This is a genomic window from Dongia sp. P2_B8 (genome assembly GCF_056404715.1).
Window position 1 is genome coordinate 1 of sequence record NZ_JBFUDM010000009.1, and the last position, 230,686, is coordinate 230,686.

Annotated in this window: 188 protein-coding genes, 2 tRNA genes and 1 riboswitch (1 of these 191 cut by a window edge); of the genes, 118 read left to right on the forward strand and 72 right to left on the reverse strand. The window is 60.5% G+C overall.

Annotated elements, in window-relative coordinates:
- The 12 genes from AC1DWZ_RS21090 to thiL all read left to right on the forward strand — a co-directional run.
- A partial coding sequence (locus AC1DWZ_RS21090) for an ABC transporter ATP-binding protein (RefSeq protein ID WP_477170921.1) occupies positions 1-537 on the forward strand: 537 nt, incomplete at its 5' end.
- A 1-nt stretch (position 538) separates the two neighbouring features.
- Positions 539-877 carry a DUF6867 family protein gene (locus AC1DWZ_RS21095; protein ID WP_477170922.1) on the forward strand — a complete coding sequence of 113 codons (339 nt, stop codon included), beginning with the start codon at positions 539-541 and terminating at the stop codon, positions 875-877.
- Between the two features lie 163 nt (positions 878-1,040).
- Positions 1,041-2,177: a branched-chain amino acid ABC transporter substrate-binding protein gene (locus tag AC1DWZ_RS21100; RefSeq protein WP_477170923.1), complete on the forward strand. Its 1,137-nt coding sequence runs from the start codon at positions 1,041-1,043 to the stop codon at positions 2,175-2,177.
- 160 nt (positions 2,178-2,337) lie between these two features.
- Positions 2,338-3,537, forward strand: a complete 1,200-nt coding sequence (locus tag AC1DWZ_RS21105) for a branched-chain amino acid ABC transporter substrate-binding protein (RefSeq protein ID WP_477170924.1) — start codon at positions 2,338-2,340, stop codon at positions 3,535-3,537.
- A gap of 136 nt (positions 3,538-3,673) precedes the next feature.
- Positions 3,674-4,105 carry a ribose 5-phosphate isomerase B gene (gene rpiB, locus AC1DWZ_RS21110; protein WP_477170925.1) on the forward strand — a complete coding sequence of 144 codons (432 nt, stop codon included), beginning with the start codon at positions 3,674-3,676 and terminating at the stop codon, positions 4,103-4,105.
- Positions 4,106-4,165: 60 nt separating this feature from the next.
- Positions 4,166-5,470, forward strand: coding sequence for a serine hydroxymethyltransferase (glyA, locus tag AC1DWZ_RS21115; RefSeq protein WP_477170926.1), 1,305 nt, complete (start codon positions 4,166-4,168; stop codon positions 5,468-5,470).
- Positions 5,471-5,498: 28 nt separating this feature from the next.
- Positions 5,499-5,957, forward strand: coding sequence for a transcriptional regulator NrdR (nrdR, locus tag AC1DWZ_RS21120; protein ID WP_477170927.1), 459 nt, complete (start codon positions 5,499-5,501; stop codon positions 5,955-5,957).
- A complete protein-coding gene (gene ribD / locus AC1DWZ_RS21125; RefSeq protein ID WP_477170928.1) occupies positions 5,941-7,068 on the forward strand; it encodes a bifunctional diaminohydroxyphosphoribosylaminopyrimidine deaminase/5-amino-6-(5-phosphoribosylamino)uracil reductase RibD in 1,128 nt (375 codons plus the stop codon). Before nrdR ends, ribD begins: the two co-directional genes overlap by 17 nt.
- A gap of 43 nt (positions 7,069-7,111) precedes the next feature.
- Positions 7,112-7,705 carry a riboflavin synthase gene (locus tag AC1DWZ_RS21130; RefSeq protein ID WP_477170929.1) on the forward strand — a complete coding sequence of 198 codons (594 nt, stop codon included), beginning with the start codon at positions 7,112-7,114 and terminating at the stop codon, positions 7,703-7,705.
- A 69-nt stretch (positions 7,706-7,774) separates the two neighbouring features.
- On the forward strand, positions 7,775-8,230 hold the full coding sequence (gene ribH, locus AC1DWZ_RS21135; protein ID WP_477170930.1) for a 6,7-dimethyl-8-ribityllumazine synthase: 456 nt from the start codon (positions 7,775-7,777) through the stop codon (positions 8,228-8,230).
- A complete protein-coding gene (gene nusB, locus AC1DWZ_RS21140) occupies positions 8,231-8,770 on the forward strand; it encodes a transcription antitermination factor NusB (RefSeq protein WP_477170931.1) in 540 nt (179 codons plus the stop codon).
- Complete coding sequence (gene thiL, locus AC1DWZ_RS21145; protein ID WP_477170932.1) at positions 8,751-9,740, forward strand: thiamine-phosphate kinase; 990 nt, start codon at positions 8,751-8,753, stop codon at positions 9,738-9,740. Before nusB ends, thiL begins: the two co-directional genes overlap by 20 nt.
- Positions 9,741-9,873: 133 nt before the next feature.
- Here thiL and AC1DWZ_RS21150 read toward each other — a convergent pair whose 3' ends face one another.
- Positions 9,874-10,482 (reverse strand): HAD family hydrolase, encoded by a 609-nt coding sequence (locus AC1DWZ_RS21150; RefSeq protein ID WP_477170933.1) that lies wholly within the window; start codon positions 10,480-10,482, stop codon positions 9,874-9,876.
- Between the two features lie 90 nt (positions 10,483-10,572).
- Here AC1DWZ_RS21150 and AC1DWZ_RS21155 point away from each other — a divergent pair, with 90 nt between their 5' ends.
- From AC1DWZ_RS21155 to AC1DWZ_RS21170, 4 genes are all read left to right on the forward strand, one after another.
- On the forward strand, positions 10,573-11,013 hold the full coding sequence (locus tag AC1DWZ_RS21155; RefSeq protein ID WP_477170934.1) for a hypothetical protein: 441 nt from the start codon (positions 10,573-10,575) through the stop codon (positions 11,011-11,013).
- Positions 11,010-12,296, forward strand: a complete 1,287-nt coding sequence (locus AC1DWZ_RS21160) for an MFS transporter (protein WP_477170935.1) — start codon at positions 11,010-11,012, stop codon at positions 12,294-12,296. Before AC1DWZ_RS21155 ends, AC1DWZ_RS21160 begins: the two co-directional genes overlap by 4 nt.
- 104 nt (positions 12,297-12,400) lie before the next feature.
- Entirely contained in the window at positions 12,401-13,180 is a 780-nt protein-coding gene (locus AC1DWZ_RS21165) for a methyltransferase domain-containing protein (RefSeq protein ID WP_477170936.1), read from the forward strand.
- Positions 13,181-13,414: 234 nt separating this feature from the next.
- Complete coding sequence (locus tag AC1DWZ_RS21170; protein ID WP_477170937.1) at positions 13,415-15,493, forward strand: sodium-translocating pyrophosphatase; 2,079 nt, start codon at positions 13,415-13,417, stop codon at positions 15,491-15,493.
- A 138-nt stretch (positions 15,494-15,631) separates the two neighbouring features.
- On the opposite strand, the gene AC1DWZ_RS21175 is transcribed toward AC1DWZ_RS21170, so the two are convergent.
- The gene (locus AC1DWZ_RS21175; RefSeq protein ID WP_477170938.1) at positions 15,632-16,456 is read right to left on the reverse strand and encodes a MipA/OmpV family protein; all 825 of its coding nucleotides are present in this window, start codon (positions 16,454-16,456) and stop codon (positions 15,632-15,634) included.
- Between the two features lie 134 nt (positions 16,457-16,590).
- Here AC1DWZ_RS21175 and AC1DWZ_RS21180 point away from each other — a divergent pair, with 134 nt between their 5' ends.
- On the forward strand, positions 16,591-17,289 hold the full coding sequence (locus AC1DWZ_RS21180) for a TetR/AcrR family transcriptional regulator (protein ID WP_477170939.1): 699 nt from the start codon (positions 16,591-16,593) through the stop codon (positions 17,287-17,289).
- A 30-nt stretch (positions 17,290-17,319) separates the two neighbouring features.
- Here AC1DWZ_RS21180 and AC1DWZ_RS21185 read toward each other — a convergent pair whose 3' ends face one another.
- Complete coding sequence (locus AC1DWZ_RS21185; protein ID WP_477170940.1) at positions 17,320-18,144, reverse strand: isocitrate lyase/PEP mutase family protein; 825 nt, start codon at positions 18,142-18,144, stop codon at positions 17,320-17,322.
- A 115-nt stretch (positions 18,145-18,259) separates the two neighbouring features.
- Positions 18,260-18,772, reverse strand: coding sequence for an outer membrane protein assembly factor BamE (locus AC1DWZ_RS21190; RefSeq protein WP_477170941.1), 513 nt, complete (start codon positions 18,770-18,772; stop codon positions 18,260-18,262).
- Between the two features lie 142 nt (positions 18,773-18,914).
- Between AC1DWZ_RS21190 and AC1DWZ_RS21195 the strand changes: the two genes are divergently transcribed.
- From AC1DWZ_RS21195 to AC1DWZ_RS21250, 12 genes are all read left to right on the forward strand, one after another.
- Positions 18,915-19,559, forward strand: coding sequence for a ubiquinol-cytochrome C chaperone family protein (locus AC1DWZ_RS21195; protein WP_477170942.1), 645 nt, complete (start codon positions 18,915-18,917; stop codon positions 19,557-19,559).
- A 59-nt stretch (positions 19,560-19,618) separates the two neighbouring features.
- Positions 19,619-20,119, forward strand: a complete 501-nt coding sequence (locus AC1DWZ_RS21200) for a DUF177 domain-containing protein (RefSeq protein WP_477170943.1) — start codon at positions 19,619-19,621, stop codon at positions 20,117-20,119.
- Between the two features lie 132 nt (positions 20,120-20,251).
- Positions 20,252-20,446, forward strand: coding sequence for a 50S ribosomal protein L32 (gene rpmF / locus AC1DWZ_RS21205; RefSeq protein ID WP_298689984.1), 195 nt, complete (start codon positions 20,252-20,254; stop codon positions 20,444-20,446).
- Between the two features lie 41 nt (positions 20,447-20,487).
- The gene (gene plsX, locus AC1DWZ_RS21210; protein ID WP_477170944.1) at positions 20,488-21,537 is read left to right on the forward strand and encodes a phosphate acyltransferase PlsX; all 1,050 of its coding nucleotides are present in this window, start codon (positions 20,488-20,490) and stop codon (positions 21,535-21,537) included.
- 49 nt (positions 21,538-21,586) lie between these two features.
- The gene (locus tag AC1DWZ_RS21215; RefSeq protein WP_477170945.1) at positions 21,587-22,561 is read left to right on the forward strand and encodes a beta-ketoacyl-ACP synthase III; all 975 of its coding nucleotides are present in this window, start codon (positions 21,587-21,589) and stop codon (positions 22,559-22,561) included.
- A 129-nt stretch (positions 22,562-22,690) separates the two neighbouring features.
- Entirely contained in the window at positions 22,691-22,999 is a 309-nt protein-coding gene (locus AC1DWZ_RS21220) for an integration host factor subunit alpha (protein ID WP_298689990.1), read from the forward strand.
- Positions 22,996-23,607 (forward strand): MerR family transcriptional regulator, encoded by a 612-nt coding sequence (locus AC1DWZ_RS21225; protein ID WP_477170946.1) that lies wholly within the window; start codon positions 22,996-22,998, stop codon positions 23,605-23,607. Before AC1DWZ_RS21220 ends, AC1DWZ_RS21225 begins: the two co-directional genes overlap by 4 nt.
- A gap of 194 nt (positions 23,608-23,801) precedes the next feature.
- Positions 23,802-23,878 (forward strand) — tRNA-Pro (locus AC1DWZ_RS21230).
- A gap of 208 nt (positions 23,879-24,086) precedes the next feature.
- The gene (locus AC1DWZ_RS21235; RefSeq protein ID WP_477170947.1) at positions 24,087-24,776 is read left to right on the forward strand and encodes an adenylate/guanylate cyclase domain-containing protein; all 690 of its coding nucleotides are present in this window, start codon (positions 24,087-24,089) and stop codon (positions 24,774-24,776) included.
- A gap of 352 nt (positions 24,777-25,128) precedes the next feature.
- Entirely contained in the window at positions 25,129-26,223 is a 1,095-nt protein-coding gene (locus AC1DWZ_RS21240) for a hypothetical protein (RefSeq protein ID WP_477170948.1), read from the forward strand.
- Positions 26,224-26,355: 132 nt separating this feature from the next.
- Positions 26,356-26,634, forward strand: coding sequence for a DUF1488 family protein (locus AC1DWZ_RS21245; protein WP_477170949.1), 279 nt, complete (start codon positions 26,356-26,358; stop codon positions 26,632-26,634).
- 153 nt (positions 26,635-26,787) lie between these two features.
- Positions 26,788-27,750, forward strand: coding sequence for a DUF2971 domain-containing protein (locus tag AC1DWZ_RS21250; protein WP_477170950.1), 963 nt, complete (start codon positions 26,788-26,790; stop codon positions 27,748-27,750).
- A gap of 147 nt (positions 27,751-27,897) precedes the next feature.
- Here AC1DWZ_RS21250 and AC1DWZ_RS21255 read toward each other — a convergent pair whose 3' ends face one another.
- The 3 genes from AC1DWZ_RS21255 to AC1DWZ_RS21265 all read right to left on the reverse strand — a co-directional run bounded on the left by AC1DWZ_RS21255 (position 27,898) and on the right by AC1DWZ_RS21265 (position 31,219).
- A complete protein-coding gene (locus tag AC1DWZ_RS21255) occupies positions 27,898-29,913 on the reverse strand; it encodes a HAMP domain-containing methyl-accepting chemotaxis protein (protein ID WP_477170951.1) in 2,016 nt (671 codons plus the stop codon).
- Positions 29,914-30,261: 348 nt separating this feature from the next.
- On the reverse strand, positions 30,262-30,669 hold the full coding sequence (locus AC1DWZ_RS21260; protein ID WP_477170952.1) for a bacteriohemerythrin: 408 nt from the start codon (positions 30,667-30,669) through the stop codon (positions 30,262-30,264).
- Positions 30,670-30,760: 91 nt separating this feature from the next.
- A complete protein-coding gene (locus AC1DWZ_RS21265) occupies positions 30,761-31,219 on the reverse strand; it encodes a GNAT family N-acetyltransferase (protein WP_477170953.1) in 459 nt (152 codons plus the stop codon).
- Positions 31,220-31,350: 131 nt separating this feature from the next.
- Here AC1DWZ_RS21265 and AC1DWZ_RS21270 point away from each other — a divergent pair, with 131 nt between their 5' ends.
- The 4 genes from AC1DWZ_RS21270 to AC1DWZ_RS21285 all read left to right on the forward strand — a co-directional run bounded on the left by AC1DWZ_RS21270 (position 31,351) and on the right by AC1DWZ_RS21285 (position 33,921).
- On the forward strand, positions 31,351-32,163 hold the full coding sequence (locus AC1DWZ_RS21270; protein WP_477170954.1) for a class I SAM-dependent methyltransferase: 813 nt from the start codon (positions 31,351-31,353) through the stop codon (positions 32,161-32,163).
- Positions 32,164-32,207: 44 nt separating this feature from the next.
- Positions 32,208-32,744 carry a PAS domain-containing protein gene (locus AC1DWZ_RS21275; protein WP_477170955.1) on the forward strand — a complete coding sequence of 179 codons (537 nt, stop codon included), beginning with the start codon at positions 32,208-32,210 and terminating at the stop codon, positions 32,742-32,744.
- A gap of 190 nt (positions 32,745-32,934) precedes the next feature.
- Positions 32,935-33,369 (forward strand): c-type cytochrome, encoded by a 435-nt coding sequence (locus AC1DWZ_RS21280; protein WP_477170956.1) that lies wholly within the window; start codon positions 32,935-32,937, stop codon positions 33,367-33,369.
- A gap of 231 nt (positions 33,370-33,600) precedes the next feature.
- On the forward strand, positions 33,601-33,921 hold the full coding sequence (locus AC1DWZ_RS21285; RefSeq protein WP_477170957.1) for a hypothetical protein: 321 nt from the start codon (positions 33,601-33,603) through the stop codon (positions 33,919-33,921).
- Between the two features lie 148 nt (positions 33,922-34,069).
- On the opposite strand, the gene AC1DWZ_RS21290 is transcribed toward AC1DWZ_RS21285, so the two are convergent.
- The 4 genes from AC1DWZ_RS21290 to AC1DWZ_RS21305 all read right to left on the reverse strand — a co-directional run bounded on the left by AC1DWZ_RS21290 (position 34,070) and on the right by AC1DWZ_RS21305 (position 38,841).
- A complete protein-coding gene (locus AC1DWZ_RS21290) occupies positions 34,070-34,873 on the reverse strand; it encodes a FecR family protein (RefSeq protein ID WP_477170958.1) in 804 nt (267 codons plus the stop codon).
- Positions 34,874-34,987: 114 nt separating this feature from the next.
- On the reverse strand, positions 34,988-35,863 hold the full coding sequence (locus AC1DWZ_RS21295) for a FecR family protein (protein WP_477170959.1): 876 nt from the start codon (positions 35,861-35,863) through the stop codon (positions 34,988-34,990).
- Between the two features lie 196 nt (positions 35,864-36,059).
- Positions 36,060-38,045, reverse strand: a complete 1,986-nt coding sequence (parE, locus tag AC1DWZ_RS21300) for a DNA topoisomerase IV subunit B (RefSeq protein WP_477170960.1) — start codon at positions 38,043-38,045, stop codon at positions 36,060-36,062.
- A 127-nt stretch (positions 38,046-38,172) separates the two neighbouring features.
- A complete protein-coding gene (locus AC1DWZ_RS21305) occupies positions 38,173-38,841 on the reverse strand; it encodes a pentapeptide repeat-containing protein (protein WP_477170961.1) in 669 nt (222 codons plus the stop codon).
- Between the two features lie 209 nt (positions 38,842-39,050).
- On the opposite strand from AC1DWZ_RS21305, the gene pseC reads away from it, so the two are divergent.
- Both pseC and mscL read left to right on the forward strand, forming a co-directional pair.
- Positions 39,051-40,259, forward strand: a complete 1,209-nt coding sequence (gene pseC / locus AC1DWZ_RS21310) for a UDP-4-amino-4,6-dideoxy-N-acetyl-beta-L-altrosamine transaminase (protein ID WP_477170962.1) — start codon at positions 39,051-39,053, stop codon at positions 40,257-40,259.
- 20 nt (positions 40,260-40,279) lie between these two features.
- A complete protein-coding gene (mscL, locus tag AC1DWZ_RS21315) occupies positions 40,280-40,714 on the forward strand; it encodes a large conductance mechanosensitive channel protein MscL (protein WP_477170963.1) in 435 nt (144 codons plus the stop codon).
- Positions 40,715-40,718: 4 nt separating this feature from the next.
- On the opposite strand, the gene AC1DWZ_RS21320 is transcribed toward mscL, so the two are convergent.
- From AC1DWZ_RS21320 to AC1DWZ_RS21335, 4 genes are all read right to left on the reverse strand, one after another.
- Positions 40,719-41,885 (reverse strand): hypothetical protein, encoded by a 1,167-nt coding sequence (locus AC1DWZ_RS21320; protein ID WP_477170964.1) that lies wholly within the window; start codon positions 41,883-41,885, stop codon positions 40,719-40,721.
- A 3-nt stretch (positions 41,886-41,888) separates the two neighbouring features.
- Positions 41,889-43,382, reverse strand: coding sequence for an MBOAT family O-acyltransferase (locus AC1DWZ_RS21325; protein ID WP_477170965.1), 1,494 nt, complete (start codon positions 43,380-43,382; stop codon positions 41,889-41,891).
- Between the two features lie 60 nt (positions 43,383-43,442).
- Complete coding sequence (locus AC1DWZ_RS21330; protein WP_477170966.1) at positions 43,443-44,630, reverse strand: hypothetical protein; 1,188 nt, start codon at positions 44,628-44,630, stop codon at positions 43,443-43,445.
- Positions 44,631-44,923: 293 nt separating this feature from the next.
- Complete coding sequence (locus tag AC1DWZ_RS21335) at positions 44,924-46,087, reverse strand: hypothetical protein (protein WP_477170967.1); 1,164 nt, start codon at positions 46,085-46,087, stop codon at positions 44,924-44,926.
- 147 nt (positions 46,088-46,234) lie between these two features.
- Here AC1DWZ_RS21335 and AC1DWZ_RS21340 point away from each other — a divergent pair, with 147 nt between their 5' ends.
- Genes AC1DWZ_RS21340 through AC1DWZ_RS21360 form a run of 5 tightly spaced genes read left to right on the forward strand, consistent with a single transcriptional unit; the run spans position 46,235 to position 50,721 of the window.
- Positions 46,235-47,236 carry a 4-hydroxyproline epimerase gene (locus AC1DWZ_RS21340; RefSeq protein WP_477170968.1) on the forward strand — a complete coding sequence of 334 codons (1,002 nt, stop codon included), beginning with the start codon at positions 46,235-46,237 and terminating at the stop codon, positions 47,234-47,236.
- A gap of 49 nt (positions 47,237-47,285) precedes the next feature.
- Positions 47,286-47,939 (forward strand): uracil phosphoribosyltransferase, encoded by a 654-nt coding sequence (gene upp, locus AC1DWZ_RS21345; RefSeq protein ID WP_477170969.1) that lies wholly within the window; start codon positions 47,286-47,288, stop codon positions 47,937-47,939.
- An 11-nt stretch (positions 47,940-47,950) separates the two neighbouring features.
- On the forward strand, positions 47,951-49,432 hold the full coding sequence (glpK, locus tag AC1DWZ_RS21350) for a glycerol kinase GlpK (RefSeq protein ID WP_477170970.1): 1,482 nt from the start codon (positions 47,951-47,953) through the stop codon (positions 49,430-49,432).
- Entirely contained in the window at positions 49,429-50,079 is a 651-nt protein-coding gene (locus AC1DWZ_RS21355; protein ID WP_477170971.1) for a hypothetical protein, read from the forward strand. The genes glpK and AC1DWZ_RS21355 overlap by 4 nt, the downstream gene beginning before the upstream one ends.
- Before the next feature lie 3 nt (positions 50,080-50,082).
- Positions 50,083-50,721 (forward strand): hypothetical protein, encoded by a 639-nt coding sequence (locus tag AC1DWZ_RS21360; protein WP_477170972.1) that lies wholly within the window; start codon positions 50,083-50,085, stop codon positions 50,719-50,721.
- Here AC1DWZ_RS21360 and trmFO read toward each other — a convergent pair.
- Complete coding sequence (trmFO, locus tag AC1DWZ_RS21365; protein WP_477170973.1) at positions 50,708-52,099, reverse strand: methylenetetrahydrofolate--tRNA-(uracil(54)-C(5))-methyltransferase (FADH(2)-oxidizing) TrmFO; 1,392 nt, start codon at positions 52,097-52,099, stop codon at positions 50,708-50,710. The genes AC1DWZ_RS21360 and trmFO overlap by 14 nt on opposite strands.
- A 172-nt stretch (positions 52,100-52,271) precedes the next feature.
- Here trmFO and AC1DWZ_RS21370 point away from each other — a divergent pair, with 172 nt between their 5' ends.
- The 3 genes from AC1DWZ_RS21370 to AC1DWZ_RS21380 all read left to right on the forward strand — a co-directional run bounded on the left by AC1DWZ_RS21370 (position 52,272) and on the right by AC1DWZ_RS21380 (position 54,842).
- Positions 52,272-52,661 (forward strand): RidA family protein, encoded by a 390-nt coding sequence (locus AC1DWZ_RS21370; RefSeq protein WP_477170974.1) that lies wholly within the window; start codon positions 52,272-52,274, stop codon positions 52,659-52,661.
- 60 nt (positions 52,662-52,721) lie between these two features.
- A complete protein-coding gene (locus tag AC1DWZ_RS21375) occupies positions 52,722-52,982 on the forward strand; it encodes a PilZ domain-containing protein (RefSeq protein WP_477170975.1) in 261 nt (86 codons plus the stop codon).
- Between the two features lie 360 nt (positions 52,983-53,342).
- The gene (locus AC1DWZ_RS21380) at positions 53,343-54,842 is read left to right on the forward strand and encodes a methyl-accepting chemotaxis protein (protein WP_477170976.1); all 1,500 of its coding nucleotides are present in this window, start codon (positions 53,343-53,345) and stop codon (positions 54,840-54,842) included.
- A 128-nt stretch (positions 54,843-54,970) separates the two neighbouring features.
- Here the strand turns inward: AC1DWZ_RS21380 and AC1DWZ_RS21385 are convergent, their stop codons facing one another.
- Genes AC1DWZ_RS21385 through uvrA form a run of 3 tightly spaced genes read right to left on the reverse strand, consistent with a single transcriptional unit; the run spans position 54,971 to position 59,058 of the window.
- The gene (locus AC1DWZ_RS21385; protein ID WP_477170977.1) at positions 54,971-55,612 is read right to left on the reverse strand and encodes a glutathione S-transferase family protein; all 642 of its coding nucleotides are present in this window, start codon (positions 55,610-55,612) and stop codon (positions 54,971-54,973) included.
- Positions 55,609-56,157: a hypothetical protein gene (locus AC1DWZ_RS21390; RefSeq protein ID WP_477170978.1), complete on the reverse strand. Its 549-nt coding sequence runs from the start codon at positions 56,155-56,157 to the stop codon at positions 55,609-55,611. Before AC1DWZ_RS21390 ends, AC1DWZ_RS21385 begins: the two co-directional genes overlap by 4 nt.
- 27 nt (positions 56,158-56,184) lie before the next feature.
- Positions 56,185-59,058: an excinuclease ABC subunit UvrA gene (gene uvrA, locus AC1DWZ_RS21395; RefSeq protein WP_477170979.1), complete on the reverse strand. Its 2,874-nt coding sequence runs from the start codon at positions 59,056-59,058 to the stop codon at positions 56,185-56,187.
- Positions 59,059-59,242: 184 nt separating this feature from the next.
- On the opposite strand from uvrA, the gene AC1DWZ_RS21400 reads away from it, so the two are divergent.
- Positions 59,243-59,755 carry a single-stranded DNA-binding protein gene (locus tag AC1DWZ_RS21400; protein ID WP_477170980.1) on the forward strand — a complete coding sequence of 171 codons (513 nt, stop codon included), beginning with the start codon at positions 59,243-59,245 and terminating at the stop codon, positions 59,753-59,755.
- Positions 59,756-59,866: 111 nt separating this feature from the next.
- Here AC1DWZ_RS21400 and AC1DWZ_RS21405 read toward each other — a convergent pair whose 3' ends face one another.
- On the reverse strand, positions 59,867-61,324 hold the full coding sequence (locus AC1DWZ_RS21405) for an MFS transporter (protein WP_477170981.1): 1,458 nt from the start codon (positions 61,322-61,324) through the stop codon (positions 59,867-59,869).
- A gap of 141 nt (positions 61,325-61,465) precedes the next feature.
- Here AC1DWZ_RS21405 and AC1DWZ_RS21410 point away from each other — a divergent pair, with 141 nt between their 5' ends.
- Complete coding sequence (locus tag AC1DWZ_RS21410) at positions 61,466-62,356, forward strand: LysR family transcriptional regulator (protein ID WP_477170982.1); 891 nt, start codon at positions 61,466-61,468, stop codon at positions 62,354-62,356.
- 36 nt (positions 62,357-62,392) lie between these two features.
- Complete coding sequence (locus tag AC1DWZ_RS21415; RefSeq protein WP_477170983.1) at positions 62,393-62,791, forward strand: VOC family protein; 399 nt, start codon at positions 62,393-62,395, stop codon at positions 62,789-62,791.
- Here the strand turns inward: AC1DWZ_RS21415 and AC1DWZ_RS21420 are convergent.
- The 6 genes from AC1DWZ_RS21420 to AC1DWZ_RS21445 form a co-directional block, all read right to left on the reverse strand.
- Positions 62,788-63,108 (reverse strand): hypothetical protein, encoded by a 321-nt coding sequence (locus tag AC1DWZ_RS21420; RefSeq protein ID WP_477170984.1) that lies wholly within the window; start codon positions 63,106-63,108, stop codon positions 62,788-62,790. The genes AC1DWZ_RS21415 and AC1DWZ_RS21420 overlap by 4 nt on opposite strands.
- A gap of 155 nt (positions 63,109-63,263) precedes the next feature.
- The gene (locus tag AC1DWZ_RS21425) at positions 63,264-63,539 is read right to left on the reverse strand and encodes a hypothetical protein (RefSeq protein WP_477170985.1); all 276 of its coding nucleotides are present in this window, start codon (positions 63,537-63,539) and stop codon (positions 63,264-63,266) included.
- 34 nt (positions 63,540-63,573) lie between these two features.
- Positions 63,574-63,756: a hypothetical protein gene (locus tag AC1DWZ_RS21430; protein WP_477170986.1), complete on the reverse strand. Its 183-nt coding sequence runs from the start codon at positions 63,754-63,756 to the stop codon at positions 63,574-63,576.
- Between the two features lie 167 nt (positions 63,757-63,923).
- A complete protein-coding gene (locus AC1DWZ_RS21435) occupies positions 63,924-64,718 on the reverse strand; it encodes an ABC transporter ATP-binding protein (RefSeq protein ID WP_477170987.1) in 795 nt (264 codons plus the stop codon).
- The gene (locus AC1DWZ_RS21440) at positions 64,715-65,719 is read right to left on the reverse strand and encodes a FecCD family ABC transporter permease (RefSeq protein ID WP_477170988.1); all 1,005 of its coding nucleotides are present in this window, start codon (positions 65,717-65,719) and stop codon (positions 64,715-64,717) included. Before AC1DWZ_RS21440 ends, AC1DWZ_RS21435 begins: the two co-directional genes overlap by 4 nt.
- 56 nt (positions 65,720-65,775) lie before the next feature.
- The gene (locus AC1DWZ_RS21445; protein WP_477170989.1) at positions 65,776-66,840 is read right to left on the reverse strand and encodes an ABC transporter substrate-binding protein; all 1,065 of its coding nucleotides are present in this window, start codon (positions 66,838-66,840) and stop codon (positions 65,776-65,778) included.
- Positions 66,841-67,090: 250 nt separating this feature from the next.
- A riboswitch (cobalamin riboswitch) is annotated at positions 67,091-67,310 on the reverse strand.
- An 81-nt stretch (positions 67,311-67,391) separates the two neighbouring features.
- Between AC1DWZ_RS21445 and AC1DWZ_RS21450 the strand changes: the two genes are divergently transcribed.
- Positions 67,392-67,859 carry an N-acetyltransferase family protein gene (locus AC1DWZ_RS21450; protein ID WP_477170990.1) on the forward strand — a complete coding sequence of 156 codons (468 nt, stop codon included), beginning with the start codon at positions 67,392-67,394 and terminating at the stop codon, positions 67,857-67,859.
- Here AC1DWZ_RS21450 and AC1DWZ_RS21455 read toward each other — a convergent pair.
- The 3 genes from AC1DWZ_RS21455 to AC1DWZ_RS21465 form a co-directional block, all read right to left on the reverse strand.
- Positions 67,831-69,054: a TIGR03862 family flavoprotein gene (locus AC1DWZ_RS21455; protein ID WP_477170991.1), complete on the reverse strand. Its 1,224-nt coding sequence runs from the start codon at positions 69,052-69,054 to the stop codon at positions 67,831-67,833. The genes AC1DWZ_RS21450 and AC1DWZ_RS21455 overlap by 29 nt on opposite strands.
- On the reverse strand, positions 69,047-70,201 hold the full coding sequence (locus AC1DWZ_RS21460) for a GNAT family N-acetyltransferase (protein WP_477170992.1): 1,155 nt from the start codon (positions 70,199-70,201) through the stop codon (positions 69,047-69,049). The genes AC1DWZ_RS21455 and AC1DWZ_RS21460 overlap by 8 nt, the downstream gene beginning before the upstream one ends.
- 129 nt (positions 70,202-70,330) lie before the next feature.
- Positions 70,331-70,795 (reverse strand): RidA family protein, encoded by a 465-nt coding sequence (locus AC1DWZ_RS21465; RefSeq protein WP_477170993.1) that lies wholly within the window; start codon positions 70,793-70,795, stop codon positions 70,331-70,333.
- Between the two features lie 162 nt (positions 70,796-70,957).
- Here AC1DWZ_RS21465 and AC1DWZ_RS21470 point away from each other — a divergent pair, with 162 nt between their 5' ends.
- The 3 genes from AC1DWZ_RS21470 (at position 70,958) to AC1DWZ_RS21480 (ending at position 75,033) form a co-directional block, all read left to right on the forward strand.
- Positions 70,958-72,016: a phosphotransferase gene (locus AC1DWZ_RS21470; RefSeq protein WP_477170994.1), complete on the forward strand. Its 1,059-nt coding sequence runs from the start codon at positions 70,958-70,960 to the stop codon at positions 72,014-72,016.
- Positions 72,017-72,027: 11 nt separating this feature from the next.
- Positions 72,028-73,341: an aspartate aminotransferase family protein gene (locus AC1DWZ_RS21475; RefSeq protein ID WP_477170995.1), complete on the forward strand. Its 1,314-nt coding sequence runs from the start codon at positions 72,028-72,030 to the stop codon at positions 73,339-73,341.
- 129 nt (positions 73,342-73,470) lie between these two features.
- Positions 73,471-75,033, forward strand: a complete 1,563-nt coding sequence (locus AC1DWZ_RS21480; protein ID WP_477170996.1) for a phospholipase D family protein — start codon at positions 73,471-73,473, stop codon at positions 75,031-75,033.
- A gap of 265 nt (positions 75,034-75,298) precedes the next feature.
- Here AC1DWZ_RS21480 and AC1DWZ_RS21485 read toward each other — a convergent pair whose 3' ends face one another.
- The gene (locus AC1DWZ_RS21485) at positions 75,299-79,039 is read right to left on the reverse strand and encodes a vitamin B12-dependent ribonucleotide reductase (protein WP_477170997.1); all 3,741 of its coding nucleotides are present in this window, start codon (positions 79,037-79,039) and stop codon (positions 75,299-75,301) included.
- Positions 79,040-79,330: 291 nt separating this feature from the next.
- Complete coding sequence (locus tag AC1DWZ_RS21490; protein WP_477170998.1) at positions 79,331-80,269, reverse strand: DMT family transporter; 939 nt, start codon at positions 80,267-80,269, stop codon at positions 79,331-79,333.
- Between the two features lie 86 nt (positions 80,270-80,355).
- Between AC1DWZ_RS21490 and AC1DWZ_RS21495 the strand changes: the two genes are divergently transcribed.
- The 5 genes from AC1DWZ_RS21495 (at position 80,356) to AC1DWZ_RS21515 (ending at position 82,595) form a co-directional block, all read left to right on the forward strand.
- On the forward strand, positions 80,356-80,844 hold the full coding sequence (locus AC1DWZ_RS21495) for a GNAT family N-acetyltransferase (protein WP_477170999.1): 489 nt from the start codon (positions 80,356-80,358) through the stop codon (positions 80,842-80,844).
- Positions 80,845-80,954: 110 nt separating this feature from the next.
- Entirely contained in the window at positions 80,955-81,308 is a 354-nt protein-coding gene (locus tag AC1DWZ_RS21500; protein WP_477171000.1) for an NADH:ubiquinone oxidoreductase subunit NDUFA12, read from the forward strand.
- Between the two features lie 76 nt (positions 81,309-81,384).
- Positions 81,385-81,843 carry an outer membrane lipid asymmetry maintenance protein MlaD gene (gene mlaD, locus AC1DWZ_RS21505; protein WP_477171001.1) on the forward strand — a complete coding sequence of 153 codons (459 nt, stop codon included), beginning with the start codon at positions 81,385-81,387 and terminating at the stop codon, positions 81,841-81,843.
- 30 nt (positions 81,844-81,873) lie between these two features.
- Positions 81,874-82,113, forward strand: coding sequence for a hypothetical protein (locus tag AC1DWZ_RS21510; protein ID WP_477171002.1), 240 nt, complete (start codon positions 81,874-81,876; stop codon positions 82,111-82,113).
- Positions 82,110-82,595, forward strand: coding sequence for a DUF2155 domain-containing protein (locus AC1DWZ_RS21515; protein WP_477171003.1), 486 nt, complete (start codon positions 82,110-82,112; stop codon positions 82,593-82,595). The genes AC1DWZ_RS21510 and AC1DWZ_RS21515 overlap by 4 nt, the downstream gene beginning before the upstream one ends.
- Here AC1DWZ_RS21515 and aat read toward each other — a convergent pair.
- The 6 genes from aat to AC1DWZ_RS21545 all read right to left on the reverse strand — a co-directional run bounded on the left by aat (position 82,511) and on the right by AC1DWZ_RS21545 (position 88,248).
- Positions 82,511-83,218, reverse strand: a complete 708-nt coding sequence (aat, locus tag AC1DWZ_RS21520) for a leucyl/phenylalanyl-tRNA--protein transferase (RefSeq protein ID WP_477171004.1) — start codon at positions 83,216-83,218, stop codon at positions 82,511-82,513. The two genes, AC1DWZ_RS21515 and aat, sit on opposite strands and share 85 nt — an antisense overlap.
- A gap of 192 nt (positions 83,219-83,410) precedes the next feature.
- Positions 83,411-84,745, reverse strand: a complete 1,335-nt coding sequence (gene accC / locus AC1DWZ_RS21525) for an acetyl-CoA carboxylase biotin carboxylase subunit (RefSeq protein ID WP_477171005.1) — start codon at positions 84,743-84,745, stop codon at positions 83,411-83,413.
- A 19-nt stretch (positions 84,746-84,764) separates the two neighbouring features.
- Positions 84,765-85,205: an acetyl-CoA carboxylase biotin carboxyl carrier protein gene (accB, locus tag AC1DWZ_RS21530; RefSeq protein WP_477171006.1), complete on the reverse strand. Its 441-nt coding sequence runs from the start codon at positions 85,203-85,205 to the stop codon at positions 84,765-84,767.
- Complete coding sequence (gene aroQ / locus AC1DWZ_RS21535) at positions 85,202-85,663, reverse strand: type II 3-dehydroquinate dehydratase (RefSeq protein ID WP_477171007.1); 462 nt, start codon at positions 85,661-85,663, stop codon at positions 85,202-85,204. Before aroQ ends, accB begins: the two co-directional genes overlap by 4 nt.
- Before the next feature lie 343 nt (positions 85,664-86,006).
- Entirely contained in the window at positions 86,007-86,810 is an 804-nt protein-coding gene (locus tag AC1DWZ_RS21540; RefSeq protein WP_477171008.1) for a DsbA family protein, read from the reverse strand.
- 61 nt (positions 86,811-86,871) lie between these two features.
- The gene (locus AC1DWZ_RS21545; RefSeq protein WP_477171009.1) at positions 86,872-88,248 is read right to left on the reverse strand and encodes a M48 family metalloprotease; all 1,377 of its coding nucleotides are present in this window, start codon (positions 88,246-88,248) and stop codon (positions 86,872-86,874) included.
- Between the two features lie 84 nt (positions 88,249-88,332).
- On the opposite strand from AC1DWZ_RS21545, the gene AC1DWZ_RS21550 reads away from it, so the two are divergent.
- On the forward strand, positions 88,333-89,889 hold the full coding sequence (locus tag AC1DWZ_RS21550) for a gamma-glutamyltransferase (protein WP_477171010.1): 1,557 nt from the start codon (positions 88,333-88,335) through the stop codon (positions 89,887-89,889).
- A gap of 6 nt (positions 89,890-89,895) precedes the next feature.
- Positions 89,896-91,041 (forward strand): pyridoxal phosphate-dependent aminotransferase, encoded by a 1,146-nt coding sequence (locus tag AC1DWZ_RS21555; protein ID WP_477171011.1) that lies wholly within the window; start codon positions 89,896-89,898, stop codon positions 91,039-91,041.
- A 119-nt stretch (positions 91,042-91,160) separates the two neighbouring features.
- Here AC1DWZ_RS21555 and AC1DWZ_RS21560 read toward each other — a convergent pair whose 3' ends face one another.
- Both AC1DWZ_RS21560 and tyrS read right to left on the reverse strand, forming a co-directional pair.
- Complete coding sequence (locus AC1DWZ_RS21560; RefSeq protein ID WP_477171012.1) at positions 91,161-91,709, reverse strand: PAS domain-containing protein; 549 nt, start codon at positions 91,707-91,709, stop codon at positions 91,161-91,163.
- A 92-nt stretch (positions 91,710-91,801) separates the two neighbouring features.
- The gene (gene tyrS / locus AC1DWZ_RS21565; protein WP_477171013.1) at positions 91,802-93,067 is read right to left on the reverse strand and encodes a tyrosine--tRNA ligase; all 1,266 of its coding nucleotides are present in this window, start codon (positions 93,065-93,067) and stop codon (positions 91,802-91,804) included.
- A gap of 232 nt (positions 93,068-93,299) precedes the next feature.
- Between tyrS and AC1DWZ_RS21570 the strand changes: the two genes are divergently transcribed.
- The 3 genes from AC1DWZ_RS21570 to AC1DWZ_RS21580 all read left to right on the forward strand — a co-directional run bounded on the left by AC1DWZ_RS21570 (position 93,300) and on the right by AC1DWZ_RS21580 (position 96,718).
- Positions 93,300-94,388 carry an anhydro-N-acetylmuramic acid kinase gene (locus AC1DWZ_RS21570; protein WP_477171014.1) on the forward strand — a complete coding sequence of 363 codons (1,089 nt, stop codon included), beginning with the start codon at positions 93,300-93,302 and terminating at the stop codon, positions 94,386-94,388.
- A gap of 236 nt (positions 94,389-94,624) precedes the next feature.
- The gene (locus AC1DWZ_RS21575; protein WP_477171015.1) at positions 94,625-95,056 is read left to right on the forward strand and encodes a GFA family protein; all 432 of its coding nucleotides are present in this window, start codon (positions 94,625-94,627) and stop codon (positions 95,054-95,056) included.
- 219 nt (positions 95,057-95,275) lie between these two features.
- Entirely contained in the window at positions 95,276-96,718 is a 1,443-nt protein-coding gene (locus AC1DWZ_RS21580; RefSeq protein ID WP_477171016.1) for a hypothetical protein, read from the forward strand.
- 79 nt (positions 96,719-96,797) lie between these two features.
- Here AC1DWZ_RS21580 and AC1DWZ_RS21585 read toward each other — a convergent pair whose 3' ends face one another.
- On the reverse strand, positions 96,798-97,121 hold the full coding sequence (locus AC1DWZ_RS21585; RefSeq protein WP_477171017.1) for a hypothetical protein: 324 nt from the start codon (positions 97,119-97,121) through the stop codon (positions 96,798-96,800).
- 62 nt (positions 97,122-97,183) lie between these two features.
- Positions 97,184-97,417 (reverse strand): hypothetical protein, encoded by a 234-nt coding sequence (locus tag AC1DWZ_RS21590; RefSeq protein WP_477171018.1) that lies wholly within the window; start codon positions 97,415-97,417, stop codon positions 97,184-97,186.
- Between the two features lie 132 nt (positions 97,418-97,549).
- Between AC1DWZ_RS21590 and AC1DWZ_RS21595 the strand changes: the two genes are divergently transcribed.
- Together AC1DWZ_RS21595 and AC1DWZ_RS21600 are read left to right on the forward strand one after the other, a co-directional pair.
- A complete protein-coding gene (locus tag AC1DWZ_RS21595) occupies positions 97,550-97,846 on the forward strand; it encodes a type II toxin-antitoxin system RelE/ParE family toxin (protein WP_477171019.1) in 297 nt (98 codons plus the stop codon).
- Between the two features lies 1 nt (position 97,847).
- A complete protein-coding gene (locus AC1DWZ_RS21600) occupies positions 97,848-98,150 on the forward strand; it encodes an addiction module antidote protein (protein ID WP_477171020.1) in 303 nt (100 codons plus the stop codon).
- A 295-nt stretch (positions 98,151-98,445) separates the two neighbouring features.
- Here AC1DWZ_RS21600 and AC1DWZ_RS21605 read toward each other — a convergent pair whose 3' ends face one another.
- A complete protein-coding gene (locus AC1DWZ_RS21605; protein WP_477171021.1) occupies positions 98,446-99,351 on the reverse strand; it encodes a LysR family transcriptional regulator in 906 nt (301 codons plus the stop codon).
- Between the two features lie 102 nt (positions 99,352-99,453).
- Here AC1DWZ_RS21605 and AC1DWZ_RS21610 point away from each other — a divergent pair, with 102 nt between their 5' ends.
- From AC1DWZ_RS21610 to AC1DWZ_RS21620, 3 genes are all read left to right on the forward strand, one after another.
- Positions 99,454-99,933 carry an ester cyclase gene (locus tag AC1DWZ_RS21610; protein WP_477171022.1) on the forward strand — a complete coding sequence of 160 codons (480 nt, stop codon included), beginning with the start codon at positions 99,454-99,456 and terminating at the stop codon, positions 99,931-99,933.
- Entirely contained in the window at positions 99,930-100,856 is a 927-nt protein-coding gene (locus AC1DWZ_RS21615; RefSeq protein ID WP_477171023.1) for an NADP-dependent oxidoreductase, read from the forward strand. The genes AC1DWZ_RS21610 and AC1DWZ_RS21615 overlap by 4 nt, the downstream gene beginning before the upstream one ends.
- A gap of 835 nt (positions 100,857-101,691) precedes the next feature.
- Positions 101,692-106,983, forward strand: a complete 5,292-nt coding sequence (locus tag AC1DWZ_RS21620; RefSeq protein WP_477171024.1) for a beta strand repeat-containing protein — start codon at positions 101,692-101,694, stop codon at positions 106,981-106,983.
- 15 nt (positions 106,984-106,998) lie between these two features.
- Here the strand turns inward: AC1DWZ_RS21620 and AC1DWZ_RS21625 are convergent, their stop codons facing one another.
- Entirely contained in the window at positions 106,999-107,928 is a 930-nt protein-coding gene (locus AC1DWZ_RS21625; RefSeq protein WP_477171025.1) for a TauD/TfdA dioxygenase family protein, read from the reverse strand.
- A gap of 149 nt (positions 107,929-108,077) precedes the next feature.
- Here AC1DWZ_RS21625 and AC1DWZ_RS21630 point away from each other — a divergent pair, with 149 nt between their 5' ends.
- The 5 genes from AC1DWZ_RS21630 to AC1DWZ_RS21650 all read left to right on the forward strand — a co-directional run bounded on the left by AC1DWZ_RS21630 (position 108,078) and on the right by AC1DWZ_RS21650 (position 112,602).
- Positions 108,078-108,830: an SDR family NAD(P)-dependent oxidoreductase gene (locus AC1DWZ_RS21630; RefSeq protein ID WP_477171026.1), complete on the forward strand. Its 753-nt coding sequence runs from the start codon at positions 108,078-108,080 to the stop codon at positions 108,828-108,830.
- Between the two features lie 37 nt (positions 108,831-108,867).
- Entirely contained in the window at positions 108,868-109,437 is a 570-nt protein-coding gene (locus AC1DWZ_RS21635; protein WP_477171027.1) for a helix-turn-helix domain-containing protein, read from the forward strand.
- Positions 109,434-109,958 carry a GNAT family N-acetyltransferase gene (locus AC1DWZ_RS21640; RefSeq protein WP_477171028.1) on the forward strand — a complete coding sequence of 175 codons (525 nt, stop codon included), beginning with the start codon at positions 109,434-109,436 and terminating at the stop codon, positions 109,956-109,958. Before AC1DWZ_RS21635 ends, AC1DWZ_RS21640 begins: the two co-directional genes overlap by 4 nt.
- Before the next feature lie 71 nt (positions 109,959-110,029).
- Positions 110,030-110,917: a DMT family transporter gene (locus AC1DWZ_RS21645; protein ID WP_477171029.1), complete on the forward strand. Its 888-nt coding sequence runs from the start codon at positions 110,030-110,032 to the stop codon at positions 110,915-110,917.
- Positions 110,918-111,123: 206 nt separating this feature from the next.
- Positions 111,124-112,602 carry a hypothetical protein gene (locus AC1DWZ_RS21650; RefSeq protein ID WP_477171030.1) on the forward strand — a complete coding sequence of 493 codons (1,479 nt, stop codon included), beginning with the start codon at positions 111,124-111,126 and terminating at the stop codon, positions 112,600-112,602.
- A 105-nt stretch (positions 112,603-112,707) separates the two neighbouring features.
- On the opposite strand, the gene AC1DWZ_RS21655 is transcribed toward AC1DWZ_RS21650, so the two are convergent.
- Both AC1DWZ_RS21655 and AC1DWZ_RS21660 read right to left on the reverse strand, forming a co-directional pair.
- A complete protein-coding gene (locus tag AC1DWZ_RS21655) occupies positions 112,708-113,181 on the reverse strand; it encodes a VOC family protein (RefSeq protein WP_477171031.1) in 474 nt (157 codons plus the stop codon).
- 151 nt (positions 113,182-113,332) lie between these two features.
- Positions 113,333-113,917 (reverse strand): TetR/AcrR family transcriptional regulator, encoded by a 585-nt coding sequence (locus AC1DWZ_RS21660; protein ID WP_477171032.1) that lies wholly within the window; start codon positions 113,915-113,917, stop codon positions 113,333-113,335.
- A gap of 288 nt (positions 113,918-114,205) precedes the next feature.
- Here AC1DWZ_RS21660 and AC1DWZ_RS21665 point away from each other — a divergent pair, with 288 nt between their 5' ends.
- Positions 114,206-115,324, forward strand: coding sequence for an efflux RND transporter periplasmic adaptor subunit (locus AC1DWZ_RS21665; RefSeq protein WP_477171033.1), 1,119 nt, complete (start codon positions 114,206-114,208; stop codon positions 115,322-115,324).
- Positions 115,324-118,440, forward strand: a complete 3,117-nt coding sequence (locus AC1DWZ_RS21670; RefSeq protein ID WP_477171034.1) for an efflux RND transporter permease subunit — start codon at positions 115,324-115,326, stop codon at positions 118,438-118,440. The genes AC1DWZ_RS21665 and AC1DWZ_RS21670 overlap by 1 nt, the downstream gene beginning before the upstream one ends.
- A 56-nt stretch (positions 118,441-118,496) precedes the next feature.
- On the opposite strand, the gene AC1DWZ_RS21675 is transcribed toward AC1DWZ_RS21670, so the two are convergent.
- On the reverse strand, positions 118,497-119,165 hold the full coding sequence (locus tag AC1DWZ_RS21675; protein ID WP_477171035.1) for an alpha/beta hydrolase: 669 nt from the start codon (positions 119,163-119,165) through the stop codon (positions 118,497-118,499).
- Between the two features lie 292 nt (positions 119,166-119,457).
- On the opposite strand from AC1DWZ_RS21675, the gene epsC reads away from it, so the two are divergent.
- The 18 genes from epsC (at position 119,458) to AC1DWZ_RS21765 (ending at position 135,467) form a co-directional block, all read left to right on the forward strand.
- Entirely contained in the window at positions 119,458-120,237 is a 780-nt protein-coding gene (gene epsC / locus AC1DWZ_RS21680) for a serine O-acetyltransferase EpsC (protein ID WP_477171036.1), read from the forward strand.
- 48 nt (positions 120,238-120,285) lie between these two features.
- Positions 120,286-120,813, forward strand: a complete 528-nt coding sequence (locus tag AC1DWZ_RS21685; protein WP_477171037.1) for an Rrf2 family transcriptional regulator — start codon at positions 120,286-120,288, stop codon at positions 120,811-120,813.
- A 37-nt stretch (positions 120,814-120,850) separates the two neighbouring features.
- The gene (locus tag AC1DWZ_RS21690; protein ID WP_477171038.1) at positions 120,851-121,993 is read left to right on the forward strand and encodes a cysteine desulfurase family protein; all 1,143 of its coding nucleotides are present in this window, start codon (positions 120,851-120,853) and stop codon (positions 121,991-121,993) included.
- Between the two features lie 25 nt (positions 121,994-122,018).
- Entirely contained in the window at positions 122,019-123,278 is a 1,260-nt protein-coding gene (locus AC1DWZ_RS21695) for an IscS subfamily cysteine desulfurase (protein WP_477171039.1), read from the forward strand.
- 39 nt (positions 123,279-123,317) lie between these two features.
- Complete coding sequence (gene iscU / locus AC1DWZ_RS21700; protein WP_477171040.1) at positions 123,318-123,716, forward strand: Fe-S cluster assembly scaffold IscU; 399 nt, start codon at positions 123,318-123,320, stop codon at positions 123,714-123,716.
- Positions 123,717-123,721: 5 nt separating this feature from the next.
- Positions 123,722-124,126, forward strand: coding sequence for a HesB/IscA family protein (locus AC1DWZ_RS21705; RefSeq protein WP_477171041.1), 405 nt, complete (start codon positions 123,722-123,724; stop codon positions 124,124-124,126).
- 9 nt (positions 124,127-124,135) lie between these two features.
- Positions 124,136-124,783: a Fe-S protein assembly co-chaperone HscB gene (gene hscB / locus AC1DWZ_RS21710; protein ID WP_477171042.1), complete on the forward strand. Its 648-nt coding sequence runs from the start codon at positions 124,136-124,138 to the stop codon at positions 124,781-124,783.
- The gene (gene hscA, locus AC1DWZ_RS21715; protein WP_477171043.1) at positions 124,783-126,693 is read left to right on the forward strand and encodes a Fe-S protein assembly chaperone HscA; all 1,911 of its coding nucleotides are present in this window, start codon (positions 124,783-124,785) and stop codon (positions 126,691-126,693) included. Before hscB ends, hscA begins: the two co-directional genes overlap by 1 nt.
- Before the next feature lie 52 nt (positions 126,694-126,745).
- Positions 126,746-127,081 carry a ferredoxin family 2Fe-2S iron-sulfur cluster binding protein gene (locus AC1DWZ_RS21720; RefSeq protein ID WP_477171044.1) on the forward strand — a complete coding sequence of 112 codons (336 nt, stop codon included), beginning with the start codon at positions 126,746-126,748 and terminating at the stop codon, positions 127,079-127,081.
- A 16-nt stretch (positions 127,082-127,097) separates the two neighbouring features.
- Positions 127,098-127,304 carry a Fe-S cluster assembly protein IscX gene (iscX, locus tag AC1DWZ_RS21725; RefSeq protein ID WP_477171045.1) on the forward strand — a complete coding sequence of 69 codons (207 nt, stop codon included), beginning with the start codon at positions 127,098-127,100 and terminating at the stop codon, positions 127,302-127,304.
- Between the two features lie 20 nt (positions 127,305-127,324).
- Positions 127,325-128,647: an alpha/beta fold hydrolase gene (locus AC1DWZ_RS21730; RefSeq protein ID WP_477171046.1), complete on the forward strand. Its 1,323-nt coding sequence runs from the start codon at positions 127,325-127,327 to the stop codon at positions 128,645-128,647.
- 26 nt (positions 128,648-128,673) lie between these two features.
- Positions 128,674-129,855, forward strand: coding sequence for a tRNA 2-thiouridine(34) synthase MnmA (gene mnmA / locus AC1DWZ_RS21735; protein WP_477171047.1), 1,182 nt, complete (start codon positions 128,674-128,676; stop codon positions 129,853-129,855).
- A 64-nt stretch (positions 129,856-129,919) separates the two neighbouring features.
- Positions 129,920-130,252: an SCP2 sterol-binding domain-containing protein gene (locus AC1DWZ_RS21740; RefSeq protein WP_477171048.1), complete on the forward strand. Its 333-nt coding sequence runs from the start codon at positions 129,920-129,922 to the stop codon at positions 130,250-130,252.
- Positions 130,253-130,374: 122 nt separating this feature from the next.
- Positions 130,375-130,449 (forward strand) — tRNA-Met (locus AC1DWZ_RS21745).
- 63 nt (positions 130,450-130,512) lie between these two features.
- Positions 130,513-131,031: a thermonuclease family protein gene (locus AC1DWZ_RS21750; RefSeq protein WP_477171049.1), complete on the forward strand. Its 519-nt coding sequence runs from the start codon at positions 130,513-130,515 to the stop codon at positions 131,029-131,031.
- A 573-nt stretch (positions 131,032-131,604) separates the two neighbouring features.
- A complete protein-coding gene (locus tag AC1DWZ_RS21755; protein ID WP_477171050.1) occupies positions 131,605-132,663 on the forward strand; it encodes a catalase family peroxidase in 1,059 nt (352 codons plus the stop codon).
- Positions 132,660-133,205 (forward strand): cytochrome b, encoded by a 546-nt coding sequence (locus tag AC1DWZ_RS21760; RefSeq protein ID WP_477171051.1) that lies wholly within the window; start codon positions 132,660-132,662, stop codon positions 133,203-133,205. The genes AC1DWZ_RS21755 and AC1DWZ_RS21760 overlap by 4 nt, the downstream gene beginning before the upstream one ends.
- A 777-nt stretch (positions 133,206-133,982) precedes the next feature.
- Entirely contained in the window at positions 133,983-135,467 is a 1,485-nt protein-coding gene (locus tag AC1DWZ_RS21765) for a GGDEF domain-containing protein (RefSeq protein WP_477171052.1), read from the forward strand.
- Between the two features lie 45 nt (positions 135,468-135,512).
- Here the strand turns inward: AC1DWZ_RS21765 and AC1DWZ_RS21770 are convergent, their stop codons facing one another.
- Positions 135,513-137,723 carry a CHASE2 domain-containing protein gene (locus AC1DWZ_RS21770; RefSeq protein WP_477171053.1) on the reverse strand — a complete coding sequence of 737 codons (2,211 nt, stop codon included), beginning with the start codon at positions 137,721-137,723 and terminating at the stop codon, positions 135,513-135,515.
- A gap of 213 nt (positions 137,724-137,936) precedes the next feature.
- On the opposite strand from AC1DWZ_RS21770, the gene AC1DWZ_RS21775 reads away from it, so the two are divergent.
- The gene (locus AC1DWZ_RS21775; protein WP_477171054.1) at positions 137,937-138,881 is read left to right on the forward strand and encodes a FecR family protein; all 945 of its coding nucleotides are present in this window, start codon (positions 137,937-137,939) and stop codon (positions 138,879-138,881) included.
- A 181-nt stretch (positions 138,882-139,062) separates the two neighbouring features.
- Positions 139,063-139,866 carry a hypothetical protein gene (locus AC1DWZ_RS21780; RefSeq protein ID WP_477171055.1) on the forward strand — a complete coding sequence of 268 codons (804 nt, stop codon included), beginning with the start codon at positions 139,063-139,065 and terminating at the stop codon, positions 139,864-139,866.
- A 107-nt stretch (positions 139,867-139,973) separates the two neighbouring features.
- On the opposite strand, the gene AC1DWZ_RS21785 is transcribed toward AC1DWZ_RS21780, so the two are convergent.
- Genes AC1DWZ_RS21785 through AC1DWZ_RS21795 form a run of 3 tightly spaced genes read right to left on the reverse strand, consistent with a single transcriptional unit; the run spans position 139,974 to position 142,742 of the window.
- Positions 139,974-141,491 (reverse strand): S8 family serine peptidase, encoded by a 1,518-nt coding sequence (locus AC1DWZ_RS21785; RefSeq protein WP_477171056.1) that lies wholly within the window; start codon positions 141,489-141,491, stop codon positions 139,974-139,976.
- Between the two features lie 53 nt (positions 141,492-141,544).
- Positions 141,545-142,204 carry an anti-sigma factor gene (locus AC1DWZ_RS21790; RefSeq protein ID WP_477171057.1) on the reverse strand — a complete coding sequence of 220 codons (660 nt, stop codon included), beginning with the start codon at positions 142,202-142,204 and terminating at the stop codon, positions 141,545-141,547.
- Between the two features lie 28 nt (positions 142,205-142,232).
- Positions 142,233-142,742: an RNA polymerase sigma factor gene (locus AC1DWZ_RS21795; RefSeq protein WP_477171058.1), complete on the reverse strand. Its 510-nt coding sequence runs from the start codon at positions 142,740-142,742 to the stop codon at positions 142,233-142,235.
- Between the two features lie 392 nt (positions 142,743-143,134).
- Here AC1DWZ_RS21795 and AC1DWZ_RS21800 point away from each other — a divergent pair, with 392 nt between their 5' ends.
- Together AC1DWZ_RS21800 and AC1DWZ_RS21805 are read left to right on the forward strand one after the other, a co-directional pair.
- A complete protein-coding gene (locus AC1DWZ_RS21800) occupies positions 143,135-153,187 on the forward strand; it encodes an Ig-like domain-containing protein (RefSeq protein ID WP_477171059.1) in 10,053 nt (3,350 codons plus the stop codon).
- 271 nt (positions 153,188-153,458) lie between these two features.
- Positions 153,459-153,962 (forward strand): hypothetical protein, encoded by a 504-nt coding sequence (locus tag AC1DWZ_RS21805; RefSeq protein ID WP_477171060.1) that lies wholly within the window; start codon positions 153,459-153,461, stop codon positions 153,960-153,962.
- Positions 153,963-154,001: 39 nt separating this feature from the next.
- Here the strand turns inward: AC1DWZ_RS21805 and AC1DWZ_RS21810 are convergent, their stop codons facing one another.
- From AC1DWZ_RS21810 to AC1DWZ_RS21825, 4 genes are all read right to left on the reverse strand, one after another.
- Positions 154,002-154,424, reverse strand: a complete 423-nt coding sequence (locus AC1DWZ_RS21810; RefSeq protein WP_477171061.1) for a hypothetical protein — start codon at positions 154,422-154,424, stop codon at positions 154,002-154,004.
- A gap of 79 nt (positions 154,425-154,503) precedes the next feature.
- Positions 154,504-155,523, reverse strand: coding sequence for a GlcNAc-transferase family protein (locus tag AC1DWZ_RS21815; RefSeq protein ID WP_477171062.1), 1,020 nt, complete (start codon positions 155,521-155,523; stop codon positions 154,504-154,506).
- Positions 155,495-157,300, reverse strand: a complete 1,806-nt coding sequence (locus AC1DWZ_RS21820) for a GlcNAc-transferase family protein (RefSeq protein WP_477171063.1) — start codon at positions 157,298-157,300, stop codon at positions 155,495-155,497. Before AC1DWZ_RS21820 ends, AC1DWZ_RS21815 begins: the two co-directional genes overlap by 29 nt.
- A gap of 123 nt (positions 157,301-157,423) precedes the next feature.
- Entirely contained in the window at positions 157,424-159,184 is a 1,761-nt protein-coding gene (locus AC1DWZ_RS21825; RefSeq protein ID WP_477171064.1) for a hypothetical protein, read from the reverse strand.
- A 367-nt stretch (positions 159,185-159,551) separates the two neighbouring features.
- On the opposite strand from AC1DWZ_RS21825, the gene AC1DWZ_RS21830 reads away from it, so the two are divergent.
- Both AC1DWZ_RS21830 and pgmG read left to right on the forward strand, forming a co-directional pair.
- Positions 159,552-160,667, forward strand: a complete 1,116-nt coding sequence (locus AC1DWZ_RS21830; protein ID WP_477171065.1) for a THUMP domain-containing class I SAM-dependent RNA methyltransferase — start codon at positions 159,552-159,554, stop codon at positions 160,665-160,667.
- Between the two features lie 93 nt (positions 160,668-160,760).
- Positions 160,761-162,152 carry a phosphoglucomutase/phosphomannomutase PgmG gene (pgmG, locus tag AC1DWZ_RS21835; RefSeq protein WP_477171066.1) on the forward strand — a complete coding sequence of 464 codons (1,392 nt, stop codon included), beginning with the start codon at positions 160,761-160,763 and terminating at the stop codon, positions 162,150-162,152.
- On the opposite strand, the gene fcl is transcribed toward pgmG, so the two are convergent.
- Together fcl and gmd are read right to left on the reverse strand one after the other, a co-directional pair.
- Positions 162,133-163,077, reverse strand: coding sequence for a GDP-L-fucose synthase (gene fcl / locus AC1DWZ_RS21840; RefSeq protein ID WP_477171243.1), 945 nt, complete (start codon positions 163,075-163,077; stop codon positions 162,133-162,135). The genes pgmG and fcl overlap by 20 nt on opposite strands.
- A gap of 5 nt (positions 163,078-163,082) precedes the next feature.
- On the reverse strand, positions 163,083-164,153 hold the full coding sequence (gene gmd / locus AC1DWZ_RS21845; RefSeq protein WP_477171067.1) for a GDP-mannose 4,6-dehydratase: 1,071 nt from the start codon (positions 164,151-164,153) through the stop codon (positions 163,083-163,085).
- Between the two features lie 400 nt (positions 164,154-164,553).
- Here gmd and AC1DWZ_RS21850 point away from each other — a divergent pair, with 400 nt between their 5' ends.
- The 4 genes from AC1DWZ_RS21850 to AC1DWZ_RS21865 all read left to right on the forward strand — a co-directional run bounded on the left by AC1DWZ_RS21850 (position 164,554) and on the right by AC1DWZ_RS21865 (position 186,980).
- Positions 164,554-177,399, forward strand: a complete 12,846-nt coding sequence (locus AC1DWZ_RS21850; protein WP_477171068.1) for a hypothetical protein — start codon at positions 164,554-164,556, stop codon at positions 177,397-177,399.
- A gap of 229 nt (positions 177,400-177,628) precedes the next feature.
- Complete coding sequence (locus AC1DWZ_RS21855) at positions 177,629-183,922, forward strand: FkbM family methyltransferase (RefSeq protein ID WP_477171069.1); 6,294 nt, start codon at positions 177,629-177,631, stop codon at positions 183,920-183,922.
- Positions 183,919-185,634 carry a type I secretion system permease/ATPase gene (locus tag AC1DWZ_RS21860; protein ID WP_477171070.1) on the forward strand — a complete coding sequence of 572 codons (1,716 nt, stop codon included), beginning with the start codon at positions 183,919-183,921 and terminating at the stop codon, positions 185,632-185,634. The genes AC1DWZ_RS21855 and AC1DWZ_RS21860 overlap by 4 nt, the downstream gene beginning before the upstream one ends.
- Positions 185,631-186,980, forward strand: a complete 1,350-nt coding sequence (locus AC1DWZ_RS21865) for an HlyD family type I secretion periplasmic adaptor subunit (RefSeq protein WP_477171071.1) — start codon at positions 185,631-185,633, stop codon at positions 186,978-186,980. The genes AC1DWZ_RS21860 and AC1DWZ_RS21865 overlap by 4 nt, the downstream gene beginning before the upstream one ends.
- Before the next feature lie 23 nt (positions 186,981-187,003).
- On the opposite strand, the gene AC1DWZ_RS21870 is transcribed toward AC1DWZ_RS21865, so the two are convergent.
- The 3 genes from AC1DWZ_RS21870 to AC1DWZ_RS21880 form a co-directional block, all read right to left on the reverse strand.
- A complete protein-coding gene (locus AC1DWZ_RS21870; protein ID WP_477171072.1) occupies positions 187,004-188,440 on the reverse strand; it encodes a mannose-1-phosphate guanylyltransferase/mannose-6-phosphate isomerase in 1,437 nt (478 codons plus the stop codon).
- Between the two features lie 126 nt (positions 188,441-188,566).
- Positions 188,567-189,544: a M23 family metallopeptidase gene (locus AC1DWZ_RS21875; RefSeq protein WP_477171073.1), complete on the reverse strand. Its 978-nt coding sequence runs from the start codon at positions 189,542-189,544 to the stop codon at positions 188,567-188,569.
- 101 nt (positions 189,545-189,645) lie between these two features.
- Positions 189,646-196,104, reverse strand: coding sequence for a hypothetical protein (locus AC1DWZ_RS21880; protein ID WP_477171074.1), 6,459 nt, complete (start codon positions 196,102-196,104; stop codon positions 189,646-189,648).
- A 694-nt stretch (positions 196,105-196,798) separates the two neighbouring features.
- Here AC1DWZ_RS21880 and AC1DWZ_RS21885 point away from each other — a divergent pair.
- Positions 196,799-198,166 (forward strand): L-serine ammonia-lyase, encoded by a 1,368-nt coding sequence (locus AC1DWZ_RS21885; RefSeq protein WP_477171244.1) that lies wholly within the window; start codon positions 196,799-196,801, stop codon positions 198,164-198,166.
- A 94-nt stretch (positions 198,167-198,260) separates the two neighbouring features.
- A complete protein-coding gene (gene sbmA, locus AC1DWZ_RS21890) occupies positions 198,261-199,544 on the forward strand; it encodes a peptide antibiotic transporter SbmA (protein WP_477171075.1) in 1,284 nt (427 codons plus the stop codon).
- Positions 199,545-199,546: 2 nt separating this feature from the next.
- Here sbmA and AC1DWZ_RS21895 read toward each other — a convergent pair whose 3' ends face one another.
- From AC1DWZ_RS21895 to AC1DWZ_RS21910, 4 genes are all read right to left on the reverse strand, one after another.
- Complete coding sequence (locus AC1DWZ_RS21895) at positions 199,547-200,614, reverse strand: hypothetical protein (RefSeq protein ID WP_477171076.1); 1,068 nt, start codon at positions 200,612-200,614, stop codon at positions 199,547-199,549.
- A gap of 619 nt (positions 200,615-201,233) precedes the next feature.
- A complete protein-coding gene (locus tag AC1DWZ_RS21900) occupies positions 201,234-202,247 on the reverse strand; it encodes an ornithine cyclodeaminase family protein (protein ID WP_477171077.1) in 1,014 nt (337 codons plus the stop codon).
- 45 nt (positions 202,248-202,292) lie between these two features.
- Entirely contained in the window at positions 202,293-204,635 is a 2,343-nt protein-coding gene (locus AC1DWZ_RS21905; RefSeq protein ID WP_477171078.1) for a WD40 domain-containing protein, read from the reverse strand.
- A gap of 100 nt (positions 204,636-204,735) precedes the next feature.
- Positions 204,736-205,701: an autotransporter outer membrane beta-barrel domain-containing protein gene (locus AC1DWZ_RS21910; RefSeq protein ID WP_477171079.1), complete on the reverse strand. Its 966-nt coding sequence runs from the start codon at positions 205,699-205,701 to the stop codon at positions 204,736-204,738.
- 232 nt (positions 205,702-205,933) lie between these two features.
- Here AC1DWZ_RS21910 and AC1DWZ_RS21915 point away from each other — a divergent pair, with 232 nt between their 5' ends.
- The 3 genes from AC1DWZ_RS21915 to AC1DWZ_RS21925 are packed head-to-tail and all read left to right on the forward strand — an operon-like array spanning position 205,934 to position 209,484.
- Positions 205,934-206,605 (forward strand): hypothetical protein, encoded by a 672-nt coding sequence (locus tag AC1DWZ_RS21915; protein ID WP_477171080.1) that lies wholly within the window; start codon positions 205,934-205,936, stop codon positions 206,603-206,605.
- Between the two features lie 55 nt (positions 206,606-206,660).
- Positions 206,661-208,709: an adenylate/guanylate cyclase domain-containing protein gene (locus AC1DWZ_RS21920; RefSeq protein ID WP_477171081.1), complete on the forward strand. Its 2,049-nt coding sequence runs from the start codon at positions 206,661-206,663 to the stop codon at positions 208,707-208,709.
- A gap of 13 nt (positions 208,710-208,722) precedes the next feature.
- Entirely contained in the window at positions 208,723-209,484 is a 762-nt protein-coding gene (locus tag AC1DWZ_RS21925) for an SDR family NAD(P)-dependent oxidoreductase (RefSeq protein ID WP_477171082.1), read from the forward strand.
- On the opposite strand, the gene AC1DWZ_RS21930 is transcribed toward AC1DWZ_RS21925, so the two are convergent.
- The 4 genes from AC1DWZ_RS21930 to AC1DWZ_RS21945 all read right to left on the reverse strand — a co-directional run bounded on the left by AC1DWZ_RS21930 (position 209,481) and on the right by AC1DWZ_RS21945 (position 214,337).
- Positions 209,481-210,662 (reverse strand): Gfo/Idh/MocA family protein, encoded by a 1,182-nt coding sequence (locus AC1DWZ_RS21930; protein ID WP_477171083.1) that lies wholly within the window; start codon positions 210,660-210,662, stop codon positions 209,481-209,483. The two genes, AC1DWZ_RS21925 and AC1DWZ_RS21930, sit on opposite strands and share 4 nt — an antisense overlap.
- Before the next feature lie 13 nt (positions 210,663-210,675).
- Positions 210,676-211,737: a sugar phosphate isomerase/epimerase family protein gene (locus tag AC1DWZ_RS21935; RefSeq protein WP_477171084.1), complete on the reverse strand. Its 1,062-nt coding sequence runs from the start codon at positions 211,735-211,737 to the stop codon at positions 210,676-210,678.
- Positions 211,738-211,823: 86 nt separating this feature from the next.
- Positions 211,824-213,284 (reverse strand): xylulokinase, encoded by a 1,461-nt coding sequence (gene xylB / locus AC1DWZ_RS21940; RefSeq protein ID WP_477171085.1) that lies wholly within the window; start codon positions 213,282-213,284, stop codon positions 211,824-211,826.
- A 15-nt stretch (positions 213,285-213,299) separates the two neighbouring features.
- Positions 213,300-214,337: a LacI family DNA-binding transcriptional regulator gene (locus AC1DWZ_RS21945; RefSeq protein ID WP_477171086.1), complete on the reverse strand. Its 1,038-nt coding sequence runs from the start codon at positions 214,335-214,337 to the stop codon at positions 213,300-213,302.
- Between the two features lie 255 nt (positions 214,338-214,592).
- Here AC1DWZ_RS21945 and AC1DWZ_RS21950 point away from each other — a divergent pair, with 255 nt between their 5' ends.
- From AC1DWZ_RS21950 to dhaK, 12 genes are all read left to right on the forward strand, one after another.
- The gene (locus tag AC1DWZ_RS21950) at positions 214,593-216,101 is read left to right on the forward strand and encodes an ABC transporter substrate-binding protein (protein WP_477171087.1); all 1,509 of its coding nucleotides are present in this window, start codon (positions 214,593-214,595) and stop codon (positions 216,099-216,101) included.
- 184 nt (positions 216,102-216,285) lie between these two features.
- Entirely contained in the window at positions 216,286-217,122 is an 837-nt protein-coding gene (locus AC1DWZ_RS21955; protein WP_477171088.1) for a carbohydrate ABC transporter permease, read from the forward strand.
- Positions 217,119-218,075: a carbohydrate ABC transporter permease gene (locus tag AC1DWZ_RS21960; protein WP_477171089.1), complete on the forward strand. Its 957-nt coding sequence runs from the start codon at positions 217,119-217,121 to the stop codon at positions 218,073-218,075. The genes AC1DWZ_RS21955 and AC1DWZ_RS21960 overlap by 4 nt, the downstream gene beginning before the upstream one ends.
- A 2-nt stretch (positions 218,076-218,077) precedes the next feature.
- A complete protein-coding gene (locus tag AC1DWZ_RS21965) occupies positions 218,078-218,290 on the forward strand; it encodes a hypothetical protein (protein WP_477171090.1) in 213 nt (70 codons plus the stop codon).
- Between the two features lie 3 nt (positions 218,291-218,293).
- Positions 218,294-219,391, forward strand: a complete 1,098-nt coding sequence (locus tag AC1DWZ_RS21970; protein ID WP_477171091.1) for an ABC transporter ATP-binding protein — start codon at positions 218,294-218,296, stop codon at positions 219,389-219,391.
- A complete protein-coding gene (locus AC1DWZ_RS21975; protein ID WP_477171092.1) occupies positions 219,384-220,403 on the forward strand; it encodes an ABC transporter ATP-binding protein in 1,020 nt (339 codons plus the stop codon). Before AC1DWZ_RS21970 ends, AC1DWZ_RS21975 begins: the two co-directional genes overlap by 8 nt.
- A gap of 33 nt (positions 220,404-220,436) precedes the next feature.
- Positions 220,437-221,048: a dihydroxyacetone kinase subunit DhaL gene (dhaL, locus tag AC1DWZ_RS21980; protein ID WP_477171093.1), complete on the forward strand. Its 612-nt coding sequence runs from the start codon at positions 220,437-220,439 to the stop codon at positions 221,046-221,048.
- The gene (dhaM, locus tag AC1DWZ_RS21985) at positions 221,045-221,434 is read left to right on the forward strand and encodes a dihydroxyacetone kinase phosphoryl donor subunit DhaM (protein WP_477171094.1); all 390 of its coding nucleotides are present in this window, start codon (positions 221,045-221,047) and stop codon (positions 221,432-221,434) included. The genes dhaL and dhaM overlap by 4 nt, the downstream gene beginning before the upstream one ends.
- 61 nt (positions 221,435-221,495) lie before the next feature.
- On the forward strand, positions 221,496-221,834 hold the full coding sequence (locus tag AC1DWZ_RS21990; RefSeq protein WP_477171095.1) for an HPr family phosphocarrier protein: 339 nt from the start codon (positions 221,496-221,498) through the stop codon (positions 221,832-221,834).
- Positions 221,824-223,428, forward strand: coding sequence for a phosphoenolpyruvate--protein phosphotransferase (ptsP, locus tag AC1DWZ_RS21995; RefSeq protein WP_477171096.1), 1,605 nt, complete (start codon positions 221,824-221,826; stop codon positions 223,426-223,428). The genes AC1DWZ_RS21990 and ptsP overlap by 11 nt, the downstream gene beginning before the upstream one ends.
- On the forward strand, positions 223,425-223,850 hold the full coding sequence (locus AC1DWZ_RS22000; RefSeq protein WP_477171097.1) for a hypothetical protein: 426 nt from the start codon (positions 223,425-223,427) through the stop codon (positions 223,848-223,850). Before ptsP ends, AC1DWZ_RS22000 begins: the two co-directional genes overlap by 4 nt.
- A gap of 44 nt (positions 223,851-223,894) precedes the next feature.
- A complete protein-coding gene (gene dhaK / locus AC1DWZ_RS22005) occupies positions 223,895-224,896 on the forward strand; it encodes a dihydroxyacetone kinase subunit DhaK (RefSeq protein WP_477171098.1) in 1,002 nt (333 codons plus the stop codon).
- Positions 224,897-224,903: 7 nt separating this feature from the next.
- On the opposite strand, the gene AC1DWZ_RS22010 is transcribed toward dhaK, so the two are convergent.
- The 5 genes from AC1DWZ_RS22010 to AC1DWZ_RS22030 form a co-directional block, all read right to left on the reverse strand.
- Positions 224,904-225,815 carry a carbohydrate kinase family protein gene (locus AC1DWZ_RS22010; protein ID WP_477171099.1) on the reverse strand — a complete coding sequence of 304 codons (912 nt, stop codon included), beginning with the start codon at positions 225,813-225,815 and terminating at the stop codon, positions 224,904-224,906.
- A gap of 5 nt (positions 225,816-225,820) precedes the next feature.
- A complete protein-coding gene (locus AC1DWZ_RS22015) occupies positions 225,821-226,834 on the reverse strand; it encodes an SIS domain-containing protein (protein WP_477171100.1) in 1,014 nt (337 codons plus the stop codon).
- 3 nt (positions 226,835-226,837) lie between these two features.
- Positions 226,838-227,686, reverse strand: coding sequence for a carbohydrate ABC transporter permease (locus AC1DWZ_RS22020; RefSeq protein WP_477171101.1), 849 nt, complete (start codon positions 227,684-227,686; stop codon positions 226,838-226,840).
- A gap of 1 nt (position 227,687) precedes the next feature.
- On the reverse strand, positions 227,688-228,554 hold the full coding sequence (locus AC1DWZ_RS22025) for a carbohydrate ABC transporter permease (RefSeq protein ID WP_477171102.1): 867 nt from the start codon (positions 228,552-228,554) through the stop codon (positions 227,688-227,690).
- 70 nt (positions 228,555-228,624) lie between these two features.
- The gene (locus tag AC1DWZ_RS22030) at positions 228,625-229,884 is read right to left on the reverse strand and encodes an extracellular solute-binding protein (RefSeq protein ID WP_477171103.1); all 1,260 of its coding nucleotides are present in this window, start codon (positions 229,882-229,884) and stop codon (positions 228,625-228,627) included.
- Between the two features lie 214 nt (positions 229,885-230,098).
- On the opposite strand from AC1DWZ_RS22030, the gene AC1DWZ_RS22035 reads away from it, so the two are divergent.
- On the forward strand, positions 230,099-230,686 hold the 5' end (the start) of the coding sequence (locus AC1DWZ_RS22035) for an ROK family protein (protein WP_477171104.1). 660 nt of this gene lie beyond the right edge of the window; the window shows 588 of its 1,248 coding nt (coding positions 1-588); it begins with the start codon at positions 230,099-230,101; its stop codon lies off the right edge, out of view.

Consider the following 230,686-nt stretch of genomic DNA (forward strand, 5'->3'; position numbering starts at 1 on the left):
GGGGGGGGGGGGCGCGACATCGCGCAGATGCCGACATACGAGATCATGCGCCTTGGCATAGCCCAATCGCCGGAGGGGCGCCGCATCTTCCCGCGCATGACGGTGTTAGAAAATCTGCGCATGGGTGCCATCACGAGTGATGTGCAGTACTTCGATACCGATCTTGAGCGTGTGTTCACAATCTTCCCGCGCTTGAAGGAACGTGCAGGGCAGCGTGGCGGCACCTTGTCGGGCGGCGAACAGCAGATGCTGGCGATTGCGCGGGCCTTGATGAGCCGGCCGCGTCTGCTGCTGCTGGATGAGCCGTCGCTGGGCCTGGCACCGCTTATCGTCAAGCAGATCTTCAGCGTCATCCGCGAGATCAACGAGCAGCAGGGCATGACGGTGTTTCTGGTCGAGCAGAACGCCAACCACGCACTGAAGCTGGCCCATCGCGGCTATGTCATGGTCAACGGCACCATCACCTTGTCGGGGACAGGTGCCGAGCTCCTTAGCAATGCGGAAGTCCGGGCCGCCTATCTCGAAGGGGGGCACTGACATGCAGGACGTCCTGGTTTTTCTGTTCGTGACCGTCATCATATTCGGTGGCGCGTCATTCATGATGGGACAGGCCATTGCCGAAACATGGCGCCCTGTGTGGCAGAACATCGTTTATGGCCTCTTGCTGGTCGCCGCCGAGCGCTTCTTTGCCTGGGCGCTTTTCAAGGCGCCGCCAATCAATATCCCGGCGATCCTGCTGAACACCGTCGTCATCATCGGCTTTGCCTTGCTGGCCTACCGCCTGACCCAGGTGCGCAAGATGGTTGCTCAATATCCTTGGATTTATGAGCGTAACGGGCTGTTCAATTGGCGGGAAAAGGCCACAACCCAGGGTTAAGACCTAATAAGTCAGACAAACCACCGCTCGAAGACGGATCACGGAGTTTTGCAACCGGTTAGGATTGACCCGGCTGCAGTAAGGCGGGAAGATGCCGGCAGCTTAACCTGACGGCGGAAGACCGCAGGGGTAAGTGAAAACTCAGGCTTTATGCGAGGGATCTATGCTTAAGAACTTGATTGGCTCGACGGCGCTTGCCGCTGTTCTGGCTATCGGCGCGTTTGGCACCGTTTCGGTGGCCAAGGCGGACGACATCACCATCGCTGTCGCTGGTCCGATGACCGGTGAACTGGCCGCCTTCGGCGAACAGCTGAAGCGTGGTGCGGAAAAGGCGGTTGCCGACATCAATGCCAAGGGCGGTGTCCTCGGCAATCAGCTGAAGCTGGAAATCGGTGACGACCAGTGCGATCCGAAGCAGGCCGTCCAGGTTGCCAACGATCTGGTGAAGAAGGGCGTTGTCTTCGTCGCCGGTCACTTCTGCTCGGGTTCGTCGATCCCGGCATCGGCCGTCTATGCCGAAGAAGGCATCCTGCAGATGACCCCGGCTTCGACCAACCCGGCGTTGACTGAAGACGCCGCTGCCAAGGGCATCACCACCGTGTTCCGCACCTGCGGCCGCGACGACGCCCAGGGCGTCTTCGCTGGTCCGTGGCTGGCCAAGACCTACAGCGGCAAGAACGTCGCCATTCTCGACGACAAGTCGGCTTACGGTCAGGGCCTTGCCAATGAAACGGCGAAGAACTTTGAAGCTGCCGGTGGCAAGGTCGCTGTGCGCGACACCTACACCGCCAAGGAAAAGGACTTCTCGGCGCTCATCAGCAAGCTGAAGGACGCCAAGATCGACGCCGTCTACATCGGTGGTTACCACAATGACGTGGGCTTGATCGTCCGCCAGGCGCGTGAACAGGGCCTTGAGGCCGCTGTGATCTCGGCTGACGCGCTCAACACCGCGGAATTCTGGTCGATCTCCGGCCCGGCCGGTGAAGGCCTGCGCTATTCCGACGGCGCCTCGGCGGTCAATCTCGACTCCGCCAAGGACGTGGTTGCGGCGTTCCGCGCCGACAATTACGAGCCGGAAGGCTACACCTTGAACAGCTATGCCGCGATCCAGGCTTGGGCCGCTGCTGCGACCAAGGCGAACTCGACGGATGGTGCCAAGGTGGCCGAAGCGCTGCGCTCCGGTTCGATCCCGACGGCGATCGGCGATCTGACCTGGGACGCCAAGGGCGACCTGACCAAGGTCAACTACGCCTGGTACGTCTGGCACGATGGCAAAGCCATCCAAGAGCCGCTGAACTAAGCCTTTCGGTTCTTCGGAACCAAAGGAAGAAGCCCGGGCCTCGGCCCGGGCTTTTTTTATGCCACGGCTTTGCATTCCGTTTTGTGCGTGTGCGAGGTGCTTGCATCCGGTGCCTGCGCTGCGTAATCGTTGCGCCAGAAGAAGTCTCGTTGGGGGTAATGTGTTGAAGGTGCGCTGGAGCTTTGCCCACCATCTCCTGGTGGCCCTGTTGCTGGCCGGCTGTTCCAGCAGCCCTGTCGATCCCGCGATCCTCAAGGCTGCCCAGGAACGCGCCGCGGCAAGCGCAGCTGCGGCACGCAAGGCAGCGGAAGAGGATAATCGCATCATCATCGGCGTTGCCGGACCGATGACGGGCGAGCTTCAGATCTTTGGCGAGCAGTTGCACCATGGTGCCGAGATGGCGGTTGCCGACATCAACGCCAAGGGCGGCGTCATGGGCCGGACCCTCCAGCTTGAGGTGGCGAATGACGAATGCGGCGTGGAGCGTGCTGACGATGCTGCGCACGATCTGGTCGAAAAAGGCGTGGTCTTTGTCGACGGCCATTTCTGTTCCGGCTCGTCGATCCGCGGGTCCAAAATCTACGCGCCTGCCGATGTGTTACAGATCACGCCATCTTCCACCAACGCGCTGCTCACCGACAACGCGGCCAGAAACAAGGTGACGACGATGCTGCGTGTTGTCGGCCGCGACGACATGCAGGCTGATATCGCTGCCGACTATTTGCTGAAGACCTATGCCGGTGAACCCATCGCCGTGCTTAGCGATAGCGGCCTTTATGGCAAGGGCATTGCCGCCCGCCTGCTGGCACGCCTTGAGGAAAAGGGCGTGAAGCCGGCCATCGCCGGCGCCTTCTCGCAGGGGCAGTCCAGCTATGCCAATCTCATTGCCAAGATGAAGGAAGTCCGCCCGAAGGCGATCTATGTCGCTGCCTATCGCGACGATATCGGCCGGCTGACCTGGGCCATCCGGACCGCGCGCCTGGATACGGAAGTGATCGGCCCGGATGACCTCAACAATCCGGAGTTCTGGACCTATTCCCGGGGGAGCGGGACCGGGGTCCGTTTCAGCGACGCGCTCCCTGCGGTCGACAGGCCGGACGCTGCCGACGTGGTGGCGCGGTCGCGTGCGCAGGGCGTCGACCCGGTCGGCTACACGCTCAACGCCTACGCCGCAATTCAGGTTTTTGCCGCCGCCGCCGAGGCGACGAAGGGGACGGATGCCCAGGCGATCGGCGCCTACCTGCGCCAGAACAGCGTCAAAACCATCCTGGGTGACCTCAGCTGGGACGAGAAGGGCGACCTCACCCACGCCGACTATATCTGGTATGTCTGGCGCGACGGCCAGCCCTGGCGGGAATAGCCGGCTCTATCGCAGAATTCAGCATAGTTTGTGGTTGGCGCGGACCCCGGCCCGGCTATATGGTGGGCCCGCCTGAACCCGCCGTGCCCGGCGGGTTTGGGCATCTTGCATATTGGGCCGGGTGAGACGCCAAGATATGGCTGAGAAGATCGCAATTGCCAGTGACCATGCTGGGTTTGAGCTGAAAACTCAATTGAAGCAGGAGCTTGAACGGCTCGGCTTCGAGCCCTTGGACCTTGGCGCCGATGGCCCGGCCTCGGTCGACTATCCGGATTTTGCCGTGAAGATGGCGCAGGCCCTGAAAGCAGGCGATGCGACACGCGGTGTCCTGGTGTGCGGGTCGGGCATCGGCATCTCGATCGCCGCCAACCGCCATCCCCACGTCCGGGCGGCCCTTTGCCATGATCATCTGACGGCCAAGCTCTCGCGGCTGCATAACAATGCCAACGTGCTGTGCCTGGGCGGCCGGACCACCGGTCCGGATGTCGCTCGGGACTGTTTGCAGGTGTTTCTTGGGACAGAATTCGAAGGCGGCCGTCACCAAAATCGCGTCGCCAAGCTGGGATAATGCTTGGGAAAGCCGGTTGCTTTTTGAGGCGCCAGGCGATGGCCAGGAAAGGTTAAGAGAATGAACAAAGACACCAACAATTATAAGCCGATGCCGGGCTTCTTCGACAAGCCGCTGGCTGACCAGGACGCGGCCATTTTCGACGCGATCGGCAAGGAATTTCATCGCCAGCAGGATCAGATCGAGCTGATCGCTTCGGAGAACATCGTCTCCCGCGCGGTGCTTGAGGCGCAAGGGTCGGTCCTCACCAACAAGTACGCCGAAGGTTATCCGGCGAAGCGCTATTACGGCGGCTGCGAATATGTCGATATCGCCGAAGCTCTCGCGATCGACCGCGCCAAGAAGCTGTTCAACTGCAAATACGCCAACGTCCAGCCGCATTCGGGCGCTCAGGCCAACCAGGGTGCCTTCATGGCGCTCCTGCAGCCGGGCGACACCTTCATGGGCCTCAATCTCGCGGCCGGCGGTCACTTGACCCACGGTTCGCCCGCCAACCAGTCGGGCAAGTGGTTCAAGGTCGTGTCTTACACGGTCGATCCCGCGACCCTGCGCATCGACATGGATGAAGTCGAACGCCTGGCCCTGGAATCCAAGCCCAAGCTGATCCTCGCCGGCGGTTCGGCCTATCCGCGCTTCTGGGATTTTGCGCGCTTCCGCAAGATCGCCGATGCAATCGGCGCGGTGTTCATGGTCGATATGGCGCATTTCGCCGGTCTCGTGGCCGCAGGGCTGCATCCCAGCCCGTTCCCGCATGCCCATGTCGTTACCACCACGACACACAAGACACTGCGCGGTCCGCGCGGCGGCATGATCCTCGCCGACGACGAGGAATTGGGTAAGAAGATCAACTCGGCCATCTTCCCGGGCCTGCAGGGCGGTCCGCTGATGCATGTCATCGCCGCAAAGGCCGTGGCCTTTGGCGAAGCGCTGAAGCCCGAGTTCAAGGTCTATGCCCAGCAGGTCATCGACAATGCCAAGGTGCTGGCCGAAACCGTCATCGAAGGCGGCTTTGCCGTCACCACCGGCGGCACCGACAATCATCTGATGCTGGTCGACCTGCGGCCCAAGAAGCTCACCGGCAAGGCCGCCGAGATCACGCTCGACCATGCCGGCATCACCTGCAACAAGAACGGCATTCCCTACGACACCGAAAAGCCGATGATCACCTCGGGTATCCGCCTGGGTACGCCGGCGGGGACGACGCGCGGTTTCGGCACCGGGGAATTCCGCCTGATTGGTAAACTGATCTGCCGCGTGCTGGATGGGCTCGCGGCGCATCCCGATGACAATTCGGCGACGGAAGCTGCCGTGCGCAAGGAAGTTCAAGCCTTGTGCCGCAAGTTCCCGATCTATCCGAACCGATAGTCGGGGTTAAGAGGGGAAGAGGGGAAATATGCGCTGCCCGTTCTGCGGCAATGAAGACACCCAGGTGAAGGATTCGCGGCCGACCGACGATAACGCCGCGATCCGCCGCCGGCGCCAGTGTGGCAATTGTGGCGCCCGGTTCACGACCTTCGAGCGCGTGCAGCTGCGCGAGCTTGTGGTGGTGAAAAGCAATGGGCAGCGCGAACCCTTCGAGCGCGACAAGTTGATGCGCTCGATGCAGACCTCGCTCAGGAAGCGCCCGGTGGACGCCGAGCGCTTGGAGCGGGTCGTCAATGGCATCGTTCGCCGGCTTGAGAGCTCCGGCGAAAGCGAAGTGCCGACCTCGATGATCGGCGAAGCCGTTATGGATGCGCTGGCCAGCCTCGACAAGGTGGCCTATGTGCGCTTTGCCTCGGTCTATCGCAATTTCCGCGAAGCCAAGGATTTCGAGACCTTCATCGGCAAGCTCGGTGGCGAGAACGACTAGCGTTCTCAGCGATAGCGACCGCGCCCATATGGGGGCGGCGCTGGGCCTGGCCCGTCGCGGGCTCGGCCGCACTTGGCCCAACCCCAGCGTCGGCTGCGTCATCGTCGGCGCCGACGGCCGCGTCGTGGGGCGCGGCTTCACCCAGCCGGGTGGCAGGCCCCATGCCGAGGCCGAGGCGCTGGCGCAGGCCGGAGCCGGTGCGCGCGGTGCTACCGCCTATGTCACGCTGGAACCTTGTGCTCATCATGGCAAGACACCGCCCTGTGCCGACGCCCTGGTGGCGGCCGGCATCAAGCGCTGCGTTATTGCGACTGGCGATCCCGACCCGCGGGTCGCGGGTGGCGGCACCGCCATCCTGAAAGCCGCCGGCATCGAGATCCTGGAAGGTGTCCTGGAAGAGGAGGCCGTCGAACTCAATGCCGGCTTCTTCGCCCGCCTGGCTCTTGGCCGCCCGCTTGTCACGCTGAAGCTTGCAACCTCGCTTGATGGCAAGATCGCCACCCTGTCGGGGGAGAGCAAATGGATCACGGGGCATGCCGCGAGGAGCGTCGGCCATCAGTTGCGTGCCACCCATGACGCCATCCTGGTGGGGTCGGGCACGGCCCTCGCAGACGACCCGGAACTGACCTGTCGCTTGCCTGGACTGGAGGCGCGTTCGCCCGTCCGGATCGTTCTCGACAGTCGCCTCCGGCTGCCGCTGACCGCCAAGCTGCTCACCAACCAGGCCCGCCATCCGACCTGGCTGGTGACTGGGGCCGACCATGCGCCGGCTCGGCTGACTCCTTACCGGGAGGCCGGCGTCACCCTCATCCAGCTGCCGACGGGTACGTCCGGGCGGGTGGATCTGGCCGCCGTGCTGCGGGCGCTGGGGGAGCGAGGCCTCACCCGACTGCTGGTCGAAGGTGGTGCCAATCTGGCGACCAGTCTGTTGGCCAGCGACCTCGTCGACCGCCTTGCCTGGTTCCAGGCGCCTCTCGTGATCGGCGATGACGGCATGGCTGGTATCGGTGAGCTGGGGAGGGGGCAGCTTGACCGGATCCAGCGTTTTGCGCTTCTGTCCGACCAGCGCATAGGCTCCGACGGGCTCGCCCTCTACCGCAAACCGGCTTGAGGGCGAACTTTCGTTTTGGGCGATAAGATACGGATCATAAAAGATGTTTACAGGAATTGTGACGGACCTCGGCACCGTCCGGGCATTGCGGCCGGGTGCCGTGACGCGGCTCGAAATCGCCACCGCTTATGACACCAACAACATCGCCCTGGGGGCGTCGGTCGCCTGCAATGGCTGCTGCCTCAGCGTGGTGGAAAAAGGTGCCGGTTGGCTGGCTTTCGAGGCTGCGCAGGAGACATTGAACGTCACCACGTTGAAGGACTGGCAGCTCGGCAGCCGCATCAATCTCGAACGCCCCACCAAGGTCGGCGATGAACTCGGCGGTCATATCGTGGCTGGCCATGTTGACGGAATCGGCACGGTGGCGATCGCCGCGGAAGATCAGGGCAGCCTGAGGTTGACCGTGGAAGCTCCTGAAAATTTGGCAAAATATATCGCGTCCAAGGGTTCGGTTACGATCGACGGCGTGTCCCTGACGGTCAACGAAGTGGCTGGCCGGCGCTTCGGCGTCTGCCTCATTCCAATCACCCGCGAGGCCACCAATCTGGGCAAGGCCGTGGTCGGCCAGCGGGTCAATCTCGAGATCGACCTCATCGCGCGTTATGTCGCACGGCTCCTGGGGCAAGACGGAAACTAAAGCGACCCTCGACCTGACCGGCCTAAGCCGCTAAGAAGGCGCCAACAATCCCTTCAGAGTTTAGGAATTATGACCGCTAAGCCACATATCATGGTCGTCGAGGCTCGCTTCTATGAGGACCTCTCGGACGCCCTCTGGGAGGGCGCGGAGCGCGCCCTAACCACGGTTGGCGCCACATATGAGCGCTTCACCGTTCCGGGTGCCCTGGAAATTCCGGCTGTCATCCGCTTGGCGCATCTCGCGGCCGAGGCCGGCCAGATGAAGAAGCCCTTCGACGGTTTCGTGGCACTGGGCTGTGTCATCCGCGGCGAGACCACCCACTATGAGACTGTCTGCAACGAGAGCGCCCGGGGCCTCATGACACTTGCGACCGATTTCGGCCTTTGCATCGGCAACGGGATCCTCACCTGCGAGAATGACGAGCAGGCCTGGGTCCGAGCCAAGGCCAACGAGCTCGACAAGGGCGGCGGGGCGGCTCTCGCCGCCTTGAGCCTGATCGCCGCGCGCAAGCAGCTGGTGTCGTAAATGGCTGAGGATAAAACTCTTTCCGCCAAGGAACGCAGCCAGCAACTGGCGCTGGAACGCCGTGCCGCCCGCCTTGCGGCCGTGCAGGCGCTCTATCAGTGGGAGCAGACCGGCACCAAGCCGGACACGATCATCACCGAATTCGGCGTCCACCGCATCGCCCGGCGCAAGCAGGAAGGCGAGGACGCGGAGCTGCCGCCGGCCGACCGCAAGCTGTTCGCTGAGCTGGTCCGCGGCGTTGCGGCCAGTGTCTCGGAACTCGACGATATGCTCTCGGCCGTCATCTCCGATGAGTGGCGCGTCGAACGGCTGGAATCGATCCTGCGCGCCATCATGCGCTGCGGTGCCTTTGAACTCGCCCATCGCCAGGACGTGCCGCCCAAGGTCGTCATCAGCGAATATGTTGCCGTGGCCGACGCGTTCTTCGGCGAAAAGGAAACCGGCATGACCAACGGTGTCCTCGACAAGCTGGCGCAGTCCCTGCGGCCGGGCGAACTGGGCGGGAAGGGCGAGGGGCGCGGTGGCAAAACTGGCGGGTGAGTTCGACCTCATCGCGCGCTATTTCGCTCCGCTTGCCGCCAGCATGCCAGGCGCGCTGGGGCTCCAGGACGATGCCTGCACCTACGCCCCACCTCCGGGCCATGAACTGGTCCTGACGGTCGATGCCCTCGTGGCCGGCGTCCATTTCCTCCCCGACGACCCGGCCGACCTGGTTGCGCGCAAGATGCTGCGGGTCAATCTCTCGGATCTGGCCGCCAAGGGCGCCACACCTGTCGGCTACCTGATGGCGACTGCTTTCTCCCCCGAGATCGATGAAAAATGGGTGGCGGATTTCGCGCGTGGCCTTGCCGCCGACCAGCAGGAATTCGGGATCGGCCTGATGGGCGGCGACACCGTGGCGACGCCCGGGCCTCTGAGCCTGTCTCTCACCGCCATCGGTACGGTCCCCACCGGCCGCGCCATCCGGCGCAATGGCGCCAAGCCCGGCGATGTCATCCTCGTTTCCGGATCGATCGGCGACGGGGCGCTGGGCCTCAAGGTGCTGCGCCACGAATTTCTGGGCCAGCCCGAAGCCGACCGGCGCTATTTGAGCGGCCGCTATCATCTGCCGCAACCACGCGTGGCGCTGGGCCAGGCTCTTCTGAAGACCGGTCATGTCCACGCTATGATGGACGTCTCCGATGGCCTGGTGGCCGACCTCGCGCATATCGCCGAGGCGTCGCAGGTGGGTGCCATCCTGCGGGCGACCGACGTGCCGATCTCGGAACCAGCCGCCGCCATCCTCGCCGACGAAACCGACCTGCTGCCGCTGCTCCTCACCGGGGGCGATGACTATGAGCTGCTGCTGACGGCAGCACCCGAATCTGTTGCCGATCTGCTGGGCCTCGCTGCCGAACTCGACCTGCCCTTGACCGCGATCGGCGAGATCGTGGCGGGCAAGGGGGTCTCCGTCATCGACCGCGATGGTGCGGCGCTCGAGATCGGCAGCAGCGGGTTCAAGCATTTCTGATTTCGCTTTTGCCGTCATGCCCGGGCTTGACCCGGGCATCAGTCTGCACGTGACGGGCCCTGCCCAGTCGCACGAGATCCCCGGGTCAAGCCCGGGGATGACGGTAGAGCAGATGGCGGAAGATGGTCTGCGTTCAAACCCCCAACCCCAACCCGCGCAGTTCGTCCAACGCAGTCCCGTCATTGCGGAAATGCACGGCCTTGATGCCGAGTGCCCGCGCTGCTTCGATATTGGCGTGGTTGTCGTCGATGAAGGCGCAGCGGTCTGGCGGCAGGGCGATCTTTCCCAGGAGATGCTGATAGATCTCCGGCTCCGGCTTGATCATGCGCAGATGGCCGGAGACGGCCACATATTTCATCTCCTTCACGAAGGGCAGGTGACGGCTGCCGGTTTCATAGGTCTCGGCCGACCAGTTGGTGAGGCCGTAGGCCGGGACGCCCGCGGCTAGGACCCTTGCCAGAATGTCATGACCCTCGGCGACCGGCCCTGACACCATCTCGTCCCAGCGTTCATGAAAGGCGCGGATGAGCGGCGCGTGCTGCGGATGCTCAGCACTCAGGATGGCGATCGCCTCCGCCCAGCTCCGCCCGCGATCCTGCTCCAGATTCCAGGCCGGGCTGCAGACGTCGCGCAGGAAAGCCTTGCGTTCGGCGGCGTCGGGAATGAGCTGGCGGTAGAGGTTTTCCGGGTCCCAGCCCACCAGAACATTGCCGAAGTCAAAGATGACAGCGCCTATGGTCATGAAAATCCTCTGCTTTTGGGGAATCACGGGGTTCGTGTAGAGTGACGGCCGACTGTTGCAAAAGCAATCCTGCCTGACGCCAAAGGGTGCATGAAGAAGCTCCTCCTTATTCTCGTCGTTCTTATCCTGCTGGGTGGAGGTGCCGCCGCGGCGTGGTGGTTCTTCCTGCGCACGCCGGAAGACGGCGCCCCCGTGGTTGAGGAAGCGCCGCCACCGGTCCTCAGCCAGGTCGATTTACCGCTGACCTCGATCTCGATTATCAAGAACAACAAATCCGCGCAGCGCGTCGACTTCCTGATCACGGTGGTATTCGACGATCCGGAAAAGCAGAAAACAGTGACCGACCGCATGCCGCTGCTGACCGACGGGATCCTGACCGAGCTTCATGGCCTGCTGCCGCGCAAGATGGTGGAGCAGGGCGGCTTCGACCGGACCTATCTTGAAGCACGGCTGACCAAGATGGCGGAAGCCAAGTTTGGCCCCGGCATGATCCACCAGATCTATATCAAGGACATGCAGGTCTATAAATGACCGCGCCCGTTATGTCGTTGCCCGTGGTGAGCGCCCACCGTGCTGTCTTCGTCCTCGCCATCGCGCAGGCGACGGCGATGATCGGCAACTCGATCATGATCCTGACGTCGGCGCTCACCGGCCAGATGCTGGCGCCCGATACTGGGCAGGCGACATTACCGCTTGCCTGCCAATTCATTGCCACCATGCTGACAACCTTTCCAGCCTCCTTCCTGATGAAGCGGGTCGGCCGCAAGCGTGGCTTCATGATTGGCGCGCTCATCGGCATTGTCGGTGGCCTGATCATGGCAGCAGCCACCTATGTCGGCAGCTTCTGGCTGTTCGCCTTTGGCAACGCGATCTTCGGCATTTCAGCTGCCTTCACCCTGTTCTATCGCTTTGCCGCGGCTGAAGCGGCCGACGATGCGTTCCGGCCCAAGGCCATCTCGCTCGTCATGGCCGGTGGCATCATTGCCGCGTTGTTGGCCAAGCCGCTGGCTATATTTGGGCAGGACCTCCTTTTGCCGCATCTTTTTGCCGGCGGCTTTCTGTTCATCGTCATTCTCTCGGTCATCGTCGTCCTCATGCTGCTGCCGTTGGATTTGCCGCAGGTTGCCGGCACGAAACCCAGCGATGTCCAGGTGCCGGCGCGCCGGCTGGCCGAGATCGTCCTGCAGCCGCGTGCCTTGTCCGCCATTGTCGCAGCGACACTGGGATATGGGGTCATGTCTTTCATCATGACAGCGACACCGCTGGCGATGAAATTCTGTGGGTTTGTATTGGGATCAGGGCCGGACAACGTCATCGATTTCGATCTCGGCTTTGGTGCGGCCGCGCTGCATTTTCGTTTTATCTCGGGCATCGGCGATGTCATTCAATGGCATGTGCTGGCGATGTTCGCGCCGAGCTTCGTGACCGGCCATATCATCCGCCGTTTTGGCGAGTACCGCGTGATGGCCACAGGCGTTCTATGCTATGCAGCCAGCATCGCCATCGGCATGAACGGTGTTGCCATCGATCATTTCTGGCTGGCGTTGCTCCTGCTCGGCCTGGGTTGGAACTTCCTCTATGTCGCCGGGACCAGCCAGCTGACCAAATGCTACCACCCCTCGGAACGTGCCAAGATCCAGGCCTTCAATGATTGCATGATCTTTTCCGGGGTGGCGCTATGCTCCTATATCGCCGGCACGGTCGAGCAGGCCTTCGGTTGGGACTGGGTCTTGCGCGGTGCCATGGTGCCCGTTGCCCTCATCGCCATGTCGCTCATGTTCGGTTGGCGGCGGGAACGTCTGTTGGCTTCCTAATTTTCGTCATCCCCGGGCTTGATCCGGGGATCCACTGTAGCCGTCGATCGCGTGGATGCCCGGGTCAAGCCCGGAGACGACGAAGAAGAGGGGAGGGATAAGAAATGACCGACGCATCGGAAGAATATGACGGTCGCATGCTGACCCTCCTGCAGATGATTTGGGGCGAGGGCTATCTGTCACCTGGTGGTCCGCAGGCGGTGCGCGAGATCGCCGGTGGCCTTGATCTTGGGCGAAAGCATGTGTTGGATATCGGCTGTGGTTTGGGCGGTCTCGATCAGGTGCTTCTCGCGCTAGGAGCGCAGCACGTCACCGGCATTGACGTCTCTGCCGGGATTGTTGAGCGTGCCCAGGAGCGTATCCGCCGTTCCGGCCTGGGTAACAAGATCGACATTCAACTGGTGGCACCAGGCCCGCTTCCCTTCAAGGATGAAAGCTTCGATGTGGTGTTCGGCAAGGATGCCTGGCTGCACATCCCGGACAAGGCGGCGCATTTTGCCGAAATTCGCCGTGTGCTGAAGCCGGGTGGCCGCATCGCTGCGGGCGACTGGATGAAAGCGCCCGGCGCCTACAGCCGCGACATGGATTATTTCTTCGAGATGGAAGGGCTCACCTATCATCTCGTGACGTTGGCGGAATATGGCGAACTGTTGCACAGTGCCGGCTTCATCGACATCAGGCTCGCCGATATCACCGACCGCTACCGCGTCGAGGCCCATGAGGAACTGGCCCGCATGCAGGGCGAATTGGCCCCGATGATGCTGGCCGAAATGGGCGCGGCGGATAACGCGCATTTTGTCGAGGATTGGCGCTCTCTCACCGTGGTGCTGGACAAGGGCGAATTGCGGCCGGCGCAAATCTGGGCGACCAGGCCGGCCATTTGAGTTTTTGGTGCGGCGCAGCATTTGCCGCCGACTCGGAATGATTCCATGCAATCAGCGGATTGGCGAACAGCGTGCCGACCGCCACCCGGGTCGGTTAGTTGCAACAGCATGCCGATTCCTTTATGTTCCGGCCACTTTTAATGATTGCCGCAGGTGACTTTGAGCGCCTCCCCAGGCGTTCGATCGACCCCAAGCGGCGACACGCCAACTCAATTCTGAATAGGGGATACAAGAATGGATTCGTGGCTTTGGGGAGTAATCGCCTGCGGCGTCTTCGCGCTGCTCTACGGCATCTGGGCGACCAGATCCGTCCTGGCGGAGAGTGCCGGCAATGCGCGCATGCAGGAAATCGCGGCGGCGATTCAAGAGGGTGCCAACGCCTATCTGAACAAGCAATATACCGCGATCGCCATCGTCGGCGTCGTCGTGACGGTCGTCCTTGCCATCTTCATGTCGAGCTATTTGTCGGCCGTGGGCTTCGTCATCGGCGCGGTGCTTTCCGGCATCACCGGCTATATCGGCATGAACGTCTCGGTCCGCGCCAATGTGCGCACGGCTGAGGCAGCCCGCCGTGGCATGGGTCCGGCGCTTGCCGTCGCAGCCAAGTCGGGCGGCATCACCGGCATGCTGGTGGTCGGTCTCGGCTTGCTCGGTGTCGCCGGCTATTACGGCATCCTCAAGAATATGGGTATCGAAGAGCGTCCCTTGCTCGAAGCTCTTGTCGGCCTCTCCTTCGGTGCCTCGCTGATTTCGATCTTCGCGCGCTTGGGCGGCGGTATCTTCACGAAGGGCGCCGATGTCGGCGCAGACCTCGTCGGCAAGATCGAAGCCGGTATTCCGGAAGATGATCCCCGCAACCCCGCCGTCATCGCCGACAATGTCGGCGACAATGTCGGCGATTGCGCCGGCATGGCCGCTGATCTTTTTGAGACCTTCGCGGTGACCGTGGTTGCCACCATGCTGCTGGCCTCGATCTTCTTCACCGGCCCGATGAAGGAAACCCTGGTGCTGCTGCCGCTGCTCATCTGCGGTGCCAGCGTCATCGGTTCGGTCATCGGCATGTTCGCCATCAAACTGGGCGCCAGCCAGAACATCATGGGCGCGCTCTATAAAGGCCTCATCACCGCCAGCATCATTTCGATCGTCATCATTGCCGGACTGATCTCGTATCTGTTCGGCTTCGGTGCCATCGAAGGGGCGACGCTGACCGGCGGCGACATCTTCTGGTGCGCTGTCATCGGCCTTGCGGTCACGGGTCTCCTGGTCTGGATCACCGAATACTACACCTCGACGGCCTACCGTCCGGTGCGGTCGGTGGCGCAGGCCTCGACCACGGGCCATGCCACCAACATCATCCAGGGCCTTGCGGTTTCCATGGAGGCCTGTGCGCTTCCGGTGCTGGTGATCTCGGCGGCCATCGTCGCGGCCTTCAGCTTCGGCGGTCTCTACGGCATCGCCATCTCCGCCACCACCATGTTGTCGCTGGCCGGCATCGTCGTAGCGCTCGATGCCTACGGCCCGGTCACTGACAACGCTGGCGGTATCGCGGAAATGTCCGAGCTGCCGCCGGAAGTGCGCAAGGTGACGGACGCGTTGGATGCGGTCGGCAACACCACCAAGGCTGTCACCAAGGGCTATGCCATCGGGTCGGCAGCGCTTGCGGCCCTGGTGCTGTTCGCGGCCTATACCGAGGATCTGAAGCACTACTTCCCGCAGCTCATCGACCAGATCAAGTTTGAGCTCAATAACCCCTATGTCGTCATCGGCCTGTTCATTGGCGGCGCCTTGCCGTTCATGTTCGCTTCCATGGGCATGATGGCGGTGGGTCGTGCGGCGGCCTCGGTCGTCGTCGAAGTGCGCCGTCAGTTCAAGGAAATCCCGGGCATCATGGAAGGCACAGCCAAGCCGGAATATGGCAAGGCGGTCGCCATGCTGACCACCGCGGCGATCAAGGAGATGATCATCCCCTCGCTGCTGCCGGTGGCGGCACCGATCGTGCTCTACTTCGTGGTGACGCTGGTTTCCTCGCAGGCTGAAGGCTTCATCGCCCTCGGCGCCATGCTGCTGGGCACGATCGTCACGGGCCTCTTCGTCGCCATCCAGATGACCTCTGGCGGTGGTGCCTGGGACAATGCCAAGAAGTACATTGAAGACGGCCATCACGGCGGCAAGGGCTCCGACGCCCACAAGGCCGCAGTGACCGGTGACACGGTCGGCGATCCCTACAAGGACACCGCCGGTCCCGCCGTCAACCCGATGATCAAGATCACCAACATCGTGGCCTTGCTCCTGCTGGCAGCACTCGCCGGCTAAGCAGAGCGATCATCGTTGAAACGGAAACCCCGGCCGAGGAATTGGCCGGGGTTTTTGTTTGGCCTGAAGAGGAGGTCTCGGGGTGCGGTCGCCGGCAACGCCTGATCCGATGAACGGCGCGGGAGCCCAAGTGACCTCTCAGAAGTTGAAGACAATGCCGACAGCAACGACGCCCTGTGTCGCACTCCCTGCATCGTCGACGATCGGGCTATCGGCAGCATCGCCCACCAGTTGCGTGATTTTCGCATTTCCTGTGATGGCCCAATGCTCCGTCATCATATACGTCGCATTGACGGAGAGGCCGAGATCCTTGATGCCACCGTCGGCATCATAGGTTGGCAAGCCGCTTCGCAGAGCGTTGTCGGCATCGATGCCAAAATAGGTTTCGTTGTACCTGTCGCTGGCATAGGTAGCGGAGGCATTGAAGCCGAGCCGCAGGCTGTCCCAAGGCGAAAAACTATAGGATGGTCCGAACGTGATGACCGTTCCGTCACGATCGCTGCCAATGCCACCCAGAACTTCAACATCGAAGCCTAGCTGGTCGCTCTCATCCAGCACCGCATTGGTATAGATCTTGGCAAATCCGCCCACAGCAAAGGTGCCGTCAACGTCTCGCAAGGCGTCGACGTCATCATTCTTCACATCGTCGCGGCCGAAGCGATAGGCAAGAGACGGACCAAGCTCGAGGCCAAAGGGAAACACACCTGCCGGCATCACGTTGGCGCGGAGCTTGGATCCACGCGCCTCGACATAATATTCGTCGTAGGCCAGCTTGCCGGCGGCGAAGGGTGCAGCCTGGTAGTCTTCGGAGCCTTCATAATCCGGCACCATAGCGCCGCCCAGGGTGAGGTAGCCGCTGAAGCCCTTTGTGTCCTCAGCCTGCGCTGGCGAAATCGCAAGAAACGCGACGAGTCCTGCAAGCAATGTCGCGCCAGCCCGCAGTGCAGATGGAGTTGATGTCACTTTTCTCTCCTTGAATGGTGGCGCCTCTCGGCTTGGCCTTTGATGGCGCCACCTTATCTTTCAAAATATTAGAACGCAACCGTATCGTTCTATTTATTTTCACCGCCCCCGAAATCCTGTGCTAAACACGAGTCATGACGCCGAGAAAGACACCGCCTCTTAAAGAATCCGGTCGCGAATCCAGCCGCGCGAAGCGTCCCTATGGCGGCCGACCGTCGCTGGAGGAGGCTGAACAGCTGCACGGCCGCATTCTCGATGCCGCCGCCGAACTGTTCACAAAAAACGGTTATGGCGAGACCAGCATCGAAGCCATCGCCACCCATGCCGGTATCGGAAAACTGACGCTCTACCGCCGCTTTGCGGACAAGGACGCGTTGTTTCAGGCTGTGGTGATTCGCATGGCCGACCAAGCCCGCGCGGCCCTGGCGAAGGTCGGCGAGAGTGAGGGGAGTCTGTCCGATGTCCTCACGGCCACCGGAAGGCAGCTGCTGGGCATCGTTCTGTCGCCGCAGTCGATCGCCTTTCACCGCATTCTGTTCGCTGAAGCGGCGCGGTTGTCTGAGCTCCGCGCACGCGTCTCCCAATACGGCGCGTCCGAGAATGAGGATTCAATCCGCCTCCTCTTTCGCCGCCTGGCGGACCGCGGCATGGTGCAGAGCGAGGACGTCGCCTTTCTCGACCAGCAATTCGTTCAGGCGATCATAGGCAGGCCGCTCAGGAATGCCCTGCTCGGGGCGCCGTCGATGAGCGCGCGCGCGCAGGATGAGCATGTCTGCAAAGCTGTGGCGCTGTTTCTGCACGGCATGGCCATATCGTCACCACGCTCAAAATAATCGCGGCTCACCGGCCCAGTCTTCAAAGCCTCAGGCTTTGGTGGTACCCGTGAAAAAGCCCTGCAACTCGGCAAAGCCCATGGCCTTCTCGGAAAAGCGGAAGGTACCTAGCGCGCGCATTTCCCGGGTGGCGTCTACAAAGGCACCATAGGCAAGCCGCGCCAGTGCCGACCCCACACTGATGCGTTTGACGCCGGCCTCTGCCAGTTCCGCCACGCCGAACGTCGTCCCGGGCAGGCCCATCACGATATTGACCGGCTTCGCCAACGACCTGCACACGGTTCGGATCGTCTCAAGGTCATGGAGACCTGGCGCATAGAGCACATCGGCGCCTGCTTTTTCATAGGCCTGCAATCGCCGCACCGTGTCATCGAGGTCGGGCCGGCCCCAGAGGAAATTCTCGCAGCGCGCCGTCAGGACAAAATCGTGCGACAAGGTGTTGCGCGCTTGTGCCGCTGCCTCGATCCGTTCGACCGCCAGTGCAAAATCATAGATTGGGTCATCCGGCCGCCCCGTGTGGTCTTCCAGCGAGCAGCCGGCAAGACCGATGCCTGCGGCAGTGCGGATGGTTTCAGCAGCACTTTCCGGACTGTCACCGAATCCCTTTTCGAGATCGGCTGACACAGGCAGGGGCGTTGCCGCGACAATATCCCGGCAATGTTTCAAAGTGTCTTCACGTGCAACCTGTCCCTCGGCAACGCCCAGCGAGAAGGCCATGCCGGCACTGGTTGTGGCGAGTGCCTGAAAGCCCATCGCGGCAAGGATCCGCGCCGTCCCAATATCCCAGGGGTTGGGGATGATGAATGTGTCCGGCTGCTCATGCAGCCGGCGAAAGGCCATGCCCTTATTTTCCATCCGCCCTATCCTTCCGCCGAACTCAAGACTTGCCTGCGGCAGAATAGCGAAGCTGGAACAAATAAGGAACTTGTTTCGAGGCCCCTGCGATTTTCGGAGATAGCGGTTTTGTGGCTTAGACGCCGCCAGGTGCGCCGGTCGTTCCAGTGGGGCCCTTTTTGTCGCCTTCCGGATTGAAGCGGCCGAGGTTGCCGAGCAGCTGCTGGATGATGGTCAGCTCATTGCCATGGGTCGGCGTGGTCCGGTCGACCATCGCCACGAGGCGGCCATCAGTCTGGTCATAAACCTTGAGGTCCTGGACGATGCCGCCATTGTCGAAGGTGATGGCAAGGACCCCCTGGTCGATCGTGTCGGGGTCGAAGAACGCCGTCTGGCTGGTGCGTTTGGAGACGTAATACCAGATCTCCTCGCCGAAATTGCCGGTGGTGGAGGGGGAACCCAGTAATTGTTCAACCCGGTTCTTGTCATCCTGGCCGGGTTGGATCTGCACCACCTGGTCTTCGTCGGGGACGTTGCCATGCTGGACGATCTTGTTCTGGCAGCCGCCGAGCAGGACGCCTAAACCGAGGGCGCCCACCATCAGGGCCGCGCGCAGGGTGGTGGTGGGGCGGAAAAGCTGGGCGACCATGGACGTCATTCCGGGAACTGCCAAATATGTTGCGCCCGCTTCGGCCCGAAAGTACGGTCCTGCCAAATCAGCTGGCGCGCGGTGGCAAATTCGCACCGGTCGTAGCGGACGTCAAGGAAATGGCACGGATGGTAGGGGCGGCTTGGCCGCGCGTCTCCGCGCCCCAGATCAGGAAGCAGGTTTCAGGGTGGCACAATCGGCATTAGGCAGCCTCATTTCCCGCATGCTGCAGGGACCTGGCGAGGTCAACCAGGTTGCCGCCAAGCTGTTCAACCGGCTGGTGGCCCAGGCCCGCGACCGGGTCTTTTATGAGCGGCTGGGTGTCCCCGACACGGTCGACGGGCGTTTCGACATGGTGGCGCTACACACATTCCTCATTTTCCAGCGATTGCGCGGGCAGGGTGACCGGTCGGCGATCCTGGCCCAGTCCCTCTATGACACGCTCATTAAGGATATGGAGGCGTCGCTCCGGCAACTGGGTGCCGGCGATGTCGGTGTCGGCAAGAGGATCCGGGTCATGACCGAGGCCCTGCAGGGCCGGATTAACGCCTATGAAGCGGCCCTGGCCGGCAGCCAGCTCGACATCGAGGGGGCGTTGCGCCGGAACCTTTACGGCACCACCGACCCCGATAAGGATGCGGTCCGGGTGGTCGCCAATTATCTCCGCCGCGCTAAGGAATTGGCCGACACGCAGCCGGTTGATCGTATCATGCGTGGCATTTTCGACTTCCCCGCTTCGCCCTCGGGTGGTCAGTCCGACCCACAATCCGGTTATGGGGTTGAGTAAGCATGTCACGTCAAGATTCTGATATTTCAGTATTCTCACGGGAAATCGAGGCAACGTCGGTGAGCGCCCGCCAGACCGAGCGCCAGCTTGAGGCAAATGAGGCCGAGCGTGCTGCCCTGGCCGAGGTTCTCGATCTCCAGGCCATTCACCGGCTGGTCGCCAAGGTCGGCCTGCGGCGTCTCAGTTCCGGTCTGGTGGAGGTGAAGGGAAGTTTTGAGAGCGAGGTCGTGCAGACCTGTGTCGTGACCCTGGAGCCGGTCCCGGCCAAGGTCGCAGAGAGCTTCCGCCTGACCTTTGGTGATGCTCAGCCGGAGCCGGATCTCACGGAAATCGACATCGATTTCGATGATTCCGACCCGCCGGAGCCGATTCTCGACGGCAAGATCGATTTAGGCGTTATTATCGCCGAACAGCTCTCCCTCGGCCTCGATCCCTATCCGCGCAAGGAAGGGGCCGCATTGCCGCAGGAATTTGAGCCCAAGGAAAGTGATGTGGTGGTCGATCTGGAACTGGCCGGCCGCCGTAAGCCCTTCCTCGGGCTTGATAAGTTGAAGAAGTAGGGCTTGACCGGCAGAACCAAGGCGGCTTTGGCTGATTTGGTAATGGACTTGCCATCCCCCAGGATTTTCGATATCTACCCGCCCATTGGCGGCTTTCGTGCCGCCGCTATTTTTTTGTGAAGAGAGTGGATCATGGCAGTCCCCAAGAAGAAAACCAGCAAGTCGCGCCGTGACATGCGCCGCAGCCACCATGCGCTGACGGTTACGACTTCGGCCGAATGCCCGAATTGCGGCGAGCTGAAGCGCCCGCATCATGTGTGCGGTTCCTGTGGTCATTATGATGGCCGCGAGGTCGTCGCCCAGGGTACCGAGGCAGACGCAGCGTAACTCCGAACCCGCTGCTATGATGGCCGGGAAGGAGTGACGGGGTGGGCACCAGCCTGGCTATATCTCTAGATGCGATGGGTGGCGACAACGCTCCTGATATGGTGATCAGGGGCGCTGATATTGCGCGCCAGCGTTTCCCCAATGTGCACTTCCTGATGTTCGGCGATGAAGCGCGGCTGAAGCCGATGCTCGACGCGCTCCCCGAACTCGCCAAGGTCTGCACCATCCGACATACCGATTCCGTCGTCTCGATGGATGACAAGCCGAGCCAGGCGCTGCGCGCCGGCCGCAACAGCTCCATGCGCCTTGCTATCGATGCCGTGCAGCACGGCGAAGCCGGCGCCATGGTGTCGGCCGGCAATACCGGCGCGCTGATGGCGATGGCGAAGTTCGTCTTGAAGACCATGCCCGGCATCGACCGGCCGGCAATCGCCTCGTTCTTCCCGACCATGCGGTCCGAGAGCGTGATGCTCGATCTCGGCGCCAATGTGCAATGCGATGCCAACAACCTCGTCCAGTTCGCCGTCATGGGGAACGTGTTCGCCAGGCTGGTACTGGGCGTTCAGGAGCCCAGCATGGGCATTCTCAATGTCGGCGCCGAGGAATTGAAGGGTCATGATGCGGTCAAGGTCGCTGCCGCCATTCTGCGCGACGTGCCGCTGCCCGGCAAATTCGTGGGCTTCGTCGAAGGCGACGATATCGCCAAGGGCACGGTCGACGTGGTGGTGACCGACGGCTTCACCGGCAACATCGCCCTGAAGACCATCGAAGGCACTGTGAAACTTTATGGTCACTGGCTGAAACAGACCTTTTCAGCCTCCATCTGGTCGAAAATCGCCTATATATTTGCCAGACCTGCCCTCAATGGCCTCCGCGCCCAGGTCGACCCGCGCCGCTATAACGGGGCCATTTTGATGGGTCTCAACGGCATTTGTGTCAAAAGTCACGGCGGCACCGATTCCTATGGTTTTGCCAACGCCATCGGAGTTGCGGTAAATATGGTACAGAATGACGCCATGGAGCGCATGAAGCAGGACTTCGCCCAGCTGATGGCCGTGCCAGGGGCGGAAGCTGTCGCAGCGGCGCTCTAGCTGAACGTCCATTCAATTTCTGAACGACCTTTCAAAGATTTGAGCCCCGATGGCCCGCAGATCGCTCCTCCTCTCCGCCGGCAGCTATCTCCCCAAAGAGATTTTGACCAACGCGGATCTCGCCAAGCGCGTCGATACGACCGATGAGTGGATTTCGCAGCGCACCGGCATCCGCCAACGGCACATTGCCGCCCCCGGGGAGCTGACCTCGGACCTCGCGGTCCATGCAGCCGAGCAGGCGCTCCATCATGCCGGCCTCCGGGGTGCCGATATCGACATGCTGCTGGTGGCGACCACCACCCCGGACCATACCTTTCCGGCGACCGCCACCAAGGTGCAGCAGCGCCTCGGCATGCGCGGTGGCTTTGCCATGGATATCCAGGCCGTCTGCTCGGGCTTCGTGTTTGCGCTCGCGACCGCCGACAATTTCATCCGCACCGGTCAGGCACACCGCGCGCTGGTGATCGGTGCGGAGACCTTCTCGCGTATTCTCGACTGGAACGACCGCAACACCTGCGTGCTGTTCGGCGACGGTGCTGGCGCCGTGGTCCTGGAAGCGGGCGAGGGCGAGGGCACGTCGAAGGACCGCGGCATCCTCTGCACCCATCTATTCTCGGACGGTGCCTATTACGACAAGCTCTATGTCGATGGCGGGCCGTCGACGACTCAGACGGCCGGTGTCGTGCATATGGAAGGCAAGGAAGTCTTCCGTCATGCGGTGGTCAATCTCGCGGCCGCGGTCGATGCCGCGATCGCCTCCGCCGGCATCAAGGCCGATGATGTCGACTGGCTGGTGCCACACCAGGCGAATCGCCGCATCATCGACAGCATGGGCAATAAGCTGAAGCTGGCCCCGGAAAAAGTGGTGGTCACGATCGACCGCCACGCCAACACATCGGCCGCCTCCATCCCGCTCGCACTCGCGGAAGCGGTCAATGACGGGCGCATCCAGCGCGGTCAATTGGTGCTCATGGAAGCTATGGGTGGTGGCTTCACCTGGGGTTCGGCCCTGATTCGCTACTGAATCTTCCGTGACATTGCTGAACCAATCCCTACACATATGACTACAGATCAATGTCGCTCTCTAATTGACTGATTTCAGAGTAAACGATACGCTCATTCATCAAAGGGCCGATAAGAAAGGCAGGGGGAGATGAAGGGCAATACCATCACGCGCGCGCATCTGGCCGAAGCCGTCTATCAAGAGGTGGGTCTGTCGCGCAATGAATCAGCCGAGCTGGTGGATACCGTGCTCGACGAAGTTTCCCATGCGTTGGTCCGCGGCGAGAGCGTCAAGATCTCATCCTTCGGCAGCTTCCTCGTGCGCCTCAAGGGCGAACGTGTCGGCCGCAATCCGAAGACCGGCGAAGAGGTGCCGATCAAGCCGCGCCGGGTGCTGGTGTTCCGCGCCTCGCATGTGCTGAAGGACCGGGTCAACAAGGGCGCTGAAAAACAACCATGAGCTCCTCGGCAGAACGCATTCCCGCCGCCGCCCGACTCATGGGTGGAGAGCAGGCGGGGTCGAAAACGGAATCGGCCGCTGCGAAGCGCCACTCCGCCGCCCGTCGTGTCGAAAAGGCTGCTGGTGCTTTCCGCACCATCAGCGAAGTGGCCGACGATCTCGAAGTGCCGCAGCATGTGCTCCGGTTCTGGGAAACCAAATTCCCCCAGATCAAGCCGATGAAGCGGGGCGGTGGCCGCCGCTATTACCGGCCGGAAGATGTCGATCTGCTGCGTGCCATCCGTGGCCTGCTCTATGACCAGGGCTATACCATCAAGGGTGTCCAGAAGCTGATCCGCGAGGGGGCCCTGCGCCTGGGTGCCGAGCTTTCGGACGCCGAGGCCCTGGGCCTTGCCGCCGAGGCGGCCGGAAACGGCCACGGCGGGACGGAACTCGCCGATGGTGCCGACGACCCGACCCTGGCCGCCAAGATCGGCCAGGCCCAGGCCATGCTGGACCTGCCTTTGTTCAAGGCAGCCTCCCTCGACGAGCGCCAGGTCCGGGAAGTGAAGGCCATCACCAGCGAACTCGAGGAACTGCGCGACCGCCTCAGGAAAGTCCTGGGCTGAGCAAGGTCCCGGGGTAAGCCGCTCCCCACGTTAACTAAGTTGGAATTCCCAGCCCTGGCTGGCTTCTTTACGTTGCGCGGGCCCCAAGGCCCCGCTATATAAAGCGCGCCGTCGGCACCCCCTAAGGATTGGAGTTTTCCAGCCCTTTCGCCGGTCGGTCCGGGCCCCGTCTCACGGGTACCCCGAAAGAGTGTCGGAGCGTGGCGCAGCCTGGTAGCGCACTAGACTGGGGGTCTAGGGGTCGCAGGTTCAAATCCTGTCGCTCCGACCATTTTCTCTTCCGACCAGTCCCCTCCAGATCATGTCTTCGATGACAAGCTGTGCCCCGGTCTGCCGGTCGCCTGGTGACTTGGTGGCCGCACCCACTCGCATACGGGGCAGGAGTGTCATATTCTGCGCCGGAGGTTGCATGGACCAACCATGGGGGCGCACGGCATATGTCGGGCCAGGCGAAAATCTGCAAGGGATGTTGGCAACAGATGCATGTGCCGGTGCCGTTGCACGGCGTGCTCTCGATACCGTTTCGCCTGTTCGGCATTCGTCCGAGCCGGATGAATCCCAATACCTGCACGATCTGCGAACTGATGTTCACCAAGGTGATGCGGACACGCAAGATCAGCATCGACGCAACGATCCTGTTTGCCGATCTCAGGAACTATACCGGCCTGTCGCAGTCGCAATCGCCTGATGCCATGTCGGAGCTCCTCGATGCATTCTACGACGAATGCGCCGGCGCCATCTGGGAGCATGACGGGCTTCTCAACAAGACGATTGGCGATGCCGTCATGGCTGTCTTCAATTTTCCGATCAGGCGCGAGGATCACACGGCACAGGCCGTCCAGGTCGCGCGCGCCATCCAGGAGCGCTGGCGTGTCCGGCGCGAAAAGCTTGTTGAAGAATTCGGCCTTGCCGCTGGCGAGCTCAGCATCGGTATCGGCATTCATTGCGGCGAGCTCAGCTTTGGCGAGTTCGGCCGGTCACATCGCGACCTCACGGCCATCGGCACGGTCGTCAACACGGCGGCGCGGGCACAATCGGCCGCCGCAGCCGGCGAGATCCTGCTGACGCAAGCCGTCTATGACCGGTTCTCGCCAGCATTGGCGGTGAGCGGCGCTCGAGACTACGACCTCAAGGGCTTTGAGGCGCCGGTCAAGCTCTATGCGGCTTGAGGGTAGTGCGCATGGGTTGTATGAGCGGAAACCTCAGGAAATCGGGATCGAGTTCGATTTGAAGGGGCGTCGAGAAATCTCACTCTGACCCCGATTTGCCCTGCGAGGCCGCTAAAATCGAGTCCCTTCTGGGTCGGCACCGAATAAAGTGAACTCCGCTCTCGACATCCTCTGTTGCGCCAAGCTGCACTGCGGTCGTTATGTGAATGAAGCCGGCCTCGTCGTCGTAGTGAATGGCGGTCGGTTTCTGATCAAACGTCGCGGCATCACTGGTGCCTTTGAACGTCCCGAACCATGCATCGGTGTTGCATAGGGGGAAATTGAATCGAGTTTTGTGGCAGGGTGACAACACATGTTGGATCACTATATCCAAGTCGAGAATTTTGGCGGTTTAGAGTCGATCCTAGGGAAACAGGGCCGAGGTGGCCCGATCATTCCTCTCGAAGAGTTTGAGGGTGCCAAAATCCTATTCCTAGATGACGCGAACCTCATTGAAGGGGTGCTCGCGCGAAGAACGGAATCCTGTGGACTCCCAAGCGACGTTAGCTTTGCAATCATCGAATGTCCCGAAAAAGTAGCCTTTGTCACAGGAGGATTCTGCATATGCATTTCGACTGGCTTATTAGACTCGATAAAGTTGCTGTGCGAGAAACTTTCAACAACGCCGTCGTTCCGTCAGCTGTTCGATATTCAGCTGCGTAATCCGGATAAAACTGTTGCGCCGCTTTCCGTCGATGAGATCGACATTGAACGTATTCTAAACGCCAGCATGCGGGCGGTGTATATGCAATCGTCCTGCTACAATTCAGCCATCGCATTCTTAATAAATCATGAGACCGCTCATATCTTGGGTGGCCATCTGTCATTGTTGTCTATTGGTCAAGGGGGCGACGCCGCTCTTGCTGAATTCAATGCGCCAACAGACGTTCCGCCTAAGAACATTCTATTGCGTCGATGCTTAGAGTGGGATGCAGATCAGGCGAGTGTTGGAAAAGTGATGTCGGACAACCTACGCGCGGTTTCGCATTTGCTGGATTGGGACCGCATCCTTGTTACGTATTTTTCGACGTCTGTAGTTTGGCAACTAATTGATCAAGAAGCCCCCGGCCCTCGATGGGAGCGTATGTATCCGCCTCCGGCGCTTCGATGCTTCTCAGTACAAGCCGTCATCGATCGCTATTTGGAACAGTGGGGTGAACGATTGGAGCCACCGCTCAGAGAACGCGCCCAGTTGTTATCACAGCGCTACCGTCACGAAATGAAGAGCTTCTACAGCCTAACCTTGAGAGCGCAGATCGAGGCCGGCGCAACGTTGGATGTCCAGGACACAATAGATTCGTTCGGAGAGGTGGGCCAAGAAGCTCTGCGAGTTCTCGAACGGAAATGGGACGAAATCTTGCCGAGACTTGATGAACTGCGGATCGGGCCAAGACGATTCGTTCCGTGAAGTGACCTGAAGTTGAAGCGCCGTCTCCCTCTAACGTTAGAGCCAACCGAGGTCTGTACGACATAGACGCGCAGCGGAGATTTCTGGGTAGTTCACAAGACCTTTTCGGATAGTTTGAACAGGAGCGAGAAGATGAGGTTCAACGATGGCGACGAACATTATGACCATCACATCGGCATGATCAGGTTTTATGGGCGCGAGGATAGCGGCAACCACGTCGAGTTTGTCATCACGCGTGAGGCTCTCGAAGATTTGGCACGCGTCGAATCGGCAGATGAGAGCGAACAATTGACTATCCTTCACAAGCATCGTGACCTGATCCGAAGGATTGCCAGAGATGTGTATGAGCGAGCACGGCTGATTGATGGTCGTTTTGCCGTATTGCTCGCGGACATCGAGCGGTTTCGTTAGGATCTTCGTGACATCTCCTGGCCCCGCAGATCCTGCGCGCGATCGTCGAACTGCGATGCGAGCCTTCGGAGGCCAGTGAGACGATTCACTGACAACCATAGTGCCACTGTTGGCGCCGTTTGTCGGCGCTGAAAAGCCACTGGAGAATTAGCAATGGCATGGCAGGAAATGAAGCGGAAAATTCCGGATTGGGTTCCACACAGTGATCCAGATGCGATGATGGATGAATTCTCGAATCGTATCGGAACTGAGTTCTTGGTTGCCGACGATTCAGATGATGAGGGCACGCCCGTTTACCACTACACCTCGCTATCCACTGCCAAGCTCATTCTTGAGTCAAATAAGCTGCGCCTGACCGAGCGAACGCATTTGAATGATCCGACGGAAGTTCAATATGGAATAAATCTGGGTCGACAATTGCTGGACAGGGCGTGCCGGAAACATTCCTTCTTCATGCCCTTGGCAGACCGTATCAAGAGCGAGCTAGACACACTGTTTTCTTCTCAAATGTATCACGTAGCATGCTTTAGTCTTGACGGAGATAGTTTGCCTCAGTGGCGCTCATACGGTGACGATGGACGAGGTGTGGCACTTGGATTTGCCCGCCCGCTTCACATGAATGATCTTCACGTTGGCAATACGCGGTTCCGAGTTCGCTATGACCCTCGGGACTTAATGTTTCTCCACAAATATCTCATTCAATTTATTTTAACCCACTACAACACAATTTTGGGCATGGTTACGCCTGACGAGCGTGAGCGCCGGATCGAAAGAATAACTAGAAACGTTGTCGGAAGCCTATTATTCACTAGCCTTTACTTTAAGCATCGTGCCTATAAGTTTGAGCGAGAAATTCGCTTTATGACCATGGTCGATCGGGACATTGTCGCGTCGTCAGGCGATTACAAACATATGGTTCGAGGCAGCGAGATCGTTCACTTTGTCGAATACCCGCTGCAATGGCCGCCGGCAGGTCAATTCAATATTTGCGAGATTGTTGTCGGCCCACATGCCCCGCCTTCTCTCGTCGGGCAGTTGGAGGGCTTCGTCGCTAGTTTGAAGAAGCCTTTCATTAAAATAAGAAGATCCGTGGTTCCATATCGATCGACCGCATAATAAGCGCCTACTACAGAATGGATCGTGGTCGTCCGTCGAACGAGCAAGCTATATGCAACTTGAGACTAGCGGACCTAGGCTATCCTGCCGACTAGCGGCAAGCGATCTGGGTTGCTTGCAGGCAAAACCCCGTGCCGGGATCAGCCACTAGCCGGCGCGAATACCCGTCAGAAACTCGTCGACTTGCTGTTTCAGAATTGCACCGTTCCTGGCGAGCTCGCTGGCGGCTGCCAGGACTTGGGTGGAGCCGCTGCTTGTCTGCTGCGATGCCTGTGTCACGCCAGCGATGTTGCTCGATACTTCGGTGGCGCCGGTCGCTGCTTCCTGCACGTTCCTCGATATCTCTTGCGTGGCAGCTCCCTGCTCTTCGACTGCTGAGGCGATCGTCGTGGAGATCTCGCTGACCCGGTTTATGGTACCGGTAATGCCCTCGATGGCTTGCGCTGAGCTCTCTGTCGCGTCCTGGATGGAACGCACCTGGCCGGCGATTTCATCAGTCGCTTTGGCGGTTTGGGTGGCGAGGTTTTTTACTTCCGACGCCACGACGGCAAAGCCCTTGCCCGCTTCGCCAGCGCGCGCGGCTTCGATGGTGGCGTTGAGAGCCAGCAGGTTGGTCTGGCCGGCGATCTGGTTGATGAGCGTGACGACGGCACCAATCTTTTGAGCGGCTTCGGAGAGGCCTTTGACCTTTTCATTGGTCGCCCGCGCCTCGGTGACAGCGCCGCCGACGATCCGGGTCGATTCAGTTACCTGATTGCTGATTTCACGAATGGATGACGAAAGCTCCTCCGTTGCTGCTGCAACTGTCTGCACATTTTGTGTCATCTGTTCGGACGCGGCAGCTACGACACTTGATTGGCGCGAAGCCTCTTCGGCCGTTGTGGACAGACCTTGGGCGGTCACCTGGAGCTCCTCGGCCGCCGAACTCACGGCCGTGACCACGCCACCGACCGTCGTCTCAAAACGGTCCGCCAGCGTCAGCATCGACTTCCGACGTTCTTCCTCGATGCGTTTCTTGGCCGCTTCCTGCTCGGCCCGAAGCCGCGCTGTTTCAATCATGTTGTCCTTGAAGATCTGCACCGCATTGGCCATGGCGCCGATCTCATCCTTCTGGCCACGGGCAGGAATCTCGATGGTCATATCTCCGTTCGCGAGTACGCCCATCGCCAGGGTCATTGAGCCAACCGGCCTGGTGATGCTGCGGGTGACGATCCAGCCGGCCAGCAGGCCGACAACGATGGCGACAGCGGCCACGATGAGACCACTGGTCAGGCTCTGCGACATCTCAGCGGAGGCACGGGGCCCCAACTCGTCCTGTTGAGACTTATTCTCGGTCACAATCTCCTGGCTAATGGCAGCCACTTTCGGCCCAACGACATTCAATGTGTTGTCGACAGCATCATTGCGCGACATCGTCGCTTTCACGACACCGTCGAACGTCGAAGCATAGTCCTTGCCAAGCGCTATTGCGTCTTCAACCAGCTGCCGGTTGACTGCGTTGCTCTGCGTATCAAGGATGATTTGCAGCTTTGCCTTCCAGTTGACCAATTCCTTTTGCACACGATCAACATGCGCGGCATCATTGTCCACGAGGTATTTCGTAACGTAAAGGCGCGCCAGCAACAGGCTCCGCAATCCCTCACTGGTCTCATAGACCAGTTCGGTATCCCCAGCTGCATGGCCGGCTTCAAGCACTTTGGTCAACGTTTGCTCAATCTTCGGTCCGATGTTGTTAAGCTTGGCGGTGTTGTCCACCATGTCCTTGCTTGAGCTGATGACGGTCTTGAAACCTCCGTCATATTGCCCGGCCAATGCCACGATATCGTTGATCTTCGCCTGTTCTTCTGTGGAGTCGTTGAACAGCTGTTTTGATTTGTCGATCTCGCCATTCATCTCGCTGAGTGCCTGCTGTGCCGCCGAGACGGATTTGTCCGCCCCCTTCAGCAGGAAGTCTTTTACGTTCAGCCGTGCCGTCAGCAGATCGGATTTGATCGCCGAGGCGATCACAGTCTGTCGCGCCAACATCCGATACGCGGTGAATTTCTCATTGCCGCCGCTTAGGCCGACATAGGCAAATCCCGCCAGCAACAACAGCATCGCGAGAATGACGCCAATCCCCAGGGCCAGCCGAGTTCCAATGCGCAGGTTGTTCCAGACGGACATGATTTTCTCTCGCGTTGCGGTGAACCGATCGGCCGGCCAGTCGTGGATTTCACTCTGGTCGAATGAAACTGGCTAAATGCTGCGACGGGATCGTAAACTTTGACTTAACGCAGCGGGCTGTCGACGGCGCCGAAACTCTTCTAAAAGTATTATTGCTCATCGAGTGTGGGTGGCGGGGAATTTACCGGACCGCAGCCACTCGTAAGCCAAAAGTGCGTTCGATGGTGCGCAGCGGCATATACCAATGGCCGAAATGCGCTGCAGCACAAAGATTCATCGGCAATATATCATTTTTTTCGAGCACCGGTGATGCGCTGGCCAATTCGGTTTAAGTGCCCGCCACCGGTTTCATCTTTCCTGCTGTCTCCGATCCTGCTCCGCGCGCCAGTTGAGGAATTCCATGTCCATCAGCAGGACGTTGCGCAGCAGTTCGGCGAAACAGTTGGCAGCGATTTTCCCAAGTGCGCTCGCACCCGATTGCACGCCGTCCATCATCTCCTCCAGCGCCATGATCGTATCGGCGTGATGGATCGTATGGGCATGCAGGCGCGGATAGGCTTCCATGTCGAGATAGTCTTCTTCACTACGGAAATGACGGACCAAGCCATCCTTGAACGCGGTCAGTTGGGCCAGCAGTTCGGAAACGTCCCCGCCCAGTTCGGCGGCATGTATCCGGTTGATCACGGCCACAAGATCCCGATGCTCGGAGTCCAGCCGGGCAACGCCAGTCAACATGGAAGCCGTCAGAGCATACATAGGTCGGTACACCTAAATGTGTAATGACGCCATGCTGCCACATCTATCGTTTGAGTCAACTACGCTGGCAGCGCACTGCCAAGATCGATGCTTATTGCTGGTCGAGCGGCTTTTCCATGAACACGCTCATCGGATCGTCCTGGTAGCTGCCGTAAGGACCGCAGCGTTGGTAGCCGGCAAGTTCATAAAAGGCGAGGGCCTCGGGCTGATAGGGACCGGTTTCGAGTTTGAGGAGGTGGCAGCCGGCTTTCTTCGCCTCATCTTCCAGCATGACCAGCAATTGCCTGGCGATGCCTTGGCCGCGGTTGCCGGGCCGCACATACATGCGCTTCAACTCACCATATGCCGGATGTAGGACGATGGCACCGCAGCCGATGGCGCGGGCGGTTGCGTCGCGGGCGATGGCGAAGAGGAGGCTTGCCGGCTCTTGTGAAACCAGATCGAGGGAATGCCGGCTTTCCGGCGGATAGAGCTTGTCCTGATAGGCATCCAGTTCGGCAATGAGCGCGATGGCGTCCGGCTGGCTGGGGGATTCGAGGGCGATGCGCATGATGGCTCCGTGGGGACCGGATTTCTTATCTCCGTTCCGGCGGCGTGTCGCAAGGGGCTCTGCACTGGCGAAAATTGCTGCGCGGAGAGGCCAGCCATGTCAGGCTGTGCCAGCATAGAGGAGGGTACGTCATGACCAGTGGTGACCATGTCTTCGCAGGATCGATCCCGGACCTCTATGACCGGCTGATGGTGCCGATGATCTTCGATCCTTACGCACAGGACCTGGCGGCGCGGGTGGCGAAGCTGGCGCCGCGCGATGTGCTGGAAACGGCGGCTGGTACGGGCGCGCTCACGCGAGCGATGGTATCGCTGTTGCCGGCCGAGACGCGGATTGTTGCAACCGATCTAAATCAACCCATGCTGGACCGGGCCAAGGCGCGCATGCCAAGCGATCGACAGATCGTCTGGCAGCAGGCAGATGCCTTGGCATTGCCATTCCCGGATCAGCGTTTCGATGTCGTTGCTTGCCAGTTCGGCATCATGTTTTTTCCCGACAAGGTGCAGGGATATGGCCAAGCGCTGCGCGTGTTGAAGCCGGGCGGCACGTTCCTGTTCAATGTCTGGGACCGCATTTCGGAAAACCTCTTCGTCAATGTATTGTCGGATGCGCTGGCAAGGATGTTTCCCAAAGATCCCCCCACCTTCATGGCGCGCACACCGCACGGCTTCCACGATGTGGACGTGATCGGCCGGGACCTGGCCGCGGCAGGTTTTGCGTCGGTCGCGGTGGAGACGGTGGACAAGATGGCGCGGGCCGCATCGGCGCGGGATGCCGCCATGGCCTATTGCCAGGGCTCGCCACTTAGAGGCGAGATTGAGGCGCGCGACGCCTCTGGCCTCGAAAGGGCCACGCAAATAGGTGCCGATGCCTTGACGCAGGCGTTCGGCAGCGGCGCCATCGAAGGCCGCATCCGCGCACATGTGATCACAGCTGTGCGCTAAGCGAATAGACATTGTCTCGGCCTCGCGTCGGCCTAAGATAGCTCATGGATTCTTTCTTCCGGCTCATTGAGGGAGAGATCGGGGACGCGCTGCGGTCCACGCGGATCAAGGCCCTGCATGCCTATTGGCACGAACTGGCACAAGGGAGCGTGCCACGGCGGTCGGACATCGATCCCACGCGCGTGAAGAACCTGCTGCCCTATCTTATCATTGCCGAGATGAGCGACGAGCCGATGCGGGTGCGCTACCGGCTGGTGGGCACGGAGGTGGTGCGCTTCACCGGGATGGAATTGACCGGCCGCTATCTCGATGACATCAAGATGGATGATTTCAGCCTGAGTGAATTGTTGCACGCCTACCGGTCCATTCGCGACAGCGGTCAGTGTGGCATCGGCGTTGCGAAGTTCACGATGGACGACACGCCATTGCTGACCACCGAGTATCTCCTGTGCCCGCTCCGCACGGACTCTGCGAAAATAGACAAGTGTATTGCTATCGAAGACTATTTCTTCAGCAATGGCGCGCATGTCGAGGACCTGACACCGGCCAAGCTGCGCGGGGCGGAGCGCGATCCGAGCTGAGACAGGTATCTGTCGCCCGCACTGGTGGGGGTACCTGTTGCGGGCAGCATGGGATCGTTCACAGATCCGTGAACGTGCATCGCGCATGTTGCTGCTCTTCCTCCCGCATGCGAGTTTTTCCATTCGCGGGGGCGATTCCATTCATCAAGGCTGTCGGACCTGCGTCCAATCTTGTCCCAGGAGATGTCCGATGAATCGAGCTGCCGCCAGATTCCCAACATTGAAGTTTGTCGTCCTTGCGGCCTTGCTGGCAGGCTGCGCCACCGGCATTGGTGGTGAGCGCGAAGAGGCGATGGAGACCATCGGTGGGGCGTTCAAGCCGATCGCCGCGATGGCTAAAGCCGGTACCTTCGACCAGGCCGAGGTGAGCGAGAAGGCTCAGCTCATCGCCGCACAGTTGCAGCATTTCCAGGGCCTGTTTCCGGACGGATCGGAAAAGGCTGACGGTGCCGCCAATGCCAATATCTGGACCGATCGGACGGGATTCGAATCGGCCCGGACCCGCGCCCATGATGCTGCGCTGCAACTGGCGGCGGTGAGCGATCCGGCGGCCTTTCCGGGGGCGGCCCATCAGCTGCAGGAGGCCTGTGGGGCCTGCCACAGCAAATACCGCGCGGAATACTAGATGCGCGTGGGCAAATGGTCTCACGACCCAGAATCTGGTGGCCGAAAGTCGGGTATTTCGATCAAAAGCGCGGGAAAAGCGAAGTCTGCACACTTTCGTGTATCTGTGGTCAAGATTAGCGGGTTCATTTCCCGGTGCAGAAATGCGATAAAGGGATCGGACACAGACAGTTGAGGCGAATGCAGTCCTTTAGGGGCTGGGCGGCTTGGCCTTCGCTAAAGCGAGAATGAGATGATTGACGCTCCTGAGCACGTGCAACCTTTTGTACCTAATGCTGATGGCGATGCCGGCAACGGCGACGCCATCAGCCTTTCTCTTGCCGATTTGCTGCCCGATAGCGGCGGCGCCATCGTCATCGAAGGCGACGGCATGGATCTCTCCATCCGCATCATGACGGACGAGCCGGTGGTTGATGCCGGCGTCATCGAATCGCTGGTGACGGCGACTGGTGAAGACGTGTCCGGCCATGCCTATTTCTCGTTCGGCAACGGCACCACGCTTTATGCCCCGCGCGAGATGGATCTGGCGATCGTCCACCATATCGACGTCTGACTGAACCCATCGCGGCCAATCCCGATTTATCAGTATCATTGAAGCGCAATCAGCGCTTGACGGCGCATGCGAACAGCTAGGTTCCTGGCCTAAGGGCAGGTGATGGAAGAGACTGCCGTCGCGCCAACCGTCTGCCCCGTCGATGTGCTCAGTAGCGGCCGCCTTTGTCACGGTCGATGGTGCAGGCGTCGTCACCCGGGCTCGCACATTTCTTCTTTTTCTTTTGTGGCTGCGGTTGCGGCAACGGCTGTGGCGCCGGCTGTTCCTCCGGCAGGATGATGGGCTGGGTATTGTCGATGCCGGTGGCCTTCTCAAGATTGAAGGGCACCTCCGGTCCCGGGACATCGGTCGCAGCCAGCAAAGCATCGACCCGTTCCTTCGGCCAGCGCGTGACTGGGCCGAGCCCGGCATCCGTAACGGTGACGCCGAGCGAACGCGTCAAGGACAGCGCACTGGCACCGGACACAACGTTCTGCCGGACCCCGACACTGCCATCCAACACAACGACATCGCTCTGCGCGGGCAGGCTGTAGATGCCCCATTGCGTACCGCGGACGGCTGTTGTCGCCTTTGGCGTGGTGATGACAAAGCGCGATTGCGGTATCGCCTTTTCGGCATGGGCGAGCAAGACGCCCAACCATAATTCAAGGCCGACTTTCCGCTCCGTGCCAGGGCCCTTGGAGACGACATCGTCGATGGAGAATTCCGATTGCGAGCCGATATTGATGGTGGAGCCGTCGAGCAATTGCACGCGAATGCGGCTGCTGGCATCGGTCTTGAGCTTGTCGCCAGGCTCGAGAGCATTGCCGAGCACAGCGTTGACCGATGTGCTGCCCCGGATCAGTTCGACATTTCCGCTGAGCTTGACAACCTGTGCGACCGGGTCAGCCCAGGCGAGCGTCGCAGAGAACGAGAGGGCCATAAGACCCCATGCCATACGCCGGACGAACATCTGCGCCCCCTCCAGCAAGGTTTCTTACGGTAAGACACACGATATGGCTGCGTCCAGACCTAACCGGAATACCTTGACGATTTAGGATGCAATGCCTGATCGAGGGCAGGCAACTCAGAAGCTGTCATTGTCACTATCTGTGTCGTGTTCATGAGATGGACTCTCATGGTCCGAACTATCCTGACCTTTGCTCTCATGGTCATGGTCACGGCAGCGGTCGTCATGGGGATCGATACATGGCTGCTTGCCGTATTTGCGGGTGCCCTTGGGTGTCAGGTCCGGTTCTGTGGGGGAAGGAGCCGGTGCCATGATCGGCGTCAGGGGAAGTGCCGGTGCCTTGCCGAGGTCGAAGCCCATCTCGGGCCCAGGGACCGTTGTGGCGGTGAGCAAGGCCGCCACCTGTGCCTCGGTCCAGCGCGTGATCTGTCCCAGTCCCTGGTCTGTCACAGTGACGCCCAGCGTACGGGTGAGGGAGATGGCGCTCTTGCCGGAGATCTCGTTCTTGCGGACGCCAACGCGACCCTCAAGGACCAGGATTTCGCTCTGCACAGCACTCGCCAAAATACCCCATTGCGTGCCGCGCACGGCCGAGATGGCCTTGGTCGTGCGGATTTCGAAGCGCGATTGTGGCGTGGCCGGTGCCGCATGGGCAAGAAGCGCACCCAGCCACAGGTCGAGGCCAATCTGGCGTTCGGTGCCCGGGCCAGCCGAGACGACATCGTCGATCAGCAATTCAGATTGCGAACCCAGATTGATCGTCGACCCGTCGATCAGCTGCAACCGCAACCGGCCGGTGGCATCGGTGGAAAGCTTGTCGCCGGCTTCCAGCGCCGACCCCAACACGAGCGGTGCGGTCGCATTGCCGCGCGTGATCGAGGCATTGCCGCTGAGTTTCACGATCTGAGCAACCGGATCTGCCGCAGCACAGCTTGCCGACATCAGCAGCGCCAGCACGCCCCAAGCGAGTTTGCGCAGGAACATGGTTTTCATTGTCCGCCTTAAGCTTTCCTGACCGTAGAGCAGACCATAGGGAGCCGTCCAGACGTGCGCCTGAGGCAAGTTTGCAACAGGGGCAAGTTTGCAACAGGCAGGCATGATCTGCGGCCGTCATGAGGTCGGTCGGTTGGCTAGAGGACCTGGTTCAGCGCCTGCTCACACCCAAATACGTGCGTGCTACGGTCTGGCCTTAGATATCCAGATTTTGGGCGAAGCGGGCGTTCTCCTGGATGAACTGGAAGCGCATTTCCGGCTTGCGGCCCATCAGGCGTTCGACCAGATCCGCCGTCTCGCGGGCTTCGCCGCGTTCTTCCTCGTTATAGCGGTGCGGAATGCGCACCTTGAGCAGCGAACGGTGGCGCGGATCCATGGTGGTTTCTTTGAGCTGCGCCGCTGGCATTTCGCCAAGTCCCTTGAAGCGGCTGATCTCGACCTTGCCGCGGCCGGAGAAGTCACCCTTCAGCAGGGCTTCCTTGTGCGCATCGTCGCGGGCATAGGCGACCTTGCCACCCTGCGCCAGGCGATAAAGCGGCGGCTGTGCCAGGAACAGATGGCCGTTCTCAATGAGCTGCGGCATTTCGCGATAGAAGAAGGTCATCAGCAGCGAGGCGATGTGCGCGCCGTCGACATCGGCGTCGGTCATGATCACGACCTTGTCGTAGCGCAGGCGCTCTTCGCTGTATTTGTCGCGGCTGCCACAGCCGAGGGCCTGGATAAGGTCGACCAGTTCCTGGTTGGCGGCGAGCTTGTCGCTGGTGGCCGACGCCACGTTGAGGATCTTGCCGCGCAAGGGCAGCACGGCCTGGGTCTCGCGATTGCGCGCCTGCTTTGCAGAACCGCCGGCGCTGTCACCTTCGACCAGGAAGATCTCGGTGCCGGCCATCGCGTCCTTGGTGCAATCGGTAAGCTTGCCAGGCAGGCGAAGCTTGCGCGTTGCCGTCTTGCGCGAGAGTTCCTTGTCCTGCTTTTTGCGCAGGCGCTCCTCGGCTTTCTCGATGACCCGGTCGAGCAGATCCTTCGCACGGTTGGGGTCGTTCGACAGCCAGTGATCGAAATGATCCTTGATCATGTTGTCGACCAGGCGGGCGGCCTCCGGCGAGGCCAGCCGTTCCTTGGTCTGACCCTGGAACTGCGGATCGCGAATAAAGACCGAGAGCAGCATCGCTGCGTTGCCGCAGATATCGTCGGAGGTCACCAGGCTGATCTTGCGGTTGCCCACCAGATCGCCATAGGCCTTCAACGAGCGCGTGAGGCCGGTGCGCAGGCCGCTTTCATGGGTGCCGCCTTCAGGCGTCGGCACGGTGTTGCAATAGGAGTTTACAAAGCCGTCTTCATCAACCGGCCAGGCGATCGCCCATTCCAGGCGGCCCTGTTCGTCGGTGAAGTCCGCTTGGCCGGCATAGGGGGCGGCGGTGATGGTCTTCCTGGTTCCCAGCGTCATGCCGAGATAGTCCATGAGACCACCGGGGAAGTGGAGGACGGCCTGGGCTGGCGTCTCGTCACCCTCGTGGATGAGCGACGGGTCGCACGACCAGCGGATTTCGACGCCGCGATAGAGATAGGCCTTGGAGCGGCACATGCGGTAGAGCCGGCTCGGTTTGAAATGCAGCTGCAGACCGAAGATCTCCGGGTCCGGATGGAACCGGATCGAAGTACCGCGGCGATTGACGTTGCCTTCGTTCTTCAGCTTGGTGACCGGCTTGCCACGCTTATAGCTCTGCACCCAGAGCTGCTTGTCCTTGGCGACCTCGACCACCAGATCGTCGGAAAGGGCGTTCACGACCGAGCTGCCGACACCGTGCAGACCGCCGGACGTCTGGTAGACCTTGCCGCTGAACTTGCCGCCCGAATGGAGGGTGGTGAGGATCACTTCGAGCGCCGACTTATCCTTGAACTTGGGATGCGGGTCGATCGGAATGCCGCGGCCATTGTCGCGCACGGTGACATAGCCGTCTGCACCCAATTCCAGCTCGATGCGGCTGGCATGGCCGGCGACGGCTTCGTCCATCGAATTATCGAGCACTTCAGCGACCAGATGATGGAGGGCGCGTTCGTCGGTGCCGCCGATATACATGCCAGGGCGCCGGCGGACGGGCTCCAGCCCCTCCAGGACTTCGATATCCTTGGCCGAGTAATCGCCACCTTTTTTGCTGCTGCCTTCAAAAAGATCGCTCATGGGACTCCAAACCGTACACGACTCGTTCGCACCAGGAGGGTGCTGCTGAGGGCAGTGATACCCACCCAGGGCCAATCACCGCAAGAACTGCGTTGGCCATATTTATCTATTTGATTAGATTATATAATTATCGGTCTGGCGGCTGATTGCTGCCGGGGTGACGGCAGGAAAGGGCGCGGTGCAGCACGTCAGGGGCCACTTCGACACCCATCAGATTGGCGCGCCACAGGTCGGCGCCGTCGAGATTGGCACCAGACAGGTTCGAGCCCTTGAGGTTGGCGTCGGAGAGATCAGCACCGCTGAGATCGGCATCTTTGAGATGCGCGCCTGCGAGGTTGCAGCCGGCCAGATTGGCGCCCTGCAGCTTGCTTTCGGAGAGGTCGGCACCGGAAAAATCGCAGCCGGCGAGGTTGGCCATCGAGAGGTCGAGGCGCGGCAGCTTCAGGCCGGAAAGGTTCCGACCGGTGAAATTTGCCCGTTCGCCACCGTCGCCGCGCAGCCAGTCGTGGTGCGATCGCAGGATATCCAGCAGCATGCGCAGATTGCGCGACTTGGCAGCACGCTCGGCCGCATCGATTTCCGCCTTTTCGACCAGATTGACGTGGGGCGGCAGAGTGGGGGCGAGCAGCTTGAGGCGCAGCTGCCGCTCGGCATCGGCCTCGTCATCGGCCAGAATCTCACCGCGCAGAGTGGGCAGGCCTTTGCGCTGCTGGATGCGATAGACGAACACCTTGGGTTGAGCTTCGCCTTCCGGGCCGCCATCGGCGGGGGCGTCGTTCGCGTCCAACTCTGTCATAATGCGGGGATACTCCCTGCCTTCTTCTTGGTCGTGTGGTTCCGCAAAATGGCGGCGACTCAGATCTGTGGATAACTATAGCAAGCCTGGGTCGCGGCGACTCTAGGGAAGAATGGTTAACACCTTATGTCTCGATACGCCTCGCTACTGGCGTGGGGGCGATTGGCCCGGTATAGGTCACTATCCGTTTCAGCCGCGTTAAAGAGATCATGAGCAGCCAATCCTTCCTTCCCTACGGCCGTCAAAGCATCGATGCCGACGACCTCGCCACCGTCGCCAAGGCCCTGCAGGCCGATTACCTGACCACGGGTCCCGGCGTCGGCCGCTTCGAGCAGGCATTTGCCGAGATGGTGGGGGCTCGTTACGCCATCGCCAGCAACAGCGGCACGGCCGCCTTGCATCTCGCCTGCATTGCGCTGGGATTGCAGAAGGGCGATGCCGTCATCGTGCCGACGCTGACATTTCTCGCGACTGCCAATGCCGCGCGCTTCTGCGGCGCCGACGTCATCTTCGCCGATGTCGATGCCGACAGCGGACGGCTGACGCCGGCGACGCTGGAAGCGGCCCTGGCGCGTGCGGGCTCGGCCAAGGTAAAGGCGGTTCTGCCGGTGCATCTCAATGGGCACTGCGCCGATCTCACATCCATTCGCGCCATCACGGAAGCGCGTGGGCTGAAGGTCATTGAGGATGCCTGCCACGCACTGGGCGGCACGCATCAATCGGGCAACAACAGTGTGGCGAAGGTCGGCGCCTGCGCGCTGTCGGAGCTGGCCTGCTTCTCGCTGCATCCGGTCAAGACCATGACGACGGGTGAGGGCGGCGTCACCACCACCAACGATCCGCATCACTACAAGATCATGCAGCTCTATCGCAGCCATGGCATGGTGCGCGATGCGGCGGATTTCCGGCACCGCGACCTGGGCCTGGCACCCGATGGCCAGCCGAACCCATGGTACTACGAGATGCAGGCGCTGGGCTGGAACTACCGCATCACCGATTTCGCCTGCGCGCTGGGCGAAAGCCAGCTTGCCAAACTGCCGCGCTTTATCGACCGGCGCCGCGAATTGGTGGCGCTTTACGACCGGCTGCTGCCGGAATTGGCGCCCAAGCTCAAAGTCGTGCCGGCGCAGCAGGGCGACAATCCAGCTCTCCATCTTTATGCCGTTCTGATCGACTTTGCCGCCATCGGGAAGTCGCGGGCGCAGGTCATGGCAGAGCTGAAGGCCAAGGGTGTCGGCACCATGGTGCACTATTTGCCGGTGCATCAGCAGCCTTATTACCGCGACCTCTATGGCAAGCAGGATCTGCCGGGCGCCGATTCCTATTATGCCCGGCAATTGTCGATCCCGCTCTACCCCGACATGACTGACGGGGATGTCGGACGGGTGGTCGACGCCTTGCGGTCCGTATTGGGCTGACCTAACCTGCGGATGTCGAGATGACGAAGAAGGGGACAGCCATGCTCAAGGAATTCCGTGATTTTGCCGTGCGCGGCAATGTGGTGGATCTTGCAGTCGGTATCATCATCGGCGCGGCTTTCACCGGCATCGTCAATTCGCTGGTCAAGGACATTATCATGCCGCCCATCGGCTTCATCATGGGCGGGATCGATTTCAGCGATTTCTTCATCGCACTGAGCGCGACGCATTACGACACGTTGAAGGCGGCGCAGGATGCTGGTGTTGTCACCATCAATTACGGCCTGTTCTTCAACGCCTGCATCAATTTCCTGATCGTGGCGTTTGCGATCTTCCTGCTGGTCAAGCAGATCAATCGCTTCAAGAAAGCGGAAGAGGCGGCGCCAGCACCAGGCCCCTCGGAAAGCGAAAAGCTGCTGGCCGAGATCCGTGACCTGCTGAAGAGCGGCCGCTAGTCTCTTACTTCTGGCAGCCGAGCCCGTTGAAATCCGCTTCCGCGGCACGGCCATCACGCCGCACGGTGGCACGACCAACGTTCTCGGCAATGAGCCGTTGGATCATGGGGCGGTCCACGGCCTCAGTAAGGTGGCTGCTGGGATCCGCCGCGATGGCGTCGAGCACGCGCAGGTAAGTCACTTCACCGCCATGGATGCCGTCGACAAACTCGCATCCGTCGGTGCCGATACTGTGGGGATCATGAAGGTCGAAGGTCAGCGCCGGCAAGGTGCCAAGGCGGCGACGCACCTCATTGACGATGTTCGGCTCCGGTTGTGCTTGCAACCAGTCATAGATTGCCGGGGCCACCGGCGGCAACACCAGGATGGTCTCGACGTCATGCTCCTGCAGCCGTTTCACCAGCGCTTCCATCCGTTGCCAGTTCGGTTCTGAAATAGGATGCCAGGGCGCCCTGTCGTTGCGCTTTGATGTGCGCGCGATGTCGTCGAGCGTCTCCTTGAAGCCGACATCGCTGCCGGCCGACGGCTGCGTGAGGCTGATGCCATAATCATAGTGGCCGAACGGATCCCAGCCGGCATCCCGGAAGAGGGCAGGCACGCCGATATCGTGCGACAGGTCGCTTGGCGCGAACAGCAGCTTGCCAAAAGCGGACGGGCTTAGCGTGCCTTCCCACAGCCAGACGGCGGGCTGCGTCAGCTCATGCAGCGTTAGTGGGGTCAGGGGCGAGGCGTCTGCGGGATTGTCCGGCCGGCGGGTGGTACTGAACCACCACCAATCCAAGGTGATGATGATCTGTTTCGGGCGATAGATTTCGAGGATGGCATTGACGAAAATCTCGCCGGATTCCAGATCGCGCATGGTGCCGCCGGCATTGTACGCCGTCACCTTCCAAGGATCCTTCAGGAACTGCATGGCGCGCGACGACCCAAGCAGAACGACATCCGCCTTCGCGAGCTTGGCGCGCTCGATCTTGTACGGGCGAGGCCGGTAGAACAGGCCCGAGCTGTAACGGATGTCGGCGCTCTGCTGCATCTCGGCCGCAGTGATCGGGTCGATCGTCTCGCCGGCGCGCGCGAGGAGCAGATAGGAAAGGCCGAGCAATGCGCTGGCAACGAGCATTGGCAGCACGAAGATCAGCGCATAGCGGCGATAGCGGGCAGATTTTTTCACGGGTCAGAACTGGAAATAGAGGAATTCGGCTTGCCAGCCGAGGATGGCGACGGCGCCTGCTGTCGTCACCAGGCCGGCCACCAGGGCCCAGAGCGACACCGGCCGCCAGGCTAGATGCTGCTCCCAGCGGCCAAGGCGGCGTTTGGCCAAGGTAACCAGCTTCAGTGTGGGGGCGTAGCGATGGAAGATCTCGGTGCTGTTGGGAGCAAGCGTTGCAATCAGTCCGGCCAGCAGAATGATCGGCCAGCCATCGAGTGGCAGATCAGGCAGGTTTGGCGTTTTCAGGCCGAAACCTTCGGCGCCGAACAGCGAGCCCAGCACGCTGTGTGCAGTGGCGACGTCGGGTGCCTTGAAATAGACCCAGGCGATCATCACGACCAGCATGGTGATGATCCAGCCGACTGGGCGTGGCAGCGCGAAACCGCGACTCTTGGAAAATCCTGACCACAGGCGTTGCACCGCGAGGAAGATGCCATGCAGTGCGCCCCAGATGATGAAGGTCCAGCCCGCACCGTGCCACAGGCCGCCAAGCAGCATGGTGAGAAAGAGGTTCGCCATCTGGCGCGTGGGGCCATGCCGGTTGCCGCCGAGCGGGATGTAGAGATAGTCGCGCAGGAAGCGCGAGAGCGTCATGTGCCAGCGGCGCCAGAAATCAGCAATGTTGACGGCCTTGTAGGGTGAATGGAAATTGGCCGGGAAGCGGATGTTGAACATGCGCGCAAGGCCGATCGCCATGTCGGAATAGCCCGAGAAGTCGAAATAGAGCTGCAGGCTATAGGCAAGTGCCCCCATCCAGGCTTCGACCAGCGTGAGGTCGGTGCCACCGTGAGCTGCGGCAAAGGCCGGGTTGGCGATCTGCGCCAGCGTGTCGGCGATGACGGTCTTCTTGAAAAGTCCCAGGCCGAACAGCGACAGGCCGACCAGCAGGTTGATGGCCCGCGGCTTCAAGAAACCTGGACGCTTGATCTGCGGGATAGCCTCATTGTGATGGACGATGGGCCCGGCGATCAATTGCGGGAAGAAGGTCACGAACAGGCAAAAATCGATCAGGCGGTAGTGCTTGGCGGAGCGCCGATAGGCATCGACCAGATAGGCGATCTGCTGAAAGGTATGAAACGAAATGCCGAGCGGCAGAATGATCAGGCCAAGGCTGAGCTTGGCCCCTGTCGCATCGTTGATGATGCCAAGGAAAAAGTTGGCGTATTTGAAATAGCCAAGGACCACGAGAATGACCGCAATGGCGCCCGTCAGCACCAGGCGCCGCGTCGCATTGCTGAGGTCCGTGCGTTCCAGCTGCCGGCCGATGAGGAAGCTGAACACGACTTCGGCCAGGATCAGCAGGATGTAGATCGGGCTCCACCAGGCATAGAAGAACACTGATGCCAGGGCGAGAAACCCGATAGCCATATCGCGGGCGGCAAAGCGGCCTAACAGGAAGAACAGGGCCAGCGTCACCGGCAGGAAAGCGAACATGAACGGGAAAGAATTGAAGAGCATGCTGTTGCCTCAGAAAGGACGCTGATGAGGTATGGTTTCTGGCAGGGACGTCATGAAGCTTCAGCGCTCCTTGGCACAGCCAAGATCGAGAAAATCGACCTCTGGCGGGACATCACCGGGCCGCAATTCGCGAAGACGCGCGTGGTCGGCATTGGTGGCGATAAGACCGGTGACCATATCGCGGTCGATAGCGCGGGCCAGTTCCGTACCGCCGAAATTGCCGATGGCATCGAGGATGCGAAGGTAGGTCACTTCACCCCCATGGAAACCATCGACGAACTCACAATCGGAGGAACGCAGGAGCGATGCGTCGGTAAAATCGAACATGCGGACGCCAAGGGATGAAAGCTCGTCGAGCCACAGCGGCACCAGACGATTTTCCGGGTCCTGCTCCATCGCCAGCCGAACCGGGCCTGCCATAGGGGGGACCAGGAGAATAACCTCGATCGATTGGCCTTCCAGTTCTGCGATGAGGTCGCGCAGTACCTGCAATCCCTCCGCGGATGGGCCTATGTGAACGTTGAGCTTGCTCGATTTTTTTGCGCTCTGCAGGCGCTTCAGGGTCCGCTTGAATTGTCTGTCATCGCTCGCCATGCTGCCGTCGATGAGCGAGCCGTAATCGTAGCGACCGTAGACATCCCAACCACGGCCGCCGAACTTTGCAAAGGCGCCGATGCCGGCTGGCAGGTCGGCCAGCGGCCAGACCCCTTGCAAAAGGGACGAGATCTTGAGCCGGTCATCGGCCACCCATTGCAGCGGCATGGTCAATTGCGTGAGCGACATGTCGACGTCATCGCTCATGTCTCCGGTAGCGTCGATCTCGTCGTCCCGGTTTGGATTGAACCACCAGAAATCGAGACCGAGCAGGATAGATTTCGGCTTGTGGATCGCCACGGCAGCGCGGGCAAAGGCAGCGGCCTGATCCATGCTGTTGGCGGCCCCGCCGGCATTGACCACCGACGTCGTGAAGACTTCGCCGGCGAAAGGCATGACACGGGATGAGCCGAGCAGCAGGATATCCGGATTCTTGAGGCGATAGCGTTCCAGCTTGTAGGCGAAGGGGCGATAGACCAGGGCCGGGCCGTAAAGATCGCCACTCCGATCCTGCTGCTGCGCGGCTGTGACCGGCCCGATTGTTTCCTGTACACGCGCGAGAAAGAGGTAGAGGGCGGCGAGGACCAGGGCGGCAACGAGGATCGGCGCGAAGAAGATGGCCAGATAGCGGCCAGCTCTGGTGCGCGTGCCCACCGATGCAGCTCGCGGATGCTCAAGCACAGGGTTGGATGATGGGTCCAAAAGCATGCTGTCCTGGGTCATAGCTGCCAAAGAATCACTCGTGGGGAATCGGTCGGTTCAAGATTGCCAAGACTGGGGCCGGGGCCGGGTTATATCAATTGGCGAGCCTGCTGTCATGCCTTGCGGCCCCTTCGCCGCCCGCACTTCAAAAGGTTAACTATCTGGTCCGGTTTAGATTTTCTGTGCCGATGTGCATTCCAGCGGCAATCCGGTGCGGGGCCGCGGCATGAATTGCAGAGCGCATGTCAGTGTTCCTTGTTGCAGTCACTGTTGCGGAAGGGCGCCTCGGGCGGCGCGTCCGATGACAACAGTTCGACGAGGCGCGTATGGCCGGCATTGCTGGCAATCAAGCTTGCCACCAGATCGCGGTCGATGGACTGGCTGAGAATGGTGCCGCCGATTTCCGCAATCGCGTCCAAGGCGCGGATGTAGATCACTTCGCCGGCGGAGATGTCGTCGACAAATTCGCAATCGGAAGCGCCGAGCACGACAGCATCGTTGAAATCGAAAACCCCCTGTCCCAATGGACCGATGGCGTCGCGCCAGAGCGGCACCAGGCGATTCTCGGCATCCTTGGCCAGCACTGCACGGAGGGATGCGGCCATCGGCGGCACCATCAGGACGACTTCGATGGACTTTCTGTTGAGCTCGGCAATCAGATCGGTGAGCCGCTGCAGCGCTGCCGGCGAAGGCGCCCCGTGAACGTCGCGCAGGCCGGCTGGTTCACCGCCTGGCTCAGGGCCATCATAGCGTCCATAGGCATCCCACCCCTGGCCGTTCAGCATTGCAAGAGCACCAATGCCGCGCACTCTGCCATTCGCCGGAAGAAGGCCGTCAAACCAAGCGCCGGGCGAGACTTTGCCGGTCAGGAGCCATAGCGGCGGATCGATGAGATGTGCGGAGAAGTCCTGTGCGTCAACGACCGGCGGTGGCGCTGGTGGCGCATCAGAACTGAACCACCAGAAATCAAGGCCGATCAGGATCGACTTTGGTGGATGCACGGCTACGGCCGCTCGAATGAAGGTGGTGAGCTGGTCGAGTGAGCTTGCGGCACCGGCGGCGTTGTAAACCGTGGTTGCGAAGGCTTCACCAGGCAGAGCGGACAGCCGGCGCGAGCCAGTGACGAGGATGTCGGGCCGAGCGAGGCGGTAGCGTTCCAGTTTGTATGCGAAGGTACCGTCATCCGATGCCGGCCCATAGAGTCCACCCTGGGTTTCCTGAAGGCTGGCAGCCAGGGTCGGCGCCATCAATTCCTGGCTCCGCCAGAGAAGGATCGCGCTGGCACCGCAGAGGAGGCCGAAGAAGAGCAGGAGGGCGGCGATGAGAGCGAGCCAACGAACGGGCCGGCGGTCCCGCGGGGCATGCCGGAAGGATAGGCGGGATGACCTGATGACACGGTTTGGGGACATGGTTTCTTAGGTCATCTGTGCCAGATAATCACTCGCGGGAATCGGTCGGTTCAAGATTGCCAAGGCCGGGGCCGGGTTATATCAATTGGCGGGCCTGCTGTCATGCGCCGCAGCGTATCGCCCTTTGCTCCTCAGAAGGTTAACCCCATGGCCCGGTTTACGTTTTCCTGCATCGACGCGCACACCTGCGGCAATCCCGTCAGGGTTGTGTCCGGCGGCGGACCGCAATTGACCGGTGGCAGCATGAGCGAGCGGCGCCAGCATTTCCTCAAGGAATTCGACTGGATCCGCACCGGTCTGATGTTCGAACCGCGCGGCCACGACATGATGTCTGGCAGCATCCTCTATCCGCCGACCCGGCCGGATTGTGATGTTGCCATCCTGTTCATCGAGACTTCCGGCTGCCTGCCGATGTGCGGTCACGGCACCATTGGCACCGTGACGATCGCCGTGGAAAATGGCCTGGTGCGACCGAAGAAACCGGGCGCGCTGCGCCTCGACACGCCGGCAGGGCTGGTGGTCGCGACCTATGAACAGGTCGGCGAGTATGTCGAATCCGTGCGGCTCACCAATGTCCCGGGCTTTTTGCATTCGGAAGGGCTCGAGATCGACTGCCCGGAGATTGGCGTGATCAAGGTCGATGTCGCCTATGGCGGTAATTTCTACTGCATCGTCGAAGAACAGCCGGGCTATCGTGACATGGCGGATTTTACCGCCGGCCAGCTGATCGCGATGAGCCGCGAACTGCGCCGCCGCATGAACGAGCGCTACACGTTCCAGCATCCCGACAATCCGACCATCCAGGGCCTGTCGCATATTCTGTGGACCGGCAAGCCGACGGTCGCTGGCGCCGATGCCCGCAATGCGGTCTTCTATGGCGACAAGGCGATCGACCGCTCACCCTGTGGGACGGGAACATCGGCGCGCATGGCGCAACTGGCGGGCAAGGGCAAGCTCAAGGTCGGCGATAGCTTCGTCCATGAGAGCATCATCGGGTCGCTGTTCAAGGGGCGCGTCGAGGCGGCCGCTGCTGTCGGCAACAAGCCCGCGATCGTGCCTTCGATCGAAGGCTGGGCGCGGGTCACCGGCTACAACACCATCTTCATCGATGACCGTGACCCCTACAAGCACGGCTTTCAAGTCATCTGACGCGTCACCAAGAAACAACAAACCCGGTTACGGGAACAGGGAGCGGCCCATGGTCAAGACATTCAAGGAATTCCCGACGCTCAATGTGCTGGATCATCCCCTGATCCAGCACAAGCTCTCGATGATGCGTGACAAGTCGACGCCCACCACCTTGTTCCGGCAGCTGCTCAAGGAGATCGCGCTGCTGATGGGCTACGAGATCACCCGCAACCTGCCGATGACCACGCAGGAGATTGAAACACCGCTCACCAAGATGGATGCGCCAGTGATCATGGGCAAGAAGATCGCTGTGGTGCCGATCCTGCGCGCTGGCCTCGGCATGGCCGATGGCCTGATGGAACTCGTGCCGGCTGCACGCATGGGGCATATCGGCCTTTACCGCGACCACGATACCAAGCGGCCGGTCGAATATTTCGTGAAGCTGCCCGAGCCCGAGGGGCGCATCTTCATCCTGGTCGATCCGATGCTGGCGACCGGTCATTCCGCCGCGGGCGCCATCGACATGCTCAACAAGAGAGGGATCGCGGATGATCAGATCCGCATGATGTCGCTGGTGGCGGCCCCAGAAGGTGTGCGTGTGGTCAGTGCGGCGCACCCGACGGTGCCCATCTACGTGGCGGCGCTGGATTCCCATCTCAATGAGCTCGCCTATATCGTTCCCGGTCTCGGCGACGCCGGCGACCGTCTCTTCGGCACGAAATAAGGGCGCGCAACATGGCCAAGCCAGATCTCATCCTTGCCATTGACCAGGGCACCACCAGCACGCGTGCCATCGCCTTCACCTTGAATGGTGAACCGCAGGCCACGACGCAGCAGGAATTGCCGCAGATCTATCCGGCCGATGGCTGGGTCGAGCATGACCCCGAGGAAATCTGGCGTGCGACGGTCGCGGTCAGCAAGGGCGTCATTGAGAAGGTTGGCGCCGAGCGCATTGCTGCGATCGGCATTACCAACCAGCGCGAAACCACGGTGGTGTGGAACCGCAAAACCGGCAAGCCGGTGCACAATGCGATCGTCTGGCAGGACCGCCGCGGCGCCCCCCTATGCAAGCAGCTGATTGCCGACGGGTGGGAAGCAAAGATCCAGGCCAAGACAGGCCTCCTCATCGATAGCTATTTTTCGGCCACCAAGATTGCCTGGATTCTGGAAAATGTCGCGGGCGCCCGCGCGGCGGCCGAGAAGGGCGAGCTGGCCTTCGGTACCATCGACACCTTCCTGCTATGGCGCCTCACCGGTGGCAAGGCACATGCAACCGACGTTACCAATGCCTCGCGCACGATGCTCTGCGACATTCACGAGCTGGCTTGGGACGATGAATTGCTGTCGCTGTTCAAGATTCCACGTTCGATGCTGCCCGAGATTCGCGAGAACGCCGCCAATTTCGGCACGACCGATCCGCGAGATCTGGGCGTCGCGCTGCCGGTGGCCGGCATGGCTGGCGACCAGCAGGCAGCGCTCATCGGCCAGGCTTGCTTCAAGCCCGGCATGATCAAGAGCACCTATGGCACCGGCTGCTTTGCCTTGATGAACACAGGCACGAAGGCGGTGCTGTCGAAGAATCGCCTGTTGACTACCGTGGGCTACAAACTGAAGGGCGAGACAGCCTATGCCTCTGAGGGGAGCATCTTCATTGCCGGCGCCGCGGTGCAATGGCTGCGCGACGGGTTGAAGCTCATCCATCAGGCTGGCGAAACGGAAGCGCTGGCGCGCTCGGTGCGTGGCACCGGCGGTGTCTATCTGGTGCCAGCCTTTACTGGCCTGGGTGCTCCATACTGGGACCCGATGGCACGCGGCGCGCTGCTGGGGTTGACGCGCGATACCGGCATTGCAGAGATCGTGCGCGCGGCGCTGGAGGCTGTCTGCTATCAGACGCGGGATCTGATGAGTGCCATGATTGCCGATACCGGCACCGACGTGCAGTCCCTCCGCGTCGATGGTGGCATGGTGCGCAACGATTGGGTCATGCAGTTCCTGGCCGATCTGCTGCATGTGCCGATCGGCCGGCCGGTCGTGGTCGAGACGACAGCGCTGGGGGCAGCGATTGCCGCTGGGCTCGGCGTTGGTATCATTCCGGATCTCAAGACGGCCGCCGCCAATTGGCAGCAGGAGCGCGAGTTCAGACCGGAAATGGCTGAGGCCGATCGCGAGCGGTTATACGCGGGTTGGAAAACCGCGATCGGACGGATCAGGTCATGATGCCGTCGTTGCGGCGGTGCGCACTGGGCATTGTCGTCGCCCTGGCGTTGGCCGCCTGCGCACCCGCACCCCAAACGTCCACGCCCAAGGTGGCGCTCGCCAGCAAGGAAGATCTGTGGCGGATGAGTGGCACGAAGGATGCGATCGCCGGCCTGCATCAAGGCTTGTCCGATGCCTGCCGTGTGACGCTGAATGTACCTGACGATTTGCTCAAGCTGTCGCAAACCGACGCAACCTGTGTGCGGACGAAGCTTGTCTCGGCTTTCGATGCGACCGAAGGTGGCAGCTATTGTGCTCGAAATCGGAACCTGAAGCAGTTCGTCAGCTGCATCCTGGAAGGCCAGTTCATCGGCCGCGTGCTCGACAACAGCGGTTCACCACGCTTGGCACCGGAAATTCAATGGGGGGATGCCGACGAAGCCGGGCAGCAAGCCAACAAGATTCTCAGCGACAAGATCAAGGCGACATGTGTCTCGCCGAGCGACACCCAGCGCAAGGAATGTGCGGAGGCCGAGATGCTGCACTATTTCGGGATCGACGCCGCGGCGATCGATTTTTGTCCGACCAGGGAACAACGCGACGCCTGCGTTTACTGGGCGGCCTTCGCCCGTTCAGTGCGCGCCAAGGCCGACCGGATCGGTGCCTGAACCATGAGGCTGATCCAGTGCTGCTTTTTTGCCCTGGGATTGGCGGCTTGTAGCACGCCAACGAAGAACCTTTCGACTACTCCTGACAATACCGCCGCAGTTCAGCAAGCCCAGGCGGACATGAGGCTTGCTGCACAAGACGTACGGCGCCGATTGGTTGATGCGTGCACGGTGCGTGATCCAGCCAAGCTCAATGGTTCGAGCCAGTTGAATCCAATTGAAACCGATCTCCGGTCATGTTTTCGCGACAAACTGACCTCGGCCTTCGCGAATTCCGATGGCACGAAGCATTGCGCCGGTAAAGCGGATCTTGGTGACTACGTCACGTGTCTTACTTTCGGCGATTGGCTCAACACATTGCGACACAATGCGGGAAGTCCGAAATCGCTATCGACGGACGAGTGGCGGGACCCCCAAAAAGCCGTTGATAACACCGTGAACGAAGTCGGCGCTCAAACTCTTGTTCAATGTGCCGGAAAAACGGCGCAGCAATTCGAGGCGTGCCAACTCGACATCCTGGTGAACTCGCTGGGCGTGTCGGCCAATGATGTGGTGATTTGCAAAGGGCAGAAAGAGCTAGAGTGCCTTGCGACAAGAGGGGTAGCTCAGTATCTGCGCGACAAGTCGCTCATGATCTGGTGAGCCCTGAAGCGGTTATCTGCAACCATTCGCCAAGATTGCCGAGCGCCCGCTGGCTCAAGCGCGGCTTGCGGCCGGATTTCCATTCGCGTAATTGCGCCTTGGTAAGGCCTTCGGGTGCGTCGATTTCCGGGAACAGGCCGAAATTGACGTTCATCGGCTGGAAGGTCTTGGCATCTGCCTGGCCGGTGATATGGCCGATGAGGGCGCCCAGCGCGGTCGTGAGCGGCGGTGCGGCCAAGGACTGGCCCAATCGCTCGGCAGCGGCGAAGCGGCCGGCCAGCAGGCCGATCGCAGCACTTTCCACATAACCCTCGACGCCGGTGATCTGGCCGGCAAAGCGCAGGCGCGGCTGCGCCTTCAGGCGCAAGGCCTGGTCCAGCAGCTTGGGGCTGTTGATGAAGGTGTTGCGGTGGAGACCGCCCAGCCGCGCGAACTCAGCATTCTCCAGGCCGGGAATGGTGCGGAAGACGCGTACCTGTTCGGCATATTTCAATTTCGTCTGGAAACCGACCATGTTGTAGAGCGTGCCCAGCGCATTGTCCTGGCGCAGTTGCACCACGGCGTAGGGGCGACGCTGCTCACGGGGATCGAACAGGCCGATTGGTTTCATCGGGCCGAAACGCAAGGTGTTGGCGCCGCGTGCTGCCATGATCTCAATGGGCAGGCAGCCTTCGAAATAGGGCGTGCCTTCCCATTCCTTGAATTCAGTCTTCTCGCCAACGAGCAGCGCTTCAACGAAGGCCAGATATTGCGGCTTGTCGAGCGGGCAGTTGATGTAGTCGGCACCATCGCCTTCCGGTCCTACCTTGTCGTAGCGTGATTGGAACCAGGCCTTGTCGAGATCGATGCTGTCCTTGTGCACGATGGGCGCGATAGCATCGAAGAAACTCAAAGACGCTTCGCCGGTGAGCGACAGGATCGCCTCGGCCAGGGCAGGCGAGGTGAGCGGGCCGGTTGCCACGATGACGGAATCCCAATCCATAGGCGGCAAGCCGCCAATCTCGCCGCGCGTGAAGGTCACAAGCGGATGCGTGGTCAGTGCCGCGGTGACGCGTTCAGCAAAGCCGTCGCGATCGACCGCCAAGGCGCCGCCGGCTGGCAGCTTGCTGGCATCGGCGGATTTTAGGATCAGCGAGCCGGCGCGGCGCATTTCCTCGTGCAGCAGACCCACCGCGTTGTTCTCGGCGTCATCCGAGCGGAACGAGTTGGAGCAGACCAGTTCGGCGCAACGGTCGGTCTGGTGGGCGTCGGTGGCGCGTTCGGGCCGCATCTCATGGAGGACCACCGGCACACCGGCCGAGACCAATTGCCAGGCAGCTTCAGAACCGGCCAGGCCGGCACCGATGATATGAACGGGTTTCAGTGTGTTTTCAGTCATGGCGGGGTCATAGCGCCCATGGCGGGACGGAGCAAGGAAAAGCCGAGTATTCCCTCTCCCTCCAGGAGGAGGGTAGGGTGGGGGGCAAGGGCGACGGCTTGCGGTGAACGAGACTGGCGCCCCCCTCCCAATCTCCCCTGAAGCCGGGAGGCATGAAATGAAGGAGATAATCATGCTTAATTTCCTCAATCCACCCTCGGCGCCACCACCATTCAGCCGTTATTCGCAGATGGTCTCGGCGCCCGCCAACTTCCGCTGGCTCCATGTCAGTGGCCAGGTCGGCTGCGACCGCCAGCATAAGACCGCTGAAGGTTTCGAGGCGCAGGCGGAACTGGCCTGGGGCAATTTGATTGCTTGTCTCGAGGCCGATGGCATGAATGTCCATGACCTGGTGAAGGTCAATGTCATCCTGACCAGGGCCAGTGATGTGCCGGCATCGCGAACCGTGCGTGATCGGCTGCTGGCAGGTGCGCAGCCGGCCTCGACGTTGATCGTCGTCTCTTCACTGGCCAAGCCGGAATGGTTGATTGAAGTCGAAGCTATTGCAGCCAGGGCTGCGTAGTCCGCCCCACCAGGTGGTGGTTCAATTTACCGGGGATATTAGGTCCCAGGGGGCACGGTCATGGCCGAGAGCGGTGCCGACAAGCGACGCCACCCGCGCCGCAAGATGCTCAAGGGAGCCAAGGCCGTCTTCAACGACGGCAGCAGCCTTTATGACTGTCAGGTACGCGATTGGTCGGAATCCGGCGCCAAGCTGGTCTTCCACGAGCTGACGCCGCTGCCCAAGCACTTCATCCTGCGCCTGCTCGATGGCAGCGAAATGACCTGCGAGGTGGTGCGGGCCGATGGTGTCGTGATCGGCGTCCGATTTGCTGGAAAATAAGCTCAGGAATGCCCTGATTCCAGATCACGATGCGAGGTGCTGCCGGGAGATATGACCCAGCCCACTGCAGTAATAGGTTGTAAAATTATCAAGTAATAAAATTATGAATTCATAACATCGCAAGGTGAATTCTATAATCAATTATCAAATCATAGGAATAATGGCTTGTTTTTTGGATTTGCACTGGATTTATAGGAGCAAAATCTCCTTTGGCTCTGTATTTCTTGAAACTCTTCTTACGGGAGGAGCTTATTTCCATTCATACTATTGCTCGGTTGTGAGATTATTCCCTCGATCCAAAGGATGAGCGACGAGGTTGTGCGGCACCCGAAACCACTTATAAAGTAGAAAGACACATACATGTTTGGCTCAGCATCGCGCGAGACGAGCGCCAAGTTGGCGGCGCTCGACAAGTCCCAGGCCATGATTGAATTCAAGCTGGATGGGACCATCATCACGGCCAATCAGAACTTTCTCAAGACGATGGGCTACAGTCTGGCGGAAATTCGCGGCAAGCATCACAGCATGTTTGTCGAAGCCGACTACAAAGCCAGCCCCGCATACCAGCAGTTCTGGAACAATCTGAGGAGCGGCACCTTCCAGGCCGGGCAATATATGCGCATCGCCAAGGGCGGGCGCGAAGTGTGGCTGGAAGCGGCCTACAACCCGATCTTCAATCGTGGCGGCAAGCCCTACAAAGTGGTGAAATTCGCCACCGACATTACCGACCAGAAGCATGAATACACCGACCTTCAGGGGCAGGTCGAAGCGATCGGCAGGTCGCAGGCGGTCATTCAATTCCAACTCGATGGGACGATCATCGACGCCAATGAGAACTTCCTCAATGTCATCGGCTACCGTCTGGACGAGATCAAGGGCAAGCATCACAGCATGTTTGCTGATGCCGCCTACAAAGCCAGCGCGGACTACAAGCTCTTCTGGGAAAAGCTCAACCGCGGCGAATATCAGGCCGGGCAATTCCGTCGCATCGGCAAGGGTGGCAAGGAAGTCTGGCTCGAAGCGTCCTACAACCCGATCCTCGATGCCAACGGACGGCCTTATAAGGTCGTGAAATTTGCCACCGACCTTTCAAAGCGCAAGGCCGAGAACGCGGCGTTGGCGAAGGATTTCGAAACTAACGTCAAGTCGCTGGTGCAGTCCGTGGCTGCTTCTGCCGATCACATGCAGCAGACGGCGCAATCGCTGGCCGCCGCCGCGGAACAGACCAAGCAGCAATCCTCGACCGTTTCGACGGCGACTGAGGAATTGTCGGCCTCCGTCAACGAAATCGCTCGCCAGCTGACGGATGCTACCGGCATCATCGGTGTGGCCGTCGGCCAGGCGCAGAGTTCCGAACAGATGGTTGCGACCCTGGTGGGTGCCGCCGACAAGATCGGCAATGTGACGCAGATGATTACGGAGATCGCCAGCCAGACCAATCTGCTGGCGCTCAACGCCACGATCGAGGCGGCGCGAGCGGGAGAAGCCGGCCGTGGATTTGCAGTCGTTGCCTCGGAAGTAAAATCGCTGGCGACGCAGACCGGCAATGCGACCGAGGAAATCAGCCAGCAGATCAACGGCATCCAGCATTCCAGCCAAACGACGGCCTCGGCGATCCGCGAGATTGGTCAGATCATTGGTCGCGTCAACGAAATCAGCACGTCGATTTCCAGCGCGGTCGAGGAACAGTCGGCTGCGACGCGGGAAGTGTCGGCCAACATCCTGGGTGTCACCCAGGCGGCCGAGGATACCGGCCGCACGTCGGCAACCGTGCTGGACGTGGCGCGTGGCTTGGCCGAACAGGCGGCAGGTTTGGAGCAGCGCGTCGATCAGTTCCTGGTTACCGTGCGCGCGATGTGAGGTGCCGGCCTTTGACTATCGTCATTGCCGGGCTTGACCCGGCAATCCACTGCGGCAGCTGCGCGAGTGGATCCCCGGGTCAAGCCCGGGGATGACGGATAGGGCACTATGGCCGACGCCTATGTCAACTATACTGCCTGCTCGATCCCTTCGTCCTTCAGCATCTGCGCATAGGCCGGGCGGGCAAGGGTCGTCCTGATCAGCTTGTTGAGGTGCGGATAAAGATGGCCGGGCTTTTCAGTTTTCCTGGACCAGCGCACTAGCATCACCAGGAAATAGTCGCAGGCATAGAAGGTCCCGCCACAAAGATGCGGTCCCTTCGCCACAAGCTCGCCATCCAGGAACGACCACATCTTGGCGAGGCGCAATTCCGCCTTGGCCTTGAGCTTAGTCTGCTCGGCAGCGCCATCGATGAAATTCTCGGCATGCCACCAATGCATCATCGCTTCCTGCACGGTGTTGGTGAGGTAGGCCATCCATTGCAGATAGCGTGCGCGGTCCGCGTGACCCACAGCCGGCGCCAGCTTTGCCTCTGGATGCCGCTCGGTCAGGAACTGGCAGATGGCCGCACTTTCATACATCACCTTGCCGTCGTCATAGACCAGCGTCGGTACCCGCGCATGTGGATTGAGCTTGAGGTACTCCGGCCGTTTCAGATCACCCTTGTCACCGTCTACCAGGATGAACTCGGCTTTGACACCGATCTCGATCAACATCGCCTGCGGTGCCATCGCCGCACTGCCGGGACTCCAATAGAGTTTGTAGGTCATGCGTTTTGCCCATGGAAATTAGTGGTACGTACACCTGTCTCGATTGCCGCAAAAATTTCTGCGGCAGATGAAAGGCCTAGCGCATAAATCATCAGTTCATCTTTGCCGCGCGCCACAAAGGATTTGGTCCAGCTATAATGAAGATAGCTCTCGCGATCTCTTAATTGAAGCACGAAGGCACTTGATTCGGAGTCTGGTTTCAACTGCTGAACGCCAATGATGTTGGACCAGTAGATCTTACCGTTGAACGAGAGTTGGTCATGAACGCCTTCTGCGTCAATTATCAATCCGTTATGGCGTTTGAGGATGGCTCTGGCAAACAGCGCCGATCCGACTCCAGAAAATGGCAATGCCAGAACGCAGTAACCATAGAGAAGCAGACCGCGACGATATTCGGTGGAAGCTGCATCAAACCCAACGATAAAAATAAAATATACCGAGTAGGCGAGAATCCCCGCACAGGCGATGAAGGCAAATAAGCTTGGTCCGCGCGAACGCGGAAATCTTCGAGCGCATGGTGGTCCTTGCTCTACCATCTCCTTCACTCTCCCTCCCATTATGCGTGCCGCTCCTTAACCCTTCGCGACCTTCTTCTTCACGCGTTTGCTGAGATACGGTGCCAGATACTGGCCGGTATAGCTGCCGGGCGTATCAGCGACATCCTCCGGCGTGCCTTCGGCGACGATCTTGCCGCCCTTGTCGCCACCTTCGGGGCCGAGATCGATGATCCAGTCGGCCACTTTGATGACTTCGAGATTGTGCTCGATGACGACGATGGTGTTGCCCTGGTCGACGAGATGCTGCAGCACTTCGAGGAGTTTACGCACGTCTTCGAAATGCAGGCCTGTGGTCGGCTCATCGAGAATATAGAGCGTGCGGCCGGTGGCGCGCCTTGAGAGTTCCTTGGCGAGTTTCACACGCTGCGCTTCACCGCCGGACAAGGTGGTGGCTGCCTGACCGATATGGACATAACCAAGACCCACCTGATTGAGCATGGCGAGCTTGTCGCGGATGGCAGGAACTGCCTTGAAGAAATCGACACCTTCCTCGACTGTCATGTCGAGCACGTCGGCGATCGACTTGTTCTTGAAATGCACGTCGAGGGTTTCGCGGTTGTAGCGCTTGCCCTTGCACTGGTCGCATTGCACATAGACGTCAGGCAGGAAGTGCATCTCGATCTTGATGACGCCGTCGCCCTCGCAGGATTCGCAGCGACCGCCCTTGACGTTGAACGAGAAGCGCCCGGCCTTGTAGCCGCGCGCCTGGGCATCCGGCAGGCCGGCAAACCATTCGCGGATCGGCGTGAAGGCGCCGGTATAGGTGGCCGGGTTCGAGCGTGGCGTGCGGCCGATCGGTGACTGGTCGATGTCGATCACCTTGTCGAGGAATTCAAGTCCCTCGATCCGGTCATGCTCGCCCGGATGCGTGCGTGCATCGTGAAGGCGCTTGGCCAGCGCATTGTAGAGCGTTTCGATAATCAGAGTCGATTTGCCGCCACCTGAGACACCGGTGACGCAGGTCATAGTACCCAGCGGAATATCGACGGTGATGTTCTTCAAATTGTTATGCTTGGCGCCGACGATGCGGATCCTGGCCTGTTTGCCGGCGCCCTTGCGCCGCTCGCTCGGGATGTCGATCTTGCGGGTGCCGTTGAGATATTGCGCGGTGAGGCTATTGCTCCGCATCACCTCGGCCGGCGTACCTTGCGCCACGACCTCACCGCCATGAATGCCGGCGGCCGGACCCATATCGACGAGATAGTCGGCGTTGCGGATGGCGTCCTCATCATGCTCGACCACAATCACGGTATTGCCGAGATCACGCAGGCGCTTCAGGGTCCCAAGCAGCCGGTCATTGTCGCGTTGATGCAGGCCGATGGACGGCTCGTCCAGCACATAGAGCACGCCGGTGAGGCCCGAGCCGATCTGTGACGCGAGGCGGATGCGCTGGCTTTCGCCGCCTGACAAGGTGGCCGAGGCACGACCCAGGGTCAGATATTCGAGGCCGACGGAGTTGAGGAAGCCCAATCGCTCGTTGATCTCTTTGAGGATGCGATAGGCGATATCGTTTTGCTTCTTGCTGAGTTTCTTGGCGAGACCGCCGAACCAGTCGGCTGCCTGCAGGATCGAGTATTCCGCGATGTCGGCGATGTTCTTTTTGTCGATCTTGACCGCGAGCGCTTCCGGCTTCAGGCGCTTGCCTTCGCAAGCCTCGCACGGGCTGGTCGATTGGAATCGGCCCAGTTCCTCGCGCACCCAGGCGCTGTCGGTCTCGCGGAAGCGGCGGTCCATATTGGTGATGACGCCTTCGAACGGTCGCGTGGTCTTGTAAGAGCGCGTGCCATCGTCGAACGACATGGTGACGATTTCTTCGCCGGAGCCGAACAGCACCACGTCGCGGATCTTCTTCGGCAGATCCTTCCACGCCGTGTTCAAGGAGAATTTATAATGCTTGGCGAGGCTTTCCAGCGCCTGCGCATAATATTGCGAGGTTGAACTGGCCCAAGGCGCCACGGCCCCGTCGCGCAGATTCTTCGAGGTATCTGGGACCACCATCTCCGGGTCGAAATAGAGCTTCTCACCCAACCCGTCGCAGACCGGGCAAGCGCCGAACGGATTGTTGAAGGAGAAGAGCCGCGGCTCGATCTCATCGATCGTGAAGCCGGAGACCGGGCAGGCAAAGCGCGACGAGAACAGGATGCGTTCATCGGGCTTGTCCGCATAATCGGCAAAGAGCAGGCCGTCGGCCAGGCCCAAGGCCGTCTCGACACTGCCGGCGAGGCGGGTCTCCAGCCCCTTCTTTACGGCAATGCGGTCGACCACGACCTCGATATCGTGCTTCAGCTTCTTGTTCAGCGCTGGCACTTCACCGATTTCGTATATCTTGCCGTCGACCCGCACACGCTGGAAGCCGCGCTTCTGCAGGTCCTGGAATTCCTTGCGGTACTCGCCCTTGCGGCCGCGCGCGATCGGCGCCAGCAGCAGCAGGCGGGTGCCCTCGGGCAGCGTCATGATGCGGTCGACCATCTGGCTGATGGTCTGGCTCTCGATCGGCAGGCCCGTGGCCGGGGAATAGGGAATGCCGACCCGCGCGAACAGCAGGCGCATGTAATCGTAGATTTCGGTGACCGTGCCGACGGTCGAGCGGGGGTTCTTGGAGGTGGTTTTCTGTTCGATCGAGATCGCCGGCGACAGCCCTTCGATCGAATCGACGTCCGGCTTCTGCATCAGTTCCAGGAACTGGCGGGCATAGGCCGAGAGGCTTTCGACGTAACGCCGCTGGCCCTCGGCATAGATCGTGTCGAAGGCGAGGGACGACTTCCCTGACCCGGACAGGCCCGTGATCACCACGAGCGAATCCCGGGGTAGGTCGACATCGACGTTCTTGAGATTATGCTCGCGCGCACCGCGCACGGAAATCTTATGATCTCTCAATTGGTTAGCCATGAGTGAGCAACCGCACTTTCACGCTGGATCGGGATATTTCGGGGATCTAGTTAGGGCGCATCATAGCGGCCTTCGTCTCGTCGTAATACCCCTTTTGTTCTTCTTTCCAGAATGCTAGGAAAATGCACGGCGAAGCGCTATACGGGCGCACCAATTCAATCGGATTTCAGCAGGGGGCAGCGTTATGGCGGGCAGCGTCAACAAGGTCATTCTTATCGGCAATCTGGGGCGCGACCCGGAAATCCGCGCGACCCAGGATGGCACTAAGGTCGCCAACCTCTCGATCGCGACCTCCGAATCATGGCGGGACAAGAGCTCGGGCGAGCGCCGCGAGAAGACCGAATGGCACCGCGTGGTGATCTTCAACGAACGGCTGGTCGACGTGGCCGAGCGCTTCCTGAAGAAGGGCTCCAAAGTCTATCTCGAAGGCCAGTTGCAGACCCGCAAATGGACTGACCAGTCGGGCGCTGAGAAATACACCACCGAAGTGGTGTTGCAGCGCTTCCGCGGCGAACTCACCATGCTGGATGGCAAGGGTGAGGGCGGCGGCATGTCCGACAATGGCGATGCCGGATATGCTGGCGGCAGTGGCGGCGGCGCCTACAGTGGTGGCGGATCGTCCGGCGGCGGCAGTTCCGGTGGCATGGGCGGCGGTGGCGGCCGCGGCGGCGATCTCGACGACGATATCCCGTTCTGACGGGCGGCAACAACGGTTTGCAGATGAAGGCCCGGAAAATCCAGTTTTCCGGGCCTTCGCCATTTGATGGCGTTTATCCGAAATCAGAGGCCGCAGAATGGCTGTCCCTGATCATGCAGGATTCCTGGGCAGCAGCCGGCGTGTAGCGACAGCACGGCTCCCAACCGCAAGTGCAAGTGCCACCACGATCAGGCCCGCCGCGACGGCAAAGGTAGTCTGCATGCCGGTGGTAACGGCATCTGGATGTGCTGTCGTGACGTCGGCCGTCATCGAGGCAAGTGCGAAGACGGCACCCATGACGGATGCGCCAGTGATGAGACCGAGGTTGCGTGACAGGTTGAGCAATCCGGATATGACGCCCCGCTGGTCCGGCCGGACATCCATCATGACGGATGTGTTGTTGGCTGCCTGGAACAGCTGATAGCCGGGGGCCAAGACTGCGATGGCCGCAATGTAACCGGCAATGCCGAAGATCGTCGGAAGGACGGAAAGCGCAATCGACCCGGCAGCCATGCCGATGAGCCCGACAACCACCATGAAGGGCGCGCCCAAACGATCGACAAGACGGCCCGCCACGACACCGCTGAGCGCAGAGACAATCGGACCGACCGACATGACCAGTCCCACAAAGGCTGAATCGAGGCCGAGCCCGCGTGAGAGATAGAACGGTCCCACCACCAGCGTCGCGATCACCACCGTCGAGACGAGCGCGCTGATTGCAAGGCTGGCACTCAGCACCGGATCGCGGAACATCGCCAATTGGATCAACGGCGATGCCACGCGCGCCTCGGCAAGCACGAAGAGGCCGGTTCCGAAACTGGCAGCCAACAGCAGGGTCAGATTGAGCGGACCGAAACCGCCGCGCCCGATCGTCATGGCGAGAGCATAGGCAACGAGCGTCAGCGCCAGCAGCAGCGTGCCCACATTGTCGAAGCCGGCCCTATCAGCCCTCGGCTTTCGACCATCGGCGGGCAGGTAGCGGCAGGCCAGAAGCAACGTCACGAGACCTAGCGGCACGTTGACGAAGAAGATCGCACGCCAACCCAGGCCGTCGATCAGGATGCCGCCGAGCGATGGGCCAAGAGCCGTGCCGATGGCCGACATCGTGCCGAGCAGCCCCATGGCACTGCCGGTCTTTGCCTTTGGCACGGTCTCGCCGACAAACGCCATGGTGAGGGCCATCATGATGGCACCCCCTAAGCCTTGCACGCCCCGCGCGGCAATCAGCAAGGGGAGCGTCGGGGCAGCACCACAGAGGACCGAGGCCGTTGTGAACAGGATGATCCCGGCCAGCAGCAGCCGACGGCGGCCGGTGATGTCACCGAGGCGACCGACGCTGACGATGAGTGTGGTGACGGCGAGGAGGTACGCAAGAACGATCCACTGGACGTCCTGGAAGGTGGCGTGGAAGGCCTCGGCCAGTGTCGGCAAGGCGACATTAACGCTGGTGGTGCCGAGCGAGGAGAGCAGCATGGAGAGTGACAGGCTGGCGAGAGCCCATCGGACCGATGGGGTCCGCGCCGCGCCGCCGGCTTCGACCGCGTCTCGTCCTGCAATGATGGGTTTCAATGTGAACTCCGTTTTCTGGTGCTCCGGAAACGGAGCTACCAGGAACGTAGGTCTTTGCTTGATATGGCGGAAGACGCACCATTTGCATTTTACTCGTGCGTTTGGCGCCACATCACGATCGACCTGTGCTAGGATGGGTACATGTCGACACCAGATCTCAACCTCCTCGTCACCCTGGATGTGCTGCTGGCCGAGGGCAGTGTTGCCCGCGCCGCCAAGAGGCTGCGCCTCAGCCCATCCGCGATGAGCCGGGCGCTGGCCAGGTTGCGGGAGACGATGGGCGATCCGCTCTTGGTTCGGGCCGGACGCGGTCTCGTGCCCACACCCCGGGCACTCGAACTCCGCGCACAGGTGGGCGAACTCGTCGAGGGCGTCAAAGCCGTTCTCCGCCCGCAAGAGACGCTCGATCTCAAACAGCTTGTCCGGACATTCACGCTACGGACGCGTGAGGGCTTTGTGGAGAATTTCGGTCCAGGCCTCATTGCCCGCGTAGGCACGGATGCACCCGGCGTACGGTTGCGCTTCGTGCAGAAGACGGACAAGGACGGTCCGGGTCTGCGCGATGGGACCGTCGATATGGAAACCGGTGTTGTCGGCAAGACGACCACACCGGAACTACGGGCGCAGGCATTGTTCCGGGACCGATATATTGGCGTGGTGAGAGCTGGGCATGCGCTTTGTCGTGGCAAGATTACGCCCGCCCGTTTTGCAGCCGGTCGGCACATCCTGGTCTCTGGGCGTGGCCTCAACGACGGGCCGATCGATGACGCCTTGCAGCCGTTCGGGTTGACGCGGGAGATCACGACGATCATCGGCGGTTTTTCGACGGCACTCGCTCTCGCGCGAGCCACCGATCTCATCGCCAGCGTGCCCGAACGGCATACTGGAAACCTGCGGACCGGCATGCATAGCTTTCCTCTGCCGGTCGCCCTGCCCGAGATGATCGTCTCGCTACTCTGGCATCCACGGCTGGACGCCGACCCGGCGCATCGCTGGCTGCGGGAGTGCGTTCGTGATGCGTGTGCGGGCTGAGTGCTGACTTAAACTTCATCATCAGGACAATCATCCATGCTGCATCACCTCTCATTCGGCGTATCCGATATCGTGCGGGCGGCGACGTTCTATGACGCCGTCCTCGCCCCACTCGGCTATCGGCGCGTATGGGAGGATATCAGGCCCGGCGAGGCCGATCAGGCGGTGGGCTATGGTGTTACCGACGGCAACGACAAGTTTGCCATCAAGGAACGTCCGTCCGGGCGCTTGGCGCCGGGATCCGGATTTCATCTGGCTTTCGCGGCGCCCAGCCGGCCAGCGGTCGACGCGTTTTACGCCGCGGCTTTGGCGCTGGGTGGCCGCAGCAACGGCGCGCCTGGAATCAGGCCCAATTATGGACCTCATTACTACGCAGCGTTTGTGATTGATCCGGACGGCTACCGGATCGAGGCCGTCATCAGCGGAGCCGCCTAGGCCAGCGGTTCGGGTGGCGATCCTGGATCGCCCGACAGGCTGGCAAAATCTGAGAAGACACTGTCGATAAGCTTGCGCTGGCGCGGGTCGCGCACGGCATAGGTGTCGGCCAGCAGCTGGATCAGGTAATGAGCCTTGGCCGCTGCCTCCGGCCAGCTGGTTGCCGGCCCGGCCAGGATGAAGGCTTCGAATTCATGCTGGCGCTGCTCCAGCAGGCGCCGATCTTCGCGCACATGCTCCAGCCGCCGGCGGATTTCCGTGGCGCGCTGCGCATCGTCGCTGCGATGCTCATCGAGATCGATGGAGTCTGTGGTCATCTGCCGAGGATCACTATTTGGCCCGATACAATGTTGCTATTGAGCATGCCGGAAGAAGGCGATGATGAGGACGCCCACCAGCAAGGCAATTGGAACGACGAGCGGCGGCGTGAAATATTTCATGGACATGTTCTTTCTATGAAAAGGCTTGGCGGCTAGGGCTGGCTGGCGGGTGCCGTGTTCTTATCCAAGACAAGTGCAGCCTCCAACGCCTCCGGATCTATGACGCTGATCGGCATGATGCGTGGATGTGCCGCATCGCTGACGCGCTGCATCAAGGTCGCCGTGCGTCGGTAGGCTGGAAAAGACACGTCGAGCAGCAGTTCTTCGTCGGTCTCAATCGAATAGCTGCCAGCCGGGTAGGATTGATCGGGATCGCCCAGTGTGAAGCGATGCTTGAACGTCACAATGGTTCTGGTCGTGCGGACCATGCCTGCATCCTTCCCAGGACAATGGTTCCCGGCGTCATGATTTTGCCGGCACGCCTGGGACGAAAACCGGCGTGGCCTCGGGATAGATGTAAAAGAGAAAGCCATAAAAAATGACGCACATCACCAGGACGACGCTGCCCAGAATGCACATCATTGCTTTGAAATCAGACATGAAGTTCCTGAGGAACCAATCGGATGTGCTCGCCACTTCCGCCATGAAACGCAAAAATTCATGCCGTAGCAGCTGCCAGCACGCGATCCAACCTGGTCAGCCTACCACCAAGCGCCTTATTCGGTAGAAGTGCAACATATCTTATGGCGGGCGCGTCCTGATCGTCGCTTGTGCATGGTTTGGGCGCCGCGCTTAGCTACGGTCCTTTGCACTTATTCGGCCGCTCGCGGCAGAGCCATATCGGCATCGAGCGAGAAATGGATCAACTGCCGGCCATGATGGGGCGAACGCTCAATATGCGCGCGGACACCAAAGACTTTGCGAATAAGAGGTTCAGTCAGGACTTCTTCCGGTGTTCCAGCCGCCACGACGCGGCCCTGCTGCAGGATCGCCACGACATCGCAGAACATGGCGGCGAGGTTGAGGTCATGGAGCGCTACGATACTGGTCGCCGGCAACCGGCTTACCAGCGACAGGATTTCCAACTGGTGCAGGACGTCGAGATGATTGGTTGGTTCGTCGAGCAGCAGTTCGGTTGGCGTTTGTGCCAGGGCGCGGGCGATGTGAACCCGCTGCCGCTCGCCGCCGGACAAAGTCTGCCACGGCTGGTCGCGCTTGTCGCCCATGCCGACGTAAGCGAGTGCATTTTCGACCGCCTCATCATCGTTCTGCGTCCAAGGCGAAAGCGGGCCACGATGCGGCGTGCGGCCCAGGCGCACGACATCCAGTGCGGTGACCTGTGCCTCTGTGGTCGCCTGCTGCTCCACCAGCACCACGCGGCGGGCGATATTGAGCCGCGACATCTGGGTGATGTCGATATCGCCCAGGGTGATGATTCCGCTGGCCACCCGCCGCAAGCGGCAAATGAGGCGCAGCAGCGAGGATTTGCCGGAGCCATTTGGCCCCAGCAGGCCCAGCGTCTTGCCCGGCTCGACCCGGATTGTCACGCCGTCGACGATCATCTTGCCGGCCGTGCCCCAGCTGATGTCGGTGGTGGTGATGGTCATTGCGGACGCCTCGCGCGATAGAGGATGAGGGCAAAGGCTGGGGCGCCGAACAAGGCCGTCACCACGCCGATGGGGAGGATCTGCTGTGGGATGATGACGCGTGACACAATATCGGCCAGCACCATGAACACGGCGCCGATCATCAACGACGCGGGCAGCAAGCGCGCATGGGCTGGCCCAACCAGGAAACGCGCGGCATGGGGAATGACCAGGCCGACAAAGCCGATCGACCCCACAATGCCGACCATGGTGGCGGTTATCATGGCGGTGAGGCCGAACAGGATGAGGCGCACGCGCAATACCGGAATGCCAAGTGCTGCCGCCGCATCGGTTCCGAAGGTGAAGGCATCAAGGGCCCGGGCATAAAGGAGGCAGATCGCAAAACCGCTGACGGCAACCGGTGCTGCCAGATAGACATCCTCCCAGCGCACGCCACCAAGGCTGCCCAACAGCCAGAACATGACGCCGCGGGCCTGTTCGGCATTGGCCGAGGTTGTGACAACATAGGCGGTGAGCGCATTGAAAAGCTGCGAGCCGGCGACACCGGCCAGAATGATGCGGTCCGATCCGCCGCCGGCACCGGCGGCCAGCAACGTCACTAGGACGAAGGCAAGGACAGCCCCGGCGAAGGCCCCGACAGAGAGTGTGATGAGTCCAGCACCGACGCCCAGGATCATGACGGCCACTGCGCCGGTCGACGCACCGGCCGAGATGCCGAGTACATAGGGCTCGGCCAACGGGTTGCGCAGCAACGCTTGCAGAATGGCGCCGGATATTGCCAGCGCGCCACCGCAGCAGGCCGCAACCAGAGCTCGGCTCAGGCGGTAGTCCCAGATGATGCCTGCCTGGATCGCACTGAGCTCGAAACCGGTGCCGAACAGTTTGTTGGCGATCGCCTTGTAGGCCGATGCCAGCGGAATCGGCACCTCGCCGATCGACACCGCCATGCCGATGGCAAGGGCCAAGGCGATCAGCGACAGCAAAGCGAGTGAGGCACGCATGCCCCACCCACCCTGAAGAGCCGGATTTATCGAGTTGTAAGTCAATTTGCCCCCAGTCAATTTGTGAGGCCGAACTGCTTGATGCCCTCGGCGACGGCTTCAATCCCGCTCACGGCGCGTATGGTCGGGCTCATTGCCTGCGAATCCATGATCACGATGTGCTTTTGCTTGACCGCATCGAGCTTGCTGGTGACCGGATCCGTCTCCAGGAAGTTGAGCTTCACCGCGACATCGTCGGCGGGATAGCGCCGCCGATCCATCCGCGCCACCACGATCACCTGCGGATTGGCGCCAGCGATGCTTTCCCAGCTCGCCAGCGGCCATTCTTCTTGTGTCGTCACGACATTCTTGGCGCCCAGCGTTTCCATGATGTAGGCCGGGGTGCCGTTCTTGCCGGCGATATAGGCATCGCCGTTCACCTTGGGGCTCGAGAACCAGAACACCATGGACAGGCCGCCGTTCTGAGCATTGGCGGCTTTGCTGCCGGCAACCTTGGCAATGGCCTCGGCCTCGCGTTTCTTGAGATCGGCGATCAAGGCGTCGCCGCGATCCTGCACGTCGAAGATCTGCGCCATGTCGTGGATCTCCTGATAGACCAGCGACATGTTGAACATCTCCTTGCGCACGCCATCGCCACCGCCGGAATTGTCCTTGGCGACGCAATCGGCCGGCGCCACATAGCTGGGGATCTTGAGGTCCGAGAACTGCTTGCGCGTGGCGACCGATCCATTGGGGCCGACATGCCATTCGAACTCGGCCGTGACCAGGTCCGGCTCTCGCGCCAGGACGCTTTCGAAACTGGGATCATTGTCGGCAAGCCGCTTGATCTTGGCATTGGCCGCTTCGTAGCCCGGCAGCACCGGACCGAACCACACCGCCGTGCCGACGATTTTGTCGGCGAGGCCCAGCGACAGCAGGATCTCCGCGCTGCTTTGGCCGATGGCGACTGTGCGTGTCGGCGCCTTGTCGAAGGTAAGTGTCTCGCCGCAATTCTCGATTGTCAGCGGATATTGGGTAGGCTCGGCCAATGCTGCCGGCGCGCCGATGGCGAGGCAGGTGAGGGCGGTCAGTGCCGAGAGGCTGGTCCGATGGATGGGCCAAGCTGTTGGTTGGGTTTGCATGTCAGATCCCCTTGTTAATGAAGATATGCAATGTTATAACATTACATATAAGATTTAACCTTATCAACCGGCTGGCGCGTAGCGCGGGCCGGTTGAAGCGGAATGTGGCAGGGGATGTCACCGGCGGCGGCTCAAGGCCTTACCTGGCGCCGAATAGTTGGCCGAATATGGGGAAAGTATGCCGGTCACCCGGCACGCCTGTGTTGGCGCCATGTCAACGTCTCCATCTCGGGCACCCCGCCCGGGTTAGACTTAAAACGCGTCGATGGCAGGTCTCCTGACTCGCGGGTCGATGCCTGCTGCCAACCTTCCCAACCGTCAGACGGTCAGTGGTACGAAGTGGCAGTGAGCTATCCGCTTACAGTTGCGGGGGCAGTCACGGTTTAGGCCCCGATTGGGTCGTCCGCACCGTGTTCCCTATTAATCCCCTGGAATTCATCCGTCGGGGAACCATCGCGGTGATTCATACGGGGACGCGACGGCGGGCGTCAAGGCCGTACGCGTCACGAAATTCTCATGCGGGCGATAGGTGCCTCCGCTACCATCCGGCCATGAACGAGCAACGTATCGATATTGAGCTGCGGCCGATGGTCCCCGCTGATTTGCCGGCTGTGACGGTGATCCGGACCAGCGTGATCGAGAATCATCTGTCGGTCGCAGAGATGGCGGCACGGGGCATCACGGAGGACGGCATCATTGCCGAGATGGTTGCTGGCAATCTGCGCGGCTGGGTGATGCTGGTGAGTGGCGTACCGGTGGCCTTCTCTTTCGCCAGGCGCGTTGAGAAGACCATTTTCGCCATGTTCGTGCAGCCCGGCTATGAAGGCCTTGGGCTCGGGCGGCGCGTGATGGCGGCGGCGGAAGATTGGCTGTTTGAAGAGGGCGTTACGGATATCTGGCTGACCACCGATGCCAATCCAGCGATCCGTGCCCACGGCTTCTATCAGCGGCTGGGTTGGGTCACGGACTGGTCGGCGGAGGCTGGCGAAGTCACTTACTGGAAGCGCCGCGCGCCTTGAGGAAGGCGAGGGCACCCTGGCCCGCCACATAGCCGCTGGCCATGCACGCCGTCAGCAGATAGCCGCCCGTGGGCGCTTCCCAATCCAGCATCTCGCCGGCGCAGAATATGCCGGGATGATCTTTCAACATCAGATGCTGGTCGAGACCATCGCGCTTCACGCCACCGGCGGAACTGATGGCCTCAGAGATCGGACGCGTCGCGACAAGACGCAGCGGTAGCGCCTTGATGCCCTTGGCCAAGTGCACCGGATCGGCAAAATCGTCTGCCGGCAGGCATTCGCGCAGCAGCGCAGCCTTTGCGCCGGACAAGCTCAGGCGCGATTTCAACTGCGAGGCGAGGGAACGCGACCCGCGCTGCGCCAGCGCATCGGCGATCTTCGCCAGATCGTGGTTGGGCAGCAGGTCGAGATGGAGGACCGCCGTGTCCGTGGCAGTGATTGCATCGCGCAACGGGCCGGAGAGGGCATAGATCAAGCCACCTTCGATGCCGGTTTCGGTGATGATCGCTTCGCCCTGCCGGCGCTGGCCGTTGAACGTGGCGGCGATGTTCTTCAGCGGTTCGCCAACGAAGCGGGACCGGAGATGATCGCTCCAGCCGATATCGAAGCCGCAATTGGCTGGAGTGAGCGGTGCAAGATCGATTTGGCGTGCGGCGAGAATATCCTGCCAGGCGCCATCCGATCCCAATTGCGGCCAGCTGCCGCCGCCCAGCGCCAGCACGATGACATCGCCTTTCACCTGTTGCTCACCTTGCGGTGTCGCAAAGCACAGGGCGCCATCCGGCGACCAGCCTACCCATCGATGTCGCACGTGAATGCGTACACCGGACTGGCGCAGTCGATGCAGCCAGCTACGCAACAGCGGAGCTGCCTTCATCTCGTCGGGAAAGACTCGCCCCGAACTGCCGACGAAAGTGTTGATGCCGAGATCATGGATCCAGCCGCGCAAATGGTCGGGGCCGAAGGCTGCGAGCCAGGTCGCGACCCAATCCTGCCGTGCACCGTAACGTGCGGTAAAGGCTGCCAGCGGTTCGCTGTGGGTGATGTTGAGGCCACCTTTGCCGGCCATCAGGAATTTGCGGCCGACCGAGGGCATTGCGTCATAGAGATCGACGGCGACGCCACCTAGCGCCAGCATCTCCGCTGCCATCAGACCGGCCGGCCCGCCGCCGATGACGACAGCGCTGCTAGTCATTCTCGACACGGCGGAACGGTGACAGCGTACCTAGCTCCTGCATCTCGTTGCGCATCACGCGGCGCTCGCGGTCCAGATAATCGGCAACCGCGTCGCGGAAATTGGTGTCGGTGATCCAATGCGCCGAATGGGTTTCGACCGGCAGGTACCCGCGCTGGATCTTATGCTCGCCCTGGGCACCGGCCTCGACGCGCTTCAGGCCATGCTGGATGGCGTAGTCGATTGCCTGGTAGTAGCAGCATTCGAAATGGAGATTGGGCACATCCTCGACGCAGCCCCAATTGCGCCCATAGAGCGCGTCCGTCCCACGGAGATTGAGCGCACCCGCAATGGGCATGCCGTCCCGAAACGCCATCACCAGCACGATCTTGTCACGCAGCGTGCCATGGATCGCATCGAAGAAGGCGCGGGTGAGATAGGGGCGGCCCCATTTGCGGCTGCCGGTATCCATGTAGAAGTCGAAGAAGGCGTCCCAATGCGCTGGCTTCAGGTCGTCTCCCGACAACGCTCGAACATCGATCCCGGCGACGCTGGCGCGTTCCTTGCGGATCGCCTTGCGCTTGCGCGACGACAGGGTGGCGAGGAAGTCATCGAAGCTGCCATAGCCGTCATTGTGCCAGTGATACTGGCACCCCAGGCGATGCAGATATCCATGCTCGGCCAGTTCCGCCGCTTCCTCACCCGTGCAGAAGGTGATGTGCAGTGATGAGAGGCCCGACTTTTCCACCGTGCTGGTGAGCGCACCGATGAGGGCGCTGCGCATCACCGCATCGTCGGCGCTGGGCTTCACCAGCAGGCGCGGCCCAGGTACTGGCGAGAAGGGGACCGCCAGCTGCAGCTTGGGATAATAGCGCCCGCCGGCACGTTCATAGGCTTCGGCCCAGCCATGGTCGAACACATATTCGCCCTGGCTATGGCCTTTGACATAGAGCGGCGCCACGGCCTTGAGATCGCCGGCATCGTCCTCCAGCACAAGATGCTGCGGCAGCCAGCCCGTCCCACGCCCGACCGATCCGGAAGTCTCCAGCGCATTGAGAAACGCGTGAGAGACGAAGGGATTGTCCGCACCGGCACAAGCATCCCAGGCCGCGGCGGACATCGTTTCCAACCGATCGACAATGCGGGCGGTGAGGGAGAGTTGGGTCATCACAAGAGCCCCTCACCCCGGCCCTCTCCCCGCAAGCGGGGCGAGGGGGTTCTAGCGAGTTCGTTGCGCAGCCCCCCGCCCCTTTGGGGAGAGGGGTTGGGGTGAGGGGGGCTGTTCAGTCTCGGACCCTCACGCAATCTCGACGATCGCGTCGACTTCGACCGCCACATTGAGCGGCAGCGTGTTGACGCCGACGGCCGAGCGGGCGTGCTTGCCGGCTTCGCCGAACACTTCGACCATCAGGTCGGAAACGCCGTTGGCGACTTTGGGTTGTTCGCTAAAGGTATTGATGCAATTGACGAACACGCCGAGCTTGGCGATGCGCTTCACACGGTCGAGGTCACCCAGCGCATTCTTGAGCTGCGCGATGATGTTGAGGCCGCAGATGCGTGCGGCCTGGGCGGCCTGCTCGGTCGAGAACTCCTGGCCGACCTTGCCGATGAATTTGAATTCGCCGTTCCAGACCGTGACCTGGCCGGAGACGAAGGCGGTATTGCCGGCAAGGACGACGGGCACGTAATTGGCGACGGGCACGGCGGCCTTGGGCAGCTCGATGTTCAACTCGGCCAGACGGGCCTCGACTTTGCCAGCCATGTTTCTCTCCTTGGGGCTTTTGCATGGATTTCGGGGCGATCCTAGCCGGTCGCGGCGCGGCAATCCAGCCTTGCACCACCCATGACAAATTTGCGGCGGTCGCAGGCGAATCCCGCTATAAATCGCTGCGCCTGCCGCCACTTGAATCAATGTGGATATTCCATGCTCGCCGAACCGTCCGCGCCAGCCGATGCCGATTCACTTTCCTCGCCGCCACCCGTTTTTACGGAAGGTGAGGCCGCTGCGCTGGCGCTACGGCATTTTGGCGTTGCGGGGACGGCCAGCAAGCTGACCAGCGAACGGGACGCAAACTTCCGCATCAGAGCTGCGGCCGGCGACGGCTATGTGCTCAAAGTCTCCAATCCGGCGGAAGAAGCGCTGGTGACCAATCTGCAGACCGAAGCCTTGCTGCATGTGGCGCGCCTGGACCCAACCCTGCCGGTGCAGCGCGTCTTCAAGAATACCGCCGGCACCTATGAGGAGATCCTGCACGATGCGGCCGGCCGGCCGATGATCCTGCGGCTTTTCTCCTATCTCGAGGGCCAGCCCTTGCATCTGGCGCCGCGCAGTACCGGACAGCGCCGGAGCCTGGGGAGCAATCTTGCGCGCCTCACCCGTGCCTTGGCCGACTTCAAGCACGCTGCCACCGATCACGATCTGCAATGGGACATCAAGCATGCCAGCCGCCTCTGGCAATTGCTGCCCCATGTCGAGGCGGGGGAGAAGCGGCAATTGGTCGAGCGGGTTTTGCGCAACTTCGACGACTTCGTCGTGCCCGTGATGCCGCGTTTGCGCACTCAATTCGTCCACAACGACCTCAACCCGCACAATGTCCTGGTCGACAGTCAAGACCCCACCAAGGTGGCGGGCATTCTCGATTTTGGCGATATGGTATGGACGCCGCTGGTGAACGACCTTGCTGTCGCCGCCGCCTATCAATTGTCGTTGGACGGCGATCCGCTGGTCGAGGCCAGCGACCTCATCGCGGCCTATCACGGCATGCTGCCGCTTGAGGAGATCGAGCTTGATCTCCTCTACGACCTTATCGGCGCCCGCCTGGCGACGACGGCAGCGATCACCAGCTGGCGCGCGGCACGCTATCCGGAAAACCAGGTCTATATCCTGCGCAACGCGCCACGCGCCTGGGCAGGTCTCGCGGCCTTTGCCGCCCTGCCCCGCGAACGGGCACAGGAAAATCTGCGCCGCCTCTGCGGCGTTTAGGGAGACGATCCATGGCGATGGTGAACCAATATGTGCCCGGCCGCGAAGGCGATATCAGTGCCGAGGATGCGGCGCTGATCAAGCGCCGTCAGAAGCTGCTGGGGCCGGCCTATCGCCTGTTCTACGAAAAGCCGCTGCATATCGTGCGCGGCGAGGGGGTCTGGCTCTACGATCCCGATGGTCAGGCTTATCTCGACGTCTATAACAATGTGGCCTCGGTCGGCCATTGCCATCCGAAGGTAGTGGCAGCACTCTCGAAACAGGCTGCGACCCTCAACACCCACACCCGCTATCTGCACGAGACCATCGTCGACTATGCCGAACGGCTGCTGGCGAAGTTCCCCAGTGCGCTCCAGCATGTCATGTTCACTTGCACCGGCTCAGAGGCCAACGATCTCGCCTTGCGCATCGCCAAATCCTATACCAAGGGCACCGGCATCATCGTCACCAAGCTGGCCTATCACGGCCTCACGGTCGCTGTGTCTGAGCTATCTCCCTCGCTCGGCGACTATGTCGAGCGCGGCGCGAACGTGAAACTGGTGCCGGCTCCTGACACCTACCGGATCGACGGCGATGTCGGCGCCGTCTTTGCCGCCGGTGTGAAGGCTGCGATCGCTGAGATGCAAGCTGCTGGCATCAAGCCCTGCGCCCTGCTGGTCGACGGCATCTTCTCCAGCGACGGCGTCTTCCCGGGCAAGTCCGGTTTCCTCAAGGAGGCAGTCGACGCCATCCGTGCCGCCGGCGGCATCTACATCGCCGACGAAGTGCAGCCGGGCTTCGGCCGCGTTGGTCCCGACTTCTGGGGCTTCGCGCGCCATGGCCTCGTTCCTGATATCGTGACAGTGGGGAAGCCCATGGGCAACGGGCATCCCATGGCGGGCGCCATCATGCAGCCGCATGTGGTGGAAGAATTCGGCCGGCGGTCGCGCTATTTCAACACCTTCGGCGGCAACCCGGTCTCCTGTGCAGTGGGCCTTGCCGTCCTCGACGTGATCGAGGGCGAAGGCCTTGCCCAGAATGCCGGCAAGGTTGGCACCTATATGCGCGAAGGTCTCGAGAAACTGGCGACGCGTCACGACATCATCGGCGACGTGCGTGGCGCCGGCCTCTTCCTCGGCGTCGAGTTCGTGACGGACCGGAAGAGCAAGGAACCGGCCGCGGACGAAACGACCCGCGTCGTCAACGATCTGCGCCGCCGCAAAATCCTCATCAGCGCCACCGGCCCCGGGGCCAATATTCTGAAAATCCGCCCGCCGCTTGTCTTCACCCAGGAGCATGCCGGTATCTTCCTGGATGCGGTGGAAAAGACGCTGGCGGGGCTTTGAAGGATGCCGGCCTATTGGTGATCGGCCACCCGGCCAGCCTTGGCATCGGGAGCCCTATGATCTAGATTCTATCCCGCAGCCCGGGGGAGTATGGGTGGGCTAGGAAAAGAAGGCCGCTTTGGGAACGTCATGGAAGCGACCCGTCGTCGATTGAACTGGCTCTTCACCCTTGTCCCGGTGCTGGCTTTGGCCGTGCAGCTGGGCGGGTGTGCGGCGACCGTGGACTGGGAATATCCCCGCACGCCCTCGACGGCTTTCGATCAACCGCAGAGCACAACCGTCGGCGCCCTGTTTCAGGAAGCAGCCGATCGCTATCCGGGACAATCCGGCTTTGCCCTGGTGCCGGAGGGCGGCAATGCCTTGACGGCCCGTCTGGCCATGGCTGACCTCGCCGAGAAGACGCTCGATGCGCAATATTACATCTGGGATGCCGATACGACCGGTCGCATCATGGCCGACCGGCTGATCCGCGCCGCGGATCGGGGCGTCCGCGTCCGTCTGCTGCTCGACGATCACTACCAGTCCGAGGCAACCGATTTTGGCATTGCGGCGCTCGATGCCCACCCCAACGTCGAGGTGCGGTTTTTCAATCCGCTGGATAACCGGCGCTGGCGCGCCTGGAGTTTCTTCACCGATTTCGACCGTGCTAATCACCGAATGCACAACAAGCTGTTCGTCATGGATAACGCCGTGGCAATTGCCGGTGGGCGGAACATTGCGGACACCTATTTCGGTGTTCGGCCGGATCAGAATTTTCGCGACTTGGACATGGCGATGGTGGGCCCTGTCGTCCGGGACCTGTCGACAAGCTTTGACCAATTCTGGAACAGCGCATGGGCTATCCCGGCCGGGGCCATGCTGAGTGAAAAGGCGACGCAAACTGATTTTGTCGCCCTCAGAAAGCGCCTGGCCGAAAGGGTCGCCGACGTCGGCTATCCCTATCCCGTCGAAGAACAGATAGCGGAACGCCGCAACAATCTCATGGCGATCCGGGATGCCCTCATCTGGGCGCCCGGCCGTGTCCTGGCCGAAGACCCAAGTCGCGTCGACGCCGAAAATGGGCACAATGTCATCACGGAAGCCATTCTCCAACGGCTCGCCACGACCCAGCATGAACTGCTGATCGAAACGCCCTATTTCATCCTGCAAGATCGCGGTATCGAGGAAATGGACGGGCTGACATCACGTCATGTCGCGGTCCGCGCGCTAACCAACTCTGCCGCCACTAACGATGTGATCGCGGCACAGGCGGGTTACGCCAATACGCGCGAGAATTTGCTCAAGGCCGGCGTCGCTCTCTATGAACTGCGGCCGGACAGCAATATGAAGCGACATTGGTCGATGGCCGCTGGCAAATCGCGCGCCGCCCTGCATACCAAGGCGCTGGTGTTCGATCGGAAGACAGTCTTCATCGGCAGCTTCAACCTCGATCCCCGTTCGCGCTTCATCAACACGGAGATTGGCGTCATGGTCGACAGCCCGCAACTTGCCGAGGAGTTGGGTAAGTTCATGGATGACGGCGTCTCGCCAGGCAGCGCCTACCACGTCACCCTTGATGCAGGCGGCGGTCTCCTCTGGACCGCTGAGGATGATGGGCAAAAGGTGGAATTCGACAGCGATCCGAACATCAGCACATGGCACAGCTTCCTGCTCGATGTCATCGGGATTTTGCCGATCGAGGATCAGCTTTGAGGCCTCACGTCGCCGATTGCGGGCCAACTGGCACCACACCTACCGTCATGGTCGGCGAAGGCCGACCACCCACGAGTTTTTATCCGTAGACCGAGTAGCCGCAGGCAAATTCGTGGATGGTCGGCCTTCGTCGAGCATGACGAGAACTGATCAAAAAGAAAACCGGGCCCGTGATGAACACGGGCCCGGTGGTCTCAGTTAGGCCAGTTTCAGGAGGTCGGAGGATGGGCGGCTTTCCTTACCGCCCTTGGAGACACCTAAGGCCTTAAGAACACCCGCTCGTCGAGCCGCACGTCGTGCACTTCATGCAGGTGCCGTTGCGCACCAGGGTGAAGTTGCCGCACTCGCCGCAGGCATCGCCTTCATAGCCTTTCATCTTGGCTTCGCGGATCTTGTCGAGGCGGCTATCGACCGCCTGGACCACCGCCGCGCCAACTGAGGTCGTGTGCGTCGTGGTGACCGAGACGCTGCCGCTCACCCCGTTGCTGCCACCCCCATTGCTCCCGTGGCCGCCGCCCGCATGGGCGTGGACATGATGGGCATGGTCATGATCATGCGCGTGATCGTGCGCCAGAGCATTGTTGCCGATGGTGCCGCCCATCATGGAGGCGTTCTTCAGCACGATGAGGTTGGAGCGCACATAACCGGTCGAGGTAATGCGGCGCACAGCCTCGACGCCGCGGTCCACCTGCTGCTTCTCCGGCAGCGCCTGCTCGGCGGCACCACTGCCCATCGCATCGTGCAGCAGATCAGAGGGCTGCACATGCGCCAAGTCATTGCGGCCGAGATAGGAGACCGCCAGTTCCCGGAACGTGTAGTCGAGGATCGACGTCGCCATCTTGATGGCATCGTTGCCTTCGACCAGGCCATTGGGCTCGAAGCGCGTGAAGGTGAAGGCTTCGACGAACTCTTCGAGCGGCACACCGTATTGCAGGCCGATCGAGATGGCGATCGCGAAATTGTTCATGAGCGAGCGGAAGGCCGCACCTTCCTTATGCATGTCGATGAAGATCTCGCCGATCGTGCCATCTTCATATTCACCGGTCCGCAGATAGACCTTGTGGCCACCGACGATCGCCTTCTGGGTATAGCCCTTGCGACGCTCGGGGAGGCGCTTGCGGCCCTGCTCGACGATGCGCTCGACGATCCGTTCCACGATGCGCTCGGCGACGATCGGAGCGCGGGCTGCTGCCGGTGCCTCGATCACGTCATCGACCGTATCGTCATCGCCCAGCACCGAAGCCGAGAGCGGCTGCGAGAGCTTCGAGCCGTCGCGATAGAGCGCATTCGCCTTGATGCCCAGTTCCCACGAGAGCAGGTAGGCCGATTTGCAATCCTCGACCGAGCTCTGGTTCGGCATGTTGATGGTCTTCGAGATCGCGCCCGAGATGAACGATTGGGCGGCGGCCATCATACGGATATGGCTTTCGACCGAGAGATACCGCTTGCCGATACGGCCGCAGGGATTGGCGCAATCGAACACCGAGAGATGCTCGTCCTTCAAGAACGGCGCGCCTTCCAGGGTCATGGCGCCGCAGACGAAGGTGTTGACGGCTTCATATTCGGCCTTGCTGAAACCAAGGGCGGTCAGCATGTCGAAGGTCGGGCTGGCCAATTCTTCCGGCGTGAAGCCCAGGGCTTCCTGGCAGAAGGTATCGCCGAGGTTCCACTTGTTGAACACGAAGCGGATATCGAAGGCGGCTTCCAGCGAGCTTTCCAGTTTGCTCAGGATCTCGTCGGTGAAACCGCGCGCCTTCAAGCTCTGATGGTTGATATAGGGCGCGTCCTTCAGTGTCGCATGACCCACGGCATAGCGCACCATCTCCTCGATCTGCAGCGGCGTGTAGCCGAGCGTGGTCAGCGCATCGGGCACCATGCGGTTGATGATCTTGAAATAGCCGCCGCCGGCGAGCTTCTTGAACTTCACCAGGGCGAAGTCGGGCTCGATGCCGGTGGTGTCGCAATCCATGACCAGGCCGATCGTGCCCGTGGGCGCGATGACGGTCGACTGGGCATTGCGATAACCATGCTTCTCACCGAGCGCCAGGGCGAGATCCCAGGCATTCTTGGCAGCTTCGATCAAGCGCTTGTCGGTGCAGCTCTTGTGGTCCAGCACGACCGGCAGAACCGACAGGCCCTCATAGCCGGTCTTTTCGCTATAGGCGGCGCGGCGATGGTTGCGGATGACGCGCAGCATATGATCGGCATTCTTGGCATAGCCCGGGAAGGCGCCAAGTTCGCCAGCCATCTCGGCCGAGGTCGCATAGGCAACACCGGTCATGATCGCGGTGAGGGCTGCCGTGATGGCGCGGCCTTCTTCGCTGTCATAGGAGAGGCCGACCGACATCAGCAAGCCGCCGATATTGGCATAGCCAAGACCCAGCGTGCGGAACTCGTAGGAGAGCTGTGCGATTTCCTTCGAGGGGAACTGCGCCATCAGCACCGAGATTTCGAGGACGACGGTCCACAGGCGAACGGCATGCTCGTAGCTCTCAATGTCGACCAGGCCGTCGGCCGCCTTGAAGGTCATCAGGTTGAGCGAGGCGAGATTGCAGGCCGTGTCGTCGAGGAACATGTATTCGGAGCACGGATTGGACGCGTTGATGCGGCCGGATTCCGGGCAGGTGTGCCACTCGTTGATGGTGGTGTCGTACTGCACGCCGGGATCGGCGCTGGCCCAGGCGGCCTGGCCGATCTTTTCCCAGAGGTCGCGCGCCTTCAGCGTCTTGTGGACCTTGCCGTCGGTGCGGCGGATGAGATCCCAATCGCCATCCTGCGCCACGCGCTCGATGAAATCGTTCGAGATGCGCACCGAATTGTTGGAGTTCTGGCCGGAGACCGTGAGATAGGCGTCCGAATCCCAATCGGTGTCATAGGTCTTGAAGTCGATATTGTCGTAGCCCTGGCCGGCAAAATGAATGACGCGCTGGACATAATTGTCCGGCACCTTCGCCTTGCGCGCGGCACGCACGGCGGCCTTGAGGGCCGGGTTCGATTTCGGGTCGAGCTTGCCCGGGCCTTCGCCGTCATGGGCGGCCTTGATCACCTTGTTGAGATGGTAGTTGCAGGCCTGGCTGCCGGCGACCAGCGCCGCGACCTTCTGCTCTTCCAAGACCTTCCAATTGATATAGGCCTCGATATCCGGGTGATCGAGATCGACCGTCACCATCTTCGCCGCGCGGCGCGTGGTGCCGCCCGATTTGATGGCGCCGGCAGCGCGGTCACCGATCTTGAGGAAGCTCATCAGGCCCGACGAGCGGCCGCCGCCAGAGAGCTTCTCGCCATCGCCACGCAGCTTCGAGAAATTGGAGCCGGTGCCCGAGCCGTACTTGAACAGGCGCGCCTCACGCACCCAAAGATCCATGATGCCGCCCTCGGACACCAGGTCGTCGGAGACCGACTGGATGAAGCAGGCATGGGGCTGCGGATGTTCGTAGGCCGAGGTGGAGAGCGTCAGCTCGCCGCTCTTGAAGTCGACATAATGATGGCCCTGCGCCGGACCATCGATGCCATAGGCCCAATGCAGGCCGGTGTTGAACCATTGCGGGCTGTTGGGGGCGCCCATCTGGCGGGCGAGCATGAAGCGCATTTCGTCATAGAAGGCGAGGGCATCTTCTTCCGCGTCGAAATAGCCACCCTTCCAGCCCCAATAGGTCCAGGTGCCGACCATGCGGTCGAACACTTGCTTGGCGCTCATCTCGCCGGTGAAACGCTTTTCCGCCGGCAGTTTCACCAAGGCTTCCCGGTCAGCCTCGCGGCGCCACAGGAAATCCGGCACGTCGCCTTCGACGACGGGGCGCATCGCGGCGGGGACACCGGCCTTGCGGAAATATTTCTGCGCCAGCACGTCGCTCGCCACCTGCGACCAATCGGCCGGAACCTCGATATCCTTCAGCTGGAAGACGATCGAGCCATCCGGATTCTTGATCTCGCTCGTGGTGCGGCGGAACAGGATTTCCGAATATGGCGACTGGCCGGCTTTAGTGAATCGACGTGCAATACGCATGTGGTGGCCCCCGAAATTGGTCTTTATGTGCCCGGTCTGAACCGAATCCTCGCCCCTCTGCAGAATCTGGTTCAGCAAAACGGGTTAAAGGATTGGTTCGGCGCGTCTATATCTAGGTGCCTAGACCGGCGCCGTGACCAGATATTGATGCCGCGAGGCCCTCAGCGGCAACTAGAAAATATCAATATTTGGTGATTAATAATCTTGACGCCCATAGATGTTGAGGATGCCCTTGGTTTACGGGCGTTTCTGGGACTTCTCGCAGCGCAAAATGCCGTAATTAACCGATTCTCATTTTTTGTGACGCCCCGCGCCGCTCGAAAAGATGATTGATATCAATAGGATAATCGTACCGATCCACTGCTGCGCCGAGGTTGCTTCGCCCAGCACCAGGGCTGCGGCCGCCAGGCTGATGGCCGGTTCCAGGTTGAGGGTCATGGCGGTTTCGGTCGGCGACAGGGTCTTCATCGAGCCGAACCAGCAGATCATGGCGGTGACATAGCAGCCGGTGGCCCCCACATAGCCGACCCAGCCCAGGCCGCTTTCCGGCAGAGATACGCCACCCACGACGGCCACATAGACGGTGGCAAGGCCGATCATCCACAATTGGGCCCAGAAATTGACCACCCGGGAATCGACATCGTCGAGATAGGCGCCGCCCCAGGTGACAAATCCGGCAACACCCAGCGATGCCAGCAAAGCCAGCGCCGTCCCGCGCCAGTCGAGGGTGACCTGTCCCGGTTCGAAGGATATGCCGCTGAAATCGACGGTGAGGCCGATATCGCGGCCAAGGGCGATCACCAGCCCGCAGAAGGCCGTGATCAGGAGGAGGGCACGCAAGGGGCTGATCCGCTCACGCCCCGAAAGGGCCGCGAACACAGCCACCAGCAGCGGATAAGTATAGAGCAGGATGACGGCGAGGCTGACCTTGATATAGGCAACCGAGCTCAGATAGCCGACCGACATCATCATGAGGCAAATGGCGATCCAGAAGGTCGCCTGCATGTTGCGCTTGGGCAGTTTGAAGCTGACGCGGCTCACCGTCAGGATCAGGCCGAGGACGATCATCAGCGCACTGAAACGCGACCAGACCAGCAGCATCGGCGACGCCCCGCCCTGATAGGCGAGGCTGGCGAAGGTGGTGATCAGGCTGACGAAGATGGTGCCGACGAGCAGCAGGCCGAGCGCCCGCCAATGTGTGCGCGTGTTCGTACTCAGTGGAAACTCCATGCGGTGGGCAGGCTCTTGTGCGAGGACCCGCCTGCGGGCCACACTATGGGTGGCGCGGTGCAATCCTGTCCAGACAGGCGAGAAAAATGTTGAAAAGCGCGGTGCGCGGAATCGTCATGCGTCAGGCTGCGAGCGCGGACGCACCAGCACTTGCCGGCCTCATTCACCGGGCCTTCGAGGCCTATCGCGGGCATCTGGTGCCGCCATCCGGTGCCCATGCTGAAACACCAGCCAGTCTGGCCGCGGCCATGGCAAAGGGAGCTGCCTTCCTCGCCGAAGCCGGGACCGGTTCCGTTGCCTGCATCTTCGCCGAAGTCCGGCAGGACCGGGTCTATATCGGGCGCCTTGCTGTCGATCCGGCCTGCCGTGGGGCGGGTCTGGGGGCTGCCATGCTGGCCGAGGCCGAACGCTTTGCCCGCACCCAGAAGGTCCCCTGCATGGAACTGGGCGTCCGGCTGGTTCTTACCGACAATATCAGCCTATTTCAGAAGGTTGGCTTCAAGATCGTCGGCCAGCGCAGCCATCCGGGCTTTGCCGTTCCGACCTATCATGTCATGGAAAAGCGGCTGGATTAGCCATTCCTTGCTTGGAAATGTGGCGGATTGTATAGTCCGCCCCCAGTACATAACCCGTTGCACTTATTGGCCCTTCTGGGCCATTTGCAACCCATGGCGGCGAATCAGGCATGAGCATCGGTACCCGGCTTTTTACGTGGCTGAACGGCGAACTGGTCGGCAGTGACGAGTTCGGCAACAAGTATTATGTCCATCGCAAGACCAAGGGACAGAAGCGGCAAAAGCGCTGGGTCCTTTATAATGGCGAGGCGGAAGCCAGCCGTGTGCCGCCGGAATGGCATGCTTGGCTGCATGCAACCACGGCAGTGGCGCCGACCACCCGCGCCAAGACCAAATCCTGGCAGAAGCCCCACGAACCGAACCATACCGGTACCGACCTTGCCTACCGGCCGCCCGGCCACACCTTGATGGGCGGTCACCGCGCCAAGGCCACCGGCGACTACGAACCCTGGTCGCCAGTCTGATAGCCCCATTCTGATAGCCGGGGTCTAAGCACCGGACCCGCACCCACCCAGCCCGTCCACCGCCAAGGTTCGATCCATGCAGCGCAACGTTCTTGAAACCATCATGGGTGCCGTGGTGCTGATCGCCGCGGCGGTTTTCCTCTACGTCATCTATAGCGGCAGCGGGATCAAGGAAGATCGCGGTGGCTATCAGCTGGTCGTGCGCTTCGATCGCGGCGGCTCGGTGCTGCCGGGCACGGATGTGCGCATCAGCGGCGTAAAGGTCGGCGCGGTGACGTCGCAGGAATTCGACCCGAAGATGTTCCAGGCCGTGGTGACGCTCAATATCCGCAGCGATGTGGAGTTGCCCAAGGACAGTTCAGCGATCATCACCAGTGACGGATTGCTCGGCAATTACTATATCAAGCTGGAACCGGGCGCCGAGGACGAGTTGCTGAAGGATGGCGACCAGGTGGCTTATGCCCAGGGCGCCCTTGATCTCGTCGAGCTGATCAACAAATTCGTGGTGGGCGGATCGCCACCCAAGCAGGAATAGCGGCAGTTGCCGCAAGGCAGGCCTATCGCCATGAGTGCAGACAAAGCCAACCCCGGTTTCAACACCCCGGTCTGGAAGCAGCCCGACGGGCAGCCCGTGTCGTGCCTCGAAAAAGTCAAAGTCCTCAACCAGAATCTGATCGAGATCAGGCAGTTGGCGCAGGATGCGCTGGAGGATGCCGTGCTGATGGGCTGCGACGAAGCCCAGATCCGCGCGGTATTCAACGACCTGGTCGCGAAACTCGAGAATCCCTACGGAAAGAAATCATGAAGTTGAATGCGACCGGTGCGGCAGCAGCGGGGATCGGTTTCATCCTCGCGGGCGCCCTCGGCATTAATACGGCGACGGCCATTCCCGGCGACAATGTCGTGCTGCGCGCCATGGACAAGATCACGGCGCGCGTCTCCACCATCACCGTACCGGTCGGTGGGACCGTGAGCTTCGGCTCGCTCAAGATCACGGCCAAGGCCTGCGACAAGCATCCGCCGGAAGAGACGCCGGAAGCCTCTGCTTTCCTCGATGTGGTTGAGGAAAAGCCGGGTGAGGCGCCGCAGCCGCGCTTCGATGGCTGGATGTTCGCCTCGAGCCCGGCGCTCTCGGCGCTGGAGCACCCGGTCTATGATCTCTGGGTCCTGGATTGCACCAGCGATCAGCCGCCCGAAGCCGCTCAGCCTGCGGAAACGGCGCCTGCTTCCGAGGGTACCCCTGCGCCGACCAATTCCAGCAACACGGAATCCGGCACCTCGCAATAGAAGGTTGCCGGCTTTGCCAGGGCGTGGTTGAGGCGCAGGCGGTAATCGTCGCGCGGAATCTCGATCGTGCCGAAGCGGCTGAGATGCTTGGTGACGAACTGCGTATCCAGCAATTCATAGCCGCCATGGCGAAGCCTTGCCACGAGATGCACGAGGGCCACCTTGCTGGCGTCAGTCTCCCGGCTGAACATGCTTTCGCCGAAGAAGGCGCCGCCTAAGCAGATGCCGTAGAGGCCGCCCACGAGCCGCTCGCCTGACCACACTTCGACACTGTGCGCATGGCCCATGACGAAGAGGTCGCGGCACAGCTCGAAGATGGTGTCGTTGATCCAGGTTTGGCCACGGCCGGGTGCTGGCGCTGCGCAGCCATTGACGACCGCGTCGAAGGCCTTGTCGCAGGTAACGCGGAAAGCACCTTCTTCGCCGGCGAGGCCCTGGCGCACGGTTTTCTTCAAGGTGCGGGGGATGTGGATGCTATCCAAGGGCAGGATGCCGCGCTGTTCCGGATCGATCCAGTAAAGCTCGGGGTCGTTGCGCGCCTCCGCCATTGGGAAGATGCCGATCGCATAAGCGCGCAGCAGCATCTCGGGCGTGATCTTCGGCGGTTTGACCCTGTTGGACATCGACGACACCCTTAGAGCGAGACTGCGGTGCGTTCGGACCTACCCCTCACCCCAACCCCTCTCCCCAGAGGGGCGAGGGGCCTATCGCACGTTCGCTCGAAACTCCCTCGCCCCGCTTGCGGGGAGAGGGTCGGGGTGAGGGGGTGCTAGGCCACGCTCTCTTTGTCAGAGTGCCGGACGTTTGAGCCAGCGTCAAATGCCGACGAACTTCTCCAGCCAGCGGATGTCGTAATCGCCGTTGATGAAGTCCGGCGCCGTGACCAGCCGCTGGTGCAGGGGGATGTTGGTTTTGACCCCCAGAATGACCATTTCCTCCAGCGCGCGGCGCGCTCGCATCAGGGCCTCGTTCCGGGTCTTGCCATGCACCACCAGCTTGGCAATCAGGCTGTCATAATTGGACGGCACCTTGTAGCCGGCATAAAGCGCCGAATCGACCCGGACACCCAGGCCGCCGGCCGCGTGGAAATCCGTGATCAGGCCCGGCGAGGGCATGAAGGTCACCGGATCTTCGGCATTGATGCGGCACTCGAAGGCATGGCCGGTGAAGGTGATGTCCGACTGGCTGAAGCCGAGCGGTGCGCCGGATGCGACGCGGATCTGCTCGCGCACAAGATCGATGCCGGTGATCATTTCCGAAATCGGATGCTCGATCTGCAGGCGGGTATTCATTTCGATGAAATAGAACTTCCCGTCCTGGAACAGGAATTCGATCGTACCGACCGAACGATAGCCCATCGCCTTCACGGCTTTGACGGCGATCTCGCCGATCTCGGCGCGCTGGTCGGCATTGAGGGCGGGCGAGGGGGCCTCTTCCAGCACCTTCTGGTGCCGGCGCTGCAGCGAACAATCGCGCTCGCCCAAATGCACCGCATTGCCGTGATTGTCGGCGAGGATCTGGATCTCGATATGGCGGGGATGACCCAGATACTTTTCCATGTACATCTGGTCATTGCCGAAGGCGGCCTTCGCCTCGGCTTTCGCCATGGCGAGCGATTCCATCAGCTCGCCGGGATTGTTGGCGACCTTCATGCCCTTGCCGCCACCGCCGGCTGCAGCCTTCAGGAGGACCGGATAGCCGGTCTCCTCGGCAATGCGCGGTGCATCGGCATCAGAGATGGCGCCATCGGAACCCGGCACGCAGGGAATGCCGAAACGCCTCGCCGTTGCCTTGGCTTCGACCTTGTCGCCCATCTGCGACAGATGCTCGGGCGACGGGCCGATGAAGGTGAAGCCGTGCTCCTCCACCATGGAGGCGAACTTCGCATTCTCGGAGAGGAAGCCGATACCGGGGTGGATGGCGTCGGCGCCGGTGATGGTGGCGGCGGAAATGATCGCCGCCATGTTGAGATAGGAATCGCGCGATGGTGCCGGACCGATGCACACCGTCTCGTCAGCGAGGCGCACATGCATGGCGTCGGCATCGACAGTCGAATGCACGGCCACGGTGCGGATACCCATTTCGCGGCAGGCGCGATGGATACGCAGGGCAATTTCACCGCGATTGGCGATGAGGACTTTTTCAAACATCGTCGCGGCTGATCCTTGGTTACTCGATGACGATGAGCGGCTCGCCGAATTCGACCGGCTGCGCGTCGTGAATGAAGACTTCCTTGACCACGCCGTTGGCAGGGGCCGAGATCGGGTTCATGACCTTCATCGCCTCGATGATCAGGACCGTCTGGCCCTTGGTCACGCGGTCGCCGACCTTGACGAAGGGCGTGCCGCCGGGTTCCGACGACAGATAGGCCGTGCCGACCATGGGCGAGGTGACCGCGTTCTTCGAGACTTCCGTCTTGGCCGGGGCTGCAGGGGCGGCCGGTGCCGTATTCATGACCGGCGAGGCATGCACCACCGTCGCCGGCGCTGCCTGCGACATGACGCGGATGCGTTGGCCGTCTTTTTCCAACTCCAGCTCCGTGAGGCCGGTTTCCTTCAGCAACAGACCCAGTTTGCGGATCAGGGCCTCGTCGATATCGAACTTACTCATGCGCGTGCCTTCTTCGGATTGATCAGATTGGCCATCGCCTCCAGCGCCAGGGAATAGCCCTTGGCGCCCAGCCCGCAGATGACGCCCGTGGCGGCCTGCGAGACATAGGTATGATGGCGGAACGGCTCTCGCCGGAAGATGTTGGAAAGATGCACCTCGATGACCGGCAATTCGGTCACCAGCAGGGCGTCCAGAAGAGCGATCGAGGTGTGGCCATAGGCGGCCGGGTTGATGATGATGCCGGCATGGCGCCCACGCGCCTGCTGCAGCCAGGTCACCATCTCGCCCTCGATGTTCGACTGCTTGAAATCGAGCCCGAGGCCCAGCGACTTCGCCTTCGCTGCGCAGGCAGCTTCGATGTCGTCCAATGACTCGTGCCCATAGACCTCAGGCTGGCGTTTTCCCAGCATGTTCAAATTCGGTCCGTTCAGCACCAAAATGGTCGGTTGCTTGGCCAAGATCGAGATTCCCCGGAGATGCGCTTCTGTGACATCGGGCGCAAAAGCGCGAATTCAGGCCGTTATAGCCGTGCCGGGCAGGGAGGGCAACCGCACCCTCCCGTCCGGACGCGCCGTTACCCGGAACATGTCGATTCTGATGCCGGAATACAACAAAAATCCAATCGGGCGAGAGGCTTGGCCGATTCGACGCCATTGGATATGGCTTATTTTTGTTCGTCATCCTCGGGCTTGACCCGAGGATCAAGTTCCGCCGCCGAGCTGTTGCAGGCTGATCCTCGGGTCAAGCCCGAGGATGACGAACCATGCAAGCCCGAGGATGACGATGGGGAAGCGAGATAGATCAGCTGCCCTTGCGGAAATCGGTGATGAGGTCCTGCAGCCTTTCGATCGACAAGGCGCCTGGAATGACCTTGTCGCCGATGATGAAGGTGGGTGTCGACCGGATCGACAGCGCCAAAGCGAGGTCGTGGTTGGCAGTGAGCTGCTTCTCGACCTCTTCCGACTTCATGTCCGCCACCAGCTTCTCAGCATCGAGGCCGACGCCGGCCGCCACGGAGGCAATCGAATTGAGGTCGAGCTCGCCGCGATAGGCCATCATCGCCTGATGGAAGGGAAGATACTTCTCCTGCTTCGCCGCAGCGAGTGCCGCGCGCGATGCCAGCACCGATGGATCGCCCAGGATCGGGAACTCCTTGAACACCAGCTTCAATCCCTTATCCGACTGCAGCAAGCCTTCCAGTGCCGGCGAGACCTGTTTGCAATACGGACATTTGTAATCGAAGAACTCGACGATGGTGACGTCACCCACCGGATTGCCGGCAAAGGGCGAGGCCGGGTCGCCGAACACCTGGTCCTTCTTGTCCTTCAATGCCTGCACCTGCAGATCGGCCTTGGCATTTTCTTCCTTGGCCTGCAGCGCCTGGATGGCTTCGCGAATGACCTCCGGATGTTCCAGCAGATAATCATGGGCGATGCGTGCGATGTCCTTGCTCTGATCTTCGCTGAAGGTTGCCGTGCTGGCCGCCGATGCGGTTGCGGTATTCTTGTCGGGCTGCGGGGCGCCATGCAGGCTGAACGCCAGCGCCACGGCGCTTAGTGCCAAAGCGATCATGCCTGGGAAATGTTGGAAACGAGATGAACGCATGTGAGATGGCCTTGTGTGTCTGATGCCGTGTACGTCTGATGTGGTACCAGGCGCGATATCGCTATTGATTGTCTTTGATCTGCTGGGCTTCGGTGATGATGTCGTTCGCCTTCAGCCAGCCGGGTGATCCGGCCTTCATGCCTTCCAGCGCACGCTTGGCCTGGGCCCAGGCTTCTTGCGAATTGCCTTGTGCCATAGCCTGTTCCGCCTGCGCCAGGGCCGACATGGGCAGATCGCCGTCGCGGCCATAGGCGACCGACAGGAAATACCAGGCGCGCGCATTCCGGGGTTCGATCACGGTCACGTCTTCAAGATGCTTGATGGCACTCTTGGTGAGGTCAGGCTGCTCCAGCTCGATCTCGATCTGCGCGAGCTCCAGGCCGATGAGCGGTTCGTTCGGCCGCTCTTGCAGCGCTGCCGTATAGAGCGGCAAGGCCTCGGCCAGCTGGCCGTTCTCAAACAGGATTTGTCCCTTCTGCTCCAGGAAGAACGGGTCATTCGGCACGTCGGCAAGCAGGCTGTCCATCAGCTGCACGGCTTCCTTGGCGCGGCTGACGCGGTAGAGCGCGATCGCGTTGGCATAGCGCGCCGGGATCGATTTGTCGCTCGCCGGAAATTCCTGTTCGACGCGGGACAGCGGCCAGATATAGCCCTTGAGCTTCGCCACCATGCGCTGATGCATGGCGGTGATTTCCGGCGAATCCTTGGCATCGCTATAGGGCGAATTGTTGACATGGTCCTCCACGGAATCGATACGGTCCGTGGTCAGCGGGTGGGTCAGCAGATAGGGATCCTGGTTCTGGCCCAGCAGGAATTCCTGGCCCTCCAGCTTCTTGAAGAATTGCAGCATGCCGCGCGAGGATTGCTGCGTGGCGTCCAGGAACCCCATGCCGGCCTGGTCGGCGGCGGCTTCCTGCGTCCGCGAATATTTCAGCAGGTTGCGCTTGGCGATTTCGTTGCCGAGGGTGGCGCCTGCGACCGCCGCCCCGCCATTGCCGCTGGCGACCGCAGCGCCGGCACCGAGCACCATGCCGATGATCTGCTCGATGGTGGCGTTCTTCAGTTCCTCCTGGATGCGCGACAGATGCGCCCCGGCGATATGGCCGGTTTCGTGGGCGATGACGCCCTTCACTTGATTGGCCGTGTCGGCCCGTATCAGCAGGCCGGTATTGATGAACAGGCGCATGCCGCCGGCGACGAAGGCGTTGATCGAATCGTCATCCACCAGCAGCACGCGGATGCCATTGGGATCGAGCCCTGCCGCCCGGAACAGAGGATCGGCATAGGTGCGGATGGTCGATTCGACCTCGGCATCCCGGATCAGGCTCAAGCGGCGTGCCTGAGCAAAGGCCATTTGTGGTTGTCCGGCCAGCCCCATGACCAGCAAAACGACCAAAAACGGCGCCAGGATGCGGCGCAGATCGGTTCGGTTGATCAATCCGGGTTTCCTTCTCTATGCTCGCCCCAAAACGCGGGGGCCTGGTCAGGGTTCCCAACCACGACCAGCAGGGCGGAGTTAATCATGTCTGAAGCCTATCATAACGGCCATGCCGGGGCCGGCCAAGGAAAGTCGGTGGGGCACCGCCAGCGCCGGTTGGGCGGCTTTGCCCTCGCCATGTCAGCGAGCTTGCTGCCGATTCTGCTGGGCAGCTGTGGAAATACCCGTTCGGTTGCCTCGGATGCGACCCAGATCGACCGGTTCAAGGCCGGGGTGGTGGCGGATGAGCCGCGGGCGGCGCTGATTGGCCGCACTGTGATCGCCAGCGGCGGCAATGCCGCCGACGGTGTCGTGGCGGCCTATTTTGCCATGTCGGTAACCATGCCGGCATCGGCGGGCTTGGGCGGTGGCGGCATCTGCATCGCCCACAATGCCGAGGAAAAGACCACCGACATCATCGATTTCCTGCCGCGCGCGGCGGCGGCTGGTGCCGTTGCGGTGCCGGGGAATGTCCGCGGCATGGCGGCCCTCAATGCCCGCTATGGCAAGCTGCAGCTGGCGGCCCTGATCGGGCCCGCCGAAAGCCTGGCCACGACCGGTGTGCCGATCAGCAAGGCGCTCGCCCACGATCTGCAGCAATATGGCCATCTGCTGACCGAGGATCCCACTCTGCAGGCGACCTTTGCAAAGCTCGACGGCACGCCGCTGGGCGAGGGCGACAATATGCGCCCCGTCGATCTTGCGGCCTCGCTCGGCCAGATCCGCGTCCAGGGCGTCAACGCCTTTTACAGCGGCTTTCTCGGTCAGAAGCTCGTCGAGGGCGCTCAGGCCATCGGCGCGCCGCTCACCATCGATGATCTGCGCAAGTACAAGGTGGCGATCTATCCGCCGCTGGAAACGCCGTTCACCGATCTCAGCCTCTATGTGGCACCACCGCCTGCCTCGGGCGGTGTCATGACGGCACAGGCCGTTGCGATGCTGGCCGGCACGGACAATTCACCCGCGTCCCAGGCCGCGATCTCGCGCGAGATCATGGCGGCGCGCGCTGGCTGGATGCAGCCTGACGGCAGCAGCAAGGTCCCGGCGGCCGATCTCATCTCGGCCGGCAAGGTGAAGGAACTGGCAGCCCAAAGCAGCATCGCGCTGCCGCAGGAGAATGTCAGCGCCGCCAGCATCGTGGCGATTGATTCAGACGGTGTCGCTGTAGCCTGTACCTTCACGATGAACGCGCCCTTTGGTGCCGCGCGCGTGGCGCCGGGGACCGGCATCGTCCTCGCCCCCGCGCCGAACGATCAAGGTGTGGGCTTCTCCACCTTGTCGCCCGTGATGGTCGCCAGCAAGTTCAACGGCGAAGTCTATTTTCTGAGCGGTGCGTCCGGGGGTGCCCCAGGAGCGCTGGCCGAGGCGCTGGTGCTCGACGGCGTCATGCACCGCGCACTGCCGCTCGACCAGGCGATGCAGCTGCCGCGCAGTTACGATGGCGGCAGCCCCGACCAGACCTACGATGAATCGAGCGGTGTCAGGCTCGGGCGCCTGAACGCGATCTTCTGCAGCAGTGCGGCACCGTCGGATCCCGACACGTGCCAGCTGCGTAACGATTATCGTGGCAACGGCCTGGCGTCGATCCTCGGCGAAGACTGAAACCTCATGGCGCTCAAATCATCGCGCCGCGCGGCGATCGATCCCTTCATCGTCATGGAGGTGATGCGCGCGGCCAATGAACGCGCTGCTTCCGGTGGCGATGTCATCCATATGGAAGTGGGGCAGCCTTCGACCGCGGCCCCGGCCAAGGTACGGGAAGCAGCACAGAAAGCGCTGGAGCGTGATCTCATCGGCTATACCGATGCGCTGGGTCTGCCGCATCTGCGCCGCCGCATCGCCCAGCATTACCGCGAATTCTACGATGTCGATGTGCCGGCCTCGCGTATTGCGGTGACGACGGGCTCGTCCGGCGGATTCCTGCTGGCCTTTCTCGCCGCCTTCGATCCCGGCGACCGAGTGGCTCTCGCGATGCCGGGCTATCCCTGCTATCGCCACATCCTCACGGCGCTGGGGCTGGAGCCGGTGCTCATCCCGACCGGGCCGGAAACCAAGTACCAGCCGGACATCGCGGCCCTGGAACGGATCGAGGGCCGGCTCGACGGGTTGATCGTGGCCTCACCCTCAAACCCCGTGGGCGCCGTTCTGCCTGCCGCATCGTTGGCGGCGATCGCCGACTGGTGCCGCAACAAAGGTGTGCGGCTGGTGTCGGACGAAATCTATCACGGCATCACCTTCGGTGCGCCGGCGACCACGGCGGCACCCCATCACGACGCCATCGTCATCAACAGCTTCTCCAAATATTTCAGCATGACCGGCTGGCGCTTAGGGTGGATGGTGCTGCCCGAAGATCTCGTCAAGCCGGTCGAGCGCCTCTCACAGAACTTCTTCATCTCGGCGCCGGCGCTCTCGCAGCTCGCGGGCGGTGCGGCCTTTGATGCGCATGAGGAACTGCAGGGCAATGTCGCGCGCTATGGCAAGAACCGCGACCTGCTGCTGAACGAATTGCCGCAGGCGGGCTTCGACGACCTCGTCAGCACCGATGGTGCCTTCTACATCTATGCCAATGTGGCGCATCTCACCAATGACAGTCTCGGATTCTGCCAGCGCATGCTGGCCGAGACGGGTGTGGCTGCCACCCCCGGCATCGATTTCGATCCCACGCGCGGCCATCATTTCATGCGCTTCTGCTTCAGCGGCGCCACGGATGACATGGCCGAGGCCGCCAAGCGCCTCAAGGCCTGGCGGAAGTAGCTGGCAAAGACCCCTCACCCCAACCCTCTCCCCACTTCGTGGGGCGAGGGAGTTGCTATCGAGTTCGCTATAAAGCCCCTCGCCCCTCAGGGGAGAGGGGTTGGGGTGAGGGGAGTTTTCTAGCTTCTTACGTGCGCCGCCAGATCGAACGCAACTTCCGCCGCTGTCGCCGGCTGAAACACTTCAACGCCGCCCGGCGCGCGTTCTTCGAACACTTGCCCTGCCAGCACCATGTCGACTGTTGTGCCGTCGCGGGTCAGTGGCAGGTGCAGCCGTTTCGTCCAGCGATATTCCTTGCCGGCCCAGCGGAAACTCCCTTCGGAATAGACCGGCACTGCCTGCGTGACGACGATGCCGTAGAGGTTCTGCGTGAACGCCACCGTCGAGCCGGTGGTCAGTTCCTCGATCGTCTTGCCGGTATAGTCGGAACCATGCGCGGTCACGATATCGGTGCCGACCAGCCGGTAGCGGATAAAGCGGCCCGCATCGCCGACATCCGAGAGAATGAGATTGGGGAGGAGGCGCGGAATCTCGATCGGGTCAAGAGCTGCCCGCGGCATGGCGATCTGCTCGCCGCGCCCCGCCAGCCAGTAATCATACAAGGTGACCAGCAGCGGGTGCGCGATCCGGCGGCGAAACGACGTGCCGTCCTGCGCTATTCCGCCCACCCATGCCCCCACATGCTAGCAGCACCTGAACCGAATAAGGGAAGAGTAGGCGCCGCCTTTGTGCATTGCAATGTTGAACCAATCGGCCCCGCTTAGGAAACGCGGATCACCACATGCTTTTTCTTGCCGGCGGACAGTTTGACGACACCTTCGGCGTTGATATCAGCACTGGTTATCTTGCCGTTCTCATCGGTAATAGGCTGGTCATTGAGCTTGGCGCCGTTGCCCTTGATCAGGCGCCGCGCCTCGCTCTTTGAGCTGGCAAAGGAGGCCTGGACAAGAAGGTCGATGATGGCAATGCCCGCATCAAGTGCTGCCCGCGCCACATCGAGTGTCGGCAGATCGCCGCCGAGCCCGCCCTCGACGAACACTTTGCGTGCCGTCTCCTGCGCGTCGAGTGCTGCTGCCTCGCCCCGGCACAGCTTGGTCGCTTCATTGGCGAGGATGATCTTGGCGTCGTTGATCGCAGCGCCCTCGAGCTTTTCCAGCCGCGCGATTTCATCCAGCGGCAATTCGGTGAAGAGGCGCAGGAAGCGCCCGACATCGGCATCCTCCGTGTTGCGCCAGAACTGCCAGTAATCATAGGCGCTCAAACGCTCTTCATTGAGCCATACGGCACCGGCCGCCGACTTCCCCATCTTGGCGCCGGATGCCAGCGTGATGAGCGGCGAGGTGAGGCCATAGAGTGCCGCATCATCGCAGCGCCTACCCAGCTCCACGCCGTTGACGATGTTGCCCCACTGGTCCGACCCGCCCAATTGCAGCGCGCATTTATAGCGCCGCGACAGTTCCAGGAAGTCATAGGCCTGCAGGATCATATAGTTGAATTCGAGGAAGGTGAGCGGCTGCTCACGCTCCAGGCGGATCTTGACCGAGTCAAACGCCAGCATGCGGTTGACCGAGAAATGCCGCCCATAGTCGCGCAGGAATTCAAGGTAATTGAGCTTGTCCAGCCAATCGGCATTGTTGACCATGATGGCATCGGTCGGCCCATCGCCGAAGGTCAGGAACTTCGCGAAGATCTGCTTGATGCCGGCGATGTTCCGGGCGATATCGGCATCCGACAACACCTTGCGCATATCATCGCGGCCCGTGGGATCGCCCACCTTGGTGGTCCCGCCGCCCATCAGCACGACCGGCTTGCCGCCTGACCGCTGCAGCAGGCGCAGCATCATGATCTGCACCAAGGACCCCACGTGCAACGAGTCAGCCGTGGCATCGAAGCCGATATAGGCAATGAGCGGCCCACCCTTGGCGCCCGGCCGGGCGAGGGTGTCAAGTTCCTCCATGGCGGTGCACTGGTGCAGATAGCCCCGCTGGGTGAAATCGCGCAGGAAGGGGGATTGCGGCTGGAACATGGGTCTAACTCATTGGGCGTTGCGTGGTGAGAGGCCGGTCATGTAACACATTCGCCCGAGAGGGGCCAAGCGGGGCGGGAATCGGCCGGAATCGGCGGGAAACCCGCTAAAATTCCATACCGTCATCCTCGGGCTTGACCCGAGGATCTGCTTGCAACAGCTCGGCGGCTGGGCCTGATCCTCGGGTCAAGCCCGAGGATGACGGATCAGAAAATGGTCAGGGACAGGGTAGATGGCGGCAAAATGGGCGATCGGGCTGATGAGCGGGACCTCCGGCGACGGGGTGGACGCTGCCCTCATAAAGGCCGATGCGCAAGCTATCGAGGCGTTCGGCCCAGCCGTCTCGGAACCCTATGACGCCGCTTTCCGCACGCGTCTGAAGGCCCTCTATGGCGGCAAGGGGCCGGTGGCGGAGATCGCTGCGGTCGAGCGCGAGCTCACTGAACGCCACGCCCGCGCTGTCCTCCATCTCCTGGGGCAAGCTGGCATGAAGCCGGCCGAGATCGCGGTGGTGGGCTTCCACGGCCAGACCATCCTCCACGCGCCGCACGAGCGACGCACCTGGCAGATCGGCGACGGGGCGCTCCTCGCCCAGCTGATCGGCATCGACGTGGTCAATGACTTCCGCACGAATGATGTGGCGGCGGGTGGGCAGGGGGCTCCGTTGGTGCCGATCTTCCACCAGGCGATGGCGGCGGCCCTCCCGGCCTCGCTCGGCCGGCCGCTCGCCGTCCTCAACATCGGCGGTGTCGCCAACGTGACCTGGATCGGCGCCGATGAATCATTGCTGGCCTTCGACACCGGCCCCGGCAATGCTCTTCTCGACGATTGGGCGTTGCGCCACAAAGGCGAACCCGTCGATCTCGGCGGCGCCTTGGCCAAGAAGGGCCGCATCGACGACGATGTCCTGGCCGAACTCTTGAGCCACCCCTTCTTCGATCTCCCCGCGCCAAAGTCGCTCGACCGCAACGCCTTCCATTCCACGGTGGTCGATCATTTGAGCGCCGTCGACGGCGCGGCAACGCTCACCGCCTTCACCGCCGCCTCGATCTCGCGCGCGACCTATCTCTTCCCCTCCCAAGTCCACAATTGGCTCATCTGCGGCGGCGGCCGCCACAACCCCGTGCTGATGGCAGCACTCGAAGAACGCCTCGACGCCCCCGTGCAATCCGTCGACGCCCTGAGCTGGGACGGCGACGCCCTCGAAGCCCAAGCCTTCGCCTACCTCGCCCTCCGCAGCCTCGCCGGCCTACCGCTGAGCTATCCGACGACGACGGGTGTGCCAGTGCCGATGACGGGTGGCAAGCTGCACCGGGCGTAGCGCACGCCTCCCTCTCCCTTTAGGGGGAGGGTCTGCCGGTGAATGCCGACCTGCGTCGGCGGGGTGGGGGCGCAAGTGAAGACTCGGTCCTGCTATGCTGGCCTCACGCACGGTACTGCTATCGAGCACTCATACCCTCTCCCCTCGCGGGAGAGGGTCAGGGTGAGGGGGCTGTTGCATCAGACTCAATGAAGCGGGAAGAATAAGACCATCTCCCAAGATGAGGAGCACCGAGAATGACCGATCAGCATCAAGGCGGTTGCGTCTGCGGCGCGGTGCGCTACGTCGCCACCGGCGATCCTGAGCGCGTCACGATCTGCCATTGCACCTGGTGCCAGCGCCGCACCGGCTCCGCCTTCGGTGTCGAAGCCGTCTTCAAAACCGAGCGCGTGAAAATCACCGGCGACACGCTCCGCTCCTACCGGCACATCTCCGACCAATCCGGCCGCTGGCTCGACCAACATTTCTGCGCCATGTGTGGCACCAATCTCGGCCTCACCCTGGAAGCCGTCCCCGACGTCCGCTCAATCGCCGCCGGCACCTTCGACAACCCCGCCTGGCTGGACCCCAAGACCACCCCCTTCCGCCACATCTTCCTCCGCTCAACAAGAGGTTGGGCCGATGTACCGGCCGGCATCGAACAACACGAAGAACATTTTCGAGCGTAGTATTGAGCCCGAGTCCTCAACTGGCTCACCTCGGCGGTGGCAGACGCAATCCGGTACTGATGGCAGTCTTGGAAGAACGATTGGACGCTCCGGTTGCAATCCGCCATCACCATTGGTGCTTTCAAAGATTGCAAAAAATCTCAATCTGATCGGAGATATCTCCTGGCATAATTAGTCGGACATGGTCGCGAAATATCTACTTCCATCGAGGCGCGTCAGATGAATGATAGGAACGATGAGGTTTATTTCGACGCGCTAGGGACGAATGCGCAAGGATTAGTGAATGTTCTTAAAGAGCGATACAATCTGCCATCCCGTGTCGAAAACAATTGTGTTTTTATCAAACGATCACTTTTGACGAAGAGATTTGGTGCGCGAACATACCTATCTAGACATCATCAAATAAGCATTGAGAGTACCGTCAAGGACAAACAGGTAAGTTCCGAACTTGCCTCCTTCGTCAATATGCCGCAGCCAAATCTTAAGCGAAGTAAGATCAGCATCCCTAGAGACCTCGGCCTGATTACAGACACAGTTCATGCCCTAAATACACTAACTGTTTGCGAAACCGATGCGGTGGCAGCGGTGCTAAGTCAGCTCGTACTTCCCTTGTTGCGAAAGTTTAAGGCAACACATGTAACTTGCGTCAGAGCAGAACTGGAAGACTTCCAGATATCTCTATCAATCATCAGAATAATTTGCTTGTGGCAGAGGTTTGGGGGCGACGTTGCTGGGCAAATGATTCAAAAAGGCTACGAAGAGCCCCTTCTGGCCCCCTTCGGCCATGCGTGGCCGAACAGTATGGATTCACTGTCTTATGTTGACGCCCTTACCAAGTTTCCACCAATTGCCCTCACCCTCCCGGTCCGACGTCTGAATTGCGCTTTTCATTTTCAGTCCGAAGCAATGTGGAATCTGCATAGAGTATACTTCAATGGTTGGCTCAACGAGTTTGCATTGGCGGTCAATCCATTGGCTGTGGCAGGTCACTACTTTGGCTTGAGCGGTCTACATGGAATGAAGGAGTCCAATATTTGGCGCTTTCTAAGTTTTGTGGTCAGCGGAGTGAATGGTTTACTTTGCTGGCTCAGCAATCCCGCGAACTTCGCAGCTAGAGACGGAAGAATTGATCTTCTTCGGCAGGTGCAAGCTTTGAGCGCCATTCATTTGTTGTTTGGTGATTTGAGTGCGATGCATCACTCAAGCGAAAGTCATCATACTATCAGTTTTGCCATGTCCTTGCTTGATAAGCTTTCTAATATACGTGTTCAGTTGGGAGGGTCTAAGGAGCCGTCCTTGGAGAAAGATGAATTTAAGAATCTGTTCTCCATGAAGCAGGCGTTTAAGTTAAAGGCAATACTCGGGGCAGGTTTTCAGAAGAAAGGATATGCGGAACTTAGTGCCGCCTTTGAAAACGCAGTTGATAATAGCTACAAAGAATTGCATGACTGCCTTCGCAGCCAGGGTCTGGACGAAGAGAAAGATAGATTAGATCAACTTTGGTCCCAACGGAATATTCGGCACGGATCGTTCTTGACGAGGAATCAGTTTGAAAAACTTTTCCTCACTTCTTCCGGTGCAATTCCCGCAACCATTGGATCCGTGGCGTATCTGTTAGTGCTTGGGCTAGTAGCGGCGCCAGAACAGTTTCTTGCCGACTAGCTTCTCGAAAAAATTCGGTATGGGCGCGTCCGGCGGCGCTTATCTTGATTTCCCCCGGAAATGGTCGGTTCTTGAAAACCTACTTGCTACTCGATCGCGGTTTTTCTAGAAATGGCAACAAATGCGCATTAATCAGGTAATTTACTCGATCAATGGTCATCTTTGCGCCGCGACATGACAAGATGCCCATAGATTGGAACGCTTGAGACATCACGTAGGCGGGAATATCGGGGCCGCGCTTTCGATACAGTTCGTACAGTTCGGCGGAAGCAGTTATAAAGTCCGTGCCGTAAGTCGTTGCCCAGCTAGTCTTTGGGTGACCTGCGTTAAGATACTCGCCCTGCTTGGCTCTGCAAGTCTCAAGTAGCTCAATCTCTCTTTGCCCATCATCGACTTGATCCAATTTTTTCTCCATGACATTTCATTGGAAGTCCGGGAGCAGGGTACGTCTTTGCGGCATTCATTTCATGTTGACGACTCGGCACCGGGAACGGCCGCCTCTACAGCGGCAATCGCCGAGCCGACCGCAGCTTCCACACTGTCTGCGTCGCGCGTGAAATCCACGGCGATGAACCCATGCTTGCCCACCCCGAGTGTCGCATCGTCGTAGCCGGCGTCGAACAGTGCATCTACGAAGTTGGTCGAATCGTCGCCGCCGTTCGGCAGCTTGAAGGTCAGGATGAAATCAAAGGCAGACATCAGATTTCTCGCGACATGGCGAGCAGGTCTCGCATTTCTCATTCCATCAGGGTAGAATATCATTTATATGATGCAATCATTAATAACAACACATCATCCTTGACGATCTGTAGTCAATAAACTACAATCCCAATGTTCGAGCTGAAACAGACTGAGGCATTTCAGAAGTGGCGCATGCGCTTGAATGACGTTCGGGCCTGCGCCTTGATCGCCTCTCGGCTGGACCGGCTTGCCTATGGGCATGCGGGCGATGCGGAGCCGGTCGGGGCGGGGATCAGCGAGTTGCGCATCCATTACGGCCCCGGCTATCGCATCTATTTCCATCGCCGGGGTAACACTGTGATTGTCCTGCTGTGCGGCGGCGACAAGGGTACGCAAGCCAAGGACATCAAAACCGCAAAGCGCCTGCTGGAAGAACTGAGCAACTGACATGGCCGCCAAACTCTCGACCTATGATCCCGCCGGAGATCTGACTTCCGACAAGGCGATCGCCATCTTCATGAGCGAAGCTTTTGCCACGGAAGATGCGGGCTACATCGCTCATGCGCTGGGTGTCGTGGCCCGTGCCAAGGGCATGGCGCAGATCGCACATGAAACCGGCCTCTCTCGCGAACAGCTCTATCGCTCATTCAGCGCCAATGGGAATCCGACGCTGAAGACGACGCTCGCCGTCATGAAGGCGCTCGGCATCGCACTGACGGCAAAGGCACCGTCGAAAACCCCACCTGGCTGAACCCCTGGCTCAGCCAGCTTTTTTGACGAAGCCGCGAGAAAAAAGACATGGGTTGGGAATATTTGCCAATCATCCCCGTTCTACTATTAGGCGCCGGAATCGCCCCCCATGTCTGAACCGGCGCCAAAAAGCGCTGTGCCGCGGCAGCCCCCGCGGCACAGCGCATCAATCTAAACGGCTGCGAGTGGTTTATCGGGGCGCGATTATTCCTCCGACAATGATCTCGGGCCTAAATGATTGCCTTGCTGCGGAAGGCACCGCTACCGCTACCGCAATCGATACAAGGCGCGCCCTCTCACCCCACCGCCACCCCCGCAATACAATCCCGGAACCATCGCTGGGCCGGATGGACATCGTTGCGGCGGTGCCAGGAGAGCATGAACGGCACGGGCGCCAGCTCGATCGGTGGCGGCAGGATGGCGAGTGCCGCCGCATGGCTTGATGCGCGGACAACGCCGGCCATCAAGGTGGCGATCATGTCCGAGGCGGCGATAAGGAGGGGGGCTGCGTACATGTGCGGCAAGGTCAGCGCGAGGCGGCGCTTCAGCCCTTGTTTGGCGAGCGCCGCATCGACCTCGCCGAACCGGTCATTCTCCGGCGAGACGAGGAGATGCGAGAGGGCGAGGAACGCGTCGAGGTCGAGCGGTCTCACCGCAGCCGGATGATCCTTGCGCAGCACGCAGACGAAGCGTTCTTCGAACAGCGGTCGGTTCAGAATCCGACCGGTGGGCGAGGGCGGGACACCGATGGTGAGGTCGACCTCGCCGGAATCCAGCATCGCGATGGCATCGTCTCTGGCGGTGAAGTTGCGCACGCGCAGGGTGACACCTGGCGCCACGGCACGTAGCGCTTCCAGCAGCCGTGGCAGCAGCACGAAGGTCGGGTGATCCGAGAGGCCCAGCGAAAACGTGGCGCCCGACGTCGAGGGATCGAAATCTTGCGTGAAGGCCAGCGTCCTCTGGATCTCCGCCAGCGCATGGCCCAGCGGCTCGGCGAGATCCAGGGCGCGGGGCGTCGGCTGCAACCCGCTTGGCCCCCGAATGAACAGCTCGTCCTTCAGCAGGCTGCGGAGGCGCGACAGCGCCGCACTCATCGCCGGTTGCGTGCGGCCGATGCGCGTGCCGGCCCGTGTCACACTCCGCTCGGCCATCAAGGCGTCGAACGCGACCAGCAGATTGAGGTCTATGCCATGTAAATCCATGGAATGGATGTTCACACATATCATCTATCGATTTCAAGTATGTGCCAGCGGCCGCTACCTCCCTTCCTGACAGGCAACCACGCCAGCCCAGGGAGTTGGACCATGGACAGACCCGATCAACAGCCACCAGCTACGAATCTAGGTGTCACCGGCCTCACCGACGCGGAGCGCCGCGCCGTCGAGACGCTCTACCGCGCCTTCAGCGAGGGCAATCCCGATCTCCTCGACACGGCCGTGACGGAGGATTGGCAGGACATGCCGCTGGCCCCCGACCAGCAGCCGGGCCGCGATGGCATGAAGCCTCTCATCCGCGCGTTTCTCGCGGCCTTCCCGGATGTCGCGATCACCCTCCACGAGATCGTCGGCGCACCCGGCCGCGCTGCCGTGCGCGGCGAGATCACCGGCACGCATCGGGGCATCTGGTTCGGCATCCCGGCCACGGGGAAATCGTTCCGCATGCCGATCCACGAATTCCATCACATCGCGGATGGCCGGCTCACGCATACCTGGCATCTCGAAGATTGGTTCGGCTGGCTGCATCAGGTCGGCGCAGCACCGCTCAACAAGGGGGAGACCGCATGATGAAGGCCGCCCGCATCCATCATTACAACGCTGCGCCGGTCATCGAAGAGGTGCCGGTGCCACAAATCGGTGCCGATGAGGTGCTGGTCCGCGTCGCTTCTGCGAGCCTCAATCCCCTCGATGTGAAGCTTCAGCGCGGTGTCATGCACGCCTTCTTCCCCTTGAGCTTCCCACACACACTTGGCACAGATCTCGCTGGCACGATTGAACAAGTGGGTCCTGGTGTCACTGGCTGGCGCGTTGGTGACAAGGTGCTGGCGCGCACCGATCCCACCCGCAGCGGCGCGCTTGCCGCGTTCGCATCGGTACCTGCCGCCTATCTTGGGGCGGCTCCGACCACCGTCCCGCTGGAAGAAGCAGCTGGCATCCCGACCGCGGCCGGCACGGCCTGGCAGGCTCTCTTCGAAAGCACGGACCTGCAACGCGGCCAGACAATTCTCATCCATGCCGGTGCTGGTGGCGTCGGCAGCTTTGCCATCCAGCTTGCCCGCGCGGCGGGTGCCCGCGTCATTGCAACGGCCTCGGGCAGCGGCATCGACATCGCCCGTAAACTCGGCGCCGATCAGGTGATCGACTACCGCACCGTTGATTTTGCGGCCAAGCTCCGCGACGTCGATCTCGTCCTCGACACGATCGGCGGCGAGACGCAACAGCGCTCCTTCGGCGTGTTGCGGTCCGGCGGCGCGCTGCTCGCCACCAGTGCCACCCCCGATGCAGCGCTCGCCAAGGCGCACAATGTTGCGGCGAGCTTCGTCTTCCACAGCTCCAATGCGGCCCGCCTCAGCAAGATCGTCGAGCGGGTCGATGCCGGTGCCTTGAAGATCCTGCTGGACCGGCAGATCGCTCTTCAGGATTTCGGCGCAGGTTTTGAACACCAGGCCTCCGGCCGAGCGCGCGGCAAGATCATTGTCGATGTTCCCTAATTGTTCTTGACAGATCAACTAGGAATATGATACTAGTTGAATGGCGCGCACATCAATTCTGACAGGCTGAAACTGGCGGCCTCAACGGGCCGGTCATCTGGAATTGCTCGGTTGTCTCTCGGCGCAAGCTGCCTGGTTTCGCGGCGCAGGCCGACCCCTGGCGTTGGGGACCCACGACGCACCTTGGCCGGTGGTGAACCGGCCTCCCGGATCGGCAGGATACCGATCCCCCGAGGATAGGCGGGTGGCCTTTCTCCCGAGGACCAGCGGGGTGCTGGTCCCCCGAAGAGTGGGCGGGTGACCTCTCTCCCTGAATCGAAAGGGCATCGATTCCCCCTGAATCGCATGGGTTACGCGATTCCCTCTGATCGGCAGGACAGCCGGTCATGTGAGCCGGCTGCCAGCCAGACCTTGGCAGCCGGAACGCTGCCCGAGTGATTCCAGATGCCCAGCCCCAAAGCCCAGCCCGGATCGCGCAAATGCCGCGGAAAAAAGGAGGTTTTCCACAGCATTGCCGATCGCCCCGGGGGCTCGGGCATTGCAACAACTTTAAACCGTGAGCAGCACCATATCGTGTAGAGATCGTCACATTTTTGTCGAGCATCTTAGGTATTATTACTGCTATTTCTCATGTCGATTTGTTTCCTATTCCTATTTTGGCCAGGGTCGCGCTGTTGCGTTGCCCGGCCGCTGGAACTTCAGGAGTGAGCCATCATGCAAGATCTGATCGCGCCCTTCTGGCTCGTCAGCAGCTGATCGCGTTCCAGCCCTCGGCTGACTTCCAGCCGTCCATCTCTTCCAGCCAGCCCAACATCCCTGATCTCCGGAGTTCGACGTGAGCACCATTAATGGCGACGATAAAGACAACAATCTGGTCGGTACGGCTCTCGCCGACGTCATCTCCGGCGGCAAGGGCAACGACACGCTCGATGGGGCCGAGGGCAATGACGCGCTGGACGGTGGCGAAGGCAACGACAAGCTCAATGGCGGCACCGGTGCCGACAAGATGGTCGGCGGCAACGGCGACGATGATTACACAATCGACAATGCAGGCGACGTCGTCACCGAGAAGCTGAACGGCGGCTATGACACGGTCACGTTCGCCGACAGCGCGCTGGTCAGCAAGGTCATCAGCAATGTCGAAGGCTATATCTATACCGGCACCAAGGATTGGACGTTCACAGGCGATGCGGCCGACAATTTTCTCAAAGGCAGCTCGGGCAACGACACGCTGAGCGGTGGCGCGGGCAACGACGCGCTGAATGGCGGTACCGGTAACGACAAGCTGGCCGGCGGGACCGGCGATGACAGCTACGTCATCGACAGTGCCGGCGATGTCGTCACCGAGAAATCCGGCGAAGGCGCGGATACCGTCTATTTCGCCGACCAGGCGCTGGTCACCAAGATGATCAGCAATGTCGAGAGCTACGTCTATACCGGCACCGACGATTGGACCTTTACCGGCGACACGGCGAACAACACGCTCAAAGGCGGATCCGGCAACGACACGCTGAATGGCGGTGGCGGCAATGATCTCCTCGATGGCGGCAGCGGTGCCGACAAGCTCACGGGCGGGACTGGCGACGACATCTATGTTGTCGATGACGCCGCGGACGTCGTCACCGAAAAATCCAGCGAGGGCTTCGACACCGTCTATTTCAATGACATCGCGCATGTGCCGACCCTCATCAGCAATGTCGAGGGTTATGTCTATACCGGCACCAAGGATTGGACATTCACGGGCGACACGTCGGACAATTACCTCAAGGGCGGCTCAGGCAACGATACGCTGAGCGGCGGCGATGGCAACGACATCCTCGATGGCGGTGCCGGCATTGACGCGCTGACGGGCGGCAAGGGCAACGACACCTATATCCTCGACAACGCCGGCGACACCTTTACCGAGCTACCGGGCGAAGGCATCGACACCGTCCAATATGGATTGGCGAACATCGATCTCAACGATTCCAAATATGCCTCGATCGAGAATGCGACGCTGTCGGGCAATTTGGCTCTCAACCTGACCGGCACGTCGGGCGACAATGTGCTCGTCGGCAACGCCGCTGCCAACATCATCATCGGCGGCGACGGCAACGACAAGCTGGATGGCGGTGCTGGCATCGACAAGCTGGATGGTGGCAGCGGAAACGACATCTATGTGATCGACGTCGCCGGCGACAAGATCACCGACGCGAGCGGGACCGACGAGGTGCAGTCGGCGACGCTGTCGCTGAACCTTGCGACCTTGTCCGGCGGCGTGATCGAGAATGCGACACTGCTCGGCGCTGCTGCGCTCAACGCCTTCGGCAATACGGGCAGCAATGTGCTGACCGGCAATGACGGCGACAATTACCTGGATGGCGGGGCCGGTGACGACACATTGTCCGGCGGCAAGGGCAATGACACTCTTGTTGGCGGTGCTGGCAACGATGAGATGACCGGCGGTACCGGCAATGACATCTATGTCTTCGACAGCGCTGGCGACAAAGCGCACGAATCAGTTGGTGGGGGTACGGGCGACGAAATCTACTCGACGAATAAGTCCCTCATCGCGCTGACCACTAATATCGAGAACTACTACTACGCTGGCAAGGAAGACTGGACCTTCGTGGGCGATACCGGCAACAATTTGATTGTCGGGGGCAGCGGCATCAATAATCTTCACGGTGACGCCGGCGCCGACACGCTCTATGGCGGCGCCAAGGCCGATACGATCTTCGGTGATGCTGGCAACGACGTCCTGCGCGGTGGTGACGGTAACGATACCCTCACCGGCGGCAGCAATGACGATGACCTCTCTGGCGGGGCCGGCAATGACATCATGGATGGCGGCACCGGTAGTGACTATTACACCATCGAGCAGATCGGTGACACGATCATCGGCGAAACTGCTGGCTCTGGAACACAGGACACGATCCGCACGGTCTTGGAACTCAATCTCAATGATGCGAAATGGGACTATATCGAGAATATTCTTCTCTACAGCTCGAAGGGACTTAAGGCGACTGGCGACGAAGGCGCCAATATCATCTATGGCAGTCTTGGTAATGACACGATTGTCGGTGGCGCCGGTAATGACACGCTGCTTAGCAGCCATCCGACTTACAACACGCTGGCCGGCGGCAGCGACAAGATCAGCGGTGATGCCGGCAACGACACGATTATCGGTGGTGCCGGCAATGACACGATTCTGGGTGGCGCCGACAACGACACCTTGACCGGTGGTCTCGGCAATGACAGCCTTGATGGTGGGACCGGTATCGACGCTATGACCGGCGGCTTCGGCGACGATTCCTATGTCGTCGACAATGTTGGCGATACCGTCATCGAGACCGCGACCGGCGGTACTGACAAGATCAACAGCAGCATCGATTTCGACTTGTCCGTGGGCGGTGCCAACGTCGAAAACCTGACTCTGACCGGCACCGGCAACATCAACGCGACCGGCAGCGGAACAGATAACATCCTGACCGGCAACAGCGGCGACAACGTCCTCAATGGCGGCGCCGGCAAGGATACGATGATTGGCGGTGCAGGCAATGACACCTATATCGTCGACAATGTTGGCGACAAGGTGACGGAGACCCTGGCAGGTGCCGCGGGTGGCGTCGACCTCGTCAAAAGCGGTATCGACTTCAATCTGACGGCACTGGCCAATATCGAGAACCTGACGCTGACCGGAACTGCGGTCACCGGCACCGGCAATGCTTTGAACAACAGCATCACGGGCAACGCCAGCGCGAACACGCTGAACGGGGGGGCCGGCGACGATACGTTGGACGGTGGCCTGGGCGCTGACCAGCTGTTCGGTGGTGCTGGCAACGATACCTATGTCATCGACGATGCAGGCGATGTCGTGACCGAAAAATCCGGCGAAGGCAGCGATACGGTCGCCTCGGCCAACGATGCCTTGCTGACGAAGCTGATCAGCAATGTGGAGAACTACACCTATACCGGTAGCAACAACTGGACCTTCACCGGCGACGCAGCCAACAACACACTCAAAGGCGGTTCCGGCGCCGATACCCTGAACGGCGGCATCGGCAATGACGTGTTGGACGGTGGCACAGGCGCCGACCAGCTCACGGGTGGCGTCGGCAATGACAGCTACTATATCGACGACACCGGCGACGTGGTCGCGGAGCAGGCCAATGAGGGCATCGATACTGTCTACACCTCAATCGACCTCAATCTGGCAACCAAGAATTGGGACGCTATCGAGTCAGTGATCGTGACCGACACCGGCGATCATGTCATCACCGGCAACGATCTCAACAACAGCCTCACCGGCGGCATTGGCAATGACACGCTCGACGGCGGTGTCGGCGTCGATACGTTGAAGGGCGGCAAGGGCGACGACGGTTACATTGTCGACCTGATTGCGGCCGGCGGTGTGGCGAAGCTGCAGGATACCGTCACAGAGAATCTGGACGAAGGTAGCGATACAATCATTCTGCGCACGGCCGGTGATCTCGGTCTCACCAAGGCAACGACCTTGATTCTCGGCGCCAATATCGAGAATCTCGATGCATCGTCCACGGGCAACAACATGCTCAATTTGACGGGCAATGCGCTCGATAACAAACTAACCGGCAATGATGCGGACAACGTTCTGGACGGCGGGTTGGGTGCTGACACTCTCTCTGGCGGTGCGGGTAACGACATCTACATCGTCGATCAATCCGATACGGTCCATGAGGTGACCGGCGAGGGTATCGACACCGTCAAGATGACGGCGACGGTTGCCAACCTGACCTTCGACATGGCGACGAAGTATGAGAATGTCGAGAACTTCACGCTGCTCGGCGCACTGGCCGGCAACATCACCGGCAACGATCTGGCGAACACCCTGACCGGCAATGCGGCGAGCAATATACTCGACGGCGGCCTGGGGGCAGACAAGCTGATCGGTGGCGCTGGCAACGATACCTACGTTGTCGACGATGCGGGCGATGTGGTCACGGAAAAGGCCAATGAAGGCAATGACACGCTTGTCTCAGCCAAAGATACGTTGCTGATACTGACCGGCAATGTCGAAAACTATACCTATACCGGCAGCGACAACTGGACCTTCGCCGGCGATGCCGCCAACAACACGCTTAAGGGCAGTTCGGGCGCCGATACATTGGATGGCGGGATCGGCAACGATACGCTGGACGGCGGCACTGGCGCCGACAAGCTGACCGGCGGGGCCGGCAACGACATCTATTATGTCGACGATGCTGCCGACACGGTGACCGAAGCGGCCAAGGGCGGCACCGATACGGTCTATGCTTCCGTCGACTATACGCTGCAGGCGGGACAGGAAGTCGAGAACATCATCGTGTCCGGCAATACCGGCCTCAACATCCATGGCAACGAGCTCAATAACACCATCACCGGTGGCGGTGGCGGCGACGTTCTCGATGGCGGTGGCGGCAACGATACGTTGATCGGTGGCGAGGGCAGCGATCAGCTCTCCGGCAATACCGGCATCGACATACTGAAGGGCGGCAAGGGCGACGACATTTACGACGTCGACCTTGTGGCGGTTGGAACGACGTCGGTGAAGCTCGAGGATACCGTCACGGAAAATGCAGGCGAGGGCACGGACACGCTGGTCCTTCATCTCGTCACGGATCTGGGTCATGCGTCAGCCACGACCCTGGTGCTGGGCGCAAACCTCGAGAATCTGGACGCTTCCGACACCGGCCTAAACAAGCTCAATCTGACGGGCAACGCGCTGGGCAACTTCCTCACCGGCAACGATGCCGTCAACATTCTGGATGGCGGCGCCGGCAACGACACGCTGGATGGCGGGCATGGCGCCGACACGCTAAAGGGCGGAGCCGGCAGCGACACCTTCCATTACGGTGAAGTCGCTGATGGGGGGACGGGCGAAATCATCACCGACTTCCAGAAGGGCGCCGGCGGCGACGTGCTGGACCTACATGATGTGCTGCAGGGTTTCGCCGGTTATGACGGCACCAATGCCTTCACAGGCGGCTTCCTCAAATTTGAAGACGACACACATGGTGGCACGAAAGTGTTGGTCGACGCTGATGGAGGTGGTGACAATTACGTCGAACTGGTCACGGTCACCAAGGTAACGCTGACCGAGGCCGACACGATCAACATTCATCTCTAGGCGGACAGAGTACCGTCAGGACACTGAAGGAGCCGGCTTTTCCGGTTCCTTCAGCGTCTTGGAATAGCGACCATCAACGCTCACCGGCACCTCGCCGCCGATGGTGGTGCGGCGCATGGTGCGGTTCTGCTTGTCGTAGTCGTTGATCGCGTAATGCTGCGTTGCCTGATTGTCCCAGATCGCCACGTCATGGACGCGCCAGTTCCAGCGCACGATGTTCTCCATGCGGATGACATGGTTCTGCAGCAGCGTGAACAGCAGGTTTGAATCGATGTGGTTGTGGCCGACGAAGCGCTGGATGAAATAGCCCAGCACCAGCGACTTTTCACCGGTCTCCGGATGGATGCGCACGACGGGATGCTGCGCCTCATAGACTTGGGCGGCAAAGACGCGCTCATAATGGCTTTGCTCGTCCTTGGTAGCGGCTGGATGCTGTGCCGCATAATCATATTTGTTACTGTGGACGGCCCACAGGCTTTCGGCCAAGGCTTTCAATTCCGGCGACAGATCCTGATAGGCCGCGACCGTATTGGCCCATAGCGTATCACCGCCATAGTCGGGAATGCGCATCGCGCGCAGCACCGAATAGCGCGGATAGGCATCCACGAAGGTGACATCGGTGTGCCAGACATCGGCCTTGCCGTTGCCGGCGGCGGCATCGAGTTCAAGAATGCCCTTGGTGCCCAGGCGGGCCTTTTCCGTTGGGTGGGCCACGAGATTGCCGAGGAGGTTGGAGAAACGTTCCTGCTGTTCATCGTCGAACTGATCCTGGTCGCGGAAGAAGATCACGCGGTTGGCAAGCAGCGCCCGGCGGATCTCTTCGACCTGCGCGCGGGAGAGGTCGCCGCTGAGCTTGATATTGCCGATCTCGGCACCGATGCGGCCTGACAGGCGCCGGACCCGGATCGGCCCGGCAGTTAGGGGTGCGTTTGCTGCTACACTCATGCCGGCCTCCGGGATACGCCTCTGTTGCGAGGCCATGGGACCATCGAACAACGTGTGGTCTTTGATTCATTGGGTCACGCTGCGGCGTATTTGATCAAGTGACGCGGTCTTCGGTAGCGAAAGCTTCTGCTGATCAAAAGGGGATGGGCATGCGGTTCAAGGGTAAGCGGGTCCTGGTGACGGGTGGCGCGCGCGGGATCGGGGCCGCCACGGCCGATGCCTTCCTGCGCGAGGGTGCCTCGGTCGCCATCGGCGCGCGGTCGATCGGCTCGTTCAATGCTTTTGCCGGCACACGGACGGATGCCAGGGTCGTGCCGGCCATCGGCGAGATCGGGTCCCGGAAACTGGCGGCGGATGTGGTGGGGCAGGCGGTCACGGCACTGGGTGGCCTCGACATCCTGGTGAATTCGGCCGGCCATTTTGCCGAAGTTGCGGTCGAGGATATCGACCAGGCGCATTGGGACCGGATCATGGATACCAATGTCGCTGGCACCTTCTTCTGCGCGCAGGCCGCCCTGCCGGAGTTGAAGAAGAACAAGGGTAACATCGTGAATGTCGCGTCCGACGCCGGGCTGATCGGCTATCCCCTAGGTGCGGCCTATTCGGCCTCGAAGGCTGCAATCATCAATCTCTCCCGCGCCATGGTGCTGGAGCTTGCCCAACAGCTGCGCATCAACTGCGTCTGCCCGGGCAATGTCGATACCGACATGATCCAGCAGGCGGCGGACGCGACCGGCAACGCCTCTTCTTATTTGGCCTCAGCCCATGCACGTTCGCCGATGAAGCGCATGGCGCGGCCGGAGGAGGTGGCGGCCGCCATCCTCTATCTCGCCTCCGATGAGGCCGGGTTCGTGAACGGGGCGATCCTGTCCGTGGACGGTGGCGGGGTCTGTGGGTTCTAGTCGTTGACTCCATTATAAGAGATGATATTCTCTTATAATGGATAGCGAGAATGCCCTGCCAATTCTCATCGGCCAGCGGGTTGCCCAGCGGCGGGCAGCGCTCGGTCTGTCGCTAGACGAGATCGCGGCGCGGACCGGGGTCAGCCGGGCCATGGCATCCCGCATTGAGCGGGGCGAAGTGCATGCCAGCGCCGTGCTGCTGGACAAGCTTTGTGCCGGCCTCGGCATCAGTCTCTCGACCCTGTTCGCCCAGGATGCGGCCTCGCCCCTGCTGCGGCGCGCCGACCAGCCAGTCTGGCAGGATCCGGAAAGCGGCTATGTCCGGCGCGAGGTGGCACCCGCAGGCACGGGTTCGCCGGTGCGGATCGTGGAGGTCGACTTTCCGGCCGGCGCCGAGATCGCCTTCGACCGAACCCGCCACCGCGCGCTTGAGCAGCATGTCTGGGTGTTGAAGGGCGAGATCGAGGTCACCGTCGCCGGTGCCGTCTACAACCTCTCCGCCGGCGACTGCCTGCATATGCGCGTGGCGGAGGGCAACGGCTTCCGCAATGCCAGCGGCAAGCCAGCGCGCTATGCCGTCATCCTTACTTTGGAGCCGATCTCGTGATCTCGCACACCGTTATTCTGCTGACGCCGCAGCAGGCAGAGGCCAGGCGCGCCGGCCTCATCGATCTGCTCGTCGACTCCGTCGAGAGCGGCTCCTCGGTCAATTTCGTCTGGCCGATGACACGGGCGAAGGCGGAAGGCTGGTGGGCGGGGGCGCTCGCCAGCCACGCACGCGGTGAGCGGCTGATCTTCGCAGCGGAAGCCGAGGGGCGACTTACCGGCACCGTGCAATTGATCCTGGCACAGCAGGAGAACCAGCCTTTCCGGGCCGATCTTGGCAAGATGCTGGTCCATAGCAGCGCACGGCGCCAAGGCCTGGGTGCCGCGCTGATGCGGGCGGCCGAGGATGAGGCGCGCCGCATCGGGCGCACGCTGCTCACCCTCGACACTGAAACCGGGAGCGATGGCGAACGGCTTTATACACGCCTCGGCTGGACGAAATTCGGCGAGGTGCCAGGTTATGCCGTGCGCGCCGACAACAGCGGCCGGGAGGCTGCGAGCTTTTTCTACAAGGAGCTTTGAACGACTGAGCCGACTCGCGCATTTTGCTCTAGGGTGCGGCGAGGGATCTCAACAAGCGGGCGGGCACGATCGTGGGAAGCGGACAGCAGGGCAAAGGCATCGCGCTCTATCTTGCCGGTGTTGCACTCTTTGCCGCCAATGATGCGCTGGGCAAATGGCTCGTCACCGACTACAGCGTGGCCGAGCTCATGCTGATCCGGTCGTTGGGGGCGGCTCTGCTGCTCTATGGCCTCCTGAAATCGATGGGGATCAAGCTCGCGCTGCCGGGGCAGGGATGGCTGCATCTCCTGCGCATCGTCGTCCTCGCCGGTGACAGTTTCTCCTTCTATTTCGGGACCAAGGCGCTGCCGCTGGCCGACGTCATGACGTTCTACATGTCGGGGCCGCTGATCATCACGGCAGCCTCAGCCTTGCTGTTGAAGGAGCGCGTGGGCAGGCGACGCTGGACGGCCATCCTCATCGGATTCTGTGGCGTCATCGTGGCGTTGCAGCCGACCAGCGCTGCCTTTTCCGTGTCGGCGCTCGTCGCCCTATTTGGGGCCACATGCTTTGCCTTTGCGATCGTCATCACGCGCAAGCTCAGGGATTGCCACTGGCTGTCGCTGGTCGCCTGGCAGTTCATCGGCTGCGGGATTGTGGGCGCGGTGGGCAGTCCCATCGGCTGGGTGACACCGACACTGCTCGATTTCTGCCTGATGGCGCTGGTTGGGCTGGTGGCGTCCGGCTGCTTCATGCTGATCACGAAGGCGCTGAGCCTGGCGCCTGCCTCGATGCTGGCGCCGTTTCAATATTCGGCGATCGTCTGGGCATCGATCCTGGGCTGGATCATCTGGCATCATGAGCCGACACCACCCATCATCATCGGCAACTGCATCATCATCGGCAGCGGCCTCTTCGTCCTCTATCGCGAGCGCACCTTGAAGGTCGACGTCAATCAGAGGATCGAACCGATCCCCTGATCTCGGCCATTTGTCGGGCAAAAAACCGCACGACAGGATCGGCTTTCCCGAATTGGAAGCCGCGAGGGGACTTCTCCACATTGATTGACTCTACCTTAGCGAGTAGTGTTATGGTGTCACAACCATAAAATATAACCTCACGGCTCGGCGCTGGCTGCGTCGCGCGGACAGAGTTGGGCAATATCTTAACGCAGGAGGGGAATGCCATGGCACGCGACACACGCCCGACGGCCAAGAAGGGTGCGGCTAAGAAGCGAGCTGTCTCAAAACCCCGCGCCGCCATAAAAGTGCCTGCGAGAAAAGTGGCCGCCAAATCTGCGGCGACAGGCCCGCTCATTCACTTCATCGTTCGTGACGAGGATCGTCCTGAGTTGATGGCGATCGGCGATTCCATGTTCAACGGCGTCCGGTCGGCCATGATCAAGGATGAGCTGTCCAAGAACTCGGCAGTGTCCATGTTTGCCGCCGCGGCGAAGATCGAAAAGTATGTGCGGCCCGTCTATCCCCGCGAAATCCTGCTGGATATAGAGAAGGAAGCTCGCAAGAGCATTCCTGAGCTGATCAAGGATTTGAAGACCCTCAAGGCAATCGTCCTTCCCAATGCGGAAGCCTGGCTTTCCACGACGGGGTTGAATGCCCGTCCCGCCTTTCACGACAATGTCGCCTGCGCTGGCGCGACCTATGAAAGCATGTTGAAGCGGACCGGGAGGGAGGCGTTTGCCGACGCCGAAGAGGCGTTCGCGAAGGTGAAGAAGTCCAAGTCGCTGGACTTTGGCGACCTCATTGATCTTTGGTTTGGCTTGAACGACGCCTTCATTCTCGACCCGTCACGTGGGCGGCAGGGCGACAAGATATCCGACATGTCGCAAGTCGATCAGGTCATTGCGCGTCGTCCAAAGCGCCTCCTGATCAACATCGGATCGAACGAGGGCCTTTTCAATTTTGGCCTGCTTGGAAAATTCAAACAATCCGACCTGGATATCAACACGAGCGGCATATACAAGGCCTTGGTAAACGGCGCTGCCGCCCTGGGCGTCGCGCTGGCCAAGGGCCTTGGCGACACCGAGATGGATATCCATTTCAACACGCTGGTACGGCCGCGCGCCGTCCCGAATCTGGCACCCCGCAATGATCGCGATATGCTCTTGGGGCCTGATCCGGTTGGCGGGTACTTCAAGGATTATTCAACAAAAGTTGCTATTCGGAAGTCGGTCAAGACTGAAGTCGTCGAGGCCTTCGACAAGATGATCTTGGCGGCGAACACGGCCTCGTTCGAAGCTCTTCGCGATGCACTTACGGGCACCCATGTTCGCGCGCACAAGGTCGACATCTATGCCGAGATCGAGAAGTATGATGCAAAGCATTGGGGCGATGCGCGCGCCATTGATGTCGGCGTCGCCTGGAAGATGCGCAATCTTCCCTTTGCCACCGGTGACTTCCCGCTAAAACGCCAAGGCGGCGTCTGCGGGCTCGACAACATGCATCCTACCGGCGTCGGCTACGCGAAGATGACACAGGCCATGCTTGAATCCGCAGGCCTGAGCCGAGACCTTATCGACGTCACTAACGCCTTCAAGAATGACTCACTGCTGCAGTCGCCACCCAAAGGTTGGGAAACGACAAACGTCATCGCGTCGGCAATTGCCGAGTTCCTGCTATTGTCGCTGATGCGGCGCGCAAGCTAGCGGTTGGTGCTAGTCACGTCATACGGATAGGTGTCGCCGCAATCTCGGTCAATTCACCGGGACTTCCGGGCGTATTTTATCGTTTGTTTTGGCTCAATAGGGACGTCAGCCACGCCGCGCCGCCTTGATCGCGGCGACGTCGATCTTCTTCATGTTCATCATCGCATCGAAGGCGCGCTTGGCTTCGCCGCCTCCGATCGCCAGCGCCTCGGTCAGCACGCGTGGCGTGATCTGCCAAGAGATACCCCACTTGTCTTTGCACCAGCCGCACTCGCTCTCCTGACCGCCATTGCCGACGATGGCGTTCCAGTAGCGGTCGGTCTCGGCCTGATCGTCGGTGGCGATCTGGAACGAGAAGGCCTCGTTGTGCTTGAATATGGGGCCGCCGTTGAGGCCGAGGCAGGGGATGGCAAAAACGGTGAATTCGACCGTCAGCACGTCGCCCTTCTTGCCCGACGGGTAGTCACTGGGCGCATGATGGACGGCACTCACTGCGCTGTCGGGAAAGGTCTCGGCGTAGAAGCGGGCAGCAGCCTCAGCGTCCTTGTCGTACCAGAGGCAAATCGTGTTTTTTGCCATGTCGCGTCCTTTCGCGTTGAAGCCAAAGGCGGGCCCTATATGCATCCCCGCTTTTCTGAGTTGGGCAGTGCATGCGCGCTTGTCCACCCCCAAAGGGCCCGTTTCGTGTTGGCCACCACAAAGGGCAACTCCTGCAGGGAATACCCCCACCTCAGGAGGCAGCAATCTCACGAACGTATTCGGTCGCCGAATCGAGAAAGGAGTCGGCAAGGCCGGTGTCGTTGACGACGCGCGATAGTATCAGCGCGCCGACCATCATCGAGAGAGTAGCCATCGCCTTGCGGTCCGGTTTGCCGTCGCCATCGCCAGAGCCATAAATCAGGGATTGAAGGACATTCAGATGTGCTTTTATCCCGTCTTCGAATGACGCTTTCACCTCGGGGCTCTGCCGCGCAGCATCTGAGCCGAGCGCCACGATCGGGCAGCCCTCCATCGATTCTGCGCGATGCTCTTTGCTGAGGTAGAATGCGATGACGGCGCCGAGTGGGTCCTCGGGGTTCGATCCGATCGCGGTGAGCCAGCGACGGGTGGCATGTTCCAATGCGCGCGCCGATGCATGCGTAACCAGATCCTCCTTTGACGAGAATTGTTTGTAGAAAGCCCCCTGGGTCAGCCCGGCGCCTTCCATCAAATCCTTCAGCCCGATGCCATCAAAGCCATGCGCCCTGAACAGGCGGCTGGCCACATTGATGACGGTTTGTCGGTTCTCCTCAGCCTGAACGCGGTTTACGCGCATGGTGACCTCACCTTTAGAGTGTAGTCAGGCTCTATAGCGAATATAGAGTATGGATGCAAGCTATTCATGCCATTTACCGATTTGGCGTGAATACTCGCGTATATAGCTAATTTTGTTAGACAGTTGAGATATGGGGGCATTGTACAGCCTCTTTATTCCCATCTTCTTGCTCTGCTCGTCCTCACGACTGCCTTTCATATTAGATTGCGCTCGACATTTAAGTTTGATATAGATGTCGTTCGAAATCTAAATTGCGTGGCGTCACACTTTTCAACGAGGATCATCGGCATGAGGCGCAAACGGCTTCTGTTCATTGGCGTGATTGCGCTTGTGGCTTCAGGCGTCACCGCATTCACGGTCATTTCGCAAGGGCTGAAAGGCGATGCCTCGGCCGTTGCCGATCCACGGAACGCCGCGCAGCTCGTCAAAGTCGCCAACGCGATAACCGTGGCCGGCGTCGAGCGCGCCTTTACCGGTACGATTGCGGCGCGGATACAAAGCAATCTGGGCTTTCGTGTGCCGGGCAAGATCGTCGAACGTCTTGTAGATGTCGGCCAGCAGGTCAAGGCTGGCCAGCCATTGATGCGTGTCGACGACACCGATCTGCGTCTCACCTTGATTGCCAAGCACAATGCGGTTGCCGCCACGCGCGCGGTCCTGGTTCAGGCCAAAGCAGACGAGAAGCGTTATGCCGCTATGATCAAGACTGGACTTGCGGCGACCCCGCAACGCTATGAACAGGCCAAGGCGGCGTTGGACACGGCTCTGGCACAGCTCGCCGTAGCAAAGGCGGAAGCGGACGTCGCCGAGAACGAAACGACCTATGCCATCCTGCGGGCTGGTGCGGACGGAACGGTGGTTGCCACGCTCGGCGAGCCCGGGCAGGTCGTCGCGGCGGGACAGACTGTGGTTCAACTGGCGCATGCCGGCCCGCGTGAGGCGGTGGTCGCGCTCCCGGAAACGATCCATCCTGCATTAGGTTCGGTGGCCGAAGCTAGCATCTATGGCAGCAACGAGCTGCGCAGCAAGGCAGTCCTTCGGCAAATTTCCGATGCCGCTGATGCCCAGACCCGCACCTACGAGGCGCGTTACGTGCTTGAGGGAGACGCAGCCTCAGCGCCGCTCGGCTCGACGGTGACGGTCCGACTCTCCGATGGCGAAAGGCAGTCGGAGGTGGCCGTGCCGATCGGCGCCGTGCTGGATGATGGCAGCCGTACCGGGGTTTGGATTCTCGACCGAGGTTCTTCAACCGTGCACTTCGTGCCCATTCAGATCAAAGGGCTCGGCAGTGACACCGCGATTGTGACCGGCGTCAAGCTTGGACAAGAAGTGGTGGCGCTCGGGGCGCATCTTCTAAAGGACGGAGCGTCAGTCAGGACTGATCTTCGAGCCGAGGCAGCGAACTGATGAGCTTCAATCTTTCAGCCCTTGCGGTTCGCGAGCGGGCAGTTACTCTTTTCTTCATCGTCCTTCTGGCTGCCGCCGGCGTCTACGCTTTCGTCAAGTTGGGACGAGCGGAGGACCCCTCATTCACGATCAAAAGTCTGACCGTTTCGTCCGTATGGCCAGGTGCCACGGCGCGCGAGATGCAAGACCTCGTCGCCGAGCCGCTCGAGAAACGCATTCAGGAGCTCACTTGGTACGACCGCGTCGAAACCATAACGCGCCCCGGCTTTGCCTTTCTCACCGTCACGCTGAAGGACAGCACGCCGCCCGCCGCCGTCCAGGAAGAGTTCTACCAGGCGCGTAAGAAGCTCGGAGACGAGGCCCGGAACCTGCCTCCAGGTGTACTCGGCCCCTTCGTCAACGACGAGTTTTCCGATGTGAGCTTCGCACTGTATGCGCTGAAAGCCCAGGGCATGCCGATGCGCGAACTGGCGCGGCAGGCCGAAGTCATCCGGCAGGATCTTCTGCATGTGCCGGGGGTCAAGAAGATCAACATCCTTGGAGAAAAGCCGGAACAGATTTTCGTCGAGTTCTCCTACGCCAAGCTGGCAACGCTCGGCGTGTCCGCGCAGGACATCGCCACCGCTCTGCAAAGACAAAATACCGTGACGCCTGCAGGATCGATCGACACGCGCGGTCCGCAGGTCTTCATTCGATTCGACGGTGCCTATGACAGTATCCAGTCTATTGCCGACACGCCGATCGTGGCTGGTGGGCGCACATTGAAGCTGTCCGATATCGCGGATGTTCAGCGCGGCTATCAGGATCCGGAGACATATATCATTCGCCATCAGGGCGAACCCGCCATCATGCTTGCGGTCGTGATGCAGCAGGGCTGGAATGGCCTCGACCTCGGCAAAGCACTCGAAGCACGCTCCGGCGCGATCGCCCAGACGCTGCCGCTCGGCATGACGCTCGCCAAGGTCAGCGATCAGGCCGTCAACATCGACGCTGCCGTCGGCGAGTTCATGCTGAAATTCGCGATGGCGCTTGGTGTCGTGCTATTCGTGAGCCTGGTTAGTCTCGGCTGGCGGGTCGGCATCGTCGTGTCGCTGGCTGTTCCGCTGACGCTTGCCGTCGTCTTCCTCATCATGCTGGAAACCGGCAGGTTCTTTGACCGCATTACCCTCGGCGCGCTCATCCTGGCGCTCGGCCTTCTCGTCGACGACGCCATCATCGCCATCGAAGTGATGGTGGTAAAGATGGAAGAGGGTATGGACCGCATCAAGGCCGCCGCCTATGCCTGGAGCCATACAGCAGCTCCGATGTTGTCGGGCACGCTCGTGACAATCATCGGCTTGATGCCGGTGGGCTTTGCCAGATCAAGCGCCGGTGAGTACGCGGGTAACATTTTCTGGGTGGTCGGCTTTGCGCTGATCGTCTCCTGGATTGTCGCTGTGGTCTTCACGCCTTACCTCGGCGTCAAGATGCTGCCGGCGATCAAGCCCGTGGAGGGTGGCCATCGTGCGATCTACGGCACACCGAATTATCGGCGGCTGCGCAGCGTCATTAAATTCACCGTGCAGCACAAGTTCGTGACATGCGCAGTCGTGGTCATCACGCTTGCTCTTTCGGGCGTTGGAATGGGTGCGGTGAAGCAACAGTTCTTCCCGACGTCGGATCGTCCCGAGGTGCTGGTCGAAGTCCGCTTGCCGGAAGGCACCAGCATCGAAACAACGAGTGCAGCGGTTGAAAAGGTCGAGGGCTGGTTAAAGAATCAGTCCGAGGCCAAGATCGTCACGAGTTACATTGGCCAAGGCGCTCCGCGCTTCTTCTTTGCCATGGCGCCGGAATTGCCCGATCCCGCCTTCGCCAAGATCGTCGTACTGACTGCTGATGCTGAGGCGCGCGAGGGGTTGAAGCATCGACTCCGCCAAGCAATCTCGGACGGCCTTGCGCCTGAAGCCTTCGTGCGTGTCACGCAGCTCGTGTTCGGTCCCTACACGCCGTTTCCCGTTGAGTTCCGCATCATGGGGCCCGATCCTGCGCAGCTCTACCGGATATCCGAGGAAGCCCTCGGCATCATGAAAGGCGTTCCGGACGTCCGGCAGGCAAACCGGGATTGGGGCAATCGTTCGCCTGCACTTCGCTATATTCCTGACCAGGAGCGGCTAAACCTGATTGGCCTTTCGCCAGCCGAAGCAGCCCAGCAGATGCAATTGTTGCTGAGCGGTATTCCGGTCACGCAGGTTCGCGAGGACATCCGCAATGTGCCGGTCGTGGCGCGCAGTGCTGGCGAAAACCGCCTGGATCCTGCGCGGCTGGCAGATTTCTCGCTGATGAGCCGTGACGGCCGGCAGGTTCCGCTTGATCAGATCGGACATTCGGAAATCCGGTTTGAGGAACCGATCCTCAAACGTCGCGATCGAACGCCTGTCATCACGATCCGGTCGGACATCAATGAGGCATCCCAGCCCCCGGAAGTCTCGCAGCAGGTCATGACGGCGCTACAGCCGCTGATCGCCTCGCTGCCGGTCGGATATCGCATTGAGATGGCTGGAAGCATCGAGGAATCTCTCAAGGCCAATGCCGCGCTTGCCAAGATATTCCCGGCCATGATCGCCGCCACGCTGATTGTCATCATACTGCAGGTTCGCAGCCTCTCGACGATGACCATGGTCATACTGACCGCGCCGCTTGGCCTTGCCGGAGCGGTTCCCATGCTGATCGCTTTTGATCAGCCGTTCGGCTTCAATGCCATTCTCGGATTGATCGGACTAGCCGGCATTCTGATGCGCAACACCCTGATCCTGACGGAGCAGATCAAGGAAAATCAGGCGGCGGGTCTGGATGATTATCACGCTGTCATCGAGGCGACGGTGCAGCGGACACGTCCGGTTATCCTGACGGCTGTTGCGGCCGTCCTGGCCTTCATTCCGCTCACCCATTCGGTGTTCTGGGGATCCATGGCCTACACGCTGATTGGCGGCACGGCAGTCGGCACGGTGATGATCCTGCTTTTCCTGCCAGCCCTCTACGCCGCATGGTTCCGGATCAAACCGACGGCAGATGAAGCGCACACGCCGGACGAACAGGCTGGCGCTTTGCCGTCGAATACTGCGAGGGCCGCCGAATAGAGGGACCTCGCCGTGAAAACAACCGTTCGCACGGCGAGAAAAGCCTCAGACAATCATCACTTCCCCGCGCGTGACTTGGCGGCGGCTTCCGGCAAGGCGGTATCGAGATAGGTGTCGCAGATGCCGCCCAGCGTATCGAGATGCTCGGTGAAGAAGTGCGAGGCGCCCGGCACGATCTGATAGTCGATCTTGATGCCGCGCTGATGGGTGAGTTTGGTCACCAGCTTCTGCACGGATTCCACCGGCACGACATTGTCCTGGTCGCCCTGGACCACGAGCCCTGAAGACGGGCAGGGGGCGAGGAAGCTGAAATCATAGATGTTGGCCGGCGGCGCCACCGAGATGAAGCCGGAGATTTCCGGGCGCCGCATGAGGAGCTGCATGCCGATCCAGGCGCCGAACGAGAAGCCGGCGATCCAGCATTGCGGGGCGTTGGGGTTCCAGGTCTGCAGCCAATCCAGCGCCGCCGCGGCGTCGCTCAATTCCCCTTCACCACGGTCAAACTTTCCCTGGCTGCGGCCGACGCCGCGGAAGTTGAATCGTAGGACTGAAAACCCACGCTGTTGAAAGCATTGATACAAGGTGTAGACCACCTTGTTGTTCATGGTCCCGCCATGCTGGGGATGCGGATGAAGCATGAGGGCTATGGGCGAATTGGGGGAGCTCGCCTGCTGGTAGCGGCCTTCAAGCCGGCCTTCCGGCCCGTTCATGATAATTTCAGGCATTTCTCGTCCAATTAGCTGATATAAATCAGCAGGTTATAGATTCAGGCCAGCGCGCTGCCGAACCTCAAATCCAGACGCCCCTTGGTCACCGAATTGACTCATAGTTGACTTAAGTCAATGGGAATCAATTGGCTAGGGCCGAGGCTATGACGATCAATACTTGATCGTGCTACTCAGGTACATTATATCAGCTTCGAACCGGTGATAGCACCGCAAGGCCATGCCAATAGTTGACCGTTAGAATCAGTTATTGGCCGGAACCGGCGGCGCGCTAATAAACACGATGGCGATCATGTTTTTCAAGAAAATTGCGGCCGATCTTGATGCAATGATGGCACGCGACCCGGCTGCCCGGTCGCGGCTGATGGTGGCGCTGACCTATCCGTGCTTCCACGCCGTCCAGCTGCATCGCCTGGCACGGCCGGTCTATTTGGCCGGTTTCCCGACCTTTGCCCGCATGATTTCCCAGTTTTCGCGCTTTATCACCGGCATCGAGATCCACCCCGGCGCCCAGATCGGGCAGCGTTTGTTCATCGACCATGGCATGGGTGTCGTGATCGGCGAGACGGCGGTGATCGGTGACGATGTGACGCTTTATCACGATGTCACCCTGGGCGGCATCGCGCCGGCCATCAATTCGGCATCGCAAGTCAATGTGAAGCGTCACCCGACCCTGGAAGACGGCGTCATCATCGGTGCCGGCGCCCAGGTGCTGGGCGACATCATTGTCGGCAAGGGTGCGCGGGTCGGCGGCAATGCCGTGGTGATCAAGAGCGTGCCGGCGAACAGTGTTGCTGTCGGCGTCCCGGCGCGGATCGTCATGCCGAAGGAATGTGGCAGCGAGTTTGCGGCCTATGGCATCCCGACCCAGGATCTGCCCGACCCGGTGGCGCGCGCCATCGAAGGGCTGCTGGAGCAGATCAACCGCATGCAGGGCCGTATCACGGTGCTGGAGAGCGAATTGGACGGATTTGCCGCTGGGACTGCCGGGAAGGTGCCCAACGCTAATGGCGATGGCAATGGTCATGATCAAGCCGGCGCGGACAATACGCGTCGTTTCGGACGGAATTGAGAGCCGGGTCGCCCCCTTGCGCGACCTAGCCAGCTGAGGAGAAGTGTCATGAGATTGAGCACCAAGGGCCGCTACGCCGTGATGGCGCTCGTTGATCTGGCGACCCATAGCCAGGGCCGACCGGTCTCGCTTGCTGATATTTCCAGCCGCCAGGAAATATCGCTGTCCTATCTTGAGCAGCTGTTCGCCAAGTTGCGGCGGGCCGGGCTGGTCAAATCCGTGCGCGGTCCGGGCGGCGGCTATCTGCTGGCGCGCACTGTCGACGATACCCGCATTGCCGATGCGATCCTGGCGGTCGACGAGCCGATCCGGGCGACACGCTGCAAGCCGAACACGGCGACCGGCTGCCATTCCGACAAGTCGCGCTGCCTGACCCACGATTTGTGGGAAGAACTGTCGCGCCAGATCCATCTGTTCCTGAGCTCCGTGTCGCTGGGCGATGTGGTCGAGCGCCGCGTGCTCGGCACCGCCCACAAGATCGATGGCGCCAGGGCTGATGGTGCGGGCGCCGATGGCACGGGTGCCACGAATGGTGCTTCGCATCCGGGCGATCCGGCCGCAGCTGCGGCGGAATAGAAGATAGTCATCACCTGAAAGGACGACCGTTAGCCAGATGAGCCGCGGTATTTACATGGACTGGAATGCGACCGCTCCGCTGCGCCCCTCGGCGCTGGCGGCGATGACGGCCGCGTTGCAGGAAGTGGGGAACCCGTCTTCGGTTCATGCTTTCGGCCGTCGTGCCCGTGCCTGGGTCGATCATGCCCGCGAGGCTGTGACGGCTCTGGTGGGTGCCAAGGCGCCGCTGGTGACGTTCACCTCCGGTGGGACCGAAGCCAACAACCTCGCCCTCAACACACGTTTCAACCGGCCGCTGGTTGTTTCGGCGATCGAGCATGAATCGGTGCTGCGGCCAGCGCGCCTTGCCGGTGCGCAGATCGCGCGTGTCGGCCGCAATGGCGAGATCGATGTGGCGCATCTTTCACATCTTCTCGATAAGGCGGGTGCTCCGGCCTTCGTCTCGGTGATGCTGGCCAATAACGAGACCGGCGTCATTCAGCCGGTGGCGGAGATCGCGCGCGTCGCCAGGGCCAAGGGTGCCGTGGTGCATTGTGATGCGACGCAGGCCATCGGCCGTATCGCCGTCGATATCAATGAACTCGGCGTCGACTACCTCACCATGTCGGCGCACAAGATCGGTGGCCCGCAAGGTGTCGGTGCCTTGGTACTGGGCGGTGAGTTGCCGGTGGAACCGCTGGTGCAGGGCGGTGGCCAGGAACGCAATCGCCGCGGCGGCACGGAGAATGTGGCCGCGATCGCCGGCTTCGGTGCCGCGGCACAAGATGCGGTATCGCTTGCCGACAGCGACCGGATCACGGCGCTGCGCGATATGCTGGAAGAGAAGTTGGTTGGTTTCGGTCTGCCGCTCACCGTCTTTGGCCGGTCCGCAGCGCGCCTGCCCAACACGACCTGCTTTGCCAGCGGCACCAAGACGGCGGAAACGCTGGTGATGGCGCTGGATCTCGCGGGTATCGCGATTTCGGCGGGCTCTGCCTGTTCGTCCGGCAAGGTACGGCCGAGCCATGTGATTTCAGCGATGGGCTTCGACGCAGCGACAGCGGGTTCCGCCATTCGCGTCAGTCTGGGCTGGCAAAACGCCCAAGCCGACATAGATCAATTCATAGCTGCCTGGGAGCGCGTGCAGCGCGCCGGGCTGGCTCGTAGCGACGCTGCCGATTCACGTATCTCGGCAGCGTAAAGAGAAGAAGGGTAAAGACAGAATCATGACCATTGCCAACCAGAATCAGAAGCCGACAGCTGGTGCCAACGTCCCGAAGCTGCCGATCTATCTGGACTATCAGGCGACGACGCCGTGCGATCCGCGCGTGGTCGAGGTGATGCTGCCTTACTTCACCGAGAAATTCGGCAACCCGCATTCGCGCAACCACCAATATGGCTGGGATGCGGAAGCCGGCGTCGAGAAGGCACGCGCCCAGGTTGCCAGCATCATCAAGGCCGATGAGAAGGAAATCATCTTCACCTCGGGTGCCACGGAATCCAACAACCTCGCGATCAAGGGTGTGGCGCACTTCTACAAGGACAAGAAGAACCACATCATCACCACGGTGACCGAGCATAAATGCGTGCTCGATTCCTGCCGCCATCTTGAGCTGGAAGGATTCGAGGTCACCTATCTGCCGGTGCAGCAGAACGGCCTCATCGATCTTGACGTGTTGCGCAAGGCGATCACCCCGAAGACCGCCGTCGTCTCGATCATGGCGGTCAACAATGAGATCGGCGTCATTCAGCCTTTGGCCGAGATCGGCAAGATCTGCCGCGAGAACCATGTGTTCTTCCATACCGATGCGGCGCAGGCGGTCGGCAAGATTCCGATCGATGTCGATGCGATGAACATCGATTTGCTGTCGATCTCAGGTCACAAGATTTACGGGCCGAAGGGTATCGGTGCCTTGTATGTGCGCCGCAAGCCGCGCGTGCGCCTGGAAGCACTCATTCACGGTGGTGGCCAGGAGCGCGGTTTCCGCTCAGGCACTTTGCCGACGCCGCTCTGCGTGGGTCTCGGTGAAGCCTGTGCCATCGCCGAGCGGGAAATGGGCGCCGAGGCCGAGCGCCTGAAGAAGCTGAGCCAGCGTCTCTACAAGGGCATCACCGACAAGCTCGAGGAAGTGTATCTCAACGGTGACGCGGAGCATCGCATCCCGGGCAACCTCAACATCTCCTTTGCCCATGTCGAAGGCGAAGGCCTGATGATGGGGATCAAGGATCTATGCGTCTCGTCCGGGTCGGCCTGCACCTCGGCGTCGCTGGAGCCTTCCTACGTGCTGCGCGCGCTGGGTGTTGAAGTTGAAATGGCGCACACCTCGCTGCGTCTGGGTATCGGCCGCTTTACGACCGAGCAGGAAGTTGACTATGCCGTCGAACATCTGGTGCAGGCCGTGTTGCGCCTCCGCGAGATGAGCCCGCTTTGGGAGATGGCACAGGCAGGGATTGATATCAAATCGATCCAATGGGCCGAGCACTAAGCGCCGGAACATTGGACAGTGAGCTTGAAGGAGTAGGTCATGTATAGCGATAAAGTCGTCGACCATTATGAGAACCCCCGCAACGTGGGTGGTTTCGGCAAGGAAGAAGCCGGCGTCGGTACCGGCCTGGTTGGCGCGCCCGCCTGCGGCGACGTCATGAAGCTGCAGATCAAGGTCGGCGCTGACGGCCGTATCGAAGACGCGCGCTTCAAGACCTTTGGCTGCGGTTCGGCCATTGCCTCCTCGTCGCTGGCGACCGAATGGGTCAAGGGCAAGACGCTCGATGAAGCCGAGACGATCAAGAACACCGAGATCGCGCAGTTCCTGTCATTGCCGCCGGTGAAGATCCATTGTTCGGTTCTTGCCGAAGATGCGATCAAGGCGGCGATCAAGGATTACCGCGAGAAGACCGGTTCTGCGGACAAGGCGGCGGAATGAGCGAGATGAGCACAAAGGCGGAAGTTGCGGCACCTGCCGCAACAGCTGCTGCGCCGGCAAAGCCCGCACGGCGCCCGAAGCCGGCCGCCATCACGGTGACGCCGGCAGCGGTCGCGCGCGTGCGCGAACTGCTGGAAAAGCGCGGCAAGCCGTCGGCCGGCATCCGCATCGGCATTCGCTCGAAGGGCTGCTCGGGCCTCTCCTACACGATCGAATATGCCGACGCACCCGGTGTCGGCGATGAATCGGTCGAGCTGGACGGTGTCACGGTTCTCATTGACCCGAAGGCGTCGCTGTTCATCTTCGGGACAGAAATGGATTTCGTGGAAGAAAAGCTGCAATCCGGCTTCGTGTTCCGCAATCCCAATGAGAAGGGGCGCTGCGGTTGCGGCGAATCCTTCCACGTCTGAGTGGGTGCGATGGCTGTGGTTGAAAAAATCGGCGGAGCAGGTGCCGGGGGCGCCGGCGCGACATTCGTGCCGTGTTGGTCCTGCAAGGGTCCGGTAGCAAGCCGGGCGCTGTTCTGCCACACCTGCGGTGCCGTTCAGGCCCCCGGTTCCACCGATCATTTTACGCGCCTTGGCATGGCGCCCAGTTTCGACCTCGATGACGAGAAGCTGGAGAAGCAGTATCTCGGCTTCCAGCGCGTGCTGCATCCCGACCGCTTTGCCGGCAAGCCGGCCAAGGAACGCGTCATCGCGGAGAGCCAAGCCGTGGCACTCAACGAAGCCTATGAGACGCTGAATGATCCGCTGAAGCGCGCCACCTATCTGTTGCGCCTCAAAGGCGTCAATTCCGAGGTGGCCGAGGAAAAGACCGTCAACGATCCGGTCCTGCTCATGGAAGCGATGGAGAAGCGCGAGGCGCTCTCCGAGGCTGAGAGCGCGGACGCCATCGAAGAGCTGATGATCAGCGCCGGTGCAACCGCGATCCAGCTGCTGAGCGACATCTCGCTGGCCTTTGCCGCGGACGATTTGGCGGCGGCCAACCGGTCCGTCCTGCGCTTCAAATATTTGCGCAAATTCCTGGAAGAAGCGCGCCTGCGTCGCGCGGCCTTGGAGTCCTGATGTTACTGCAGATTCACGAGCCGGGCGAAACGCCGGAGCCGCATGCGCTGGAGCGCAGCCAGGCGATCGGCATCGATCTCGGCACCACCAATTCCGTGGTGGCGATGGTGTCCGGCGATCATCCGGAAGTGTTGCGCGACGGGTCCGGCGATGGGCTGGTGCCGTCGGTCGTGGCCTATGTCTATGACGAGCCGATCGTCGGCAAGCCGGCTCAGGCCGAGCTCGCACATCATCCAGATCTTGTCATCTCCTCGATCAAGCGGCTGATGGGCCGTGGTGCTGCCGATGTGAAGACACTGGCCGGTGCGCTGCCCTACGAATTGGCGCCTGCCGAGGAGGGCAAGCCAGGGGACAAGAAGTTTGGTGGCATGGTGCGTCTCAAGGTAGGCGACCAGATTCTCTCGCCGGTCGAAATTTCGGCCGACATCTTGAAGGCGCTGAAGCTGCGCGCCGAGATCAGCCTGGGACACAAGGTCGAGAAGGCGGTCATCACGGTGCCGGCCTATTTCGACGATGCCGCGCGCACCGCGACCAAGGATGCAGCGCGCTTGGCCGGCCTCGAAGTCCTGCGCCTGGTCAATGAACCGACGGCGGCGGCACTTGCCTATGGGCTCGATAGTGCGGCGGAAGGCATCTATGCCGTCTACGATCTGGGCGGCGGCACATTCGATATCTCGCTCCTCAAGTTGCAAAAGGGCGTGTTCCAGGTTTTGGCGACCGGTGGCGATGCGCAATTGGGCGGCGATGATTTTGATCATGCGTTGGCCGAATGGGCCATGCGCCGTACCGGCATCGTTGGCTTGACCAGCGGTGAAGCGAAGATCCTGCTGCAGGCGGCGCGGGCTGCCAAGGAACGGTTGACCACGGCATCCGGCGCCGAATTGAAGGCGACGGTGGCAGGGCACGATGTGCGCCAATCGATCGACCGCGGCACCTTTGAAATTCTGATCGAACCCTTGCTGGGCCGCACCTTGCGCGCCTGCCGCCAGGTATTGGAAGACGCCAAGCTCACGGTGGCCGAGGTCAAAGGCGTGGTGCTGGTCGGTGGTTCAACGCGCGTGCCGCTGGTGCGTGCCTTTGTGGCGGACTTCTTCAAGCAGCAGCCTTTGGCCGACATCAACCCGGACGAAGTCGTGGCGGTGGGTGCGGCGCTGCAGGCCAAGGCGCTGACGCAAGGATCCGAGACCTTGTTGCTCGACGTCATTCCCTTGTCGCTCGGCATCGAGACGATGGGTGGCATCGTCGAGCGTGTGATCGAACGCAACACGCCCATTCCGGTGACCAAGGCGCAGGATTTCACCACCTACCAGGATGGCCAGACCGGCATGCTGATCCATGTCGTGCAGGGCGAACGGGAAACCGTCGATGCCTGCCGCTCGCTGGGTCGTCTCGAGCTTACGGGTATCCCTGCGATGGTGGCGGGGGCGGCGCGCATCCGTGTCACCTATGCTGTCGATGCGGACGGATTGTTGACGGTCAGTGCCGAAGAAAAGACGAAAGGCGTCAAGGCCGAGATCGCGGTGAAGCCGAGCTATGGCCTCTCCGATGACGAAATGGCCGACATGCTGCGCGACAGCCTGACCTATGCCCGTGAGGACATGGAAAAGCGCCTGCTCCTGGAATCACGGGTCGAGGCAGAGCGCGTTCTGCTCGCCCTGAATGCCGCCCTCAAGGCGGATGGCCCCCTGCTGTCACCTCAGGAACGGGCGGAAATCGACCGGGTGGCGCAAATCGTCAAGGAATTGATCGCCGGGGATGACCGGGTCCGGATCCATGCCGCCATGGAAGATTTGGACCGGGCGACCCATGATTTTGCCCAAAAACGCATGGACCGGGCCATCCAGATGGCCTTGAAGGGCCAGCGGCTTGACGAAGTTGAGGCCGGTATGGCAACTGACGGCGCGCAATAGGGATTAGCTGGGTCGGCCGGAAGTCGGGCCCGTGACGGAGAATGTGACCAAAATGCCGAAGATGACGTTTGTGAAACAGGATGGGTCCCGGGTCGAGTGCGAGGCCCCGCTGGGTCTCTCGGTGCTGGAAATCGCCCACCGCAACAGCATCGACCTGGAAGGTGCCTGTGAAGGGTCGCTTGCCTGCTCGACCTGCCATGTCGTCATCGACCCGGAATGGTACGATGTCCTGGTGGAAGCCAGTGAAGACGAGGAAGACATGCTCGACCTCGCCTTCGGTCTCACTCACACCTCGCGCCTCGGCTGCCAGATCAAGATGACCGAAGAGCTGGATGGCCTGGTCGTCAGCCTGCCGTCAGCGACGCGCAACATGCAGGTCGACAAGTAACGCGAGGCTATCCGCCATGGCGAAGAAACTGCGCTGGGTCGACGTGCATGACATCGCCATCGAACTCGAAGAACGCTACCCGGATGTCGACGTCGTCAATCTGCGCTTCACCGATCTGTGGAAATGGGTGCAGGAACTGCCCGATTTCGACGACGATCCTCAGAAGAGCAATGAGAAGGTGCTCGAGGCCATCCAGATGGCCTGGCTCGACGAGCGCGATTAGCTTCTCCAGCGTGGGCGTCCATGAGCAACAATAGCGGCCTCACGCGTTTTCTTGCCAAACCCTGGATCGATCCTTTGTGCCTGTGGGGGATGGGCTGGCTGCTGCCGGCGGCGCGCTGCTGGGCGGCGGCGGGAGCGGGCGATGTCGCGAGCTTTGCCAGGACACTAGATCTTCATGCCGTGCCAGGTGCGATTGCGGCGCGGGTGAAACAGACCGGTGAGCTTGGCCGCATTTCGGCTGCCGCACAGACGCGCTGGATCGAAGCAGCCTTTGGCGACGGGCATCATCTCGCTGCTGCCGAACGCGCGCGGCGCGAGGCGGCGCATAATTTTCTCGGCCATCGCTTCAGCTATATCTGGTTCGCACGGCGCGCGCGTCTGCCGGCGGTGCAACTGGATGTACCGCTGCCGGCCGCCATGAGCGCGGTGACGGGCGAGGGCGCACCCGATGCGTTCTTCGCCTTGCCGGAAATCCTGCCGGTGGTTGAGCGCAGTCATGTCATCGAGCATGACGACATTCGCGAATATTGGCTGCGTTTTCCCTCGCCCGACGATGCCGGCGATACCTGCTGGGTGCATGTCTATGAGGGGCGCGCCAAGGATGGCGCGCCGTTGCCCAACCTCATCTTCGGCCATGGTTTTGCCATGGAGATGGAGATGATGCGCGGCGATATGCGCGGCTATCGCGGCCTTGCCGCCAGCGGTTGCCGCATCCTGCTGCCGGATGCGCCGGGGCATAACAGGCGCACGGTGCCGGGTCTTTATGGCGGCGAGAGCTTCATGCGCCGGCCGCCGATTTCCGGCCTGCTGCATTTCCGACAGACGGCGCGCGAGCTGGCATCGATCATCCGCTGGTGCCGGGAAAATGGCGGCGGTGCTGTGGGCCTGGGCGGCACCAGCCTGGGGGCGCTCACCGCCCAGGTTCTCGCGGAACGCATGGGGACCTGGCCGGCGGTGGCCAAGCCTGATGTGCTGATGCTGATCACCACCACCGACAAAGTGAGTGCGCTCACCTTCAACTCGTCGCTGGCGGCGATCAGCGGTCTCGACAAGGCCGCCAAGTTCGCCGGCTGGACGGAGGCGGAAATCGCCCATCTCGCCCGGTTCACCGACAGCGGCGAAACGCCGCCCTTGGATCCAGCGAGGATCGTGCTCCTCATCGGGACCAGGGACGACGTCACCCCCTATGATGGCGGCCGACGGATGGCGGAAAATTGGCGGATTCCTGCGGAAAACCTGTTCGTCCGCGAACAGGGGCATTTCTCGGCGGCGATAGGCCTGGAAGCCGATCCGGCCCCCTTTATCCGCACGATAGACCTGCTAAAGCGGCAATTTGGCCGATAGCTGGCCCGATGTTATAAGCTCGTCCCATGAACTCACTCGGATTTCATAAGGCACCCGCCGATACAAGGGTCGTCGTCGCCATGTCCGGCGGCGTCGACAGCTCGGTCGTGGCTGCGCTCCTCAAGGAGCAGGGCTATGACGTGGTCGGTGTCACGCTGCAGCTCTACGACCATGGCGTGGCCCTGGCGCGGAAGGGCGCCTGCTGTGCTGGCCAAGACATTTATGACGCACGCATGGTGGCCGAGCGCCTCGACTTTCCCCATTACGTGCTGGATTACGAGAGCAAGTTTTCCGATGCGGTGATGCAGGAGTTTGCGGATTCTTACCTGAAGGGTGAGACGCCGATCCCCTGCGTGCGCTGCAATCAGCGGGTCAAGTTCCGCGATCTTTTGGACCAAGCACGTGACCTCGGCGGCGATTGCCTCGCGACCGGCCATTATGTGCGCCGGGTGATGACGGAGCAGGGTGCGGAACTCCACCGCGGTACGGACCCCATGCGCGACCAGAGCTATTTCCTGTTCGCGACCACGCAGGCGCAGCTYGATTATCTGCGCTTTCCGCTGGGCGACATTCCGAAGACCGAGACGCGGGCGATTGCCGAGCGCTTTGGCCTCGAGGTCGCGGGCAAGCCGGACAGCCAGGACATCTGTTTCGTGCCCAACGGCAATTACGTGAGCGTGGTCGAACGCCTGCGTCCTGGTGCTGCCGAGCCCGGCGAGATCGTGCATGTCGATGGCCATGTGCTGGGCACGCATAAGGGCATCGTGCATTACACGATCGGCCAGCGCCGTGGCATCGGCGTCAACGAGAAGGGCACCAACAACGAGCCGCTTTATGTGGTGCGCCTGGATGCGCAGGCAAAGCGCGTCTTCGTCGGCCCGAAGCAGGCCTTGGCGCGGGACGGCGTCACCTTGCGCGAGATGAATTGGCTGGGCCGTGCCGGTGAACCGATGCAGGATGTGGCGGTCGATGTGAAGCTGCGCTCGATGAGCCAGGCGGCACCAGGGCGCCTTGTGGTGGCTGAGAATGGTGTGGCCAGCATCGTGCTCGACGATCCGCAGTTCGGCATTGCGCCCGGCCAGGCGGCGGTGATCTATCAAGGGGAACGGTTGCTGGGCGGCGGCTGGATCGCTGCAACCGGTGTCAATGAGATGCAGGGCGCCGGATCTCCGGTCGCAGGTGAGAGGGCCGTCAGCGCTGCGGAGTGAATGAGCGTATAGTCAAGGCCAGCTAAAAATCAGGCCAGCTAAAATCAGGCCAGCTGAAATCAGGATGGGCAAAATCACGACGGGGGAATATCCGATGGAAGTCGATGCGTTGATGGACGAGATGCGCAAACGTGCGGCCCAGAACGTCAAGCTTGGCTACAAGGTGAAATTCCAGGTGGATGATGCGGTGATCTTCTGGGACGGCACCGAGCACCCGCCCGCCATCGGGTCCGAAGACCTGGGCGATGCCAACACGACCATCACCATCAGCCCGGAAAACCTGCAGAAACTGCTCGCCGGCAAGCTCGATCCGACGCTGGGCTACATGACCGGCAAGCTCAAGGTCGAGGGCAGCATGGGTGTCGCCCTGAAGCTCACCTCGATGTTCGGCGACTGAGCCGAATCTCCAAGCGATTTCAGTCGGTTGCGTTCTTCTTGACAGTTGGGGTAGGCCCCCTATATACGCATGCCGACCGACCGGGCCGCATGCGCCCGGCCCGGCCTCGCGTTCAGCGATGTGGCACCGTAGCTCAGCGGTAGAGCAGGGGAATCATAATCCCTTGGTCGGCGGTTCAAATCCGTCCGGTGCTACCATTCTGTCTTTCCTAACCCGCCCAATCGAAGGTTTAATACACAACGCTTCGTTCAGGAGGACAGATGCGGGTTGTCGCGGGATTCCTATTGATGCAGTTCTTGGCTACGCCAGTAATTGCGGCAGAGTTCGGATGTCTGGAAGAAGGGCGAAAGGATGGCTCATTCTTTGTTCGAGGGATGGCCACTGTCGTCGATGGCGATTCCATTCAGATAGAAGATTATCGGATCGACCTCATCAGCATAGAGGCGCCGCCACTCGGAACTATTTGCCGCACGGCTGCCGGTGATCGTTTTGACTGCGGCGAGGTAGCGAAACAACGCTTGAGTCGGCTTGTCATGGAAGATGGGCCGGTTACATCGTGTCTCATTCATTTTCCGATAGACCGGAAACGGGGATCTGGTTTCTGTGGGGTCTTCGATAAGGACAATTGCATCGCGCGCGACTATGGCGGACTGATGACCAGCCAAGGCTACGCACACGCTGGTCCGGTCGGCGAGTTTCCTACAAGTTCTCTCTACTGGGCGGGACACCGCGCCAGATATGAGAAGCGTGGTTTTTACGCCGGGAAGTTCCCCGAATAGATCTCAAAGCAACTTTTTATATTCTGCGTGCCGTCCGTCCCGAGGTTGGCCCGGCCGTGGCCCGGCCGGTCGCTAAGTCCATGCTATCTTTAGTTATACTCAGGGGATCATAATCCCTTGGTCGGCGGTTCAAATCCGTCCGGTGCTACCACACTCTTCTTCTGAAATACCTTCGGGGTGAGCGATCCCATCGGCAATTGTGATGAAGCTGATATGTCCCCCGGCCCCGGCTCGGATTTCCTCTAACCGCCTTTCCAGTTCGACAAATTTGTGACGCATCGTCGGCGTGCCCGTACCGTCCGCAATGGCCGTCACCAACCGTTCAATCTATGCCGACATGTCGTGCTCCAAGTTTGCGGCCGAGGCACGGCAGCGCTTCGCGGCAGCCGAAATGATCCGGCCCCGCTTCTCATACGCGCTGATGAAGGCGCCGATTGCCTCAGGCTGTATCAGGTGCTCGCGCCATGCACTAGGCATGGCCTATCATAATCGGCGCTGCGTTTTTCTGTTCTGACGGCGCGGGTGATGTGCAACTATCGCCCTACAAGCGCCCGCCGCAATCGAGGTTTAGATATGGCCCAGCAATCGTCAGGCTCCAGTCTCGCTTCCCTGACCGTCATCGCCGTCGTGATCGCCGTTGTCGTGGGCGCCTTCGCCTATACCGGCGGCTGGCTCTCGCCGGACCGCCTGAGCGGGGCGAAGCTGGTCCAGGCTCTCACCCCGCCCACCGGCCCCGCACTCGGCCACCGGCGCAATCACGCCAAGGGCATCTGTTTCACCGGCGAGTTCGAAGCCAACGGCAACGGTACCGCGCTCTCCAAGGCCCAGGTCTTTGTCGCGGGCCAGTATCCTGTCATCGGCCGCTTCAACTTCAGCACGCCAGATCCTAACGCGCCCGACGCGACCTCGCGTGTGCGGGGCCTCGGCCTCCAGATCTCGAAGCCCGGCGGTGCCGTGTGGCGCTCGGCAATGATCGATCCGCCGTTCTTCCCGGTGGCAACGCCGGAGGCCTTCTATGCGCTGCTACAGGCTTCAGGCAGCAAGGACCCGGACGCCATGAAGAACTTTGCCGCCGCCCATCCGGAGATCGCCGCCTTTGGCGCTTGGGCCGGGAGTGCCCCTTGGACCGAGTCCTATGCCGAGGTGACCTATAATGGCCTCAACGCCTTCCTGTTCGTGGACTCCTCCGGCGCGAAGCACGCGGTGCGCTGGTCGCTGAAGCCGCAAGCCGAAGCGAAGGGAATGAGCGGCGAGGAATTCGCCAAGCTCGGCCCCGACCATCTCGCCGAAGAGATCACCGCACGCGTGGCTGCAGCGCCGCAGCACTGGACCATGGTGGTGACTGTCGCCGATCCCAGCGACCCCACCGCCGACCCGAGCAAGGCCTGGCCGGCGGACCGCAAGTCGGTCGAGGTCGGTACGCTCACGGTGGACAAGATCCAGACGGAAGCCGACGGCTCCTGCCGCGACATCAACTTCGACCCGACCATATTGCCGGACGGTATTACGGTCTCTGACGATCCCTTTCCGGCGGCGCGTTCAGCCGCCTATGCCAAGTCCTTTGCCCTGCGCATGTCGGAGGAGAAGGATTATCCGCGCGGCGATGCAGCGAAGGAGGGCGCCCAGCCATGAGCCACCCCAGCACCCGTTTCCCTCGTACCCGCTTCAGTGCCCTGCAACGCCTGCTGCATTGGCTGATGGCGATCTGCATCATCGCCATGCTGTTCATCGGCGTCGGCATGGTCTCGACCATCGCGCCGAAATACGTGTCGCTGGTCGCTACGCACAAGGCGCTGGGGATCGCGATCCTGGTCCTGGCCGTGCTCCGCATCGTCGTGCGGCTGCGGTCCGGCACACCGCCGCTCCCGCACGATCTGCCGGAGCCGATGCGCCTCGCCGCCAAGCTTTCGCACTATGCGCTCTACACCTTGATGATCGCGATGCCGCTGCTAGGCTGGGGCATGGTCTCGGCCGGCGGCTATCCGGTCAAGCTGCTCTGGGGCATCCAGCTGCCCGCAATCGCGCCGCACAGCGACGCGCTCTTCACGCTGCTGCACACCGCGCATGTGACGCTGGCGTTTGCGTTCTTCGCCTTGATCCTGCTTCACATCGCCGCCGGCCTGTTTCACGCGCTGGTGCGCAAAGACGGGGTGTTCGAAAGCATGGCGCGATAGGCCGCACGCGCGCCACCTGGGGCCGGGCGGAATTTCCGCCGGTCGATATCTGTCGAAAGCCCTGGCGTTCATGATCCGCCGTACCTGTATTCGAGGTCCGGCGTCGCGAGCGCAGGATCGGATTTGGTGAACATGACCCTCTATGTGCTCGGCAATTTAGTTAGGGCAGGCTGATCGCCGCGAGGAGTATTGGACAATGTCTGGATACTCTAGTCGCAAAAAAACTGCAGCTCCCGGGCAGAGTGACGGGGAACCATAGTCCCTTGGTCGACGGTTCAATTCCGTCCGATACTGCCATTTTCTTCTCCTCACAAACGATTTTCGAGAGCGTTGCCTTTTGTTGGTGAGGGAAGTTTCGTCGACATGCATGTGTGCATGCAACGTCGGCGCATCTGGATCGGGGGCAGTCGTTCCTATGTCGACTTGCCTTCTTTGAGAGCTGGCATCTCGTGAAGACGATGCGCCATGGATAGATCTTCGATTGCGGCTGCGTCTTGCATTCGTGCCGAATCATCTTTCGCATCGCTTTGCAGGAGGCGATTGGATTCCAATTGGCATCTAAGACGTCCTCGTTGGATGCGGCAATATCCTCTCCTACACGTTTGGGTCGTTAAAATGAGTATCTCTTCCTCAAATTTCAAAAAAATGCTTCAAGGGTCTCGACATTGGACGACAATGCGCTCTCCATTGTCTTCGACCTGATTGCGCATCTGGCATCGATGTATCGCAGTCCTGGACTGCAAGTCCCGCGTTGGTGACGTTACTGTCAGGCAGTGTATGCAGAAGACAAAAACTCGCCAGTCATGGGCCTACCTCTCCAATGAATTGGCGGGGCCGCGGGAGATTCGTTCTGCCTGGGCGACGGTATTGGTGTCGGCTGCGATATTCATCGCGGCTGTGTCATATGCCAGAACGCCGCTCGCGCAGTTCCCCGTCTTCATCCCGGTCTATGTCACCGCTTTGGTGATCTGCGATCTCGTCACCGCCGTGCTGCTGTTTGGGCAATACCGGGCCTTCAGGTCATTGGCACTGCTGGTGCTGGCGGGTGCCTACCTATTCACCGCAATGATCACGTCGGCCTATGCGCTGATTTTTCCTGGGTTGTTTGCGCCGACAGGATTGCTGGGTTCCGGTTCTCAGACATCCTCTGCGATGTACATGTTCTGGCATGCGGGTTTCCCGCTGCTGGTGATGACGTATGCCCTGGTTAAGGAGGAGGGCCCCGAGGCACTGAAACTAGGCGGTCTGAGGCGCGGCAATGCGCGGGTCGGGATACTGACTGTTGTTGCCATTGTGTTGCTTGTGGTCGCGGGGTTCACCGCTTTTGCCACCGCGGAGCAGCGCTTTCTGCCCGTGTTCCTGGAGGTCAATCGCACAACAGTCACCGGCAAAACCTTCCTGGTGAGCATCTGGTTGTTGAGCCTTGTGGCTCTGTGGCTGCTATGGCGCAGTAAGCCTCACCGGGTGCTGGACGTCTGGCTCCATGTCGTGATGTGCGTGTGGCTGTTCGATATCGCACTGTCCGCCGTCCTCAATACGGGGCGCTATGATCTCGGCTGGTATGTGGGACGCATCTATGGGGTGCTGGCGGCTTGTTTCCTGTTGGTCGTGCTGCTCAGCGAGAACGCACGCTATTATGCCCGGCTGGTGCAAATTTCCGCGGAATTGAGGACTGCAAACAATGTCCTGTTGCAGATGTCGATGCAGGACGGGTTGACCGGCCTTGCCAATCGCCGCTCATTCGATAAATACCTCGCTGAACAGATGGCGGTTGCGGTGCGCCATAGACGTTCGTTGGCGCTGGTCTCCATCGATGTCGATCATTTCAAGGCCTATAATGACCAGTACGGACATCCGGCAGGAGATGATTGCCTGAAGCAGATTGCCGTTGCACTGGATGCATGCTGTCAGCGTCCGGCCGATTTGGTGGCGAGATATGGTGGAGAAGAGTTCGCAATCCTGTTGCCCGACACCGACAGCGCCGGTGCATTGCTTGTCGCCGAAGCCGCGCGAGTGGCAGTTGCCAAGCTGAAGGTTCCCCACGGCAATTGCTCAACCGGACGTTATGTCAGCATCAGCAACGGCGTGGCTGTCCACCAGCCGCCCAGTTGCATGACGTCGGAGAAGCTGATCGTGACTGCAGACAAGGCTCTCTATCAAGCAAAGGCAAACGGACGCAACCAGGTGGTCCTGGCCGACGCCTCGTCCATTGAGCCGATTCAGATAACGACGGCAGCGATGAGCGTGAAGGAGGCATCATAAGAAGACCATCGGGGCTGTGGTTTAAATTCGTCCGATGCCTGGCCCTTACGGCTTCCGGTCGCGTTCGCGGCGCAGGATGGCGGCATCGATATGCTCATAGAGCGGCTCCAGCTCTTTATGCTGGGTCACCAGGCGGCACTGCGACAGATAATGGAGAGCGCCCCGCGTATCACCGATGCCCAGGGCGGCGATCAGTTCCGTCAGCAGTGTCTTCAATTGCGGCAGGAATGGACTGTCGCGCAGCGCCGGACCGCCCAACACTGCGAACATCTGGGTACTCTGCAGCTTGCCTTTGACGGTTGCTTCGCCCAAGGGCAGCAAGGCAAGTTCTGTCGTCAGCCGCTCGGTCGCTCCGCCGATCAGGATATCGATGCCGAAATTCTTGGTCTGGCCTTCGATGCGCGAAGCGAGGTTGACGTCGTCGCCCATGACCGAATAGTTGAAGCGTTGCTGCGACCCGAGATTGCCGACCAGGCAGGCGCCGGAATTGATACCGATGCCCATGCGGATCGGCATGAAGTTCGTGCCGTGCGCCTCCGCTTCCAACTCGAGTTCTCCATTCAAGATGGCAAGCCGTTGCCGCATCTCGAGTGCTGCCAGGCAGGCATGATCGGCATGATGCGGATCGTCAAGCGGTGCGTTCCAGAAAGCCATGATGCTATCGCCGATATATTTGTCGATCGTGCCGCGATGCTGAAGAACGGCATCGCTCATGGGCGTCAGGAACCTGTTGAGAAGCAGTGTGAGGTCTTCGGGCGTCGTCTGTTCCGAAAGGGTTGTGAAGTCGCGGATGTCGCAGAACAGGACCGTGATCAGGCGCATTTCTCCTCCAAGGCGCAGTCGCGATGGATCTGACGCAAGCTGTTCCACCATTGCCGGGGCCAGATAGTGGCTGAACGCCGAGCGCACGGCGCGGCGTTCGACATCGGACCGGAAGTACGACGATAAAGATCCGATGATGAAGACGACAAGCGCCGCAAGACCCGGATAGATGGGATCGAACAGCTGCCCGGCCTCGATAAAGGCATACCATGCGGCTCCGACGGCGGCTGACATGGCAGCCGCCCCAAGCATGGCGCAGCCGACGGGACCGACGCGCGGCAACAGAAGAATCATCGCGCCGCCAAGGACGATGAGAAAGGCGAGCTCCGGGAGCAATGTCCAGTAGGGACGGTTGAGCGAGACGCCAGTCAAGATCTGTTCGGCGATCTGTGCGTGGATTTCAACGCCGGGTGTCACGGGATTGTTAGGCGTGGCGCGCAGGTCGAGGAGACCCGGTGCGCTCGTGCCGATGAACAGGATAGAGTCCTTGAGGTTGAGCGGCTCCCCGGCCAAGACGCGCCAGGCCGAAATCGTGCGGGCGGGAATGCGTCCGCTGTCGTAAAGCCAGATCTGGCCATGCTCGTCGGTGAGCGGTGTGAGGCGCCCAATCTTGACCTCGGCAATGCCTTCGACGTCGATGACGTGGTGTGCCAGTTTCTGCCACCATGCCTGATAGCCGGTTGAGCCCGAGGCCTTGACCACGATCGTCGAGGCCTTCTGCGACACCCGCAATGCTTCGCTGACCAGGCTGGGGTAGAGCGTGTTGCCACCTGCGATCAAGGTCGGCAGGCGCCGGACGATGGCATCGCCTTCATTGACGAGATTGATGCTGCCCAACCCCTTTGCGGATTTCTGAAGATCGGGCAGGCTGGAAATTGCGTTGGAAAAGCGCGGTACGAACCCACGCGGGTCTCGTTCGCCGCCGCCGCCCGTGACCGCCATGCCGCTTTTGCGCTTTGGCAGAGTACCCGGTGTATCGGGACCCGTAAGGATGAAGCCAAGGACGACAGGGGCGGTCTTGAATGCTGTGGCGAGCGTATCGTCCGGGTCGGCGACGCGCTTGACGATGGCCTGTGTCAGCGGATCCTCACTGGTGAGGCCCCAGCCCGCTGTGGCTGCCTCAGGCCCCGTGCGGTCCTTTTCGGGAAAGACGATGTCGAGGGCGATGACCTTGGCGCCGGCCTGCGTCAGGCGGGTGATGAGATCCGCCATCAGGCTGCGCGGCCAAGGCCACTGGCCGTAATGCTGCAGGCTCTCATTGTCGATGTCGATGACCTTGACCGGCGTTTCGACATAGGCGCGCGGGCTGACCCACTGGAAGATGTCAAAGATGCGCATGCGCATTTCCGACATGACCACTGGATCGTGGATGCGCAGCAGGACGGCGCCAAGAAGGACCAGGATCGGCAGTCCGCGTTGCAGTAGGTAAATCATCTGGTCGACATAGCCTGGCCCACCGTGATGCCGCGATGCATGCAACCAAGAAGTATCTGCCGGTCCACCAGCCTTCAACGCGTATATCTATTGCGCGGTGCGGAATAAGAAGTCGGAGGAATCGTTATCAACAATAACAAAGCGGCCCGCTGGATCTGGTCGCGCAATGACCTTGCGCGGGCGGGACTTTAGGTCTTGGGGAAGGCATCGCAGATGAAATACCCCTCGTTGCGCTATCTTATTGGCATGGTTCTCGTCTTGGCGTCCTTTACGGCCTATGCCGCGACGACGGGCGCACCTGTCGCCGAAGTCGTGGATGTCGTGAAAGAGGCCTTTCATGTGCCGCCGGGCGGCGAGGAGTTGCCGGCCAAGATCGGCGATACACTGCTGCCGGACGAGGCGATCCGGACAGCAGCAGATTCCGCCATTGAGATCAGCTTCCCGGATGGAGCCACACTAAGACTGGAAGCCGATAGCGACATGGTCCTCGATTCCTATGTCTTCGACCCAACGGCTCAGAAGTCTGCGGCGGCCATCTCGGTACCATCCGGGATTTTGCGCTACACGACCGGCGGCGTCAGCACGGACGACAGCGGTGTCCAATTTTCGACACCTGTTGCGACAGTTGGCATCAGGGGCACGGACATCGTCATCTCCGTCAACGCGCAGGGCGCCACCGTCATCGACGTGCTGAGCGGGAAGATTACGGCGAAACCAAACAAGAATGCAGCAGTTGCCGACGCCGAAGAGGGGCAGAGCGTTCTCATTGAGAAGGAAGACCTGCCACCCCAAGTAGGCACCATCGGCGATTTCGCAACGGCAGCCGGCCCGACGGCGCCACCGGCCCAGCCCCCGGCAGAAAACGGGTATCAGCGCGAAAAAGCGCAGCCCAAGCAATCCAGCAACTCTCCCGCAGGATCCAATGCCGGCGGTGGCTCCGACAATGGTGGTGGCGGCTCCGGTGGCGGCGGCTCCGGCGGTGGCGGTTCATCGGGTGGCGGCGGATCCTCGGGCGGTGGTGGACAGTCGGACAGTGATGGCGACGGCAATGCYGGCCATGGCGATAACTCCGACGGCCATGACAATGACAATCCGGGCAATGGTAAGGGTGGTGGCAAAGGCGGCGGCAAAGGTGGTAACGGCGGCGGCAATAAATGAGCTTGCCAGGGGGCGATCAGCTCGCCGTTTCATAGAATTGTCTCAACGGGGGACAAGTTCGTGACCTAGCGACCACGGCCGATGGCGGCCGGAATAAGCGGCAAAGCTGGGCCGTTCGTTCGTTGTATGGGGCGCCGCATGATTGCGCTGGCGCCGCTCAACCAAGGTCGGAGTACCAACGATGTATCATGCTAGCAAATCCCCCCTCAAAGCAGCGCTTCTGACGGCCATCCTGTCCTTCTCAGCGGTCGCGCTGGTGACATTGCCCTTCAGCTCGGTCGCCGAGGCCAAGAATGGTGGCGGCAATGGCGGTGGAAACGGTGGTGGTCACGGCGGCGGCAACGGTGGTGGCGATCACAGTGGCGGCAATGGCGGTGGCAACGGCAATAGCGGCGGCGGCAAGAATGGTTCTGCCGCCAACGGTGCCGGCAAATCAGAGGTCAAGGGCGGTCAGGTGGGCGATGAGCCCGATGACGCCGATGACGATCCGCTCGACGGCATCACGGCCAATCAGCTCGGCAAACTGAACGGATTCTTCCATGCATCGTCGCAGGGATTGAAGAATGCGTCGCCGAACTCTGCTCCTGGCAGCATCAGCCATACTTTCCGCGACTTGATGAATGAATTGGCCGCGCAGGACGCTGCAGAAGATGAAACACCGCCGGTCGACGGTGATCCGCAGGTCGACATCGATGATTTGGCCGAGGTGCTGGCGGGTGCCAGCAACAAGCCGATGTCACCGGGGATCGTCGATGCCATCCTCGACAAGCTGTCGGAAGAGTATGGCGACGACTATTCGGCGGTGACCGATCCGGACACGGCTGATGCGGCCCCTGAGCCGACCGATCCGGCCAGCGATCCGGCGACTGAGGAGCCGGAGCAGAGCTTTGCCGAAGCGCTTGCCGATCGGGTCAACGAGATCAACGGCTTTACCACGCCGGATGATGACGATGATGACGCGGAAGACCCCAGCAATCCGTCATAAATGTAGCACTTTGGCGTTACAGGGGTGACCACACATGAAATGGGCCCGCCGATCAGACGATCGGCGGGCTCAAATTCTATCCGGCAATATGTCCTGCAGCGGGACCGCTAATTGTTGGCTGTTGCGCAACTCATCGGCGCTTGTACCAGGCCAAAGCCAAAGACCGGATCGCGGCCCTTCGGACCAAGGTCGATCGCGGCACTGGCAAGGTTGTCCGCATTGTTGTCGCCGGCCGCGAGAGCGGCCACGACGAAGGGTGTCGCGAAAGATGTCCCGCTGACGTAACTGCCCGTCAAGGTCTCGCCATTCGATTGACCGTTTGCACCGCCGGGCAAGTCTGCCTTGGGTACCCAGAGATCGACCCCGGGGGCTGAAAATGTCACAAAGGAACCGGCGTTGGCACGGGTGAATGGGTGACGATCGGCATCAATGGCGGTCACGCCGACGACGCCGGCGTAGGCGGCGGGAAAGCGCGGCACATCGGATAGCCCGTCATTGCCAGCGGCGGCGACAATGACAATGTCCTGCTTGAGCGCTGCACCGATGGCCATTTCCAGCAGCCCGTCATGTGGCCCGCTGAGGCTCGTATTGACAGTCTTGACGCCACGGCCAGCCAGCCAGTCGAGGCCGGCAACAAAGCTGGTGGCGCTGGCGATCGGCTGGCCATCCTCGTCCAATGTAAAGATTCCGGCAATCGACAGGGCCGCATGCGGCAGCAGGCCGAAATCCTTCTGGCCGGCGAGCAGCGCTGCAACGATGCTGCCATGATCGGTGCCGGCGGCGATTGCATCCGCGCCGTCAAGGAAAGGCTGCTGTTCAATGCTGGCGCCCTGCAGGAGTGCATCGTCGAGATTGGCCAATGTATCGAGCATGCCCAATTTGAGGCCAGTGCTATCGCAGCCCCTGCCGGCCATGTCCCAGCGAATCTGTTTCTGCGCATAGCCCGGCGCCGGCAAGGTCATGCTGACCTGCGGCGTGTAGACGTGATTGTAGTCTATCGAAGCTTCGGGGAAGGCTGTTTGCAACCGCGTACGAGCGGACGCCAGGGAAAGATTGGCGGGCGTTGCAAGACGTGTGACGGAAATGCCGAGCGCACCGAGCTTGGTCTGCGACAAGACGGCAAAGCCGTTGGCGCTGGCAAACCGGGTCAGGTCGCCAGCGGCATTGGCCACGACGATTTCACGGTTGATTACGCGCTCGGCGCCGTGGTTGACGGCGTTTTGGCTGGGATTCGCGGTCTGAATTTCGGTTGTTACTGCGGCCGTCGAGCCGGCTGCAACGTCTGAGGTGTTCTTGTTTTTGCCATAGGCGTTGCCGTTGGCGCTACCGTTCGTGTTGGCGTTGCCGCTGGAATTGCCGCCAGCATTTCCATTGCCGCCGCTGTTGCCACCGCTATTACCATTGCCGCCGCTGTTGCCATTGCCGGAGCCGCCACCATTACCGTTTCCGCCGTTCCCATTCCCGCTGCCGTGGCCACCGCCACCATTGCCACCGCCGCCACCATTGCCGTTGTCGCTTTTGGCCCAGACCTCGCTGGCCCAAAGAAGCAGGGGCGCGGACGCGCTGATCTGCAACGCAGCTGCGTAGCCGATGACGAGACAGGCGAAGATGAGTCGACGACGCATGGCGGATGACTACTTCCCGTGGCTGTCCGCGGTGCCGGTATTTTGGTGCCTGGTCATTTCCCGTCGGCGGGAAGTGCAATCAGGTCCCAACTACCGTCGGTCCGCTGGCAGGCGATTCCGCTGGCGACGATCCCGACTGGCTGGATCTGCGCAAACTCAGCACAGGAGGCACCCGTCGCGAGGTCGAACCAGCGTACCACTGAAATGGTACCTTGCGCGCCAGTCTGACCTGGAAGGTTGAAGGGTGTATTAACGAGCTCCGGCTTGGCACTTAGCGACGAAAGCAACGCTGCGCGCGAGGCGGCGGAGAAGAGTTCACGCTCCTCCGGGCTGCTGGCCAGACGCAGTCCCGCTTCGTGCTGCGAAGCAGACCAGAATCCTATGGCTGCTGCACCCACGACCAGGCCAACGACGGCTGCCGCCGCCTGATGGCGAAGTAGGGAGGTTACCTTGCCGAAGGTCCGATGTGCAGTGGGCGCCGGCGACGTGGACCGAGCCAAAGCGATCGGCACCGGCAGATTTGTCAGCACTGCCATCACGTCGCGGACAGCAGATGCACCGAGCCGCAAATCGTCTGCCAATGCCTGTAATTCTGCATCGTTCGCAATCTGTTGCGCGACCAAAGCGGCTTCCTTGGGATCCAAGGTGCCATCGCAATACTGCATCACGCGGGTGAGCATTTCATCGCCGATCTGTTTGTGATTGTCAGACATCGTAATTCCTAACGAGTGAACGGCTCTTCTATTCCACCTTGTCGTCATTTCGGACGTTTTTGGCCAGCGTCAACCTGGCGCGTGCCAGGCGGCTCATCACGGTGCCGATAGGAATGCCCAGCATGTCTGCGGCCTCCTGGTAGCCAAAACCCTCAACGGTGACGAGCAGCAGGACCTGCCGCTGTTCTTCCGGCAAAGTCTTAATAGCGGCCCAGGTACGCTTCAGATCGTCCCGCGCCTCGATTTCGGCGATCAGTGGCGGGCCGGGAATTTGATCCCAAGCGCCATCCCCGGATACCGAAAGCCTTTGCGCCGAAGACCTGCGCCGGTCGATCCATATGTTGAGGATGATCTTGTAGACCCAACTGTCGAGGCGGGTGTCCGGCTGCCACTGGCTGTGCCGTTCCAGGACCTTGAGACAGGCGGCCTGTACCAGGTCGTCGCCTTCGTCAGCAGACCCACATAAGCCGATGGCAAAGCGCCGCAACCGGGGCAGGAAGCTGATCAGGCTGAGCTCTATCTCCCTACGGCCCGGCAACCTTTAGCTCCCTGTAACGATATGATATTAGAACATATTTTAGCGTAAACGTAACGCAAGATGACGCCTTCCGATGCGATATCGACTCAGCTTCAACCGGCCGGTCCAGAGCGACGATAGTGCTGAGCTACACGTTTTTTTCGCGTTAAGAGAGCTATTTCATCTTATGACGCCATCAATAGCGTCCCGAGCGTCAAGGCGTAACTCTACGCGTTCTCACACTATAATGTACCATTCGGCTAATATTCCCCTCAAATTTGCGGAATATTAGACCTCTCCCTTTCGTTTTCCACCCAGCGCACGTTCCTCGAAGCGATGGCATTTTGCGTCCTCTCGGGGTCGGGCTCGGAAAATAAACCGGCTGATCATCAGCTCGACCCTGGGAGCGTTTCATGGCCACCGACACCGCAAACGTCCAATCTGAAACCGCCAACGCCGGCACCGTCCTGCATGAGAGCGATGTCGAACAGGTGCATTTGACCCAGTCGGGCGAGCCCGTCGTTGTCCAGGTGCCGCAAGGCGAGAATGTCGTCCGCATTCAAGTAACACCCGGCGAAACCATTCAGTTGCCGTTCCCGATCGACGCCGTTGTCGCGCGTCTCGGCGATAACGGTAATCTCGCCGTCAAGGTCGGCGATATCACCGTCATCCTGTTGGGCTACGCCGAGGCGACCGGACAGGCGGAGGTCACGATCGTCGGCACCGACGCCCGGCCGATGGACGTGGCGGCTGTTCTGGCGGCAACCGACCCCAATCTCGACATCCAGACGGCTGCCGGTCCTGGTGCTGGCGACCAAGGCGCTGGTCCGGACAATAATGGCGGCCTGTTCGCCCCATTCGATCCCGCAGGTGGCATCGGTGGCCTCGACGCCGTCGGCGGCCTAGGGCAGACCAATCTCAACTACAATCTAGTGCAGCGTGAGTTCCCCGAACTCATCGAGGCGGATGTGGCGGCGGTCTTGCCGGACACCGAGCCGGTCATCCTCAGCGTCACCAGCGCCTTTGTGAACGAGGACGACTTCCAGCGCTATAACGATTTCTTCGAAGCCTTTGGCCCGATCTCCTCTGGCGTCAATAACGGCAACGATATCCGCGATACCGATGATCACGAGGACGATGACGGCGACGGCCAGAGCGAGCCGGGCGACAATTTCTTCGGCCTCGACTTCGACAAGGAACCGACCACCAGCCTGGTGCGGGTTACCGTCGACTTCCAGGGTGATGTTCCGGGTACGTTGAACCTGTTGGACAGCGGCTTGCCGCAGGATTGGACGTCCAACGGCTTCCCGGTGGTTTGGCTATTGGCATCGGACGGCCAGACGCTTTACGGCGTCACCTTCCCGGACGGCGAAAGCGAGCCACCACACACCGTCGTCTGGATTCGCGTGCAGACCGCGTCGAGCGACAGTGTCTTCGATGTTACTGTCACGTTGGTGGACCGTCTCGATCATCCGGACGCCGGCGCCAGCCCGAATGTCCAGGACGAATTGCTCGCCCATATCCAGTTCGAAGTTGTCGACAGCGATGGTTCGACGGCAGCTGGTGCCTTCGATACGACCTTCAAGGACGACGTGCCCTTCATTGGCTATCCGGTCGGCGAACAGATCAATGACAGCTTGGGCAATGAGAGCCTGAGCCTGGTCACCGACGAGATTTCCGAAGGCGAGGAATGCCCTGACGCCAGCGAGGCAAAGAGCGGTGGTGAAGGCGGCTCGTCGGTCTATGGCAGCTTCGGGCCGCTCTTTTATGGCGCGGATGGCCCGTGGGATGGCAACCCCAACAGCGACGAAGAACCGGAATCACCGGGTGTTCTTGCCTTGCGGGTGGTTGATCCGGAAACCGGCGACGTCTATCTCGACACGGCGGACCTCGCCTCAAGCCAGCTGACCTCAGGCAACGTGGCCATCGAAATTTCGCAGAGCTACGATCCGGCACTGCGCATCGTGACCTTGACGGGCCATACCGGCGACCTCAATGACCCGGTCTTCGTCATTGTTCTGCATGTCGACGACGTCAGCAACGATTTCAATTCGGGCAATTTCACCGTCACCTTCTTCAAGCCGCTGGATCATCCGGATGCGGGTGCCGATGGCGCCGAGACCGGCAGCCAGGACGAATTCCGCTTCGACATGACCCTGACCGTCAAGGATGATGACGGCGATACGGCCGAGGCGCAGGCCAGCGTTTGCTATAGCGATGACGGCCCCAGCATCGTCTCCAATGCACTCGTGCAATTGGACGATGATGTGTTCAGCGGCAATCCCGATGGCGTCGACGACGATGTCGATGCGTCGAACCTCACCGGAACGCTGGGGCACGAATATGGTGCCGACGGCGCGGGTACGACATTGCTCACCGGCGCCACCTTGCCGGCTACAGGCGGCTTTACCCAGGATGTCAGCCTTGACGGCCTTACTCTCACAATTTCGCAGAATGGTACCCCGGTCCTGCAGGTGCAGCTGACCGATGCGACGAGCGGCGACTATACGGTCACGCAATTGGCGGTGATTGATCATCCGGCCGGCTTTGACGAGAACAATGTCGAATTCACCCTTGCCTATCAGGTGACGGACAGCGACGGCGATACGGTCGATGGCACGATGGCGATCAATGTCGATGACGATACGCCGATCGCCAATGACGATTACGACAGCGTGGCCAATCTTCTGACGACGGACGGCAATGTCATCAGCGGCGTCGGCACCTCAGATCCCGTGAACGGTGCAGATAAGCCTGGCGCCGACGGTGCTGCCGTGTCGGCTATTGCGTCACAGGGTGTGCCGGCAAATACGTCGAATCCGGTGACAGACGTAGTCCATGGCGACGGTTTTGCCATCGCAGGCGAGCATGGCACGCTGACGATCTATGCCGACGGCTATTACAGCTATACGCGCAGCAACAGCGATCCGTTGATCGGCGATGACAAGTTCACCTATACGCTGACCGATGGCGATTCCGACTCCGATCCGGCGACATTGACGATCAACATCTACGACCAAGGGACCGAGCTCGATCTCGATCCGACCGGCGAGGACGCGCAAAGCGTTCATGAAAAAGGCCTGCCGACACGTACCATCGGCAGTGTGGTCGAGCCCGCAGGCACCGGCGAAGCCGCCGATGACAATGGCAGCGATGACGACGATACCTCGGAACGGACCAACGGAACCATGTCCTTTGCGACACCGGATGGCTTCGGGTCCGTGACATTGGAAGGTAAGGATGGTCCGGTCACGATCACCGCAGCCGGCCAGACCGTGCACGGCCTCTATGGCGATCTGCTGGTCACCAGCTTCGACAGCGGGACGGGACAGCTCGGCTATACTTATACCTTACTCGACAATGTCGACCATTCCGGTGGTGCTGTGCATGACGACTTTGCTGCCGTCGTCACGGATGCCGACGGGGATCATTCCGACGGTACGCTCAGCATCAACATCGCCGACGACGCGCCGGTGGCAAAGAACGATTTCGACACCGTTGGCAATATTTTGACCACGGACGGCAATGTCATCACCGGCGCCGGTACGACGGACCCGGTGGCCGGCCAGGATGATGTCGGTGCCGACAATGCCCTGGTTTCGGCGATCGCGTCACAATACGTGCCAGCCAACGCGCCGGTTGCGGTGAGCGACGGTGTGCATGGGGCCGGCTTCGTCATTGCCGGCGAGCATGGCACGCTGACCATCTATGCCGACGGCTATTACACCTATACCCGGACTAATGGGGATCCATTGGTCGCGGACGACAAGTTCACCTACACGTTGACGGACGGCGACGGCGATCCCGCGCCCGCGACGCTGACCATCAATATCTATGACACGTCGACAGAACTGGATCTCGACCCTGAGGGCGAGAATGACAATGATGTCGATGAAAAGGGGCTGCCGGTCCGCAACATCGTCGAGCCGGCCGGTACCGGCGAGATTGCCGACAATGACGGCACGAATGACAGCGATACGTCGGAACATGCCAGCGGCACGATGTCCTTCTCGACACCGGACGGATTCGGCTCGCTGACGCTGACCGGCAAAGACGGCCCGGTCACCATTACGGCAGCCGGCCAGATCGTCCATGGCCTCTATGGCGATCTTCTGGTGACGGGTTTCGACAGCGGCCTGGGCCAGCTCAGCTATACGTACACCCTGCTCGACAATGTCGACCATTCCGGCGGTCCTGTGCAGGAGGATTTTGCCGTCGTCGTAACGGATATCGATGGCGATCATTCCGACGGCACGCTCAGCATCGACATCATTGATGACCGGCCGATCCCGTTGAATGATTCCTACAACGTCACTGAGGGCCAGACGCTCAATGTGCCGGCGGCCGGCGTGCTGGCCAACGACACGGTCGGTGCCGACGGTGGCAAAGCGGCTGTGGCCGCGGTGCTGATCGGCAATCTGGGCGGATCCTTGACGCTCAATGCCGACGGTTCGTTCAGCTACACGGCGCCGGTGCGCGACCATGGTGTTGACGGCTCCGACGGCGATGGCCCGGATGTCGAAATCTTTACCTACACGATGAAGGACGCCGACGGTTCGACCGCGACAGCACAGATCCTGATCAATATCCTGGATACAGGCGTCAATGCCCAGAACGATGAATACAGCGTCGTGGAAGGCCAGACGCTCAACGTGCCGCTGGCCGGCGTCTTGGCCAATGACACGGTCGGTGCGGATGGTGGCAAGGCGGCGGTGGCCGGCGTTCTGACCGGCAGCCTCGGTGGTTCGCTCGTCCTCAACCCCGACGGGTCGTTCAGCTACGTGGCGCCGGTGCGCGACCATGGTGTGGACGGTTCCGACGGTGACGGCCCTGATTTTGAGATCTTCACCTACACGATGAAGGATTCCGACGGCTCGACCGCGACGGCACAGATCAAGATCAACATCACCGATACCGGCGCCAGCGCCCAGAACGACGAATACAGCGTCGTCGAAGGCCAGGCTTTGACGATCAATGCTGCCGGTGTGCTGGCCAACGACACGGTCGGTGTCGACGGTGGCAAGGCGGCAGTGCCTAGTGTGCTCACTGGCAGCCTTGGTGGTTCGTTGACACTCAATGCCGATGGCTCATTCAGCTATGTTGCGCCGGTTCGTGACCATGGTGTCGACGGGTCGGACGGCGATGGCCCGGATTTCGAAACTTTCACGTACACAATGAGGGATGCCGATGGCTCAACTTCCACAGGGCAAATCAAGATCAACATTACCGATACCGGCGCTAGCGCCCAGAATGACGAATACACGGTCGTCGAAGGGCAGAGCCTGAATATCGGTGCCGCTGGCGTTCTGACCAACGACACGGTCGGCGCCGATGGCGGCAAGGCAGCGGTTGCTGCGGTGCTCACCGGTAGCTTGGGTGGCTCGTTGACACTCAATGCCGACGGCTCGTTCAGCTACACGGCGCCGGTGCGTGACCATGGCGTCGATGGCTCGGACGGCGATGGCCCGGACTTCGAGACTTTCACCTATACGATGAAGGATGCCGACGGCTCGACCTCGACGGCACAAATCAAGATCAACATCACCGATACCGGCGCCAGTGCTCAGAACGACGAATATACGGTGGTGGAGGGGCAGACCCTCAATATACCGCTGGTCGGCGTGCTCGCCAATGATACGGTCGGTGCAGACGGCGGCAAAGCGGCAGTGCCCGGTGTCCTCACCGGCAGCCTGGGTGGCTCTCTGACGCTTAATGCCGACGGTTCGTTTAGCTACACGGCACCTGTCCGCGACCATGGCGTCGACGGATCGGACGGAGATGGTCCGGATTTCGAGATCTTCACCTACACGATGAGGGACGCCGATGGCTCGACCTCGACCGCGCAGATCAAGATCAATATCACCGATACCGGCGCCAGCGCTCAGAACGATGAATACAACGTGGTCGAAGGGCAGACCCTGAATATCAATGCTGCTGGCGTTCTGGGGAACGACACGGTCGGTGTCGACGGTGGCAAGGCGGCAGTGGCCTCAGTGCTCGCCGGCAGTTTGGGCGGTTCTCTCACACTCAATGCAGATGGTTCGTTCAGTTACACCGCCCCCGTCCGCGACCACGGTGTCGATGGATCGGATGGCGACGGTCCGGACTTCGAGACCTTCACCTATACGATGAAGGATGCTGACGGCTCGACCTCGACCGCGCAGATCAAGATCAATATCACGGATACCGGCGCCTCCGCCCAGAACGACGAGTACACGGTGGTTGAGGGTCAGACGCTCAATGTGCCGCTGGCCGGCGTGCTGGCCAACGACACGGTCGGCGCCGATGGCGGCAAGGCAGCGGTCGCCGCGGTGCTCACTGGCAGCCTCGGTGGTTCGCTGACGCTCAATGCCGATGGCTCGTTCAGCTACACGGCGCCTGTTCGGGATCATGGTGTCGACGGCTCGGATGGCGACGGGCCGGACTTCGAGACCTTCACCTATACGATGAAAGATGCCGACGGCTCGACCTCGACCGCGCAGATCAAGATCAACATCACGGATACCGGCGCCTCCGCCCAGAACGACGAGTACACGGTCGTCGAGGGACAGACACTCAATGTGCCGCTTGCCGGTGTTCTGGCCAATGACACGGTCGGCGCCGACGGTGGCAAGGCAGCGGTCGCTGCGGTGCTTACTGGCAGCCTCGGCGGTTCGCTCACACTCAATGCCGATGGCTCGTTCAGTTACACAGCGCCGGTGCGCGACCATGGCGTCGATGGCTCCGACGGCGATGGTCCGGATTTCGAGACCTTTACCTACACGATGAAGGATGCTGACGGTTCGACCTCGACAGCACAGATCAAGATCAACATCACCGACACCGGTGCTTCTGCTCAGAATGACGAGTATAGCGTCGTTGAGGGGCAGACCTTGAACGTGCCGCTGGCCGGCGTGCTGGCCAACGACACGGTCGGCGCCGACGGTGGCAAGGCAGCTGTGCCTGGTGTGCTCGCCGGCAGCCTCGGTGGTTCGCTGACACTCAATGCCGATGGCTCATTCAGCTACACGGCGCCGGTGCGTGACCATGGCGTCGATGGCTCCGACGGCGATGGTCCGGATTTCGAGACCTTTACCTACACGATGAAGGACGCTGACGGTTCGACCTCGACCGCGCAGATCAAGATCAATATCACCGATACCGGTGCGACCGCTCAGAATGACGAGTACACGGTGGTTGAGGGTCAGACGCTCAACGTGCCGCTGGCCGGCGTTCTGGCCAATGACACGGTCGGTGCAGATGGTGGCAAGACGGCGGTTGCCGCGGCGCTCACCGGCAGCCTGGGTGGTTCGCTGACACTCAATGCTGACGGTTCGTTCAGCTACACGGCCCCTGTTCGGGATCATGGCGTCGACGGCTCGGATGGCGATGGCCCGGACTTCGAGACCTTTATTTACACCATGAAGGATGCCGACGGTTCGACCTCGACCGCGCAGATCAAGATCAACATCACGGATACCGGTGCGACCGCTCAGAATGACGAGTACACGGTAGTTGAGGGTCAGACGCTCAACGTGCCGTTGGTAGGCGTGTTGGCCAATGACACGGTTGGTGCCGATGGTGGCAAGGCCGCAGTACCGGGCGTGCTGACGGGTAGCCTGGGCGGGTCGCTCACCTTGAACGCGGACGGTTCGTTCAGCTACACGGCGCCTGTTCGCGACCATGGCGTCGACGGGTCGGACGGCGATGGCCCCGATTTCGAAACCTTCACCTACACGATGAAGGATGCCGATGGCTCGACCTCGACCGCACAGATCAAGATCAATATCACCGATACCGCCCCGCAGGGTGGTACCAGCACGGCGCTGGTTGACGACGACGCGTTGGCTGGCGGCAATCCGCTGAGCACGACAGATGACGACACGCAGTCGCCTGACCCGGATGCCAGCGAGAAGACATTTGCCGGGACCCTGGCCCACACTATCAATGCCGATGGCTATGGCTCCGTTGGCTTTGCGTCGCTCAATGGCACGACCGGTTCGGTCGGCACTGAGACAGTCACCTATAGCTGGTCCGGCAACACCCTGACGGCGACGGTCACGGGTGGCGCGCGCAATGGCACGGTCTTGTTCGATATCGTGGTAACGCCGACGACCGGTGCCTATACCCTGACCTTGAAGGACAATGTCCTGCATGCTGCAGGTGGCGACGAGAACAATGCAACGGCGATCTTGACCTACAAGGTTACCGATGCCGACGGCAGTGTCGCGACCGGTACGCTCACCATCACCTTCGACGATGATGCGCCGACCGCGGCTGACGACAATGGCGGGTCGGTCAATGCCGGACAGACAATCTCGGCCAACACGGTGCTCACCGGTGTTGCCGGCAACGACAAATTCGGCGCCGATGACGCCAAAACCGGTGGCGGCGTTGTCGGTGTGCTTGCCGGCAGCGGTAGCACGCAATCGACGACCGGGATCAATACCGATATCGTCACTGCCTTGGGCACCTTGAAGCTGCAGGCGGACGGTACCTACACCTATACCGCCAAGGCGAATGCCAGCGGGACCGATTCCTTCACCTATACGATTGAGGATGGTGATGGCGACCGGACAACCGCCGTGCTGACCTTCACAGTCGCCGACCAGGCACAAGGCACAATCAGCGGCGCAACCCTGGTCTATGAAGACGGTATCCAGGACCAGAATACCGGCGGTTCAACACCGGCAACGCAGCCGCTGGGGATCACCTTCCTCCCGGCGGACAATGAGCAGCTGACGAGCTTGACCATCAAGACATTGACCGTTGGATGGAAGATCTACGATGGCGTGACATTGCTCGCCACCGGGTCGGGTGCCGACGTTGTTATCGACACGACCGTGCATGCGGTGGGTAACCTCAAGATACTGCCGCCGGCCGACAATGCGGACGGCGATATCAGCCTCAATATCCAAGGGACACTGCTTGATCCGAACGGTGGCCTGACCAGCACGATCACCGGCACGTTGACTGTCCAGCGGGATGCGGTCGCCGATCAGCCGACGAATGTCCAGATCATCGTCAGTGACTCGAATGATGCGGGGTCGAACTTCGCGCCAAGCGAGACGGGCACCGTTCAGGTCAAAGCGACGTTTGGCGACTATCTGGATGGTTCCGAAACCCACACCGTCACCGTACAACTCGCCAGCGGCTTCACCAGTGGTGCGCTGTCGGCCAATGGGACTCTGTCGGGCTTTGCCTACACCTACAATTCCGGGACTGGTGTCGTGGTGTTCACGGTGCCCAATGGGACGCAGAACATCGATGTGACCTTCGCTGTCACGGCGCCAAGCGGAACCATTCCTCTCAATCCGACGTTCACCGCGACGGCGACGGCGACGGAAACGACTTTTGCGCAGACCGAGCCGGACTTGACCAACAACACGGCCATGGCCTCGGCATCGACCGGCGTTCCCGTGGAGCGCGCCATCTCCGGCACGATCGTGACCAACTCCAATGTCACCAAGCAGCAGTTGCTCTTGACGGTCGTCGATCAGTCAAATCCGATTATCGCCTCCGCCAACATCTTCAGCCTGTTTCTGCAGGGTCAGCAGGGCAGTTTCCTTCTGGACGGCGGCTTCGTCTTCGATAGCGATGATCAATATGCTGTCGCGGTCGAATCTGTCCTCGGCTCTCGCGACGGTGCCGGGACACAGGTCCAGCTGACGGATTTCGGGCTGCAGATCGGTGCCGGTGTGAATACGGGGGATCTCACCGGTAGCGGCAACGTCAAGCTCGATGACAATGATGATGCCGGTGGTCCAAACTTGACGGGCTACACTGCTGTGATCACGCCGGATACGGGTGCTGTCGATCAGGCCTTGACCGGGTCCCAGGATGGCACGGCGGCAAACCAGACGCTCAGCGACGGAAGTGCCAACACCGGTACCTTCAACATGACCTATGGTGCGGCGGGTACCGATACGCTGAATGGCAGCAATGATGCCGATCTGCTGCGGGGCGGGCCCGGTACCGACACCTTGAATGGCAATGGCGGAAACGATGTCCTGGTATTCGGGACCGGTGACCACATCGACGGCGGCACCGGGATCGATATCCTGCGGGTCGATGACGGCGCGATCGCTCTCACTAAGATCGAGGACGGTTCGGTTGCTGGCCCGCTGGTCAACACCGTCGTCAATCTCGAAGCGCAGGACATTCACAATATCGAGTCTATCCTGATCACGCAGGAGGCCATTCCGGAAGCCGGCTTCGGCACGACCGTTCGCCTCGACGCGAAAAACGTCCTCGACTTCACGGATGCGAATGACACGCTCTACATTGTCGGCAATTCGGGCGACAAGGTCGTCCTCGGCGTGCCGGATGGTGGCGAGGCGACCTGGGTCGATGGGAACGGCAATGCCGGCGATGGTGTGACCAAGTTCGGTTCCATCACGGTGGGTGGCGTGACATTCGACGAGTATCACACCTCTTCGGGTGGCAAACTCTATGTCGACGCAGAAATTACCGTGCAGACGGAATAGCAGCAAGAAGAGCGCAAGCCGAGTGTGAGAGATAAATGCAGCGTGGGCCGCTGCCAGGGCGGAACAAAGTTGGCGTTGGTGGTGTTATTTAAAAAGGGTGCGATCAGCGCAGCCCCTATATCTGATCGCACCTTCTCGCCGCACCGCAGCAGCCCCTGCGGTGCGGCGCCCCCCACAATAATGCGGCTTCACAGCATTGCGATTTGAAGTACCGGAAAACACTTCCAATAATGCTTTCGAGTCCTTTGCCGAGTGATTTTGGAGAACATCGATGCGCGTTATGATTCCGCTATTGACGGCCGGCGTTATGCTTGGACTATCATTGGGTACGGTGCCGGCAGTTGCCGATAGCGCCCCGGAGCCAGGCGCGAACCCGCCTGTCAGCGCGGAGCCGAGCGTTGGCGATATCGTGATCGGTGAAATCGAGCGGCGCACCCTGCAGAGCTACTACCAGCGTCATCTCGATGATTGGGAGCATGAGAACGACGGCAAGCAGCATAAGAACAAGAAGAAGGGGAACGGCAAGGGGCTCCCGCCCGGCCTGGCCAAACGTGGCGAGCTGCCACCGGGGCTGGCCAAGCAGCTGGTTCGCAATGGCCATTTGCCGCCGGGATTGGAAAAGCGTGATCTGCCGCCAGACCTGCTGTCACAGCTGCCACCGCTCGATCCGCACTATCGCTATGTGATCGTGGACGACAAGGTCATGCTTGTGCGCCGGGCCACCAATGTCATCTTGGATATTCTCACCGTGGCGGCGATCGATCTACTGAATTGAGGAAAGCGGCAAGGCCATCCTGCGCATGTCGGACGCCGATCAATGCCGCCGGATGGGCTTGGCGTTCAATTCATAGTCAATGACAGAAGCCAAGCTGCGGGCGTCCTGCAGTCGCACAATGGCTGGGAAAGTCTCCCGGCCAAGCACGAGATGGACTTCGTCTGCCGAATAATAGAGCACTGTCCCATTGAGAAACTTGATGAAGTCCATGCCGGACACGTCGAAATGTTCGGAATGCGAGTCTTCGGGGGCGATGCCGCGCCGAAGAACTTCTTCATATCCATTTATTTCGAGCCATAATTTATGACCACCGGTCTCAATTACAATTGATCCGGTCTTATCAGGGGTCAGGTCGGCAAGTGCCAGGGTAATGGCATTCGCGTCATTGGGCGTCGTGCCATGCCATGTCGCCGTCGCGGAGGACGCCAGACCTTGTTCAAATGACGCTCGGGTCCGCGACACGTTACTTCTCCCACTTCCGTCCCAGCGGCGGTCGGCCGCAAGACAGGTTTCCTTCCATAAGAACGATGATTGCGGGGATTTATGCCGAGCTTGGTGAAAATTTTTCAACGCCAGGATAGGGCGGGAAGTCGCCGGTGGCAGCGGGGCCACCGAAGGCTTGCCGCCGGAAGTCGATGCCACTATGCGCCTGGAAGTCAACAACGCTGCGAAGCTGGCCAAATCCATACTGATCGAGACCCCTGACAATATCGGGATCATTGCTGGTCTCAATGCCAAGGAGGTGTCGGACCCGGCGATGGGCCTCCTCAATCAACCGTTGATGCTGCGCCTCGTCGCGCCACCCACCGGCGCGCCCCTGCCTGCGCCAGTCATGCCAGAGGATATGCTCTGACGGAGCATAGCAATCCCAGCCATGACTCCAGAATCGTACCGAGCGGGTAATTTCGTCACCCTTCATGTGGATATGCGGATCCCAGGGAACCTCGGCCATAGCTATCGCCGGTCCGAAGAAGAAGTGGCCGCAGATGAAGGGGTTTGGCAACAGGCGTCGCGCGGCAATGTCATGCTCCGCGATGGGTAGGTTGCTGAAGAAGACCGGCAACCGCGACTGCTGGTCGAAGCCACGGAAGATCGTCTTTCCCGGGACCGCGGTCGAGAGGTCACGCGGTGGTCGGTATCCCATCGCAATGGTCGAGATGACCGGTTTTGCACTGGGACAATGTTGCAGAAGATCGATCAGCGTCACGTCCCAACCGCGGGCAAAGCGATGATGCGCATCGATCTGCAGCACATAATCTTCTCCCTGCCACAATTTCTGTGCTTCGGCCCGCGCCCAGCAGGCGCCCCTGCTTTCGCTGATGTGATAGCGCGCTTCGCGCACCTGCTCCGGGCGCGTGACGATATCGAAGCAGTCGCCATCGGCCTCGGGCAGCCATTGCCAACAAACGCCGGCAAAAATCCGCTCCGGATACGCGGCCTGGGCAAAAAGGTCGCGCAGGGTCAATTGGCAATCGACATCGCGATAACTCGCGATGCTGACGAAGATGGTCTGGTCTGGTGTCGTCGGCAGGTTAGGTGCTCTTCTGTTCGTCTTTGGCATGGAAAAAACCGGAGAAGGCCATGCGGACATTATCGCCGGCATATTCGTTCACATAGGTGATGAAATGGTAGCTGTCGGGCTCCAGGAAGACGATGCGGTTGCGTTTTGGCAAAATGACCTGGCCAATGCCGGGGTCGAAAGCGAAGGCGGTCTCGCGCTCGCGATCGAGCCAGACATTCTTGATCGACTTTCCCTGGCCGTAGAGATTGACTACGTCGCTCGCGAGCTGCGTTCGCTTGTCGAGCACGACCAGCAATCCACCCCAGTGAAGATCCCATTGCGGCGCCATGAAAAAGGTATAGGCCCCGGTATAGACCTCGCGGCCATCGCGGTGGAGCGAGAGGCCGGTCCTGGCTGGATAGAGAAAGGAAGTCACGGAAAAGGCGCGCCAGTCGCTGCCACCACGTCCAACGAGTGCTTCGACGTCTGGCGCATATTTGGCAACGCGCTCGGCAAAGAGATCGTATGCTGTGCCGGTCGGATATTGCCACGGCTTCTTCTCAGGCCCCGGCGGGGTGGTTTGATAGAAGCAGTTGCGCAAGCCCCGCATCGGGAAACCGTCATGCGGTCGCCAAGTGCGGCTGATCTTGTCACCAGTGTTGACATGCTGGTAGTCGCTGTAGAGTGCCCAGCGATAAACCTCCTCATAGGTCTCGTCGGGCAGGAAATCGTCGTAGACGGTGAATTGTTCGGTCGCCATGACCTTGCGCGGCGGGCGATCTTGTTTCGACAGTGACGGCAAAGACGCGCTGATACTCTTGACCTCTCGAGCCTTGCCGGGCGGCACGACAACGGGACGTTTTTCCAGTGCTGCCAAATCGATCTCTCCCTCTTTGGCGCGCGCATCGATCATCTTGCTGGCGAAATTCACGCCGCTGAATCTTTCGAAGTCGCTCAATGAACGAACCTTGCCCAGGCCGTATCGGTCGAGATCCTGCAAGGCATCCGGGTCGCTGCTGCGTTCGATGCCGAGTAGATGCCGTAGACGCTTGTGGCCGCGTGCCTGGAGAATGCCGAAATCCGGATTGTCGCCCCAATGGCTGGGGCGCGAGGATTTGTCCCACAGATGCCAGAGCAGATGCTGGTTGGGTGCGTAGATATCCCAGCCATGGCTCCATAGGCGAAGTGATAACGCGATCTCTTCGCCAGAAAAATAGATCATCGGATCGTAGGGGATATCCTGCAGCCATTGGCTGGGTCCAAACAGGAAACCGGCGGCGCAGAAGGCGCTGCGGATTGGTTCTGGGGCCGACTGTTCGGTGGGCGTCAGCAGGCGGCTGGTGAGGGCCGGAATCTGCGTCGTCGCATCGAATTGCTTGAAAACCACCTTCAGGGGACTGCCCGGGATGATGGCGGCGGGCAGGCGGAATCCCTGGGGATAGGTCGAGAGCACGGAGCGCTTGCTGGCGCAGGCCGCCAACTGGCCGAGCATGGCCTCGTCCCAGCCCTCGGCAAAGCGATGATGCGCATCGATTTGCAGGACATATTCTTCACCTTGCCACAGGCTCTGGCCATGGGCACGCGCCCAGCCGACGCCCTTGCTGTCACGCGCGTCGAAGGTGAGAACACGCAGCTGCGCGGACCGGGCCGTGGTGAAGGGAAGATCGTCGTCAACGCCTGGCAGCAATTGCCAAACGATACCAACGAAGACACGCTCAGGATGCCGGGCTTTCGCGAAGAGATCCTCGACCGTGGTGCGCGTATCGCTGTCTCGATAGCTGGCGATATGGACGAAGATGCGCGGAAGTACGGGTGCCGTTTCAGCCGTCATGGTCATCTTACGCCCCAGGAATCATGGCCGGTTGCTGGATGCTACCACAGGCGATGGCGTTACCATATCGCAGAGACAGGAACGGGCATCCCCGAGGGGATGCCCGTTGTCAGTGCGTGGATCACTTACTCAGACGATTGTGATGTCCTTGTCGACATATACCTGCACATCCGTGCCGCTGACCGAGGAGGTGTAGAGCGTATAGTCCCGGCCGTCGGTACCCTGATAGGTCTGGCCATCGGTGCTCCATGTCCCACTGGCGGTGTCGAGCATCTCCAGCGTGTCTTCCGCATCACCCTGGACGAACATGATGTGATCGCCGTCGGTCATGTCGATGACGCTTTCGGCGTCGAGTTTGATCACTGTGCCGTCATCTTTCGCAGTGTTCGGATTCTGGTCGCCCTCAAAGTCGAGGATCTCCATGTTCCGGACATGCGCATCATCATTGTCGGACGCGTTGGCCCTGAAGTTCGCCAACAGGTACATCTCGGCACGATCGTCGCCCGTGCCACCGTCGATCAGGCTGCCTTTGTCCTGAAGATCGGCATTGTCGACCGCTTCAAAGACGTCGTTGCCGGCACCGCCTTCCATATGGTCGCCGTTCGCCCCACCGTGGAGGCAATCGTTGCCATCACCGCCAAAGAGGAAGTCGGAGCCATTGAGGCCTTCCAGGACGTCGTCACCGGCATCGCCATAGATGGTGTCGCCGCCATTGTCATGCCCCTGGTCATCACCACCGCTCAGGATGTCGTTGCCATCGCCGCCGTGCATTTCATCCTTGCCCTGGCCACCGAAGCCAAGATCGTCACCGATCCCGCCGTCGATGTAGTCATCACCCTCGTCGCCGTGCAGTGAGTCATTGCCAATGCCACCACTTAGATGGTCATCGCCACCTTCGCCGTGCATGGTATCGTCGCCATTCTCACCGCCGTCGATGACGTCATCCTTGCCGCCACCCAGGATCAGGTCATTGGCATCGGTGCCGCTGATATTGTTGGCATCCTTGTCGCCTTCGATCGTGTGAGTCGGGTCACCAACGACGATCAGCGCGTCATTGCAGACAGCATTTGGGGCCTCAACGGTCGGTTCGAAGGTCGGTTCAAACGTTGGTTCGAAAGTCGGCTCGAACGTGGGTTCAAACGTCGGCTCGAAGGTCGGTTCGAACGTAGGCTCAAACGTCGGTTCAAAGGTTGGTTCGAACGTGGGCTCGAAGGTTGGTTCGAAAGTCGGCTCGAACGTAGGTTCGAAGGTTGGCTCGAACGTGGGTTCAAAGGTCGGTTCGAAAGTCGGCTCAAAGGTGGGTTCGACGCTCGGTTCGACCGGAGCGACATCCGCTTCGATGATTTCCGGGAAAGCGCGCTGGATCAGGCCGTAGTTGAGAGCCGTGGCGTTCAGGCCGCCAACAGCATTCAGGCCACCAATGCCACCACCGGGCGCGAACGGCGCGAACAGGCCGCCATTGTTGTCCGGCCCCGCGCCCGGATCACCGGCCGCGGTGCCCCCAGCAGCCGTCTGGATATCGAGATTGGGGTCGGTTGCGGCCAGCACGGCGGCCACGTCGACAGCTCTATTGTCATTGCCAAGGATCGTGATATCGCCTTGCGCTGTCGCGTCGGCATAGCCGAGCAGGATCACCGTAATATCGCCGACCTTGACCGCAAGATTGCCATTGTCGCCAAGTTTGGCGGTCATGCCATCGGCGGGGAAGGGCAGTTCGACCGTCTCGCCAGGCGTTACCTGGACCCGCACGGTGTTCGCGCCGCCCAGCATCTGAACTTGAACAGGCGTGCCGCCGGACTGGGTCGGGTACACCTGGATGATGTCCTCTGCGTGGATGGAAGATTCAAGGCGGGGCGTTTCGGCGCCGTTGCCACTATTGTCGGTCGTCATTTTGAAACTCCCAGCTTGAATTGGGTCGGCTCAGAGCGGCGGGCTCGGCGGCCGACAGAATGCATGTGCTGGGAGAACGGCCGAAAACCGGCCAATATTCCTCAAATTTGACGGGTATATTACACCTCGCTCACATTTTGATGTGTGCTAAGCGAGATTGATTCGCTTGACCCGATCAAGATTCGTGTGCGGTCAGGCGACACACCTGGGTGGGGAGGGGCGTTTCCCTCTCAAAATGCGCCAACCAGGGCGCCGAAGCCCATGCAGCTGCATCCCTTGGCCAGTGGTTCACGTCGGTCCGGTATCACTAGCTTCCCCGTCGCCGAAAGGTGTCGATGTCTGTTCGCCTGGGCGATATACACACGGCATGAATACAGACGGTGATTTTGAGATTTTCCTGGTGGCCTCTCCCGGTTTTGAATCCGTGCTGTGCGCGGAGGCGCTGGAGAAGGGATTCATCGACCCAAAGGCGGTTGTGGGCGGGGTCACGATCAGGGGCAGTTGGCACGAAGTGTGGCGGGCGAATTTGAAGCTTCGCGGCGCCAGCAGTGTTTTTGCACGGGTCGGCGCATTCCCGGTTTTTCATCTGGCGCAACTCGACAAGCGGGCGCGAAAACTGGCATGGGAGCAATCCTTGCGCAAGGACGTGCCGTTCCGTGTCGAGGCGTCCTGCAAGCACTCCAAGATCTACCATTCCGGGGCCGCGGCGCAGCGGGTCGAAACGGCGATCGTGGAAACTCTCGGGGCGCCGGTCTCGCCGGAGGCCGAGGTTTGTGTGAAGGTACGCATTGAGGACGATCTCTGTACCATCAGCATCGATACGTCTGGGGATTCCCTCCACAAGCGCGGCCACAAGGAAGCCGTCAACAAGGCGCCAATGCGCGAGACTTTAGCCTCGCTCTTCCTGCGCCAGTGCGGCTATAGCGGTACCGAGCCTGTGCTCGACCCAATGTGCGGGTCCGGCACGTTCGTGATTGAGGCGGCGGAAATTTCCGCAGGCCTTGATCCTGGAAGATCGCGGCCGTTCGCGTTCGAGCACCTCGCGAGCTTTGACGCAGCGGCTTGGCAAAGCTTGCGCAGCAGCGGTGTCGGCACCAAACCTGAGCTTCGATTCTATGGCTGCGATCGCGATGCGGGTGCGATCGACATGAGCCGGGCCAATGCGGCCCGTGCCGGCGTCACTGAGATCACGTCGTTCCGGCAATGTGCCATCGGCGGCTTGACCATGCCGAGCGGACCGCCTGGCTTGGTCATCGTCAACCCGCCCTATGGCACGCGCCTTGGTGACAAGAAGCGCCTTTATCAATTGTATGGCGCGCTCGGCCAAACGCTGCGATCGCGCTTCTCCGGCTGGCGCGTGGCGCTGGTGACGAGCGAAGCATCGCTTGCCGCCGCCTGCCGCCTGCCGTTTGCGCCTCCGTCGGGTCCCGTGTCGCACGGGGGACAGCGCGTGACATTGTTCCTGACCGCATCATTGCCCTGATCGGATGCTTCAAGTTGCCCGGCTCGGCAAAATCATGTAGCCAGTCTGGTGCCTATTTTGTCATTCGGTCTTCCAGGCGGGACGATGATCACAGTGGAAAACAAATCTCCGATCGTGCCGGCGTCGATCCTGCGTGAATATGACATCCGCGGCATCGTTGGAGAGACTCTGACGGTGGCGGCGGCCGAGGCGATCGGGCAGGCATTTGCCAGCATCGTCGCAGACGGCGGCCTTGCCCACCCGCGCATCTGTGTCGGCTGTGATGGTCGGTTGAGTTCGCCGGATCTTAAGGCGGCGGTCATTGCGGGCGCCAGACGGGCGGGCGCCGATGTGATGGATGTGGGTCTTGGGCCGACGCCGATGCTCTATTTCGCGGTCAACTACCTGGTTGCTGATGGCGGGATCATGATCACCGGATCCCACAACCCGCCAACCCATAACGGCTTCAAGATGATGATCGGGCGCAAGCCATTCTATGGCGGTCAGATCCAGGAGCTCGGTCGGCGCATCGCAAGCGGCGATCTGCGGCAAGGCAACGGATCTGCACGATCGATCGCGATGATGAACACCTATGTCCAGCGCCTGCTGGCCGATGCCGTCGACCTCACCGGCATGGCGATCGGCTGGGATGCCGGCAATGGCGCAGCGGGCGACGCCATGGCTGCCCTCGTTGCCAAGCTCGGTGGGCGCCATGTGCTGCTCAACGCGCGGATCGACGGCACATTCCCGGCGCATCACCCTGATCCAACCGAGCCGCACAACCTCGTGCAGCTGCAAGAGGCCGTGATTTCGCAGAAACTGGATCTTGGCATCGCGTTCGATGGCGATGGCGATCGGATCGGCGCCGTTGATGCGCTGGGACGCATTGTCTCCGGTGACCAGCTGCTGGCGATTTTAGCGCGCGAGGTGCTGGCCGACCGGCCCGGCGCCACCATCATCGCCGACGTAAAGGCAAGCCAGGTGCTGTTCGACGAGGTGGCACGGCTCGGCGGCAAGCCGCTGATGTGGCGCACCGGCCATTCGCTGATCAAGACCAAGATGGCGGAGACCAATTGCCCGCTGGCCGGTGAGATGAGTGGCCATATCTTCTTTGCCGATCGCTATTTCGGCTATGACGATGCGCTTTATGCTGCCGTTCGCCTACTGGGTGCCATCAAGAGCCAGGGCGGCAGCCTTGCCACCTTGCGCGATGCGCTGCCAGCCGCGGTGAACACGCCGGAAATCCGGATCGATTGTGACGATGCGCGCAAATTCGACGTGGTGACGGAAGTACGTGCCAGGCTGCTGGCACGTAAAGTGGCCTTCAACGATATCGATGGCGTCCGTGTGCAAAGCGGCAGCGGCTGGTGGCTGCTGCGTGCGTCAAACACCCAGGCTATTCTGGTCGGCAGGGCGGAAGCGGCAAACGAGGCCGGCCTTGCGACCCTGCTGGCGGAACTGCGCAGCGAACTCGCCCTGAGCGGTGTTACGCTGCCACTGGGTTAGCCAGATACCATTCATAAGTCGCGGCAATGCCGGCCCGGAGATCGATCTTTGCGCGCCAACCAAGATCGGTGAGGCGTGATACGTCGAGGAGCTTGCGCGGTGTTCCGTCCGGCTTGGAGCGATCGAAAGCAAAGCGCCCGCGATAGCCGACAATGTCGGCAATCATGGTGGCCAGCTCCGCAATGGTGATGTCGCTGCCAGTGCCGACATTGAGCGGAATATCGCCGTCGAAATTCTGCATCAAGAAGACGCAGGCGTCAGCAAGATCGTCGACATGCAGGAACTCGCGCCGTGGCGCGCCGCTGCCCCAGATCGATACCTCGTCCGCCCCGGACAATTTAGCCTCATGAATCTTGCGCAGGAGGGCAGGGAGGACATGGCTCGATTGCAGATCGAAATTGTCGCGTTGGCCATATAGATTGGTCGGCATGCAGCTGATGAAATTGCTGCCATATTGCTGGCGATAGGCTTGGCAGAGCTTCAGTCCGGCAATTTTGGCAATCGCATACCATTCATTGGTCGGTTCCAGCGGGCCGGTCAGTAACGATTCTTCACGGATCGGCTGTGGCGCCATTTTGGGATAGACGCAGGACGAGCCGAGGAACAGCAGCTTGCGGACACCGATCTCCCGCGCTGCCGAGATGATGCTGGTCTCGATGGTGAGGTTATCGAACAGGAACTCGGCCGGGCGACGGCTGTTTTCGAGAATGCCACCGACTTTGGCTGCCGCCACGAAGACAATGTCCGGTGCCTGGGCCTTCATCCAGCGCAGAGTGGCATGCGGATCGCGGAGATCGGCGTCATTGCGCGAGGCTGTCAGAATTTCGCAGCCTTCGCGCGCCAGGCGCCGCAGGATGGCGGATCCCACCATGCCGCGATGGCCTGCCACCCAGACGCGGCTACCTCGCAGCGAGACGGGCGCCATCGACGTCACACCAGATACCCTTTGAAGTCGGGTTCCGATTGCAGCAGCTTGAGATCGGCCGCGACCATTTCCTGGACGAGATCCGTGAATTTGATCTGCGGCGTCCAGCCAAGCAGGCGGGCGGCCTTGCTGGCGTCGCCCAGTAGCAAGTCGACCTCGGTCGGACGGAAATAGCGCGGGTCAATGGCGACGATCTTGCGGCCGGATTTCCGGTCGACACCAGTTTCGTCGACGCCCTGGCTGTGCCACTCGATGTCCATGCCGACATGGGAGAAGGCAAGCTCGACGAATTCCCGCACCGAATACATCTTGCCGGTCGCCAGCACGAAATCTTCCGGCACGTCATGCTGCAGCATGCGCCACATGCCATCGACATAGTCGCGCGCATGGCCCCAATCGCGCTTGGCGTCGAGATTGCCGAGATAGAGGCATTCCTCCCGCCCGAGGCTGATATTGGCAACGGCGCGAGTGATCTTGCGGGTGACGAAGGTTTCGCCGCGGATTGGACTTTCATGGTTAAAGAGGATGCCGTTGACGGCGAACAGGCCGTAGGCCTCGCGATAGTTCACAGTGATCCAATAGGCATAGAGCTTGGCAGCGGCATAGGGACTGCGCGGATAGAAGGGTGTGGTTTCCCGCTGCGGTGTTTCCTGGACCTTGCCAAAAAGTTCAGAGGTGGAGGCCTGATAAAACCTGGTCTTGCGCTCGAGACCAAGGATGCGGATCGCTTCAAGCAGGCGCAGGGTGCCGATACCGTCGGCATTGGCCGTGTATTCCGGCGTTTCAAAACTGACCTGCACGTGGCTTTGTGCCGCCAGATTGTAGATCTCGTCGGGCTGCGTTTCCTGCACGATCCGGATCAGATTGGTGGCGTCGGTCATGTCGCCATAATGGAGATGGAACGGCTCACCCGACACATGGGGGTCGTGATAGAGATGATCGATGCGGGCGGTGTTGAAAGAGGATGAGCGCCGCTTCACCCCGTGCACGATATAGCCCTTGTCCAGCAAATGGCGCGCGAGGAATGCGCCGTCCTGGCCGGTGATGCCTGTAATCAAAGCCACTTTCTGGGTCATTGCGCGCCGTTCGAGTCGGTGACGTGGGGCAGAGCAGGGCAACGTTTATCCGTGGGGTGCCCCAAACACAATAAATTCGAGCAGGCGATACTAGGACAGCTTGTCTGGCATAGTCAGGCTGCAATTTGCGTCAGGCCTTGGGTACAGATTCCGCAGCCTTCTAGGAATGGCCGAAGTCTGCGGTTAACCTATTATACAGAACTACAATGTGAAAGCGCCGTCAGTAGGTGCTAGATCCTATAGTGATTGTTTTTACGGTAATTTTACCCAAATTAATGGATCTTAATGCACATGCCGATGCACAATCTTAGGAATTTATTAGAACATTTCTTATACGCAAATGGGCAGTTTTGACGGAATTTTGCGGCGCAATGCGCGTCGCAACTGACAGGAGCTATTGATGTCGCTTGTTACGGGCACTGCTTCCAATGACAGCAAGACCTTCAATGCTGGCGACGATTATAGCTTAAGCGCAGGAACGGACACGCTGGTCTTCAACCAGACTGACGCGGATCTGACGTCAACCACCCTGACCAGTGTCGAGGTCCTGCAGGCAGGGCTCAGCCTGGCCACGACCTTCACCGTCGACAAGGCCGACTTGGCGACCGGCGGTTCGGTTGTCGGCAGCAGCGGGATTGACACGCTAATCATCCAGGGCACAGCGTTTAATCTCCTCAGCACAACGCTGACCGATATCGAAGTCCTGCAAGCGGGATCGACTGCGGCAACCACGTTCACGGTCGATGCGGCCGACCTGGCATCGGGTGGTTCGGTGATCGCCAATGGCAGTACGGTCATCGATACGCTGGTGGTCAAGAATGCGACAATCAATCTGACCAGCACCGGCCTCGATGGCATTGAAATCCTGAAAGCGGGCGTTGCAGCCGCCACGAATTTTGTCGTCGATAAGGACGATCTGGCGGCCAACGGATCGGTAGTCGGCAGCAGCGGCGCTGACACGCTAACCATGAACGATGTCGATTACGATCTCACCAGCACCGTCCTGACCAGCATCGAAAAGCTGGTGGCTGGTTCGACGTCTGACACGACCTTCACGGTTAATCGGGCGGACCTTGCCTCGGGTGGCAGTGTCACCGGCAATGTTGGCAGCGACACGTTAATCATCACCGGTACTACCAGCTTCGACCTCAGTAGCAGCGCCGTCACCAATGTCGAAAACCTGCAAGGCAGTTCGAGCCTGGCTACCACATTCACGGTCGACCAGGGTGACCTTGCTGCCAACGGCAGCATCACTGGCAGCAGCGGCATCGATACGGTCACCACGAAGGGTAGCGCGCTCGATCTGACCAGCACGACGCTCGACAGCATCGAAACCCTGAAAGCCATTTCCGCTACGGGTACCAAGTTTACAGTCGATGCGCTCAATCTCGGCGTTATCACAACCATCACCGGCAGTACGGGTGTGGATACAGTAGCTGCCGGCGGCGCCGCGCTTGACCTCACCAGCACGACATTGAGCAGCGTCGAGAAGCTGCAGGGCTCCTCGATCGGCACGACCTTCACGGTCGACGGTATCGGGGTTGCCGGGGCGGATCTGGTTTCCGGTGGCAGCGTGATTGGTGTTGGTACCGTCGCGGTCGACACCTTGATCATCAATGGCACCGTATTTGACCTCACCAGCACGACACTGACCAATATCGAAGTTCTCCAGGCGAGCTCCGGCTCCGACACGAAATTTACCGTCGATGCCAACGACCTAATCTCCGGCGGCGACGTGATTGGCGGCGCCGGTAGCGATACGCTGATCGTCAAGGGCACCGCGTTCAACCTATCGAGCACGACACTCACCGACGTGGAGAAGCTTCAGGCGAGTTCAACCGCAGCCACCACCTTCACAGTCAATCAGGCCGACCTCGCTTCTGGTGGTTCGGTCCTAGCCAACGCCCTCAGCACGGTCGTCGATACGCTGGTCGTGAAAGACGCCGCAATCGATCTCACCAGCACGACCTTGACCGGCATCGAAGTTTTGAAGGCCGGCATCAGTCTTGCCACGACTTTTACTGTGAACCAGCTGGATCTTGCTAGTGGCGGGTCGATCATCGGTAGCAGCAGCAGCGATACGCTAGCTGCCGGAGACACGGAACTCAATCTCTCCAGCTCCACCTTAACCAGCATTGAGCGGTTGGAAGCCTCGGTGGACGGTACGACTTTCACAATCAATCAGGCAGATCTGGCCTCTAACGGCAGCGTCACTGCCAATGGCGGTACCAGCAGCATCGACACGCTGGTGATCGTCGGTACCGGCCTCGACCTCAGCAGCACGACACTCACCAGCGTCGAGATATTGAAGGCAGGCACCACCCTTGCTACGATCTTTACGGTCAACCAGGGCGATCTTGCTGCTGGCGGCACAGTCCAAGGCAGCAGTGGCACTGACACGCTCACCACGAAGAACAATGCACTCGATCTGACCAGCACGACCTTGGACAGCGTCGAAGTCTTAAAGGCGGGATCGGCTGCGGCCACCATATTCACCGTCGACACGGACGACTTTACCAAACTGACAGCCATTTCCGGCAGCACCGGCAGCGACACGCTGATCTTTACCGGCACGGATTATGACCTCACCAGCCGTGCACTGAGCAGCATCGAAGTCCTGAGCGCCGGCTCGTCGATCGACACGACCTTCACCGTCGATGCGGCGGATCTGGCCTCGGGCGGCGGCGTCATCGGCAGCACCGGCAACGACACGCTCGTCATCCAGGGCGCCATCTTCAACCTCGCCAGCACCGGCATCACCAGCGTTGAAAAGCTGCAGACTGGTTCCTCGCTGGCGACGACCTTCACGCTCGACCAGGCGGATCTGGTTTCCGGCGGCTCGGTCATCGGCAGCAGCGGCGTCGACACATTGGTCGCCAAGGGCGCCACACTCGATCTTTCCAGCACCAGCCTTACCAGCATTGAAAAGCTGCAGGGTACGCTAGCCGCCACGACCTTCACGGTCGATCAGGCGGATCTGAACTCGGTTGCGACGATTACCGGCAGCACCGGTGTAGACACGTTGGCCGCGGGCGGCACGGCGTTTGACCTCACCAGCATGACCTTGAGCAGCATCGAGAAACTGCAGGGCGCTGCCGGCGGCACGTCCTTCACCGTCAATGCGGCGCAACTGGTTGCCGGCGGCTCGGTCGGCGGCACGGGCGGGACGGATGCGCTCACCATCAAAGGCACAGCCTTCGATGTCACCAGCACGACGCTGACCAGCATCGAAATCCTCAATGCCGGGTCAAGCTTGGCCACTACCTTTACCGTCGACCAGGCTGACCTGGCGTCGAGCGGCGCTGTCAATGGCAGCAGCGGCTCCGATACGCTGATCATCAAGGGCACCGGGTTCAACCTGTCGAGCACGACGCTGACAAGCGTTGAAAGGCTGCAGGCGGGTTCGACCGCTGCCACGACCTTCACAGTCGACGCACTCGATCTGGTATCGAGTGGCTCGGTAATTGCCAATGGCAGTTCCGTCATCGATACGCTGGTCGTGAAGGATGCTGCGATCGATCTCACCAGCACGACCTTGACGGGCATCGAAGTGCTGAAAGCAGGTCTCAGCGTCGCCACCACCTTTACCGTGAACCAGTTGGATCTCGCCAGTGGCGGCTCGGTCATCGGTAGCAGCAGCAGCGATACCCTGACCACAGCCGACGCGGCGCTCGACCTCACCAGCACCATCCTCACCAGCATCGAAAAGCTGCAGGCGGCGTCTTCCGGCACGACCTTCACGGTCGATGCGGCGGATCTGGTTTCCGGCGGCAGCGTCGCCGGCGGCGCCGGTGCGGACGCGCTGATCATCAAAGGCACCGCCTTCGACCTCACCAGTACGACCGCCACCAGCATCGAAACCCTCCAGGCCGGCTCGTCCCTGGCGACGACCTTTACGGTTGACGCCGGCGATCTCGCCAGCGGTGGCGCCGTTATCGGCAGCAGCGGCAACGACACGCTGACCACAAAGGGCACATTGCTCGACCTCACCAGCACGACGCTCACCAGCATCGAGACCTTGAAGGCCGGGTCGGCTGCGGCCACCACCTTCAAGATCGATCCTGCCGATTTCACCACGCTCACCGCCATCCTTGGCAGCAGCGGGAACGACACACTATCGATCAAAGATGCCGCTTACGACCTTTCCAGCACGGCCCTGACCAGTATCGAAAGATTGGAGGCAGGTTCGACTGACGATACGACCTTCACGGTCGACCAGGCGGATCTCGCCAGTGGTGGCAGCGTCATTGGCAATACCGGGACGGATACGCTGGCGGCAACCGGCGCAACACTCGATCTGACCAGCACAACCCTTAGCAGCGCCGAGACGCTGCAGGCGGCTTCTGTCGGTACGACGTTTACTGTCGACGCCGCCGATTTGCTGGTGGCCACAGCGGTTACCGGTGGCGCAGGTACCGACACGCTGATCGTCAAGGGTACCAGCTTCGATCTCAGTAGCACCGCCGCCACGGGCGTCGAAATTCTCAAGGCTGGATCCAGTCTGGCCACGACCTTCACAGTCAATCAGGCCGATCTTGCTGCCGGTGGCAGCGTTCAGGGCAGCACCGGTGTAGATACGTTGGCCGCAGCCGGCGCAGCACTTGACCTCACCAGCACGACACTGACCAGCATTGAGAAGCTGCAGGCGGCGTCCGTCGGCACGACCTTCACAGTCGACGCGGCGGATCTCGTTTCGGGCGGCAGTGTTGCCGGCGGTGTTGGCAGCGACACCTTGATCATCAAGGGCGCCAGCTTCGACATCACCAGCACGGGCCTCACCAACATCGAGATCCTCAAGGCCGGCTCGAGCGTTGCCACCACCTTCACCGTTGACCAAGCGGATCTGGACAGCGGTGTTACCAGCATTGTGGGCAGCAGCGGCGTCGACACGCTGACCAGCAATGGTACCGCGCTCAGCCTTGCCAACACCGCGCTGACCAGCGTCGAAATTCTGCAAGCCGGCTCCAGCTTGGCGACGACCTTTACCCTCGACGGCACGGACCTTACGCAGCTCACCACCATCAACGGCAGCAGCGGCAATGACACGCTGGTCGGCAGTTCGACCGGCATCGACCTCTCCAGCACGACGCTCAACAGCATCGAGGTTCTCAAGGCTGGCCTCGGCATCGATACAACCTTCACCGTCAATCAGGCGGATCTTGCCACGGGCGGCTCCGTCATCGGTAGCAGCGGCAGTGACACGCTGACAGCTGGAGCGACCTCACTCGATCTCACCAGCACGACCCTGACCAGCATCGAGAAGCTGCAGGGTACCGCCGCCGGTACGGTCGGCACGACCTTCACCGTCGATGCCGCAGATCTCGTTTCGGGCGGTACGGTGGCGGGCAGCAGCGCCGGCCTCGATACGCTGATCATCGCCGGAACAAGCTTTGACCTCAGCAGCACCACGACAACCAGCATCGAAGCCCTCAAGGCCGGCTCGTCCCTGGCGACGACCTTTACTGTGGATCAGGCCGATCTCACCAGCGGCGGCAGCATCGTCGGCAGCAGCGGCAGCGATACCCTGACCACCAAGAGCAACGCACTCGACCTGACCAGCACATCGCTGACGAGCGTTGAAACGCTGAAGGCTGGGTCGTCGCTAGCAACCACCTTCACCATCGATACGGACGACTTCAGCAAGCTCACGTCGATTGTCGGTAACAGCGGCAGCGACACGCTGACGATCAACGGCACCGCTTTCGACCTCAGCAGCACCGCTTTGACCAGTATCGAAAATTTGAGCGCCGGCTCCACCTTGGACACGACCTTTACTGTCGACGCCGCGGACCTCGCCAATGGCAGCATCATCACCGGCAATGCCGGCAATGACACACTGGTCATCAATGGCACTAGCTTCGATACCAGCAGCGTGACGCTGAGCAGCGTCGAAGTGCTGAAGGCGGGCTCCAGCCTTGCCACCACCTTCACCGTGGACCAGAACGATCTGGCGACTGGTGGTACGGTTCAAGGCAACAGCGGCAATGATACCTTGGTCGCCGCCGGTACCTTGCTTGACCTCACTAGCATAACCCTCGCCAGCATCGAGATCCTGAAAGCAGGCTCGAGCCTTGCCACCACCTTTACTGTCGACGCGGCTGATCTGGTTGCGGCTGGCTCGGTAACCGGCAGCAGCGGCAATGATACATTGACGATCGTGGGCACGGCCTTCGACCTCAGCAGCACGACCTTGACCAGCATCGAAGCCCTGACCGGCGGATCCAGTCTTGCCACCACCTTCACGGTCGATAAGGAAGATCTGGCCGCGGGCGGCAGTGTGACCGGCAGCACCGGCAACGACACGCTAATCGTCAAAGGATTGGCTTTTGATCTGACCAGCAGCACGGTCACAAACATCGAGATTCTGCAGGCGGCGTCCAACCTTGCCACAACCTTTACAGTGGATGCTGGCGATCTGGCCGCTGGCGGCACGGTTCAAGGTGGTAGTGCCAATGACATTTTGATCATCAAAGGCACGGCTTTCGATCTCAGCAGCACGACGCTGAGCAGCATTGAAGTCCTCAAGGCCGGTTCCAGCTTGGCCACAACCTTCACGCTCGATGCCAGTGACCTCGCCAATGGTGGCTCGTTGAGCGGCAGCAGCGGCGTCGACACTTTGATCGTTTCCGGAAATTCCATCGACCTCTCCAGTACGACGGTGAGCAGCGTCGAGGTGTTGAAGGCCGGCTCCAGCAACGCCACGACCTTTACGGTCGCGGCTCTTGGTAGCTTCGGGACGGTCGTCGGCAGCAGTGGCGTTGACACACTGGTCGTCAAGAATGCGGCGATCGACCTCAGCACGACCACGCTGACCAGCATCGAGGTGCTGAAGGCTGGCCTGAGTGTTGCCACCACCTTCACCGTCGATCAGGCGGACCTGGCGTCAGGCGGAAGCGTGCAGGGCAGTTCTGGCAACGACACGCTGACCACCAAGGGCACGGCGCTCGACCTCTCCAGCACTGCCTTGACCAGCATCGAGAATCTCAAGGCCGGCAACTCGCTTGCCACCACCTTTACCGTCGACCAGGTGGACCTCGTCGCAAGCGGCTCGGTCACTGGCAGCAGTGGCAATGACACGCTGATCGTCAAGGATGCGGCTGTCGACCTGACCAGCACCAACCTGACCAGCATTGAGATCCTGAAGGCCGGTACCAATGCGGCCACCACCTTCACGGTCGATGCGGCAGATCTCATCTCGGGTGGTTCAGTCGTTGGCAGCACTGGTAGTGATACGCTGATCATGAAGACCACAGCGTTCGATCTCAGCAGCACGACGCTCACCAGCATCGAAACGCTGCAGGCGGGACTGAGCCTTGCCACAACTTTTACCGTCGATCAGGCTGACCTCGTCGCGGGTGGTTCAGTTGTCGGCAGCAGTGGTATCGACATCCTGGTCACCACCGGTACGGGCCTTGACCTCACCAGCACGACGCTCAACAGCATTGAGACATTGAAGGCCGGAACCAGCAATGCGACGACGTTTACGGTCGATCAAGCAGATCTGATTGCCGGTGGAAATGTGATCGGCAGCAGCGGCAACGACACGCTCTCTGTCATTGGTACCGCAGCCAATCTCACCAGCACCACTCTGGGCAGCGTCGAAATCCTGAAAGCGGGTTCGAGCATAGGTACAACCTTCACAATCGACCAAGCCGATCTGGCGTCCAGCGGCACGGTGCTGGGCAGCAGCGGCACTGATACGCTTGTGATCAACGGTGTCAGCCTCGATCTGACCAGCACGTCACTGGACAGTGTCGAAATTCTCCAGGCGGGCTCTGCATCGAACACGACCTTCACGCTCGACCAGGCGGATCTGATTGCCGGCGGCAGCATCATCGGCAGCACCGGTAGCGATACCGTGGCAGCCGGCGGCCAAAGCCTCGATCTCAGCAGCACGACGCTGACCAGTATCGAAAACCTGAAGGCGTCTCTCAGCATTGCGACCATCTTCACGGTCGATCAAGCTGATCTGGTTGCCAGTGGGTCGGTCACCGGCAGCACCGGCAACGATACCCTGGCAATTAAGGGCGCCAGCCTCGACCTCAGCAGCACGTCGCTCAGCAGTGTCGAAATCCTGGCAGCCGGGTCGAGCCTTGACACGACCTTCATCGTCGATGCCGCGGATCTTCTGTCCGGCGGCTCGGTCGTCGGTAGCACCGGCAACGACAAGCTTTTCATCATTGGCACCACTGCCTTCAACCTCAGCAGCACCTCGCTCACCAGCGTCGAGATCCTGCAGTCTGGCACGAATGCCGCGACGACCTTCACGGTCGACCAGGCCGATCTCATCGGCGGTGGGTCGGTGATCGGTACCGGCAATTCGGATACGCTGACGGCCTTCGGCACCAGCCTCGACCTCAGCAACACGACGCTCACCAGCATCGAGCAGCTGCGCGCGGGTTCCAGCCTTGCCACGACCTTCATCGTCGATCAGGCTGATCTCATTTCGGGTGGCTCGATCACCGGCAGCACCGGCAGTGACATTCTGCAGGCCAGCGGCACGTTGCTCGATCTATCCAGCACGACGCTGACCAGCATCGAGACGCTGAAAGCCGGCCTCACTTTGGCGACGACCTTCGTTGTCGACCAGGCGGACCTCGTGGCAAGTGGTTCAGTGACAGGTAACAGTGGCAACGATACGCTGACCATCGCCGGTGCCAGTCTCAATTTGACCAGCACGGTGCTGACCAGCGTTGAGAAACTGGCAGCGGGCACCAGCCTTGCTACCACGTTCACGGTCGACGCGGCCGACCTTCTGTCTGGTGGCTCAGTGACCGGCAGCAGCGGTACCGATACGCTCATCATGAACACGACGGCGTTCAACCTCATCAGCACCACGCTGACCAGCGTGGAGAATTTGCAGGCCGGTCTCAGCACGGCCACAACCTTCACCGTTGATCAAGCCGACCTCAATGCCGGCGGCGCGGTTATCGGCAGCAGCGGTAGCGACATCCTGCTGGCGAACGGGACAACTCTGGACCTCAGCAGCACGACGCTGACCAGTATCGAGACCCTCAAGTCGGGCAGCAATGCCACGATCTTTACCGTCGATCAGGCCGATTTGGTCGCGTCCGGTTCGGTGACGGGCAGCACCGGTAGCGACAGTTTGGTGGCCGCGGGTACGCAGCTCAACCTGACCAGCACGACGATTACCAGCGTCGAGAAGCTGGCAGCGGGCACCAGCCTAGCCACCACCTTCACGGTCGATGCGGCCGATCTTCTGTCCGGCGGTTCGGTGACTGGTAGCAGCGGTATCGATACGCTCATCATGAATACGACGGCGTTCAACCTCATCAGCACCACGCTGACCAGTGTGGAGAATCTGCAGGCCGGCCTTGCTGGCGCCACAACCTTTACGGTCGACCAAGCGGATCTCATCGCCGGCGGCGCGGTTATCGGCAGCAGCGGTAGCGACATCCTGCTGGCGAACGGGACAACTCTGGACCTCAGCAGCACGACGCTGACCAGTATCGAAACCCTCAAATCTGGCAGCACTGCCACGATCTTTACCGTCGATCAGGCTGATCTGGTCGCGTCCGGTTCAGTAACGGGCAGCACCGGCAGCGACAGTTTGGTGGCCGCGGGCACGCAACTCAACCTGACCAGCACGACGATTACCAGCGTCGAGAAGCTGGCGGCCGGCACCAGCCTTGCCACCACTTTCACGGTCGATGCGGCAGATCTGGTTGCAGCTGGTTCGGTGACTGGCAGCAGCGGTACCGACACGCTGATCATGAATACGACAGCGTTTAACCTAATCAGCACCACACTGACCAGCGTAGAAGTCCTGCAGGCCGGCCTCAGCACGGCGACGACCTTCACGGTCGACCAGGCGGACCTGATCGCTGGCGGTTCGGTTATCGGCAGCAGCGGTAGCGACATCCTACTGGCGAATGGCACAGCCCTGGATCTCAGCAGCACGACACTGACCAGCATCGAGACAATCAAGTCGGGTAGTGTTGCCACCACCTTTACCGTGGACCAGACGGATCTTGTCTCGGGCGGCTCTGTTACGGGCAGCACGGGTAGCGATATCCTGGTGGCCTTCGGTACTGAGCTCAACCTCAGCAGCACGGCTGTCACAAGCGTTGAGACCCTGAAGGCGGGCAGCAGCCTCGCCACCACATTCACGGTCGATCAGGGTGACGTGGCGACGACCGGCAGCATCACTGGCAGCAGCGGTGTCGACACTCTGGCGGCGGCTGGTACCAGCCTTGATCTCAGCTCGACGGTGCTGACCAGCATTGAGATTCTGAAAGCAGCCAACAGCCTGGCTACGACATTCACTGTCGACCCGGCCGATCTACTCTCCGGCGGCTCGGTCATTGGCAACAGCGGCTTCGACACTTTGGCGGTCAAGCTTTCCACTGTCGATCTGACCAGCACGACGTTGACCAGCATTGAAATTATCGATGCTGCCCTGACGACGGCGACGCTCTTCACGGTCAACCAGGCGGATTTGGCTTCGGGTGGCACGGTGAGCGGCAACGCGGCGGTCAACGATACGCTGACGATTGCTGGAACAACTCTCGATCTCAGCTCGACCGTTCTTACCAGCGTCGAAATCATCACGACCAACTCGACCCTTGCCACGACCTTCATCGTCGATCAGGCGGATTTGGCTTCGACTGGCTCTGTTACGGGCCTTGCTGGTTCGGATACACTGACTGCTGCGGGCACGACGCTCGATCTCACCAGCACAGTGCTGACCAGCATTGAGACACTGAAGGCGGGCACCAGTATTGCTACGACCTTCACGGTGGACGCTGCTGACTTGCTGTCCGGTGGATCGGTCACTGGCGGTGCTGGCCTCGATACGTTGGCGATGAAGACGACATCGTTCGATCTGACCAGCACGACCTTGACCAGCATCGAGCGGTTGACGGCTGGCCTTACGACGCTCACCACCTTCACAGTCAACCAGGCCGACCTTATCTCCGGCGGCAGTGTCACCGGTACAGGTGCCAACAACGATATTCTGACCATCTCCGGCACCAGCCTCGACCTCACGAGCACGACGCTGACCAGCGTGGAATCACTGAAGGCAGGTCTGAGCACGGCCACGACCTTTATCGTTGATGCGAATGGTGTGACTGATCTGGCCTCGGGTGGCTCGGTGACGGGCAGCAGCGGCAATGACACGTTGGCTGTTGCTGGGACCAGTCTCGACCTCACGAGCACGACGCTGAGCAGCATCGAGATTCTGAAGGCGAATCTCAGCTTGGCGACGACCTTCACTGTCGATATGGCGGATCTCATTGCCAGCGGTTCGGTGACGGGCAGCAGTGGCACCGACACTTTGATCGTGAAGGCGACGAACTTCGACGTCAGCAGCACAACACTGACCAGCATCGACGTGTTGCAGGCGGGTGTCAGTACGGCCACAACGTTCACTGTCGATCAGGCCGACCTTGCCACAAACGGCAGCGTCATCGGCAGCAGCGGCAATGACACGCTGCTCGTGAAGAATGCCAGCTATGATCTGACCGCCACGATCCTGTCGAGCATCGAGATACTGCAGGCCGGCGTCAGCTTGGCGACGGTGTTCACGCTCGATCAGGCTGATCTTGCCAGCGGCGGTACGGTAGCAGGCAGCACCGGCAGCGATACGTTGTCGGCAGCCGGCGCTGCGCTGGATCTGACCAGCACCACACTGACCAGTGTCGAAATCATCCGGGCCGGCACGGGGGTCGCCACGACCTTCACGCTGGATGCCAGCGATCTTGCCAGCGGCGGCACGGTCTGGGGCAGCAGCGGCAACGACCAATTGGTGATCAAAGGGACGGCGTACGACCTTACCAGCACGACGCTGACCAGCATCGAAATTCTGCAGACCGGTTCCAGTCTGGCGACCACCTTCACGCTCGATACCAGCGATCTGCTGGCGGGCGGGTCGGTTGTTGGCAGCAGTGGTGTCGACACACTGACAGTGCTTGGCACCAACGTCGATCTCACCAGCACGACGCTGACCAGCATCGAAGTTCTAAAGACAGTGTCGAGCCTGGCTACGACCTTCCTGGTGGATCAAGCCGATCTGCTGTCGGGTGGTTCCGTCGTCGGCAGTAGCGGCAATGATACGCTGTCGATCGTGGGCGCTGGCCTCGATCTGTCGAGCACGACGCTCAACAGCATCGAAATCCTGCAGGCGGGTACCGTGGCGGCGACAACCTTCACCGTCGATCAAGCCGATCTGTTGAGTGGCGGTTCGGTGATTGGCAATAGCGGCATTGATATCCTGACCTCCAACGGCAATGCGATCGATCTCACGAGCACGACGCTCAGCAGTATCGAAGTACTGCACGCCGGTTCGATCCTGGCGACCACATTCACCGTCAACCAGGCGGATCTGATCTCGGGTGGCTCCGTGACCGGCAATATCGGCGCGGATACCCTGCTGATCAGCGGCACCAGCCTCGATCTCACCAGCACCAGTCTCAGCAGTGTGGAGTTCATCCGCGCAGGCTTGAGCTTGGCGACCACTTTCACCGTCGATCAATCTGACCTTGCATCCAATGGTGCGGTGATCGGCAGCAGCGGCAACGATACGCTGGTGATCAACGGAACCTCGCTTGACCTTAGTAGTGCATCGCTCTCCAGCGTCGAAATCCTCAAGGCTGGTTCCAGCTTGGCGACCACGTTCACGGTTGATCAGGATGATCTGGCGATGGGCGGATCGGTCATCGGCAGCAGTGGGAGTGACACGCTGATCGTCAATGGCCACAGTATCGATCTTAGCAACACCATCCTGACCAGCATCGAGACGATCCAAACCTCGGCGCCGAGCGCTTCGACAAACTTCGCAGTCGGCAGCGGGATTGGCGGGGCGACCATCGAATTGACCGCAAACGGGGTCATCGACACGGTAGCCTTGGCAAGCGGCTACAAGGTTGCTGATGTGACCAACGATGCGACGATCCTGTCGCATTCAGTGACGCTCAGCCACTTTGCTGATGGCGTTGGTGGCGACGTCATTGACCTTTCGGCGATCACCAACGGTACGCCAACCAGCAGCGTTGACGTGACGGGGTATATCGCCCTGTCGGCGCCAGCGACGTTGAAGGACGCCCTGGATATCGCTGCGACCGCGAATGGATCGACGACCGCCAGTGTCGTGACGTTCCAGTATGGCGGCGACACCTACGTCCTGGTCGACAATTCGGCGAGCCATTCGCTGACGACGGATGACGTGGTGGTCAAGCTGACTGGCACGCATACCCTGTCGGATGCGAGCAACATAACCTTCTAATCCGCCCACTCAAGACCCAGCGTGGGGGGGGGGGGGGGGGGGGGGGGTAGCGACGAATCCGCTTAACATGGTAAAAGACCCAGTCGCTGCGGATTTTTTGGCCGCGGGCGTAGCGTTGACGGGTTCCAGGATGGTCCAAAAGCGTAAATCGGCCCCACAAAAGTCCGAGACCCGGGTTGAGGTGCCTGTTGGCATAGCTGATGCGGCAATCGACGTTCTGCGGGAAGCAATGCGGCTTCATGTGGCCGGTCGCCTGGCTGAGGCCGTGCCGCTCTATCATCGCTATTTGGAACAGGGGCGAACGGCGGTTGCGCTCAATAACCTCGGAGCGGCACTACGCGATCTGGGCCGCTCTCCGGAAGCGGTCGAGTGTTTCCGCGAAGCGGTGGCGCTGGATCCGGCAAATATGGACGGCCAGCTCAACCTGGGATTGGCGCTAGGCGACGTAGGTGACCTGGTGGCGGCCGAGGCGGCGCTCGTCCGTGCCCTGACAATCCTGCCCCAGCCGCAAGCAGACAGCACCGATCCGCGCTATCTCCAGGGTCTCAACGGCTACGGCAGTGTCCTGCGCCGGCAGGGTCGGGTTGACGAGATGATAGAACTGTTTCGCCGTGCCACCCTGGCGGCGCCTCAGGACTCAAATCTCCATCTTCACCTTGGCAATGTTCTGTTTGAGACGCACCGGCTGGAGGAAGCGGTCGCTGCTTTCAACCGGGCGCTGGAACTCGACCCCAAGTTGGCGGCCGCCCTGGGCAATCTCGGGACAGTTTATTCGACCCTTGGCAAGCTAGATGAGGCGGTGCGGTGCCAGCGCGCGGTCGTCGCTCTCGAGCCGGACAATCCGAAACACTATGTCAATTTGGGTGCTGCGCTGAAGGGGCAAGGGCTGCTTGGCGAAGCGGCGGTGGTCTATCGCCATGCCGTTGCCCTGAAGCCCGATTATGATTTTGCCATCAACAATCTCGGAAATCTGCTACGCGAGCAGGGGCGCTTGACCGAGGCGGTCGCCTGTTTCCGCAAGGCGATCGAGATTTCGCCCGATTATCTTGGTGCTCATTCCAATTTGCTCTTTACCCTGAATTCCCTGGACGATATCACGCCGGCCGAGATCTGCGCCGAGCATCGCCGGTTCGGCGACATGATCGAGGTGCAGGCCGGCCCGGTTCGGCCCCACGGCAATGCACCCGATCCAGCGCGCAGGCTGCGCATCGGCTATCTGTCACCGGACTTTCTTGGTCACTCGGTCGCCTATTTCATCGAGAACCTGCTGGAGTTTCATAACAAGGAACGCTTTGAGATCGTCTGCTATGCGATCAACAAGCGCATGGATTCGCTTTCGCGCCGTCTGCAGTCGCGTGTCGCTCTGTGGCGGTCCTGCTCGTTCATGACGGATGATGAGCTAGCGGCGCAGATCCGCGCCGACAAGATCGACATCCTGGTCGATCTTGCCGGGCACACAGCAGAAAACCGGCTGACGGTGATGGCGCGGAAGCCTGCACCGGTTCAGGTGACTTATCTCGGCTATCCCAACACCACGGGACTGTCGCGGATCGATTATCGCCTGACCGACGCGCGGGTGGACCCGCCAGGTGAAGCCGACCTGGTCCACGTCGAGAAGCTTGTCCGGCTGCCGCGCAGCTTCCTGTGCTTCCGGCCGTCGGATTTTGCGGGCGAGGTGCCGGCGCGGCCGGTGGCCAGCAACGGCCATGTGACGTTTGGCTCTTTCAACGTCATGGCGAAGATGACCGATGAGGTCGTCGCGGTATGGTCGCGCCTGCTGCGCGAGGTACCGGGTTCGCGATTGGTGATGAAATGCAATGCCTTCTCGGACCCCGAGACGCTGGCCCTCTATCGCCAACGGTTCGGCGACTTCGGTATCGCGCCGGAGAGGCTCGAGTTGATGGGGCGCCAGCCGCTGATCGGCGATCATCTGGCGACCTATGGGCGCATTGATATCGCGCTTGATCCGTTCCCCTACAACGGCACGACCACAACCTGCGAGGCCTTGTGGATGGGTGTTCCCATGGTGGCGCTGCAGGGCGGGCATCATGTCGGACGAGTCAGTGCAGCCCTGCTTCAGCATGTCGGTCTGGGCGAACTGGTAGCCACGGATGTCGACGATTACGTGGCGCGGGCCAAAGCTCTGGCGCTCGATCCGGCACGCATCCAGGCATTGAGTGCTGGTCTGCGCTCCGCCATGGCGGCGTCGGCCCTGATGGATGCGCCCGGCTTTGCGCTTGAGGTCGAGACAGCTTATCGCGACATGTGGCACCATTGGTGCGCGGCCCAGACGCCAGCCGATATCACGATGGAGATGGAAGCGGGCGTTGCGGCGTTCAACCGAAGCGACTGGCCGGCTGCTGAAGAGGCGTTCCGGCAGGCGGTGGTGAAGGCCCCGGCCAATCCCGAGGCAATGCTCAATCTGGGCTCAACCTTGAAACGCCGCAAGCTGGTGCCCGAGGCTCTCGATTGTTTTCAGCGTGCCATTGCCCTCCGGCCGGATTGGGCCGCAGCCTATGCTAATCTCGGCTCCGCCTATTGCGATCTGGGCCGACAGGAAGAGGCGGAGGCAGCCTGCCGCCGCGCCATTACCATCGACCCCAACAATCGCAATGCATATAGTAATCTTGCGTCAGCTCTTTGTGCGCAACGCCGTGACGAAGACGCGATCCCGTTCTTCGAGAAAGCACTGGAGATTGGGCCACCCACGGCCGATCTTTACGTTAATCTGTCTGCTGCGCTGATATCTGCGGGCCATCTGGCGCGAGCGGCGGAGACGTGTCGCCGCGCTATCGCCCTGTCGCCGGATTTTGCCGAAGCGCATGCCAACCTCGCGTCGACGCTAGGCGCACAAGGCCTTAACCGGGAGACGATCGCCGCATCGCGTGAAGTGACGCGTCTGCGCCCGGACCTGCATCTTGGCTGGTCAAACCTTCTCTTCGCGCTCAACTATGTCGACGACCTCAGCGCCGAGCAAATCTTTGCCGAGCACCAGGCTTGGGGTGCTCGCCATGCCGGCAAGGCGTCGCGCCGTTATACTCAATCGCCGGTCACGGGTCGTCCCTTGCGCGTTGGCTTTGTGTCGGCTGATTTCTGCGCCCATTCGGTGGCGTTCTTCCTAAAGCCACTCTTCGACCGGCATGATGGTCTGGCGTTGGAATTCTACTGCTATTCTGATGTGGTCAATCCGGACCTCTATACCGAATTCCTGCGTAAATCGGCCGCTGGCTGGCGACCGATCGTGGGCCTCTCGGATGAGCGTGTCGCCGCGATGATCCGTGACGACCAGATCGACATCCTGGTCGATCTCGCGGGACATACCAGCAAGAACAGGCTGTGCGTCTTTGCTGAAAAGCCGGCGCCGGTGCAGGTAACCTGGCTCGGCTACCCCAATACCACCGGCCTAGCAGCGATCGATTATCGGTTGGTGGATGATATCACCGACCCGCCGGGTGCCGCGGATCGCGGTCACGCGGAGAAGCTCTGGCGCGTGCCAGGGCCATTCCTGTGCTATGAAGCGGCACCGAAGACGCCAGACGTTGCGCCCCTGCCGGCTCTGACAAACAACTGCATCACTTTTGGCAGCTTCAACAAGATCAACAAGATTTCGGATCGAACCATTCGCCTATGGGCTGGTGTGCTGGCGGCCGTGCCAAAATCGCGGCTGATCCTGAAATCGCGATCCTTTGGAGATTCTGAGACTGCGGCGCGGTTGCAGGCAGCGTTCCTGAAGGCGGGCATCGAGGCCGGCCGGGTCGACTTGCTGAGTTGGGAACCGCATCTCAAGGACCATCTTGAGGTCTATCACCGGATTGACCTCGCGCTGGATACGTTCCCCTACAACGGCACGACAACAATCTGCGAAGCAGCCTGGATGGGTGTGCCGACCCTGACATTGTGTGGCGATCGTCATGCCGCTCGAGTTGGCGCGACGATCAATGCGGCCCTCGATCTGCCGCAGATGACAGCCCAGGATGAACAGGGTTTCATCGCGCAGACAAGATTGCTGGCTGCTGATATCCCGGGCCTCGCAGCGCTGCGAGCTGGCCTGCGGACGCGCATGCTGGCATCGACCCTGTGTGATGCTCAGGGTTTTGCGGACAAATTTGCCGTCGCGGTGCGCGGGATGTGGCAGGAATGGTGTAAACTTCGGGATGCCGACGGAGACAATGGGAGTAGTGACGCTGCAATGAAGGCGGAACCAACAAACATGCTGCGGCTCAAACTCAAAGGTGAGATCGAGATCTGCGTCCCTCATGACGTCAATCTGATTTCGCCCTACGTCCTGCTGGAGCAGGAGGATTGGTTCGAAGACGAGGCGCCCTTCGTGCGGCGATTGCTGCGTCCGGGCGAGCGGGTCATCGATATTGGTGCCAACTACGGCATCTATAGTTTGATCGCCGCCCGCGCTGTCGGCCCCGTCGGCAAGGTTTGGAGCTTCGAACCGGCGAGCCAGACGGCAGCGCATCTGACCTGCAGCATCGCGGCCAACAATTTCGACAATGTGACGCTGATTCAGGCAGCCTTGTCGGACCGACAAGGCGAGGCGCAGCTCGGCCTTAGCGGCCAGTCGGAACTGAATTCCTTGCAAGGCTCGGCCCAGGGCTCGGAAACAGTTGCCCTCACCACACTCGATTTGTGGGCCACTACCAATGATTGGCCTGAAGTTAACTTCATCAAGCTGGATGCCGAGGGCGAAGAGCCGAATGTCATCCGTGGCGGGCACGCATTTCTAAAGCGTGCATCGCCGTTGATTATGTTCGAGATCAAGCATGGCACAAAGCTTAACCTCGCCTTGAAGGCACAGTTCGAAGCCTTGGGCTACGCCGCCTATCGACTCATACCGGGTCTGGGTCTCCTGCGACCATTCCAGGAGAATGGCAGTGAAGATCCGTATCTCCTCAATCTGTTCTGCTGCAAACCAGACAAGGCAGCAGAACTCGTTGCGCGGGGCATTTTAGCGGCTGACCCAGCGGTGGATGGCGGGAGTGCCCACAGCGGCTTGTGGCGCGCTTATTTGGAACGGAAACCTTTTGCGCAGGAACTCCTCGCGCTGTGGGGTGACCAAGGTCCCGTGCCAGCTGAATATGCGATGGCCCTCGATGCTTACGCCCTGGCGCAGGATCAAAATGCACCAGCGGGACAACGTGCCGTCGCATTGGAGCAAGCGGTTGCCGTCCTGCGCAGGCTCGCCGAAGCCGAGCCGCGTTTTGCCTATCTGATGTCCTTGGCGCGTGCATCCGCCGATCTCGGCCAGCGCGGTGTCGCAGTCCTGGCGCTGCAGCGTTTGCTTGCTGGACTGAACAAGGGCGCTGCGGCCCGTGATCTCCCATTCCTGGCGCCGAGTGCGCGTTTCGATGCGCTGCCTGCGGCCGGGCGGTTCGAGCATTGGTGCTTTGCCGCAGTCCTGGAAACATTCGAGAGACTGGCCGCCTATTCGTCGTTCTACGATCAGTCGCACGCCTCGATCATCGACGATCTCTGTAAGACTGGGCTCCAAAGCGCCGAATCGGAACGGCGGCGCCTGCTCATTGGCCTGCGCGCCGGACGGGTGCCGAAGGCGCCGTTGCCGAAGGTGCTGCTGGAAAGCTCGCCTGAAAATCTCAACGCGGCCTTTTGGAACGCAGTCACATTGCCTAAGCCGCGGCCGGACAATCTCCTGGAACTGCTCCCCAAGACCAGCTCTATCAACATCGTCGATATCGGGGCAATGGCGCTGGGCAACGAGATCGAGCCCTATCGTCCGCTGATCAAGGCCGGGCGCGCGCAGGTGGTCGGATTCGAACCCAACGAAGCGGAATGCGCCAAGCTCAATGCCGGCACTGGCGGACGATACTATCCCTTTTTTATCGGCGACGGTGGCATGCGTACGTTCCACGAAACCAACATGCCGATGACCGGTTCACTCTATCAACCCAACACGCCACTGCTTGCAAAGTTCAGCAACCTTGCGGAGCTGGTGACGCCGAAGATGCAACATCCCGGCATCCAGACACGGCGCCTGGACGATCTTTCTGATCTTGACGGCTTGTCGGATATAGATCTCATCAAGATCGACGTGCAGGGTGCGGAGCTGGACGTTTTCCGGGGGGGATCGCGGGCGCTGGGTTCGGCGCTGATGATCATTACGGAAGTGGAATTCGTCGAGCTCTATGTCGGTCAGCCGCTATTTGCCGATGTCGACCGACATCTGCGCAAGAGCGGCTACCAGTTTCATACCTTCCTCGGCTTTGGCCAGCGTTTCTTCAAGCCGCTGTCCTCGCAAAGCAATCCGTCGGCGGGATTGCGACAGATGCTGTGGTCGGATGCTGTCTATGTGCGCGACTTCATGCATCTCGACCGCCTGGGCGACGAAAAACTGCTGAAACTCAGCCTCATGCTGGATTCAATCCTGCAATCGGTTGATCTTGCCGCTCTGGTGCTGAAGGAATATGACCGCCGGCACGGCACGACCTATGCGGACACTTATATCGGCGGGRTGATCAGCAGATCGGCCGCAGCTAAACCGGTGCTGCCGCAGTGACGCCGCAGCGCGCGCCGGGTCTGTTGCGACGCACGCTGCGTGACAGTAGAGCGCATATCGTGGCGGCATGCGTCTTCAGTCTGGCGATCAATTTCCTCTATCTGACTCCCACCATCTACATGCTGCAGGTTTATAACCGTGTCATCAGCAGCGGCAGTATCGCGACGCTGATCATGATCTCGATTGCGACTGTCGCGGCTCTGGTTACGCTTAGTACTCTCGAGGCGGTGCGCAACCATCTGCTCGTGCGCCTCGGCAATCATCTCGATGCAACCTTGTCTAAAGATCTTCTGCGGCGGCAGGTGGAAATTACCAATCGCGTCGGCTCGCGGCCGGGCGTGGTGCGGGATCTCGACGTCTTTCGCGGTTTTCTGACCCAAACCGGTGCTGCGGCAATCTTCGATCTGCCCTGGCTGCCGATCTATCTTCTTGCCTGCTTCCTGCTGCATCCGGTGCTAGGCGTCGTGGCCACGGTCAGCATGGTCTTCATGCTGATCCTGGCCATCGCCAACGAATATGTGACCGCTACCTACCTGCGGAAATCCGAGGAGGCGGCGCGACGTAACTATGCCTTCACGGATGCCAGCCTCCGGAATACCGAGGTAATTCAGGCGATGGGCATGCTGCCGGCATTCCTGCGTCGCTGGAGCGAAAGCCGGCATGAAATGCTGCGGCAACAGACCCGTGCCAGCGAACTGGGCGCTTATCTCCAGGGTATGATCCGCTTTTTCCGGCTGGCTTTGCAGAGTGCTATCATCGGTCTCGGCGCCTGGATGACGATTAACGGGGAAGTGACTGCCGGTGTCATCTACGCGGCAGCGATCCTGCTCGCGCGCACCTTGTCGCCGATTGAGCAGTTGGTCGGCGGCTGGCGGTCTTTTGTTGGTGCGCGAGCCGCCTTGCGCCGCGTCGATGAGTTCCTGACCCTGCCGCATGTGGCCGATGCCATGCGACTGCCGACGCCGGAAGGGCGCCTGTCGGTGGAGGGCATTTCCTATCTGGCGCCAGGTGTAGCCAAACCGATCCTGCATGGCATCACCTTCAATTTGCAGCCGGGCGAACGATTGGCCGTGATCGGGCCCAGCGGTGCCGGCAAATCAACCCTGGCCCGGATCATCGTCGGTGTCTGGCAGGCGCGCCAGGGTACGGTCCGATTGGACAGCGCCGATGTTTACACCTGGGACAGGGCAGATTTCGGGCGCCATGTTGGCTATCTGCCGCAGGAAGTCGAATTGTTCGAAGGCAGTATCAAGGAAAATATCGCGCGCTTCGGTGACGCGACGCCGGAACAGATCATCGCCGCTGCCATGCGCGCCGGCGTTCATGACATGATCCTGCGTATGCAGGACGGATACGAGACCGAGGTGGGGTCGGGCGGCGCCATTCTCTCCGGCGGTACCAGGCAACGTATTGGCCTGGCGCGCGCCTTACTTGGCAATCCACGCTTGCTGGTCCTTGATGAACCGAACTCGAACCTCGATTCAGATGGCGAGCGTGCGTTGATGACCGTGCTTAGCGAGGCACAGGGGCAGGGGATGACGACCATCGTCATCTCGCATCGGTCGGGCGTATTGAGCGCGGTCGACACGATCTTGTTCCTCCGTGATGGCGTTATTGAAAGACTGGCGCCGCGGGCGGAATTCATGACCGCAGTCGCACCGCCCGCCGGTCAGATGCGGATTGCCGCCGTGACGCCGGGAGCGTCGCGATGAGCAGCAAGACGCTGACTGCGGACACCCATGAGGCTTGGCGCAAGCCGGGCGCCGAACGGCAGTTGCCGACCAGTCCCTGGCCGGTCATCACGGTAGGCATTATTTTTCTTGGCCTTTTCTTCGGTGGCCTCGGTGGCTGGGCGGCACTTGCTCCGCTCGCGAGCGCGGTCAATGCTTACGGGACGTTGCAAGCTTCCGGCCAGAACAAGGTTGTGCAGCATCTTGATGGCGGGATCATCAAGGAATTGCTGGTCAAGAATGGCGACATTGTCACCAATGGCCAGGTGCTGGTCCGTCTGGACCAGACGCAGGCACAGGCAAGTGTTAACCTCATCCGCTCGCAGTATCTGTCGTTGCTGGCGCTCAAGGCGCGTTTGGCCGCGGAGCGAGATGGCGCCGACAAAATTACCTTTCCGCCGGAGCTTGCGACGGCTCTGGACGATCCGAGCGTGAAGGATGTCGTTGCCGGCCAGAACAGTGTCTTTGCCGAGCGCCGCAACATGTTGGATGGTCAGGTCTCGTTACTCGAGAAACGCGTCAAGCAGCTGCAACAACAGAAAAATGGCGCCAAAGTCCAGCAGAACGCCCAGGCTGAACAGCTTGCCCTGATCCAGGACGAGCTCAAAAGTGCCCGCAGCCTCTATGAAAAAGGCTACGTGCCGAAGACTCGTATCTTGCTTCTCGAACGGCAGGCAGCTGCCTTGAGCGGTGAGGGAGGTGAGTACAGCAGCAGCGGTGCCGGTATCGAGCAGGCGATCGGCGAAGCGGAACTGCAAATGCTTCAGCTTCGCAAAGAGCGTTTGTCCGAAGTGTCGCAGGATCTCAGCGACGTGCAGGACAAGCTTAACGCGATGGAAGAGCGGTTGAACGCCGCGCAGGACGTATTGACTCGAACAGTCATCACGGCGCCGACCGCCGGCATCGTACTCGGCATGAGTGCCAATACGGTTGGTGGTGTCATCGATCGCGGTGCGCAGATCCTCGAGATCGTGCCCAGCGACGAGAAACTCGTCATCAAGGCTGCCGTACGGCCGGAAGATATCGCGGATGTCCAGGTTGGCATGCCGACCGAGGTACGACTGACGGCCTATGATCAACGGAAGACAGGCATTCTGCACGGGCAGATCAAGGAAGTTTCGGCCGACCGGATCGTTACCCAGACCGATCAGATCGGTCATTTCGAGATCAAGGTCTCGATCACGGATGATCTTGCTGCTTTGCCTGATATCGACATCGTGCCCGGCATGCCGGCGATGGTACTTATTCCGACCAAGCAACGGACGGTGTTGGAGTACGTCGTCGGCCCGCTGACCGACTATTTTTCAGCAGGCATGCGCGAGAAGTAGATCGGGGCTGAGTACTTGTGTGTTCAGGACCTGCCGTAGGTGTCGTCGTAGCGGATGATGTCGTCTTCTTCCAGATAGGAGCCGGTCTGTACCTCGATCACGTTCAACTCCATTTTGCCTGGATTCTCGAGGCGGTGGCGCGTGCCGGCCGGAATGTAGATTGACTCATTTTCCTGCACCAGCTTGCTGTCATCGCCATGTGTCACCAGTGCGGTGCCATTGACGACGACCCAATGTTCGGCGCGGTGCAAATGCATCTGCAGGGAAATGCGCGCGCCAGGAGAAATGGTGAGACGCTTGACCTGGAACCTGTCGCCACGATGCAGCGACTGAAAGAAGCCCCAGGGTCGGCTCACGCGTTTGGGTTCGATCGCCTCCTGCCGTTGCAGCACCTTTAGCTGTTCTGTGATCTTGCGGACGGATTGCGCGTGTTCAATGCCAGCCACCAGGACTGCATCATCGGTCGCGACAACAATTGTGTCGGTGAGGCCGACAGCTGCCACAAGCGTATCGGCCCCATTGATGTAGCAGCGGGTCACATTCTCGATCAGGACGTCGCCCAACAGTACGTTCGAGGCTTCATCCTTCGGCAGGACATTCCAGATTTCCGCCCATGAACCAATATCGGACCAGCCGGCATCCATCGGCAACACTGCGGCGGCAGTGGTTTTCTCCATCACGGCGTAGTCGATAGAAATGTTGGGCGAAGCAGAAAATTGCTTCTCTCCGACACGGATGAAGTCATGGTCCGTCGTTCGCGCCGTGCAGGAAGCCTCCACCGTGTCGTATATCTCAGGCGCGAGCTTTCGCAGTTCGGAAAGATAGGATGATGCCTTGAAAACGAAGATACCGCAGTTCCAGTAATAGCCACCTTGACTCAGATAGCCTTCCGCGACAGCGCGGGACGGTTTTTCGGTGAATGAGGCAACCTGATAACCATTGGATCCGTCTATCGGCGCGCCGCGGCGGATATAGCCGAAGCCAGTTTCCGGGCGGGCAGGGATGGCGCCGAACGTAACCAATCGATCCTGCTGCGCAAGATCGACGGCTTGGGCGACGGCGGCAAGGAAGGTCGCCGTATCAGCGATCATGTGGTCGGATGGCATGACGACGAGGACCGCCGTTGGGTCCTCGAAGACCGCTTGGAATGCAGCCACGGCGATCGCCGCGGCGGTATTGCGCGCCACCGGCTCGAGAATAATGGTGGCTTCGCAATCGGCGATCCGAATCTGCTCGGCAACCGCAAAACGTAACGCTTCGTTGGTAAGGATGATCGGCCGGCCGAAGCCTGGTTTGCCATGGACACGCGCGATAGTGGTCTGGAGCAGGCTCTGATCGCCGACCAGTGCGCTCAATTGCTTCGGAAATGTCTCTCGTGAGAGGGGCCAAAGCCGCATCCCACTCCCGCCAGCCAGAATGACCGGCCGGACACCGCGCGACGCTTCAGGAACCACACCCATTCGCCAATCACCCCCGAAAGAATCTGGCGAAATGCTATCTCATTGCACACCAGATTCCGGCATAAGTTAACGGCAGAAATGAAGTTTGGACAGGGAAAATCGGGCGCTGCCGCCGCGTGGTAGGACTTAGGGCAGATGGATTTCCGTTACTCGGTCTATCACTGGTTTTTCACCGCGCAACAGGCGAATGACGCCGCGATAGGTGCCTGATGGCCATCCAGTGGCCGGCTTCTTTTTGCCCACAAAGGAGAAGAACAACGCCTTGGCCTTTGCCGCGGTCTGATCGCTTTGGGCGACGACGCTTCCGTCTGGCGCCGTGAGCTGCTGGATGATTTTGTCCCCCGCCTGCAGGCCAAAGAAATCGACCCAGAAGACCAACGCCGCGCTGTCGGCCGTTGGTGACGTGGCCATATAGGCGCCATGACGCGCGGCCTCAGGCGCAGGTTTCTCGGTCGAAAATCCTATATTGAGGAGACCAGCAGCCTGATAGGCAAGGTCTGGCAGCCAAAGTCGGTGCTTGGAGACACCACATCCGGCTCCCATTTCTTCATCTGTGAATGGATCGATCGGCTGATCGTTATGGCGTACTTCGAAATGAAGATGCGGAAATTCGGTATTACCGGAGAGGCCGATCTGCCCGAGCTTTTCGCCGGCCGCGACGGACTGGCCGGGCGCCACCACGATACTACCCTTCTTCATGTGGCCATACTGCGTCACCCAGCCATCGCCATGATCAATGATCACCGAGTTGCCAGCCATACGATCCTTGATCGCCTCGACACCGATGTCACGGACGTTGATGTCGTCCATGCCGTCGCGCAACCGCAGCACCGTGCCGGGCGCAGCTGCCAGGACATCGACGCCTTTCTCCATGGCGACATAGTTCTTCAGGCGGATATCAGTACCCTTGTGGCCGTCATAGGTCAGCCCGCCGCAGGAGAAATCAGCTGCACCAGACGTGGCATCCATATCGACATAGTTTTGAACGAAGCAATCTTGCCCCATCAGGCAAGCTGCCGGCATGGCAAAAGTGGGATCTGCCATCGCCGGCTGGATCGCCGCTGCCATAAACATGGCCGCAAGACCGATGGGCAAGCGAATCATTTACCAACACCTGCCGCCGGATGATCTAAGACGGACGGAACAACTCATTTCTAATCTACAGGCTCCAGCTTCCGACCACATAACGCGCCGCTGCAAGTGAATCAGAAGCTGAAATTATCTGCGTCCGTTAGCGTATGCGTGCCGACCAGCTTGACGACAGCGTCATCCGATCCCAGCGAAGCGCTCGCCGATTTATCTATCAGCACATAAGTGTCGCCAGCATACTGGAACGTGACGACGTTCGAGGTTGTGTGGCCATCGCCCGCCGCGGCGAGATTCAGCGCATCCTTCAGGGTGGCAGGATTGGCCAGATCGATATAGGAGCTGATATCCAGAGAATTCGTCGGCGCCCCATTCGCCAGGCTGGAAACATCGATCACATCGCCAGACGCGCCATCGCTGAAGTTATCGACAACCAGCGTATGCGCCAAGATCGACGCATCATTGGTCGTCGTAGTCACCTTATACGCACCGGTGAAGATGATGGTATCCGACTCGCCGTTCGCAGTGAGTTGCACGGTTGCACTGCCTTGACCGGCGCCGATGGTGAAGATGGTGGCGTTGCTCGGCGTGGACGTCTCGATTGTCTCAATGCTGGTCAACGTGGTGCTGCTGAGATCGATTGCGTTACCGTCGACGATCAGCGTATCGCTGCCGCTGCTGCCGATGACCGAACCGCCCGATGCCAGATCGGCCTGATCCACGGTAAAGGTTGTCGCGAGGGAAAGCCCCGCTTTCAAGATTTCGACACTGGAGAGGGTCGTGCTGGTGAGATCGAGACTGGCGTTGGCGATCACCAGCGTATCGGTGCCGCTGCCGTGACCAACTACGCTACCGCCGGAAGCCAGATCGCCCGAATTCACCGTGAATGTGGTGCCCAGCGAACTGTCGGTGGTCAGTATCTCGATGCTGGTCAGGGCCGTACTGGTGAGGTTCAGACTGGTGCCGTGTATGGACAGCGTGTCCGTGCCGCCGGTATGTCCCAGCACCGAGGTGACCGCGCTGAGATCGCTTTGGTCGACCGTGAAGGTTGTATTATCTGAGCTGCCGGCTTGAAGGATCTCGACACTGGAGAGAGTCGTACTGGTCAGGTCGAGGGAGGTCCCGACCGCCAGCAACGTATCGGTACCGCTGGCATGCCCCTCGACACTGCCGCCGGATGCTAGGTCACCCGAATCGACCGTGAAGGTTGTATTGGCAGCGCTGCTGGTGTGCAGAATCTCGACGCTGGACAGCGTTGTGCTGGAGAGGTCGAAATCCGTGCCAAGAATGATCAGTGTGTCGATGCCGGTGCTGCCCTGTACTGTGCCACCAGAGGCCAAATCATCCAGATCCATCGTGAAGGTGGTTGCGGTGGATTTCCCCGCCTTCAGGATTTCGATGCTTGTCAGTGTTGTACTGGTGAGATCCAGGCCCGTGCCGTTGATTGTCAGCGTATCGGTGCCGCTGCTATGGCCGGCCACTGTGCCACCGGAAAGGAGATCAAGCTGATCGACCTTGAAAATGGTCCCGGTAGAGGGGCTAGCCTGCAGAATTTCGACGCTGGTCAGCAACGTGCTGGTGAGATCGAGACTCGCTTCATTGGTGAGCAGTATATCGGCACCGGTGCTGCCCAGTACAACGCCACCTGAGGCCAGATCTGCTTGATCCACCGTAAAGGTCGTGGGGCCGGCAGTTGCCGCTTTGAGGGTCTCGATGCTGGTGAGCGTGGTGCTGGAGAGATCAAAGTCGGTGCCAATGATAATCAGCGTATCAGCCCCGGTGCTACCCTGCACTGTGCCACCAGTCGCCAGATCATTGAGGTCTACCGTGAAGGTGGTGGCGACTGCGAGGCCGGCCCGCAATATCTCAATGCTGGTGAGGGTCGTGCTGGTGAGATCCAGGCCAGTATCGCCGCTCGCCAGCGTATCGCTGCCACTGGTATGCCCGGTAACTGATCCACTGGAAGCTAGGTCGTCTTGGTTGACCGTGAAAATCGTCCCGATCGCCAGACCTGCCTTTAGAATTTCGATGCTGCTGAGAGTCGTGCTGGTCAGATTGAGACTGGCTCCGGCTGCCAACAAAGTGTCGGTGCCGCTGGTATGACCTTGCACGCTGCCGCCGGAAGCGAGATCGCCTTGGTCCACCTTGAACGTTGTGCCTGCGGCACTGCTGGTCGTCAAAACTTCGATGCTGGTCAGAGTTGTGCTGGAAAGATCCAGGCTGGTGCCGTTGATGGTCAGGCTGTCGCTGGCAGAGGTGGACGCCGCGCCGATCACCGTGCCCCCGGATGCCAGATCCGCCTGGTCCACCGTAAAGCTGGTGGGGTCGGTCGTGCCGGCCTTCAGGGTCTCGATGCTGGTGAGTACGGTGCTGGTCAGGTCCAGGCTCGCACCATTTGTGGCCAGCGTGTCATTGCCGCTGCTACCCTGCACGGTGCCGCCAGATAGAAGGTCGGCCTGATCCACCGTGAATAGAGTGGCGGTCGATTTTCCGGCTTGCAAGACCTCTATACTGGTCAGCGTCGTGCTGGTGAGATTGAGGCTGGTACCGTTGATCGCCAGTGTGACCGTACCGTTGGTGCCGGTCACCGATCCGCTAGACAGAAGGTCGGCTTGGTCCACCGTGATAAGGGTAGCAGCCGTGCTGCCGGCTTTCAGGATCTCGACACTGATCAGCGAGGTGCTGGTAAGGTCGAGCGCGGCTCCGGCCGCAACCAAGGTGTCGAGGCCACTGGTATGACCCTGTACTGTGCCGCCAGAGGCGAGGTCGCCTTGGTCAACGGTGAAGGTTGTGCCTGCAGCGCTGCTGGCCTTCAAAATCTCGATACTGGTCAGTGTTGTGCTGGCCAGGTTGAGCGTCGTGCCATTGATCAGAAGCGTGTCGTTGCCGCTACTACCAACGACCGTGCCACCGGAGAGAAGGTCGGCCTGGTCCACCGTGAAGAGGGTCGCGGCTGACTTTCCTGCCTTCAATATTTCGATGCTGTCCAGTGTCGTGCTGGTCAGATCCAGGGCAGTTCCGTTGACCGTCAACGTGTCGCTGCCGCTGCTATGGCCAGCCACGGTGCCGCCAGACAGGAGATCGCCTTGGTCGACCTTGAATGTCGTGCCAGTTGACAGGCCGGCTGCAATGATTTCGATACTGTCCAGGGTCGTGCTGGTGAGGTCGAGCGCAGCGCCAGCTGCCGCCACTGTGTCGTCTTCGCCAGTCCCGATAATCGTGCCACCCGAAATCAGATCAGCCTGATCGACGGTGAATGTGGTGGCGTCGGTGCTGCCGGCCTGCAGGATCTCGACGCTGGTGAGTGTTGTGCTGGAGAGATCAAAATCTGTGCTATTGCCGATCAGCGTATCGATCTTTGTCGAACCGATGATGGCGGCAAAGCTGCTTGGATCCTCGAGTGTGAAGGTGGTTGCTGCTGCCAGTCCGGCTTGCAGCGTCTCAATGCCAGTGATGGTAATGCCACCAAGGTCAAAATCGGTGGTGGCCAGGACAAGGGAGTCCGCGGTGCCGGTGCTGCCGGTGATCGTCGTGAGATCGGAGAGATCGTTGACGTCGAGGGTGAATTTCGTACCGCTGCTATGTACGCTGGAAAGCTGCTCGATGCTGGTCAAGGTCGTGCTGGTCAGGTCCAGATTGGTGCCTGCTGCCGCGACTGTATCGCTGCCGCTGCTACCGTTCACGGCACCGCCCGAAACCAGATCCGCCTGATTGACCGTGAAGGTTGTGGCGAGAGAATTGCCCGCCTGCAAGGTTTCGATGCTGGTGAGGGTCGTGCTCGAAAGGTTGAGACTGGTTCCGGCTGCAATCAGCGTGTCGATACCGGTGCTGCCGACCACAGATCCACTAGAAGCGAGATCAGCTTGATTCACGGTAAAGATGGTAGCGATGTTCAGCCCCGCCTTCAACGTCTCGACGCCGGTCACGGCTTTGGCGCTGAGGTCGATGACGGAACTGAGCACGATGAGCGTATCACTGCCGCCAGTGCTGCCGGTAATCGATCCAAGGCTGCCCAGGTCGCTGACGTCCAGCGTAAAGGTGGTGCCGTTGGAATGAGCGCTCGAGAGAATTTCCACGCTGCTGAGCGCTGTGCTGGTCAGGTTGAGACTGGTGCCGGCTGCAGCCAGCGTGTCGTTGCCAGTGCTGCCGGCAACTGTTCCGTTGGCGGCAAGGTCTGTCTGGTCCACGGTGAAAGTTGTCGCACTTGTCGAACCGGCCTGCAGTTTCTCGATGCTGGTCAATGTCGTGCTGGCGAGATTCAATGCCGTTCCAGCAATCAACAATGTATCGACGCTGCTGCTGCCGACGATCGAACCACCGGCCGCCAGGTCGCCCTGATTGACGGTGAACAGCGTGCTGTTGCTTGAGGCGGTGATCAGCTTTTCGATGCTGGTCAGGCTGGTGCTGTTGAGATTGAAGGCCGTCCCGATAATCGTCAGCGTGTCAATACCGGTGCTCCCGGTAACCGAGCCGCCTGAAACGAGATCTGCGGCATCCACCTTGAACGTCGTTGCCGTGCTGAGAGCCGCCCCCAGATTCTCGATGCTGGTCAGCGTCGTGCTGGTGAGGTCGAACAGCGTGCGGGCCATCTGCAGCGTGTCGCTCCCGCTGTTGCCAGCGATATCTAAGGTGTTGAGCTGCGCCTGATTGACCGTCAGCACAGTATTGCTGGTGGTTCCAGCCTGCAATTCTTCGATGCTGGTCAATGTCGTGCTGCTGAGATTGAGCGACGTCCCGCCGGCTACGATGACATCCGTACCGGTCGAATGGCCAATGATCGAACCGCCCGACGCCAGGTCGTTCTGATTGAGTGTGAAAGTGGTGGCGTCTGTGGTGGCAGCAAGCAGTTTTTCGATGCTGGTGAGAGCGGTGCTGCTGAGATCGAAATCCGTGCTGAGGATGCTCAAGGTATCGGAACCGGTGCTGCCGATCACCGAGCCGCCAGAGGCCAAATCATCGGCCTCGACCGTGAAGGTTGTGGCGGTTGCCAGACCGGCCTTTAGTATTTCAACGCTGGTCAGCGATGTGCTGGTGAGGTCGAACGCCGTGCTCTTGATGGTCAACGTATCGTTGCCGGCGTTGCCATTGACGGATCCCCCCGAAGCCAGGTCGGTCACGCCATTCGTGTTGACGACAAAGGTTGTGGCGGCAGTTGTGCCTGCCTGCAAAATCTCTATGTCGGTCAGGGTCGTGCTGCTGAGATCGAGAAGGGTGCCGGCCGTCTGCAATATATCGACGTCACCTGTGCCTATGACAGAGCCACCGCTGGCGAGGTCCGCCTGGTTGACGGTGAAGATTGTCGCATCGGTGGATCCGGCCACCAGTTTCTCGACGCTGGTCAATGCCGTGCTGCTGAGATCGAAGATGCTACCCAAGATGATCAGCTGATCGGACCCGCCGCTGCCAATCACCGAGCCGCCTGAAGTGAGATCATCGGCATCAACTGTGAAGGTGGTGGCGGTCGCCAGCCCGGCTTGCAATTTCTCGACACTGGTCAGCGCCGTGCTGGTGAGATCGAATGCCGTGTTTCTGATGATCAGCGTATCGGCACCGGTGTTGCCGGTGACGCTGCTGGCGGTGCCGCCCGCAGCAAGGTCATCCGCATTGACCGTAAAGGTCGTTGCGGCGGTCGTGCCGGCTGCCAAGATCTCAACGCTGTTCAGGGTCGTGCTGGTCAGATTGAGGGTGGCGCTCATCGTTTGCAACGTATCGTCTTCACCGGTCCCCTCAACCGTGCCGCCGCTGGCGAGGTCCGCTTGGTTGACGGTGAAGGTGGTCGCATCGGTGGAACCGGCCAGCAATCTCTCGATGCTGGAGAGGGCCGTGCTGCTGAGATCGAAAGCGGTATCCAGCACAGTCAGCGTATCCGAGCCGCTGCTGCCGATCACCGAACCGCCCGAAGCGAGGTCATCCGCATCGACGGTGAAGGTGGTGGCGACAGACAACCCTGCTTTCAGGATTTCAATGCTGGACAAAACCGTGCTGCTGAGGTCGATGGCGGTATTCTTGACGATCAGCGTGTCGTTCCCGCTGCTGCCGGTGACGCTGGTCAGGGAGGCAAGATCGCTGGCGTCGATGGTGAAGGTCGTGGCGGTCGATTTGCCGGCGAGTAGGCCTTCGATATTATCCAGGGTTGTGCTGGTCAGATTGAGGCTGGTGCCATTGATTGTCACCTTGTCGCCGGCCGTGCCGCTGCCGACAATGGCGCCGCCGTTCGCCAGATCTAACTGGTCGAGCGTAAATTGGGTGGCGGCTGTCGACCCGGCTTGCAGAATCTCCACGCTGGTGAGAGTCGTGCTACGAAGATCGAAGCTGGTGCCGACAATGATCAGCGTATCGGCGCCGGTGCTGCCGATGACCGAACTGCTGGAAATCAGATCGGCCTGGTCCACTGTAAAAGTGGTGGCAAGCGTCAGACCCGCTTTCAGGATCTCAATGCTGGTCAGCGTCGTCCCTGAAATATCGGCATCCGCTGTGTTGAAAAGAAGGGTATCCTTGCCCGCCAGACCATCGATCGCCGTGTCGCCTGCCACGAAGGTGATCGTGTCGCTATTGGTCGTGCCGGTTTGCATGGTCATCGGATGCCCCCAGGGTGATTCAGTGAAGCTGCCGACGCGGAGCGCGTCTCATTGCCTCGTTCCCAACAGCTACGCGTATATCGCGTATATATAGCTTCTAGGAATATAACTCTACCATTATACGCCCTACCACCGATATTTACATAGCGTCGAATACCCGAAAGGAAGACGTGCACCTGCCAGCGGGAGGTCGAGGCAACGTATGTTCATTTTCGCGGAGCATTTGGAGCAGCAAAATGTTTGATTCTCGCAGATGTTTCTCGGGTCTTGTTGACCGCAAGCCTGGTGAAGGATGACCACCCACGTGGCAGGACGCGACAGTTCAAATATCGGCGCGTGCTTAATGCCGTGCCGCCAGACCCTTTGCAGAACCCGGCCGGCCTCATCCTCCCGCCAAACGCATGGAGAGGGGAGGCACGAGGCGGGAACATTTTGGATGCTAAAAAGCCGATGCACATCTTCGTTTCCGGCGGCCTCACCGGATCGGTGGCGTGATGCCGCTTGATGCCGCTACGCCCCCTTGAGCATTTCAGCATATTCTTGCCGTCTCTAGGCGGGTGCCGAGCATACGGAACCGCGATAGCTATTTTTAAAGCCGTTTGGTTACGCTAGCATGACGCCGGGCCTGCCAGAGATTGATTCCAGCCCGCCTAGAGAGTTTTGAGACCGCCAGATGTTCCTCAGTGTCTTCGACATGTTTAAGATCGGTATTGGCCCATCTTCATCCCATACGATGGGGCCGATGACCGCCGCGGTTCGCTTCCTGAATATGCTGCGCAATCACAAATCCGCCAGTGTGCCTGCGGGCCTGCGGGTAACTCTCCACGGGTCCCTGGCCTTTACCGGCAAGGGGCATGCAACGGACCGAGCCGTAGCCCTGGGGCTGATCGGTTATACGCCGGCTGGAATTGTGCCGGGCGAGGCCGAGCAACGATTGGCCGACCTTTACGACAAAAAGATTGTGCGGCCGGACGGGCTGCCAGCGCTTGCCTTTGATCCGGTGGCAGACATCGTGTTCGACTATGGCCCTTCATTGCCCGGGCATTCGAATGGCCTGGTCTTCGAGGCGGTCGATGCGCAGGGAAGATCGTTCCTGAGGGAGGTTTTCTATTCGATCGGCGGCGGCTTCGTCGTGACCGAGGCGGAACTCAACAACCCGACATCCGCGACCGCGGAAACAAATGCTGTTTCCCGGCCGTATGCGTTCGACAGTGCGGTTGCCATGCTGGCAATGGCGAAAGAAAGCGGAATGTCGATTGCTGCGATGAAACGCACAAACGAGTTGCAGACGATGTCGCCACAGGATCTCCAGGATGGACTCGACCGCATCTGGTCGACCATGAACGGCTGCATTGATCGTGGTTTGTTGCAGACGGGCGAGTTGCCGGGCGGGCTGCATGTAAAGCGGCGCGCGCGATCGATCCGCGAGCAGCTCGAAAAAGAAAGGGGCACCAACAGGGCGCAGCCTCACGTCACCTCAGACTGGCTGAGTGTCTATGCCATGGCCGTCAATGAAGAGAATGCGGCCGGTGGCAAAGTCGTCACGGCACCCACCAATGGGGCTGCCGGCGTGGTACCAGCGGTCATCCGTTACTATCTTGACCACTGCTTCGGTGCCGAACCTGCGAAGGTATCAGAATTCCTGCTGACGGCTGCGGCGATCGGTGGATTGATCAAGCACAATGCCTCGATTTCGGGCGCCGAAGCCGGCTGCCAGGGCGAGGTCGGCTCGGCGGCCGCGATGGCTGCGGCAGGACTGTGCGCGGTCCTGGGCGGGACCCCGTCGCAGGTTGAGAACGCAGCGGAAATCGCGCTGGAGCATCATCTCGGCATGACCTGCGATCCGGCGGCTGGTCTCGTGCAGGTGCCGTGCATCGAGCGCAACGGCATTGGCGCCATCAAGGCGGTAGCGGCTGCATCGCTCGCCCTGCGCGGCGACGGTTCTCATTTCATGCCACTCGACAATTGCATCGAAGCTATGCGGCAGACAGGCGAAGAAATGAACAGCAAGTTCAAAGAAACGAGCCTAGGCGGCCTTGCCGTAAATTTGCCTGAATGTTGAAAGCCTAATTTTGGCAGTGACTCAACCTTTTACCCAATCATCTGGTCATTTAGAGGCGCGCTGATCCGCGCCTGCAGATAGGGAGCAATTCAACGTGTTCCATTCCTTCTTTCCCAAACCGCGGCTGTTCTTCCTCTCCTTCGCCATCTGGTCGATTCTGTGCGTCCTCGTCTGGTTCTTCCTGGCGCAGGATGGCTGGCAGGGGTTGAGCCTTGGCAGTCTCTTCGGTCTGCATTTTCCGGCCGAATTGCCGGAGGGTGCCGATGATGCGGCGAAAGCAGCGTTTGCCGCCGCCAGTGATTTGCCAGCCAGCTTTTGGTTTTATCAGTATACCTTGGCCAGTTACGCGATCTTCTGTGGCTTCTGGCTCTGGTTTGCGCCGCATGGCTGGGGTCGCTGGTCGGTGCTGGGCTCGGCGGCAATCATCTTCACGACATGGTACCAAGTGCAACTCGATGTGATGATCAACGAATGGTTTGGCTCGTTCTACGATCTCATTCAGCGTGCGCTGGCGAACCCTAAAAGCATCACGGCCGAGGATTACTACGGCCAGCTGCTGACTTTTGCCAGGATTGCGCTGCTTTACATCACCATCGCGGTCTTCAGCAGCTTCTTCATCAGCCACTATGTGTTCCGCTGGCGGACGGCGATGAACAATTATTATATGTCGCTGTGGCCGAAGGTGCGGCATATCGAAGGCGCCTCACAGCGCGTCCAGGAAGACACGATGCGATTTGCGACGATCATGGAGGGTCTGGGCGGCAGCCTGATCGACTCCGTGATGACATTGATCGCCTTCCTCCCCATCTTGTGGGCGTTATCGGTCCATGTGAAGGGTTTGCCACTTATTGGCGACGTACCACAGCCTCTGGTCCTCGTTGCGATCCTGTGGTCGGTGCTGGGAACCGCCATCCTTGCCATCACTGGTATTCGCCTGCCGGGCTTGCAATTCCGCAACCAGCGGGTTGAGGCGGCTTATCGCAAGGAACTGGTGCTGGGCGAAGACGACCCAACGCGAGCGCAGCCTCTCACCGTGCGGGAGCTTTTTAACAATGTGCGGAGCAATTACTTCCGGCTCTATTTCAACTATCTTTATTTCAACGTTGTGCGGTACGCCTACCTGCAGGCGAGCGTGCCGGTTGCCTATCTGGTGCTGGGCCCGTCGATCCTTGCTGGGACGCTCACGCTCGGCGTCATGCAGCAGATTGCCCGAGCCTTCGACCGAGTGCAGAGCTCGTTCCAATATCTGGTGAACTCATGGACGACGATCGTCGAACTGCTGTCAATCTACAAACGTCTGAAGGCGTTTGAAGCGGCTATCAATGCACAGCCTCTGGCGCCGATTGAACAGGAGGTTTTCGTCGCACCTCAGGCCTAGATCTAGACCTGCGCCCGGGCATGAACCGGGCGCAGCCTTTGCAGGGCCGGCGGCAGGATCTCTCGGAGCCAGGTCAGAATTTGCGCACGACGTCGGAAATAGACGATACCGGCAGCGATGACGCCGAGGCCGATGGCTGACAAAGCGATCGGGAAGAGCAGGGAATCAGCAAACACCTCGTCAGCGAGATAACCAAGATAGTAGGCGATACCGAACGCGCCGAAGATCGCGTAGATCCGGCGCATCAGGAAGACAGAGAGGAACACCAGGGCGATGTTGATCAAGCAATAGAAAGCTTTGGCCAATTCGCTGTCACTGTCATGCATGCTGAGACCGCCCCAGAAAGCGGAGATGCCGCAGAGATGCAGCCAGAAGGCAAAGTCCCCGGCCGCCCATTTCCTGAGGTCAAGGATGCCGGCGATCACCATGAGTGCGAGGCCGAACCACATAGAGACGTCCTGCCGGATGGTCCAGCTCCAATTGTCGCCATGGAAGATCCAGGGCGTGAGGTCCATCGACAGGAACCACAGCGCCAGGGCCATGATGGCGGCGATGAACGGGAAGGGGTAGGTCCGCAAGGCAAGGGCGCCCACCAAGATTGTGCCCAGCTCCATATAGACCCAACTGGCATTGATCCAGTCATAGAAGGCACCGTAGGTGTCAGGTTCGTCAAAACCCGTTGGCCAAAGATCATAGCTCGCCTGGACGCCGAAGATGGCAAGCGGCGTCATGCTGACGGCTACCGCAATGAGCAGGCCGGCCGGTACACGCAGGCCGGGGCGATTCCACAGCTTGTGCGCAATTGCCGTAGCAATGGCGGCGTAGATCAGCGCCGTCATGGTCAAGGCTTTGCCGCCCATCGCATCGAAGGCCAGGGTCGTGAACAGGCCCATGGCGCCGATGATGATGAGGGCGCCTGCATACCAGAGGATATGGGAGAAATCGAAACGCGCTGGCTGCGCAGGCGGCTTCCGGGTGGCGAGGAAGGCACGCAGGCGCTCCACCTGGCTGCGATCGAGAATGTTGGCGGCGACGGCCGCATCGAGGTCGCTGTCGTCGATCAAGCGCATGGCCAGTTTGCCTCTTTGTTGAAATGCTGCCCGAGTCGCGCCGTCCTTGAGAGAGTATCGGGCGGTCCGCCACGAATGTCGATGTCAGCCACGGAAAAGAGGAGCCGGGCAGTCTTGCAGGACTGCCCGGCTGAGTGAGGCTTGGTTCTGGGAGATCGGATCCCCTGCGGAGGACAGTAGGATCCGGGAGTGTGACTGACGAACCGGTCATCATCGCGATCAGGTGATCAAGTTGAAGACTTGGGTGGTTGTCGAGCCGCCGGCATTCGAGCTGTTTATTTGCCCGGCCACAATCGAGGCTTCCTCGCGCCACAGTTAGAAAAACTATTGGGTGTCAGGACACTAGAAAATCTTCAAGGCAGACGAAGGGAATCTCGTTTGTGATGCGGGTGCGGTCATCTTAGCGTTGTGCATCGGCGCTGCCTTGCAGTGGGTGGGGTTGGAGGCGAGACGTTCCCTCTCGCGCTTTTGATCCTGCTTCTCAACAGCAGGCGATGCCGTGATGCGATGGCCGGTGATCTCTTCGGGTGCCACAGCGCGCGGCAGCGCTATTGGGACCAACCTTCAGGCGACGTCGGATCGCCAGGGGTGAGAGATCGCCGGCTTCGTGGCGGCCCTCTCAGATAAAGCGCAAATTCTGGCCGATGCCCAACTTGGCCGCTTTGGTCAGCAAGGCATGCCCAAGAGCGATGTCACTGAGACTGAGGCCGCGATGCCAGAACAGATTGGTCTCAGCATCGTTCTCGCGTCCCGGTTTCAAGCCGGCCACGATCTGGCCGAGTTCAGCATGCAGGTTTTCTTCGGTGAGGCGGTCGCTGTCGACATGCTGACGGAGGGCTCCGAAGGGCAGGCCTTTGCGGCATTGCCCCCAATCATCGACCACGACCTTATCCATGATGTCGGTGAGGGAAATTTCGACGGCGCTCATGGTGCCATAAGGGACGACCAGGGCGCCGCGCTTGATCCATTCGGTCTTCAGCAAGGGTCGCGGCTCCGGCAGGCGCGATGCTTCAACGACGATATCAGCGCCACGCACACAGGATTCCCAATCGGCCGTAACCGAGACTTTCTTTCCAAGGTCGGCCGAGAGGCGCGCTGCAAAGGCGTCGCGGCTTTCCGGACGGCGCGAATGCACGCGGATTTCATCAAAGTCGAACAGTCGGTCGAGCAAGCGCACGTTCCAATAGGCGGTGCCGCGGGCGCCGACATGGCCCAGTACCTTGCTGGTCTTGCGGGCGAGATGCTTCGCCCCGAGGGCGGTGATGGCGCCGGTGCGCATGTCGGTGATGGCGGTTGCGTCCAGAATAGCCTTCGGCATGCCGGTCTGCGGGTCAAAGAGATTGAGGACCGCCATTTCCGAGGGGAGTCCCTGCTCGAAATTGCCAACAAAGTCGCCAACCACTTTGACACCGGCAAGGCCCAGCGGCTTCACCACCCCGCGCAATACGTTGAAATGGCCGAGCGCCGAGCTTTCCGGCACCAGATGCACGCGGGGCTCGATCACGGTCTGTTTGTTACCCTGGGCACGCAGGCTTTCCTGGACTGCAGTCAGGATTTCGTCGTCGGTGAGCGCGAGCTTGGCGACATCTTCGCCATTGAGGAAACTGATGTAGATCGGCTTGGTCGTGGTCATGCTGGGTCCCCGAGGCGAATCTGACTGCGTCGATCAATCATCGCCTTATTGCCCGGTTTTGGCGATCAGCAAATCGGCGCCAATGGAGTAGACGTCCGGCTCCTGCACATCGGAACCATAGACCGCGCGGAACGCCTTGGGGTTCTTTTCCCGTTGTGCGAGGAACAGCGTGGGCAAAGCTGCATAGGTGAATTTCGCCACCTCCTGTGATGATACCCAGCCGTCGCGTGGATCGACATCGCCCTTGCCTTTCAAGGCCTGGTCGACGAGGTAGGTGAGGAAGCCAGCACCAAGTTCGGCGCTTTCCGGCGCCAGTTGATCTCGCCGTGTGGCGGTGAGAACCTGGATACCGGAGCTGCGCAACCCGTTGGTCAGGAAGCGCTTCTGGAACGAGGTGACGGCGTAGAAATTCTCGACCGTGCCGCCCGAATAGCAGGCGTCGATGATGACGAAGACGCGCTGTGCACCGGATTTTTCCAGAGCAGCTCGGATGTCGCTCGCCGAAATCCAGGTGTCGGGATCGTCAGCCGTTGCATCGCTGGGCAGGAAGTACCAATCGCTGTCATCGGTGACGCCGTGGCCCGAGAGGAAAAGGATCACCGAATCTTCCGGTTTGGCGGTTTTCAAACCATCGAGGGTGGCGAGGATCCGGGCGCGGGTTGCTTTGCCGTTGGTGAGGTCTGAGCTTGCGATATCGCTGAAGAGCGTTTTGGAATAGGTCGAGACCACCGACTTGACGCGCTCGGCATCGTTGGCGGCGACCTTCAATTGATATTCCTTAGGCAGGCGGCCGTAGGCGGAGATGCCGACTGTGATGAGATTGAGACGGCCCCTGCGGGGTTCGCCGGAGAAGGTCTTGCGCATCTCTGCCTGCTCGCCGGGATTGTCGTAGAATCCGGTCGCTACCGCCTGGAAGACATTTGGCCCCGGTACCGGCCACACATTGTAACCGACGACCCGGACATGCTTGCCATCAATCTCCGCATCCTTCTGCTCCAGGATGGCGCCGATATCGACGATCTTGCCGTTGTGATAGAGCCGGACGTCTTTGATGCCACCGCCTTGGTCGGTGGCGATGACCAACAATTGGTAAGGCTTGTCGCCAGCGAGATCGGTGGAAATCGGTTCGATTTCCGATTTGGGCGGCAGGGGAAATTTCTCGACCGGATTGCCTGGCACCTCGCGCAGCGCGCGCTTGTCCTTGTCGAGCACAGCTGACAGCATGCCGGGATCCGCGAAGGCCTGAGTGAGGGAGGAGATTGGGAAATTCGACTTCTTCACCGCCCAGGCGATACCGCGCAGCCCACTGGTCGAGCCGTCGAAGCGACCCTGGCGGTCGATCAATGCCCAGCCCTGGCCGGATATGAAGATCGACAGCACGAGCTCCTTCGTTTCCGTGTCGAAAACTTGCAACGCCCCGCTGGCGTCGATCACGATGACCTTGGCTGCCGCCTCATCATAAATGAGACCAATAGCTGGTGTCTTGAGCTCGGTGATCTTATGTCGCGTCTTTCCGGTTCTGAGATCGACGAGATCGACGGTCCTGTCGTCACGCAACGCGACCGCACTGGCGCCGGTAAGGCCGATGTCAGCCATGTTCATAGCGCCGATATCGCCCAGCCCGCCGGCATGCTGCAGGGCCCCCTTACTGCCGAGGACGGCCAATTGGTTGCCGTCCTGCGAGAGATACAGGGCGGCAACGGATTGCCCCAGAGCCACCTTTTGTGTCGTGGGCTTACCGTTTGCCGCGTCGATGACAATGACATTGCCGGCATCATCCCCTGCCGCAATGAATCTTCCATCGGCAGAGACAGCGAGCCGGCGAACGGCAGCGTGCAAACCGGGCACCTGCCAAACCTGCTTGTTGCCATCGAGCTGCCAGGCCGCGATCTCACCTTTTTCGGTGCCGGCAAAGGCCCAGACATCATCGGAGCTGCCGGCGAGAGCTGTGATTGCGGCCGACTTGCCTGCAAGGGTTGCGAAGGCCTTGCCGCTGTGTGGGTCGATCAGCTGAATACTGCCATCTGAGCTGCCGATCATCAGGGTTGTGCCGCTGGCAGATGGCGCAAAGGCGGTGCCCGGTTTTGCCTTGATCACGGCCTGCTGGCTGCCGGCCTGAAGGTTCCAAAGGCGATAGGCGCCATCACTGCCCAGCAGAGCAAAGCTGTTGCCACCGGTGCCGACCGATACGTCAGTGAGCCTGAGGAGCGGTGTGCTGATCTTCAGCTGCGCCTGGGCATAGAGCACGTTTTCGGAAATGTGGCTGCCGATCGCGTCGAAGACAGCGTCCTGGGCGGACGTTCGGGCTATCGATAGGCCGGCAGACAGCAGGAGGCAAAGCGGCAGCAGCCGTACTGCATGGCGCAAGTGGAACAGTGAGGCAAACATATCTGCCAACTCCAATCCTTGAACGCCGTCCCTTCAAGAAAAGGGGCGTGTCCGCTCATGCGAAGCACGCCCCCCCGGAATGTCATCCCTGAAACCAATCTTAGAAGCGCGCCTTGAATTCCACCTGGCCGCCGACCTGGTTGGTTTCCTGGTTGATCACTTCGGCGCGGACGCCCGCACCCAGCGACATCCAATCCGTGACACTCGCCCGGACACCGCCGGAGAGATAGAGATAATCCGTGTCGCCCTCGTCGACCAGGGGCACATTCTCCGGGAAGACGTGTTCGTACTGGATGCCGACATAAGGAACGAAGGGATCGAGATTATAGCCGACCTCGACGTTGGCGAGCGCAGTGTGAGCATCGCTGTCATCATCACCTTCCCCCTCGAAATCGAGCAGCTCAGTGTAGGCAAAGCGCCAGCCGGCCTTGCCCTTCAGGATAAAGTCACCAACCGGCATCGCTGCATTGAGGGCAAGTTCAGTCGAGAAGGTCTGGCTGTCGGAATCAACGTCTTCGGTGCCGTCCGCGGTGGCCTTGCCATCGCTATAAGCATAGGAGAACAAAGCCGTCGCGAAGAAATAGTCGGCGAATCGATAGGCGACATAGGGCGAGACCGTGAAGGTATCGCTGTAGAAATCCGCATCCGGACCGCCATCGATGATATCGATGTCGGTCGATGAATTGGCATAGGCGCCGGAAATACCGAGGAAGAAGGAATCGCCAAAGCGGTGATCGATACCGAACGGGATCGTCCAGAGGTCGGTATCGAACTTGCTGCCGGCCTCTTCGATCAGACTGTCACTGTCGCTGGTAATGTTGGCGTAACTGGGGGTGAGCCAGACGCTATTGGTATAACCAGAGTCCGGCATGCCATCGATGTCGGAGGTCACATCGTCGCCGATTCGCTTGGAAATCGCGTCGGTTACGCGGCGGCTGACCTCGTCGCGGATCTTCTTTTCAATTTCATCGTCGGCCACTGCCACTTTGCCGGTGACGCCGCCAAGGATGGTTGCCGCCAGGATGAGCCTGGGGGCGATCCGCCGTGATTTTGCCCAAAATGCCATTTCGTCCCTCGTAAAAATTATCGTCCCACGGGCCGAGTTCACACCCGGTCCGGGAAATTGTATTTTTGTACAGGTGGTCGGATAACGCTTCTAGCGACCACCGCCAAGACCGTCAACACCACCTTGTGACAGGCATCACAAACCCCTGGCCTTCCCATAGCGTCTAATATGCCCGTCCGCCTATGATGCCTCAGAACATTGCCGACCGTGAAGCTAAGAAGATGCTAAAATCATGAGTAAGTTTAATAAAATCAGATATTTGGTCTTTTCTGCCAGTATCACTGCAGTGGCCATGATGCTGCTTGGCGCCCCGGCTGAGGCGGCTTCCCGGCCGGTCGCCATTGTCGAGGAATCCACCAAAACCGAGGGTAAGGGACAGCCATTTGATCTCCTGGCCGAGAAAGACACGGTCGCCCTGGCGGCCGGTGAAACGATGATCCTGGGCTACCTCAAATCCTGCGTCCGAGAGACCATCACCGGCGGATCGATCACGGTTGGCACCAAGGAATCGGTGGTTGAGGGCGGCAAGGTCATTCGCGAAAAGACCGAATGTGCGGTCAACAAGCTCGCCCTGACCGCCGACGAATCCCAACAGAGCGCAACCATCGCGTTCCGCGGCCAGGTCAAACATATCTATAGCCGCCAGCCGCTGATCATGGCTGCCAAGAGCGAAAGCGTCACAATCCAGCCGTTGCAAGGTGGTGAATCCTGGAAGCTCGCCCCGGAAAGCGGTCGCATCGACTTCCGCGCCGTAAACCTCGAAATGCAGCCCGGCATGAGCTACCGCGTCACTGGCGCCAAAGCTGCGATCGTCGTAGAGGTTGACGCTGCCGCCACGTCAGCCAAGACTGGGGCGCTGGAGAGGGTCGTTATCCTCGAATCAGGAACGAATACGACCAACTGATTGGTCGGATCAAAGCAAAGAGCGAGGCGGCTTGCGGGGGCGGCGGAACGTCTTATTGGCATTGGCCGCGGCTGCGCTCATCAGCGCGGCCTCCTTCTCGTCGTGGGGCATTGCGCTGGACCGCCTCTCGATCGATCTCCTGCATCTCATCCATTTCCGCATCTGGGGACCACCGCCGATCAGCAACGAGATTGCGATTCTCGCGGTGGATGAAGAGACTTATCGCGATGAGGATCATTTCGGCAACCTGCCGCAAGCACTGTGGACGCCAGAGCTCGGACTAATCCTGAATGCAGTACTCGATGCCGAACCGAAGATAGTAGGTGTCGATATCATCATTGGCACCACAGCTGACAGCATATCTCCTGGCTATGACCGCCCTTGGTTGAACGCGTTGCGGAGAGGGGCCAAGGAAGGGAAGGTAGTTCTTGGATTCACGCAGCACCAGATCGAGCCTGTTCTGCCAACGGTACAGCAGCGATATGCCGTTGGTGCGCGTGATAAGTTTGATTTGAGGAATCAAAGCCCCGCAAATCTACGAACGGACGATGATGGGGTCACGCGAGAAATGCCGATTTCGATTCCCACGACCAATGGTGAGCGAAAGCTCGGGCTCGCTGCGGCAGTTTTCCAGACGATGACAGGACGGGATCCGTACGATCTAACGGGCGGCAACGATATTCAGTTGAATTTTGCTGCCGCAGGGCGGCCACTGATCTATTCGCTCGCAGATCTTCGGGCATGTGCGGAAATAGGCGACAAAAGCTTTTTCGTAAGAAATTTCAAAGGCAAGGCCCTCATCCTTGGCGGCATCTTGGACATCGAAGATCGCCGACTTACATCAGGTAGGTTTGCCACAATGCCTGACGGCTCCAGCGCAGGCCCTCGCTGCGTAAAGAAGTCAGCTCCTGAGAACTATTCCGGGATCTCGCGTGATCTCATGCCTGGAGTGCTAATTCACGCCGTTGCCGTCGATAACCTTCTCCACGATAGCAGCTTACGAGAACTGCCAGCTTGGCTGCGGATCGCTGTTGTTGCAATGATCGCGTTGATTTCGACAATGCTATTTGTGGTATGCAAGCCAAAAGCAGCTCTACCAATCTGGATATTCTTGGTTCTGAGCTGGGCGGCAGCATCAACGCTTGCCTTCGCGTACTACCTCGTGGTCCCTATTATCACTGGCATTCTTGCTATGTCACTGGCGGCACCCACGGGCATTGCATTGCGCATGGGCAGCATGGACCGGGCGCGGCGGCAGTTGCGCCAGGCATTCTCGCTCTATCTGCCACGCAGCGAGGTCGATCGTCTTGTGCGGGAGGAAAAGCTGCCGTCGCTCGGTGGCGAACTACGCGACGTCACCATTCTGTTTTCCGACATCGCCTCTTATTCGACGCTCTCGGAGCGGGTGGAGCCAGGACCGTTGGTTGATGAGCTCAACAAATATTTCGGGCGCATGACCGATATCGTCCAGGCTCATGGCGGGTTCGTCGACAAATATATCGGCGACGGTGTCCTGGCGATTTTCGGGGCACCGCTGGTGCGCGAGAATTCATCTTCAGACGCTGTGCGTGCTAGCCTCGCCATGATCATGTCTTTGCAGGACGAACCGCTGTTCATCGGTGGTGACGGTCGGATCGCCATTCGCATCGGCCTCCATCGGGGCGATGCGATCGTAGGCAACATTGGTTCATCACAGCGCTTCAACTATACGGTGATGGGCGACGCGGTGAATGTCGCCTCGCGCTTGGAAGGGGTTGGTAAGCATTACGGCATCCCCATTGTGGTGAGCGAACAGGTCCAGGAGGCGGCGGCCCGAGACTTCGCCTTTCGGGAGCTGGATTTCATCCGTGTCGTGGGACGTGACCAGCCGGTGCGGTTGTTCCAGCCGCTTGAGCCGGATGTAGCGGCGAGTCTGGATATAGAGGGCTTTGCTGCCGCCCTGGCCTTGTGGCGAAAGGGCTCTTTTACCGAAGCGGCATCTGCCTTTGCTGTGCTGGCGCAGAAAGGCGACGCCTTGGCTGCGCGCTATGTCGTCTGGGCGCAAAGTTATGCCGAAACGCCGATGAGTAATTGGGAAGGCGTCATTCAACAGGGATCTAAATAAAGTGGAACCGGGGATGCAGGATCTGCGTGGGAAACATGTGTTGGTGACAGGTGGCGGAACCGGGATCGGTGCTGCCATCTCGCGCGGCTTTGCTGCTGCGGGCGCCAAGGTTGCTGTCCATTACCATGCGGGCAAGGATGCTGCCGCGGCCCTGACCAGCGAGATAAGCGGGCAGGGTGGTCACGCAATCGCACTCGGTGCCGATCTGATGGCACCCAACGCGGCAACCGATCTGCTGGCCAGGACAGTAGGTAAACTGGGCGGGCTCGACATCCTCATCAACAATGCCGGCGGTATGGTCGGGCGTCGGCCTTTGGCTGAGATCGATGATGCATTCATTGATGAAGTGTTTAATCTCAATGTCCGCTCGCTGGTGCATTGCTGTCGTGCCGCGCTGCCGCACCTGACCGCCTGTGGCAAGGGAGTCATCGTCAACGTCAGTTCCGTCTCGGCACGCACGGGCGGCAGTCCGGGTTCCAGCATCTATAGTGGCGCCAAGGGCTTCGTCTCGACCTTCACGCGGTCATTGGCGCGGGAGCTGGCGCCCAATGGCATTCGCGTGAATGCTATCTCGCCGGGCACCATCCACACCGATTTCCATGTGCGGCACTCGACGCCGGAAAAGCTCGAGGGTACCCGCAAGAGCATTCCGCAAATGCGATTGGGGACGGCCGAGGATTGCGCGGGAACAGTGCTCTATCTTGCCTCCGACAACCTGTCCGGCTATGTCACCGGACAGATCATCGAGGTAAATGGTGGCCAGTTGATGGCCTAGACCTTGGCGACCTTCACCCAGGCGGCGTTGCGCTGGGATGATTTCACGGCGGCTTCGATGAAGGCAACGCCGCGGGCGCCATCAGTCACAGTTGGAAAGGTAACCGCTGGATCCGGCCGGCGCCGGATGCGTGCGGCCCGGATCGCCGCCGCCACTTCTGTGTAGATGTTGGCAAAGCCTTCGAGATAGCCCTCGGGGTGCCCTGGTGGCACGCGGGTGACGCGGGCAGCTGCTGCATTGGCGCCAGCCGTGGCGCGAGAAAGCACCTGCGTCGGTTTGCCAAAGGGTGACCAGAGCAGTTGATTGGGATGCTCCTGATGCCATTCCAGGCCGCCCTTGGTCCCATAAACCCGAAGCTTCAGATTGTTCTCATTGCCGGGGCTCACCTGGCTGGTCCACAGCATACCGCGGGCTCCACCGCGGAAACGCAGCAGGATGTTGGCATTGTCGTCGAGCTTGCGGCCCGGTACGAAGGAGGTGAGGTCGGCTGCCAGTGAATCCAACTGCAGGCCGCTGACGAAACAGGCAATGTCGTAGGCGTGGGTACCGACATCGCCAATCGAACCGCCTGCACCGGATTGTTTCGGATCGGCGCGCCACAAGGCCTGTTTCTGGCCGGTGGCCTCGATCTTCTCGGTGAGCCAATCCTGTGGATATTCGACCTGCACGATACGTAACGTGCCAAGATCGCCGTCGGCCACCATCTGTTGCGCATGACGCACCATCGGGTAGCCGGTATAGTTATAGGTAACGGCCAGGATACGCCGTGCCTTCTTGGCGCGTTTCTTGAGATCGAGCGCATCCTTCAGCGTGGTCGTCATCGGTTTATCGCAGATCACATGGATCCCGGCATCCAAGAACGCGCGGGCCGCTGGGGCGTGGAGATGATTGGGCGTTACGATCGCCACCGCCTCGATGCCATCTTCGCGTGCTGCTTCTTTCACGGCCATGGTTTCAAAATCTGGATAGGAGCGGTCCTTGGCGATTCCCAGGGCTGCGGCCGAGCGCTTCGATTTAGCGGGTGTGGAAGAGAGCGCACCCGCCACTAGCTCGTATTGATCGTCCATGCGCGAAGCCAGGCGATGGACGGCACCAATAAAGGCTCCTTCGCCGCCACCCACCATGCCGAGCCGAATACGGTCCTTGCCGCCTTTGTCCTTGCTGCCTTCGATAGCCATTTGTCTGTCTCCCTTAGCGGATGCCGAGCATGCGTTGATTGGCGGCCTTGTCTGTGCCGCCGCTCGCGAAATCGTCGAAGGCCCTCTCGGTCACCCGGATGATGTGATCGCGAATAAAGATAGCACCTTCTTTGGCGCCCTCTTCCGGATGCTTCAGGCAGCATTCCCATTCCATGACGGCCCAGCCTTTGAAGCCGTACTGCGCGAACTTCGAGAAGATGCCCTTGAAATCGACTTGTCCGTCGCCCAATGACCGGAAGCGGCCGGCACGGTTGACCCAGCTCTGATAGCCGCCATAGACCCCCTGGCGGCCGGTTGGATTGAACTCGGCATCCTTCACATGAAACATCTTAATACGCTCATGATAGATGTCGATGTATTCAAGATAGTCGAGGCATTGCAGCACGAAATGTGATGGGTCATAGAGAATGTTGCAGCGTGGATGATTTTTCACGCGTTCCAGGAACATCTCGAAGGTCACTCCGTCATGGAGATCTTCGCCAGGATGAATTTCGTAGCAGACATCGACCCCTGCTTTGTCGAAGGCGTTGAGGATCGGCAACCACCGCTTGGCCAGCTCTTCGAACGCCGTGTCGGTCAATCCCTTAGGGCGCTGGGGCCAGGGATACATGAAGGGCCATTCGAGGGCACCCGAGAAGGTGACATGGGAGACAAGACCCAGATTCTGTGAGGCCTTGGCCGCCAGCAACATCTGGTCAACCGCCCATTTCTGTCGCGCCTTCGGGTTGCCGCGCACTTTTGGCGGCGCAAAGCCATCAAAGGCTTGATCATAGGCCGGATGCACGGCGACCAGCTGGCCTTGGAGATGGGTCGACAGCTCGGTGATCGTGATGCCGTGCTTGGCAGCAGTGCCCTTCAACTCTTCGCAATAGGCCTTCGACTTAGCCGCCTTTTCGAGATCGATCATGCGGCCGTCCCAGCTGGGAACCTGGACGCCTTTGAAGCCAAGCCCGGCGGCCCATTTGCAGATCGCATCGAAGGAATTGAACGGCGCCTTGTCGCCGGCGAATTGCGCTAGAAAGATGGCTGGTCCCTTGATGTTGGTCAGTGCCATGATCGTTTCTCCCATTTTACGGCGCCTTTGCCAGCTGGCGCATTTTGATTGTTGGTCAGAGATAGAGCGACGAAATCTTGAGTGGGTCAGTTTGGTGCAACTTCTTTCAGGCTTGGATAGAGCTTCCGGTAGCGCGCATAGGCGGCTGCATAACCATCGCGCAGACTGGCATCGGGCATGATGGTGGCAGCTCGTCGAGGCGGTTTGCAAACGACAAGTGGGTCTTCGCCGCTGGCAGCCAGTCGACCCAGGCGGGCTGCTCCAAAGGCGCCGCTGACTTCCGCGCCGGTGATCTGCGACAGCGGCAGATCGAGTACATTGGTGAGGATCGACAGCCAGAGCGTTGAGCGCGCGCCGCCGCCAATAACGTCGGCAGTCTCAATGTGGGTGCCGGCTGCACGGAGGGCGTTCAAGCTGTCCTTCAGCGCAAAGGCGACGCCTTCCATGACAGATTGGACGAGTGCTGGTCGGTCTGTCTCGTGAGACAGACCGACGAAGGCGCCTCTGATGTGGGGATCGTTATGTGGCGTGCGTTCACCGGAGAGATAGGGGAGGAACAGGGTGTCGCTGGGACAACTCACCTTATCATCCATGCCGGCGAGGAGATCCGCTTCCGAGGCGCCGAGCGTTGTTGCCAGCCAACCTAAGCAGGAGGCAGCTGAGAGGATGACACCCATCTGATGCCAGCTCCTCGGCAGGCAATGGCAGAAAGCGTGTATGGCTTCAGCTGGATTTGGTGCAAAGCCCGCCGTCGTGGCCCAGAGCACACCTGAGGTACCGAGCGAGATAAAGGCGTCGCCTGGCCGCACGGCGCCAAGGCTGATGGCCCCGGCTGCATTGTCTCCGGCGCCGCCCGCGAAGATGGGCGGCACATCCATGCCCCAGCGCCTTGCGAGTTCGGGTCGCAATCGGCCCGCTGGCGCCGAGCCTTCGGCAAGGCTCGGCATATGTTTGCGCGTAAGGCCGGTCGCGGAAAGTGCCGCATCGGACCAATCGCGTTTGCCGACGTCCAGCCATAGTGTGCCGGCAGCATCGGACATGTCTTCGATATATTCGCCCGTCAACCGCAGGCGCAGATAGGCCTTGGGCAGCAGCACTTTGGCGGTAGCGGCAAAGATCGCCGGTTCGTGCCGCCTGACCCAGAGGAGCTTCGGCGCGGTGAAGCCCGGCATGGCAATGTTTCCGGTGACCGCGCGCAAGGGGGGCCACGCAGCCTCCATCTCGGTACATTCTGCGGCGGAGCGGCCGTCATTCCACAGGATGCAGGGACGCAGGACACGGTCTTGCGCATCGAGGAGGGTGGCGCCGTGCATCTGCCCGGACAGGCCGATGCCCGAGACGGCCCTCATGGCGGCTGGCGCTTCGCGCGCCAGGCGATCTAGCGCCGCCAGCGTTGCGGTCCACCATGTCTCCGGATCCTGCTCCGACTGCGATGGAGCTGGTCGTGTCACTTCCAGAGCCTCGCTGGCGGTGGCGATCACCCGTTCGTCGGCATCCACGAGGACGCATTTGATCGAAGATGTGCCAAGGTCGATGCCGATGAACATAAAGTTTCCTGATCCTTAGGGCAGATTGTCCCGCAGGAATATATCAATCCGGATCCGTTCCTGGTCGTCGATCATCGGTTGGCCGCTGCAATGTGCAAGCAGGATTCGTGCGGCTGAACGGGCCTCATGACCAGCATCTTGGTTGATGACCGCGTCCATGCTGCCTTGAATCAGAAAGCGGCGCGAAAATTCGGTGAGTTCATGGCCGATAAAGACCACCTTTCGGGCGACGTCCGCCGCTTCCAGCGCCTCAGCGATACCGCGATTGCCGGCACCGATGCTGTAGATGCCAACCAGATCATTGTTGTCCCGCAGTAAGGATGCTGCCACCTCGCGGCAGCGGATGGCGTCATCGTTGCCTTCGATCGCCGGCAAGGGTGACAGGCTTGGATATTCCGCAGCGATGACCTGTTGGAAGCCGAACAGCCGGTCGGCGTGATCGCGCAGCGCCAGACTGCCAGCAACCAGCCCAATCTTGCCGGGCCGGCCGGCTGCAAAGCGGCCCATAAGCGTGCCGGCGGTGCGGCCGGCTGCCGAATTGTCGATGCCGATGAAACGTTGCCGGCGGGAGCTCGGCACGTCGGACACCAGGGTCACCACCACCATGCCGCTATCGACCAAGGCATTTATGGCATCGCGGACAGCCGGATGATCAAGGGCCACCACGCCAACGCCGTGATAGTGCCCGGCGAGGCTACGAAGGGTTTCTGCGAGGATATGCGGATTAAACACATCGACCCGCAGCATGTCGCCATAAGTGTTCTGATCCTCCAGCCATTGCAGCGAGCGCTCGATTTGGCCCGCCAACTGAGACATGAAGGTATTGGTGCCGGTCGGCAGCACGAAGCAGAAATTGAAATGGATGCCACGCGCCAGCCGTACGGCGGCTGGGTCAGGTCGGTAGCCAAGCTTGACCAGGGCCTGCTCGACACGTTCGACCGTCCGTTGGCTGACGCCCGGCCGACGGTTGAAGACACGGTCGACCGTGGCCAAACTCACCTGGGCGCGGTCGGCGACATCAACGAGGGTAGGGCGGCGCGGACGATCATTCATGGCGGGAAGGTGGCGGGAAAAAATGAGGTGCGCAACGCAATTGTTGAGGTGTTTTACCAGAACAGGGCATGATTTCGCCCTCGCAGCATGTTTATAAAGTTTAGTTCTGTGAATGTTGCGGCCGGTTCCGCGCGATTGAGTTTGCAGATGCGGTAAGGCAAACAGTCAAAATTGTGCGTTGCAGCGCATTAATCGTACAAATATGGTCGCGAATCTGACCTAGTTTCATGCCGGTGTGCTGTTTCGGCTCTTGCGATGTTTAGTGATTTGGAATATCACTTAACACCACGTCATGGCATGTCGACACCTCATCTGCATGCTAAGGCGGTGATCCATCAAAAGAAGAGCCTGAAGGTGCGGGGAGCACCGACAGGACCCTCCGGAGCCACACGATTTCAACCAGTGGGCTCATGGGGGAAATGGATGCAACAATGGGAGGAAAGCGGAATGAAGAAGTTCCTTGCATGCGCAGGTGCTGTGGCTGCTGCCATTGCTTTTGCGCCAATGTCGGATGCCAAAGCCGATACGCTGACGCTCTGCTGGGCGGCGTGGGATCCAGCTAACGCACTCGTCGAACTCTCTAAAGACTTTACTGCGCAGACCGGCACCGAAATGAAGTTCGAGTTCGTGCCATGGCCGAATTTTGCCGACCGCATGCTCAACGAACTCAATTCAGGCGGCAAATTATGCGACCTGTTGATCGGCGATTCGCAATGGATCGGTGGATCGGCCGAGAACGGCTACTACGTGAAGCTCAATGATTTCTTCGACAAAGAAGGAATCAAGATGTCGGACTTCGCGCCGGCGACTGTCTATGCCTATTCGACCTGGCCCAAGGGCACGCCGAATTATTGGGCGTTGCCGGCGATGGGCGATGCCAATGGCTGGTTCTATCGTAAGGACTGGTTCGAGAACCCGGATCTGATGAAGGAATACAAGGCCAAGTACAATCGTGACTTGGCGCCGCCAAAGACCTGGGAACAACTGAAGGAAACCGCCGAATTCTTCCAGGGCCGGGAGATCGACGGCAAGAAAGTTTACGGTGCCGCCATCTTCACCGAACGGGCCTCGGAAGGCATCACGATGGGTGCCACTTCGGCGCTCTATCCTTATGGCTTCAAATACGAGAACACACCGGGCAAGTACGACATGGAGGGCGCCGTCAATTCAGCCGACGCTGTTGCTGGTCTGGAGATGTACAAGGCTATCTACAAATGCTGCACACCTCCCGGCTACACCGATAGCTATATGGGTGAAGGTCTCGACGCCTTCAAATCCGGCCAGGTCGCTATGATGATGAACTGGTTCGCATTCATGCCCGGTATGGCGAAGGACGAAACTGTCGGGTCGAAGACCGGATTCTTCGTCAACCCAAGCGCCAAGGTCGCCGCGTCGACCCTTGGTGGCCAGGGCATCTCGGTCGTTGCCAACACCGACAACATGGATGGCGCGCTGGCTTATATCAAATGGTTCGCCCAGCCGGATGTGCAGAAGAAATGGTGGTCGCTCGGCGGTTATGCTTGCCACAACGCCGTGCTGAACGATCCGGGCTTCAAGGATTCGCAGCCCTTTGCGGCTCAGTTCCTGGAAGCCATGGGCGGCGTCCAGGACTTCTGGCAAGAGCCGTCCTATGCCCAGCTGCTTCAGGCCATGCAGAAGCGTCTGCATGATTATGTCGTGGCCGATCAGGGTACTGCGAAAGAGGCACTCGACGGTCTGATCCAAGACTGGACCGCGATCTTCAAGGAAGAAGGCAAACTCTAACGATTTTTCCTGTGCGACGGCGTCTCCGACAATGATGTCGGAGACGCCGATCTTTCCAGAGAGTCACATGCCAAATATTGACGCCATCGCAAATCGTGCTGCTGCCGCGACTCCACAAGGAGTCGCCAGAAAAGTACGTGGATTATCCGACCGGTCTATCGCCTGGTTGTTCGTTGCGCCGACGATGCTGCTGTTGCTGGCCATCAACATCTTTCCGTTGATCTGGACGGTCTATCTGTCATTCACCAACTACGCGTCGAACCGACCCAATCGGCCGGTCCAGAATGTCGGTCTTAAATGGTATCATGACATTCTCAACTCGCCCGAAATATGGGCAGCGATGCAGGCCACGGCGCATTTTGTCTTCTGGACGATTCTGTTCCAGACAGTGATCGGGTTCGCCCTGGCTTATCTCATTGACCGCAAGTTTCGCGGCCACGCCTTCTGGACGACCATCATTCTCATTCCGATGATGCTGTCGCCGGCAGTGGTCGGCAATTTCTGGAAGTTCCTGTATCAGCCACAGATCGGGCTGTTCAATTACATTGTCTCATTCTTTACTGGCATTCCGCCGTCATCCTTTGAAATGCTGGGGTCGGTCACACTGGCTCCCTGGGCGATCATCATCGTCGATACCTGGATGTGGACGCCTTATGTCATGCTGATATGTCTCGCGGGCCTACGTTCCATCCCAGATTACATCCTGGAAGCGGCCGAAGTTGACCGGGCTTCTCGCTGGCGGCAATTCTGGTCGATCACGCTGCCCATGGCATTGCCCTTCATTATGCTGGCGGTTCTGTTTCGCGGCATCGAGAACTTCAAGATGTTCGACATGGTCATGCTCCTGACCGGTGGCGGTCCGGGTTCCACGACGGAACTTGCCTCGATTACCCTGAAGCGCGCGGCCTTCGAGGCATATCGCACGGGATACTCGTCTGCCTTCGCCATCATCCTGTTTGTCGTCGTCTTCGGCCTCGCCAATGTCTATGTGAAGGCCCTCAACAAGGTGAAGCAGAGATGAGCGGCGCATCGACCACTGCCCATTCCGTCGTTGAACCATCGGCAACGTCAAAGCGGGTCGCCGGTTTCCTCGTGATTCTCTACGCGGTGATCTCGATGGTCCCGCTGGCGTGGATCTTTGCGACCGGCTGGAAGACGCCGCCGGATTCCATTTCCTATCCGCCCAAGGTCGTGTTCAATCCGTCGCTGGAGGGCTATTGCAACCTCTTTACGACGCGCACGCGACAAACGAATGATTACATCGCAGCGCTCGGCCCGCCGGAGGGAGAGTGTGACGAGGTCACACGGCGTCGCGAAATGGTGATCGCGGGCACATCGAACTACATACCGCGCTTCGCCAATTCATTGATCATCGCTTTTGGTTCTACGTTCCTGGCAGTATCGCTGGGTGTGTTCTCCGCCTATGCGTTTTCACGGTTCAAAATTCCGCTCGCCGACGACCTGCTGTTCTTCATCTTGTCGACACGCATGATGCCGCCCATAGCGGTGGCGATTCCCATCTACCTGATGTATCGCGAACTTGGCCTATCTGATTCTGCCTTGGGCATGATTCTGCTTTATACGGCGGTGAATGTGTCGCTCGCCGTCTGGCTGCTGAAGGGTTTCATCGACGAGATCCCACGCGAGTATGAAGAAGCTGCGATGATCGACGGCTATACGCGCTTGCACGCCTTCTTCAAGGTCGTGTTGCCCCAGGCAGCGACCGGTATCGCAGCGACGGCGATCTTCTGTATGATTTTCGCCTGGAACGAATATGCCTTTGCCGTCCTGCTTACGTCAGGGGAAGCCCAGACAGCGCCACCCTTCATTCCCACCATCATCGGCGAAGGCGGCATGGATTGGCCGGCTGTCGGTGCCGGTACCACCCTGTTCCTGATCCCAATCGTCGTTTTCACGATCGTGCTGCGCAAGCATCTGTTGCGAGGCATCACATTCGGCGCGGTGCGGAAATGAGCATGAAACCTGTCGTCACGGATCAATCACAGTCACGTAGCGGTTGGCCGAGTTGGGCCAGGCGTGGCTTGCTGGAAAATATAGCCATCGCGCTCATCCTGCTGGGCGTCTTTATGTTGGTCCAACCCTTCTCCATCACTCTCTACGGTTGGTCCTTTATTACGGTGTTGACCGGTATCGTGATGTTCACCGTCGTCAGCAAGTTTCCGGAGTAGGCGATGGCCGAGATCAGAGTCGAAAATCTGCATAAAAGCTTCGGCGAGTTTACCGCGGTCAAGAATTCGAACTTTACCGTGGAGGATGGGGAATTTGTCGTCCTGCTCGGTCCATCCGGCTGCGGCAAGACCACGACTTTGCGCATGATTGCCGGGCTGGAATTGCCGACATCAGGCCGTATTCTGCTGGGCGGCAATGATGTGACCTTCAAACGCGCCGGCGAACGCGATATCGCCTTTGTGTTCCAGCTTTTCGCCCTCTATCCGCATATGAATGTGCGGCAGAATATCGGCTTTCCCTTGAAATGCGAGGGCATGCCCAAGGCTGAAATCGCCCGGCGGGTGACGGAAGCGGCACGAATCCTGCGGATCGAGCATATCGTGGACAAGCCGGTTTCAGGCCTCTCCGGCGGTGACCGGCAGCGCGTGGCACTTGGGCGTGCGATCGTCCGGGAGCCGATGTGCTTCTTGATGGATGAACCGCTGGGGGCGCTTGATTCCGAATTCCGACATGTCATGTGCGGCGAACTTCGCGGTCTGCACAATCGGCTCAAGGCAACCACGGTCTATGTGACCCACGATCAGCTGGAGGCCATGTCGATGGCTGACAAGATCGCCGTCATGAATGGTGGCCTGATCGAGCAGTTCGGTACGCCGCAAGAGATCTATCAGCGGCCCGTCAGTATGTTCGTGGCAGATTTCATCGGCTCGCCGCCGATGAATTTTCTGCATTTTGAAAGCGGTCTGGAGCGTGGCAGCGTCGAAGCCCAACTGGGCGATGCGGTGGTCCCAATGCCGGCCGTTCACGAAGATGTCGCTCCGGGAAAGCTGGTGCTGGGCGTTCGCCCCGAGCATATCCGGTTTGACGATGCCTCGCCGCTGCGTGGAGCGGTCTACGGCGCCGAATATCTTGGCACGACGCAGATCATCACGGTTGATACGGAATTCGGTCAAGTGAAAGCGCGCACGAACTCGCACGTCAATGTTACGCCTGGATCGCATGTTGGTCTGCGTTTCAAGGCAGAGAGATTATCTCTGTTTCACGGTGATGGCGGCCGTGCTGTGAACAGCGCGTTGTACGAGGGAGTTGCTCATGGCTGAGGTCAGGCTCGAATCCGTCAGCAAGAAATTCGGCACGACGGTCGGGGTCGAAGGGGTCGACCTCACCGTTCATGACGGTGAATTCGTGGTGTTACTCGGTCCGACAGGTGCCGGCAAAACCACCACATTGCGCCTGATCGCTGGCCTGGAAGCGCCAGACCAGGGGCGTGTCCAAATCAATGGCAAGGATGCGGCGCCACTGTCGCCAGCCGAGCGCGATGTTGCGTTCGTCTTCCAGCAATATTCGCTTTATCCACATCTTAGTGTCTTCGAGAATTTGGCGTTTCCCCTGAGGTCGCCAGTACGGCGCCGTGACGAAGCGACCATAAAGGCGACCGTCGAACGTGTTGCTGGCATGCTGCGGATCGAGAAGAAGCTACAGAATAGGGCCACGCGCCTCTCGGGCGGCGAAATGCAGCGGGTTGCTATCGGTCGTGCTTTGGTGCGGTCACCATCGATTTACCTGATGGATGAGCCGCTCTCGTCGCTTGACGCCAAACTCCGGTCGGATATGCGGCTTGAACTGCAGCACATTCAGCGCGATCTGGGTGCCACGATGCTTTATGTGACCCATGACCAGATCGAGGCCATGACCATGGCAACCCGCATCGGTGTCCTGGATCATGGAAGGCTGGTGCAGATTGGCACGCCCCGAGAAATTTACGAATCGCCGCGCAATGTCTATGTGGCGACCCGCCTTGGCATGCCGTCGATCAATCTGGTACCGGCATCGGCTTTTGCTGGACAACCGATGCCGCCGGGCACCGAAACCATTGGTGCGCGGACCGAACATGTGGTGGTTGGCAAGTCCGGCCTTGGTCGCAGCAATCCGGCGCGCGTGGAATGGATCGAGCATCTAGGCGACCAGAATCATCTGCACCTCAGTCTGGGTGAGCACAAACTGGTGACCTTGGTGGACCCGGACGTGCCGCTGTCGGTGGGTGATGATATCGATCTCAGCCTGCGCGGCGCACTGTATTTTGGCGCCAATGGCGAGCGGATCGCGGCGTGAGAGGCAGATCATGACGGGATGGAGTGCGGCGTAATGGCGCAGGGGGCGGAACTGAGGAAGGCCCTGGTGACGGCTCTGGCATTGACCATCGACCGGCATGCCGAGGAGTTGACGTCACTGGACCAGGCAATCGGTGACGGCGATCATGGCCTCAACATGAAGCGCGGCTTTGCGGCTGTAGCAGCCGATGTCGATGCCTTGTCGCAGAAGCCCTGGCCGGATTTTCTCAAAGGGGTCGGTATGACTCTGGTGATGAAGGTTGGTGGAGCGTCGGGGCCGCTGTTCGGTACATTGTTCATGACGCTGGGCAAGGAGCTGCCGGCGGAGCCCAGTGCCGACGATGTGGTGCATGCCCTGCGCGCGGCCATTGTGGCGGTGAAGGCGCGGGGCAAGGCGGAGGCAGGACATAAAACATTGCTCGATGTGCTGATCCCGGTGGTTGAACAGCTCGAAGCCGGCAATCGGAATCTTGACGGATTGGTGCAAAAGGCCAATGAGGCCAGTGAGGCGACGAAACCGCTGAAGGCGATCCGGGGCCGGGCATCGTTCCTCGGCGACCGGTCGATCGGACATATGGATCCCGGCGCGCGCTCGTCGGCCTTGATGATCGCTGCAGTGGCAGATGTGTTAAAGGAAGTGGCATGAACAGAGTCGGTATCGTCATCGTTTCTCATTCGCCCAAGGTTGCTGAGGGAGCTGCCGACATGGTGCGGCAGATGGTGGGCAATGAAGTGCCATTGGCTTGGTGTGGTGGTGATCCTGCCGGCAATCTTGGGACCTCGGTCGAGCATATTTTGAAGGCAATCGAAACGGCTTGGTCCGATGCCGGCGTTGCCATCTTGGTCGACCTCGGTGGGGCCGAAACGAATTCGGAGATGGCGGTTGAAATGCTGCCGCCGGATCGGCAAGGGAAAGTGGTGGTGTGCAACGCACCTGTCGTGGAGGGTGCCGTCGTCGCTGCCACCGAGGCGTCGGGCGGATCGCCTCTGGACATCGTGCGCCGATCCGCCGAAGAACTGTCGCCGCAATAGATGCTGCAGCGAGTCGGACATGGAATTGAGTTGAAGATGCGTATGATTGAGGAAACGCGGCATGAGTGATGCGCCGATCAAGGCAGCGATCGAGATCAAGAACCCTACCGGACTGCATGCCCGTCCGGCGGTGAAGATGACCAAGCTTGCCAAGACCTTTTCCGCCAAGGTGCAGGTGGCCTTTGACGATGCCGGCCCCTGGATTGATGCCAAGAGTGTCGTGAAGGTAATGGCGCTGAAGGCGCCCAAGGGAGCCTGGCTCCATTTTGCGGCGATCGGTGTGGATGCGGCTGCTGCGATTGCCGAATTGTCGGATCTGGTGCGACGCGATTTCGATGAGAATGATGGTCACGATGAGGCGGGGGCGCCCAGCGCCGCCGGGCAGGGGCATGCCAGCTGAGACCTGGCATAAAGGCCGCCCGGCATCGCCCGGCCTCGCAGCTGGCCCGCTTTACGTTCTGCGGCCGGTCGCTGCCAAGCTGCGCGCGGCAGGGGAGCCTGTGGAAGAGGCCACGCGCTTGCGCCGGGCGATTGCTGATGCTGTGGGCGAGATCGAAGTACTGCAGCAATCCGCCAGCTCCGACGCTGCTGACATTCTGGAGTTCCAGCTGGCGATGCTGGGCGACGACGCCCTGACCGAAGGTGCATTTACCGATATCGCCGCGGGCAGCACGGCCGACAGGGCCTGGCGTGCCGCACTGGATCTGCAGATTGCCGGATATGCAGCGGCGGATGATGAATACTTCCGCGCCCGTGCCAGCGACTTTGCCGATATGCGCGACCGTGTACTCGATCATCTGCTGGGCGGCACTGCGTTGAAACCGCCGGTCGGTGCTATCTTTCTGGCGGAGGATCTGGCGCCTTCCCGGTTTCTCTCCTGGGATTGGTCCAAAGGCGGCGGCATTGCATTGATAGGTGGTAGCCCCACCAGTCATGTCGCGATGCTGGCACGTGCGCGCAATGTGCCAATGGTGGTAGGCCTTCGTGATCTCGATCTTGCCAACGTCCAGCCGACCGAATCGGTGTTGCTGGATGGTGAAGGTGGACGCCTCAATTTGGCGCCGACGCCAGATGCTGCCAGGGCCTTCGAAGGACAGCGCCAGCAGGATGCGGCGCAGGCAGCACAATGGGCCCAATATTTGACAAAGCCGGCCATCACCGCCAACGGCGAGCGTGTGCTGACCCAGATCAATGTCGCTGAACCGGCAGAACTCGACAAGCTGGATCCGGCGACCTGCGACGGTATCGGCCTGGTGCGCACCGAGTTTCTCTTTCATGATCAGCCGGCGCTGCCCAACGAGGATCAGCAATATGCGGTCTATCGAAAGATCGTGAGCTGGGCCGCCGGACGGCCGGTGACGATCCGCACACTTGATGCCGGCGGTGACAAGCCGATCGACGGCCTGTCGATGGCGCAGGAATCCAACCCGTTCCTGGGGCTCCGTGGCATTCGTCTCTCCTTGGCGCATCAGGATGTTTTCCGGTTGCAGTTACGTGCCTTGGCGCGGGCCACTGCGGTGGGCCCACTCAAGATCATGCTGCCAATGGTAACTGTGCCATCCGAAATCACCGAGACGGCAGCGCTCCTCGCAGAGGAAGTGGCCAATCTGCAAAAGGCCGGCATCGCCTGCCGCCTGCCGGCGTTGGGGATCATGGTAGAGGTGCCCGCCGCGGCCCTGGCGGTCGATCGCTACGATGCTGCCTTTTATTCCATCGGTTCCAACGATCTTACCCAATATGTGACGGCATCGGCGCGGGACATCGCATCGGTCGCCGGCCTCAATGATACTGCGAACCCGGCTGTGCTGATGTTGATCGAGCGGGTTGCCAGCTTCGGCCGCCAGTCGGGCCGCGAGGTCAGCCTGTGCGGCGACGCCGGTGGTGATCCACGCCTGATTCCACTCTTGCTGCAGGCCGGTGTACGCAATTTCTCGATGGCACCGACCATGCTGGCCCGTGCCAAATCGATCATTGCTGCGTGGCAACCCGCATGAGCAGCGAACTGGAAGAGACCGGCAGCGAAGCCTCGGCGATGGCTGAGTATAAGGGTATTTTGCAGCGACTGCTCGACAACCGTCCATCGGGAACTCGGCAGCGCCTGGCCCATGCGCTGGGCAAGAACCGCAGTTTTATCACGCAGATCACCAATGCAAGCTATGCCGTGCCGATCCCGGCACCACATCTCGAGACGATTTTCGAGATCGTGCATTTCCAAACTCAAGAACGGCAGGCGTTTTTGAATGCCTATGGAAGGGCGCATCCGGGGCGGCTGCAGCGCGCGCAACACAGCCGCCGCATCCGCACGGCGACCCTGCATGTGCCGGACCTCGGTGATGAGGAACGCAACCGCCGCCTCGATCACATGCTGAGCGAACTTGCCGTCCAGGTCGCCAAAATCCTGGAAGATGGTCAATAGATGCTGGCAGAAAATGCGAACCAAAAAGTACCGGGGAGAAGAAAATGAAAAAGCTCATCAACGGAACGGACACGTTGCTAGCTGAGAGCCTGGATGGTTTTGCGGCCGCTCATGCCGATATCGTCGAACTCGGCGAAGGTCGCAAATTCATTCGCCGTCGTAGTTTGAAGCGTGGCAAGACTGCGTTGATTTCCGGTGGCGGTTCTGGTCACGAGCCACTGCATGGCGGTTTTGTCGGCCACGGGATGCTGGATGCGGCCTGTCCAGGTCAGGTCTTCACTTCACCGACACCTGACCAGATGATCGCCGCGACGCAAGCCGTTGATACCGGTGGTGGCGCCCTGTTCATCGTCAAGAATTATGAGGGTGACGTCATGAACTTTGCCATGGCGGCTGAGATGGCGGCCGACATGACCGGCGGGCCGATCGCCACCATCATCACGGATGATGATGTGGCGGTGGAGACCTCGACCTATTCGACGGGCCGCCGTGGCGTTGCGGGCACCCTGATCGTCGAACGTCTGGTGGGGGCCGCGGCGGAGCAGGGGCGCGGTCTGGATGATCTGAAGGCCTACGGGCAGTTGGTCAACAGCCGCACGCGTTCCATGGGCGTTGCCTTGACCAGTTGCACGGTGCCTGCGGCCGGCAAGCCGACCTTTACGCTGGCCGAGGATGAGATGGAGATGGGCGTCGGCATCCACGGCGAACCTGGAAGGCGCCGGGTCAAGATAGCATCGGCGGACGCGATTGCGGCCGAAATGCTGGGCGCTATCACTGGAGATCTGGCGCCAAAACCAGGGCAGCAGGCGATTCTGCTGATCAATGGCTTCGGTGGTACCCCATCGATGGAACTCTATCTGATGTGCAATGCCGCGCGGCGTATTCTTGCGGGGCACAAGGTGCTGGCGGCCCGCTGTCTCGTTGGCTCCTATGTGACGTCGCTGGAAATGGCCGGCTGTTCGATCACATTGTCACTGATCGAGGATGCCGATCTGACGCTGTGGGACACGCCGATTCATACCGCGGCCCTGCGCTGGGGCATGTGAAAGCGCGTTAGCTCGCGATCTTGTACTGCCGGGGCAGCGTGGCAATCGCATGTGACGCTGTGCGAATGCCAGCCTCGATCGCTGCCGCGAACGGGTGGCCGGTCGATATTTCGGCCAGATAAGCGGCGTCGAAAACATCGCCGGCACCGATCGTGTCGATTGGCGTCACTTTCGGTGCCGGAATCTCAACCGTCTTGCCGCGATGGACGCCGACAGCGCCGTTGACGCCGCGCTTGACGACGAGGTGACACGCCTCCGGCATGATAGAGGTGATGGTCGCTATGGCGGCGGAGACGGTCGTGGTGGCAGTCAGCGCTTTTACCTCAGCCTCGTTCAAGAGAATGTGCTGACACTGGCGCAGCCATTCGCGGGTGAGGGCGATGGTCGATTCCGTCCAGCCGCCGATCGGCCAACCAGTGTCCAGTGCGATCTCGACTCCGTGCTGCCGCAACCAGCCGAACAGCGCCGCATAATCCTCTGTCAGCGCGTCAGTGAGGTATGAACCGACCAGCAAGGCAACGCCGCCCCTCAGCGCGGCGACGTCGAGATTATCCTGTACCTGGGCAAGCGTGAGCACGGGCATGTGCCCAGGGATGGTGAAGAAGGTCCGCTCGCCATCGGGATGCGTGACACCGACAGAAAAGGTCGTGGCCGTTGAAGCCACCGGCCAGGCTTCGCTATGGCCCTTGAACGTCTCGCGCAGCCAGTGGCCGAAATGATCGTTGCCGGTGTTGGCCGCAATCTGGAACGGTACATCCAGCGCTTCCCAGGTGAGTGCCACGTTGCCGGCGGCACCCCCGACACGGACTTCGCCGTGATCGACCAGAGCCTCCGTGCCCGGTACCGGCCAGGGTGCTGAGGGACCGACGATGATATCGACATTGACATWGCCGATGACGGCGAGGGGACGTCGCGCCATGTTCGTCATTCCTCGCGAGTGATCTTGCCGCTGCGCAGCGGCGTGCCGACATTGCTGACCAGTGCATTGGCCAGATCGATGATCAGGCGCTGGGCTGGCGGTAGCAAGGCCAGGCAGGCAGCAATGCCAGAGGCTTTGGCCATCACGACATGTACCGCGCCGGCAATTGCCCGCTGGCCGCTGGCGTCGAGCATGATGGTCGGTGATCCAGCAGCGACACACTGCTGTGCCAGGCTGTCGATCAAACCCGCTGTCGGCTCATCCGCCTTGAAGAGCACCACGCCGACCTTGGGTCCCAGGATCTCCAACGGACCGTGGCGGAACTGCCCGCCTTCCAAGGCCTGCGCCGGCAGGCGGCCGAGTTCCATGGCGCCAAGAGCTGCCGCTTCCGCAAGGCCGCGCAAGGCACGGCCGGAGAAAACGAGGCTCGAACAAGGGCGGAGAGCGGCGATCGCCGGCTCGATATCAGGGGCGGCCGCGGCTTTGAGCGCGGCAACGGCAGCAGTCGGATCATTGCCAAGCGCCGTCAGGACGCGCTGATGCAGAGCAAGACTGATCAGCAGGCTACGGGTGGCGGCAAAGGCGCGTTCCGTGCCGCCGCGGCCGATCAGCGATGGGCAGGATTGCGCGAGAGTGGAGCCGCCCTCCAAGGTCAGGCCGAACAGGTCGCCGTGCTGCCCGAGGGTCTCCAGCAGGCGAAGCACTTCGACAGACTCACCCGATTGCGAGGTGACGATGACGACCGCATCACGAAGATCGAGCGGCGCATGGAGCTGCTCCGACAAGGGCAACGAAATCGCCTTGATGCCGTGGGCGCGATAGGTCGGCTCGGCCATGCGGTTGACGGCATGCGAGGCGCCCATGCCGAGCAGGACCAGACGGCCATTTGCGCGCAGGGCGCTGGCGATCGTGTTGGCGATATCGCCATTGCTGTCGTAGGAGTCGATCGAATCCTGATGCTGGCGCGCCATTTCGGCATTGAGCGCCGCCAATCCGGGCGGCACGGTCTGCGTGGTCATCAACTATCCTTTCACGCCACCGGCGGTGAGGCCGGAGACGAGCGATTTCTGCAAGAAGAATCCGATCAGGACCGGCGGCAACGAGGCCAGAACGCCGGCTGTCGCAATGAGGCCGTAATCGGCGACGCGGCCACCAGCGAGATCGGCAATAAAGACCGGCAGGGTCTTCGAATCCTTCGCGGTGAAGAGGAGGGCATAAAAGAATTCGTCCCAGGCCAGCAGGAAGGCAAAAAGGCCTGCGGTCGTCAAAGCGGGTGCTGCAAGCGGCAAGGTGATCCGGCGCAGGATCTGGTCCAGGCGCGCGCCGTCAATCATCGCCGCGTTTTCGATTTCGACGGGCACATGGTCGAAATTGCTCTTCAAGAGCCAGGTGGTGAAAGGAGCGAGAATGCTGAGATAGACGATGGCGAGGCTGAAGACGGAATTGAGGGCGCCCAAAGCGCTCAACGCGAAATAGATCGGCACCACCAGGGCCACCGGCGGCAGCATATAGGTGGCGATGATGCCGTAGAGCGTGAAATTGAGCCTACCCTCGGACCGTGACACCGACCAGGCTGCCGGAATGGCCACCGCGAGCCCAGCTAACGTTGCCATGCCGGCGACCAGCAGGCTGTTGCGCATGGCGTGCAGGAAGGATTCGCCAACGCTGTTGGCGACCATGGAGGTCAAATCATCGTAGCGATGCAGATCGAGCGTCTGTGGCAGCCAGCGCAAGGGCACGGTGGTAAGGTCATTGGTATCGCTGATGCTCATGATGACGAGCCAGGCCAGTGGCGCCACCACAAATACGCCGAGCACGATGGCGCAGGCATAGAGGAAGATGCTGAAAGGCAGGCTACGACGCTCCATCATGTCAGCGGAACTCCCCCTGTCGCCGCAACAGGCCGACATAACTGGCGATCAGCAGGGAACTGACCAACACCATGATGAGCGCGATCGAACCGCCAAGACCGGCCTTCTGGAAGGCGAAAGCTTGCTCATAAACCAGCATGCTGACGGTTTTGGTGCTGTTGGCTGGACCGCCCCGGGTCATGACCCAGATGATATCGAACACTTTGAAAGCCTCGATGGTGCGCAGCACGATGGCGACTGTCAGCGGCCCGATCAAGAAAGGTAGCACGACGGCACGGAAGCGCGACCACGGCCCGGCGCCATCCATGACGGCCGCGGCCCGCAACTCGCGCGGAACAGATTGCAGGGCGGCTAGGGCGATCAAGGTGATGAGCGGGAAATTCTTCCAGACATCGGCAAGGCAAATGGCATAGAGCGCCGAACTCGGCTCGCCCAGCCAGGAGCGATAGGCATCGATCAGGCCCAATTGCGTCAGCATGGCGTTGAAGGCGCCGAAATCGGGATTGTAGATCAGGCGCCACATGGTGGCATTGACCACCGTGGGTAGGGCCCAAGGTAGGATCATCAGGGCACGGAGCAGGTTCCGCCCGACGAATGGCTGATCCAGCAGCAAAGCCGCCAGCAGGCCGATGATAAATTCGGCGCTGACGGATACCAGGACGAATTTGATGGTGGTCCACACCACGCTGTAGAAAGCGCTGCTGCTGAGGACACGACTGAAATTGTCGACGCCAACCCAGTTAACGGCGCCGCCCAGTAACTTGGCGTCGGTGAAGCTGACGCCGACGGTCTTGGTCAAGGGCCAGCCGATGATGAACGTCATGACGGCGAGCAGGGGAGCCAGCAACAGCCAGCTCCGCAAAGTCATCCATCTGCCCGTCATCATCGGCTACCCGGTCCAGTTAATCGACCGGAAGATCCCCCGGTCTTCTATGCTCTTAAAGCCCACCACCAGCACTGTCGGCAGCCGCCTTCAGCGCATCAGCCGGCGACGACTGCTTCAGCAGTGCGGCATGGATTGCTTGCTGCAGTTGGGTCGACATCTGCTGATAGGTGGGAGTGGTCGGACGCGGATACATGAGACCGAGCGAGGTCTTGGCCGCTGCTACCAGGGCTTCCTGACCGGTGGTGACGGCCGGTGAGGAATAGGAATCCGCCCAGATCGGCAGGCTGAGCTTGGCGAACTTCTCTTGTTCCGCCTGCGAGGTCATGAAGGCGATGTACTTCCAAGCGTCGTCCGGATGCTGGCTGGTGCTGGTGATGCCAAGACCCATCGACCCGTTGACCGCTGAGGCTTCGCTTTTGCCGGCAACGCCGGGAGCGGGAACAACGCCGACCTTGCCGACGATCTTCGATTCCTTCGGATCGTTGGCCATATTGTACATATAGGTCCAATTGAGCGCGAAGGCGGCTTCACCACTGGAGAAGACGCGACGCACATCTTCTTCAAGATATTCCTTCGAGTTCGGATTGCTGAGGCCCTGGTCCATCGAATCGACCATGTAGGCAAGGGCATCGACACCACCACCATTCTGGAAGGCTGGCTTGCCGTCGGCATCGAGGAACTCACCACCATAGGCAGCGATCAGTGTTGTGTAATCGCAGATCGCTGCTTCGGCCTGCGCCCAGCTCCACACGATCGGGAATTCGGCGAGCTTCTTGTCCTTGATGATCTTGGCTTGGTCGAGTAGTTCGGCCCAGGTTTTGGGCGGATTGGCGATACCGGCCTTCTGCAGGATCTCTGTATTATAAAAGAGGTATTTGGTGTCGAGAATCCAGGGCAGGCCATAGCGCTTGTTCTGATATTCGACGGTGGTCCAGGCGCCGGGCAGCACGCCGTCCTTCATCTCGGGTGTGACGCGGTCGGTGACGTCGAGCAACACCTTGTTTTCGGCGAACTCGGCCGGCCAGATCACATCGAACAGCACGACGTCATAGCCGCTGCCGGCACCCTGTGCGAGGGTCGTCTTGTCATGGAGGCCTTCATAGGGGACGAATTCGAGGTTGATCTTCACGCCCGGATTGGCTTTTTCGAAATCCGCAGTCATGGCGCGGACATTGTCTTCGCTATAGGCTGCCTGCGCCATGAACAATGCGTTCAACGTGGTGTCGGCGAGTGCGCCGAAATTCAGTGACTGGGCGCCCATTAGAATGGCACCGCCGACGATCGCCTGCATCAGGCGTGATCTGTAACTCATAGACATCAATCCCTCCCTTTGACGCATGCCAAATGGCAGCAAAGTTCGACGCTCCCTGTGGCGACGTGCGCAGCCGTTCTTGTGGCAGTGCTGCTTCGTGCGCCGTGCTGATTGGCTACTTGCACCCGAAACCGTCACCGGTGATAATAAATCAATTTGGTTGACTTAATAAGTTTCCGGCAAAAGTTTGACCCTGTCAATGGAGTTGCGCGGCGTGCAGAAAAAGCGGCCCATTGTGGCCACCGCCGGGACCAATCTGGGGGGCGCCAGCGCCCATAACCGCCGTGTCGTGTTTGATGCGCTGCGGCTCAACGGGGCATTGTCGCGCGCCGACATTGCGCGAGCGACCCAGCTCACCCCGCAGACTGTCAGCAACATCATCGATCAGTTCACCCTGGATGGGCTGGTGGCGGCGGATGAGCCATTGCGGGGCGCCCGTGGTCAGCCGGCGACCCCTTACCGGATCGTGCCAGGTGGCGCCTGGTCGATCGGCATCGAAATCGACCGGCATCGCGTGCTGGGGGTTGGCGTTGATCTGACCGGCACGCCGTTGAGCCGGCGGCACTGTAGGTTGCCGGCAGGCGGTCCAGCCAAGGGGCTCGCGGTCGTCCTCAAGCTCATTGCTGATATTCGCGCTGACCTTAAAGAAGTTACCAAAGGCCAGAAGGGTAGGCGGGTCCCGCTCCTTGGTCTGGGGGTTGCCATGCCAGGTCCGTTCGGTATGAACGATGAAGCGGCAACACCGGAAGATCCGCTGCTCGATCCCTGGGTGATGCGCGAGTGGCATCAGTTTCCGCTGATG

Excerpts from the sequence above, each read along its gene's own strand:
- AC1DWZ_RS21095 (WP_477170922.1), top strand. The coding sequence starts at position 539 with ATGCAGGACGTCCTGGTTTTTCTGTTCGTGACCGTCATCATATTCGGT.
- AC1DWZ_RS21100 (WP_477170923.1), top strand. The coding sequence starts at position 1,041 with ATGCTTAAGAACTTGATTGGCTCGACGGCGCTTGCCGCTGTTCTGGCT.
- rpiB (WP_477170925.1), top strand. The coding sequence starts at position 3,674 with ATGGCTGAGAAGATCGCAATTGCCAGTGACCATGCTGGGTTTGAGCTG.
- glyA (WP_477170926.1), top strand. The coding sequence starts at position 4,166 with ATGAACAAAGACACCAACAATTATAAGCCGATGCCGGGCTTCTTCGAC.
- nrdR (WP_477170927.1), top strand. The coding sequence starts at position 5,499 with ATGCGCTGCCCGTTCTGCGGCAATGAAGACACCCAGGTGAAGGATTCG.
- AC1DWZ_RS21130 (WP_477170929.1), top strand. The coding sequence starts at position 7,112 with ATGTTTACAGGAATTGTGACGGACCTCGGCACCGTCCGGGCATTGCGG.
- ribH (WP_477170930.1), top strand. The coding sequence starts at position 7,775 with ATGACCGCTAAGCCACATATCATGGTCGTCGAGGCTCGCTTCTATGAG.
- nusB (WP_477170931.1), top strand. The coding sequence starts at position 8,231 with ATGGCTGAGGATAAAACTCTTTCCGCCAAGGAACGCAGCCAGCAACTG.
- AC1DWZ_RS21150 (WP_477170933.1), bottom strand. The coding sequence starts at position 10,482 with ATGACCATAGGCGCTGTCATCTTTGACTTCGGCAATGTTCTGGTGGGC.
- AC1DWZ_RS21155 (WP_477170934.1), top strand. The coding sequence starts at position 10,573 with ATGAAGAAGCTCCTCCTTATTCTCGTCGTTCTTATCCTGCTGGGTGGA.
- AC1DWZ_RS21160 (WP_477170935.1), top strand. The coding sequence starts at position 11,010 with ATGACCGCGCCCGTTATGTCGTTGCCCGTGGTGAGCGCCCACCGTGCT.
- AC1DWZ_RS21165 (WP_477170936.1), top strand. The coding sequence starts at position 12,401 with ATGACCGACGCATCGGAAGAATATGACGGTCGCATGCTGACCCTCCTG.
- AC1DWZ_RS21170 (WP_477170937.1), top strand. The coding sequence starts at position 13,415 with ATGGATTCGTGGCTTTGGGGAGTAATCGCCTGCGGCGTCTTCGCGCTG.
- AC1DWZ_RS21180 (WP_477170939.1), top strand. The coding sequence starts at position 16,591 with ATGACGCCGAGAAAGACACCGCCTCTTAAAGAATCCGGTCGCGAATCC.
- AC1DWZ_RS21185 (WP_477170940.1), bottom strand. The coding sequence starts at position 18,144 with ATGGAAAATAAGGGCATGGCCTTTCGCCGGCTGCATGAGCAGCCGGAC.
- AC1DWZ_RS21190 (WP_477170941.1), bottom strand. The coding sequence starts at position 18,772 with ATGGTCGCCCAGCTTTTCCGCCCCACCACCACCCTGCGCGCGGCCCTG.
- rpmF (WP_298689984.1), top strand. The coding sequence starts at position 20,252 with ATGGCAGTCCCCAAGAAGAAAACCAGCAAGTCGCGCCGTGACATGCGC.
- AC1DWZ_RS21215 (WP_477170945.1), top strand. The coding sequence starts at position 21,587 with ATGGCCCGCAGATCGCTCCTCCTCTCCGCCGGCAGCTATCTCCCCAAA.
- AC1DWZ_RS21220 (WP_298689990.1), top strand. The coding sequence starts at position 22,691 with ATGAAGGGCAATACCATCACGCGCGCGCATCTGGCCGAAGCCGTCTAT.
- AC1DWZ_RS21225 (WP_477170946.1), top strand. The coding sequence starts at position 22,996 with ATGAGCTCCTCGGCAGAACGCATTCCCGCCGCCGCCCGACTCATGGGT.
- AC1DWZ_RS21235 (WP_477170947.1), top strand. The coding sequence starts at position 24,087 with ATGCATGTGCCGGTGCCGTTGCACGGCGTGCTCTCGATACCGTTTCGC.
- AC1DWZ_RS21240 (WP_477170948.1), top strand. The coding sequence starts at position 25,129 with ATGTTGGATCACTATATCCAAGTCGAGAATTTTGGCGGTTTAGAGTCG.
- AC1DWZ_RS21245 (WP_477170949.1), top strand. The coding sequence starts at position 26,356 with ATGAGGTTCAACGATGGCGACGAACATTATGACCATCACATCGGCATG.
- AC1DWZ_RS21250 (WP_477170950.1), top strand. The coding sequence starts at position 26,788 with ATGGCATGGCAGGAAATGAAGCGGAAAATTCCGGATTGGGTTCCACAC.
- AC1DWZ_RS21255 (WP_477170951.1), bottom strand. The coding sequence starts at position 29,913 with ATGTCCGTCTGGAACAACCTGCGCATTGGAACTCGGCTGGCCCTGGGG.
- AC1DWZ_RS21260 (WP_477170952.1), bottom strand. The coding sequence starts at position 30,669 with ATGTATGCTCTGACGGCTTCCATGTTGACTGGCGTTGCCCGGCTGGAC.
- AC1DWZ_RS21265 (WP_477170953.1), bottom strand. The coding sequence starts at position 31,219 with ATGCGCATCGCCCTCGAATCCCCCAGCCAGCCGGACGCCATCGCGCTC.
- AC1DWZ_RS21270 (WP_477170954.1), top strand. The coding sequence starts at position 31,351 with ATGACCAGTGGTGACCATGTCTTCGCAGGATCGATCCCGGACCTCTAT.
- AC1DWZ_RS21275 (WP_477170955.1), top strand. The coding sequence starts at position 32,208 with ATGGATTCTTTCTTCCGGCTCATTGAGGGAGAGATCGGGGACGCGCTG.
- AC1DWZ_RS21280 (WP_477170956.1), top strand. The coding sequence starts at position 32,935 with ATGAATCGAGCTGCCGCCAGATTCCCAACATTGAAGTTTGTCGTCCTT.
- AC1DWZ_RS21285 (WP_477170957.1), top strand. The coding sequence starts at position 33,601 with ATGATTGACGCTCCTGAGCACGTGCAACCTTTTGTACCTAATGCTGAT.
- AC1DWZ_RS21290 (WP_477170958.1), bottom strand. The coding sequence starts at position 34,873 with ATGTTCGTCCGGCGTATGGCATGGGGTCTTATGGCCCTCTCGTTCTCT.
- AC1DWZ_RS21295 (WP_477170959.1), bottom strand. The coding sequence starts at position 35,863 with ATGAAAACCATGTTCCTGCGCAAACTCGCTTGGGGCGTGCTGGCGCTG.
- parE (WP_477170960.1), bottom strand. The coding sequence starts at position 38,045 with ATGAGCGATCTTTTTGAAGGCAGCAGCAAAAAAGGTGGCGATTACTCG.
- AC1DWZ_RS21305 (WP_477170961.1), bottom strand. The coding sequence starts at position 38,841 with ATGACAGAGTTGGACGCGAACGACGCCCCCGCCGATGGCGGCCCGGAA.
- pseC (WP_477170962.1), top strand. The coding sequence starts at position 39,051 with ATGAGCAGCCAATCCTTCCTTCCCTACGGCCGTCAAAGCATCGATGCC.
- mscL (WP_477170963.1), top strand. The coding sequence starts at position 40,280 with ATGACGAAGAAGGGGACAGCCATGCTCAAGGAATTCCGTGATTTTGCC.
- AC1DWZ_RS21325 (WP_477170965.1), bottom strand. The coding sequence starts at position 43,382 with ATGCTCTTCAATTCTTTCCCGTTCATGTTCGCTTTCCTGCCGGTGACG.
- AC1DWZ_RS21335 (WP_477170967.1), bottom strand. The coding sequence starts at position 46,087 with ATGTCCCCAAACCGTGTCATCAGGTCATCCCGCCTATCCTTCCGGCAT.
- AC1DWZ_RS21340 (WP_477170968.1), top strand. The coding sequence starts at position 46,235 with ATGGCCCGGTTTACGTTTTCCTGCATCGACGCGCACACCTGCGGCAAT.
- upp (WP_477170969.1), top strand. The coding sequence starts at position 47,286 with ATGGTCAAGACATTCAAGGAATTCCCGACGCTCAATGTGCTGGATCAT.
- glpK (WP_477170970.1), top strand. The coding sequence starts at position 47,951 with ATGGCCAAGCCAGATCTCATCCTTGCCATTGACCAGGGCACCACCAGC.
- AC1DWZ_RS21355 (WP_477170971.1), top strand. The coding sequence starts at position 49,429 with ATGATGCCGTCGTTGCGGCGGTGCGCACTGGGCATTGTCGTCGCCCTG.
- AC1DWZ_RS21360 (WP_477170972.1), top strand. The coding sequence starts at position 50,083 with ATGAGGCTGATCCAGTGCTGCTTTTTTGCCCTGGGATTGGCGGCTTGT.
- trmFO (WP_477170973.1), bottom strand. The coding sequence starts at position 52,099 with ATGACTGAAAACACACTGAAACCCGTTCATATCATCGGTGCCGGCCTG.
- AC1DWZ_RS21370 (WP_477170974.1), top strand. The coding sequence starts at position 52,272 with ATGCTTAATTTCCTCAATCCACCCTCGGCGCCACCACCATTCAGCCGT.
- AC1DWZ_RS21375 (WP_477170975.1), top strand. The coding sequence starts at position 52,722 with ATGGCCGAGAGCGGTGCCGACAAGCGACGCCACCCGCGCCGCAAGATG.
- AC1DWZ_RS21380 (WP_477170976.1), top strand. The coding sequence starts at position 53,343 with ATGTTTGGCTCAGCATCGCGCGAGACGAGCGCCAAGTTGGCGGCGCTC.
- AC1DWZ_RS21385 (WP_477170977.1), bottom strand. The coding sequence starts at position 55,612 with ATGACCTACAAACTCTATTGGAGTCCCGGCAGTGCGGCGATGGCACCG.
- uvrA (WP_477170979.1), bottom strand. The coding sequence starts at position 59,058 with ATGGCTAACCAATTGAGAGATCATAAGATTTCCGTGCGCGGTGCGCGC.
- AC1DWZ_RS21400 (WP_477170980.1), top strand. The coding sequence starts at position 59,243 with ATGGCGGGCAGCGTCAACAAGGTCATTCTTATCGGCAATCTGGGGCGC.
- AC1DWZ_RS21410 (WP_477170982.1), top strand. The coding sequence starts at position 61,466 with ATGTCGACACCAGATCTCAACCTCCTCGTCACCCTGGATGTGCTGCTG.
- AC1DWZ_RS21415 (WP_477170983.1), top strand. The coding sequence starts at position 62,393 with ATGCTGCATCACCTCTCATTCGGCGTATCCGATATCGTGCGGGCGGCG.
- AC1DWZ_RS21420 (WP_477170984.1), bottom strand. The coding sequence starts at position 63,108 with ATGACCACAGACTCCATCGATCTCGATGAGCATCGCAGCGACGATGCG.
- AC1DWZ_RS21425 (WP_477170985.1), bottom strand. The coding sequence starts at position 63,539 with ATGGTCCGCACGACCAGAACCATTGTGACGTTCAAGCATCGCTTCACA.
- AC1DWZ_RS21430 (WP_477170986.1), bottom strand. The coding sequence starts at position 63,756 with ATGGCGGAAGTGGCGAGCACATCCGATTGGTTCCTCAGGAACTTCATG.
- AC1DWZ_RS21435 (WP_477170987.1), bottom strand. The coding sequence starts at position 64,718 with ATGACCATCACCACCACCGACATCAGCTGGGGCACGGCCGGCAAGATG.
- AC1DWZ_RS21440 (WP_477170988.1), bottom strand. The coding sequence starts at position 65,719 with ATGCGTGCCTCACTCGCTTTGCTGTCGCTGATCGCCTTGGCCCTTGCC.
- AC1DWZ_RS21445 (WP_477170989.1), bottom strand. The coding sequence starts at position 66,840 with ATGCAAACCCAACCAACAGCTTGGCCCATCCATCGGACCAGCCTCTCG.
- AC1DWZ_RS21450 (WP_477170990.1), top strand. The coding sequence starts at position 67,392 with ATGAACGAGCAACGTATCGATATTGAGCTGCGGCCGATGGTCCCCGCT.
- AC1DWZ_RS21455 (WP_477170991.1), bottom strand. The coding sequence starts at position 69,054 with ATGACTAGCAGCGCTGTCGTCATCGGCGGCGGGCCGGCCGGTCTGATG.
- AC1DWZ_RS21460 (WP_477170992.1), bottom strand. The coding sequence starts at position 70,201 with ATGACCCAACTCTCCCTCACCGCCCGCATTGTCGATCGGTTGGAAACG.
- AC1DWZ_RS21465 (WP_477170993.1), bottom strand. The coding sequence starts at position 70,795 with ATGGCTGGCAAAGTCGAGGCCCGTCTGGCCGAGTTGAACATCGAGCTG.
- AC1DWZ_RS21470 (WP_477170994.1), top strand. The coding sequence starts at position 70,958 with ATGCTCGCCGAACCGTCCGCGCCAGCCGATGCCGATTCACTTTCCTCG.
- AC1DWZ_RS21475 (WP_477170995.1), top strand. The coding sequence starts at position 72,028 with ATGGCGATGGTGAACCAATATGTGCCCGGCCGCGAAGGCGATATCAGT.
- AC1DWZ_RS21480 (WP_477170996.1), top strand. The coding sequence starts at position 73,471 with ATGGAAGCGACCCGTCGTCGATTGAACTGGCTCTTCACCCTTGTCCCG.
- AC1DWZ_RS21485 (WP_477170997.1), bottom strand. The coding sequence starts at position 79,039 with ATGCGTATTGCACGTCGATTCACTAAAGCCGGCCAGTCGCCATATTCG.
- AC1DWZ_RS21490 (WP_477170998.1), bottom strand. The coding sequence starts at position 80,269 with ATGGAGTTTCCACTGAGTACGAACACGCGCACACATTGGCGGGCGCTC.
- AC1DWZ_RS21495 (WP_477170999.1), top strand. The coding sequence starts at position 80,356 with ATGTTGAAAAGCGCGGTGCGCGGAATCGTCATGCGTCAGGCTGCGAGC.
- AC1DWZ_RS21500 (WP_477171000.1), top strand. The coding sequence starts at position 80,955 with ATGAGCATCGGTACCCGGCTTTTTACGTGGCTGAACGGCGAACTGGTC.
- mlaD (WP_477171001.1), top strand. The coding sequence starts at position 81,385 with ATGCAGCGCAACGTTCTTGAAACCATCATGGGTGCCGTGGTGCTGATC.
- AC1DWZ_RS21510 (WP_477171002.1), top strand. The coding sequence starts at position 81,874 with ATGAGTGCAGACAAAGCCAACCCCGGTTTCAACACCCCGGTCTGGAAG.
- AC1DWZ_RS21515 (WP_477171003.1), top strand. The coding sequence starts at position 82,110 with ATGAAGTTGAATGCGACCGGTGCGGCAGCAGCGGGGATCGGTTTCATC.
- aat (WP_477171004.1), bottom strand. The coding sequence starts at position 83,218 with ATGTCCAACAGGGTCAAACCGCCGAAGATCACGCCCGAGATGCTGCTG.
- accC (WP_477171005.1), bottom strand. The coding sequence starts at position 84,745 with ATGTTTGAAAAAGTCCTCATCGCCAATCGCGGTGAAATTGCCCTGCGT.
- accB (WP_477171006.1), bottom strand. The coding sequence starts at position 85,205 with ATGAGTAAGTTCGATATCGACGAGGCCCTGATCCGCAAACTGGGTCTG.
- AC1DWZ_RS21540 (WP_477171008.1), bottom strand. The coding sequence starts at position 86,810 with ATGCGTTCATCTCGTTTCCAACATTTCCCAGGCATGATCGCTTTGGCA.
- AC1DWZ_RS21550 (WP_477171010.1), top strand. The coding sequence starts at position 88,333 with ATGTCTGAAGCCTATCATAACGGCCATGCCGGGGCCGGCCAAGGAAAG.
- AC1DWZ_RS21555 (WP_477171011.1), top strand. The coding sequence starts at position 89,896 with ATGGCGCTCAAATCATCGCGCCGCGCGGCGATCGATCCCTTCATCGTC.
- tyrS (WP_477171013.1), bottom strand. The coding sequence starts at position 93,067 with ATGTTCCAGCCGCAATCCCCCTTCCTGCGCGATTTCACCCAGCGGGGC.
- AC1DWZ_RS21570 (WP_477171014.1), top strand. The coding sequence starts at position 93,300 with ATGGCGGCAAAATGGGCGATCGGGCTGATGAGCGGGACCTCCGGCGAC.
- AC1DWZ_RS21575 (WP_477171015.1), top strand. The coding sequence starts at position 94,625 with ATGACCGATCAGCATCAAGGCGGTTGCGTCTGCGGCGCGGTGCGCTAC.
- AC1DWZ_RS21580 (WP_477171016.1), top strand. The coding sequence starts at position 95,276 with ATGAATGATAGGAACGATGAGGTTTATTTCGACGCGCTAGGGACGAAT.
- AC1DWZ_RS21590 (WP_477171018.1), bottom strand. The coding sequence starts at position 97,417 with ATGTCTGCCTTTGATTTCATCCTGACCTTCAAGCTGCCGAACGGCGGC.
- AC1DWZ_RS21595 (WP_477171019.1), top strand. The coding sequence starts at position 97,550 with ATGTTCGAGCTGAAACAGACTGAGGCATTTCAGAAGTGGCGCATGCGC.
- AC1DWZ_RS21600 (WP_477171020.1), top strand. The coding sequence starts at position 97,848 with ATGGCCGCCAAACTCTCGACCTATGATCCCGCCGGAGATCTGACTTCC.
- AC1DWZ_RS21605 (WP_477171021.1), bottom strand. The coding sequence starts at position 99,351 with ATGGATTTACATGGCATAGACCTCAATCTGCTGGTCGCGTTCGACGCC.
- AC1DWZ_RS21610 (WP_477171022.1), top strand. The coding sequence starts at position 99,454 with ATGGACAGACCCGATCAACAGCCACCAGCTACGAATCTAGGTGTCACC.
- AC1DWZ_RS21615 (WP_477171023.1), top strand. The coding sequence starts at position 99,930 with ATGATGAAGGCCGCCCGCATCCATCATTACAACGCTGCGCCGGTCATC.
- AC1DWZ_RS21625 (WP_477171025.1), bottom strand. The coding sequence starts at position 107,928 with ATGAGTGTAGCAGCAAACGCACCCCTAACTGCCGGGCCGATCCGGGTC.
- AC1DWZ_RS21630 (WP_477171026.1), top strand. The coding sequence starts at position 108,078 with ATGCGGTTCAAGGGTAAGCGGGTCCTGGTGACGGGTGGCGCGCGCGGG.
- AC1DWZ_RS21635 (WP_477171027.1), top strand. The coding sequence starts at position 108,868 with ATGGATAGCGAGAATGCCCTGCCAATTCTCATCGGCCAGCGGGTTGCC.
- AC1DWZ_RS21650 (WP_477171030.1), top strand. The coding sequence starts at position 111,124 with ATGGCACGCGACACACGCCCGACGGCCAAGAAGGGTGCGGCTAAGAAG.
- AC1DWZ_RS21655 (WP_477171031.1), bottom strand. The coding sequence starts at position 113,181 with ATGGCAAAAAACACGATTTGCCTCTGGTACGACAAGGACGCTGAGGCT.
- AC1DWZ_RS21660 (WP_477171032.1), bottom strand. The coding sequence starts at position 113,917 with ATGCGCGTAAACCGCGTTCAGGCTGAGGAGAACCGACAAACCGTCATC.
- AC1DWZ_RS21665 (WP_477171033.1), top strand. The coding sequence starts at position 114,206 with ATGAGGCGCAAACGGCTTCTGTTCATTGGCGTGATTGCGCTTGTGGCT.
- AC1DWZ_RS21670 (WP_477171034.1), top strand. The coding sequence starts at position 115,324 with ATGAGCTTCAATCTTTCAGCCCTTGCGGTTCGCGAGCGGGCAGTTACT.
- AC1DWZ_RS21675 (WP_477171035.1), bottom strand. The coding sequence starts at position 119,165 with ATGCCTGAAATTATCATGAACGGGCCGGAAGGCCGGCTTGAAGGCCGC.
- epsC (WP_477171036.1), top strand. The coding sequence starts at position 119,458 with ATGTTTTTCAAGAAAATTGCGGCCGATCTTGATGCAATGATGGCACGC.
- AC1DWZ_RS21685 (WP_477171037.1), top strand. The coding sequence starts at position 120,286 with ATGAGATTGAGCACCAAGGGCCGCTACGCCGTGATGGCGCTCGTTGAT.
- AC1DWZ_RS21690 (WP_477171038.1), top strand. The coding sequence starts at position 120,851 with ATGAGCCGCGGTATTTACATGGACTGGAATGCGACCGCTCCGCTGCGC.
- AC1DWZ_RS21695 (WP_477171039.1), top strand. The coding sequence starts at position 122,019 with ATGACCATTGCCAACCAGAATCAGAAGCCGACAGCTGGTGCCAACGTC.
- iscU (WP_477171040.1), top strand. The coding sequence starts at position 123,318 with ATGTATAGCGATAAAGTCGTCGACCATTATGAGAACCCCCGCAACGTG.
- AC1DWZ_RS21705 (WP_477171041.1), top strand. The coding sequence starts at position 123,722 with ATGAGCACAAAGGCGGAAGTTGCGGCACCTGCCGCAACAGCTGCTGCG.
- hscB (WP_477171042.1), top strand. The coding sequence starts at position 124,136 with ATGGCTGTGGTTGAAAAAATCGGCGGAGCAGGTGCCGGGGGCGCCGGC.
- hscA (WP_477171043.1), top strand. The coding sequence starts at position 124,783 with ATGTTACTGCAGATTCACGAGCCGGGCGAAACGCCGGAGCCGCATGCG.
- AC1DWZ_RS21720 (WP_477171044.1), top strand. The coding sequence starts at position 126,746 with ATGCCGAAGATGACGTTTGTGAAACAGGATGGGTCCCGGGTCGAGTGC.
- iscX (WP_477171045.1), top strand. The coding sequence starts at position 127,098 with ATGGCGAAGAAACTGCGCTGGGTCGACGTGCATGACATCGCCATCGAA.
- AC1DWZ_RS21730 (WP_477171046.1), top strand. The coding sequence starts at position 127,325 with ATGAGCAACAATAGCGGCCTCACGCGTTTTCTTGCCAAACCCTGGATC.
- AC1DWZ_RS21740 (WP_477171048.1), top strand. The coding sequence starts at position 129,920 with ATGGGCAAAATCACGACGGGGGAATATCCGATGGAAGTCGATGCGTTG.
- AC1DWZ_RS21750 (WP_477171049.1), top strand. The coding sequence starts at position 130,513 with ATGCGGGTTGTCGCGGGATTCCTATTGATGCAGTTCTTGGCTACGCCA.
- AC1DWZ_RS21755 (WP_477171050.1), top strand. The coding sequence starts at position 131,605 with ATGGCCCAGCAATCGTCAGGCTCCAGTCTCGCTTCCCTGACCGTCATC.
- AC1DWZ_RS21760 (WP_477171051.1), top strand. The coding sequence starts at position 132,660 with ATGAGCCACCCCAGCACCCGTTTCCCTCGTACCCGCTTCAGTGCCCTG.
- AC1DWZ_RS21765 (WP_477171052.1), top strand. The coding sequence starts at position 133,983 with ATGCAGAAGACAAAAACTCGCCAGTCATGGGCCTACCTCTCCAATGAA.
- AC1DWZ_RS21770 (WP_477171053.1), bottom strand. The coding sequence starts at position 137,723 with ATGATTTACCTACTGCAACGCGGACTGCCGATCCTGGTCCTTCTTGGC.
- AC1DWZ_RS21780 (WP_477171055.1), top strand. The coding sequence starts at position 139,063 with ATGTATCATGCTAGCAAATCCCCCCTCAAAGCAGCGCTTCTGACGGCC.
- AC1DWZ_RS21785 (WP_477171056.1), bottom strand. The coding sequence starts at position 141,491 with ATGCGTCGTCGACTCATCTTCGCCTGTCTCGTCATCGGCTACGCAGCT.
- AC1DWZ_RS21790 (WP_477171057.1), bottom strand. The coding sequence starts at position 142,204 with ATGTCTGACAATCACAAACAGATCGGCGATGAAATGCTCACCCGCGTG.
- AC1DWZ_RS21800 (WP_477171059.1), top strand. The coding sequence starts at position 143,135 with ATGGCCACCGACACCGCAAACGTCCAATCTGAAACCGCCAACGCCGGC.
- AC1DWZ_RS21805 (WP_477171060.1), top strand. The coding sequence starts at position 153,459 with ATGCGCGTTATGATTCCGCTATTGACGGCCGGCGTTATGCTTGGACTA.
- AC1DWZ_RS21815 (WP_477171062.1), bottom strand. The coding sequence starts at position 155,523 with ATGCCAAAGACGAACAGAAGAGCACCTAACCTGCCGACGACACCAGAC.
- AC1DWZ_RS21820 (WP_477171063.1), bottom strand. The coding sequence starts at position 157,300 with ATGACCATGACGGCTGAAACGGCACCCGTACTTCCGCGCATCTTCGTC.
- AC1DWZ_RS21825 (WP_477171064.1), bottom strand. The coding sequence starts at position 159,184 with ATGACGACCGACAATAGTGGCAACGGCGCCGAAACGCCCCGCCTTGAA.
- AC1DWZ_RS21830 (WP_477171065.1), top strand. The coding sequence starts at position 159,552 with ATGAATACAGACGGTGATTTTGAGATTTTCCTGGTGGCCTCTCCCGGT.
- fcl (WP_477171243.1), bottom strand. The coding sequence starts at position 163,077 with ATGGCGCCCGTCTCGCTGCGAGGTAGCCGCGTCTGGGTGGCAGGCCAT.
- gmd (WP_477171067.1), bottom strand. The coding sequence starts at position 164,153 with ATGACCCAGAAAGTGGCTTTGATTACAGGCATCACCGGCCAGGACGGC.
- AC1DWZ_RS21850 (WP_477171068.1), top strand. The coding sequence starts at position 164,554 with ATGTCGCTTGTTACGGGCACTGCTTCCAATGACAGCAAGACCTTCAAT.
- AC1DWZ_RS21865 (WP_477171071.1), top strand. The coding sequence starts at position 185,631 with ATGAGCAGCAAGACGCTGACTGCGGACACCCATGAGGCTTGGCGCAAG.
- AC1DWZ_RS21870 (WP_477171072.1), bottom strand. The coding sequence starts at position 188,440 with ATGGGTGTGGTTCCTGAAGCGTCGCGCGGTGTCCGGCCGGTCATTCTG.
- AC1DWZ_RS21875 (WP_477171073.1), bottom strand. The coding sequence starts at position 189,544 with ATGATTCGCTTGCCCATCGGTCTTGCGGCCATGTTTATGGCAGCGGCG.
- AC1DWZ_RS21880 (WP_477171074.1), bottom strand. The coding sequence starts at position 196,104 with ATGACCATGCAAACCGGCACGACCAATAGCGACACGATCACCTTCGTG.
- AC1DWZ_RS21885 (WP_477171244.1), top strand. The coding sequence starts at position 196,799 with ATGTTTAAGATCGGTATTGGCCCATCTTCATCCCATACGATGGGGCCG.
- AC1DWZ_RS21895 (WP_477171076.1), bottom strand. The coding sequence starts at position 200,614 with ATGCGCTTGATCGACGACAGCGACCTCGATGCGGCCGTCGCCGCCAAC.
- AC1DWZ_RS21900 (WP_477171077.1), bottom strand. The coding sequence starts at position 202,247 with ATGACCACGACCAAGCCGATCTACATCAGTTTCCTCAATGGCGAAGAT.
- AC1DWZ_RS21905 (WP_477171078.1), bottom strand. The coding sequence starts at position 204,635 with ATGTTTGCCTCACTGTTCCACTTGCGCCATGCAGTACGGCTGCTGCCG.
- AC1DWZ_RS21910 (WP_477171079.1), bottom strand. The coding sequence starts at position 205,701 with ATGGCATTTTGGGCAAAATCACGGCGGATCGCCCCCAGGCTCATCCTG.
- AC1DWZ_RS21915 (WP_477171080.1), top strand. The coding sequence starts at position 205,934 with ATGAGTAAGTTTAATAAAATCAGATATTTGGTCTTTTCTGCCAGTATC.
- AC1DWZ_RS21925 (WP_477171082.1), top strand. The coding sequence starts at position 208,723 with ATGCAGGATCTGCGTGGGAAACATGTGTTGGTGACAGGTGGCGGAACC.
- AC1DWZ_RS21930 (WP_477171083.1), bottom strand. The coding sequence starts at position 210,662 with ATGGCTATCGAAGGCAGCAAGGACAAAGGCGGCAAGGACCGTATTCGG.
- AC1DWZ_RS21935 (WP_477171084.1), bottom strand. The coding sequence starts at position 211,737 with ATGGCACTGACCAACATCAAGGGACCAGCCATCTTTCTAGCGCAATTC.
- xylB (WP_477171085.1), bottom strand. The coding sequence starts at position 213,284 with ATGTTCATCGGCATCGACCTTGGCACATCTTCGATCAAATGCGTCCTC.
- AC1DWZ_RS21945 (WP_477171086.1), bottom strand. The coding sequence starts at position 214,337 with ATGAATGATCGTCCGCGCCGCCCTACCCTCGTTGATGTCGCCGACCGC.
- AC1DWZ_RS21950 (WP_477171087.1), top strand. The coding sequence starts at position 214,593 with ATGTTTAGTGATTTGGAATATCACTTAACACCACGTCATGGCATGTCG.
- AC1DWZ_RS21955 (WP_477171088.1), top strand. The coding sequence starts at position 216,286 with ATGCTGCTGTTGCTGGCCATCAACATCTTTCCGTTGATCTGGACGGTC.
- AC1DWZ_RS21960 (WP_477171089.1), top strand. The coding sequence starts at position 217,119 with ATGAGCGGCGCATCGACCACTGCCCATTCCGTCGTTGAACCATCGGCA.
- AC1DWZ_RS21965 (WP_477171090.1), top strand. The coding sequence starts at position 218,078 with ATGAAACCTGTCGTCACGGATCAATCACAGTCACGTAGCGGTTGGCCG.
- AC1DWZ_RS21970 (WP_477171091.1), top strand. The coding sequence starts at position 218,294 with ATGGCCGAGATCAGAGTCGAAAATCTGCATAAAAGCTTCGGCGAGTTT.
- AC1DWZ_RS21975 (WP_477171092.1), top strand. The coding sequence starts at position 219,384 with ATGGCTGAGGTCAGGCTCGAATCCGTCAGCAAGAAATTCGGCACGACG.
- dhaL (WP_477171093.1), top strand. The coding sequence starts at position 220,437 with ATGGCGCAGGGGGCGGAACTGAGGAAGGCCCTGGTGACGGCTCTGGCA.
- dhaM (WP_477171094.1), top strand. The coding sequence starts at position 221,045 with ATGAACAGAGTCGGTATCGTCATCGTTTCTCATTCGCCCAAGGTTGCT.
- AC1DWZ_RS21990 (WP_477171095.1), top strand. The coding sequence starts at position 221,496 with ATGAGTGATGCGCCGATCAAGGCAGCGATCGAGATCAAGAACCCTACC.
- ptsP (WP_477171096.1), top strand. The coding sequence starts at position 221,824 with ATGCCAGCTGAGACCTGGCATAAAGGCCGCCCGGCATCGCCCGGCCTC.
- AC1DWZ_RS22000 (WP_477171097.1), top strand. The coding sequence starts at position 223,425 with ATGAGCAGCGAACTGGAAGAGACCGGCAGCGAAGCCTCGGCGATGGCT.
- dhaK (WP_477171098.1), top strand. The coding sequence starts at position 223,895 with ATGAAAAAGCTCATCAACGGAACGGACACGTTGCTAGCTGAGAGCCTG.
- AC1DWZ_RS22015 (WP_477171100.1), bottom strand. The coding sequence starts at position 226,834 with ATGACCACGCAGACCGTGCCGCCCGGATTGGCGGCGCTCAATGCCGAA.
- AC1DWZ_RS22020 (WP_477171101.1), bottom strand. The coding sequence starts at position 227,686 with ATGATGGAGCGTCGTAGCCTGCCTTTCAGCATCTTCCTCTATGCCTGC.
- AC1DWZ_RS22025 (WP_477171102.1), bottom strand. The coding sequence starts at position 228,554 with ATGACTTTGCGGAGCTGGCTGTTGCTGGCTCCCCTGCTCGCCGTCATG.
- AC1DWZ_RS22030 (WP_477171103.1), bottom strand. The coding sequence starts at position 229,884 with ATGAGTTACAGATCACGCCTGATGCAGGCGATCGTCGGCGGTGCCATT.